General features: G+C 65.0%; 166 protein-coding genes. 65 read left to right on the top strand and 101 right to left on the bottom strand.

The window, feature by feature from the left end; genetic code table 11:
- Positions 1 to 221 precede the first annotated feature (221 nt).
- The 30 genes from IG178_RS02025 to gnd all read right to left on the bottom strand — a co-directional run bounded on the left by IG178_RS02025 (position 222) and on the right by gnd (position 33404).
- The gene (locus IG178_RS02025) at positions 222 to 1202 is read right to left on the bottom strand and encodes an NAD-dependent epimerase/dehydratase family protein (protein ID WP_193210825.1); all 981 of its coding nucleotides are present in this window, start codon (positions 1200 to 1202) and stop codon (positions 222 to 224) included.
- Positions 1199 to 3814 (bottom strand): glycosyltransferase, encoded by a 2616-nt coding sequence (locus tag IG178_RS02020; protein ID WP_193210824.1) that lies wholly within the window; start codon positions 3812 to 3814, stop codon positions 1199 to 1201. The genes IG178_RS02025 and IG178_RS02020 overlap by 4 nt, the downstream gene beginning before the upstream one ends.
- Positions 3815 to 3907: 93 nt before the next feature.
- Entirely contained in the window at positions 3908 to 5197 is a 1290-nt protein-coding gene (locus tag IG178_RS02015) for a glycosyltransferase family 4 protein (protein ID WP_193210823.1), read from the bottom strand.
- Between the two features lie 27 nt (positions 5198 to 5224).
- On the bottom strand, positions 5225 to 6286 hold the full coding sequence (locus tag IG178_RS02010; RefSeq protein WP_193210822.1) for a hypothetical protein: 1062 nt from the start codon (positions 6284 to 6286) through the stop codon (positions 5225 to 5227).
- The gene (locus IG178_RS25290) at positions 6279 to 6629 is read right to left on the bottom strand and encodes a DapH/DapD/GlmU-related protein (RefSeq protein ID WP_226894626.1); all 351 of its coding nucleotides are present in this window, start codon (positions 6627 to 6629) and stop codon (positions 6279 to 6281) included. The genes IG178_RS02010 and IG178_RS25290 overlap by 8 nt, the downstream gene beginning before the upstream one ends.
- Positions 6630 to 6931: 302 nt before the next feature.
- The gene (locus tag IG178_RS02000) at positions 6932 to 7735 is read right to left on the bottom strand and encodes a glycosyltransferase family 2 protein (RefSeq protein ID WP_193210820.1); all 804 of its coding nucleotides are present in this window, start codon (positions 7733 to 7735) and stop codon (positions 6932 to 6934) included.
- A 46-nt stretch (positions 7736 to 7781) separates the two neighbouring features.
- Positions 7782 to 9362: an O-antigen ligase family protein gene (locus IG178_RS01995; protein WP_193210819.1), complete on the bottom strand. Its 1581-nt coding sequence runs from the start codon at positions 9360 to 9362 to the stop codon at positions 7782 to 7784.
- Complete coding sequence (locus IG178_RS01990) at positions 9359 to 10522, bottom strand: phosphotransferase (protein WP_193210818.1); 1164 nt, start codon at positions 10520 to 10522, stop codon at positions 9359 to 9361. Before IG178_RS01990 ends, IG178_RS01995 begins: the two co-directional genes overlap by 4 nt.
- A complete protein-coding gene (locus IG178_RS01985) occupies positions 10519 to 11436 on the bottom strand; it encodes a glycosyltransferase family 2 protein (RefSeq protein WP_193210817.1) in 918 nt (305 codons plus the stop codon). The genes IG178_RS01990 and IG178_RS01985 overlap by 4 nt, the downstream gene beginning before the upstream one ends.
- A gap of 2 nt (positions 11437 to 11438) precedes the next feature.
- A complete protein-coding gene (locus IG178_RS01980) occupies positions 11439 to 12716 on the bottom strand; it encodes an MATE family efflux transporter (RefSeq protein WP_193210816.1) in 1278 nt (425 codons plus the stop codon).
- 15 nt (positions 12717 to 12731) lie between these two features.
- A complete protein-coding gene (locus tag IG178_RS01975; RefSeq protein ID WP_193210815.1) occupies positions 12732 to 13577 on the bottom strand; it encodes an NAD-dependent epimerase/dehydratase family protein in 846 nt (281 codons plus the stop codon).
- A 56-nt stretch (positions 13578 to 13633) separates the two neighbouring features.
- Positions 13634 to 14176 carry a dTDP-4-dehydrorhamnose 3,5-epimerase gene (rfbC, locus tag IG178_RS01970; RefSeq protein WP_193210814.1) on the bottom strand — a complete coding sequence of 181 codons (543 nt, stop codon included), beginning with the start codon at positions 14174 to 14176 and terminating at the stop codon, positions 13634 to 13636.
- A 31-nt stretch (positions 14177 to 14207) separates the two neighbouring features.
- Positions 14208 to 15755: a lipopolysaccharide biosynthesis protein RfbH gene (rfbH, locus tag IG178_RS01965; RefSeq protein ID WP_193210813.1), complete on the bottom strand. Its 1548-nt coding sequence runs from the start codon at positions 15753 to 15755 to the stop codon at positions 14208 to 14210.
- A gap of 24 nt (positions 15756 to 15779) precedes the next feature.
- Positions 15780 to 16874 carry a CDP-glucose 4,6-dehydratase gene (gene rfbG, locus IG178_RS01960; RefSeq protein WP_193210812.1) on the bottom strand — a complete coding sequence of 365 codons (1095 nt, stop codon included), beginning with the start codon at positions 16872 to 16874 and terminating at the stop codon, positions 15780 to 15782.
- Positions 16875 to 16913: 39 nt separating this feature from the next.
- A complete protein-coding gene (gene rfbF / locus IG178_RS01955) occupies positions 16914 to 17687 on the bottom strand; it encodes a glucose-1-phosphate cytidylyltransferase (RefSeq protein ID WP_193210811.1) in 774 nt (257 codons plus the stop codon).
- 44 nt (positions 17688 to 17731) lie between these two features.
- Positions 17732 to 18331 carry a hypothetical protein gene (locus tag IG178_RS01950; protein WP_193210810.1) on the bottom strand — a complete coding sequence of 200 codons (600 nt, stop codon included), beginning with the start codon at positions 18329 to 18331 and terminating at the stop codon, positions 17732 to 17734.
- A 108-nt stretch (positions 18332 to 18439) separates the two neighbouring features.
- On the bottom strand, positions 18440 to 19684 hold the full coding sequence (gene cysN, locus IG178_RS01945; RefSeq protein WP_193210809.1) for a sulfate adenylyltransferase subunit CysN: 1245 nt from the start codon (positions 19682 to 19684) through the stop codon (positions 18440 to 18442).
- 197 nt (positions 19685 to 19881) lie between these two features.
- The gene (cysD, locus tag IG178_RS01940; RefSeq protein ID WP_193210808.1) at positions 19882 to 20787 is read right to left on the bottom strand and encodes a sulfate adenylyltransferase subunit CysD; all 906 of its coding nucleotides are present in this window, start codon (positions 20785 to 20787) and stop codon (positions 19882 to 19884) included.
- 120 nt (positions 20788 to 20907) lie between these two features.
- A complete protein-coding gene (gene cysC / locus IG178_RS01935; protein WP_193210807.1) occupies positions 20908 to 21495 on the bottom strand; it encodes an adenylyl-sulfate kinase in 588 nt (195 codons plus the stop codon).
- Between the two features lie 70 nt (positions 21496 to 21565).
- Positions 21566 to 22339 carry a WecB/TagA/CpsF family glycosyltransferase gene (locus tag IG178_RS01930; RefSeq protein WP_193210806.1) on the bottom strand — a complete coding sequence of 258 codons (774 nt, stop codon included), beginning with the start codon at positions 22337 to 22339 and terminating at the stop codon, positions 21566 to 21568.
- Between the two features lie 9 nt (positions 22340 to 22348).
- Complete coding sequence (locus tag IG178_RS01925) at positions 22349 to 23407, bottom strand: NAD-dependent epimerase/dehydratase family protein (protein ID WP_193210805.1); 1059 nt, start codon at positions 23405 to 23407, stop codon at positions 22349 to 22351.
- 65 nt (positions 23408 to 23472) lie between these two features.
- Positions 23473 to 24588 carry a GDP-mannose 4,6-dehydratase gene (gene gmd / locus IG178_RS01920; RefSeq protein WP_193210804.1) on the bottom strand — a complete coding sequence of 372 codons (1116 nt, stop codon included), beginning with the start codon at positions 24586 to 24588 and terminating at the stop codon, positions 23473 to 23475.
- A gap of 91 nt (positions 24589 to 24679) precedes the next feature.
- Complete coding sequence (locus IG178_RS01915) at positions 24680 to 25618, bottom strand: GDP-L-fucose synthase family protein (RefSeq protein ID WP_193210803.1); 939 nt, start codon at positions 25616 to 25618, stop codon at positions 24680 to 24682.
- Positions 25619 to 25623: 5 nt separating this feature from the next.
- Positions 25624 to 26808, bottom strand: coding sequence for a DegT/DnrJ/EryC1/StrS family aminotransferase (locus tag IG178_RS01910; RefSeq protein WP_193210802.1), 1185 nt, complete (start codon positions 26806 to 26808; stop codon positions 25624 to 25626).
- Positions 26809 to 26821: 13 nt separating this feature from the next.
- Positions 26822 to 28138 carry a nucleotide sugar dehydrogenase gene (locus tag IG178_RS01905; RefSeq protein WP_193210801.1) on the bottom strand — a complete coding sequence of 439 codons (1317 nt, stop codon included), beginning with the start codon at positions 28136 to 28138 and terminating at the stop codon, positions 26822 to 26824.
- Positions 28139 to 28156: 18 nt separating this feature from the next.
- Positions 28157 to 29122, bottom strand: coding sequence for a UDP-glucuronic acid decarboxylase family protein (locus tag IG178_RS01900; protein ID WP_193210800.1), 966 nt, complete (start codon positions 29120 to 29122; stop codon positions 28157 to 28159).
- Positions 29123 to 29307: 185 nt separating this feature from the next.
- Entirely contained in the window at positions 29308 to 29850 is a 543-nt protein-coding gene (nusG, locus tag IG178_RS01895; RefSeq protein ID WP_193210799.1) for a transcription termination/antitermination protein NusG, read from the bottom strand.
- Positions 29847 to 30362 (bottom strand): GbsR/MarR family transcriptional regulator, encoded by a 516-nt coding sequence (locus IG178_RS01890; RefSeq protein WP_193210798.1) that lies wholly within the window; start codon positions 30360 to 30362, stop codon positions 29847 to 29849. The genes nusG and IG178_RS01890 overlap by 4 nt, the downstream gene beginning before the upstream one ends.
- A gap of 82 nt (positions 30363 to 30444) precedes the next feature.
- Entirely contained in the window at positions 30445 to 31875 is a 1431-nt protein-coding gene (locus IG178_RS01885; protein WP_193210797.1) for a class I SAM-dependent methyltransferase, read from the bottom strand.
- Positions 31876 to 31985: 110 nt separating this feature from the next.
- Positions 31986 to 33404 carry a decarboxylating NADP(+)-dependent phosphogluconate dehydrogenase gene (gene gnd / locus IG178_RS01880; protein ID WP_193210796.1) on the bottom strand — a complete coding sequence of 473 codons (1419 nt, stop codon included), beginning with the start codon at positions 33402 to 33404 and terminating at the stop codon, positions 31986 to 31988.
- A gap of 100 nt (positions 33405 to 33504) precedes the next feature.
- Here gnd and pgsA point away from each other — a divergent pair, with 100 nt between their 5' ends.
- The gene (gene pgsA / locus IG178_RS01875) at positions 33505 to 34104 is read left to right on the top strand and encodes a CDP-diacylglycerol--glycerol-3-phosphate 3-phosphatidyltransferase (RefSeq protein ID WP_193210795.1); all 600 of its coding nucleotides are present in this window, start codon (positions 33505 to 33507) and stop codon (positions 34102 to 34104) included.
- Here pgsA and IG178_RS01870 read toward each other — a convergent pair.
- From IG178_RS01870 to rsmA, 8 genes are all read right to left on the bottom strand, one after another.
- Positions 34101 to 34685 (bottom strand): hypothetical protein, encoded by a 585-nt coding sequence (locus tag IG178_RS01870; protein WP_193210794.1) that lies wholly within the window; start codon positions 34683 to 34685, stop codon positions 34101 to 34103. The genes pgsA and IG178_RS01870 overlap by 4 nt on opposite strands.
- A gap of 19 nt (positions 34686 to 34704) precedes the next feature.
- The gene (locus tag IG178_RS01865) at positions 34705 to 35514 is read right to left on the bottom strand and encodes a hypothetical protein (protein ID WP_193210793.1); all 810 of its coding nucleotides are present in this window, start codon (positions 35512 to 35514) and stop codon (positions 34705 to 34707) included.
- Between the two features lie 90 nt (positions 35515 to 35604).
- On the bottom strand, positions 35605 to 36153 hold the full coding sequence (gene def, locus IG178_RS01860) for a peptide deformylase (RefSeq protein ID WP_193210792.1): 549 nt from the start codon (positions 36151 to 36153) through the stop codon (positions 35605 to 35607).
- A 15-nt stretch (positions 36154 to 36168) separates the two neighbouring features.
- Positions 36169 to 36588: an ExbD/TolR family protein gene (locus IG178_RS01855; protein WP_226894625.1), complete on the bottom strand. Its 420-nt coding sequence runs from the start codon at positions 36586 to 36588 to the stop codon at positions 36169 to 36171.
- Positions 36589 to 36594: 6 nt separating this feature from the next.
- On the bottom strand, positions 36595 to 37278 hold the full coding sequence (locus IG178_RS01850; protein WP_193210790.1) for a MotA/TolQ/ExbB proton channel family protein: 684 nt from the start codon (positions 37276 to 37278) through the stop codon (positions 36595 to 36597).
- 11 nt (positions 37279 to 37289) lie between these two features.
- Positions 37290 to 38435 carry a hypothetical protein gene (locus IG178_RS01845; protein WP_193210789.1) on the bottom strand — a complete coding sequence of 382 codons (1146 nt, stop codon included), beginning with the start codon at positions 38433 to 38435 and terminating at the stop codon, positions 37290 to 37292.
- A 63-nt stretch (positions 38436 to 38498) separates the two neighbouring features.
- Complete coding sequence (locus IG178_RS01840) at positions 38499 to 38942, bottom strand: type II secretion system protein (RefSeq protein WP_193210788.1); 444 nt, start codon at positions 38940 to 38942, stop codon at positions 38499 to 38501.
- Positions 38943 to 39052: 110 nt separating this feature from the next.
- Positions 39053 to 40426, bottom strand: a complete 1374-nt coding sequence (gene rsmA, locus IG178_RS01835) for a 16S rRNA (adenine(1518)-N(6)/adenine(1519)-N(6))-dimethyltransferase RsmA (protein ID WP_343225911.1) — start codon at positions 40424 to 40426, stop codon at positions 39053 to 39055.
- A 312-nt stretch (positions 40427 to 40738) separates the two neighbouring features.
- Here rsmA and IG178_RS01830 point away from each other — a divergent pair, with 312 nt between their 5' ends.
- From IG178_RS01830 to ruvX, 5 genes are read left to right on the top strand one after another with little or no spacing between them, the layout of a single operon-like run.
- Complete coding sequence (locus tag IG178_RS01830; protein ID WP_193210787.1) at positions 40739 to 42379, top strand: peptidylprolyl isomerase; 1641 nt, start codon at positions 40739 to 40741, stop codon at positions 42377 to 42379.
- Between the two features lie 27 nt (positions 42380 to 42406).
- The gene (locus IG178_RS01825; RefSeq protein WP_193210786.1) at positions 42407 to 42754 is read left to right on the top strand and encodes a tetratricopeptide repeat protein; all 348 of its coding nucleotides are present in this window, start codon (positions 42407 to 42409) and stop codon (positions 42752 to 42754) included.
- A 5-nt stretch (positions 42755 to 42759) separates the two neighbouring features.
- The gene (gene metG / locus IG178_RS01820) at positions 42760 to 44328 is read left to right on the top strand and encodes a methionine--tRNA ligase (protein ID WP_193210785.1); all 1569 of its coding nucleotides are present in this window, start codon (positions 42760 to 42762) and stop codon (positions 44326 to 44328) included.
- A complete protein-coding gene (locus IG178_RS01815; protein WP_343225910.1) occupies positions 44325 to 45158 on the top strand; it encodes a glycoside hydrolase family 16 protein in 834 nt (277 codons plus the stop codon). The genes metG and IG178_RS01815 overlap by 4 nt, the downstream gene beginning before the upstream one ends.
- Positions 45155 to 45577 (top strand): Holliday junction resolvase RuvX, encoded by a 423-nt coding sequence (gene ruvX / locus IG178_RS01810; RefSeq protein WP_193210784.1) that lies wholly within the window; start codon positions 45155 to 45157, stop codon positions 45575 to 45577. The genes IG178_RS01815 and ruvX overlap by 4 nt, the downstream gene beginning before the upstream one ends.
- Positions 45578 to 45586: 9 nt before the next feature.
- Here ruvX and IG178_RS01805 read toward each other — a convergent pair whose 3' ends face one another.
- The 6 genes from IG178_RS01805 to IG178_RS01780 form a co-directional block, all read right to left on the bottom strand.
- On the bottom strand, positions 45587 to 49066 hold the full coding sequence (locus IG178_RS01805; protein WP_193210783.1) for a 3-keto-alpha-glucoside-1,2-lyase-like domain-containing protein: 3480 nt from the start codon (positions 49064 to 49066) through the stop codon (positions 45587 to 45589).
- A 5-nt stretch (positions 49067 to 49071) separates the two neighbouring features.
- Positions 49072 to 50823 carry a LamG domain-containing protein gene (locus IG178_RS01800; protein ID WP_193210782.1) on the bottom strand — a complete coding sequence of 584 codons (1752 nt, stop codon included), beginning with the start codon at positions 50821 to 50823 and terminating at the stop codon, positions 49072 to 49074.
- Between the two features lie 236 nt (positions 50824 to 51059).
- Complete coding sequence (locus IG178_RS26000; RefSeq protein ID WP_193210781.1) at positions 51060 to 55472, bottom strand: beta strand repeat-containing protein; 4413 nt, start codon at positions 55470 to 55472, stop codon at positions 51060 to 51062.
- Between the two features lie 201 nt (positions 55473 to 55673).
- On the bottom strand, positions 55674 to 57899 hold the full coding sequence (locus IG178_RS01790) for a serine/threonine protein kinase (RefSeq protein ID WP_193210780.1): 2226 nt from the start codon (positions 57897 to 57899) through the stop codon (positions 55674 to 55676).
- A gap of 36 nt (positions 57900 to 57935) precedes the next feature.
- Positions 57936 to 58469, bottom strand: coding sequence for an ECF-type sigma factor (locus IG178_RS01785; protein WP_193210779.1), 534 nt, complete (start codon positions 58467 to 58469; stop codon positions 57936 to 57938).
- 108 nt (positions 58470 to 58577) lie between these two features.
- On the bottom strand, positions 58578 to 58919 hold the full coding sequence (locus tag IG178_RS01780; protein ID WP_193210778.1) for an SH3 domain-containing protein: 342 nt from the start codon (positions 58917 to 58919) through the stop codon (positions 58578 to 58580).
- A 74-nt stretch (positions 58920 to 58993) separates the two neighbouring features.
- On the opposite strand from IG178_RS01780, the gene IG178_RS01775 reads away from it, so the two are divergent.
- From IG178_RS01775 to IG178_RS01755, 5 genes are all read left to right on the top strand, one after another.
- Positions 58994 to 60922, top strand: coding sequence for a RecQ family ATP-dependent DNA helicase (locus IG178_RS01775; RefSeq protein ID WP_193210777.1), 1929 nt, complete (start codon positions 58994 to 58996; stop codon positions 60920 to 60922).
- 362 nt (positions 60923 to 61284) lie between these two features.
- Positions 61285 to 62214, top strand: a complete 930-nt coding sequence (locus IG178_RS01770) for a polyphosphate polymerase domain-containing protein (protein WP_193210776.1) — start codon at positions 61285 to 61287, stop codon at positions 62212 to 62214.
- Between the two features lie 48 nt (positions 62215 to 62262).
- Entirely contained in the window at positions 62263 to 62958 is a 696-nt protein-coding gene (locus IG178_RS01765) for a DUF4956 domain-containing protein (RefSeq protein WP_193210775.1), read from the top strand.
- Positions 62959 to 62990: 32 nt separating this feature from the next.
- The gene (locus IG178_RS01760; RefSeq protein WP_193210774.1) at positions 62991 to 64256 is read left to right on the top strand and encodes a porin; all 1266 of its coding nucleotides are present in this window, start codon (positions 62991 to 62993) and stop codon (positions 64254 to 64256) included.
- 59 nt (positions 64257 to 64315) lie between these two features.
- On the top strand, positions 64316 to 65221 hold the full coding sequence (locus tag IG178_RS01755; protein ID WP_193210773.1) for a shikimate dehydrogenase family protein: 906 nt from the start codon (positions 64316 to 64318) through the stop codon (positions 65219 to 65221).
- 5 nt (positions 65222 to 65226) lie between these two features.
- On the opposite strand, the gene IG178_RS01750 is transcribed toward IG178_RS01755, so the two are convergent.
- On the bottom strand, positions 65227 to 66318 hold the full coding sequence (locus tag IG178_RS01750; RefSeq protein WP_193210772.1) for a hypothetical protein: 1092 nt from the start codon (positions 66316 to 66318) through the stop codon (positions 65227 to 65229).
- A 9-nt stretch (positions 66319 to 66327) separates the two neighbouring features.
- Entirely contained in the window at positions 66328 to 67410 is a 1083-nt protein-coding gene (locus IG178_RS01745) for a hypothetical protein (protein ID WP_193210771.1), read from the bottom strand.
- Positions 67411 to 67554: 144 nt separating this feature from the next.
- On the opposite strand from IG178_RS01745, the gene IG178_RS01740 reads away from it, so the two are divergent.
- Positions 67555 to 68382, top strand: a complete 828-nt coding sequence (locus IG178_RS01740) for an LOG family protein (RefSeq protein ID WP_193210770.1) — start codon at positions 67555 to 67557, stop codon at positions 68380 to 68382.
- Between the two features lie 9 nt (positions 68383 to 68391).
- Here the strand turns inward: IG178_RS01740 and IG178_RS01735 are convergent, their stop codons facing one another.
- A complete protein-coding gene (locus IG178_RS01735; protein ID WP_193210769.1) occupies positions 68392 to 68994 on the bottom strand; it encodes a GNAT family N-acetyltransferase in 603 nt (200 codons plus the stop codon).
- A gap of 135 nt (positions 68995 to 69129) precedes the next feature.
- On the opposite strand from IG178_RS01735, the gene IG178_RS01730 reads away from it, so the two are divergent.
- The 3 genes from IG178_RS01730 to IG178_RS01720 are packed head-to-tail and all read left to right on the top strand — an operon-like array spanning position 69130 to position 71571.
- Complete coding sequence (locus IG178_RS01730; protein WP_193210768.1) at positions 69130 to 69690, top strand: hypothetical protein; 561 nt, start codon at positions 69130 to 69132, stop codon at positions 69688 to 69690.
- A gap of 6 nt (positions 69691 to 69696) precedes the next feature.
- On the top strand, positions 69697 to 70779 hold the full coding sequence (locus IG178_RS01725) for a hypothetical protein (protein WP_193210767.1): 1083 nt from the start codon (positions 69697 to 69699) through the stop codon (positions 70777 to 70779).
- A 57-nt stretch (positions 70780 to 70836) separates the two neighbouring features.
- Positions 70837 to 71571: a copper homeostasis protein CutC gene (locus tag IG178_RS01720; RefSeq protein ID WP_193210766.1), complete on the top strand. Its 735-nt coding sequence runs from the start codon at positions 70837 to 70839 to the stop codon at positions 71569 to 71571.
- A 1-nt stretch (position 71572) separates the two neighbouring features.
- Here the strand turns inward: IG178_RS01720 and IG178_RS01715 are convergent, their stop codons facing one another.
- From IG178_RS01715 to IG178_RS01700, 4 genes are all read right to left on the bottom strand, one after another.
- On the bottom strand, positions 71573 to 72835 hold the full coding sequence (locus IG178_RS01715; protein WP_193210765.1) for a (Fe-S)-binding protein: 1263 nt from the start codon (positions 72833 to 72835) through the stop codon (positions 71573 to 71575).
- 6 nt (positions 72836 to 72841) lie between these two features.
- Positions 72842 to 73900, bottom strand: a complete 1059-nt coding sequence (locus IG178_RS01710) for an FAD-binding protein (protein WP_226894624.1) — start codon at positions 73898 to 73900, stop codon at positions 72842 to 72844.
- The gene (locus IG178_RS01705) at positions 73900 to 75342 is read right to left on the bottom strand and encodes an FAD-binding oxidoreductase (RefSeq protein ID WP_193210763.1); all 1443 of its coding nucleotides are present in this window, start codon (positions 75340 to 75342) and stop codon (positions 73900 to 73902) included. The genes IG178_RS01710 and IG178_RS01705 overlap by 1 nt, the downstream gene beginning before the upstream one ends.
- A 63-nt stretch (positions 75343 to 75405) precedes the next feature.
- Complete coding sequence (locus tag IG178_RS01700; protein ID WP_193210762.1) at positions 75406 to 76455, bottom strand: PA0069 family radical SAM protein; 1050 nt, start codon at positions 76453 to 76455, stop codon at positions 75406 to 75408.
- 126 nt (positions 76456 to 76581) lie between these two features.
- Between IG178_RS01700 and IG178_RS01695 the strand changes: the two genes are divergently transcribed.
- Both IG178_RS01695 and IG178_RS01690 read left to right on the top strand, forming a co-directional pair.
- Positions 76582 to 77856, top strand: a complete 1275-nt coding sequence (locus tag IG178_RS01695) for an amino acid permease (RefSeq protein WP_193210761.1) — start codon at positions 76582 to 76584, stop codon at positions 77854 to 77856.
- Positions 77853 to 78947 (top strand): hypothetical protein, encoded by a 1095-nt coding sequence (locus tag IG178_RS01690; protein ID WP_193210760.1) that lies wholly within the window; start codon positions 77853 to 77855, stop codon positions 78945 to 78947. Before IG178_RS01695 ends, IG178_RS01690 begins: the two co-directional genes overlap by 4 nt.
- Here IG178_RS01690 and IG178_RS01685 read toward each other — a convergent pair.
- A complete protein-coding gene (locus tag IG178_RS01685) occupies positions 78937 to 79965 on the bottom strand; it encodes a serine hydrolase domain-containing protein (RefSeq protein ID WP_193210759.1) in 1029 nt (342 codons plus the stop codon). The two genes, IG178_RS01690 and IG178_RS01685, sit on opposite strands and share 11 nt — an antisense overlap.
- 91 nt (positions 79966 to 80056) lie before the next feature.
- Between IG178_RS01685 and IG178_RS01680 the strand changes: the two genes are divergently transcribed.
- The 3 genes from IG178_RS01680 to IG178_RS01670 are packed head-to-tail and all read left to right on the top strand — an operon-like array spanning position 80057 to position 83783.
- Positions 80057 to 81259: a hypothetical protein gene (locus tag IG178_RS01680; protein WP_193210758.1), complete on the top strand. Its 1203-nt coding sequence runs from the start codon at positions 80057 to 80059 to the stop codon at positions 81257 to 81259.
- 9 nt (positions 81260 to 81268) lie between these two features.
- Positions 81269 to 82939, top strand: coding sequence for a ribosomal protection-like ABC-F family protein (abc-f, locus tag IG178_RS01675; protein WP_226894622.1), 1671 nt, complete (start codon positions 81269 to 81271; stop codon positions 82937 to 82939).
- A gap of 19 nt (positions 82940 to 82958) precedes the next feature.
- Positions 82959 to 83783 carry an NAD-dependent epimerase/dehydratase family protein gene (locus IG178_RS01670; protein WP_193210757.1) on the top strand — a complete coding sequence of 275 codons (825 nt, stop codon included), beginning with the start codon at positions 82959 to 82961 and terminating at the stop codon, positions 83781 to 83783.
- A gap of 64 nt (positions 83784 to 83847) precedes the next feature.
- Here the strand turns inward: IG178_RS01670 and IG178_RS01665 are convergent, their stop codons facing one another.
- The gene (locus IG178_RS01665; protein WP_193210756.1) at positions 83848 to 84279 is read right to left on the bottom strand and encodes a hypothetical protein; all 432 of its coding nucleotides are present in this window, start codon (positions 84277 to 84279) and stop codon (positions 83848 to 83850) included.
- 197 nt (positions 84280 to 84476) lie between these two features.
- Here IG178_RS01665 and IG178_RS01660 point away from each other — a divergent pair, with 197 nt between their 5' ends.
- Entirely contained in the window at positions 84477 to 85064 is a 588-nt protein-coding gene (locus IG178_RS01660) for a YiiX/YebB-like N1pC/P60 family cysteine hydrolase (RefSeq protein ID WP_193210755.1), read from the top strand.
- Between the two features lie 7 nt (positions 85065 to 85071).
- On the opposite strand, the gene IG178_RS01655 is transcribed toward IG178_RS01660, so the two are convergent.
- The 5 genes from IG178_RS01655 to IG178_RS01635 form a co-directional block, all read right to left on the bottom strand.
- Positions 85072 to 85776, bottom strand: coding sequence for an NlpC/P60 family protein (locus tag IG178_RS01655; protein WP_193210754.1), 705 nt, complete (start codon positions 85774 to 85776; stop codon positions 85072 to 85074).
- A 73-nt stretch (positions 85777 to 85849) separates the two neighbouring features.
- Entirely contained in the window at positions 85850 to 86605 is a 756-nt protein-coding gene (locus IG178_RS01650; RefSeq protein ID WP_193210753.1) for a DUF2459 domain-containing protein, read from the bottom strand.
- 34 nt (positions 86606 to 86639) lie between these two features.
- A complete protein-coding gene (gene ppnP, locus IG178_RS01645) occupies positions 86640 to 86963 on the bottom strand; it encodes a pyrimidine/purine nucleoside phosphorylase (protein WP_193210752.1) in 324 nt (107 codons plus the stop codon).
- Positions 86964 to 86988: 25 nt separating this feature from the next.
- A complete protein-coding gene (locus tag IG178_RS01640; RefSeq protein WP_193210751.1) occupies positions 86989 to 87741 on the bottom strand; it encodes an FKBP-type peptidyl-prolyl cis-trans isomerase in 753 nt (250 codons plus the stop codon).
- Between the two features lie 35 nt (positions 87742 to 87776).
- Positions 87777 to 88166: a DUF3817 domain-containing protein gene (locus IG178_RS01635; protein WP_193210750.1), complete on the bottom strand. Its 390-nt coding sequence runs from the start codon at positions 88164 to 88166 to the stop codon at positions 87777 to 87779.
- 193 nt (positions 88167 to 88359) lie between these two features.
- Between IG178_RS01635 and IG178_RS01630 the strand changes: the two genes are divergently transcribed.
- Both IG178_RS01630 and hprK read left to right on the top strand, forming a co-directional pair.
- Positions 88360 to 89580, top strand: a complete 1221-nt coding sequence (locus tag IG178_RS01630; RefSeq protein ID WP_193210749.1) for an OmpP1/FadL family transporter — start codon at positions 88360 to 88362, stop codon at positions 89578 to 89580.
- A gap of 60 nt (positions 89581 to 89640) precedes the next feature.
- Positions 89641 to 90594, top strand: a complete 954-nt coding sequence (gene hprK, locus IG178_RS01625) for an HPr(Ser) kinase/phosphatase (protein WP_193210748.1) — start codon at positions 89641 to 89643, stop codon at positions 90592 to 90594.
- Positions 90595 to 90610: 16 nt separating this feature from the next.
- Here the strand turns inward: hprK and IG178_RS01620 are convergent, their stop codons facing one another.
- Entirely contained in the window at positions 90611 to 90877 is a 267-nt protein-coding gene (locus tag IG178_RS01620; RefSeq protein ID WP_193210747.1) for an HPr family phosphocarrier protein, read from the bottom strand.
- A gap of 151 nt (positions 90878 to 91028) precedes the next feature.
- On the opposite strand from IG178_RS01620, the gene ptsP reads away from it, so the two are divergent.
- Entirely contained in the window at positions 91029 to 92792 is a 1764-nt protein-coding gene (gene ptsP / locus IG178_RS01615; RefSeq protein ID WP_193210746.1) for a phosphoenolpyruvate--protein phosphotransferase, read from the top strand.
- A gap of 3 nt (positions 92793 to 92795) precedes the next feature.
- Here the strand turns inward: ptsP and IG178_RS01610 are convergent, their stop codons facing one another.
- From IG178_RS01610 to rpmH, 6 genes are all read right to left on the bottom strand, one after another.
- Entirely contained in the window at positions 92796 to 93929 is a 1134-nt protein-coding gene (locus IG178_RS01610) for an alpha/beta hydrolase (RefSeq protein ID WP_193210745.1), read from the bottom strand.
- A 41-nt stretch (positions 93930 to 93970) separates the two neighbouring features.
- Entirely contained in the window at positions 93971 to 94336 is a 366-nt protein-coding gene (locus IG178_RS01605) for a DUF2237 family protein (protein WP_193210744.1), read from the bottom strand.
- 70 nt (positions 94337 to 94406) lie between these two features.
- Complete coding sequence (yidC, locus tag IG178_RS01600) at positions 94407 to 96233, bottom strand: membrane protein insertase YidC (protein WP_193210743.1); 1827 nt, start codon at positions 96231 to 96233, stop codon at positions 94407 to 94409.
- A gap of 30 nt (positions 96234 to 96263) precedes the next feature.
- On the bottom strand, positions 96264 to 96545 hold the full coding sequence (gene yidD / locus IG178_RS01595) for a membrane protein insertion efficiency factor YidD (RefSeq protein WP_193210742.1): 282 nt from the start codon (positions 96543 to 96545) through the stop codon (positions 96264 to 96266).
- A gap of 52 nt (positions 96546 to 96597) precedes the next feature.
- The gene (gene rnpA / locus IG178_RS01590; RefSeq protein WP_193210741.1) at positions 96598 to 96954 is read right to left on the bottom strand and encodes a ribonuclease P protein component; all 357 of its coding nucleotides are present in this window, start codon (positions 96952 to 96954) and stop codon (positions 96598 to 96600) included.
- Between the two features lie 26 nt (positions 96955 to 96980).
- On the bottom strand, positions 96981 to 97163 hold the full coding sequence (rpmH, locus tag IG178_RS01585; RefSeq protein ID WP_193210740.1) for a 50S ribosomal protein L34: 183 nt from the start codon (positions 97161 to 97163) through the stop codon (positions 96981 to 96983).
- A gap of 238 nt (positions 97164 to 97401) precedes the next feature.
- Here rpmH and IG178_RS01580 point away from each other — a divergent pair, with 238 nt between their 5' ends.
- A complete protein-coding gene (locus IG178_RS01580; protein WP_343225909.1) occupies positions 97402 to 97845 on the top strand; it encodes a GNAT family N-acetyltransferase in 444 nt (147 codons plus the stop codon).
- 6 nt (positions 97846 to 97851) lie between these two features.
- Positions 97852 to 98100: a hypothetical protein gene (locus IG178_RS01575; RefSeq protein WP_193210738.1), complete on the top strand. Its 249-nt coding sequence runs from the start codon at positions 97852 to 97854 to the stop codon at positions 98098 to 98100.
- A gap of 24 nt (positions 98101 to 98124) precedes the next feature.
- On the opposite strand, the gene trpB is transcribed toward IG178_RS01575, so the two are convergent.
- From trpB to folP, 5 genes are all read right to left on the bottom strand, one after another.
- Positions 98125 to 99330, bottom strand: a complete 1206-nt coding sequence (gene trpB / locus IG178_RS01570; RefSeq protein WP_193210737.1) for a tryptophan synthase subunit beta — start codon at positions 99328 to 99330, stop codon at positions 98125 to 98127.
- Positions 99331 to 99396: 66 nt separating this feature from the next.
- Positions 99397 to 100029, bottom strand: a complete 633-nt coding sequence (gene bioD / locus IG178_RS01565; protein WP_193210736.1) for a dethiobiotin synthase — start codon at positions 100027 to 100029, stop codon at positions 99397 to 99399.
- A 116-nt stretch (positions 100030 to 100145) separates the two neighbouring features.
- Positions 100146 to 100988, bottom strand: coding sequence for a diadenylate cyclase CdaA (gene cdaA, locus IG178_RS01560; protein ID WP_193210735.1), 843 nt, complete (start codon positions 100986 to 100988; stop codon positions 100146 to 100148).
- A 76-nt stretch (positions 100989 to 101064) separates the two neighbouring features.
- Positions 101065 to 101298: a hypothetical protein gene (locus IG178_RS01555; RefSeq protein ID WP_193210734.1), complete on the bottom strand. Its 234-nt coding sequence runs from the start codon at positions 101296 to 101298 to the stop codon at positions 101065 to 101067.
- A 56-nt stretch (positions 101299 to 101354) separates the two neighbouring features.
- Complete coding sequence (gene folP, locus IG178_RS01550) at positions 101355 to 102140, bottom strand: dihydropteroate synthase (protein ID WP_226894621.1); 786 nt, start codon at positions 102138 to 102140, stop codon at positions 101355 to 101357.
- 110 nt (positions 102141 to 102250) lie between these two features.
- On the opposite strand from folP, the gene IG178_RS01545 reads away from it, so the two are divergent.
- From IG178_RS01545 to IG178_RS01520, 6 genes are all read left to right on the top strand, one after another.
- A complete protein-coding gene (locus tag IG178_RS01545) occupies positions 102251 to 102832 on the top strand; it encodes a hypothetical protein (protein ID WP_193210732.1) in 582 nt (193 codons plus the stop codon).
- A 12-nt stretch (positions 102833 to 102844) separates the two neighbouring features.
- Positions 102845 to 103408, top strand: coding sequence for a hypothetical protein (locus IG178_RS01540; RefSeq protein WP_193210731.1), 564 nt, complete (start codon positions 102845 to 102847; stop codon positions 103406 to 103408).
- Positions 103409 to 103420: 12 nt separating this feature from the next.
- Positions 103421 to 104680, top strand: a complete 1260-nt coding sequence (locus IG178_RS01535; protein ID WP_193210730.1) for a hypothetical protein — start codon at positions 103421 to 103423, stop codon at positions 104678 to 104680.
- The gene (locus tag IG178_RS01530) at positions 104680 to 105114 is read left to right on the top strand and encodes a hypothetical protein (RefSeq protein ID WP_193210729.1); all 435 of its coding nucleotides are present in this window, start codon (positions 104680 to 104682) and stop codon (positions 105112 to 105114) included. Before IG178_RS01535 ends, IG178_RS01530 begins: the two co-directional genes overlap by 1 nt.
- The gene (locus tag IG178_RS01525; RefSeq protein ID WP_193210728.1) at positions 105111 to 105704 is read left to right on the top strand and encodes a MarC family protein; all 594 of its coding nucleotides are present in this window, start codon (positions 105111 to 105113) and stop codon (positions 105702 to 105704) included. Before IG178_RS01530 ends, IG178_RS01525 begins: the two co-directional genes overlap by 4 nt.
- Positions 105705 to 105773: 69 nt before the next feature.
- Positions 105774 to 106049 carry an acylphosphatase gene (locus IG178_RS01520; protein ID WP_193210727.1) on the top strand — a complete coding sequence of 92 codons (276 nt, stop codon included), beginning with the start codon at positions 105774 to 105776 and terminating at the stop codon, positions 106047 to 106049.
- A gap of 10 nt (positions 106050 to 106059) precedes the next feature.
- Here IG178_RS01520 and cutA read toward each other — a convergent pair whose 3' ends face one another.
- A complete protein-coding gene (gene cutA, locus IG178_RS01515) occupies positions 106060 to 106377 on the bottom strand; it encodes a divalent-cation tolerance protein CutA (RefSeq protein WP_193210726.1) in 318 nt (105 codons plus the stop codon).
- Between the two features lie 120 nt (positions 106378 to 106497).
- On the opposite strand from cutA, the gene IG178_RS01510 reads away from it, so the two are divergent.
- From IG178_RS01510 to IG178_RS01465, 10 genes are all read left to right on the top strand, one after another.
- On the top strand, positions 106498 to 108723 hold the full coding sequence (locus IG178_RS01510; RefSeq protein ID WP_193210725.1) for an ammonia-forming cytochrome c nitrite reductase subunit c552: 2226 nt from the start codon (positions 106498 to 106500) through the stop codon (positions 108721 to 108723).
- Positions 108724 to 108800: 77 nt separating this feature from the next.
- Positions 108801 to 109976: a sensor histidine kinase gene (locus IG178_RS01505; RefSeq protein ID WP_193210724.1), complete on the top strand. Its 1176-nt coding sequence runs from the start codon at positions 108801 to 108803 to the stop codon at positions 109974 to 109976.
- A 91-nt stretch (positions 109977 to 110067) separates the two neighbouring features.
- The gene (locus IG178_RS01500; protein ID WP_193210723.1) at positions 110068 to 111456 is read left to right on the top strand and encodes a sigma-54-dependent transcriptional regulator; all 1389 of its coding nucleotides are present in this window, start codon (positions 110068 to 110070) and stop codon (positions 111454 to 111456) included.
- A gap of 28 nt (positions 111457 to 111484) precedes the next feature.
- Positions 111485 to 113329, top strand: coding sequence for an ArnT family glycosyltransferase (locus IG178_RS01495; RefSeq protein ID WP_193210722.1), 1845 nt, complete (start codon positions 111485 to 111487; stop codon positions 113327 to 113329).
- A complete protein-coding gene (gene xseB, locus IG178_RS01490; protein WP_193210721.1) occupies positions 113329 to 113646 on the top strand; it encodes an exodeoxyribonuclease VII small subunit in 318 nt (105 codons plus the stop codon). Before IG178_RS01495 ends, xseB begins: the two co-directional genes overlap by 1 nt.
- Positions 113624 to 115516, top strand: a complete 1893-nt coding sequence (gene dxs, locus IG178_RS01485) for a 1-deoxy-D-xylulose-5-phosphate synthase (protein WP_193210720.1) — start codon at positions 113624 to 113626, stop codon at positions 115514 to 115516. Before xseB ends, dxs begins: the two co-directional genes overlap by 23 nt.
- Position 115517: 1 nt before the next feature.
- Positions 115518 to 115754: a DUF3634 family protein gene (locus IG178_RS01480; RefSeq protein WP_193210719.1), complete on the top strand. Its 237-nt coding sequence runs from the start codon at positions 115518 to 115520 to the stop codon at positions 115752 to 115754.
- Positions 115755 to 115763: 9 nt separating this feature from the next.
- Positions 115764 to 116000 (top strand): hypothetical protein, encoded by a 237-nt coding sequence (locus IG178_RS01475; protein WP_193210718.1) that lies wholly within the window; start codon positions 115764 to 115766, stop codon positions 115998 to 116000.
- 137 nt (positions 116001 to 116137) lie between these two features.
- A complete protein-coding gene (priA, locus tag IG178_RS01470; protein WP_193210717.1) occupies positions 116138 to 118435 on the top strand; it encodes a replication restart helicase PriA in 2298 nt (765 codons plus the stop codon).
- A 207-nt stretch (positions 118436 to 118642) separates the two neighbouring features.
- Positions 118643 to 119521 (top strand): hypothetical protein, encoded by an 879-nt coding sequence (locus IG178_RS01465; RefSeq protein ID WP_193210716.1) that lies wholly within the window; start codon positions 118643 to 118645, stop codon positions 119519 to 119521.
- A 187-nt stretch (positions 119522 to 119708) separates the two neighbouring features.
- Here IG178_RS01465 and IG178_RS01460 read toward each other — a convergent pair whose 3' ends face one another.
- Positions 119709 to 120791 carry a PLP-dependent cysteine synthase family protein gene (locus IG178_RS01460; protein ID WP_193210715.1) on the bottom strand — a complete coding sequence of 361 codons (1083 nt, stop codon included), beginning with the start codon at positions 120789 to 120791 and terminating at the stop codon, positions 119709 to 119711.
- 140 nt (positions 120792 to 120931) lie between these two features.
- Positions 120932 to 121789, bottom strand: coding sequence for a class I SAM-dependent methyltransferase (locus IG178_RS01455; RefSeq protein WP_193210714.1), 858 nt, complete (start codon positions 121787 to 121789; stop codon positions 120932 to 120934).
- Between the two features lie 332 nt (positions 121790 to 122121).
- On the opposite strand from IG178_RS01455, the gene IG178_RS01450 reads away from it, so the two are divergent.
- From IG178_RS01450 to IG178_RS01440, 3 genes are all read left to right on the top strand, one after another.
- A complete protein-coding gene (locus tag IG178_RS01450; protein ID WP_193210713.1) occupies positions 122122 to 124833 on the top strand; it encodes a right-handed parallel beta-helix repeat-containing protein in 2712 nt (903 codons plus the stop codon).
- A 293-nt stretch (positions 124834 to 125126) separates the two neighbouring features.
- Positions 125127 to 126449: a WD40 repeat domain-containing protein gene (locus tag IG178_RS01445; RefSeq protein WP_193210712.1), complete on the top strand. Its 1323-nt coding sequence runs from the start codon at positions 125127 to 125129 to the stop codon at positions 126447 to 126449.
- Positions 126450 to 126966: 517 nt separating this feature from the next.
- A complete protein-coding gene (locus tag IG178_RS01440) occupies positions 126967 to 128505 on the top strand; it encodes a hypothetical protein (RefSeq protein WP_193210711.1) in 1539 nt (512 codons plus the stop codon).
- A 38-nt stretch (positions 128506 to 128543) separates the two neighbouring features.
- Here the strand turns inward: IG178_RS01440 and IG178_RS01435 are convergent, their stop codons facing one another.
- Positions 128544 to 129908: a serine hydrolase domain-containing protein gene (locus tag IG178_RS01435; RefSeq protein WP_193210710.1), complete on the bottom strand. Its 1365-nt coding sequence runs from the start codon at positions 129906 to 129908 to the stop codon at positions 128544 to 128546.
- Between the two features lie 304 nt (positions 129909 to 130212).
- Between IG178_RS01435 and IG178_RS01430 the strand changes: the two genes are divergently transcribed.
- The 5 genes from IG178_RS01430 to IG178_RS01410 all read left to right on the top strand — a co-directional run bounded on the left by IG178_RS01430 (position 130213) and on the right by IG178_RS01410 (position 138419).
- Positions 130213 to 131358, top strand: a complete 1146-nt coding sequence (locus IG178_RS01430; protein ID WP_193210709.1) for a hypothetical protein — start codon at positions 130213 to 130215, stop codon at positions 131356 to 131358.
- Between the two features lie 50 nt (positions 131359 to 131408).
- Positions 131409 to 134486 carry a Calx-beta domain-containing protein gene (locus IG178_RS01425; RefSeq protein ID WP_193210708.1) on the top strand — a complete coding sequence of 1026 codons (3078 nt, stop codon included), beginning with the start codon at positions 131409 to 131411 and terminating at the stop codon, positions 134484 to 134486.
- Positions 134487 to 135219: 733 nt separating this feature from the next.
- Positions 135220 to 136101 (top strand): hypothetical protein, encoded by an 882-nt coding sequence (locus IG178_RS01420; RefSeq protein WP_193210707.1) that lies wholly within the window; start codon positions 135220 to 135222, stop codon positions 136099 to 136101.
- A gap of 47 nt (positions 136102 to 136148) precedes the next feature.
- Entirely contained in the window at positions 136149 to 136955 is an 807-nt protein-coding gene (locus IG178_RS01415; protein ID WP_193210706.1) for a hypothetical protein, read from the top strand.
- Positions 136956 to 136967: 12 nt separating this feature from the next.
- On the top strand, positions 136968 to 138419 hold the full coding sequence (locus IG178_RS01410) for a hypothetical protein (RefSeq protein ID WP_193210705.1): 1452 nt from the start codon (positions 136968 to 136970) through the stop codon (positions 138417 to 138419).
- 177 nt (positions 138420 to 138596) lie between these two features.
- On the opposite strand, the gene IG178_RS01405 is transcribed toward IG178_RS01410, so the two are convergent.
- The 3 genes from IG178_RS01405 to IG178_RS01395 form a co-directional block, all read right to left on the bottom strand.
- Positions 138597 to 138758 carry a hypothetical protein gene (locus tag IG178_RS01405; protein ID WP_193210704.1) on the bottom strand — a complete coding sequence of 54 codons (162 nt, stop codon included), beginning with the start codon at positions 138756 to 138758 and terminating at the stop codon, positions 138597 to 138599.
- Positions 138759 to 139071: 313 nt separating this feature from the next.
- Positions 139072 to 141753: an FG-GAP-like repeat-containing protein gene (locus IG178_RS01400; protein WP_193210703.1), complete on the bottom strand. Its 2682-nt coding sequence runs from the start codon at positions 141751 to 141753 to the stop codon at positions 139072 to 139074.
- 126 nt (positions 141754 to 141879) lie between these two features.
- The gene (locus IG178_RS01395; protein WP_193210702.1) at positions 141880 to 142821 is read right to left on the bottom strand and encodes a SphA family protein; all 942 of its coding nucleotides are present in this window, start codon (positions 142819 to 142821) and stop codon (positions 141880 to 141882) included.
- Here IG178_RS01395 and IG178_RS01390 point away from each other — a divergent pair.
- Entirely contained in the window at positions 142820 to 143467 is a 648-nt protein-coding gene (locus IG178_RS01390) for a DUF1214 domain-containing protein (protein WP_193210701.1), read from the top strand. The genes IG178_RS01395 and IG178_RS01390 overlap by 2 nt on opposite strands.
- Positions 143468 to 143597: 130 nt before the next feature.
- Here the strand turns inward: IG178_RS01390 and IG178_RS01385 are convergent, their stop codons facing one another.
- From IG178_RS01385 to IG178_RS01305, 17 genes are all read right to left on the bottom strand, one after another.
- On the bottom strand, positions 143598 to 144176 hold the full coding sequence (locus IG178_RS01385; protein WP_193210700.1) for a lipid-binding SYLF domain-containing protein: 579 nt from the start codon (positions 144174 to 144176) through the stop codon (positions 143598 to 143600).
- 183 nt (positions 144177 to 144359) lie between these two features.
- Positions 144360 to 147491: an efflux RND transporter permease subunit gene (locus IG178_RS01380; protein ID WP_193210699.1), complete on the bottom strand. Its 3132-nt coding sequence runs from the start codon at positions 147489 to 147491 to the stop codon at positions 144360 to 144362.
- A gap of 17 nt (positions 147492 to 147508) precedes the next feature.
- A complete protein-coding gene (locus IG178_RS01375; protein WP_193210698.1) occupies positions 147509 to 148747 on the bottom strand; it encodes an efflux RND transporter periplasmic adaptor subunit in 1239 nt (412 codons plus the stop codon).
- 25 nt (positions 148748 to 148772) lie between these two features.
- The gene (locus tag IG178_RS01370) at positions 148773 to 149756 is read right to left on the bottom strand and encodes an HAD family hydrolase (RefSeq protein WP_193210697.1); all 984 of its coding nucleotides are present in this window, start codon (positions 149754 to 149756) and stop codon (positions 148773 to 148775) included.
- Positions 149757 to 149800: 44 nt separating this feature from the next.
- Entirely contained in the window at positions 149801 to 150826 is a 1026-nt protein-coding gene (locus IG178_RS25275) for a HupE/UreJ family protein (RefSeq protein ID WP_343225906.1), read from the bottom strand.
- Between the two features lie 143 nt (positions 150827 to 150969).
- The gene (locus IG178_RS01360; RefSeq protein WP_193210695.1) at positions 150970 to 151806 is read right to left on the bottom strand and encodes a peptidylprolyl isomerase; all 837 of its coding nucleotides are present in this window, start codon (positions 151804 to 151806) and stop codon (positions 150970 to 150972) included.
- 20 nt (positions 151807 to 151826) lie between these two features.
- Positions 151827 to 153020, bottom strand: a complete 1194-nt coding sequence (locus IG178_RS01355; RefSeq protein WP_193210694.1) for a hypothetical protein — start codon at positions 153018 to 153020, stop codon at positions 151827 to 151829.
- 32 nt (positions 153021 to 153052) lie between these two features.
- On the bottom strand, positions 153053 to 154063 hold the full coding sequence (locus IG178_RS01350) for a HupE/UreJ family protein (protein WP_193210693.1): 1011 nt from the start codon (positions 154061 to 154063) through the stop codon (positions 153053 to 153055).
- On the bottom strand, positions 154060 to 154938 hold the full coding sequence (locus tag IG178_RS01345) for a peptidyl-prolyl cis-trans isomerase (RefSeq protein WP_193210692.1): 879 nt from the start codon (positions 154936 to 154938) through the stop codon (positions 154060 to 154062). The genes IG178_RS01350 and IG178_RS01345 overlap by 4 nt, the downstream gene beginning before the upstream one ends.
- 4 nt (positions 154939 to 154942) lie before the next feature.
- Positions 154943 to 156790: a DUF3604 domain-containing protein gene (locus tag IG178_RS01340; RefSeq protein WP_193210691.1), complete on the bottom strand. Its 1848-nt coding sequence runs from the start codon at positions 156788 to 156790 to the stop codon at positions 154943 to 154945.
- A gap of 53 nt (positions 156791 to 156843) precedes the next feature.
- Entirely contained in the window at positions 156844 to 157440 is a 597-nt protein-coding gene (locus IG178_RS01335; RefSeq protein ID WP_193210690.1) for an HdeD family acid-resistance protein, read from the bottom strand.
- 63 nt (positions 157441 to 157503) lie between these two features.
- On the bottom strand, positions 157504 to 159408 hold the full coding sequence (locus IG178_RS01330; RefSeq protein ID WP_193210689.1) for a DUF3604 domain-containing protein: 1905 nt from the start codon (positions 159406 to 159408) through the stop codon (positions 157504 to 157506).
- A 111-nt stretch (positions 159409 to 159519) separates the two neighbouring features.
- Entirely contained in the window at positions 159520 to 160491 is a 972-nt protein-coding gene (locus IG178_RS01325) for an HAD family hydrolase (protein ID WP_193210688.1), read from the bottom strand.
- A 77-nt stretch (positions 160492 to 160568) separates the two neighbouring features.
- On the bottom strand, positions 160569 to 163007 hold the full coding sequence (locus tag IG178_RS01320; protein WP_193210687.1) for an arylsulfatase: 2439 nt from the start codon (positions 163005 to 163007) through the stop codon (positions 160569 to 160571).
- Between the two features lie 23 nt (positions 163008 to 163030).
- Positions 163031 to 164992: an amidohydrolase gene (locus IG178_RS01315; protein WP_193210686.1), complete on the bottom strand. Its 1962-nt coding sequence runs from the start codon at positions 164990 to 164992 to the stop codon at positions 163031 to 163033.
- A gap of 32 nt (positions 164993 to 165024) precedes the next feature.
- Positions 165025 to 165780 carry a 2'-5' RNA ligase family protein gene (locus tag IG178_RS01310; RefSeq protein WP_193210685.1) on the bottom strand — a complete coding sequence of 252 codons (756 nt, stop codon included), beginning with the start codon at positions 165778 to 165780 and terminating at the stop codon, positions 165025 to 165027.
- A 200-nt stretch (positions 165781 to 165980) separates the two neighbouring features.
- Positions 165981 to 167504: an arylsulfatase gene (locus IG178_RS01305; RefSeq protein ID WP_193210684.1), complete on the bottom strand. Its 1524-nt coding sequence runs from the start codon at positions 167502 to 167504 to the stop codon at positions 165981 to 165983.
- A gap of 167 nt (positions 167505 to 167671) precedes the next feature.
- Between IG178_RS01305 and IG178_RS01300 the strand changes: the two genes are divergently transcribed.
- Positions 167672 to 168649, top strand: a complete 978-nt coding sequence (locus IG178_RS01300) for an AraC family transcriptional regulator (protein WP_193210683.1) — start codon at positions 167672 to 167674, stop codon at positions 168647 to 168649.
- Between the two features lie 31 nt (positions 168650 to 168680).
- On the opposite strand, the gene IG178_RS01295 is transcribed toward IG178_RS01300, so the two are convergent.
- Both IG178_RS01295 and IG178_RS01290 read right to left on the bottom strand, forming a co-directional pair.
- On the bottom strand, positions 168681 to 170252 hold the full coding sequence (locus IG178_RS01295) for a phospholipase D family protein (RefSeq protein ID WP_193210682.1): 1572 nt from the start codon (positions 170250 to 170252) through the stop codon (positions 168681 to 168683).
- Between the two features lie 46 nt (positions 170253 to 170298).
- Positions 170299 to 174966: an Ig-like domain-containing protein gene (locus tag IG178_RS01290; RefSeq protein WP_193210681.1), complete on the bottom strand. Its 4668-nt coding sequence runs from the start codon at positions 174964 to 174966 to the stop codon at positions 170299 to 170301.
- A gap of 251 nt (positions 174967 to 175217) precedes the next feature.
- On the opposite strand from IG178_RS01290, the gene IG178_RS01285 reads away from it, so the two are divergent.
- The 3 genes from IG178_RS01285 to IG178_RS01275 all read left to right on the top strand — a co-directional run bounded on the left by IG178_RS01285 (position 175218) and on the right by IG178_RS01275 (position 177314).
- Positions 175218 to 175859: a KH domain-containing protein gene (locus IG178_RS01285; protein WP_193210680.1), complete on the top strand. Its 642-nt coding sequence runs from the start codon at positions 175218 to 175220 to the stop codon at positions 175857 to 175859.
- Positions 175860 to 176060: 201 nt separating this feature from the next.
- Entirely contained in the window at positions 176061 to 176972 is a 912-nt protein-coding gene (locus IG178_RS01280; protein WP_193210679.1) for a dienelactone hydrolase family protein, read from the top strand.
- A 111-nt stretch (positions 176973 to 177083) separates the two neighbouring features.
- On the top strand, positions 177084 to 177314 hold the full coding sequence (locus IG178_RS01275; RefSeq protein ID WP_343225905.1) for a four helix bundle suffix domain-containing protein: 231 nt from the start codon (positions 177084 to 177086) through the stop codon (positions 177312 to 177314).
- A gap of 32 nt (positions 177315 to 177346) precedes the next feature.
- Here the strand turns inward: IG178_RS01275 and IG178_RS01270 are convergent, their stop codons facing one another.
- Positions 177347 to 178237 carry an EamA family transporter gene (locus IG178_RS01270; protein ID WP_193210677.1) on the bottom strand — a complete coding sequence of 297 codons (891 nt, stop codon included), beginning with the start codon at positions 178235 to 178237 and terminating at the stop codon, positions 177347 to 177349.
- Between the two features lie 69 nt (positions 178238 to 178306).
- Positions 178307 to 178957, bottom strand: a complete 651-nt coding sequence (locus IG178_RS01265) for a M15 family metallopeptidase (RefSeq protein WP_193210676.1) — start codon at positions 178955 to 178957, stop codon at positions 178307 to 178309.
- 165 nt (positions 178958 to 179122) lie between these two features.
- On the opposite strand from IG178_RS01265, the gene IG178_RS01260 reads away from it, so the two are divergent.
- From IG178_RS01260 to IG178_RS01230, 7 genes are all read left to right on the top strand, one after another.
- Positions 179123 to 180454 (top strand): ethanolamine ammonia-lyase subunit EutB, encoded by a 1332-nt coding sequence (locus tag IG178_RS01260; protein ID WP_425499860.1) that lies wholly within the window; start codon positions 179123 to 179125, stop codon positions 180452 to 180454.
- Positions 180451 to 181185 carry an ethanolamine ammonia-lyase subunit EutC gene (eutC, locus tag IG178_RS01255; protein WP_193210674.1) on the top strand — a complete coding sequence of 245 codons (735 nt, stop codon included), beginning with the start codon at positions 180451 to 180453 and terminating at the stop codon, positions 181183 to 181185. The genes IG178_RS01260 and eutC overlap by 4 nt, the downstream gene beginning before the upstream one ends.
- Before the next feature lie 73 nt (positions 181186 to 181258).
- Positions 181259 to 181942, top strand: coding sequence for a two-component system response regulator CreB (creB, locus tag IG178_RS01250; RefSeq protein WP_193210673.1), 684 nt, complete (start codon positions 181259 to 181261; stop codon positions 181940 to 181942).
- Positions 181943 to 182050: 108 nt separating this feature from the next.
- The gene (gene creC, locus IG178_RS01245) at positions 182051 to 183487 is read left to right on the top strand and encodes a two-component system sensor histidine kinase CreC (RefSeq protein ID WP_193210672.1); all 1437 of its coding nucleotides are present in this window, start codon (positions 182051 to 182053) and stop codon (positions 183485 to 183487) included.
- An 81-nt stretch (positions 183488 to 183568) separates the two neighbouring features.
- Entirely contained in the window at positions 183569 to 184333 is a 765-nt protein-coding gene (locus tag IG178_RS01240) for a hypothetical protein (protein ID WP_193210671.1), read from the top strand.
- Complete coding sequence (locus IG178_RS01235; RefSeq protein WP_193210670.1) at positions 184330 to 185085, top strand: hypothetical protein; 756 nt, start codon at positions 184330 to 184332, stop codon at positions 185083 to 185085. The genes IG178_RS01240 and IG178_RS01235 overlap by 4 nt, the downstream gene beginning before the upstream one ends.
- The gene (locus tag IG178_RS01230; RefSeq protein ID WP_193210669.1) at positions 185082 to 185219 is read left to right on the top strand and encodes a hypothetical protein; all 138 of its coding nucleotides are present in this window, start codon (positions 185082 to 185084) and stop codon (positions 185217 to 185219) included. The genes IG178_RS01235 and IG178_RS01230 overlap by 4 nt, the downstream gene beginning before the upstream one ends.
- A gap of 10 nt (positions 185220 to 185229) precedes the next feature.
- Here IG178_RS01230 and IG178_RS01225 read toward each other — a convergent pair whose 3' ends face one another.
- Together IG178_RS01225 and IG178_RS01220 are read right to left on the bottom strand one after the other, a co-directional pair.
- On the bottom strand, positions 185230 to 186372 hold the full coding sequence (locus IG178_RS01225) for a TIGR03364 family FAD-dependent oxidoreductase (RefSeq protein WP_193210668.1): 1143 nt from the start codon (positions 186370 to 186372) through the stop codon (positions 185230 to 185232).
- 7 nt (positions 186373 to 186379) lie between these two features.
- Positions 186380 to 188287: a metallophosphoesterase gene (locus IG178_RS01220; RefSeq protein WP_193210667.1), complete on the bottom strand. Its 1908-nt coding sequence runs from the start codon at positions 188285 to 188287 to the stop codon at positions 186380 to 186382.
- 111 nt (positions 188288 to 188398) lie between these two features.
- Here IG178_RS01220 and IG178_RS01215 point away from each other — a divergent pair, with 111 nt between their 5' ends.
- Complete coding sequence (locus tag IG178_RS01215) at positions 188399 to 189574, top strand: substrate-binding domain-containing protein (RefSeq protein ID WP_193210666.1); 1176 nt, start codon at positions 188399 to 188401, stop codon at positions 189572 to 189574.
- 13 nt (positions 189575 to 189587) lie between these two features.
- Here IG178_RS01215 and IG178_RS01210 read toward each other — a convergent pair whose 3' ends face one another.
- Positions 189588 to 190793 (bottom strand): AraC family transcriptional regulator, encoded by a 1206-nt coding sequence (locus tag IG178_RS01210; protein ID WP_193210665.1) that lies wholly within the window; start codon positions 190791 to 190793, stop codon positions 189588 to 189590.
- A 111-nt stretch (positions 190794 to 190904) separates the two neighbouring features.
- On the opposite strand from IG178_RS01210, the gene IG178_RS01205 reads away from it, so the two are divergent.
- On the top strand, positions 190905 to 191633 hold the full coding sequence (locus IG178_RS01205; RefSeq protein WP_193210664.1) for a PEP-CTERM sorting domain-containing protein: 729 nt from the start codon (positions 190905 to 190907) through the stop codon (positions 191631 to 191633).
- Between the two features lie 39 nt (positions 191634 to 191672).
- Positions 191673 to 191969: hypothetical protein (locus IG178_RS01200; protein ID WP_193210663.1), on the top strand; the 297-nt coding region annotated here is incomplete at its 3' end.

The following is a 191969-nucleotide window of genomic DNA, read 5'->3' as shown; positions in this document are numbered from 1 at the left end:
GACGGATCACCTCGACTCCCGCCGGGGACGGCCGGCCGTCGCGGCGGTAGGACAGGATCGGACAGCTTCCCGGCCACCGGCGGTTCATCGCCGATGCCAAGCCGGTGCCGTAGGCCGAGGTGCCGTCGCGTCCCGGATACTGGGCGAGGAAATGCAGGACCCGCATGATGGGACTTTCTTTGGTTGTCGCCCGAACCCATCGGGACGGCGATGCCGCCCCGCTACGGGAGTTTATCTTCCAGCAAGTTGAACCAGCGCACGGTTTGCCGCACTCCTTCCTCCACGGTTGCCGGCGCATCGCCGCAAACCGCGCGGGTCGGCTCCATGTCACAAAGATCGTCTTCGGTCAGGTTGCGCAGGCGGAAGGTGGTGAAAGGGCAGCTCCGCCAGCCGAGCTTTACCGCGAGGTCGCCCGCCCGAGCCGCCAGCTTCGCCGGCGGCAGCGCCACCGATCGAATTGGCGGGGCTCCAAATTCGTCGCGGAACGCCCCGGCCCAATCGCCCAACGCGATCGCCTCGTAGTCGCCGACATACAGAACCTTGCGGTGGACGTCCGCGGCCGGCAGTTCGGCCAAGCGGCGGAGCTGCCACGCGGCGTTCCCGACGTAGCCGAGGTGCTTGAGCGCCCGGCCCCCGCCGAAGTTCACGTAGCGGCCGTCCCGCACCAATCGCAGGAAGCGCTGGTAGTGCGGGCCCACCCGCGGCCCCCAGATCGTCGTCGGCCTCACGATCGTCCACTCGGGAGCCATCCCGTCGTGCTCCCACACCAGTTCCTCCATCGCCGCCTTGCTGCGGCCGTAGTCGGTGGTCGACCGGTACGTCCGGTGCGGTGCCGGCGGCGGATCCCGGAAGACATACTTCGTCGAGGTGAAGAGCACCCGCCGCACCGTTCCAGCCGCCCTCCCCGCTTCCATCAGGTTCAGGGTCCCCTCGGTATTCGGCAGGAACCGCGGATGCCCCGGCGGCGTCTTCTTCAAGCTCGTCTTCGCCGCCAGGTGGATCACGACCTCCGGGCGGACCTCCTCCATGACCGCAAACAACCGCTCCCGGTCCAGCATTTCGCCGCTGAAATGCTGCATGCCCTCCGGCCCCTCCGACGGCTCCCGCCGGTCGAAACCGCACACCTCGTGCCCCGCCTCGAGCAACTGCACCGCCACCTCCCGGCCGATGAAGCCGGAACTCCCCGTCACCAGGATCTTCATGCTCTCCCTCCGGAATCGCGATTGCCGCTCACCCGCCCATACACCTTCTCGATGTCCGCCGCCATGTCTTCCCAGCGGAAGGCGGCCGCACGGGCTTTTGCCGCGACGCGGAAATCCCGGCCTGCCGCCCGGTCTTCCGCCAGCGCCCGGATCGCCGCGGCCAGCCCGGCCAATGTCTCGTCGTGGCTCCCGGGGGGCACCTTGTAGCCGCAGCTCTCATCGACAATCATTCCCGGCCCGCCCCAATCCAGGCAGATCACCGGTACGCCGAGCGTCAGCGTCTCCAGACAAGCCTGGCCGAATGCCTCGTGGAGCGCCGGATGCAGCAGCGCATCGGCCCCGCTCATCCGCTCGAACACCTGGTCGAGCTCCGGCAGGCGGCCGGTAAACTCCACCGCGTCGGTCAGCCCCAAATCGCGGCTCAACCGCTTCAAGGCCCGCTCTTCCGGTCCCTCCTGCAACACGGTCAGCCGCACGTCCAGCCCTCCCGCCCGCGCCTCGGCCACGGCTTCGAGCGCCAAATGGATCGCCTTCCAGTGGACCAGGCGGCTCGCCGAGACCAGCCGCAGCACGCCCGGCGGACTGTCCGGCAAGCTCGCATTGGCCGCCGCAAACCGCTCCACCGCGTCTCCGCCGGTCGCCGATTGGGGCATGACCGAAACCCGCTCCACCCCCAGCTTTCGCAGCGCCTCCTCCGTCACCGGCGTCGCCGCCAAGGTCCACGCATTCGCGTGGTACCAGTGGCGCAGGAAACCCAACCGCTCGACCAGCCAATGCGCCGCAACGCGCTGCCATTCCTCCCACTTGCCGCCCCACCCATAACTCTTCTCAAGTCCCGGCGGCGTCTGCTCGCCGCCACCGACCGGGCCGAACACCAGCGGCACGCCCAGATCCGACAGCGGGCTGGGAACGATGTAGGTGCCGAAAGTGACGTGATGGAAAACGTCGAACGCCTGCTCCTGCAGCAGTGCCTTCGCCCGGCCGCGCGCCAGCCACTGCCACCACACGTAAAACAAATGCACCCCGTGGCGGCCGCGCCGCCAGAAGCTCAAGGAGCGCGGCGGATCCACATAGACCCAACGCACCCGCCCCACCCATGGCCCGCCGGCGGCCTCGATCGCCGCCCGGTTGTTCTCCCGGGTCATCACCCAAAGTTCGTGCCGCGCGCTGAGCTCCCGCACCAGATTCCACGCCACGTTCGCCTCCGCGCCCCGGTCCGGGCTGCACGCATAGGCGGACACCAGGACCCGCAGACGATCCGGAGCGGGCGGTTGGGGGGCGATGGATGGAGGATTGAAACCAGGCTGGGACAATGCGACGGGAACCGTCCCCGCCATCCCGCACCCGGGGATTGGTGGCAGAAGTTCGGGCGCCCCCCTTTCCTCCCGACGCCTCGCCCGACACGCCTCCAGCACGGCCTCCGTCACCGCCGCCACCACTTCCTCCAGGGGCCGGCCTGCATCGACAATCACCGCCTTGTCTCCCAGGCCCGCCGCATAGTCCCGGTACGCCTTCAACTGACGATCCAACTCCTCCGGCGTCACCTCCTGCTTGCGCGCCCGGATGGTCGCGGCATCGGTCAACAGAAAGACCACCCGGTCCGGCTTGGGGTAGGCCCGGAAGGCCGCCCGCGCCCACGACAGCGGCGCACCGTAGCGGTAGCGCCGCTGGTCCACCAGCAGGTCGCCGTAGTAGCGGTCGGAGACCACGATCCGGTCCTTGGCCCGGAAGTGCCGCAACCGGCCGAGATGAGCCACCCACCACTCTGCCCCCAGAAAGAAAAGCTTCGCCGCCGAAACCACCATCCCGCGCGGAGGCTTCGCGTGCGGATCGGTCACGATGCCGCCCGGCACGCTCGCCGCGTTCCATAGCAATTGCGGCCGCCAGTGCAGCATCTCGACCTTCAGCCGCCGCGCCGCCAGCGCTGCGGTCAGGCCCTCGACCACCGTCGATTTCCCGCTGCCGTCCGGTCCCAGGACCGCCACCCACGGGTGCGGCGGCTTCGCGTGATGCTTGAACTCGCGCCACCAATGGGTCGCCTGCCGCCATAGCGTTTCACCCGGTGCCCGCCGGAACGCCCGCCATGCCAATGCACGGCGCAACTCCGGTGCATCCGCCGCCGCCTCGCCCGGCCGCCCGGCCGCCACCATGCGACCCAGCCGCCGCGACCACGCCGGGCCGAACGCAACCTCCAGACAATCCGAAAATTCCTCGCGGTCCTCCGTCCATGCCGCCGCCAGGATCCCGTCGTATTTTTTCCGGTAGCGCCCGCCCCACAGCAGCTGGGTCATCCAGCAAATGAACGCATCGTGCGCCAGCCGCGGCCTCCTCAGCCCGTCCTCGCCCCGACCCACTCCCGACCAAAACCGGTTGCGGTCGAGATACTCGATCCCGTTCCACTCGAAAACCGCCAGGAAGTCCAGCTGCCCCCATGGATAAAACCGCTGGGTCACGTACTGGCGCTCCACCCGTAAATCCGGTGGACCCGCTTCCCGTTCCAGCGCCACCCCGGCCGCCGCCGGATCCTCGACCGCAACGTCCCAGTCGCTCCCCGCCCGGTGCCGCAGGCCGGCTCGCTCATGGCGCAGCCAAGCGAATTCCCGCCCGTTCACCGGCGGTATGGCCTTGGCCTCGCCAGGCCGGGTCGTTGGATCATCACATCCCATCGCCATTCGTTCCTCCCGAAGTTTTCCGGCAAATCCGGCTCATTGCCGGCACTCCGATTCCACAATCCTCGCGGGCGTCCCGTCCGCGACGGCCGCGTCCGCCAGCACCCGACGATAGATCGCGAGCATCGACTCCGCCTTGCGCGACCAAAGGTAGCGTTCCGCCACCCGCCGGCGTGCCGCCGCGCCGTGCAGGACCGCCAGTTCCGGACGATCAAGGTAGGTGCGCAGCGCGTCCCGCAGCCGCGCCACCACCTCGTGCCCCGGCCCGTGTGGATCGACCCGGATTCCGCAGTCCCGGGTCACCGATAGCTGGTGTCCCCCCACGTCCAGTACGATCGCCGGCAACCCGTGGTTCATCGCCTCCAACGTCGCCAGGCCACCGCTTTCATAAAGACTCGGGGAAACGATGACATCGTGACGGCGGTACCACTCCGGCAGCTCCCCACGCGGAACCGGACCCATGAAACGCACCCGCTCCGCCACGCCGAATTCTTTCGCCAAGCCGCGCAACCAGCCATCCTCCGGCCCACCGCCCACCAGCGTGAGTTCGAACTCCCTCCCGGTCAGTCCCGCCACCGCTTCCAGCAGCAAGTGGATGCCTTTGAGGAAGTGCAGCCGGCCGACATAAAGGAAACGCATCGGACCCGGTTCCCGGACTCCCGCCAAAGGTTCCGCCTGGTGCCATTCCTCGTCCGTCATGCCGATCGTCGGGAAGGTCTCGCAGCACAGGCCTTCGCCCTCGAGTACGCGCGCCATGCTCGGCGTCGCCGCCAGCACGATGCCCGATCGCCCTCCTCCGGTCGGATCCAGCCACGGCAGCAAAAGGCGCGACACCCCGGTCAGGCCATTGCGCAGGCGTTCCTTGAGCCGCGCCCGCTGGCGCCCGCGATAGGCCAGCAATCCTTCCGGCGCCTCGTCCGCCCCTCCCACCGGACCCCATACCACCGGCACGCCCAGTCCGCCGAGGAAACAAGGGTATCGGAACGAGGCGAAGGTCACATGGTGGATCAAGCCGATTCCCGGGTCCTCCGCCAGCCACCGTTCCATCACCCCCCGAAGCGTCCACTGCCACAGGGTGAAGTAGCCCAGCCGCAGGCGCTTGCGCAGCCGCTCCAGCCCCATCCCCGGAGCGTGATAGCGGAATTCCACCCGCTCCGCCTCGTCCGGATGATCCGCCAGGTAACGCTCGATCCGCGCCCGGTTCTTGCGCTGCGTCACCACCACCACCTCGGCATGACGCGCCATCTCCATCGCCCACCGCCACCCCACCTCCGGCTCCGACCCCTCCAAAGGCTCGCAGACGAATGCTGAAATCAGGACACGCATCGGATTGTTTGTTGGATGACCGCTTCCTTAGTCAGGGTCAACGGTGCCACGCAGCCGCGCGTGCATCCACAGGATCAATTCCCGGTAGAATCGCCTCTCCCATCCACTATCCCCACCCTCCCGGCCATCTGCATGCCCCGGTCCGAAGGTATGACTGCTGGCCCGGCGTTTCATCCACGGACTGACACACTGGGAGTAAACTGCTTCCTCCATATATACCAGTCCCCCTCGCACCAGCCGTCCCCAAAGCGCAAGAGCCAAGCCGAAGGTCAATCGACCCGGGCCTTTCACCCGCTCGCTGAAATCCGAAAACCCGCTGAACGGAAACGGTTCGCCCCGTTCGATTCGGGCTTTGAGTTCAGCCCCGTCGATGCCAAGCCGGTCCGATCCCAAAACCAGCACACCGCTCGGCACCAAGGTCCTCCGCGTCACCAACCGGAAGTGCCACACGACCCTTCTTGCGCACCGGATTCCCTGTCGGCCCAAGGTTGAGCGCAACACCCCCCATCGGAGCGAATTCGCCGGGATGGTGGATGGTCCGCCCGCCCCCGATTCCAGGATCGAAGCGGCAAGGTTGTCACCCACCCATGATCTGAGTTCGCTCATCGCCTCAGGGTCCGCGCTCCACTCTTCGCAAGGCGGGGGACCCGCAGCTGGCGGATTCCAGACGGCCGTCCTGAACCACTTGTAGAGGCTCGTCACCCCCGGATTCAGTACCCGAATTCCCCGTTCGACGCTCATCATCAGCGCCGCGTCCTTGCCTTGGAAATACTCGAAGCCCCGCCAAGAGGCTCCGGGCATCAGATCGAACTGGATGAATCGTGGATCGGCCTCGCCAGCGGCTTTCGCGAAGTAAAGCTGACGGCTGTATTCGTTCTCCACTTTCGCGATCAAGATCCATCCCCGGTCCTCATACGCCCGGGCCACCAGCGTCGAAACGGCACCGAGGTCGTCCCCATCGACAAAAACATCGATGTCCCGGCAGCACGGATCCTCGAGTTTCTCGATCGGACCAACCGCGGCATAGCAAATCCCCGCCCCGGCGATGGCATCCAGCCCGTGTCTCCACGACTGATCCTGCTCATTCATCGGCCGCGACCTGAGGATCCCGCTGCTTCAGCATCCGAATCACCTTCGCCGGGTTGCCGGCGGCCACCGAGAATGCGGGCAAGCTCTTCGTCACGACGGCGGATGCTCCCACGACGCAACCTTCGCCCAATCGGACTCCCTTGAGTATGGTGGCGCCACCTCCGATCCAAACCTTGTCCTCGATCACGATGGCCTCAGCCCGGATCGACGCCTCGACATTGCGGCAACGCTCCTCCGCGTCGATCGGGTGAAAATCATTGTCCAGAATCTTGCAGCCGGCCCCCAGAAGGACGTCTTTCCCGATAACGATCTCTTTCCGGGCGACGATCGCGGCACCGCTCAAACCACAATCGTCTCCGATGCGAATCAGAGCCCCCGGAGCCAGCGTCTGGATGATCGTGGGATGGGCGAGTCCGACTGCGTTTGACGTCGGCGACGACAGGAGCGTGACACGATCCCCGATCTCGATGCGGCTCCCCGCCTTCGCCCGAATGCACGGCCATCCCCTCAGCCGCACATCGCGGCCGATGTCGATCCCCCTCGAGCGAGGCATGAGGGGCCTCAGCGCCTTGAAAAGGAAGCCTTGGCTGCGGCCAACCGCCTTGCGGCACCATCGGACTATACCCATGCGAGCGATTATTGAATTCAGGCTTTCCGGCTATCCTTGCGAACCGGGATGAACCCGCGCTCCTCCTTGAAGCGCCGGAGCACCCTCAACAAATGCCACCTCCGGAGAAGTGGCTCCCACGGTCCGCCCTTGAACTCAGCGAACTGCCCTTGGATTGCCCCGCGTTCCTCGCGGAAACGCGCCTTCGCCGATACCGACTTGCTTTCGTCGTGCAGCCGGAACGCCGACCAGAGGTCGTGGACGTGAAGAATCTCATCCGCAGCGCAATCCCGTCCCATCCGCAGGAACAGGTCCCAGTCGAATGCGAACTGGAACTTCGTATTGATCCCTCCGGCATCAAAATAAAGTTCGCGGCTCCAAAAGGACGATGGCTGGGGGATCATCAGATAGCTGTAGAGACAAATGTCGAAATCGAACGAGACCTTCGGCTTCGCCTCGATCAACCCGTCCTGGCCGATCACCACGTAGTCCCCGTATATCAATTTGACCCCCGGATTCGACCCCGTGATTTCGAGCACCTTGCCGAGAACGCCGGGCAGGTAAAAGTCATCGCCGTTGATCCAGGCCAGATAGCGGCCTTTCGCTCGTGAAAACCCGTCGGCGATCGCATTGCTCTGCCCGCCGTCGGGACCGGACTGCCAGTGATCGATCCGTCCTTCATACTCGCGGATGATCTCCGCGGTGCCATCCGTGGAACCGCCGTCCATCACGATGTACTCGATCCGGTCATCCTTCTGGTCCAGAACGCTTTCGATGGTTTGGCGGATGTACCGGGCCTGATTGAAAACAGGCGTGACGATTGACAGGAGAGGTCTGGACATTGCGATAAACCGGAAAAGGGGAGGTTCCGCCAGGGCACCGGGATTCTTATCGTCCGACCGCCGGCGAAGGAAACCGACGACGAGTGGGCCCGCGAGCTGGTTCCACGACGACCGCGGTGGATGTCGTGGGTTGTGGAATCATGGCGAGGCCGGCGCGGGTGATGCCCAGAACAAGGGCTGCCACGCTGGGCATGAACTGACCTCCCAAGAGCTGATAGACAAAGATCAGCGGCAAATAGATGGCCATCGCGCCGACAATGGCCTTGGGCACGGGGTTCTCCCTCCCGATCACGCGATAGAGCTTCCAGAAAAAGCGGATGATCGCAACGTACGCGGTTAGGTAAAGCGTCGCTCCCACCAGCCCATACTGCAGGAGCAAGTCAGTGAGCAAGTTGTGGGTTCTTCCCGAGCGCATCGCGTTCTCCACGAACCCGTCGATCCCGAATCGCTGCCCCATGTACAAGGCGTCGTCCCAAGTGATATGAAACACGGACCTGCCGAAAAACAGCACGCGGTTATCCGACCTCCATTGGACCAAAGCCTCGTCGAACGCGGCATCCCGGCTGTCCTGGGAGCCCGAGATCATCTCGGCCGTTTTCCCCTTGTCCAACATCACCAACTGCAGCGACCGCGCGACGTAAACCGGAGCGTTGGTATTGATCTCGTTGGAGAAGACGTTGGCGAGGGCGATCACGAGCACCGCGGTCATGCTCATCAAGGAGATGATGGCGACGCGGCGGCGAACCAGGGCGACGAGGAAGGCGAGGGCGAGACAAAAGAGCACGGTGGCGCGGCCGCCCGAGAACAAGGCGCCGACGAAGATGAGGCCGACGGTGTCGAGGACGAGGATCTTCATCCACAGCTTCTGGCCACGCCACCAACCGGGGGCCGTGGCGATCATCAGGACGATGGCGGTAGCCATCGGACACAGGTTGCGCAGCGTGAAGACGCCCGCCTGCATGTTGATGATGGGGACATTGAGGTAGTACTGTTCGAGGTCGTTGCTGCCGCCCTCAGCCGCTTGGAATCCCTGATAGTACATCAAGCCGCGGATGGCGACATTGCCGAAGAGGGAGAGGGAAATGATCCAGAGCAGCGTGCGCGGCCAAGTGGACTTCATCCTGAACGAGTAGGGCCCCACAAGCAGCCAGAAGAAGCAAACCATGGAGGCGTAGCACTCGAAGTAGGCCTTGCTGCTTGTTTTCAGTGAGTAGTCGTTCGATGAGTAAGGGAAGACGTAGTTGACCAGGAAGTGGAGGCCGCCGTAGGCAAGCAGCAAGCCGACAATGAGGCCGGTGGAGCGGGAGCCCGCGAGCTGGAGTTCGCGGACCGGCGGGGCCAGAGAGCGGGTGATCAGCGCCATCACCGAAGCCAGCACCAGCATCAGCACGAACAGGTGGTCGCCCTCGAAAACGAAGCCCTGGAAGAAGACCACGCCTGAAAAGACGAGGGAGGAGGCGAACCACCAGACGTTCTTCCAGCCGTGGACGAAGAAGTAGATGATGACAGCGACCGAGGCATAGATGCCAAGCTGCTCGTAATTCTCGGTGCCGACATCAACGGCAAGGACGATCGCGAATATCGCCGCGATGATCAGGAAAATGACGATGCCTATGCTTCGGTTCATGGGAAATCTCTCGGTACGGGCTGGAGTTCGGCGCTGTTCAGCAAGGCATGCAAGCGCCGAATGAATCGGTGGGACATGGGATCGTCGCCGTTTTCGAGACAACTGGCGGAATAGAATGAGAATCGGTCGGCGACGTAAGCGAGCGCCCAAACGTTGTCGTGGGGATCGGCGGGGATCTGGCCAAAGCCATCGACAAGAAGCCGACCAGCTCCGCCGTTCCAGGCCGCCACAAGCCCCTTGATGGAAAACCGGCGTTTCGCAAGCATCGGAAACCAGAGGAAATGGAATAAGTCCGAGAAGGGTAGCGCGGGCCGGGACCACTCCCAATCGAACGCAAACAAGCCGGCGGTGGTTTCGCGCAGGTTCCAGGGAACGAAATCACCGTGACCGCGGCCGTGGGGCACCTGCCGGCCGGAGAAAGCGCGATCGAGAACTTCGATGGATCGGCCGAGGGACGCGGACCAGACCGGGTCGACTTGGTCCTCCAGTCCGGCGTGGCGTTGCTTGAGAGACTCACGTACCGGTGACTCGCTCCATGCAAGCGAGACGGCCGCACTGTCATGGATTTCGCGGGCCAAACGACCGACTGCCCGTGTCGGTCCGGGCAACCCGCCGACCTCAGCCGGTGGTGGCCCCTGGACGGCGAGCCCCGGCACCGGCAACATGCGGGGGAAGAAAGCTCCCTCCGGATAAATCCCTGCGAGCTCCAGCAACACGTCGCGTTCCCGCGCAATCGATCCGGCCGCCTTCCTTCCGCGGGGGACCCTCAGATAGCCAAGCACCGCCCCCGCCGGGCCTTGAATCTGGATCGTGTCCTTGGCGAACACGCTCTCGGTGCCGAAATACACCGCGTAGTGAAATTTCGCTCCGGGCCATTGCTGCTCCAGAACCCGGTCGAGCGGCGACACGGCATCCTGAGAAAGGTCGGGAGACGCTCCGGAGAGCGATCTCCAAGGCAATCTCCATTTGTCCACGGCCGTCCTGCGCGAATGGCTGGCCATTTGCAGGGCCCCCGGCCATGTATCGCGGTCGACGGGAATCATCAGCTTCGGCCGCGACGCGTGGGGCCAAAGCCACCAGCCACCGGGGTCCCCGCGGCGACCGGGCCGGCATGCCAGCCAATCCTCCAGGCGATTGTTCTGATCGCGATCGTCGCTCATGGCCGGGCTGCAAGGGACTTTCGTGCCTTGAGCAGGAGGTCCAGGGAAAACGGCAGCCGTGCGACCAGCCGGAGCAATGCACGGCCCGGCACGCCGAGGTGTCGCCCGTAGCATTCGATGTAGCCGGCAGCCTGAGCGCCACTCCCCGACTTCCCGAGGTAGGCGCACAGCCACAGCAGGGTTAGATGAATCCGACGGAGGTACATCGCGAGCCGGGGATTATCCCGCGAATGCGAGGAGTAGACCGCGAGGGTTTCAGACCACATCCGCTCGCGGTTCGCGGACAAGGCGCCCTGATGCTCCCGATAGCGGACCACCGGCTCGGCAATTCCCTCGGCAACCCGCCCCTCCTTGCCGAGACGGATGAAAAGATCGAGATCACAGACCACCCCGACATCTTCGCGGAAGTCGAGACACTCCCTACGGAACATGGTGGCATTGATATTGATCGAAAGCGCACGGGCGACCACGAAGGCCTCGAGATCTTCGATCCTGCCGGCGGTTGAAGCCCCCGCGGCCTCCCCGGCGGCCCGCTGGCCGCTCTCGGCGAGCCAGGCGGCTTTCCCGAAGCACAGGTCGGGCGGAGACGGCCCGAGAAATGGTGCCACCAGCCCCCGGATCGCGCCGGGAAGCAGGCAGTCGTCGGCGGAAAGCATCAGTATCAGGTCGCCTCGGGCCAACGAGGCGGCGCGGTTCCAGTTCGCCGCCATGCCGACGTGCTCGGTATGACAATGGATTCCCAGCCGCGGATCAACGATGCCCGCGAGTTCGTCGAGGGTGCCATCGGTCGAGCTGTTGTCGCAGACAAGGACTGAAAGTTCCGGGTAATCTTGTGCCAACGCGCTGTCGACCGCTTCGCGGACGTAGCGTGCGCCATTGAAGACGGGAATGCAGACGGTGACGGAAGGAGACATGGTCACGAAGAGTTCGCCACCGTGGCGGCATCAGGCAGCGGCGTGCGAAGGGCCCGGCGGAGTTGAAATCCCATCACGACGGCGGTCGTCAGGGAGGCCAGCACCATCCCCGCCGCCGCCCCCGCCACCCCGTACTTGGCGGTGAGCGGCAGCCCGGCAACGATACAAGCAAGGGATGCACCGACATAGGCGATGAACACCTTCGACGATGCCTCCATCGCCCTCAGTGCCGCGCCCAGGACCATGACGACGGTTCCCGGAACCACCGAAAGCACTACCACCCAGGCCATTCCCGCATGTTCCTCGTAGGCACCGTCGTAAAGCATCTGGAAGAACCACTTCCCGAACAGGACGACCATGCCGACATACGCCAGTGCCGGGACCCCGAGCAAAAGCAGAACACGCTGCAGCGTCCTGGCAAAATCCGGCTCGTTTCTTGCCCGGACGAAGACCGGCAGCAGCATGGTGCCCGCCGATGCGACGACCTGTAGCATCGGCAGCGCGAGGTTGAACGATGCCCGCAGGGCCCCGGATGCCTCCTCGCCTTTCCAGACCGGGAGCAACAGCATGTAGATGTTGCCGGGAAACCAGCTCAGGACCCCCGTGGCGACCGCCCACTTGCCATATGCCCAGTGATCGCGGACCACCGCCGCCCGCCCGGGACCTTCGCACGAGTCGACGCCGTTCGCCCCCAAACGTCGGCGGATCCACAACGAGGCGAAGAGGCTGGCAACGGCCATCAGGAGAATCCCGTTCACCGCACTCAGCTGTCCGGATTGCCGGAGCCCGGCCGCACCGCCAAGCATGACGGTGAGATAGATGATCCCACCGATCGCGGCGACCCTCGGTTCCAGCCGGACATAGCAGGCCCTGCGCAACAGCCACTGCTGGAAGATCAATCCCGAAACCAACGACAGGACCAGCAACGAGGAGAAAACCGGACCGCCGAGATAAAACGCCGCACAGACCGCCCCGATCCCGGTGGTCGCGAGCGCCGCGATCCTCCAGTGGATCGCACCAAGCACCTTCAAATAGGCCTGGAAGGCGCCTTCATAGCGGCCGGGGCCGAAGACCAACATCGGCTCGACCATCAGCGAGCTGTAAATCACCCCGAGGAACAAGAAGACCGTGAAGGCGACCGAAAACGCCCCGTAGTCGGACTCGCCGAGCCAACGCGCCAGCAGCACGTTGAGCGCGAAGTTCGAAAGTGCGAACAAGCCTTGGTCGAGAAGCGACCAAACCGATCGACCGAACCATTTGCCGAGTGATGGAACTCGCATCGCGGTGAGTCCGGATTAACGGGCCCGGGGAATCTCAGGAACGAAGCGCATGACCTCGTTCCGGCGCATCGGCTGGGCCCCCATCAAAAGGCGACCGGTCGCACCAAAGCGGTTCCACTCGGCGCGGGCAAAATCCGCGAGCGTCTGAGGATGCCCGCTGCCAAGATTCTCGATCACCGGCTGGCCGCCATTCAAATCACCGCGATCCAACGCCTTCACGAACCCTGCTGCCACATCCTCGACACGGATGAAATCCCTGACCTGGGTGCCTTCGCTCATCGCCATGTCCTCCCCTGCCAGCGCGGCCCTGCGCAAGGACGGCCAGAAGCGGCTCTCGAGCTCGCCTTCCCCGTACACTTGGAAAATCCGCAGGATCAACAGCTCGAGATTCTCCTCGCAGGCAAGCGTGTGGAAAGCAACCGAGGCGGCTGCCTTGGACGACGGGTAGCTTGCCGTGGGCTCGAGCGGGGCATCGACGGGAATGAACTCGTATCGCTCCCCGGACCGGCCGTATTCGAAACAACTTCCCGCGACAATGAAGCGGCGGATGCCGGCCTCTATCGCGGTGCGGAACAAAGCCAGGGGCGCCAGCACGTTCTCCCGGATGCAGGCCTCGAGCAAATCGTAGGGAACGTTCGCCGAATGGGCGGCGAGATGGACCAGAACCTCGCAGCCGTCGAGGTCGCCGCACGCGACCTGCTCCAGCGAGCTGTCGATCCAGTGCGGATCCTTGCCCAAGGACACCCGCGGCAGCGACGCCAGGGAACGGCGGAGCGCGACGATCTCATGCCCGGCCGCGTGAGCCTGATTGATGAAATGCGAACCGATGAAGCCGGTGCCGCCGGTAAGGAAGATTCTCATGGGAGAGATCGAAGGTCGGATCTATTACCTACGATCCAGCATCTACCATCTGCTTTTCAAAACGGGCTGCTGAAATCGGACAGGCGGGGATGAGCTTGATCCCGCGGGCTGATCACCGGTTCAAAGCCGGCCACCGGCCAGTCGAAGCCGAAGCTGTTCCAAAGGATCCCTGCATCGCAATCCGGTGCGTGGACGGCGTCGGTCTTGTAGACCAGGCAGGACTGGTCCTCGAGGCTGAGGAACCCGTGGGCGAGGCCGACGGGAATGTGGACCACATGGTGATTGGCTGCCGAAAGTTCGAAAGCCGCGCAGCGGCCGTAGCCAGGCGAGTCGCGCCGCAGGTCTAGAACGACGTCAAGCACCCGGCCTGAAATGCAATAGACGAGCTTCTGATGCGCGTGGGGAGGGACCTGGAAGTGCATGCCGCGCAGCACCCCGGCGGCGGAGGTCGAAAAGAACTCTTCCCGCACCGTCATCTCAATCCCGTGCGCGGCGAGCTGTCCCTCGTGAAAAGGCTTCACGAAGTTCCCGCGGGCATCTTCGAAGACGAAGGGCCGCAAGACCCGGACGCCGGGCAATGGTTCGGAAATCAGCTCCATTTTGAAATCACAGGTGCTCGCGATACCGGTTTCAAACCCCGGCCTTCGCTTCGCCCGCCTTGGCCTCGACGAAGCCGCGGATGGTCCGGACCATGAAGTCGATCATCTCCCCGGTCAGCCCGGGATAGGTGCCGAGGAACAAGGTGTGGTTCATGATGCGGTCCGCACCGGTCAACTCGCCGGCGACCCGCATGGCGGCCGGGTTGTCGCGCCGGAGCTGCACAAATGCCGGCTGGCGGACCAGATTGCCTCCGAACAGCATCCGGTTGCCGATCTTTTTTTCGTCGAGATGAGCGGCCAGTTCGGTGCGGGTGAACGGCGCGTCGTCCTTGATGGTCATCTTGAACCCGAACCACGAACAGTCGGTGCGGCAGCCGCTGTCGTCCCACTCGAAGCTGCCGTCGGGATTCCACCGGGTTGCATGGGTTGGCAGGGCGAAGTCGATGAAGTCTTCCAAGCCTTGCAGCCCGGCTCGGAGGCGTTGCCAGTTGCGCTTGCGGGCTTCGATGAACTCCGGCAAGCGCCGGATCTGGACCCGACCGATCGCCGCCTGCGGGTCGAGCGGCTTCAAGTTGAAGCCCAGGTGGCTGTAGATGTACTTGTGGTCGTAACCTTCCGGCAATTCGCCCAGCTGCCACTGGAAGCGCTTGTTGCAGGTGTTATCCTTGCCGGACGGGCACCAGCAATCGCGGCCCCAGTCGCGGAAGCTTTCGGCGTAGGTCTTGAGCGGCGCACGGCGGATGATGTTGACCGCACCGCCTTCGCCCATCGTCAGGTGGTGGGGAGGATAGAAGGATTGCGTCGAGATGTCGCCGAAGCTCCCGGTGTAGGCGGTGAGGATCCCGTCGGCGACGGCGGGAAGCTTGCCGGGCAGGGACGCGTTCTTCTCGGCCAGCTTGAGCAGGTGATCGAGCCCCAGGGACTTGGCCTTGTCCGCCGGCAGCGAGTAGGTGCAGCCGAGGGCATCGCAGTTGTCCTCGATCAACCAGAGGTCGTGTTTCTGGCAGAACTCGATCACGGCCGAGAGCTCGAAGGGATTCCCGAGCGCATGGGCCATCATCACGGCCTTGGTCCTGCCCGGCGAGTACGCCGCTTCCAGTAGCGAGCAGTCGGCATTTCCGGTCAGCGGCTTGGCATCGACGAAAACCGGCACCGCTCCGGCCTGGATGATGGGCGCGACGGTGGTCGGGAAGCCCGCGGCGACGGTGATGACCTCGTCACCGGGCCGGATCCGCTTGTGATCGGGCAGCTTGTGGGTGGAGAGGGCGGAGAAGGCCACCAGGTTGGCGGACGAACCGGAGTTGACCAACAGGCAATGCTTCACCCCCATGAAATCGGCGAGCTCCCGCTCCATCGCCTCCCCTTCCGGCCCCAGCGTCAGCCAGAAGTCGAGCGTCGCGGAAACCGCCGCCTCCACTTCGTCCGGCGTGAAGACCCGGCCGGCGTAGGGCACGGTGGTCGTGCCGGGCACGAACTCCGAGTGACCCGGATCATCGCCCGGAAGGTTGGCGGAGTGGGTGAGCTTCGAGTACTCGCGGGTGAGGCGGAGGATCTCGGCTTTGAGGTCGGAAGGTGACATTCTTGAACGGGGAAAGGGTGATGGTCAGGCGCAGGCCCACGGGATCCCGGCGGAGGCCGCGGCGGACTGATAGGCCGCGATCTGCCGGCGGGTGAGCTCGGTGGCGGACTCGCCCGCGCCATCTCCGAGGTACCAGGCAGCGGTCATTGCCAGCGTGTCGGCGAAGCTCCAGACCGGCTGCCACTCGAGCATGTGGAAGGCCTTGTCGATGGCGAGGTTGAGCTTCGAGGCTTCGTGCCGAGCCAGCGGGTCGGAGGCATCGTTCCACTCGCCGCCGGTGTGCTTGATGAGTTCGCGGACAAGATCCGCCACCGTGCGGTTGCTGGTCAGGTTGGGGCCGAAATTGAATGCCGACGCGAATTCACCGGGGTCGGCCGAGGTGGCCAGCGACGCGGCGAGGTGCAAGTAGCCGCCGACCGGCTCGAGCACGTGCTGCCAGGGCCGGGTCGCGATCTTGTTGCGCACCGGAATGCTCCGGCCCTGCCGCAGTGCGCGGATGCAGTCCGGAACAATCCGGTCCAGCGCCCAATCGCCGCCGCCGATGACATTTCCCGCCCGGGCGCTGGCAAGCCGGATCCCGGAGTCGCTGCCAAAGAACGACCGGCGGTAGGATGAGATGACGAGTTCCGCGGCGCCCTTGCTGGCACTGTAGGGGTCGTGTCCTCCCATCGCGTCCTCTTCGCGGTAGGCGTGCAGCCATTCGCGGTTCTCGTAACACTTGTCGGTCGTCACACAGACGAGGGCACAAGGCCGGCCGGCCGAACGCAGGGCGTCAAGCACATGCGCGGTCCCCATGACATTGGTCGCGAAGGTTTCCAGCGGGATTTCGTAGGAAAGCCGGACCAGCGGTTGGGCGGCGAGATGGAGGACGATATCCGGCCGGCACCGATCGACGGTGGCGGCCAGTGCGGCGCGGTCGGCGAGATCGGCCCGGGTGTCGCTGGCGAGCCGCGCCGACAAGCCGAGCTGGTCGTAGAGGACCTCGTGCGGTTGGGGATCCAAGGCGTAGCCATGGACTTCCGCCCCGAGCGAGCAAAGCCACTCGGCGAGCCAGGAGCCCTTGAAGCCGGTGTGCCCGGTCAGGAGCACCCGCTTGCCGTTGTAATAGTCACCGAACATGGATGAATGAACGTCCCGGCGGATCCTGCGCCAGCTGTTTCACCAAACCTTCCACGGAGCCTTGCCGGATTCCCACATCTCCTCGAGCTGGATGCGGTCGCGCAAGGTGTCCATCGGCCGCCAGAATCCACGGTGTTTCCAAGCCAGCAGCTGACGGTCCTTGGCGAGATTCTCCAGCGGCTCCCGCTCCCAGATCATCGGGTCACCCCCGGTGATGTAGCCGATGGCCTCCGGGTTGAGGACGAAAAAGCCACCGTTGATCCATGCTCCGTCCCCTTCCGGTTTCTCTTGGAACGCCTCGACGGCGTCTTCGTCGGACAGCGCGAGCGCTCCGTAGCGTCCCGGCGGCTGGACGGCGGTGAGGGTGGCGACTTTCCCGTGTGAACGGTGGAAATCGACCAGCGCGGAGATGTCGATGTCACCCACGCCGTCACCGTAGGTGAAGCAGAACGGTTCGTCGCCCAGGAACTCGGCAACCCGCTTCAAGCGACCCCCGGTCATTGTCGCTTCCCCGGTGTCGACGATGGTGACCCGCCAGGGTTCCGCATTCTTCCGGTGGACCTCCATGGAATTTGATGCCATATCGAACGTCACATCGGACATGTGGAGGAAGTAATTCGCGAAATACTCCTTGATGACGTAACCCTTGTAACCGGCACAGATGACGAAATCATTGATGCCGTGGGCACTGTAGATCTTCAGGATGTGCCAGAGGATCGGGCGGCCGCCGATCTCGACCATTGGCTTCGGTTTCAGGGAAGTCTCTTCGGACAGGCGGGTTCCGAGGCCCCCGGCGAGGATTACAGCTTTCATCGGTTTTGGGATTCAGGCGCGGTTTTGCGGGCGGCCCGATAAGATCATTTGCCGGACGGTTTTCCGGCACCGACCCGACTGCCGTAGCGAGGAAACTGATCACCGCTCCAGTTGCCCTCCCATTTCATCAGATTTGAAGAGATCTTCATTCTTCCTCCTCCGTTTTGAGCCGGAAAATCGTATTCGATCGTGTTCTTGGAAATTGCCTTCCAAGTCCCGATTCCATTGCCCCAAGCGAAAATGATTTTGCCATTGGGAAGCAAGATGACAAAGCGCGCGTCGACATCACTATTGGGTCGTTGCAGATTGAATTCCCAAGTCGTGTTCGTGAGATACCCGGCAAGGTCTTCCGCAGTCGTGATGCGCTCGCGACTGGCTGCATCGAAGGTGGATGAACCGGCCGCCGCGCGATTTTCCCGCTCTTTCTTCACCGCCAGCGCATCCTCGAGCCTGCCGCCCTTGGCCAGGCGCTTTTCGAGCTTCGCCAGTTCGGCCACGTAGGTTCGCTCGAGAGGCTCGATCTGCTGTTCGACCCGGTGCTCGTATTGCTGGCGCAGCCGGGTGAGCTCCAGCGGTTCGGCGCCAACCGCCTGCAGCAAGGCGATCGTGCACCACAAACCGCCCCGGGAGATTGCTCGATTCATGCTCGCAGCTAGTCCCATCGACGTGAATTGGGCAAGCCGGGATCCAAACCGGCCACCCGCAATCAAGTGGAAGAAATGGGACGAGCCGCGGCCGCCCCCCCGGGAGGGTCAAATGATCATCCCCGCCGCCACCGTTTCGTTGGTGCCGGGGTCGATCAGGATGAAGGAGCCGGTCTGGCGGTTGCGGCGGTACGAATCGTGGATCACCGGCTGCGCCGTGCGCAGGGTGACGCGGCCGATGTCGTTCATCGCGAAAGTGCCGGCACCCTCGATCTTGTGCAGGGTGTTGATGTCGACCAGGTACTTCACCTCGCTGACGATCGCCTGCATTTCGCGGGTCGTGTGACGCAGCAGCACCTTGGAGCGGGAGGTCATCGGCTTGTTGGAGAACCAGCAGATCATCGCCTCGAGATCTTGGGCGACTTTCGGCGGGTTGTTCTGCTTGATGATCATGTCGCCGCGCGAGATGTCGATCTCGTCGGTCAAGGTGAGGGTCACGCTCTGCGGCGCGAAGGCCTCCTCAAGGTGGCCGTCGGCGGTGTGGATCGACTTGATCCGGCTGGTGAAGCCGGAGGGCAGCACCGAGATCTCGTCACCCGGCTTGAAGACACCGCCGGCGACGCGGCCGGCGTAGCCGCGGAAGTCATGCCACTCGTCGCTCTGAGGGCGGATCACCCACTGCACCGGGAAGCGGGCATCGACGTGGTTCTCCTCGCCGCCGACGTAGACGTTCTCGAGATGGTAGAGCAGCGAGGGTCCCTGGAACCAGGGCATGTTCTCGGACTTGTCGACGACGTTGTCACCGTTGAGGGCGGAGATCGGGATCGGCGTGATGTCGACGATGTTGTCGAGGCGGGAGGCGAACTCCTGGTAATCCTTGATGATCTTCTCGTAGACCTCCTGCGAGTAGTCCATCAGGTCCATCTTGTTGACCGCGACGACGACGTGCTGGATGCGCAGCAGGTTGGCGATGAAGCTGTGGCGCTTGGTTTGCTCGATCACTCCCTTGCGGGCGTCGACCAGGATGATCGCCAGGTTCGCGGTCGAGGCGCCGGTCACCATGTTGCGGGTGTACTGGATGTGGCCCGGGGTGTCGGCGATGATGAACTTGCGCTTCGGCGTGGCGAAGTAGCGGTAGGCGACGTCGATGGTGATGCCCTGTTCGCGCTCGGCCTTGAGGCCGTCGGTCAGCAGCGCGAGGTCGACGTGGCCGTCGCCGCGGCGCTTGGAGGTTTCCTCGATGGCCTCGAGCTGGTCCTCGAAGATCGACTTGGAATCGTACAGGAGGCGGCCGATGAGGGTCGACTTGCCGTCATCGACGGAGCCGGCGGTGGTGAAGCGGAGAAGGTCCATGGTCGTTGCCCCGCGTTTGCGGGGAGTGCCGAGTGATCAGTGATCGGTGATCAGTGACGTATTCTCGGGGCTTTGAGGTTAGATGGGAGAATCGGGTGGGAAGAGGGTTCTTGGAGCGGGTAGCAAGACGGGCAGGGTTGCCGCCGGACCACTGATCACCGATCACTGATCACTCGGCACTCCCGCCGTGGGCGGGCTTAGAAATAGCCCTCCTTCTTGCGGTCTTCCATGGCGGTTTCCGAACGCTTGTCGTCGGCCCGGTTGCCGCGCTCGGTCTGACGGGCGGCGGCGACCTCCTCGATGATCTTTTCCATGGTGTCGGCGGTGGACTCGACGGCGCCGGTGATGGTGGCGTCGCCCATGGTGCGGAAGCGGATGACCTTGCGCTCGACCGTCTCACCGTCGCGCGGCTGGACGAACTCGCTGACGGCGAGGATGGTGCCGTTGCGGGTCACCGTGTCGCGTTCGTGGGCGTAGTAGAGGCTGGGCAGGACGATGCCCTCGCGCTGCATGTACATCCAGATGTCCATTTCGGTGAAATTGGACAGCGGGAAGACGCGGAAGTGCTCGCCGGAGTGCTTGCGGCCGTTGAAAAGATTCCACAGCTCGGGACGCTGGTTCTTGGGATCCCACTGGCCGAAATCGTCGCGGTGCGAGAAAAAGCGCTCCTTCGCGCGGGCCTTCTCCTCGTCGCGGCGGCCGCCACCGAGCAGGGCGTCGAACTGGTGCTCGGCGATGGTGTCGAGCAGCGTTGTTGTCTGGGCGCGATTGCGGGAGGCGTTGGGGCCTTTCTCTTCGGCGACGCGGCCTTCATCGATCGACTTCTGCACCGAGCCGACGATCAGGCGGGCTTCCATTTTCTTCGCGAAGTCGTCGCGATACTCGATGGTCTCGGGGAAATTGTGACCGGTATCGACGTGCACCAGCGGGAACGGCATGCGGGCCGGATGGAAGGCCTTGCGGGCAATCCAAGCCATGACGATCGAATCCTTGCCGCCGGAGAACAACAGGCCCGGGTTCTGGAACTGGGCCGCGGTCTCGCGGAGAATGAAGATCGCCTCGGCTTCGATCTGATCGAGGTGGGAAAGCTGGTAATTGGGCACGGGATCAGTGGGTCGGAGATCGGATTTCGCGCGGCTATGCCAGCCACGGCGCCGGGAGGAAAAGGCCTCCGCGGGGCATCGCGCAAGAAATAATTACTTAGTTGGGTAACTTGGTAATCTTTATACCAGACCGTGCTTCGCGCGCAAAAACTCGAGCACTTCGAAAATGCCGTCTTCCACGCTGAGCTTCTCGGTATCAATCACCAGGTCCGCCTGCTGCGGCTCCTCGAAGCTGCTGTCGCGGCCGGTGAAGTGGGCAACCTCGCCCTTGGCGGCCTTGGCGTAGAGGCCTTTCACGTCCCGGGCCTCGCAGGCCTGGTAACTGGCCTTGATGAAGATCTCGGCGAAGTCGCCGTCGAGGATTCCGCGGGCAAGATCCCGATGGATGCCCTTCGGCGTGATCAGCGAACAGAGGACAATGACCCCGTTCGAGGCGAGCACCTTTGCCATCTCCGCGGTGCGGCGGATGTTCTCCAGGCGGTCTTCATCCGAGAATCCCAGGTTGGAATTGAGGCCGGTGCGGAGGTTGTCGCCATCCAGGCGGACGGTGAAGCGCCCCTGCTGGTGGAGCACCCGCTCAAGACCCGCGGCGATCGTCGACTTGCCCGACCCGGACAGCCCGCAGAACCACAGGACGACCCCGCGCTGACCGAGAAGCGTCTCCTTGTCGTGACGGGGCAAGGTGGCGTGTGGGTGGATGTTCGACATGGGGGAAAAGCCTAGCAGCGAAATGCGCGAGGGTAAGTGCGAATTGCTTTCGGAGATCGATCGGCAGCGATCAGTCCGCAGCCGGCGATCCGGTCGGCCGGCCGGTCGCCAGCTGGCGGAGCAATTTCGCCAAAAAGACCGAATTGTAGTAGAAGTATCGCTGCCACAAGCGCCGCGGTTCGCAGGCAAGCCGATACAACCAGGTCAGGCCCAGCGGGCCCATCCACTTCGGGGCGTCCTTCTTCGTGCCGGCGTTCACGTCGAACGCGAATCCGACGGCCAGCACCGCCCCGGCATCAAGCCGGTCCTTGAACCGGCTGATCCACTCCTGTTGCTTCGGGGTGCCGAGGCCGATCCACAGGATGTCCGGCTTGGCGGCATTGATCGAAGCCAGGATGGCCTCCTCGTCGGCCGGGCTGAAATAGCCGTTCCTGGACCCTACCACCTTCAATTCAGGCCGGATCTCGGACAAGCGCCGCAGCAGCAGATCCAGGCACTCCTGCGAGGCCCCGAGGAAATAGTGGGTCAAGGCCGCGTCGCCGTTGCGCACGAAGTAATCCAGGAACTCCGGACCATAGACCCGCTCATGCGCCTCCGCTCCCAGCGATGAAATCGCCCAGGTCAGGACCTGGCTGTCGGAAACGAACCAGTCGACGTTCGAGGTACTGCGATGGAAACCCTCGTCGACCGTGCGCATCGCCACGATGTGGACGTTGGTGAAATCGACCGACAGGGCCGAGCCCGCACGGCTGCGGCAAGCCTCCGCCAGGCTGGCGGTGAGGCGCTTTTTGTCGGTCAACACGCAGGGAGTGTTGAGAACGATGGTTTTTTCGGGGGCTTCCATGCCGGGTCTTCAGGCCGAAGCCACGCAGGCCTCGTAAATCTCACGCATGATATCCTCGATCGAGTAGCGGTAGCTCCATTCGGGATAGTGCTCCTTGAACTTCCGGACATCGCTGATGTACCAGATGTGGTCCCCCACCCGGTTGTCCTCGACGTAAGTGTAGTCGAGCTTGTTGCCGCTGAGTTCCTCCCCCATGCGGATCGCCTCGAGCATCGAGCAATTCGAGTGGCGGCTGCCGCCGATATTGTAGACTTCACCGCAGCGCGGGTTCCGGTGGAAGTGAAGGAACGCGGAAACCAGATCGTTGGAGTGGATGTTGTCGCGGACCTGCTTCCCTTTGTAGCCGAATATCCGGTAGGGCTTCTTGTCCACGATGCACTTCATCAGGTAGGCGAGGAATCCGTGCAGTTCCGCCCCGGCATGGGCGGGTCCGGTGAGACAGCCACCGCGGAAGACGCCGGTTTTCATGCCGAAGTATCGCCCGTATTCTTGCACCATGACGTCGGCCGCAACCTTGCTGGCACCGAAGATTGAGTGCTTCGTCTGGTCGATCGACATCAACTCGTCGATTCCCACGGCATACGGATGACTCCCGTCGATTTCCCACCGGTGTTCCAGTTCGACCAGTGGCAGGCGGTTCGGCGTGTCACCATAGACCTTGTTGGTGCTGGTGAAAATGAACGTCGCCCCGGGGCAATGGCGGCGCGTCCCCTCGAGCACGTGGAGTGTCCCCGTGGCATTGACGCCGAAGTCCGTGAACGGCTCGCGGGCCGCCCAGTCATGGGAAGGCTGGGCGGCGGTGTGAATGACCAATTCGACCGCCTTCCCGAACTCCGCGAAAATCCGGTCGACCGCGTCGTGATCCCGGATATCGACCGCCCGCCGGGTGTAATTGGGCAGCGCTTCCTCGAGCAAGCGGTTGTTGACCTCGGTCGAAGCATCCGCACCGAAGAAGTAGGCCCGCATGTCGTTGTCGATGCCGACAACGTCGAAGCCCTCGGCGTGGAGCGTTTTGGTTGCCTCAGAACCGATGAGGCCGGCGGATCCGGTGATAATTGCAATGGGCATGGCGAACTAGTCAGGTCGGGCGAAACAGGGATGGGCGGCGGCCGGGGCCGGGCGGCGGGGTGCCGTCACTCCTTCGAAACCGACACGTGGTGACCGTGGGCTTCCAGAAGCGCGTGACGGCGCGCGGTGTCGAGGTCGGCGGCGACCATCTCGGCGCACATCTGCTCGACGGTGATCTCGGGCACCCAGCCGAGCTTCTCCTTGGCCTTGGACGGATCGCCAAGCAGGGTCTCCACCTCGGCGGGACGGAAATAACGCGGATCGACCCGGACAATCACGTCGCCGGCTTTGAGCGCGGGCGACTTGTCGGCATCGGCGGAGACCACCGTCGCGATTTCGTCGACCCCCTCGCCGCTGAATTCAAGTTCGATCCCGGCCTCACGGGCGGACATCCGCACGAACTCGCGGACCGAAATCTGTTTCCCGGTCGCGATGACGAAGTCGTCGGCGGTTTCCTGCTGGAGCATCATCCATTGCATCCGGACATAGTCCTTGGCGTGACCCCAGTCGCGCAGGGCATCCATGTTCCCGAGGAACAGGCAATCTTCGAGTCCCTGGGCGATGTTGGCGATCCCGCGGGTGATCTTGCGGGTCACGAAGGTCTCGCCGCGGCGCGGCGACTCGTGGTTGAAGAGGATGCCGTTGCAGGCATACATGCCGTAGGCCTCGCGGTAGTTCACCGTGATCCAGTAGGCGTACATCTTCGCCACCGCGTAGGGCGAGCGGGGATGGAACGGGGTCGTTTCCTTCTGCGGGATCTCCTGGACGAGACCATAGAGTTCAGAGGTCGACGCCTGGTAAAAGCGGGTCTTTTTCTCCAGGCCGAGGAAGCGGATGGACTCGAGCAACCGCAGCGTGCCGATGGCATCGACGTCCGCGGTGTATTCAGGAGCTTCGAAGGAGACCGCGACGTGCGACTGGGCACCCAGGTTGTAGACCTCGTCCGGCTGCACCTCGCTGAGGATGCGGGTCAGGTTCGAGGTGTCGGTGAGGTCGCCGTAGTGGAGCTTGAAATGGGAGCCCTTGACGTGCGGATCCTCGTAGATGTGGTCGATCCGCTGGGTGTTGAAGAGCGAGGCCCGGCGTTTGATACCATGAACCTCGTAGCCCTTCTCGAGGAGGAACTCCGCGAGGTAGGAACCATCCTGGCCGGTCACACCGGTGATGAGCGCTTTTTTCATAGGGGAAATTCGGGGGAAAGAACGGCGGCGAGATTGGTGGAAGGCCCTGCGTCCCGGCATTCCGTGATCGCGCGGGTGTCTCGTGGGCGATTCAGAGCCGCGCGGCCCCGGTTTCGAGGCTGGCGAGGAAGTCGCGGTAAGCCCCGGCAAGACCGTCTTCGAACCCGATCGCCGGCTCCCAGCCGGTACCCTTGATCTTCGAGACGTCCAGCAGCTTGCGCGGGGTGCCGTCGGGCTTGGTGGGATCGGTCAGGATCTCGCCGGTGAAACCGGTGGTCGCGGCGACAAGCCGGGCGAGTTCGAGGATCGTGACATCGTCCCCCACCCCGACGTTGACCCAGTCGGGCGGATCCGCCAGGCCGAGCAGGTGGAAACAGGCGGAGGCGAGGTCGTCGACATGCAGGAACTCGCGGCGCGGCGTGCCGGTGCCCCAGATGGTGACGCTTTCCGCGCCGGACTCCTTCGCCTCGTGGAAGCGCCGGATCAGCGCCGGGATGACGTGCGAATTCTCCGGGTGGTAGTTGTCGCCGGGACCGTAGAGGTTGGTCGGCATCGCCGAATGGTAGAGCACGCCGTGCTGGGCGCGGTAGTGCTGGCACATCTTGAGCCCGGCGATCTTGGCGATGGCGTAGGCTTCGTTGGTGGTCTCGAGCGAGCTCGTCAGCAGGCAATCCTCCGGCATCGGCTGCGGCGCGAGCTTGGGGTAGATGCAAGACGATCCGAGAAACAGGACGCGGGGCACCCCGGCGCGGCGGCTGCCCTCGATGAGGTTCGAGGCGATGCCAAGGTTCTCGTAGATGAAATCCGCCGGGTAGGTGGCATTGGCGTGGATCCCGCCGACCTTGGCAGCCGCCACGATGACGATGTCCGGCTTCTGCTCGGCGAGGTAAGCGAAGACCGCCTGCTGGTCGAGGAGATCCAGCTGGTCGCGGCCGGCGGTGAGAACGTCGTGGCCGCCACGGCGGGCGGCCTCCCGGACAAGTGCGGAACCGACCATCCCGCGATGACCGGTAATGAAGGTTTTCGGCATGGAGGTCAGGAGAGGAAGGAGGAGATCGCCGCGACGACTTCTTCGAGCTGGCTTTCGACCAGCTCGGGATAGACTGGAATGCTGAGCACCTCGGACGAAAGCAGGTCGGAAACCTGGCAGTCACCCAGCGAATGCCCGGGCAGGTCCGCGAAGCACTGCTGGCGGTGCATCGGGACCGGATAGTAAACTTCGCATCCGATACCTTTCCCGGCGAGATGCTCCCGCAACGCGTCGCGGCGGCCTTCGCCCGGAACCCGCAGCGTGAACTGGTTCCAGACATGGCCGTTGCCGCGGTAGGCGACGGGAAGGATGAGCTTCGCGGCGGCCGTCCCGGAAGCTTGGCCGGGCGGGCAGCAGCAGTCCGCTTCGCTCGCCTGGACGACTCCCGGCAGCGCGGCGAGACGCTCGATGTAATAGGCGGCATTGCGCGAGCGACCGTCCTCATAGGACTTGATGTGCCGCAGCTTCACCCGCAGGAGGGCACACTGCAGGGCGTCCATGCGGAAGTTGCCACCGACCGTCGAATGGTAGTAGCGCGGGTGCATGCCGTGGTTGCGCAGGCGCAGCAAGGTCTCCGCGAGCTCATCGCTTCCGGTCGTGACCAGCCCGCCGTCCCCGAATCCACCGAGATTCTTCGACGGGAAGAAACTGAAGCACCCGAGGTCGCCGATGGTGCCGCAGTTGCGGCCCTTGTACGTCGCCCCGAAGGATTGGGCGACATCCTCGACGACCTTCAGTCCATGCTCGTTCGCGAAAGCGAGCACAGAATCCATGTCGGCCGACTGGCCGTAGAGATGGACCGGCACGATCGCCTTGGTGTTCGGGCTGAGTTTCGCCCGGGCGGAATCGATGTCGATGCCGAAGCAAACCGGGCAGACGTCGCAGAACACCGGGGTGGCCCCGGTCCGGGAGATGCTCCCGGCGGTGGCGAAGAAGGTGAAGGACGGGCACAACACCTCGTCACCGGGTCCGATGCCGAGCGCCATCAGCGAGACGATCAGGGCATCGGTTCCCGACGAAACCGAGACCGCGTGTTTCGCGCCGAGGGCAGCGGCACACTCCTGTTCGAAGGCGTCCACTTCCTCACCGAGGATGAAACGGCCGGAGGAGAGAACCTTGTCGAAGACCTCCTTCAGCTCGGCTTCGAGCGGGAGATTCTGGGCGTTGACGTCGAGAAGGGGGACAGGCATGGGAAAATCGGGATCAGGCTTTGACGACGAGCCCCTCTCGGGTCGGCACGGTGGCCATCGCGTTGCGCGTGTCGATGATCAGGTCTGCCCAGTCGGCAAGCTGACCGAGGTCGAACGCGGCGTGGTGGGTGGAGATGACGATGCAGTCCTGGGCGCGGATGGTTTCCTCGTTCCACTCGACGGAGCGGACGCCGGCCCACTCCATGTGCTCGCGCGTCGGACCGACGACGGGCACATGCGGGTCGTAGTAGGAGACCTCGGCGCCAAGGCGCTTGAAGCCGTCGAGCAGCGCGAAGGTCGGGGACTCCCGCATGTCGTCGACATTGGACTTGTAGGCGAGTCCGAGCAACAGGACGCGGGAGCCCTTGACCGGCTTGGCCCGCGAGTTGAGCGCTTCCATGCTCCGATGAATGACGTAGTCGGGCATGCCGCGGTTGATCTCGCCCGCGAGCTCGATGAAGCGCGTGTGGACGCCATACTCCCGGGCCTTCCAGGTGAGGTAGAAGGGATCGATCGGGATGCAATGGCCGCCCAGGCCCGGGCCTGGAAAGAACGGCGTGAAGCCGAAAGGCTTGGTCGAAGCGGCGCGGATGACCTCCCAGATGTCGATGTCCATCCGGTCGGCGGCCACCTTCAACTCGTTGACGAGGCCGATGTTGACGGCCCGGTAGATGTTTTCGAGCAGCTTGGTCAGTTCCGCGACCTTGCAGGAGCTGACCGGCACGATTTTCTCGAACGCGGCCTCATAAAGGGCCACCCCGGCTTCAAGGCATGCCGGGGTCACCCCGCCGACAACCTTGGGAATGTTGGTCGCGGAGTACTTCGGATTCCCCGGATCCTCACGTTCGGGCGAATAGACGACGTGAACGTCCTTGCCCACCACCAAGCCGGCCATCTCGACCCGCGTGACCACCTCCTCGTCGGTGGTTCCGGGATAGGTCGTGCTTTCCAGACTCAGGACCTGTCCCGCCTTGAGGAAGGGCACCACCGCATCGACGGTATCGACGACATAGCTCAAGTCCGGCTCGAAGTGCTCGTCGAGCGGCGTCGGCACGCAGAGGATGATCGCGTCCAGGCCGGCGATGACCGAGAAATCGGTGGTCGCCTCGAGCTTCCCGGAAGCCAGGGCGCCGGCCACTTCATCGCCGGGAATGTGTTTGATGTAGCTGCGCCCGGCCAGAAGCGCTTCGGGCTTGGCGGGATCGATATCAATCCCCACCGCCCGGTAGCCGGCTTTGGCGTATGCCAGCAAGAGCGGCAAGCCGACATAGCCGAGGCCGACGACTCCGACGGCCGCGCTTCGGTCCGCGAATTTTTCCTGAAGGATCATGAATGAAAGCCGCCGCGCTCAGGCAACGGGAACGAAATCGCGGAAGTACTCAATGGTCTCGCGGATCCCGTCGTCGAAGGATTTCACCGGCTCCCAGCCGAGCACCTCCTTCGCCCGGCTGATGTCGGGCTTGCGGACCTTCGGGTCATCCGGAGGAAGCGGCTTCGGATCCACCGTGAGCTCGATGCCCACCACCGACGCGATTGCTTCAGCGAACTGGCGCATGGTCATTTCGTGCGGATTCCCGCAATTGACCGGTTCGTGGAACTCGCTGCGGGCGAGCCGCCAGATGCCTTCCACCAGGTCGGAGACGTAGCAGAACGAACGCGTCTGGCTACCGTCGCCGAAAATCGTCAACGGCTGGCCGCTGAGTGCCTGGCCGATGAAGGCGGGCACGACGCGACCGTCGTCGAGCCTCATCCGCGGGCCGTAGGTGTTGAAAATCCGGACAATGCGGGTATCGACCCCGTGGGCCCGGTGGTAGGCCATGGTGGCCGCCTCGGCGTAGCGTTTGGCCTCGTCGTAACAGGAGCGCACCCCGATGGAGTTGACGTTGCCCCAGTACGATTCCGGCTGCGGATGGATCTCGGGATCACCGTAAACCTCGGAAGTCGACGCCACGAGGTAGGTCGCTTTCTTTCGCAGCGCCAGGTCGAGGGCGTTGTGCGAGGCGTAGGAGCCGGCCTTGAGCGTCTCGATCGGAATCTGGACGTAGTCGATCGGGCTCGCCGGGGAGGCGAAGTGGAACAAGTAATCCACTGGACCCTCGACATCGAACGGCTCCGAAACGTCGTGCTGGACGAAACGGAAGTCCGGATTGTCTTTGAGATGCTCGATGTTGCGGGCGTGCCCGGTCACGAAGTTGTCGATGGCGATCACCTTGAGGCCGTCGGCCAGCAGCCGGTCAACCAGATGGGAGCCAACGAATCCGGCACCACCGGTCACGACGGCGGTTTTGCCTTTGAGGTCCTGTTTCAAATTCATGTCAACGGTCGGGGGGGAAACCAAGCTGCCGCCCTTGGTCGATTGTCCGGTGTCCGGACAAAACCAGCGGTGAAACTCGGGATATTTGGGATTCAGGCATCTTGATCAGGAGTGCCTTGGCGGGCTGATGGATCAAAATATCCGGGCGCCGTTCAATCCAAAATGAACAAATTGGAAGAGCGGCGTCACGGGAGGGGCTTGCGGGGGAGAAGGAGGGAAAAAAGGTCGACTTCAATCACCTGTTCGCGACCCAGGAATTCCAGCAAAACCTTGACCCGTTCGCGGGCCGGCAGGACCTCGACCACGGTCGCCCGCACCCCTCCGAGAGGCCCGTGCGCGAGCTCGACTTCCTCGCCTTCGACGATCTTCGGGCCCACCGTCAGCACTTCGTCACCTCCTTGCTTGGCGACCTCTTGGCGCAAGACTTCGACAAAATCGTCAGGCACGGCCGGCACCCGGTCGCCGAAACGCACCAGACCGCGGACGCCCTGGCAGTACATGACCGCCCGCTCCTCGGTTTCGAGGCGGAAACGGGCCAGCACGTAGGCGGGAAACAGGGCCTCGACCCACCACACCTTGCCGCGGCGGGTGGCTTTGCGATAACGCAGCATCGGGCAGAATACCTCCACACCTTCCAAGCCGCGGAGATGGGCGGCGGCAATCGACTCGCGCTTGGTCTGCGTTTTCACGCAGTACCAGGCCGCTTCGCTGGAGGTGGATTCCGTCATTCGCCGAGAACCTTTTGCAGAAGCGGCAGGACAAAACGTCCCTTCTGCATCCAGTGTTCCAGTTGTTTCACACGATTCAGGTAGAATTCCCGGCGCTCCGGATCATCCTCACCTTCAGCACTTTCCGTCAGCTTCCCGATCTTCGACTGCCCGCTTTCAAGATGCGGGCGGACCTGCTCGCGGATGAATCCCCCGACCAGGCGCTTCAACTCGGTATCCGCCTCATAGTGACAGCGCCGCGAATTCTCCAAGGAGGTCTCCCGCACCGCACCGAGACCCTTGAGGGCGCGCAAGCCTTGGCTCGCTGAGCCTTTGCTGATGCCAAGACGCTCCACCAGGTCATCCAGCGAGAGTGGCTCCGGGGAAATGAACAACATCCCGTAGATTTCACCGATCGAACGCGGCAGACCCAGAACTTTCATCCCGTCGACGAAGACGTGGATCACCTGCGCTTCCAAGGGACCCAATGCAGGAAACTCGCGGATTTCGTCCTCTTCTCGAACCGGGGGCACGGGGCATGAACTAGCTAGGAAAGACGAAGTGTTCAATATGAAATGAACAAAACATCCCTAACGCTTTAAACGCGACCGATTCTTACTCCACCACCCCCCGCGCCGCCAGATGGTCGAGCCAGCGCATGAAATTGAGTTCGGGAAACTCGCGACGCGAACGCTCCAGCAGTTCATCGGTGGATTGATTGCCATCCATCGCCGCGAGCAGCGTTTCATGCCCGTCCGGATAGTGGCAACTGACATGCCGCGCATCGACCACCGGCCGACCGTTTGAGGCAAACCAGCGGTTCAGCGGGGAGATTCGAGGCCGTTCAAGGCTTTCGCGGGCAACGCTCAAGCCTCCGGCACGCAATTCGATGGTCCCAAGCCTGGCCGCCTGCGAAATCCAGGTCGCCAATTCCCCCGAATGCCGGGTCGGCTCCCATCCGCCGCCGAGACGATCCGCGGTGCGCTCCATGAGCTCACGCACCGCCACGCAATCCTCCCCCACCTCAGCCAGCACCTCGCGGAACATCCGCACCAGAGCACTCTCGCCCTCCACCGACGGAAGCTCGAAGCGGCCTTTCCCGGCCGCGAAATGCATCACCACCGCGGAGGTCGTGGCCTCCTCGACCGCGGCCTCCTGCCGGCAGAGCAGGCTGATCCGGTGGGTCCGGCCGGACAACAGGTCGAGCGTCTGGTGAAACATCAGCGGATCGGCGGCCAGCGGGGCGAGCTTTTCCATCGCCGCCGGATCGATCCCGTCGGGCAGCCCGTCTTCCAGGCCTGCCTCGGCCAGATAGCGCAGGCCCTGCTGACCCGCCCAGTGGACGAACTGGCCGAAATACACGGCATCGCACACCGGCGAGAACTCGTCGAAAGCGAGGATCTCCCCGCCCTTCTTCGCCATGTCACGGCAGATCGCCTGGAGGTCCGCGGAGTATCCGGTGCCGCCGCCTGCCATCTCCCCCAGCGCTGCCGCGACGGATTCCACCGTGCCACCCAGATGGCCCGCAGCCGGGCTTTGGGCCAGCGCCCGGACCAGCGGCACGACCGACCGTCGCAGCGCCCAGCCGGGAAGCGTGTTGTAACTGATGCAGGCGATCCCATCGTCCGACAGCACCTGGCCGCACAATTCCATCACCCGGGTCTTCACGGCGTCGGGCACCCACGAAAAGACACCGTGGACAATCAGGTAATCGCAGGGATGTGACGGCCGCCAGTGCTCCAGGTCGGCGACCTCGAAGCGAATGTTGTCCAGCCCCGCTTCCCGCGCCGCCTCCCGGGCGCTGCGGATCGCGGTGTCGGAATAGTCGAGCCCGGTGAACTCGCTCCGGGGGTAACGGGCCGCCAGCGGCAACAGGTTCTGGCCGGACGCGCAACCGAACTCCAAGACGGAGCAGCGCTCCGGCAGCGGCAGCCGCTGCAACCCGGCAAACCTCGCGCTCACCGCCAGCCTCGCGATGTCCGTCACCGGATGGCTCAGGGCCGGATAGCGCCGCTCGGAGTACAACTGACGGACCGGATCGTTCATGCCGCATATCTGGACTGTCCGGACCGGGTTTGGGAACCGCGAATCCAACAAAAAACGGCCGGGATCGCTCCCGGCCGTTTGCAGATTCTCGCGGCAGTTCAGGCGCCGGATCAGCCGATGACCTCGGGCCAGTCGGTGTGGAAGAACTCGCCGCGCGGCTTGTCGGTGCGCTCGTAGGTGTGGGCACCGAAGAAGTCGCGCTGGGCCTGCAACAGGTTGGCCGGAAGGACGGCGCTACGATAGCTGTCGTAGTAGCCGAGGGAGGCCGAGAAGGCGGGAACCGGAATCCCGGCCAGGGTCGCCAGGCTGACCACCTCGCGCCAGTTCTGCTGGAACTCGTTGAGCAGCTTGGTGAAGAAGGGCGCCAGCATCAGGTTGCTCAGCGACGGATCCGAGCGGTAGGCGTCGGTGATGTCGTTGAGGAAGCGGGCGCGGATGATGCAGCCGCCACGCCAGATCGCGGCGATCTTGCCGAGGTCGAGGTTCCAGCCCTTTTCTGCACCCATGGTGGCGATCAGGTCGAGGCCCTGGGCGTAGGAGATGATCTTCGAGGCGAACAGCGCGTCGTGGACCTTCTTGACCAGCTCGGCCTTCTCGCCGGTGATCTCGGCCTTCGGACCCGTCAGCTTGTCGCTGGCGGCAACGCGCTTTTCCTTCATCGAGGAAAGGATGCGCGCCTCGACGGCGGCGTTGATGGTGGAGATCACGACGGCGTTCTCAACCGCGTTCATGATCGTCCACTTGCCGGTGCCTTTCTGGCCGGCGGTATCGAGAATCACGTCGACCAGCGCCTTGCCGGTTTCCGGGTCGTTCTGTTCGAAGATCTTGGAGGTGATCTGGATGAGGTAGCTCTCGAGGTCGCCGTTGTTCCAGTCGGTGAAGACGGTGGCAAGTTCGGCCGGGGTGAAGCCGGCGGCCTTGAAGATGTTGTAGGCCTCGCAGATGAGCTGCATGTCGCCGTACTCGATGCCGTTGTGGATCATCTTCACGTAGTGGCCGGCACCGCCGGGACCGATGTGGGTCACGCAGGGCTCGCCGTCGACCTTGGCGGAGATGCTTTCGAAGATCGGCTTCATCACGTCCCAGGTGGACAGCGGGCCACCGGGCATGATCGAGGGGCCCTTGCGCGCGCCTTCCTCACCACCGGAAACGCCGGCGCCGATGAAGCGGAAGCCGAGGTCGCCGAGCCACTGGTCGCGGCGCTCGGTGTCGGTGTAGAGCGAGTTGCCGCCGTCGATGATGATGTCGCCCTTGTCGAGCAGCGGCAGCAGCGACTCGATGACCGCGTCGACGGGACCACCGGCCTTGACCATTATCATGATTTTGCGCGGGGCGGCGAGGGACTGGACGAACTCCTCGAGGGACTTGGCGCCGACCAGTTTCTTGTCCGGATGGGCGGCGACGAACTCGTCGGTGACGGACGTCGTGCGGTTGTAGACGGACACCTGGAATCCGCGGGACTCCACGTTGAGGACGAGGTTCTGGCCCATGACGGCCAGGCCGATGAGGCCGAAATCGCTGTTACTCATGATCTTGAATCGGTTCGGAAAGCGACGGCCATGTAAGGAAGGCGGGGCATCGGTGCAACCCCTTGTTGCCATGATGCCATGCATTCCCCACATTCCTCCTGTGAACCTCCCCAATGCGATCACTCTCTCCAGACTCGTCCTAACAGGCGTTTTCGTCGCTGCGGTGAGCTTCCGGGGAACGGGAGGCTTCGCCCTGGCGCTGGCGACCTTCTCGGTGGCGGCGGCGACGGATTGGCTGGACGGCTATCTCGCGAGAAAGCTCGGGCAGGTGACCCCCCTGGGAAAACTCCTCGACCCTCTGGCCGACAAGATCCTCGTTTGCGCGGCCTTCGTCTTCTTTTCCGCGCAGCCGCCGGGCGACTACCACTGCCCGATCTGGGCGACCGCGCTGATCATCGCCCGGGAGTTCCTGGTGACCGGACTCCGGCAGATCGCGGTGGAGGCCGGCCAGGTGCTGGCCGCCGATCGTTTGGGAAAATGGAAGACCACCTTCCAGCTCACCTACTGCATTACCGGCCTGGTCTGGTTGACCTTCTCCTCCCTCCCCGATCCGGGTGCCCCGGGCCGCATCCTCAGGGATTTGGCTTCACCAGCCGGTTGGCTGATGCCGGTCTCGTTGTGGGCCGCGGTGGCGCTCACCCTCATTTCGGGCGCCAACTACGTCTGGAGCAGCCGCAACCTGCTGGTCTCCGGGAGCTAGCCACCCGAATCATCGGCCAGATCAAGGCGCGACTTGATCTGGGCAATCACCGAGTCGAAGGCCATGCCCTCGGCATCCGGCACTCGACTGGTGGACACGAAGCGGGGAATCAGCCCGGGCGGCACGCCAAGCCGGGCATCGAGTTGGGCCGGGTCGAAGTTCGGATAAAGATCCGCACGGTGGTACTGGATCGCGATCCCCACGGACCTCAGGTCATACCCGTTCCGCCGGGTGTTCTCGGAAAGCCGCATCAGGCTGTCCCAGGTCGCCTGGAACTTCATCGGATCCACATCGACGACGAAAACCACCCCCGCGGCCGCGCGCAACAGCAGCTCTTCGGCGGCATTGTAATCAACGCGACCGGTCAAGGAGTGCACCGCAACGTTGAGGAAACGACCGTCTGGCAAAGCCCCGGGCTCGGTCCACTCGACGCGGTGGACACGCAACGGGCCGACGGCGTGCTCGCGCACGGTGGCGGAACCATAGCGCCCGGCAATCCCACGCAAAACGGCCAGCTTTCCAGCATCGGCCGCCCCCGTAAGGGCGACCTTGACTGAAACTTGCCGGCCGTCTTGCTCCACCGTCATGCGGTGAGCGGAATCAGAGGTTCCCGAGCTCGCGGGCCACGATGATCAGGGTCTCGCGGACACCGGGGGCGAAACTGCCGTCATTCTGCACCGCAAGCAACACATCGCCCTCGCGGATGAACTCGATCGGAACATTGCCGCAAACGAGCTTCACCTGCCCCGAACCGAAGCCGAGGCCACCAACAACCCGCTTGAGGGCATCAATGGTTCCGCTGTCGGCAGCAGGCACGCGGGCAACGTGGCGGATGCCCGCCAAGCTCCGCGCACGCTGGAGGATCTCTTCAGCGCTCAGTTCACGATCGACACCGAAAATGGCGCGCAGGGCGAGCTGGCGGATCGAGCTGGAATCCGACGTGAAGCCGCCCGACTCCTCGCTGCGTGCCGCAGCCGGTGCCGGCGATGCCGCGGGCGCGGGAGCTTCCGCGGCCTTGGCAGGTGCCGACTCCTGGGCAAATCCAAACGGCGTCGAGGCCGGGGCGTCCGAGGCTGGAACGGGTGGCGGGGTTGAGCCAAAGGGTGACGTGGCCGAAGCCTCGGGCCTCGTCGAGTCCGAACCGGTAACGGCAAAAGGCGAGCGGGATTCAGCAACCGGCTCTTCACCCGCAGCAGGACGACGCTCGGGAAGCTTGGCAGGCATGCCCGGGTCCGATGCCGGACGTGCCGGTTGTTCGTCCTTCATCGAAGCGAACGGCGATTCCGGCTCGGAGACGATGGCAAACGGGCTGGTAGCCGCTGCGTCGTCATCGACGGCAAATGGACTCTTTGGAGCGGGAGTGGGCGCGAAGCCTTCCTGGGGTTCAAAAATACCGCGGCTGCTGTTCATGGGATCGGACGTTGTTAGATGGTGGGGAGAGACGGAGGACTGAATAGCTTCACAAATCCGAAATGTCGAGTCCCCAATCCCCGCCAACCGTCAACCACCCGCTGCAAGACGCCGCAATTTCCGCTTCAGGCTCAGCTTGGTCGCCGGCGAAACCCGGTCGATGAAGAGCACGCCGTTCAGGTGATCCGTCTCGTGCTGGATCGCCCGCGCCAGCAACCCGTCGGTCTCGATCTCCAGCACGCTTCCGTCCAACTGGGGTAGCGTCGCCTTGAGGGAAGACGGCCGGCTGACCTCGGCCCTGACATCGTGGATGCTCAGGCAACCTTCCATGTCCCGCTCCTTCGGACCGGTGAACTCCAGTTCCGGATTGATGAAAACCAGTGGCATGATCGACTCGAGCGGGGCGTCCTCGCCCCCCACCTTCAGGAAGGTGATGCACTCCGGATCATGGGAGACATCCACCACGGCAAGCCGCAGCGCCACGCCGATCTGAGGAGCGGCAAGCCCGACCCCGCTGGCATCGTACATGGTCTCCAGCATGTCGGCGACCAGCTTGCGGAGATCGTCATCCACCTTGTCGACGGTCTTGCAGCGCTCGCGCAGGACCGGGTGGCCGTATTGAACAATTTCGAGGATCATTGGTAGAACCGCCGCTCATTCGGGCAAGCGAATGCGGGCGGGCACGTCCTTAATCTGGATCCCGGCCCGGGTCAACGCGTCCCATACCGTGAGCAACTTCTCCAGCGACAACTCCTTGTCCGCCTCCAGTTCCAGCTTCCGGCCGGGATTCTCCCGGATGAAGGCGCTGAGGTAGGCGTCCAGCAGCTGTGCATCGGGCACCACCAGCTCGTCGAGGGTAATGCGACCCTCCTTGTCGACGGTGAGCACCGAACGCTCGTCAACGGCCGTGCTGCTGGCAATCTCGCGCACCGTCGGCAGTTCGATCGGCAGGATGCTGCGGGGCTTTTTGAAGGTGGTTGAGACAATCAAGAAAATCAGCACGATGAACAGGATGTCGATCATCGGCAGGATCGGCACCCCGCGTGACACTCGGGCGGGTCGGTCGAAGCGCATGGGACCTCAGGCTTGGGGAGACCGGTTCGACCCGGGAAGGCTTTCGAAGGCGTGGGCCAAGCGGGTAAGCAGCACTTCCAACCGGGCGGCCATGGTTTCGATGCGCCGTTGGAACCAGCCTTGGGCGACCACCGCCGGGACGGCGATGGCAAGCCCCACGATCGTGGTGTTCAGGGCGCGGCCGATACCAAGCGCGATGCGGCTGTAGTCCGCGGAGTCTCCCAGCCCCCCGAAAACCACCACCAGCCCGCTGGCCGTCCCAAGCAATCCAAGCAGGGGCGCAACGGTGATGACCACGTCGAGGGCGGTCATCCCCGCGTGAAGGTGCACGATTTCTTCCCGCGCCGCGGCTTGCACCGCTTCGGTGAATTCCGCCTGCGACTTGTCCCGGTTTTTCACCGCGAGCGAGCAGAGCCGGGCCAGGGTGCTGCGGCCCTGTTCGAACTCCCGCAGTACCGATTCCCCGCTGGCATGCTTCATCCGCGCCTCGAACTCCTCGACCTGGACGGCCAGTGCCGGAGGAATGACCATCTCCTTCCGCAGGGAGAGAAGCTTGAAAAGAATCACCGTCACGGCGACCAACGAACAAAGCCCGAGCAGCGCCATGAAATAGCCGCCTTCGGAGAAGAATTGCCAAACTTGCTGAAGGCTCGTGGACCCGGCGTCGGCGAGGAGGGGTGGGATTGACATTGGCAGGAGGTCTAGAAGTTGAAGCGGTAAATGAGTTCCAATGGTTCGCCGTCGAGCTGCTTCTTCAAATCGGCGGGCATCGCGGGAATCTCCGCATCGCGGATACTGTTGAGCGTGAAACCTTTTTGAATATCCCCGACACCGAACACCTCGACGATGTACTTCGAGCGGACTTTACCCGACGCATCGAGGACAAAACTCAAGGTCAGCTGGCCCGGCACGATGAAATCCCGGTTGCGGACACAATTCCGCTGCCATTCCCGTTCCACGGCCCGGCTGACCGCCGCGTGATATCGCCCGAGCACCGAATCCTCCACATTCAGAGCCGATCGACCGACCCGGCTGAGCGACCCGACCAAGCGGGTCTTCTGCTGGAAGCCGCGGAAGCCGGGAGCTTCCTTCGCGACCTGCTGCTTGGGCTGTTCCTCGGGCTTCTGCTTTTCGGAAGGTTCCAGCTCACCTTCCACCCTCCTCCGGGGAGGCGTCGCCTTCGGCGCTTCTTCAGGCACCATGTCTTTTACCATCCGGTCGACAGCGACGGGCCCCTCCGCCAGCTTTTCTTTCGGGGGAGCGGCCTCAGGTAGCTCCGACTCCGCATCGACCTCCCCCTGCTGCCGCATCGCGGGGTCAGCCGGTGATCTTTCCGCCGTGTCGGCCGATTGCGGTGTCGGCTCCGTCGGAGGCGCTTCAGCCAGCGCCACCCGGTCGTTCGACAAATCACCATCCTGATAATTGCTTTCCGTCGTTTCAACCTCGTCCTCCCACTTCGGCTCCCGCCCCCTTTGATTGGGTTGATCGGGATTTTGGGCCTCGGCGACCGAATCACTGGTGGCCCGGGTATTCCGCTCGCCGATGAAGTCGGGCGATTCCGCAGCACTTTTTTCCTGATCCGGCGACGTCCGGGCAAATGTCGGCGCCTTCTCCGCAGGTGGCTCAACAACGCTCTGATCGGTAGCCGCGCGCGCCTCCTGCAGCGGCACGATCCAAGCGACGACCTCTTGCGCCGGGGTTTTCTCAACCGGCGACTTCACTTCCACATTGGCCAGCACCCAGAGTCCAAGCACCACCACACCGAGCACATTGACCACGGCCGATGCGCAAAAGGCCAGCAGCCAAATCCGTGCTTGGCTTTCAAAGGGAGTGCCGGCCGCTCTCATGAGAACACGGCCGCGACCCTCGACTGAAAATCCCCGGCCTGCAATCCGGGAAATCCCACGGGATCACCAGTCGTCCACATTCAACGGCTCATGCTCCCCGGTGGCGGAAAGCGAGCAATTGAAATAAAGCGATCCGATATCGGGAATGACGTCGCCGCCCGAGCTGTAGACGCCATCACCGGGGCAAATCGGCATGGCTTCCACGAAGCGGCCGAGTCCAATGACCTGGTTCTGCAAGCCGGCGACCGTCGCACCCGCTTCATAACCATTGAGATTGGCGAAGCTCCTCACGCCCTTCTGGACATTCTGGAGATTGATGATGCACAGGACCCGGTCGGAGCCGTTCTTCCATGCATTCGCGCCGATAAACAATACGGCAACCAAGGTCAGCATGACCAGGATCACCACGGTGAGCTCGAGGAGTGTCAGACCGCGGGCATCAAGTTTCCGAGGAAAGCGATGCCGGTGGCTGGTCCGGCCTCGCGTGTCGAGGGTGGCAAGTTTCATGTTCGGGACAAGTTAGCATTGTGGGAGGTGCTACTGTGGGACAGCCCGTGGAAAATAAGACTTTCACCCTTCAAAACAAGCACATTCTAAAAACTTTCAGGGATCCCGGACTATTTTCCTCTTGCTAATTTCCAGCATTCCAAGAATCCGCTGGCGAAATCTTCCGGACGTTCGGCGATCCACGCCTCCAGCTCGTCCGGCTTCATCCAGAGGGTCGATTCGACTTCGGAGCGCGGGAATCGCGGCACGCCGTCCCACCGGACCAGGAACAAGCGGACATGCTCCCAGCCGGTCTCCGGACGCGCGCCGATCCGGCCCACCTCCTCGACCTCGGCGCCGACAATCCCCATTTCCTCCTCAAGTTCCCGGATGGCCGCAGGCTCGTAGCCCTCACCACAATCGAGATGCCCGGCGGCACTGGAATCCCAGACGCCCGGGTGCAGATCCTTGAATCGCGAGCGTTTCTGAAGCAGCAGTTCACCGTGCCGGTTGACGACGAAAACGTGGACCGCGCGGTGCAGCAGCTTGTTCTCGTGGACCTCCCGCCGGGTCGCCTGGCCAACCACATCGTCGGCCTCGTCCACCACATCGAAGACCTCGTCGCCCTTTTGGGGAATGTCCTTCAGCGGATGCAGATCGTAAATTCGCGCCAATTCGACCCACTGCTCCAGCTTCAATTCTTCCGCCCGGGCCGACACGGAGAGCCCGAGCGTCCCGCAGACTTGCTCCCAGGCGGGCTCAGGCGGCATGTGTTTGCCCATCTGCTTGCGGCGCTGCGCGAAACCCCGGCGGATCAATTCATCGAAGCGGCGCGCGTCAAAGGCAGGCAAGGAAGTGCCCCGAGGCAGCAGCAGGGCGACCGAAGAATCGATCTGGGGACGCGGATGGAACGCCTCGGGCGGCACGGTCCGCAGCGGTTTGACCGTCCACTCGCTTTGAACACGCAGGGTCAGCACCCCGTAGGCCTTGGTGCGGGGCACCGCCGCGAGGCGATCGATCACCTCCTTCTGGAGCATGATCACCGCCCGCTCGAACGGGTGGGGCCGTGACAGGAAATTCCTCAGGATCGCTCCACCCGACGAATAGGGAAGATTCCCCAGGAACTTGACCGGCGCTTGCCGGAACAACGGGCGAACGTCGAATTTCGCGCCATCCGCGTGGTGGACTTCCACCGCGGGCTCCCCGGCGAACCGCGATTTCAACCAGGCGGCCAGCCTGGAGTCGAACTCGACCAGCACGATTCGCTTCACCCGGCCGAGCAAATGGCCGGTCAAGGCCCCTGTTCCCGGCCCAACCTCGACAATCGTGTCTCCCGGCTGCGGATCGAGCTGATCGGTGATCCAACGCGCCATGTTCGGGTCGCAGAGGAAATTTTGCCCCAACTGGCGGCTCGGCATCACCCCGGCGGACTCCAGTGCCTCGCGAATCTCGTGTCCTGTCACCCGGGCAGCGATGCCCCGTTGCCACGGGACCGGCAAGATCACTTTCCGGCGGGATGACGAAAAAAGATCAGAACATTTTGAACGATTCCCCCCTGACCCGGTCAGAACACTCTGAAAACCGTGCGCAAGTGCAGTTTTCATGTAAGGGTGAACAGCAGTTGTCAGCTCCTACCGTTTTTCGTTTTCGAGGGCGGTGGTGGTTGACGAACTTGGCCGTCGGGGAGTGGGTGCTCCCCGGCGGCTCTTTTTTGCCCTCAGGTCCGACTTGGTCCGACCGCGAATAAGGGTTGAAGCCCAACCGGTGGCTCCCTTTACTTCCGCGCCCCGCCGGGGACATCCCAGCACCAAGCGTTCATGATCGAAAACCTTCGCAAATACACCGGCCTGATTATTTTTGTGGTCGCGCTTCTCTTTGTTGGTCTCGCCTTTTTCGGCAACGGCTCCAGCGCGGGACAGGGAAATCCGGGCGATCCCCCCGCCGTCAAGATCGACGGGCGGACCTATACTTATACCGAATTCCAGAAAGGTAGCTCCGCCACCATCAGGCTCGCGATGGAGCTCGGGCTCTACCAATTCGTCTCAAAACTCGGCGGCTTCGGTCCGGAAGGTGACGAGACCAACCAGCGCTTCTTCGCCAACCATCTGTTCCTCAAGCAAGCTCGGGAAGAGTTCGGCGTCCACCCGTCCGACGAGGAAGTCACCGCGGCACTCAAGGCGATGCCGGCCTTTCAGGACAACACCACAAGGCAATACGATCAAGCGAGGTACAATCTCTTGGTGACCCAAGGTATCGGCCGCCTCGGCATGACCGAATCCGACGTGCTCGAGCTCGTCCGCGACAACATCGCCTCCGCCAAATTGGAAGAAATCATCGGCGGCGGCCTCGCCGCGGACCGGACGACCGCCGCGGATCAGGTCGCCAGCAACGATCAACAGGTCACCATCCAGTTCGCCCGCACCTCGCTCGAAAAATTCAAGGAGGAGATCCAACCCACCGACGAGGAACTCCTCGCGGCCTGGGAGACCACCAAGGACAAGTACCAAACCGATCGCAAGATCAAGGTGACCTACTTCATTGCCAAACCGGTTTACCCGGAGCCCGAAAAAGAGGAAGCCACGCTCCCCCAGGCGGTCACCGAGGAAGACAAGAAGGCGGAAGCCGAGGAGGCGAAGAATAAGAAGGACATCGCCGACGCCAAACTCGCCGGAGAAAAGAAGGAGATCGACGGGAAGTTCGCCGACCTGGTCGACGCCTTCCTCAGCGAACTCGACAGCAGCGAAGGTGCGGCATTCGAGAGCCTCGCCGGCGAAAACAAGTGGGAGATCACCACCACCGAACTCTTCCCCCGCTCGGCCGTCCCGGCAGCTCTCTCCATCAACAAGAACTCCGCGACCGACCCCACCCCGGTGGCGGACCTGCTGTTCCAGCTCGTCCTTGAGAGCGAACAGCCCCTGGCCAAGTTCACCGACGCTGTCCCGGTGGCGGATGGCGGCTATCTCATCGCCCGGCTCGACGAGATCGAGGAAGCCCGCACGAAGACCTTCGACGAGGCCAAGGATCTGGTGAAAGCCGACTACATCAGCGAGAAGTCCGCCGAAGCGCTCAAGACCGACGCCGACGAAAAAACCGCAAAGATCCGTGAGGCCGTGACAGGCGGCAAAACCTTCGCCGACGCGGCCAAGGAGCTCGGGCTCGAGGTCAAGTCCCATGGTCCCTTCAAAAGAACCGACCAGCTCGACGGCGAGGCGGACACCGCCATCCTTTTTGACACCGCCTCCATGGTCGCCCCCGGATCGCTCGCCGACCCGGTGCTCCGCCCCGACGGCGCCCTGCTGGTGTTTGTCGAGAAGCGCGAGCTGGTCAAGGACCCGGCCCGTGACAGCAGGGTCGAGCAGACGCTCACCGCCCTGACCTCTTCCCAGAAGACCACGGCCTTCGCAGCCTGGCTCAACGAAAAGCTCGAGAACACCGTCATCGAGAACCTCCTGCGCTGACCGACACGCTCGCGGAGCGCTGCACCAATGCCTGACTCCGAACGGGACCTGCTCTTCGACGACGCCAACGGCTGCCTGGCCCTCGGCGACCTCGAGGATGCCTGCGGACTCTACCGCCGCTGCGTCGCGGTGGACCCCGAGTTCTTCGACGGCTGGCATGCGCTCGGCATGTGCCTGCTCAAGCTGGGCGAGGTGAAGGAAGCCATCGGCTGCGGCTTGCAAGCCACCACCCTGCGCCCCAACGACCTGCTCGCCTGGACCGCCCTCTCGCAGATGTATGTCCGCGACGGCCAGATCGCCGAGGCGGAATCCGCCAAGGCCAACGCCCGAATCCTTTCCCTCGGCGGCAAGATTGTCCGAGAATCGCCCGACTGACTGCCATGTTCTTCATCACCACCGCCATCGACTACACCAACGGCGCTCCTCACATCGGCCACGCCTATGAGAAGGTCCTCACCGACGTGATCGCCCGCTACCGGCGCTTGTGCGGCGACGAGGTTTTTTACCTTACCGGCGTCGACCAGCACGGGCAGAAAGTCCAGCAGACCGCGGAAAAGGAAGGCGTCCACCCCGCCACCTTCGCCAAGAAGAAGACCAAGCTCTTCCTCAACCTGTGGAAGAAGCTCGGCCTGCGCTACGACGGCTGGGCCGAAACCACCGACGACCGCCACAAGGCCTGCGTCCAGGCCATCCTCACCGACCTCCAGGAGCGCGGCGAACTCTACAAGAAGGCCTACAAGGGCTTCTACTCGGTGCGCCAGGAACAGTTCCTCACCGACCGCGACCGCAATGAGTCCGGCGAGTTCGGTCCGGAGTGGGGCGAGGTCGTGGAAATCGAGGAGGAAAACTGGTACTTCAAGCTCAGCGCCCACGCTGCCTGGCTGAAGGATTACGTCGCCAGTAATCCCGATTTCGTCATCCCCGGCTTCCGCCGCAACGAGTTGGTCGGCGCCCTCGCCAACTCCGCCGAGCTCGACCTTTGCATCTCCCGCCCGAAGGAGCGCCTCCGCTGGGGCATCGAGTTCCCCTTCGACCCCGACTTCGTCACCTACGTCTGGTTCGACGCGCTCATCAACTACATCTCCTTCGCCGGCTACCTCGCCAAGGACGATGCCGGACTGCCGGACTTCGATGGCACCTGGAAAACCGGCCGCCCGGTGCACGTCATCGGCAAGGACATCCTCGTTCCCGCCCACGGCATCTACTGGCCGAGCATGCTGCACGCGATCGGTTTCACCGACGAACAGCTGCCGCAGATCCTGGTTCACGGTTGGTGGAACATCAAAGGCGAGAAGATGTCGAAGTCGCTGGGCAATGTCGTCGACCCCGACGAGCTTGCCGACAAGTTCGGAGTCGATGCCCTGCGCTACTACCTCGTCCGTGACATCACCACCGGCAAGGATGCCGATTTCGACCTCGATCGCCTGGTGATGCTCTACAACCAGGAGCTGGCCAACGAATTGGGCAACCTCTGCAACCGCGCGCTCAACATGAACGCCCGCTACTGCGGCGGCGCGGTCAAGACCGGTGGCGAGACCAATGCCGACGACATCGAGCTGCGGAAATCGCTAACGACCGTCACGGCCGACTACCGGGCCGCAATGGACAGCTACGACATCGCCGAGGGACTCAAGGCGATCAACCGTCACGTCACCGCCTGCAACGCCTACGCCGAGCGCAACAAACCATGGGAACTTGCCAAGGACCCCGCCAACCAACCGCGCCTCGAAAGTGTGCTGGCCCATCTGGTGGAAAGCCTCGCCCATTGCGCGCTGCTGCTCTCCCCCGTCCTGCCGGAACCCGCCGAACGCATCGCCGCCCAACTGCGGGTCGACAACCTGATGGACCTGCAGCTCGATGACTTGAAATGGGGCATCATCCCCGACGGCCACCAGACCGGCAAACCGAAGCCGGTCTTCCCGAAGATCGTGATCGAGGAAAGCGAGTGAAGGCGTCCCTGCTGCTGTTCGCCTTCGCAGCCATGCTTCACGCGGAGGAAGTCACTGCACCTCCCCGCGACGACGCCTACCAGCTCGTCTGGTCCGACGAATTCGACGGCGACGGCCCGGTGGACGAGTCCAAGTGGCGCTTCGAAGGCGGCTTCGTGCGCAACGAGGAACTGCAGTGGCATCAGAAGGACAACGCTAGCAGAAAGAACGGCCTGCTGGTCATCGAGGCCCGCCGCGAGACGGTCCCGAACCCCCGTTTCGAGGAGGGCTCCCGCGACTGGAAACGCAACCGCAAGGAAGCCCACTACACCTCCGCCTCGCTGACCACTGCCGGCAAGCACGACTGGACTTTCGGCCGCTTCGAGATCCGTGCCCGGTTTGACATCCAGCCCGGCCTGTGGCCCGCGATCTGGACCACCGGCCGCGGCCGCTGGCCTCATGGCGGCGAGATCGACATCCTCGAATACTACGGCGGCCGTATCTACGCGAACTTCTGCTGGGCTGGACCCGGCGGCCGGGATGTATGGAACACCGGATCCCATTCGATCGGCCGTTTCGATCCACGCGGCTGGAAGGACCGGTTCCACACCTGGGTATTCGAATGGGACGAGGAAAAGATGACGATCTGGATGGATGGCATCCTCCTCAACACCCAGCCGATGCAGCATGTGAAGAACCTCGACGGCGAAGCGGTCAACCCGTTCCTCGCCCCGCAGGCCATGCGCCTGAATCTCGCCATCGGCGGCCGGCAGGGAGGCAACCCGTCCGACACGAAGTTCCCGCAGCGTTACGAGGTCGACTACGTGCGCATCTATCAGAAGAAGCCATGAGCGGCGATTGCCACCCTGCCCTCGGCATCGACCATGGCGATGCCCGCATCGGCATCGCCGCCACCGATCCGCTCGGCATCCTCGCCCACCCGGTGGAAACGATCGACGTCTCGAAGGGCGACCCGCTGGAACGCATCGCGGCACTGGTTTCCCAGCGCGCCATCAAGACCCTCGTGATCGGCCTGCCGCTCCGCCTCGACGGCAGCGAAGGCAGCTCGGCGATCAAGGTCCGGCGCTTCGCGAAACAGCTCGCCACCCGCTTGCCGGACCTCCCGCTGGTCTTCGTTGACGAGGCCTACACCACCATGGACGCCGCCGAGAAGCTCCGCGAAGCCGGCCGCAACGCGAAGCGCCAGAAAGCCGTCATCGACCAGGCCGCCGCCGTCGAGATCCTGAACGCCTGGCTGTGCGGAGCTTGATCCCCAGCCTCAGTCCCGCAGCTCCGCCCTCACCCGGGCGAAGAGCTGCAGGCTGCCGGCGACGGACTCGTCCATCCGCAGCGTGACCTTTTCCAAGGATCCGTCGCCTTGTGGCTCGGGTGGCCCGGCCAGGCTCCACGACCGCGGCGTCCAGGACCCGGCGATCAGGCTCGGCGAGGTCTCGATGACGAAATCCAGCCCGCGTGCCAGGGAATCCGCGAGCCGGACGAAGGTGAACACCAGGTAGCGCCCGCCCGGCTCCTCCTTCAGCGACATCCGCGGCATGCGGGACTCGCCGGACGGGGCCGTGAGATCGGGCAGCTTGGGATTCCCGCCGGTCACATATTCCCAGAGGTTGCCGATGCCGTCGCGGTCGGTGTCGGCCGCGGTGTCGCGGTCGGGGCCCTCGAGTTCCTTTTCATCCAGCCAGGATTCCCACTGCTCGCCGGCCGCGACTTTCGGGATCACCCAGACATTCCGGTAGCGCACCGGTCCGCTGGCGCCGCTGCTGTGAGCTTGCAGCACGAGCGGGTGCAGTCCCGGAGCCTCGGCGGGCGAGATCCCGGTCGGGCCCGGGATCGCCACGTCGTCATGAACCAGCACGCCATTCCAACGCACGGTCACGCGGGCATTCGCGGTCTTCACATCGCCATCCCAGCGGGCCGCGGTGAAATCGACGTCGTAGGATTGCCACACCCCGGCACCGAGGCTGGCATTCACGTCGACCGGCTTGTGCAGGTAGATGGCGCCGGCGGTGTTGTTGGCCAGGGCCTCCCCTGGCGCGGTGTTGAGGACCTGGATCTCGTAGCTGCGCTGGAGCTTCACGCCGGAATTCCCCGCCTCCTGGCCGGACCCGCCGGGGGGCGAGAGCCATTCGACATGCAGTTGGAAATCCCGGAATCCGGCGAGGGTGGAAATGTCGTTCGGCGAGGGCTGGATGGCCACCGCCATGGCATCGGCGGAGACGGGCCACGACGGGGCTCCGCCATCGTCATCGCGCTGCCACGCGTTTGCCAGCGAGGATGCGGTGCCATCGAAAAGGATCACCGCTCCAGGCGGCGCGGCGGACGGCGGGCCGCAGACGTAGAGGTGGTCGACGTTCGGTCCGTTGTTGATGGTGCTGGTCAGGCGGATCGTGTTCGAGCCCTCTACCAGCGGCACGCCGAGGCCCTCCGTGAAAATCCAGGTAGTCCACGAACCGGAGGGATCGAACGGGATGCCTGCATGGACCTGCGTGCCGTTCACCGTCAGGGAAAGCGGTCGCGCGGAAGTACTACCGTTGGCGTAGCGGAAGGAGATCCAGCGCGATCCCGCCCGGGCCGCGTTGACGGTCCAGGTGATGGTTTCTCCCACGGCCGTTCCATAGTCGGCGAAGCCGGTGCCGCTGAATCCCGCGTTCCCCGTGCCGATCGCCGGCCCGGAGCGGGCGGCATTCTCCGCCTCGTGGATCGCCGCATCCGCCGGCGGCACCGGCGCATCGGGCTCCTCGGGCGGGTCCATCGGCGTGAAATCCGGCCCTGTTTCCAGCGGCAGGAGGTTCATCGTGTACCAGGCTTCCGTGGCCCACGGCGCGAGCCCGGCATCGTTCATGAAGTCCTTCAAGCGCAGGGCGACCACGTGATCCTCCAGCATGCCGGGGATTTCCACGAAGACGCTGCGGCGGTCCGGCGCCACATCCACACGGGTCGCGGCAAGCGTCACGACGTCGCGCTTCGGCCCGCCGTAAGTGGACTCCGGCACGTAGCGATACTGCTGGAGAACGTAGTTCGCCGGCTTGGAAGCGACGGAGAACGGCACCGGCTGGGTGAATTCGACCAGCAAGCCGTCGCCTCTCGCCCGCACGCTCTTCATCTCGAAGGTGACCTTGCCGTTCGGCCGCAGGCGCTGGAGTCCCGAGGTCGTGTTTTTCCAGTTCCAATTCCCGCCGGCACCCAGGCCGCCGGCATAGAGCGATCCGTCCGGCCCCCAGACCAGCCGGTTCATGCCGGACTCGAGACCCTGCGTGAACTGGAAGACCGCGCCCTGGTACTCACCGCGGACTTTCTCCATGAAGAGCCGGTTGATGCCGCCGTGGGTCAACTCGGCGACCAGCATCTGGCCGGCGTATAGCCCGGTCGGGACCTGGACCGGTTCGGCCGGCGAATTCGAGATTTCCCCGTGGGGCAGCCATAGTGCCGGGCGGGTGTAGGGCCGGGCGTCGTCGGGACTTTCACGATGGCCATAGTAGTTCCCGGGCCTGAGATGGTTGATCCGCGAGGCTGGCAGCCAGTCGCCCTGGTTGTCGGACTGGAAAAGCTCCCCGTCGATACCGACGCCCATGCCGTTCGGAGTGCGCAAGCCGTTGGCAACCGCTTCCCAAGTCCGGGTCACGGGATCGATCTTCAGCAGCGATCCCGGCCCGCCGGGAACCGGAAACGCCGGTTCGGATCCCGGCAGGTAGGCCGTGCTGCCGCTGCGCAGCGGGACCGATGTCGTCACCCACAGGAAGCCGTCCTTGCTCACCAGATTGAAGGTGAACTCGTGGTAGTTGAAGGATGCCGGCCAGCCGTGCGCCACGGCTTCATACTCGTCGGCAATGTCATCGCCGTCGTGATCGATCAGGCGCGTGACCTCCTGCTTCTGGGTCACGTGGATCACCCCGTCGATGACCTTCAGCCCGAGCGGTTCGCCAAGGCCCGCCGCGAAACGATGCACGGTGACGGCGGCCGGATCGTCGAGGTGGTCGAGCAGATAGACGGCCCCGGTCGAATCCCAGGTGGACACCGCCAGCCGGCCGTCGGGCAGGAAGTCGAGACCGCCAACCGCCGGCCGGAAATCCGCCGGGCGGAAATTGACGAGATCGAAGCTCGGGTGGACGCCCGTCAGGGGCCGCCCGTCGCCCGGGCCGCCGGGAGTGCCGCCCTCGCCACTATCATAGTAGTAGCTTTTCAATCCCGGCGAGGTCACGTGGGTCTGCCCCTCCTCGGTCTGCAACACGCCGGCAGGGATGGTTTCGAACGATACTGCGCCCGGCGGCTTCCACTCCAACAGCAGCCGCGAGCTGCCGGTATTCTGATAGAAGTCGACGTAGTAGCGGAAGGTCCCCGGCAGCAGGTTCAGCGTGGCCGTCGTGGCGCTGGCACCCGGCTGATCGTTGTCGATCACCAGTGCTGCCTCGTCGCCGAGGAACCACTTCGCGCCATCGTCGCTGGTCAGGCGGAACTCGTAAGTGCCTCCGGTGGAAATCGTCATCCGGCCCCAGGCATGACCGACGTAGTGGTCGGCGAGCGGAGCCCCGTAGGTCGTGTCCCAGGCACCGCTGAAATCGATCGTCTGGAAATCCGCGGACACCGTCGGCGTCTGGCCGTCCACCAGCACCGGCAACTCGCGCATGTCCTCGCCGGTCTCGTAGAGCCACACCGTCACGCCCGGCTTCAGCGCCGGACCTTGCGCCCGCGCCAACCCGCAGGCGAGGGCGCCGGCGATCATCAGGTGAAAAGCGGTTTTCATGCGGATCAAGGGGTCCAGGTGGTTTCGAGGGTGGCTTCGCCGCTGGCGGTGAAATCCAGATAGGTGGCGCCGCCGTCCATCCGCAAGGACGCCGCGCCGTTCAGCTGGTGCCCGGCCGAGACGCCGGTGCCATCGATCTCCAGCGAGACCCGCGCCCCCGCGGGCACGCCGGTGAGGGAAAAGCGCCGCTGCAATTTGATTCCAGCCAGCGCCTCGGGCTGTTCTTCCACGCCGATCCGGCTGCCGTCCGGCAGGACCAGATCGTAGCGGACGACCATGCCCTCCGTCCGGTCGATGATCCGGTAGCCCCGCCAGTCCACCGTGGTCGCCACCGCGTTACCGCCGGTCTCGACCGTCCACGCGCGGTAGTCACCGAAAAGCGTGACATCGGCGAGGGTCGCGGTGCTGCCGGTCGTGTTGCGACGGAAGCGGACCTTCACCGAACTGCCGCTCACCGCGAGCCGTTTCTGATGGCCGTCCGAGACCGCGCCGTCCACCGACATCCAGTTCTGGGCGTCCCAGGTCGCGCCGCCATCGCTGGAGACATCCACTAGCAGGCGGTTGTTCGTGCCCGGCGTGTGATAGGCCAAGGTCACCTGGTCGTGGTGGCGCAGGTCGACCGTCGGCGAGACGAACATCGTCCCCGTCCCGGTGGAAAAGTTCCAGGAGCTGCCGGTCGAGATTCCCGGTGCGGACCAGCCCGCCGGGATGACGCTTTCATCCGTCGCGGAAAGGAGGAAGGCGTTCTTCTGCAAATGGTAGGTCGTCCCCGAGGTCGCCGAGTTCAGCTGGCCGAAGTCGTAGACCTTGCCGTGGAACTGGATGCCGCCGCTCCAGACCTTGTGAAGCGTGCCGTTGGCCGGATTGTAGGCCACCCACAGATCCGGCCGGAGCGCCGCGACCAGCATGCGCGTCTTGTTTTCCAAGGTCAGCCGGAAGGCCCACGGGTCCCGCCCGCGGGTGGTGGCGACAGGTCCCGCGAGGGCCGCCACCTCGGACGGTGTCAGCGCGGTATTGAAGAGCCGCAGGTCATCGACGACGCCGTGGAATTGCTCGCCGCCCGTCGCGTTCGAGCCGATCCGGATGACGAACGGCTGGTCGCTCGCGGTCACGCCGCTGCCCCACGCGCCGATGGTGTTGCTGGCAACGGGACTGCCGTTCACGTAGAGCGAAAGCAGGCCGGTCGCGTAGTCGGCGGTCGCGGCCAGGTGATAGGTTTGGTCGAGCTGGATCGGATCGCCGGCGGAGCCGTTGGTGGTGCCGCTCACGTTCGTTCCGGCCACCAACGTGTTGTTGAAATCGGTCTCGCTGCCGGTCCGCCGGCCGCCAACGCGGACATCACCGAGGTCGTTGATCTGAAGCGTGAAACGCGCCGAACCCCCGGCGGTACCCAGCCAGAAAATCGACCGCGCCGCGTGCCCGCCGCCGGCGAACTGGGACGGCTTGATCCAGGTCGACACCGAGAAGCCGCCACGCCCATGCCAGACGTCGTTTCCCGCCACTTCGACGCGGCTTCCGGTGGTCAACGAGAGCGCCTGCGCGGAGCCGGCCGCGATCCCGGAAACCCATGCCGCGGGACCGACCAGCGTGCCGTCCGGCGCGCCGCCGGAAATCGACTGGGGCGCCGAGGTTCCCGCGGATTCGTCCAAGGCGTATCGGGTGATCACGTCCGCCGTTGCCGCGCTCGACATCAATGGGATGACCGATCCGGCCAGCCGAAGCAGCACGGTCGGAACCGGGATTTTGCGGGTTTTCATCACAGGAACGATTGGGACAAGCCGTTGGGTCTCGGCGTGGGGCCTTCAAGCGGGCCATCCTCCTCTCAACTGGCGATTTTCGCCCGGCGATTCCGACAGGAAATTCCCCGCGACTCCGGAAATTCTTCCGCCAACGTCGCGGCATCCCGGGGACGGGGCGGCGGAAGACGGCCACCGCGCACGAAAAAGGCTGCCGGAGCGCCGAGCCCCGACAGCCTTCGATCCCCAAGAAAGGACTATTTGACGGCCTGCAGGCGGACAAAGAGCTTGCCGTCCGATGCCGTGCTTCTCGGCACGGTCACCACCACGGTGTCCAGATCCGCGTTCGGCGAGTCCTCCGTGACGTCAACCGCCGGCAGGGCGTCGCCCGCGCCGATGGTGGCGAAGTCGTTCCATCCGCCCAGCGTGCCGGACCACTGGACTTTCAGGGTGACATCGCTTTCCGAGGCATCGCTGCGGCGGAAGGTGAACACCAGGTTGTCGTTGGTCAGCTCCAGGGTCGGCAGGATCGAGGTGTCACTCGCTCCGGCTCCGACCGGGATCCCGCCGAGGACATACTCCAGCAGGTTGACGATGCCGTCGCCGTCCGCGTCATCATTCTCGCCGTCGTTCACACCGACATTGAAGGGGAAGCCGGCGGCCCAGCTGGCGTAGCCAGCCGACGTGTCCGGGCCGACGCGGATCATGCCGTCGCCGGTGATGATTCCCGGGTGGGTGGTCGCGTCATACACCCCGTTGGCGAGCGGCGGATCGATGCCGATGGTGAGCGAGCCCACCTGATCGATGCCGGTGAAGTCGAGGTTCAGCACCCCGTTTTCACCAATGACGACCGCGGCGTTGTCATCGAGCGCGGCCTGGCCGAGGACCAGCACCCCCTCGTTCACCGTGGTGGTGCCGGTGTAGGTGTGGGCGCCGTTGAGGGTCCAGGTGCCGGTGCCGTTTTTCGTGACGGGCAGGTTGGCGGTGGTGCCATTGGCGATCGCGCCGTTGAGCACGCCGTTGCCGGGACCGCCGACAATCAACTGGCGGTTGGTGGCACTGGTCGTGACCAGCGGGGTGTTGATCGTGAGCAAGCCGGCATCGGAATAGAGCGTCGTGTTGCCATTGCCCGTCCGTAGGGTGATGTCGTTGGTGACCGTCAGGGTATTGTCACCGGCGACGTTGTGCAGCGCGCCGGTGAGGTTGCCGACGCCGGCACCGGAGATATCGAGGTCGGCAAGCGTGATCGAGATGCCGCCACTGAGCTGGACTTCCGGGATGCGGTTGTTGCCCGCATCGCCGGCGATCACGAGCGTCTTGGCCGCGGCCCCGAGCGAATTGTTGTTCGTCACCGAAAGCACGCCGTCGTCGACGACCACGTTGCCGGCGAAGTCGTTGTTCCCGCTCAGGATCAGGGTGCCGTCACCGATCTTGGTCAACGCGCCCGGGCCGGTGGCCTGGCCGCTGACGGCAAGGGTGTCGAAGGTGACATTGATGCTGCCGTTTCCTTGCAGCGTGAAGCCGCGGTCGGTCGAACCGCTGCTGCCACTGTAGATCAAGCGGCCGCCATTGAAGACCAGGTTCGCCGGATCCGCGGAGGAGGTGCCGAGGGTGCCGGCCACACCGCCGTTGGTGATCGTATTGATTTCCAGGATGCCGCCGGTTCCGCCGGTGAAGCCGGGCTTGTCGGCGCCGAGGGTCAGGATGCCGTTCCAGTCGCTGGTTTCATCGCTGAAGACCACGGTGCCGGAATCGTAGTTGATGTAGATGTCACCGGTGCCGGTGATCGGACCGCCGATGGTGAGCGACTTCGACCAGCCGGCGGTGAAGTAGGCCTCGCCGGTGATGTCAACGCCGCGGAAGGCGTCGGTCACCGTGAAGGAGTCCTGGTTTTTCATGCCGCCGTGGTCGAGGCGGATGGCATCGGGAATCGGCGTGACCGGGAAGTCTCCCAGGGCCGAGTCGTCGGGCACGCGCACCACGCCCCCGTCCGAGACGTCCAGGCCACCGGTATGGGTATTGAAACCGGTGAGAATGGGGCTGCCGCCGATCACGGCGAGGGTGCCGTCTCCGGAAGTGCTGTTGGCGATGGTTGGCGTGCCGGTGCGCTTGATCGCGAGGGTGGCTCCGGCGCTGATATCGACGGGCGACGAGCCGAGCCCGCCGTTCGCACCGCCGTCACCGAACTGGAGCGTGCCGCCGGTGATGCCGACGTTGCCGAAGAAGCCGTCGTTGTTGGCGGTCAGGGCCACGGTGCCGGGGCCGCTGGCGAGGATGTCGCCGGATCCCGAGATCTCGTTCGGAACGACTGCCACGCCATCGCGGGCGAAGACGAGGGTGGTGTCGAAATCGACAAAGACCGCGCCGCTGCCGAGGCTACCGGCAAGGCCGCCGTTGCCGACTTGCAGGGTGCCGCCGAGGAGGTCGGTGGCGCCGGTGTAGTTGTTGTCGGTGGCGAGGATGGTGGTGCCGATGCCGCTCTTGGTGAGCATGGTGGGGCCGCTGATGCCGCCGGTGCCGGACAAGGTGTAGGTCGCCACGGTGTCGCCGTGGTCGAAGATCACGTCGGTCGGGGTGACAAGAGTGTCGAGCTGGATCGCCGGATTCACACCGCTGTCGCCGAAGGTGACGGAGTCGAGCGGGAAGAAGGTCTCGCTGCCGCCGTTGAAGTTCGCGGTGGTGTTGTTGTCCCAGATGCCGCCGGTGGCGCCCTGCCAGGTCAGGTCGAGCGGCAGGGCGGTCGAGGTCAAGGTGATGGCGCTGTCCGTGCCGGTGCCGTAGCCCACGACCGGGGCCATGCGGCTGGCGGCGAGCTCCGCCGGGATATTGACGGGCGGGGAACCGGTGAGAGTGCCGCTGTAGCGGACCAGTTCCAGCACACCCGGCGTGATGGGCCCGTTGTCGGCGGAGATCTCGATGCTGCCGCCTGTCGCGGTGAAATCACCGGTGGTCGTGAGTTTGGCGGGTGTGGCACCGCCGACGTCCATCAGCAGCGAGCCGCCGGAGAGCGTGATGTTCCCCGCGTCCGCCTGGGTGGCAATCCGGACCGGGCCTTCGGTGAAGGAGAAATCGGCGGTGGATCCGGGCTGGGACAGGATCAGGGTGCCGGCACCGGATTTCACGACCGAGCCATTGTCGATGGTGGTGTGGACATCGAGGGTGCCGTCGTTGACCGCGAAGGAGCGGGAGCCGGCTTGGAGGTCGACCACCCGGGAGCCGTCGTAGTTCGGCGCGGTGAACTGGCTGGCCCCGGTGGAAACGAGGTCGCCCGACAGGTTGAGCTGGATGGCGACGGCACCCCCCGCGTTGCCGAACTGCACGTTGCCACTGTCCAGGCTGAGACCGCCGGCACCGACGTTGGCCGTTGAGGATCCCGTATTGCCAACAAAGCGGAGCCCGCCGTTGTTCGAAATGGCGAGGCTGTTGGTGGTGAAGGTCTCGCCGGAGTTCACGTCATGAGTGCCATTGGTGATGTTGGTGGCACCGGTGACGGTGAAGCCGGACACGCTGGAAACCGCGCCGGAGCTGATGTTCAGCGAGGCGATGGTGTCCGGGGTGGCCGCGTTGTAATTGATCGCACCACCGGTGACGGTGACATTGGAGGTGTCGGCGATCTGGTTGGCTTGCAGTTTGCGGACGCTTCCTCCGGTGATGAGGAGATCCCCGGCGATGGCGGTGGCGCCGGTCTTGTCGAGTCTGAGCTCACCCGAGGAGATGGTGAAGAGGCCGCTGAGCGTGTTGGAACCGGTTCCGCTGAAGTTCAAGTTTCTGGCACCGGCTTTCGTGACGAGCCCGGCACCGGACATCACTCCGGAGAAAACATAGTCCGGAGTTGAGGCCCCGTTGTTGTTGGCGAGGGTGTGGATGCCGTTCCACTCCATATCCGAGGCGATCTCGTAGGGGCCGGTCTTGCCGCCCGATCCGGTTCCGGTGTCAACGCTGGAAGTGTTGTTGAACTGGAACGGGCGGGTGACGTTGAAGGTGCCCGAGTTCTGCGAAATGATCAGCGTGGATGACAGGTTGAACGCGATCTTGCCGGGGCCCGAAATGACGAGCGGGAGGGATCCGCCGGCGTTGAGCTTGAGCGAGCCTTCGTTGACGTTGATATCTCCCGCACCGCTGACGCTGGTGGCCGCCAGCGTCAACTGGCCGGTTCCGGATTTGTCGAGGTTCGCATTCAGGATGACCGAACCCGGGTTGCCACCGGAGACTTCGCTCAAAGCCGCCCCGCGGTCCTGGTTGCTCGCTCCCGCGGGACCACCGATCTGCCAAGCCTGGTTGGCGGAGATCACGTAGTTGCCGCGGAACCGTGGACCGGTGCCGCCGAAATTGCCGAGCGCGGTGAAACCGCCCGCGATGGTGAGGGTGTTGGCGTTGTTCGTCTGGAAGGTGAAACCGCTGGTGCGGGTGCCGGTGGCCCCGAACGTAATGGAACCCAGCGCATGCGAGCCGTCGTCGAGCGTGAGCCCGTTGGCCGTGGTGTCCGCCACGATGATATTGCTGGCCTCGGCGGGGATGCCGGGACTCCAGTTGGCGGCATTGGACCAGTTGGCGTTGGTCGTGCCGTTCCAGGTGGACTGGGCGGCCAGCGGCAAGGTCATCGGGACGACCATGCTGCAGATGCCGAGACGATGAATGAGTCCCAGCTTCGGGGAAATCGGTTGGTTCATGGGTTTCAACGGGTTGGAATTCGATTGCGGGAAGAGCCGCCCGGAGATCGTCCGATCTCGCTGGGATGCCCCTCTGTTCGGATGGCGATTCCACCATTCCAAACCCGACAGGAAATTTCCCGTGACCGGGATAATTCTGTCATACAACCGCAACGCGGCCGATCCGGCGGCAAACCATGGAGCCCGCCCGGAAGCACGATCCTACGCGCCGCCGAGCACGACATCCGCCTCGCGGATCAGTACCCGCACCACCGACCAGGCGAACCAATAGCCGATCGGCGGGAAGCCGGACTCGTCAATCTGTGATTCCACGCGATGCAGGTCGGCTTTCGCCTTGTCCAGCATGTCGCGGGCCGGTTTGCGGTCTCCCTGTTTGAAGCTCGCCATCGCCAGCACGCATTGCGCGGCGGCGGTCCGGCTGCCAACGCTGTCCTTGGCGCGGAGACATGCCTCCGCTTCCCGGATCGCCACTTGGAACTCGCCCTTGCGATAGTGGAAGAGGGCCAGCGAAAGTGCGTTCCAGCTGCGCAATCCCGGCAGGCCGGACTTGCCACGAGGATTGTCCCGGCACACCTGCGCGGTGCTCTCCAGCCTCGCCAGGGCGTCCCGGTCTGCCGGCCGCAGCAGGCACACTTTCAACAGGTGCTCGGCCTCCAAGCCGCTCCGCGCCGGCAGGTAGCGATCGAGCACGTCGGCGCGAAAATCCTCGTAGGCCTGCTCGTCGCCAGCCTCCAGATACACCGGAGCGGTCATCAGCAGGTCGAGGCCCTCCACGATCCTGGTCCGGTCGCCCATCCGGTTTGCCTCGTTCATCAGGCGGAAGAAATTCGCCGCTTGCTCCCAGCGGCCGAAAACCGCGTTCCAGCGCCCCAGCGCACGGAATACCTCCGCCGCCTCCGGCGAGGCATCGACCGAGTCGATCTCGTCCTTCCGCAGCAGTTGGTCGGCCTCCGCGGCACTTCCCTCGCTGAGCAGGATCGCGGCCATCGAGACATTGGCCCGCGCCTGGGCCTGGCGCTTGAGGTGCGCCTGCACGGCCAGCGCGTCCTTTTCCCGGAAATACAGCACGGTGGTGGTACCCAGCCCGGCGAACAACGAAAGCAGCATCGCCGCTCCGAGCACGCAGGCCGCACGGTTCCGCTGGAAGAACTTCCTCATGAAGTAGCCGCGGCTCGGTTTGCGCGCGATCACCGGCTCGTTCTGCAGGTAGCGTCGCAGTTCCATCGACAGGCTGTTGGCCGTCTGGTAGCGGCGATTCCGCTCCTTCTCCATGGCCTTGAAGACGATCCAGTCGAGGTCGCCGCGCAGCGCGTTCGCCCACTTCTCCCGCCCCGGCCCCTGGTCGCGGACAGCCTCGGACGGGAGCGGCGGATGGTCCTCGATCAAGGTGCGGCGCATTTCCGATATCCCGCGCGCCAGCAGTTTTTCCGTGTCAAAGGGCGGACGCCCCGCGAGGACTTCGTAAAGCAAGGCCCCGAGGCTGTAGATGTCGGCCCGGGTGTCGATGTCCGTGACTCCCATGTCGATCTGCTCCGGGCTCATGTACGCCGGCGTGCCGATGAATTGCCCCACGTGCGTGATCCCGGCGCGCACGCGCGAAGTACCCTGCATCGCCTTCGCGATCCCGAAATCGATGACCTTCGGCACGGGGATCCCGTCCACGCTTTCCACCAGGATGTTCGACGGCTTGATGTCGCGGTGGACGATGCCCTTCTGGTGGGCGTGCTGGATCGCCTGGCAGACTTTCAGAAACAACTCGAGCCGCGCGCGGAGATCGAGTTTCCCGGACTCGCAAAACGTCGTGATCCGCGAGCCGCGGACCAGCTCCATCACGAAATAGGGCCTGCCGCGCGACGTCTTCCCGGCATCCAGCACCCGGGCGATGTGCGGATGCTCCATGATTTCCAGCGCCTGGCGCTCGGCCTCGAACCGCTCGACAACCGCCTCCGTGTCCATCCCGCTGCGGATGACCTTGAGCGCAACCGTGCGCACCATGCCGTCCTGTTGCGCTTCAAAGATCTCGCCGACCCCACCCTCGCCGATCTTCCGCAGCAGGGTGTAGCGGCCGATCGTCGCACCCTCCTTTTCGCCGCTTGATTCAGGCTCGTCCACGGGCGGGAAGTCGCCCTCGGGGAATTCGTCGATGACTTCCCGCGCGAGGTCCGCGGCGCTCAGGCGACCTTCGAGAAAGAACGCCGACGAGGTCCCGGAAAACCTGAGGAGATCCTCCATCTCCTCCCGTCCCTGCGGATCGCCGTGGTAGGTCCGCTCGAGAAACTCACGGCGCTGTGCCGGGTCCGGAAGCTGCGAGGCGGTCTCGAAAATCGCGTTCTCGATGGCAAGCGGGTCGGCCGCATCTTCCGCTGGATCGATCGTGTCTTTCATGGTTCCCCGCACCGTCGCCTGCGCGACTTCAAACGTTTCCAAGATTGGCGAGATTTTCGCCGGAAAACCGACAAAAAATCAGCGTTGTCCTTGGATTTCCCGGAATAGCCAGGACTTCGAATAGGCCCAGTAGCGCTCCACCGTGCGTTCGGTGACGCCCATCTCTTCGGCGATCTCCTGATTCGTCAATCCACCGAAAAACTTGAGCAGCACCACCTGCGCCCGCGGCGGATTGACCTTTTTCAGTTTTTCCAGCGCCGCGTTGACCTGCAGCATCGGTTCCTTGTTTTCGGTAGCTTCATCCTCGGCGGCGATCATCGGCACCCGATCCAGATCGCCGGCATGCTTCGGGCGGTTCCGGCGGCGGGCCCGATCGATCAGGATGCGCCGCATCGTCTCGGCGGCGGCAGTGAAGAAGTGGGCGGTGTTTTTCCAACTCCGGTCATCGTCGGACCGCATCCGCAGCCAGGCCTCATGGGCCAGCGCGGTCGGCTGAAGCGTATTTCCCGGGCGCTCGAAAGCCATCCGCTGCCCCGCCATCGCGCGCAGAATCGGATAAATCCTGCGGACATCATCCTCCGAGTAGTGGGAGAACCCTTCCTCTTCTTCCATGAAGCTTGAAATATGTCAGACAACTCGGCCGATTCAAGCCCCTCGTCGCCGACCCTATCTCATGTCACGGAAAGCCGGCGACTCCCGGGACAAACCAGTCCCGGAGGGTCAAACCGGCTTCAACAGGTAGCCGGCGACCCAGCCCTCCTCGCCACGGACATTGCGGCACCAGTGCCAGCCGTGGATCTGCTTCAGGGATTCCAATTCGTCGCCACGACGGATCACCAGGGTGGTCGGATCGAAGGCCTCGATCGCCGCGAATCGACCCTCGCCGAGCGGCTCGAGAATCTCCTCCGGCACGTAGCCGTCGTTGTTGTCGTCGTCCTCCGCCCACACCCAGCCCGGCCAGGCGCGGTCGACCGGTCCGACGGTGACCTCATCCCCGGGCTCCAGACGGATCGGGTCGCTGTCCTTTTCCTCGTAGTCGGCATTGGAGATGAAGCGTGACATGGCCGGATGCTGCACCACGCCGCCCACCCGCGGCAAGGCGAACGCAAGGCTTGCCGCGCCGCCGTCCCGCCGCCATGTCCTTGGTCGTGCCCGCCGACCCGTTGACCGAACTGCTGCGCGACCGCTTCGGCCACGGCGGGTTCCGCGACGGCCAGCGCGAGGTGGTGGAAGGATTGCTGGACGGCCGCTCGATGCTCGCGGTGTTCCCGACCGGCGGGGGCAAGTCGCTTTGCTACCAGCTGCCGGCGCTCTTGCTCGATGGGATCACGTTGGTGGTTTCCCCCTTGATCGCCCTGATGAAGGATCAAGTCGACGCGCTGCGCGCAAGAGGGGTGGCCGCGGCACGGCTCGATTCAACCCTGGAGCGGGATGAATACGACCGGGTGATGCAGGCACTCGGGGACGGCACCTTGAAGCTCCTCTATGTCGCCCCCGAACGGCTCTCCAACGAGGGCTTCCGCGCACGCTTGAAGAAGCTGAAGATCGCGCTGGTTGCCATCGACGAGGCCCATTGCATTTCCGAATGGGGCCACAATTTCCGCCCCGACTACCTGAAGCTCGCGCGGCTGTGCCGGACGCTGAAGGTCCCGCGCGTCCTGTGTCTCACCGCCACCGCAACCCCGGGCGTCGCCAAGGACATCCGCAAGGGATTCCGGATCACCGCCGGCGATCACGTCCAGCTCAGCTTCCACCGGCCGAACCTCGACCTGAAGGTCACCCCGCTCACCGCGGACAATCGCAAGCCGTGGTTGCTGGAGCGCCTGCGCGCCAGCGAAGGCGCGGCGGTCGTCTACGTCACCCTGCAACAAACCGCCGAGGAGGTCGCAACCTACCTGAAAAAGAACGGCATCTCGGTGCGCGCCTACCACGCCGGACTGCCGGACGAGTTCCGCGCCTCGGCCCAGGAGGATTTCATGTCCGGCCGGACCCGCGTGATCGTCGCGACCATCGCCTTCGGCATGGGCATCGACAAGGCGGACATCCGGGCGGTCTACCATTACAACCTGCCGAAGAGCCTCGAGAACTACACCCAGGAAACCGGCCGGGCCGGACGCGACGGCTTGCCGTCGAACTGTGAGCTACTGGCCTGCGGAGACGATCTGGTGACTCTGGAGAATTTCATCCACGGCGATACTCCCTCACCGGCCGCGATCCGGCATTTCGTCGATCATGTGCTGAGGCTGGGGAAGGACTTCGACCTTTCCACTTACGAGCTGTCCACCGTCAACGACATCCGCCCGCTGGTCGTCGGAACCCTACTCACCTATCTGGAGCTCGAGGGCATCATCGAGGCGACCCGGATGTTCTGGGCAACCTATCAGGTGAAGCTGCTGCGGGACTTCGAAGGCGTGCTGGCCGGCTACGACACCCGCCGCAAGGGATTCCTCCGGAAAATCTTCTCCGCCGCCCGGTACGGCCGCAGCTGGCACTCCTTCGATGTCGCCCAGGTCGCCATGGACACCGGCGAAGACCGCCACCGGATCGTTACGGCCCTGGCCCATCTCGAGGAGGCAGGCGACCTGATCCTGAAAAAATCCGGCATCCGCCAAGGCTATCGCCTCAAAAAGGATCCCGGCGACCTGCAGGAGCTGGCGAATAGGCTGGAAGCCCAATTCAATCGGCGCGAGTCCGCGGACCTCGACCGGGTCGCGGAGGTGGTGGCGCTTGCCGGACACCCCGGCTGTCTGACCTCCTTCGTCACCGCCCATTTCGGGGAGCAACTCGCCGGTCCCTGCGGCCACTGCGACCGCTGTCGCGGCATCCCGCCGGAACCGGTTCCGCGATCCTGCCAACCCGGCCCCTCGGATGACGAACTGCTGGCCATCCGGGAACTGCGGGACCAACGACTCCCCGCACTGAACACCCCCCGCCAACTCGCCAGATTCCTCTGCGGCATCAACAGCCCGGCCGTCGGGCGCGCCCGCCTTTCACGGCACGATAGTTTCGGCCTCCTGCAACGGCTGCCCTTCGGCTCCGTGCTCACCTTGGCCGAGTCTTGGTGAGCTCCGCTCCTTGCCTTGAGCGATGGTTTTTTCCGCGGGAGATCAGAAAAATCGAAACGATCTCCTCAAACCATTGTTTTTGGATCGACGAAATCAGTTCATGGCGAAATTGTCACGACACTGACATTTACAAATGAATGCAATCCTAGGGCCGGGAAATCCGGTTTCGCGGAGAGCATTCGTCCCGCACAACCACGACCCATCCCGGGGAAATCGAAGCAACGCCCAATTATTACAGCCAACTTGATAATCAGCAGCTTGCGAAAAATTCAATTCTTGCTTAAGGTGACGATTTCGTTAGAAAGACCGCACCCGCCCTCCGGGACGGGTGTCAGTCCTGCTTTGTTTCCCCCCGCTTAGCCATGGATGCCAGCCAGAATCGTAGAGAGTTCAAGTTCATACTCCCGCCCGGCATGGGTGAGATCGTGCGTTCCCGAATCGCCGAAGTCATGAACCCCGACCGGGATGCCGCCGACGGATATCCGGTCCTTTCCGAATATTTCGACACGGCGGAACGGGCCAGCTATTGGCAGAAACAGTTTGGCGTCCCGAATCGCCGCCGCGTGCGTAGCCGCGTGTACGGCCGTCGTGACGGTCTGATTCCGGCGAGCGCCTTTATCGAAGTGAAGCACAAGCTGGACGGCGTCACGGTCAAACGGCGGATCTCGGCCGACCTCGATGAGCTGGGCAACCTTTCCCACGGGACGATCCCGGTGCGGGATCTTCCGGAATCGTCGGTCGACAGCCGCATCCTCGCCGAGATCGACAATCTGGTGAACGAGCGGGGCAGCCGGCCCGTGGTTCAGATCCGATATCACCGCTATGCTTACGACAGCGGCCCGGAAGGGACGATCCGGATCACCTTCGACGTCGAACCGCGATGCCGGTTCCGCCTGATTCCCCTCACTCCGGACGACCCGGATTTCGATCTCCCCTTGTTGGAGCCGGGAGCCTCGATCATGGAGGTGAAGACCATCGGCCCGGTGCCCTACTGGTTCCGCAATCTCATCGGAGAATACGGCTTGGTGCCGCGCGGCTTCAGCAAATATGCCGCCGCCCTGGAGCTTTATGAGTTCAAGAACCGGAAGCTGGCTGGCACGCCACCGGCCCCCAAGCCACCGGTTGCCAAGGCGCCTCGCATCGACGGGAATGATGCGAAGGGCCGCAGAAGGCCCGCGGCAACGACCACCCTGGCCCGCCGTGCCCATCCTGCGCCGGAGCGGAGCCGCAGCTTGTTGCGGGAATTGGTGACGAGGTGTCTTGCTTGCCTCCACCTGCAAAAAGCCCGCTAATCCGGGCGTTTACTGTTCCCTCCCTACTCCACGTATTCTCGTACCCACATGACAATCGAAGATTTGTTCAACATTGGCGGCGCTCTCCCGACGACCCCACCCACCCCGCTCGAAGTTGCCGTCGCCATGGGAGTCAGCCTGGCCCTCAACCTACTCATCGCCACCATTTATCGCCGGACCTATCGCGGGACGCGCTACTCCCAGGACTATGTGCAAACTTTGATCATCATCGGGGTGGTTACCACCATCCTGATCATGGTGGTGGCAGGCAACGGGGCGATCGCCTTCGGCATGTTCGCCGCTTTCTCGGTCATCCGTTTCCGCAGGACCTTGGGCCAATCCCGTGACCTCGCCTTTGTCTTCTTCGCCATGGCAATCGGCATGGTGGTGGGTGCCAGAGCCTATCCGATGGCGGTGATCATCACCCTCATCGTCGGCGCGGCGATCTATGTGCTTTCCAAAACGGACGCCTTCGCACCCCGCCGCGCCTCCCACATGATGACGCTGCGGATGACCAGCGACATGGACTTCGAGGAGCTGCTCAAGCCGCTGTTCGAGGAATTCACCGACCGCGTCAACCTGGTCAGCATTTCCTCCGCCCAAGCGGGCATGATGACCGAGCTGCGCTACGGGCTGCAGCTCAAGATCGGTGCCAGCACCCCGAAACTGCTCGAGGCCCTCCATCACGTCTGCGGAAACAACCGGGTCATTCTGACCCCGACCGGCAACGAGCTCGACGTTTGAGATTTCCGATCCGTCCCGTCGATTCGACCTCCATGAAAACCCAGTCGCGTTTCGCTGTCGCTTGCCTGTTAGCCGCCATCGCACCCGTCACCCTCCATGCCGGCGGTGACAAGGACGCGGTGATTTCCCCACCGAAGGCCGAGAAGGAAAAGAACAACGGCGACTGGTGCGAGTGGCTCGAAGACGATCCCGGGCTGCTGTACGACAACAAGGACAACGCTTGGATCCAGGAGTTCCAGGTCGGCGGCAGGTTCCAGTATCAAACGGCCTATTTGGAGGGAACCGACGTCAACGGGCTGGATTTCAACGACAACTACGATGAGATCCGGCGGCTCAGACTCGAAACCAAAACCGAGTTCCTGAATTTCTTCACCGCGGAGTTCAACGTCAACCTGGTCTCGGACGACCGTTTCCGCCAGCAGACGCTTCGCCAGCTCGAGTGGGGCTACGACCGCTTCGATGAGGCCTCGGTCGAGTTTGACATCGAGAAAGCCTTCGGCGGAGGTCCTTTCGACAACATTAAGCTCAAGGTGGGGCGGATGAAGCTCAAGGTCACCGAGGAATCGCACATGTCCTCTCGTGAGATCTACACCATCGAGCGTTCGGCGATCTCGGAAAAACTCGGCGGCGACGCCAGCCGGCCGACCGGCGTCACCTTGGAACTCGAGAAGGGAGACTGGGAACTGGTGCTCGGCTGGTTCAGCGCGGAAGACGACGCGGACTTCATCGGCGGCTGGAATGACGGGTCCTTCTACTACGCCAGCCTGAGCTGGGATGCCACCGATCGCCTGAAGTTCGTCGCCGACTACGCCCAGAACGACCGCAAGGCCGGCATGGACGACGCGCTCGGCTACAGCTGGGCGGCTTCGCTTTCCACCATTTACGAAAGGAAGCGGTGGGGCCTGATCACGGAAGCCGTCTACGGGGACAATGGCGGCGGTGTGAGCGCCATCATCCCGCGGCGCCAGGGTGACTTCCATGCCTTTGTCGTCATGCCCTGGTACTGGATTGTGAAGGACAAGCTGCAGGCGGTGGTTCAGTACAACTACTGGAGTTCCCCGGAGTCGCAGGGGATCCAGATTCCCAGCCGCTATGTCCGCGCCTACCACGACAATCCGATGGTCGATGTCGACAACGGCCGTGGCAACGAACTCCACTATCTCTACGGCGGGCTCAACTATCACCTCTGTGGCAACCGCCTCAAGGTCATGGCCGGGGTCGCCTACAACGATCTCACGACCCGACGGAGCGACTTGAAGACGCTGACGTACCAGTTCGCGTTCCGGACATCCTTCTGATTTCGGACCGCGCGGGTTGACGCCCCGGTGAGGCCGGCCAAGGTGGTCGCCCTTCTCTCATGAGCGGCGACCTCCACTTCATCGACGACCTCCTTTCCCGTGACCTGCTCGACGCCGGTCACGCAAAACCGGCCCGCCTGGCGGTGATCGGCTGCCCGGTCACCCACTCCGCCTCGCCGCGGATGCATCAACCGGCACTCGACGAAGCGGGCATTGACGGCCGCTACATCAAGGTCGAGGTCGAACCCGGCCAGGTGGCGGAAGCCTTCGCCCGGATGCAGGCGCTGGGATTCATCGGCTGCAACGTGACGGTCCCGCACAAATTCGAGGCCATGGCGGCGTGCACCTCCGTCGATCCCGGTGCGGTCGAAATGGGTGCGGTCAACACGGTTTGCTTCGCCAGGGACGGCATCCATGGCTTCAACACCGATGGACCGGGCTTCGAGGCGGCCGTATCCGAAGCGTTCTCAATCCCCCTTGCCGGGCTCGACGTCCTGATCGTCGGCGCGGGAGGCGGTGCCGGAGGAGCCCTGGCCGCCCATTGCGCCCGGGCCGGGGTCAGCCGGCTGGTGCTCGCCAACCGCAGCCTCGACAAGATCGAGTCGCTCGCCGGCAACATCCGCGGTCATCATCCGCAGCTCGCCGTGGAATCCCTCGCCCTAGATGCCCCCCGGCTCCCCGGGGTCGCGCGGACCTGCCAGCTGGTGGTGAATGCCAGCTCCGTCGGATTGAAAGCATCCGACCCTTCGCCATTGCCGCGAGAGTCCTTCGCCCCGGGGCAACGGGTCTTCGACACCATCTACCAGCCGCCCCGGACCGCGCTACTTTCCGACGCCGCAGCTGCCGGAGCGGAAATCGCGAACGGCGCCACCATGCTCCTCCACCAAGGAGTTCATGCGTTCCGCCTGTGGTTTCCGGGGAGTGATCCCGCGAGTGCCATGCGCCGGGGACTTGCCGCACCGTAGCGGAGCTATTCCGTCGGTTCGGCGAGCTCCATCCAGTGGTTCGCCAAAAGCTCGACGATCTCGAATTCCCGTTCGTCGTCGCCCTTGCGGCTCACCTTGACCCGCAGGCGGATCATTTCATCGGGGTCGCGGGTCACCAGCTCGCTCTCGAACGGCCCCTGCCCGTTCTTCCTGGCCGCGAAAGTCTCTTCGATGATCCGCCCCATCTCCGTGTTCCGCTTCACCCGAATCTCCGGCGAACCGGATACCGCCACATCCGGGTGGCCCGGACGCTGCGAGTAGAGGACCAACCCGATGTATTCCTGGCTCCGGCCGTTGGCACCGATCCGTTCGCGCGCGAGGACCCGGAACTCCCCCTCTCCTTCGCCGGTTCCTGCAAGGAACAGGGCCCAGGGTTCCGTTCCGGCCCGCACGAATTCATCCCAGTCGATCTTCCATTCACCATCCTCCTCGAAGAACACCGCCTCGATCAGCTGCCCGTCCTCCCGCTTCCACAGCGTCTCGATCGCCCGTCCCGCCGGTGTGTGGATCACCTTGTAGTAGTCCGGAGCAATCTCCGCCGTTTCCGCAAAGACCGGATTGAACTGCTGGTAGCGCACCATCCGCGACAAGGTCAGCTCAGGGTGAAGGATGTAGTCGGACTGCCCCCCCAGATCCGACGCCGCCATGAACTCTCGGAGACGGATCCTGCAAGCTTCAAGCTGATCCTGGATCAGCCGCTGATCAGCCATCGCCTGGTCGCTGAAATCGCGCTCGTTTTCCACCACCGACGGCGCCGTGTCGTCGGGCCACATCCGTTTCAGGACGATCGCGGCCAGCCCCAGCAGGAACACCCAAACGATCACGAACACCATCAAGGCGCGGGCCTTGCGCTTCCCCTGCCGGCTGCGGGTCGATTTTCCGGACCGCGATCCCCCCGACTTCGGCTTCCTCACCTTGCGACGGACCCGCACCATCGCCGGCGCCTCGGGAGCCACGTCACCGGCCGGATCTGCGGAACATTCGGGACAAACACCACGCTCTTGTGGCGATGCGCCCGCTTTGAACAGCGAACCGCAGTGGGTGCAGTGATACCAGGCGCCGGATGAATCGCTCACGGCCTTTTGCTAGGGGCTGACCCAACCTTTGTGAAGCATCTCCGTGATCACGAACAACTTCTCTCCTCCCTCCGCAGGTCCCGACAATCTCAGGGTTGCGCGGACTTCGGACTTCTTCTCCAGAAGGATCGAGCTTTCATTGAACTCGCCCTCAAGCCACTCCGCTTGAGGCGATCCGCGTCGCACGAAGGCCCAGACCAGGTGTCCCAGCCCGGCGTCGAGAAGCGAATAGGCGCGATACTCCGCCTCGGGGAATGCCGGCGTGTAGGTATTCCCCGGACGCACCACCCCCCTGACCAATCCGCCGGAAACCTCGCCCCCGGCCTCCAGATCGGCAATCTGGACCTCGCCGATCCCGTAGCTCGCGAGCCAGTCGATCTTGAGCTCGCCATCTTCCCTCACAAAAAACATCTCGAACGGCTCGAAGTCCCCCCGCAGTCCCGTCAATACCACGGCCGACCGTCCTCCGGACTCCACGACCTTGTTCTCGATTTTCTCCCCACGGGCAAACAGGGGGGAGCAACCCCACGGCTTCCAAAAGCCGGCCAAGCGCTCTTTCACCCGCTCCGCGTCGCGGACCAAAGGCAGTACCGCCTCGGCCGAGGCCGCCCCCGCATAGTCCTTCAGCAAGGCCTCCGCTTGTTGGACCATTTCCCCCACATGATCCAAAAAGTACTGCTGGTTGGGGTCCAGCGGCTCTGCCTGCTTTTCGAGATACGGTTCGCCGGCAATTTCCACCGGGGACTTGCTCTTGCTGGCCGCCATCAGGGCCATCACCGCGGAAATTGCCAACGCACAGGTGCCCAGCGACATCCACAGGGTCCATTGCTTCAACCCGACGCCCTTGTTCTTGCGGCGTGACTTGCGGGGCACCGCCGGGCCCACCTCGCTCATCGGCTTCGCCTGCAAAGGTGCTCCGGTTTCCAGGCGGTGCACCGGATCTTCAGCCATCGCAGCCTCCGGCTCGCGTTCACCATCGCCGCTGCCGATCCGCAGCCCGATCTCGATCCCTCCTCCCGCATCGCCGGAGACGCGCCCGCCCCCGCCGATGACATTCACCTCGAAGCCCCCGTGGCCACTGTCGGAACCCATTTCGTCATTTCTTTTCGGCGGTAGCATCGGCGCGGGCGCACCCTGCCACCACATCCCGGACCCGGCAAGCCCGGCAACCCGGCGGAGATCGCGGGTCCGATTCCCCATGGCCACCCCCCGAATGCCGTGTTAGAGAATCCCCTCATGACGCCGCCCGACTGCCCCGATTGCCCGCGCACCACCCCCGAACACGGCATCAGCGCCGAGGCCATCCAGGAGGAAGAGCGCTTCGAGCTGGAGAACCCTGACCGCGGCTTTCTTGCCGGTCCCCGCTCCCGCGTCCACGACCTCGGCACCGTCTTCCGCGTCGGGCTCGACCTCATCCACGCCTTCCGCACCCTGCACTTCGTCGGCCCCGCCGTCACCGTCTTCGGCTCCGCCCGCACCAAGCCTGGCACCACCTATTACGAAATGGCGCGCAAGGTCGGCGCCGCCGTCGCCGAGCTTGGCTTCACCGTCGTCACCGGCGGCGGTCCCGGTATCATGGAAGCGGCCAACCGCGGCGCCCACGAGGCCGGCGGCCGCTCCATCGGCGTCAACATCGAGCTGCCTTTCGAGCAGCACCTCAACCCGTACGTCGACCGCTCCGTCACCATGCGCTACTTCTTCACGCGCAAGACGGTCCTGATCAAATACTCCTACGCCTTCATCGTCCTCCCCGGCGGCGCCGGCACCTTGGACGAGATGTTCGAGACCATGACCCTCATCCAGTGCGGAAAAATCCGCAACTTCCCCATCATCCTCATGGGCAAGGACTACTGGCAGCCGCTCATGGACCTCGTCTATCACATGGCCGAAGCCGGCACCATCAGCCCCGGCGATCCCGACCTGATCTTCTTCACCGACGATCTCGACGAAGCCATGGCTCACCTCAACCGCCACGCCGTCCGCCAGTTCGGGCTGCGCCGCCAGCCGATGCCAAAGCCCAGCGTCCTCTTTGGCGAGAAGGCCGTGGCCAAGCACGCCGGCTGAGGCGTCCAGCTACAAGATCACGCCCGACAACTCCGCCAGCCGCCCCGCCAGCTCGGCCCCGGCCGGGGTCGCCGGCAGCGAGTCTAGATCCGCGAGGTCCCAACGGTAGACCGCATTGTAGCCATCCCACTCGCCGGTCGCCCCGGTGTCGCGCATCCAGCGCAGGGCCCGGGTGTTTTCCGGCATGGTGTAACCGACCAGCCGGACCATCCCGTGGCGGTAGGCAATCAGCCAAAGGATCGCCAGCAACAAGGTCGCCACGCCGCGCCGCTGGTCGCCATCCAGCACCGTCACCGAAAACTCCGCTTCGGCGGGATCTTTCGCCGAGCGCCAGAAGCTCGCCGCTCCCATGGCCTTGAAGCCCTCCCGTGCCGGATCGAACACCGTCCACACCGCGTGCTCCGGCGGGTCACCCGTGAGCAGGCGATCGAGCATCGCGTCCCCGATGACGTCGCCGTCGCGCACCCAGAACCGCTGGTATCGGGCCTCCGGCGACAGCTGCCGGTAACCCTCCGCCACCAGCTCCCGGTCTGCCGGGGTGAGCGCCCGAGCCACCACCGCCGTCCCGTCGCGCAATTCCAGCTCCAGCCTCCGCACGTCCATTCGCTCCATCCAAGCGCATCCCCGCCTCCCGCGCGATCCGGGATTTCACGGGTGCCTCCATCCACCAACAACGGTTCCGGCACTTTGACTTTCATCGCAGGCACCCCTTATCTTCGATCCGTCCGCGTCCCGCTGCCCCCTTTTATGAACCTCTTCACGCTACTGGCCGCCTTCGGTTTCCTCGGCATCGCTTTCGCGACCCTGGTCGCCTGTCTCTGGGTCTTGTGGGGAGTGCGCAAGCGCAAGCTCCGAGCAACCCTGCTCCGGATCGGCTTGTGTCTGGTGCCATTGGTTCTCTTCACCGGGTTCTGCATCTGGCTGTTCGGCCCCGCCGATTTCCACAGCCCCGGAGACCTGGCCGCGGCCTACCGCACGGAATTCGGCTCGGATCCTCCCCCCGATGTGACCGACCTGAATGCCCGCCAGATCGTGGTCGGCGATTCGGGAGGCGCTTGGCTCCGCTTCCGGGCATCCGGCACGACCATTGACAGCCTGCTGGGAAAATTCAGCGCCACCGACCGCAGCCACTTCGCCGAGGCAGGGACAGGCGCGAATGTCCCGGATTGGTGGACCCCGGAACAGGACGGGATCGAATTCTTCTATATTGCCGAGAATTGGAGCGACTCCTGGAGTGATTCGGTCGCCGTCTTGGGAATCGACCGGAGCAAGAGCATGGTCTATTTCCACCACAGTGGGATCGACTAGCTGACCATGAAAGACCGCCGCCTCGTCATTGGCATCGCCTGCTTCGCCGCCGGACTTGCGGCCGGGGTGACCGGCACCCGGATGCTCACCCCTTCGCAAGAGCCGGCCGCAGCCGAGCCACTCGCCACCAAGGCCGCCGCCCGGCCGCCGCACCCCACGCCTGCCAATCCGTCTCCCGCGGATCGCTCCCCGCGCCCGGCCAAGCCGCGCCAAGCGGTCACCGTGGCCCAGGAGACGCGCGACGAGATGCAGGAACTGGTCGAGGGTGCCATGCAACTCGACGACGACCGGCTCCGTGAGAAGTCGATCGAGAATATCCACGACGCCATGGCCAGCAAGGATCCGGCGCGGGTGGCAGCCGCCTTGTCCGCCTTCAATTCGCTCGCCGAGCTGGATTTCGAAAGGTCCTCGTTCCGGCCCCTGATCACGCCCCATCTGGAGGCGGAAGATCCGGAGGTTTGCAGGGCGGCTTGGTGGGCACTTTTCCAGACCGGCGCGCAACCGGGTGACATTGAGCAGCTCCGCGAGGTCGCGCGGGACGGCGGCGTGGGCGACGCCGCGTCGATCCTGCTCTTCCGCTTTGGAAAGGGGGACTTCACCGGCGAGTCCGGCGATGTCATCCTCGATCTTCTCGCCGGAGCCGGGGAGAAAGATGTAAAAGCCCTGCTCCCGGGCCTCTGGGGTGCCCGGCTCTCTTCCGGACTGGAAGCGGAAATCATTGCCATGAGCCGCGAGCCCGGACTCTTGCATGATGCGGTGTATTTCTCCCTCAGCACCCAGCAGAACAAGAGAGCCGCCACCGTGGAGCGACTGATCGAAGTGCTGGCCGACCGCGACAGCCACAACAACGGCGGCCGCGCTGCCTGGGGGCTCCTGCAGGGCGTGCCGGATGAGCTCACGCCGATCGTGGCCGACGCCGCGTTGAAAATCGTCACCACCCGCTCGTCCGGCTACCTCCAACAACAGGCTTGGGCATTGCTGAACCGCTACGCCGGCCCCGCGCAGCGCGAGGCGCTGGAAGAATTCGCCGCCAAACCGAACTTGTCCGAAGCCCGCCGCGCCTCGCTGGAAGCGATCCTCCGCAAGTGACCGCCCCGCCGGTCATTTGCCTTTCCAAGCGTGCCGCTTCCCTCCAAGGGTCTGCGCATGATCCTTGAAATCTGCGTCGACTCCCTGGACTCCGTCATCGCCTGTGCCGAAGCCGGCGCGGATCGCATCGAGCTTTGCGCCTCGCTCACCGAAGGCGGCTTGACGCCGAGCGCCGGGATGCTGGCGCAGGCGCGCGCGATTTTCCGCGGCGAGATCGCCTTCATGATCCGCCCCCGCGGCGGCGACTTCGTCTACCGGCCGGAAGAGGTCGCGGCGATGTGCGCCGACATCGAACTCGCCCGCGACCTCGGCACCGACGCCGTGGTCTTCGGCTGCCTGACGCCGGACGGCAGCATCGACGTCGCCACGGTTGAAACCTTGCTCGACACCTGCAACGGCCTGCCGGCCGTGTTCCACCGGGCCTTTGATGTCTGCAAGGAGATGGACGAGGCGCTGGAAATCATCGCCGGCTTCGGCTTCGAGCGGATCCTCACCAGCGGCGGCGCGCCGACGGTGCCCGAGGGACTCGATGCCATCGCCGCCCTGGTGAAACTGGCGGACGCCCGGATCGACATCCTCCCCGGCGGCGGGATCAAGCCGGACCAGGTCGGGGAAATCCTCCGCCGCACCGGCGTCGGCCAGATTCATCTTTCGGCACGCAGTTTGCAGGAGAGCCCGATGACGTTCCGCCGACCGGAGATCCCGATGGGCGGAGCCAAGGTTCCCGGTGAATACGAGCGCCACATCGCCGACCCCGTGCGGATCGCCGAGGCCCGTTCAGGGATGTCCTGAATCAACCGGCACGCCACGCATCGCGCAGCACCTGCACGGTGTGGCGGACCTTGACGCCGGAGCCGGCGCGCCCGAGATGCATCGCGAGCTGGGTCAGGCAGCCGATGTTGCCGCTGGCCACCACGGAGGCGCCGCTTTCGATGACCGCCTTGGCCTTCTTTGCCCCCAGCGAGGCGGCGACCGTCGGTTGGTCGAGGTTGTAGGTCCCGGCCGAGCCGCAGCACAGGTGGGTGTCGCGCAGCTCGACCAAGCGCAGCCCCGGAACCCGCGCCAGCAATCGCCGCGGCTCCGCGCGGACGCCCTGACCGTTGGCGAGATGGCAGGCGTCCTGATAGGCGACCACCATTTCCTCCTGCGGCTCCGGCAACGCGGCGAGGTCGCCAAGCCGGTCGAGGAAGACGCTGACGTCGACGACTTTCGCCGCGAAGCCGGACGCCCGGTCTTCCTCCGCGCTGCCCTTCAGGATCAGCGGATACTCGTGCAGGCCCGACCCGCAACCGGCGGCATTGGTGATGATGGCATCCACGTCGTCGGGAAAGGCCGCAAGATTCCGCGTCGCGAAATCCATCGCCGACCCGCGGTCGCCGACATGCCAGGCGAGCGCGCCACAGCACGACTGGCCGTCCGGCACCAGCACCTCGACGCCGTTGCGGGTGAGCACCTCGATGGTCGCGAGATTGATGTCGGGATCCAGCACCTGCTGGGCGCAGCCGGCGAGCAGGGCGACCCGCGCACGGCGCTTGCCGATGGCAGGGTAGCATGACTCCAGCGGCTCGCGCGGGGGAAGCGAGCGAGGCAAAAGTTCGAGCATCGGCCGTAGCGGGCCCGGCAGCAAGCGTGCGAAAGGAAGAGCCGCCCGGGCCATCGTCGCCGCCGCCCGGAAGCGCCACGGGATCGGCAAGGTTTCCGACATCATCCAGCGGCGCAGCTTCTCGCCGGTGGAGCGTTTCCGCCGCCCGTCCATCAGCGCGCGGAAGGGGCTGATCAAGTCGCGGTAGCGAACACCCGAAGGGCACGCCGGCTCGCAGGCGAGGCAGCCGAGACAGGCGTCGAGGTGCGGCGCGGCCTGTTCGGGTTCGAGCGATCCCTCGAGCACGTCCTTCATCAGCACGATGCGCCCGCGCGGGCTGTCCGGTTCGCGGCCGAGCTCGGCGTAGGTCGGGCAGGCGGCGAGGCAGAACCCGCAGTGCACGCAACTGCGCACCGCTTCCGCGATCGGCTCGCCGAAGGGAGCGGCTTTTGCGGGATCGATGTCGTGCAGCATGACAGGTCAGGGTGAAGGAAAGCGTCCGTCGGGATCGAGCGCCGACTTCACGGCCCGCGCGACCTCCGGCGAAGGGCACGAACCCAGCCAAGGCGACGATCCCCCGCCGCCACGAATGGCAAGGCCCCGCGAGCCCTGCGCTGCGAGCATGGCATCCAAGGCGGTCTCGTCCGGACAGGCGAACCATCCCGCCGCACCGGCCGAGTAGCGGCGGGGCATCGGCCCGAGCTCGCGGAGCCGCGCCTCGAGATCAGCGATCCGCGAAAGGGTCAGGGGCACCTTCACCAGCGGGGCGCCGTCCGCCCAAATGACTTCGCGAGCATCGGCCCAAAACCGATCCGCCTCGCCGGCGGCGACGATCTCCACCTCCCCCGGCCAGCAGGCGGCGATCTCCCGCGCCATCTTTTCCAAGGCCACCTCGGGTCCGCCGAGCCTCAGCCAGACCGCGGAGTCCTGCGGCAGGTATTCCATCGCGTCCGCTTCCCAGCGCGACGAACCGACCGTCACCATTCGTTCGACCGCAACCCCGGCATCCGCGCAGGCAACCTTCAACGTCAGCGATGCGACGGGAGCGGGAAAGACCTTGAAGCAAACTTCGGTGACAATCCCGAAGCGGCCCATGCTGCCGACCAGGAATTTCGGCAGGTCGAAGCCCGCGGCGTTCTTCACCACCTTGCCGCCACCGCGGATCAACTCGCCGCGGCCGTCGACAAACTGCACGCCGATCAGGAAATCCCGCAGCCCGCCGAAGCGGAAGCGGCCGGGTCCCGAGATGCCCGCCGCCACAGTGCCACCGAGGGTCGCTCCGGCGGCAACGAACAGCGGGTCGAAGGGCAAATACTGGCCCTCTTCCGCCAAGGCCGCGGCGACCTCGGCGACCGGCGTCCCCGCCCGGGCGGTGAAGGTGAACTCGGAGGCGTGGTATTCGAGGATCCCGGTGAGCCCCCGCAGGGAGATTTCCTCGCCCGCACCGACGAGCCGCCGCTTGCTGCCCCCGCCGACCGCCGCGACCCGCGGATATGCCCGCACCGCATCCGCCACTTCCGCCGCCTGGTCCGGTGCCATCATTCGCGGGAAAGGATGCCGGCTTTTTCCAAGGGATGCAGCCCGTGGGTGGTGAGTGCCGGCGCCTCGGCCCCGGGGAACATCTTGCCGGGGTTCGCCAGTTCGCCCGGATCGAAGGCGTGCCGCAGCCGCTTCATCACCGCGATGTCCGCTGCGGAAAACATCGCCGGCAGATAATCCCGTTTTTCCATCCCCACGCCGTGCTCGCCGGTGATCGAGCCGCCCATCGCCACGCACATTTCCAGGATCCGTCCCGCAAGCGCCTCGGCACCCTCCAAGCCCCCCGGAACGCGGCCGTCATAGAGAATCAGCGGATGCAGATTGCCGTCGCCGGCGTGGAAAACATTCGCCACCCGGTAACAGGTCTCCACCGACATCTCGCCGATCCGCCGCAGCGCCTCGCCCAGCCGGGCCCGCGGGACCACGCCGTCCTGGACGATGAAGTCCGGACTCAGCCGGCCGACCGCCGAAAACGCGCACTTGCGCCCTTTCCAGATGGTCATCCGCTCGGCCGCGTTGGCGGCGACGCGCGTTTCGAAAGCATTCGTTTCCGCGAGGATGGCGGCCAGTTGCTCGCGCTCCGCCGCCACCTTCTCGACGGGGCCTTCGAGCTCGATGATCAGCACCGCCTCCGCCCCTTCCGGGTAGCCGCAAGCCACGGCGGCTTCGGCCGCTTCGATCGCCAGCGCGTCCATCATTTCGAGGGCTCCGGGAAGCAGGCCGGACTCGATCACCGCCGAGACCGCATTCCCGGCAGCTTCGAGCGAATGGTAACCGGCCAGCACGGTGTGGAAGATCTCGGCCTTCGGCAGCAGCCGCAGCGTGATCTCGAGCGCGATGCCGAACAGCCCTTCCGAGCCGCAGAACAAGCCGGTGAAATCCGCACCGACCTGCTCGCGGCTGCGGCCGCCGAACTCCACCACTTCGCCGGTCGCAAGCACGGCTTTCACGCCGAGCACGTGGTTTGCGGTCATGCCGTATTTCAGGCAATGCGCGCCGCCGGAGTTGAAGGCGATGTTGCCGCCGATGGTGCAGATCGTCTGGCTCGAGGGATCCGGCGCGTAGTGCAAGCCGTGGCGATCCGCGGCCCGGCTGACGTCGAGGTTGATGACGCCCGGTTCGACCACCGCGACGCGATCGACCGGATCGACCTCGAGGATGCGATTGAGGCGGTTGAGCGCGATCACGATCCCGTCCGCCACCGGCAGCGACCCGCCGGAAAGCGAGGTGCCGCTGCCGCGCGCCACGAACGGCACTGCGTGCTCCACGCACCAGCGGACGATCGCGATCACCTCCCCGGCCGTCTCGGGCACCAGCACCGCGCCCGGCAGCGCCTTCATCGCGGTCAAGCCGTCCGATTCATAGACCGCCATCCGCGCCGGGTCCGTGAACACGCGGTCCGGCGGAAGCAGCGAGCGCAGCGAATCGTGAAGCGCGGGCATGGGTCGGGTTTTGTCCAACCTAACACAACCCTGCGTGCGGTGGACGGAGAATCTCCGTCACGCTCAAAACAACTCGCCCTGCCCCGGCATTACCCGGCGGAAAGCGTCGCCATTCAGTTCGGGCGGCCGCGTCGCCAGCCCGAGCCGGCGGCAGGTGGCGTGGAAAAGGGCCCGCGTCGCGGCCGCCGCCTCACCGGTGCCGCGCATCCGCGTGCCGGGGGTGCTGGTGTTCAACTTGCCACCGCGGCTCGCCCGGATGCGGCCGAGCACCTTCTCCTTCCGGTCCGGGAAGTGGCGGTCGAGCCAGGTTTCGAAAATCCCCGCCACCGCGCCGGGCAGGCGGACCATCGAGTAGGCCGCGAAGCTGGCACCCGCCTCCTTCGCCGCGGCCAGGATCTCCGGCAGCTCGTGGTCGTTCAGCGCCGGGATCAACGGCGCCGCGCTCGGGCCGACCGGCACCCCGGCATCCACCAGCGCCCGCATCGCCTGCAGGCGCGCCCGCGGTGACGAGGCCCGCGGCTCGAGGATCCGCGCCAGCTTCGGGTCGAGGGTGGTGATCGAAAGATAGACGCAGACCGCCCGGTACCGCGCCAGTTCGGCGAGGTGATCGATGTCGCGCGCGACCAGCGCGTTCTTCGTGATCACCGACACCGGTTGCCGGAAGCGGGCCATGACCTCGAGGCAACGGCGGGTGATTTCGAGCTGCCGCTCGACCGGTTGGTAGCAATCGGTCACCCCGCTCATGGCGATCTTCCCCGGGCTGAGGCTGCGGCGGCCCAGTTCCTTTTCGAGCAACTCCGGCGCGTCGTGCTTCACCACGATCTTCGATTCAAAGTCGAGTCCGGCCGAAAAGCCGAGGAACTCGTGGTAGGGCCGGGCGTAGCAGTAGGAGCAGCCGTGTTCGCAGCCGCGGTAGGGATTCACGCCAAAGTCGAAGGACAGGTCCTCCGCGGCGTTGCGGCTGAGGACCGAGCGGGAGTCGTCGCGCAGGAAGCTCGTGCGAAGCGGACGCGGGTCATCGTCGATCCACGCGTCGTCGTCGGTCTCGACGTGCAGGGATTCGAAACGATTGGCGGGATTGGCCTCCGCGCCGCGGCCCCGGGACGGCTTCATGCCGGGACCCTCGGGGATCCGGAACCCGGAATCAAATGTTCATGCGAACATTTTCCCGCGACATGAAAATCGGCCGTCACCGTTTGCGGATTGCCAGAGGCAGGACGATGCGCGAACACGTTAGAGGTGTCGAAAAGCAATCGAGCCGGGATTCCCGCGGCCTCCGCGCTGGTGGTGGCGAACATGATCGGCACCGGCGTCTTCGTTTCGCTCGGCTACCAGCTGCTGGATTTCCACTCCGCGCCGCCGATCCTTTTCCTCTGGCTGCTCGGCGGGCTGGTCGCGCTGTGCGGGGCGCTGTGCTATGCCGAGCTCGCCCGTCACTTGCCGAAGTCCGGCGGGGAGTATCATTTCCTCGGCGCCATCTATCATCCCTCGCTCGGTTTCATGGCGGGCCTGCTGTCGGCGATCGCCGGCTTCGCCGCACCCACCGCGATCACCGCGCTGGCGATGGGCGCTTACCTCAACAAGGCGCTGCCATGGATCGACGCCACGGCCGCCGCGGCGGTGGTGATCGTGATCGGCGCCGCGGCGCACGGCTTGAGCGCCAGTACCAGCGGCCGGGTTCAGGTCGTGGCGACGACGCTGAAGTTGCTGCTGATCACCGTCTTTCTGGTCGCGACCTGTGTGATACCCGGCAAAGGGGACATCCGCTGGAGCTTCGACGCCGCGGAGGACCTGCCCCAGGTGCTGAGCCCGATGTTCGCCGGCGCGGCGTTCTATGTCTTCTATGCCTACAGCGGGTGGAATGCCGCGGTTTACGGGCTGGAGGAATGGAACCGGCCGGAGCGCACGGTGAAGCGGGCCCTGGTCGGCGGAACCCTGCTGGTGACGGCGCTCTACGTGGGCCTCAACATGGCCTTCCTCAAGGCGGCCCCGGTCGAGGCGCTGAAGGGCAAGGAAGAGGTCGGGCATGTCGCGGCGCAGGCCATGTTCGGGGACCAGGCCGGCCAGGTGATCTCCGGCTTGTTCGCGACCGGCCTGTTCGCGTCGGTCAGCGCCCTGCTGTGGGCCGGGCCGCGGGTGCTCGGGGCGATGGCCCGCGACCTCCCGGCACTGCGGTTCTTTTACTCGCCGGGGGAGGTGCCGCTCAAAGCCCTGGCGTTCCAGGCGATCCTCGCCCTGGTGCTGGTGGGTTCGAGCAAGATCGATTCGCTGATGACCTACACCCAGACCGGCCTGACCCTGTGCACCTTCCTCACCGTCGCGGGGCTGTTCAAGATCGGCCGCGGCGGACGGATTCCGCGGATCACCTATCTTCCCGCCTTGCTTTTCGTCGCGGTCACTGGATTTGTGATCGTGCGCATGTTCATGCACGGCTGGGGCCCGGCGACCATCGGTCTGCTGACCGCCGCCGTCTGTGCCGGCCTGTGGTTCCCGCTCCAACGCTTCTCACGATGAAACGATTGCTCCTCTGCTCGCTCCTGCTCGCCGCCTGTGGTCCATCGAAGCCCCCGGCCGGGACCACCCAAACGCTCGGACCCGGGCCCGCCGATTTCAAGGTCGTCTCCGGCAACGCGGCGCCCGATGACATCGCGCTGTTCCTGGCGGGCCAGCCGGTGCGCCACGGCGCCGCCTTGTCACAAATGCAGCAAAGCGGCAACTACCAGGGATACGCCGGCCAGATGGGGCTCAACTGGCGGGTCTTCGCCGCCAAGCGGACCGCCCGCCAGCGCGACTGGTCCGACGCCAACATCCGTCCGCTCACCGGCAACCCGCGGGTCCTGCTCTATCCCTTCGGCGGGCCGGATCTGCTGCACGCGGCGTCCTTGTTCCCCAACACCTCGACCTACGTCCTGTTCGGGCTCGAGCCGACCGGCAGCGTGCCGGCCCTGGAGCAGGCCGACCCCGGCGCCGTCTATTCCTCACTGCGCCGCCTGGACGACGTGATGGAGAGCGAGGTGAAGCACGGCTACTTCATCACCGAAAAAATGAGGTCGAACCTCTCCGGCGGCGTGATGCCCGGCGTCACCCCGGTGCTGCTGGCCCAGCTCGGACTGATGGGCGCCACGGTGAACAGCGTCCAGTCGATCAGCGCCGGCGGACGCTCCGGGGTCGACATCCGCTTCAAGCTGCCGGGCTCCGGTTCCAAGCGCGCGATCTATGTCTCGGGTGACCTTTCGAACGGCGGATTCAGCGGATCGTTCCGCAATTGGGTCGGCTCTTTCGGCGGCGGGGTCGCCTATTTCAAGGCGGCTTCCTACCTGATGCACGACTCGTCGTTCTCCGGAATCCGCGACTGGGTGCTCGGAAACTGCCACGCCGTGGTCCAGGACGACTCGGGCATCCCCTACCGCTACTACGACGCCAGTAAGTGGAACGTCCGGCTGTTCGGCGACTACGACCGCCCGATCGAGCTGTTCACGAAGTTCACCCAAGCCGACCTGCGCGCCGCCTACGACACCATCGGCGGCGGCCCGGCATTGCCGTTCGGGTCGGGCTACCAGGTCCGCGACTACCAGTCGAACCTGCTCATCGCGGTCAGACGCTGAGCGAGTCGAGGAAAGGCCCGTCCTTCCACGACGGCGAGCGGCCGAGGCGGGCGACGACTTTCCCCGCCGACGGCCAGATGAACACCCGCCGGCCCGACGAGCCGATCAGAGCGACGAGGTCGGAAGGCTGGTTCTTCGACAGGCAGGCGCGCTGCCACAGGCTGCTGGCCGGCGCGGGGTCGAGCGCGTCCTCGACTTCGATCGCGTGAGACCCGGCCTTGCGGGCATTTGAATTCCGCCACAGTCCGCCGCCGAACATCGGGTTCACCGCGGAAGGCCGGGTCATGCGGGCGAACAGCGCCGGATCGAAGCCGGCAACACTTTCGCCGGCGAGCAGGCGGGCGAGCGTCCGCCCGAGCCGGCCCAGCGCCTCGACGTCGAGTTCCGCGCCGGTCGACAGGAAGAAGCGGCCCTTGCGGTCCGACCGCCAGTCGGGGCTGCTGAGGCCGACCGGGCGCATCACCGCCCGGTGCAGGAATTTCTCCAAGGTCTCCCCCCTCGCCACGAGCTTGCGTTGCATCAACTCCGCCAGCACCTCCCAGCAGGCCGGGCCGTAGCGAAAGAAGCTCCCCGGGTCGTTCACCACCGCCAAGGCGACGGCGTTGCGACCCTTGTCCGTGGGATTCCGGTAGAGGGCTGCCACGCCGGACTCCAGGCCGGCCGTCTGCTGGAGCAGCATCGACACCGTGATCCTCGCCTTGCGGGAGTCGCCGCTCCACTCGGGAATCGTCGCGGCCACCCGTTCGCCGTCGGAAAGCCAGCCCTCCCCCATCGCCCGCGTCGCCGCCAGGGCCGCCAGCGACTTGGTGATGCTGAGGGCCGGCCCGCTCGCACCCGTGTTCCAGCCGTGAAGCTTGTGCCCCCCCGACCATGCCGCCCACCCCTGCGCGCCGCGGCTGCGGGCGATCGCGTCGGCCCGCTCCAGCTGCGAACCGCTCCATGCGCCGCTGCCGGACGGTCCGGCACAACCGCCGCAGGCGGCAACCATCGAGCACAGGAACCGGCGCCGGGACAGCATCACATCCCATCCATAGCACCGGCGGCCGCCGGACGGAAAGCGACAACTGGTTTGTTGTGTCTAACGATCATCCATGCATGATCCCTCCCCCATGAGGCTCGCCCGTCCCGCACTCACCGTTTTCGCCGCCGCTTGCCTCACCGCCACCGGCGAGGAAGCCCGTACCTGGACCGACGTGAAAGGACGGACCCTGGAGGGAACCCTGGTCAAACAAACCGAAGCCGAAATCTGGGTACGCCGCGACAACGGCAGCCGGGTGAAGATTGCACGCGACACCCTGAGCAGCGGCGACCTCGACTACCTCAAGGCAGCCGCCAAGGCGAAGAAGTCGCTGAAGGGCGAACGCTTCGACACCTCGAAAATCGACCCAACCGCCTGGCAGCCGCGCCCCGTCGGCCTCCGCCTCGGCAAGCTGGTCTACCCGGTCACGCTCGAGTCCCCGCACTTCATCGTCGGCGGCCAGGCCAAGGTCAGGCCGGCGATCCTGGCCGCCTATGCGGAAGCGGCAGAGCGGCTGTGGACCGACATGGCCAGCGACTATCCCGGCCTGGTGGAAGCCTTCAAGGACCGCAAGATGCCGATCGTCCTGCTCGAGGACAAGGGCGAGTCCAAGACCCTCGCGAACTGGCACCGGAACCATGCCCAGGAAAGCAGGACCGTCCGCTACAGCTACAGTCTGGAATCCTACACCATCGTCGCCTTCGACCTCGACAAGGACTTCGCCAAAGAGTCCGGCTTCACCAACATCGGCCGGGCGTTCCGGCTCGACGCCAAGGGCGCCGACCACAACCGGATCCTGTGGCACAAGCGGATCCACTTCCTTTCCGAGGACATCCTGCGCCACTGGATCGGCGACCCGGTCCAGAATGGCACGGCCTCGTTCTCGATCATCCGGCTGGTGGCCTCGTTCCATCGCGAAGGCCTCATCTGCGGGAAGATCGAGACCGAGGTGACGATCGGCGGCCGCGAGGTGGAGGGTTTCCGCAACAGCCGGAACTGGTCGGGCATCACCAAAAAGCTCCTCAAGGACGGCGCCCAGGCCGACATCGAGACGCTGCTCCAAACCCAGGCCAGCCGCGCCGAACCGCGCGACCTCGGTTTCGGCTACGGGCTGATGCACTTCATCCACGCCGACGACGAGCGGCTCGCCGGATTCGCGAAACTGCTGGAAGACATCTCGGAGCACAACGAATCGCCCGACGCCGGGGACTTCGCCGAGGCGCTCGGCTACGAGTCGCCCGACGAGCTAAACAGCGCCTGGCGGGAGTACATGATGAGCGACGCCTTCGAGTAAGTCGGCGCCTTGCCGCTTGCCCGACGCGCCCGGGTCCCCTACACCCGCGGCGTGCTCTCCATTCACAAGCTCACCAAGACCCTCGGCGGCCGCACGCTTTTCCGCGACGCGGAACTGACGATCAACTGGGGCGAACGCATGGCCCTGGTCGGCCCGAACGGCGCCGGCAAGTCGACGCTTTTCCGGATGATCCTGGGGGAGGAAGACCTGGATGGCGGCACCATCGAGCGCGACGAATACGCGATCACCGGCTACCTCGCCCAGGAATCCGGCGACCCGGGCGACGAAACGGTGCTGGAGATCGCCATCGGCATCACCCCGGAAATGGTCGGCTACCTGCGGACCATGCGCGAGCATGAGGCGGCGGGCACCCTCGACCATCCCGACTACGCCCACGCGCAGGACCAGTTCAACCTGCTCAACGGCTACCAGCTGGAGCCCAAGGCGAAGAAAATCCTCGCCGGACTCGGGTACAAGGAAGCCGACTTCCACCGCACCGCCCGCGAGTTCTCCGGCGGCTGGATCATGCGTGCCTACCTCGCCCGCCTGCTGGTCCAGGAGCCCGACCTGCTGATGCTGGACGAGCCGACCAACCACCTCGACCTGCTCTCGCTGCTGTGGTTCCAGCGCTACCTGATGAACTATCCCGGCGCGATCCTGATGATTTCCCACGACCGCGACTTCATGGACGCGATCATCGAGAGCGTGGTGGAAATCGACCCCGACGCCCAGGAGCTCATCTCCTACACCGGCAACTACACCAGCTACCTTGAGCAGCGCGAAGCGCGCTACGAGCAGAAGGTCCAGGCCTACCGGAACCAGAACAAGGAGATCGAAGGCCACCAGGAATTCATCGACCGTTTCCGCCAGGTCGGTTCGAAGGCGGCGCAGGTACAGTCGCGGATCAAGTTCCTCGAGAAGCTGGACCGGATCGAGAAGCCGCGTGCCCCGCGCAAGCCCTTCAAGTTCGCCTTCCCGCAGCCGGCCCGCTCGAACCAGAAGGTCGTCGACCTGAAAAAGATCGGCCAGGCCTATGGCGAGAAGGTCATCTACAAGGACCTCGACCTGACCATCGAGCGCGGCGACAAGATCGTCCTGGTCGGCCCGAACGGCGCCGGCAAGTCGACCCTGCTCAAGATCCTCGCCGGCCAGCTTGAGATCAACGGCGGCGAGCGCGAGGTCGGCTACCTGACGAAGATGGGTTACTACTCGCAGCACCGCTCCGAGACCCTCAACGAGGACAACACCGTGCTCGAGGAAGTGCTGGCGAGCTGCCCGACCCTCCGCGAGGAGGACGCCCGCGCCATCCTCGGCACTTTCCTGTTCCGCCGGACCGACGTGGAAAAGCGCTGCGGCGTGCTTTCCGGTGGAGAGAAGTCCCGCCTCAACCTGGTCAAGTTCCTCGTCGATCCGCCGAACCTGCTGCTGATGGACGAGCCGACGACCCACCTCGACATCCTCTCGATCGACTCGCTGGTCAACGCCTTGAAGAGCTACGAGGGCACCCTGGTGTTCATCTCCCACGACGTGCACTTCATCCGCAACCTCGCCGAGACCACGCTGCACATCGCCCGCAACGAGGCGGACACCGCCAGCGTGCTGACCCGCTACACCGGCGGCTACGACTACTTCCTCGAGAAAAGCGGACTCAACGACGACCGCGGCGCCGTGACGGCGTGACGGCCGCACCTCTCCCGGCATGCCGACGCTACTCCTCTGCGGCCACGGGTACCTGGGACATGCGGTCGCCCGCGACTTCCTGGCAGCCGGCTGGGAGGTCGTCGCCCTCTCCCGCTCGGGCGACGATGGCAGCCTCGCCTGTGACTTGAGCTCGAATGCCGACGTCGCGGCGTTGCGGGTGAAACCGGACTTCATCGTCCACTGCGCCTCCTCCGGCCGCGGCGGTCCGGACGCCTACCGGGCCGTCTATTTCAATGGCTGCCGCCACCTGCTCGACCGCTTTCCCGGCATGCCGCTGCTGTTCACCTCCAGCACTTCCGTCTACGCCCAGACCGACGGCTCGGAGGTCACCGAGGAAAGCCCCGCCGAGCCCGATCGCGAAACCGGCCAGATTCTCCGCCAGACCGAGGACCTGGTCCTCGCCAATGGCGGCCTGATCACCCGCCTTTCAGGTATCTACGGTCCCGGCCGCAGCGTGATCCTGAAAAAGTTCCTCGCCGGTGAAGCCGTGATCGAGGAGGACGGCCGCCGCTTCCTCAACCAGATCCACCGCGACGACGCCGCCGCGGCGATCCTTCATCTCGCCGGCCTTCCCGCCGCGCAGGTCCGCCTGTTCAACGTCTCCGACTCCCGGCCGCTCGCCCAACTCGAGTGCTATCGCCAGCTCGGAGTAATGTTCTCCCGGCCACTACCGCCCGCCGGCCCGCGCGACCCCAACCGCAAGCGCGGCTGGACCCACAAGCGCGTCTCGAATGCCCGCCTCCGCGCCACCGGCTGGGAACCGCGATTTCCGTCCTTCCTCGACGCCGCGGCTCAGATCGCCCCGACCTTGGAAGGAGCGTGAAACGGGATGGGGCCAGCTCCCCCGTGAGAGGAACCGGCCCCTGTCATATGGCACTCCAACCGCACTAGCGGATGAAGCCGAGTCCGGACACCCGCTCCTTGCCGTCGCGCTCGGTCACGGTGATGGTCACCGTTCCCCCGGCCGAATCGGCGGCGACCTCGGTCTTGAGGTCGTCATGATGGGACACCCGCCAGTTCCCGAACTGGTCCGGCGAGCCCCCCGCCTCGCGGAACGAGGCCGAAAACTGGCTGACAAAGGCCTTCTCGAAATTCACTTTCTCCGTCTCGGAGGGGACCTGCACATAGGCCAGCCCGACGTTCTGGCCCAGCGAGTTCAAGGTCGTCCAATCGATCCGGTCCCGCACCCCCTCCTCGCCGCGGGCCAAAGACTCGAAGGTGCTCTTGGCAAAGCTGACGTCACCGCGGCTCTCCGCCTGGTCACAGTAGGAAAGCAACAACGGCATCGCGGCGGCGAGGGGGAACCAGAGATATTTCATAAGTGGGAAGTTTGGATTCGCCATCTCTTTTGCAGACCCCGATCCATACCTGCAACTCACTGACCACAAGCACCCAACACGCCCTTCAATCCCGAACAAATCATGCAATTCGCATCCCGCGAAGCGCATTCTGCCGACTTGCCTGCGTCCCGATTTGCCTGCCAGATTCAGGCATGTGGAGATGGATGACCTGCGGAATGTTGCTCGGATTGGTGTCGTGCTACGGCGGCGGAACCACCTATCAACCGGAAACCGGCGACATTGTTTTCCAGTCGCTGCCGAACCCGCCGGGCCTCGATCTGGTCGATGCCATCGAAGGCGCGACCGGCTCGCCCTATTCGCATTGCGCGATGGTGTTCGAGGAGAACGGGCAGTGGCAGGTCATCGAGGCCATCGGCCCGGTGAAGGTCACGAGCCTGAAGGAGTACACCGCCCGCGGTCGGGGCGGCAAGATCTGGGCCTACCGGTTCGACCAAGCCGGGCGGAAGTATGTCCCCGCCGCCCTCGCCACGATGCGCAAGGACCTCGGCAAGCCCTACGACCCCCGCTACCGCTTCGACGACCAGGCGATCTATTGCTCCGAGCTGATCTGGCGTGGCTGGAAATCCGCCACCGGCAAAGGCCTCGGCAACACCGTCACCCTCGGCAGCCTCGGGTGGAAACCCTACCAGCCGGTGATTGAAGCCATCGAGGGCCGCGGCAACCTGCCCCTCGACCGGGAAATGATCACCCCGCGAGACCTCGCCAAGGCTCCCCAATTGACCCGGATTTTCCCCGCGGAGTAGGTGATTCCTATTCCAAGACGGTCCACCGGTGCAGGCTGACCTCGCAACGGAACCACGGATTGTCATCCTCGTCGGCGCGGGCGATGAAGACCTTTCCCGGCCCCGGGTCCGCCTGGATCCACGATCCGCCACCCAGATAGACCATCACGTGGCTGCCGCCGCGGGTCACGGCCAGGTCGCCGGCGACGAGCTCCGCGGGGTCGAGCTTCCAGAGCGGTCCCTCCACTCCGATCGGGCGGGTAAAGCCACGATAGCCCTCGCCCATGGCCCGCGCGCTGGTATCGAACCACCACTGTGCCAGCCACATCCTCGCGGCACGGCCGTTGCCCCGGATCGCCTGATGCCGCAAGGCATCGCGCAGGGCCCGGCGCGGCAACCCCGAGCAATCGATGCCCCGGGCATTCTCGCCACCCCAGACGTAGCGGCAGCCGTCAAAGGCCTGCATCGCCGCGAGGTAGTCCTCCCGCAGTCGCGCGCGATCCAGGTCGCGTCCGGGCAGAGCCAGCGGCAGCAACAGCAGGCATGGACCCACGATCGCCGCCGCTCTCGGCAGAGGTTTTTTCCACAACGCAATCACCAGCCCGACCCAGCAGGCGGCAAGGACGAGCGGCAAGCCCCAGCGCATGCAACCATCGTGGTAAGGCCGCCAGATCAGGAAGCCCGCGACGACTCCTCCATAGATCAGCAGCCGGGCGATGGTCTTCCGCTTCATCCGGGCGATTCCACCAGCGCGGCTGGCGGGCCGCCACCTTGATCCGCCGGGTCACGGCGAATTCACCGGGGCTTCACATTCCCCGTCGCTTGAGCTCCGCCTCCAGTTCGGCGTGGCGCGGGTCCTTTTCGCCATCCCAGATCTTGCGGAAGCCGTTCTTCCGGGAGGTCGCCTGGCGCACCAGGCCGTTGGCGGAAAGCGCGGCCGGGACGGCGATGGAAAACCCGCAGCTGTCGAGCGCCTGGGCGGTCCAGACATTGCAGATCCGGGGGAAGTAATAGGAATAGTTCTCCGGACAGCGGATCAGGCGGCCGTTGCCCCAGCTCGACTTGCCGATCGTCAGCGGGCCCCCGGCCGGATTCTTTGCGGCGCAGGCATTGAGGAAGGCCGCGAGGGAATAGCCGGCGGATCGCGGGACATCGGCGACGAAGACCCGCTGGTGATGGCAGACCTGCTCGACCTTCCAGTCGATCGGGATGCATTCCATGACGGAAGGCGAAGGCGCGAACAAGGCGCCGGCCACCTCGCCGACGGAAAGCCAGCGCTCCTGCAGATAGGCGACCTCGTCGCCCCAGCTCATCACCACGTACTTGTGATTGCCGATCTCCGGGGGTTTCTCGAAGCCACACTGCTCCAGCCACTCGAGCTCGAAAACCAGCGCGGTGTGGAGTTTGTCGGCCAGCAGGTGGACCGGCACGGTCTCGCTGGTCGCGACATGGATCGACTGCGTCTCGATGCGCGCCACGCCCGGCTCCGGTGCCGGCAGGTGCATGGCACAGGAGGCCAACAGGACCGCAGGCAACAGCAGGACGAGTCGGAGCAGTGACATGGCGGGGCCTTCCATACCTCGCCCGGAGCCTGAATCAAGGCGTTCCGAACGAGCAGATGTATTCGCAGGGCGAATCCGTCACCGTGATGGTGAAGCCGCTGTCGCCGGGAACATCGAAGGAAGCCCCGGCCGCCACGACGATCTTCGCGGTGGTGCCGTCGAGCACGACCTCGCAGGCACCGGCGGTGATTTCCATCACTTCCGGGTCGGCGGTGCCGAAGTGGTATTCACCGGGGAAGATGATCCCGAGCGACTTCTTGCGGCCGTCTGCCAGCTGCAGGGAGTGGGAGATGACCTTGCCGTCGAAGTAGACGTTGGCCTTGGCCAGGACGGTGACGTTTTCGAATGAAGTGGACATGGAGGCGGCGGATTTGCAGCGAAGCTCAGAGGATGTCGATCAATTCGACGTCGAACACCAGCATGCCGGCCGGGGCACCCGGCGGCGGGTTCTCACCGTAGGCAAGCTTGGCCGGAATCCAGAAGCGGCGCTTCTCGCCGCCGACCATCAGCTGCACGCCTTCGGTCCAGCCGGGGATCACTCGGTTGAGCGGGAATTCGATGGTTTCGCCGCGGACGACGGAGCTGTCGAAGAGCTTCCCGTCGGTGGTCCAGCCGGAGTAGTGGACTTCCACCGTGTCGGTCGCCTTCGGGTGGCGGCTGCCGTTGCCGGCGGCAAGCACCTTCGAGGCGAGGCCGCTGGCGGTGGTGTGCGCGTCGGCCGGCGGGGCGGCGACGTCCTCGGGAACCGGCGGCGGCTCGGGGGCCTTCTCAATGCCGAACAGCTCGACGTCGAAGACCAGCATGCCCTTCGGTGCACCGGACCGCGGGTTTTCGCCGTAGGCAAGGTTGCCCGGGATCCAGAAGCGGCGGGTTTCGCCGACGACCATCAGCTGCAGGCCCTCGGTCCAGCCGGCGATGACCTGGTTGAGCGCGAAGGAGATCGTCTTGCCCCGGTCGACCGAGCTGTCGAACTGTTTACCGTCGGTCGTCCAGCCGGAATAGTGCACCGTCACGGTGTCCGCGGGACCCGGCTTTTCGGCGCCGTCGCCGGCTTTGATGACTTTCGAGGCGAGGCCCGTCGGGCTGACGATGGCATCGGCGGGCGCGGCGTTGACGTCGGAAGGAGCAGCTGGCATGGCGGCGGCAGCCTTGGCCCGGGGATGCCTGACTGTCAACCCGCTGGATCTTCCGATCGTGTCGCGCTTGCCGCGAGGCGACGGTCGATCAAGAAGGGACCGAAGGGAATCAGTGAAGCCAGGAAAGCGATCGCGGACTGCCTGGTGGTGAGCGCCTTGTTTCCCCACGCCTGGAAGATGACGAGGAGGAAGAGCAGGAACAGCACGCCGTGGATCATGCCGGTGACGCGCACGGCCATGGGCATGCCGGCCAGGTATTTGAGCGGCATGGCGATGCCCAGCAGGACGAGGAAGGAAAGGCCTTCGACCATGCCGACGAGGCGGACACGGCCGACGGGATCGCGGAGACCGGGGAACTTCGGCCCGAAAGCGGGGGCAGTGGTCGGCTCCGAGCGTGGCGGTTGGTAAGGCGACGAAACGGACATGGGCCGAGAGGAACAGCGGACAGGACGATGTCAACGAAAGGCGGCGATGCCGACCGAAATGGAACGAGCGAATCCTCCCGCACGAGAAGCCAACCGGGTGGAATGAATCCCGCTCTGCCTGCTTCTTGCGTCATCATTGCCGTCATGCTTAAAACTAGGGTCACGCTGCCGAATCCCCCCCGAACTTTCGCTCATGAAGAATCTCCTCGCCGCCTGTTCCCTCGCCCTGATGGGCTCCACTTCCGGCGCGGGATTCCAGCTCCACGAGCGCTCCGCCAGCGGTCTCGGACGGGCATTTTCCGGGGAGGCGGCGATCGCCGACGACGCCTCCGTCCTCGCGTCGAACCCCGCCGCGATGTTGCTGCTGGAGGACGAGTGGTCCTTCGCCATCGGTGCCAGCGCGATTTTCGCGGAGGTGGAAGTCAACGGCACCTACGCGCCACCTGCACCGGCACCTCCGGGCACGGTCGTTCCCTCGCCTGCCGGCAACATCGCCTCCGATGCTTACATTCCCCACACCTACCTCGCCTGGCGCATCACTGATCGCCTCAGCATTGGCTTCGGCGCCTACACCACCTTCGGGCTCAAGACCAATTACCCCACCTTCTTCGCCGCCCGCTCCGTGGCCGATTTCGGCGAGCTGGTTTCCTTCAACTTGAACCCCTCGCTCGCCTGGCGAATCAACGAACAATGGTCGGTGGGCGGCGGCTTCGACGCCCTCTACGCCAAGGGCAAAATCACGTCCACCCTCCCCTCCACCTTGCCGACCCTGGACATCGCCGGCGACGACTGGGGCTACGGCTTCAATGCCGGCATCCTGTTCGAACCGGCGGACGGCACCCGCTTCGGCCTGCACTACCGCTCGGCGATCGACCTCGGCCTCAAGGGCCGGGCGGTGTCGGTGCTCGCCCCCTTCAACGGCCCCGTCAGCCTGGACGTCGAACTCCCCGACAGCGTGGAGTTCAGCGCGGTCCGGGATCTCGGCGACTGGTCGATCCACGGCGACGTGATGTGGACCCACTGGAGCACCTTCCAACAGCTCGCTCCGCAGGTCGCCGGGGCCGCGGTCCAACCGCCGGTGACGCAGGAGAACTGGAAGGACTCGTGGCGCTTCGCCCTCGGCACGACCTGGCGCGCCAGCGAGACCTGGACCTTCCGCGCCGGTGCCTCGTACGACCGCAGCCCGGTGCCCGCCGGCACCGTCACCTTGCGCATCCCCGACGCGGACCGTTTCTGGCTGACGGCAGGCTTCTCGTGGGAATTCCACCCCTGCTGGATGCTGAACGCCGCCTACTGCCACGTCTTCGCGGACGACGTGAACATCCGCGACGGCAGTGCCGCGACCGGCGTTTTCACCGGCCGGGCGACCGGCAGCGCGGACATCGTGTCGATCGGGATCTCGACCACCTTCTGACGCGGGTTCCAGCTTTTCCCATCGCCATCCCGGCGGGGCCGTCGTTAGCCTCGGCAACGAATGACACCGCGCGTCAAGCAAACGGCCTCGATCACCATTGGCGAATTCTTCGAACGCCACGCCGCCGGGCTTTCCCTGACCCTGCTGAGCGAAAAACACGGCTTCGAGCGACCGATCAGCGAGCCGGCGCCCAACCGCCCCGGCCTCGCCCTGGCCGGCTTTTTCAGCTACTTTGCCAAGAAGCGGTTGCAGGTGCTCGGCAACTCCGAGATGTCCTATTTGAAGAAGCTCACGCCGCAGATGAGCGCGGAGCGGCTGCGGCGGATGTGCGAGCGCGACATCCCGGGGATCGTCGTCTCGCGCGGGTCGAAGCTCACCGAGGCGCACATGGCGATCGCCGCGGAGCACCGCATCCCGGTCTTCAGCACCACGCTGGTGACGATGAAGTTCCTCAACGCCGCGACCCTGCGCCTGGAGAACGAGTTCGCGCCCAATGTCACCCTCCACGGATGCATGGTCGACTTGCGCGGCATCGGCGTCCTGATCATGGGCAAGAGTGGCGCCGGCAAGAGCGAGACCGCCATCGGCCTGATCGAAAAAGGCGGTGCCCTGGTCGCCGACGACATGGTGCGGATCAAGTACGCTGGCGGTGAACTTACCGCTTCCGCCCCCGCCCTTTCCCGGGGCTACCTGGAAATCCGCGGCATCGGCATCGTCAACGTCGCCAACCTCTACGGCCTCGCGTCGATCCGGCCGGAAAAGCGGCTCGACCTTGTGGTCACCCTGATCGCCTACGCCGACCAGAACGAAATCGACCGCCTGGGCCTGCAACCGAAGTCCTTCGAGATCCTCGGCCAGCAAGTGCCGCACGTCGAAGTCCCGGTTGCCCCGGGCCGCGACACCGCGCGCATGGTGGCGATCGCGGCGCTCGACCAACAGCTGCGCCGCCTGGGCTACAACATGGCGGACGAGTTCAACCAGCGCCTACTCCGCCACATGGCGGGCGAGGTCTAGCGGACCGCGGCCGCGCTCAATCCTCCTCGAACTTGCGGCTGATGAGATCGGCCAAGGCGTCGAGCGCGGCTTCGGCATCGGAACCGTCGGCACCGACGATGATCACCGAGCCGTGGCCGGCCGCCAGCATCATCAGGCCCATGATGCTCTTGCCATCCACTTCTTCGCCGTCCTTTTCGACGCGGACCTCGGAAGTGAAGCGGCTGGCCGTCTTCACGAATTGGGCCGCGGGACGGGCATGAATGCCGAGTTTGTTCTGAATGGTGAATTCGCGCTGCGGCATCGGGATAGTTCGTTCGGGACGGGCCGGAGCCTAGGAGGATGCGCGGGTTCCGTCCAAGTGATTTTTTTGACCGGAGAGCGGCGCTTTGGCCCGGAACGGATGATTTTTGTTCTTTGAACGCCGGGCGCGGCTTCGCAGCATGAGTGCGGAAATGTCCATCCACTCCACGCAGGAATCCGTCCTCCAAGGCATCCCGGTGTCTCCCGGGATCGGCATCGGGCCGGTTCACGTTGTCGCGCGGGGATTTTCCGCCCCCGAGGTCTACGAGATCAGCGAGAAGGACGTGGAGTCGGAGCAGCAGCGCTTCCGCGCCGCGCTGGAGGAGACCAAGGTCCAGCTCGACGAACTGCAGGAGCGCATCAAGGCGATCTCCGGCGAGGCGGAGAGCCAGATTTTCGAAGCGCACCTGATGGTGCTCGAGGACCGGGCGATGCTCGACCGGGTGGCGGATGCCATCGCCTCCCGCAAACAGAACGCGGAGTTCGCCTTCTACGCGGTGATGCAGCATTTCCTGGAAGCGATGCGCCGGGTGCCGGATCCCTATCTGCGCGAGCGCACCTCCGACCTCGAGGACGTCTGCCAACGGGTGCTGAGGAATTTCCGCCCGGAAGACGTCGTCCGCCACGTTGCCCCGGACGAGCAGCACGTCCTCGTCGCCTACGATCTCACCCCGTCCGACACGGTCGCGATCAACCGCCGCCATGTGGTCGGCTTCGCCACCGAACTGGGCAGCGTCAACTCGCACACCGCGATCCTCGCCCGCTCGCTCGGGCTGCCGGCGATCGTCGGCATCGAGGACGCGGTACTCGACATCCGCACCCTCACCCCGTCCATCCTCGACGGTTATTCCGGCAAGCTGATCCTCCACCCGTCCGAAGAGACCTTGGCCCGCTACCGCGAGTTGAGGGATCGCAAGGAGAAGGTCCGCCAGGACCTCGAGGCCCAGCGGGACGCCCTCACCGCCACCACCGACGGGCGCAAGATCACGCTTTCCGCCAACATCGAGTTCCTCGACGAGCTCGCCCTGGTCACCAACAGCGGCGCGAAGGGCGTCGGCCTCTACCGGACCGAGTTCCTGTTGCTCGACGGCGAGGAGATGCCGGGGGAACTCGAACAAACCGAGGCCTACACCAAGCTCGCCAAGGCGCTGTCGCCCCATCCGGTGATCATCCGCACCCTCGATGCCGGCGGCGACAAGCTGCCGGTGGAGCCGCTCACCGAACCGGAGCCCAACCCCTTCCTCGGCTGGCGCGGGATCCGCGTTTCGCTCGACCGCCCCGGGATGTTCAAGGAGCAGCTCCGCGGGATCCTGAGGGCCAGCGTCCACGGCAAGCTCGCGGTGATGTTCCCGCTGGTCTCCGGCCTCAGCGAGGTCCGCCGCGCCAAGGACTACCTGAAGGAGTGCATGGAAGAGCTCTCGAAAGAGGGTGTCCCCTTCGACGAGCGCCTCGAAACCGGCGTCATGATCGAGCTGCCCAGCGCCGCCATCGTCGCCGATCTGATCGCGCCGGAGGTGGACTTCTTCTCGATCGGCACCAACGACCTCATCCAGTACACCGTCGCGGTGGACCGGGTGAACCACCACGTCGCCAACCTCTACCGGCCGACCCACCCCGCGGTGGTGCGCCTGATCAAGCGCACCGTCGATGCCGCCGCCAATGCCGGCATCTGGACCGGGGTCTGCGGCGAAATGGCCGGCGACATCCGCCTCACCCCCTTGCTGCTGGGACTCGGCGTCGAGGAGCTTTCCGTCGGCCCTCACCAGGTGCCCCGCGTCCGCCGCGCCATCCGTGCGCTCAGCCACGCCGAGTGCGCCGCCATGGCCGACGAGGCGATCAAGACGCCGCTCAGCAACGACATCATGGACGCGACGGTCGGCCTCGCCCGGAAGTATTATCCGGAGCTATTGGAGTGATCGTCACCGCACCAGCGGATTGCGCGGGATGCCCCGGTCCGACTTCGGGAAATCCGGGCGCACCGGCTTTTCTTCCGGCGGCTGCTGCGCGCGCTGGGCTTCGAAGCTCTCCAACAAACCGGTCACCCGCTGGCGGTCCGCCTCGATGAGTTCCGTTTGCGGGCTGTCACCGGCCTCCAGGACCAGCACGTCGTAGCCGTCCTTCACCTTGGCCAGATCCTCGAGGGTCTTCATGTTGACCTCCCCGGCCAAGAGGTGGCGGTGCCGGCCGAACAGCCTCGCCTCCCCGGCCACCGCGGGATCCGCCTCCAGCACCGCGATCCGTTTGCGGATCGTCTCCGGCCACGGCTGCCCGGGGGCATTCACGAAGGGCCGCTCACGGAGATCCAGCAAGCCCCGCCATTGCGCCAAAGGCGGCAGCTCCAACAGCTTCGCATAGTCTGCTTCGATCGCGTTGGTGTCGGGGACACCGCCATTCCGCAGCGTGAACCATTCCGTCAAACCCGGCGATCCGTCGCCGGGGAATTCGTGCTTCAAGCCGTGCCAGGTCTCCATCGTCACCGCGGCACCCAGCTTCCCGTAAAAGAGCCGGGCCTTCAGAGCGAACGGATAGACCCCGTCCATGCGGCCTGCCCCGAGGAACAAAGGAGTGCCCGGATAGCTGGCCGGCTGCGGCGAAAGCTGGTTCATGTGCCCCGCGCCCAGGATCGCCGCACCGGCGAGCGAACGATCGGCCTGGAAGAACATCCCGCTGACCCAGCCACCCTGGCTGAACCCGGAGACAAACAAGCGCCCGGGATCGAGTCCCTGCTCCGCGGCGAGGCGGTCGCGGACCCCCTGCAAGATCGCCAGCTCCTTCTTGAGATTGTCCGGCGAGTAGCGGAACGCCCCCTCGAACGAGAAGGTCATGCCGACCACGATCCAATCCTTCGCGCCCGTGTGGCGGCGGATCATGGTGGTCGTCGGGTGCCCGCCCAGGCCGTGATAAAAGAACACCGCCGGCCACTTCTTCGCCGGATCGTGGTTCTCGGGCAGCGAGAGCTCCACCGGCACGGGAAGCCGTTCCACCGTCATCGGCTCGGCGCGGGCGGAGGCCACGGCCAGCGCCAGGCAAACAGGAAGCGGCCGGACGATCATGCCCGCACCCTGAATCCGATGCGCTTGCGGGGCCAGACGATTCAATGGGCGTGGGCGCGCAAGTCGTCGAGATCGAGGAACTCGACCGCCGACTCGTGGGTGGACTCCAACACCACCGGCGGCGCCTGTCCGGCGTCGAGCGCCTCCTTCCAGCGGGCGGCGCACAGGCACCAGCGGTCACCCGGCTGCAGGCCGGGGAACTCGAACTCCGGCCGCGGGGTGGTGAGGTCGTTGCCACGGGACTTCGACCATTCGAGAAAACCTTCGGTCATGCGGGCGCACACGACGTGCACCCCGACGTCGCCGCGGCCGGTCCGGCAACAACCGTCGCGGAAAAACCCGGTCATCGGCTGCGTCGAACACGGTTCGAGCACCCCGCCTAACACATTTCGTCGTTCCACCGCCATGAGCGCATCTTACGCGCTCCCGGCCATTCGTCCAATCCGGGCTTCGTGACGATGCGTGCCAGCCACCGGCTCAGCCGCCGGTCCGCGGCGGGCGCTTCTTGCCGGCGCCACCTTCCTTCGGGTCGATCACCCGGCCCTGGGCCTGGCGCATGCGCTGGGCCTGGTCGGCCTTCTCGGCCATCCGCTCGACCCAGCTCTTGCCGTTCTTGCCCGGCTTGCTCTTGAGCTCCGGCTCGGGCAGGCGATTGCTCAGCCAGGTCTGGAAGATCGAGAAGATGTTCGAGGTGGTCCAGTAGAGCGCCAGCGCGGCAGCGAAGTTGTAGCAGATAAAGAGGAAGAAGAACGGCATCAGCTTCATCACCATCATCTGGGTCTTGTCGCCGCCAGTGTTCGGCATCATCGCCATTTGCAGGAAGCTGGTGATCGCCATGACGATCGGCAGCGGGTTGATCGGGATGCCCCCCAGGCTGAAGATCGTGTCGGGCAGTGCGAGGTCATGGACCCAGAGGAATTCCTGGCCGCGCATCTCCACCGCGTGCATAAGCATCGAGTAGAAGCCGAAGAAGATCGGCAGCTGGGCGAACATCGGGAGACAGCCACCGAGCGGGTTGATCCCGTACGTCCGGTAGAGCTTCATCATCTCCTGGTTCATCTTCTGCGGATCGTCCGGATACTTCTCCTTCAGCTTGTCCATCTCCGGCTTGAGCTTGGCCATCCGCTTCATCGTCCGGTTGGAGCGGTTGTAGAGCGGCCAGATCGCGGTGCGCAGGAGGATGGTCAGGACGATGATCGACAGACCCCAGGCCCACGTGCCGGAGATCTTCGCCAGGCCGGCGTGGATCCACCACAGCGACCAGTTCATGAAGCGGCTGAAGGGACTGAACATCCCGTAGTTCATCAGATCGCCCCAATCCTCGCCCATCTTGCGCAGCACGCCGTTCTGCTTGGGTCCGGTGAAGACCTGATAGGAAATCCCGCGCTGCTCACCCGGGGACAGCACCACCGCCGGCAGGCGGAGGCCGGCACGGATCGACCTCAAAGGCTGGCTCCCCGGCTTCAGCGTGACCGAGCCGGTCTTGCTCCAGAGCAGGGACTCGCCCGGCTCGGACGGCTTGATCACGGTGGCGAAGAACTGGTTGGCGACGCCCGCATACTCCGCCTTGCCGGCGGGTTGAGTGATCGTGTCCTGAGCCTTCTTTAAACCGAACCAGCCCTTGTCGAAGGCGTTGGGAGACGTCAGCGAGAACTCGCCGTCGTTGCGCAGGACGGCACCGGTCTGCTCGCCCCGCTCGTTGAGTTCCAGCGGCGTTGCCGAACCGAGGAAGAGGCTGAAGCTATCGAGATTCAGCGTGTTCTCGGTGGCGTTCTCCAGCTGCACCTTGAGATCAAGCCGGTAGGGTGCCCCGGGTTCGGCACCGTCGACCAGCGACCAGGTCTTCTTGGCAACCAGTCCGGCCGGCAGGCGACCGCGGAAAACGACCGACTTCCCGTCGACCGACTCCTCCGGGACGAACTCATAGGCGATGCCCTCGATCCGGTCGGGGCCGTTGGCGATCGCGCCGATGGCGCTGGCACCGTGGCGGTTGAGCTGCACCGGCCCCTCGGCACCGGGCTTGGCGCCCTTCATCTCGGCGGTCTTCAAGCCGCCGCCGATGTTGGTGAAGGTGAAGATCGCTTCGGAGGTTTCGAGTTTCGAGGTGACCTCGACCACCTGGGTGTCGGGCTCCTCGACCTTCAGCGAACCGGGCTTGTCACCGGTCTCCGGCGGCGTGCCGGAGGATTCGGCAACCTCGTCCTTCCCCACCGGAGCCGGCGGCTTTTTCGGGGTGAAGTAGACGTTGACCGCCAGCAAGATGCTGCAGGCGATCACGACAATCCAAGTCTTGCGGTCGTACATGTGATTGATTGAGAGAGAAAAGGTACCGCGTCAGGTGTCCGGCCCGGCGGAACCGCGGGAGACCCCGGGCGTGTCCCCCCGTTTCGGCGGGACGGGGTCATAACCGTAGCCGCCCCAAGGATGACAGCGGAAAATCCGGCAGACCCCCAGCCATGAGCCGCGGAGCGACCCGTGGGTCTCGACCGCCTGCAGGAAGTAGTTGGAGCAGGTGGGTTGGAAGCGGCACCCCGAGTTCGGCCCGCCGAGCGCCTTGAGCACGGGATTGAGGAACTTCTGGTAGAAGCGGATGACCAGGCGGATGAGGAGTTTCACGCGGATTCGGTGCGGGAGTTTCCGCTTTGTCGTGAAAGTTGCGTGCTATGAATCAACGCGGATTTTCCAACAGCCCGAGCCGCCTGGCCTGCTTCAGCCAGTCGGCCTCCAGGTCGCCGAAGCTGGCGGCCGCCGAGCCGGGACGCGGGATGGTGACCAGCAGGCGCTTGGGATCGAGCAAGCGGTGGCCGTGACGCTGCACGATCGACCGCAAACGGCGGCGGATCAAGTTGCGGTCGTGGGCCTTTCCCACCTTGCGGGTGGTGATGAACGCCACCTTGAGGTGGGGCAAGGCGGGATCCGCGAGGGTGCTGAGTACGACAAAACGGCCGGCTTTCGCCTGGCCGTCTTTCCGGGCGCGGGAGAAATCCGCGCGCTTCGACATGCTGTGCTTCCGCGGGAGGCGCATGGGCCGGGCGCGGCGCGCAGTGAAGATCAGACCCCGTGCTGGGTGGTGTGGCGGTCGAACTTGAGTTCGGCGCCCTTGGGGATGAGACGCTTGCGACCCTTCTGGCGGCGGCGACGGATGATGTCGCGGCCGGACTTGGTGGCCATGCGGGCGCGGAATCCGTGTTGATTCTTGCGGGTGCGCTTGGATGGCTGGAAGGTGCGTTTCATGGCGGTTTCGGGAAAAGGTCGTTTCTGGCGCCCGCAGCGAAACCTATTCGTTCCGGCCCGGGCGGGCGCGCACTCTAGGAGCAAGCCCCGGCTTGTCAATGCACCAGATTCGCCAATTCGACGAATTTTTTAAACGATGCACTGGAAATATCGTGCCGCCCCCCGCCGCCCGTGCCACGCTGCCGCGGATATGAACGGTGTCACGGAGACTCAGATCAGGGCGGGAAACCGGCCGAAAGTGGAAACGGCCACCATCGAAGACCTCCCTGCCCTGACTGAACTGGTGGTCGACCTGATGGCCGGTTCCGACGATTTCTCCCCCGACCGCGAGCTCCAGCACCGCGGCCTGGCGCTGATCCTCGAACAACCGAGCCGCGGCCGCATCTTCGTGGTCCGCAATGAGACGAAGATCATCGGCATGGTGAACCTGCTGTTCACGATTTCCACCGCCATGGGCGGCTTCGTGATCCTGATGGAGGACGTGATCGTGCACCCCGACCACCGGGGCCAGGGCTACGGCTCGATGTTGGTCGACCACGTGATCGAGTTCGCCCGCCAGAAGGATTTCAAGCGCATCACCCTGCTCACCGACAAGATCAGCGCGGAGTCGCAGAATTTCTTCCGCAAGAACGGCTTCGAGTATTCCAACATGATCCCGATGCGGCGGATCGTGGAACCCTGAGGAACCATGGTCATCGGAGCGGTCAATGCGGCGGACGGCTTCGCGATGACAATGGTGCTCATCCTCATCCTGATTCTCAGCCTCGGCACCGTCGCGCTGCTGCTGGCCACCATTTTCCGCAGCGGCAAGGCCCGGCCGACGGAAGTCGACAGGCTTCTCGAAGAGCTTCGTGAGGACGAGGACACCGCCAAGCCGCCGGCCGCCCCGGTCGCCACGGAACCGTGGGAGAGGCAGGCCGACTGGTGGAAGAAGTAGCGGTGCCGGCCGGAGCCAGCGCCGTCAGACGCCGCCGAGCAGGTACTTCGCTGCCTGCTCGACGTCCTTGTCGCCGCGACCCGAGAGGTTGGCGATCAGGATGGAATCCTTCGGCAAGCTGCCGGCGATCTTCGACACGTAAGCCATGGCGTGGGAGCTCTCCAAGGCCGGGAGGATGCCCTCGGTGTGGGCCAGCTCCTTGAAGGCGGCGAGCGCCTCGTCGTCGGTGGCGTAGGTGTATTCCACCCGGCCGATGTCCTGGAGGTGGGCGTGCTCCGGGCCGATCGCCGCGTAGTCGAGGCCGGCGGACACTGAATGGGTGAGTTCGATCTGACCGTCCTCGTTGGCCAGCAGCCAGGTCTTGGTGCCTTGCAGCACGCCCAGCTTGCCGCCCTGGAAGCGGGCCGCGTGTTTCTCGGGGAGAATGCCGAGTCCGCCGGCTTCGACGCCGACCATCCGGACGTTTTCATCCTGGAGGAAAGGATGGAACAGGCCGATCGCGTTCGATCCGCCGCCGACGCAAGCCACCAGCAGGTCGGGCAGGCGGCCTTCTTTCTCCAGGATCTGCTCGCGGGCTTCGAGCCCGATCACGCGGTGGAAATCGCGCACCATCATCGGGAACGGATGCGACCCGAGCGCGGAGCCGAGGATGTAGTGGGTGTGGTCGACGGTTGCCACCCAGTCGCGCATCGCCTCGTTGACCGCCTCCTTGAGGGTCGCCTGGCCGGCGGTGACGGCGCGGACCTCGGCCCCCATCAACTGCATCCGGGCGACGTTCAGGGCCTGCCGCTCCATGTCGACCTTGCCCATGTAGACCACGCACTCCATGCCGAAGCGCGCGCAGACGGTGGCGGTGGCAACGCCGTGCTGGCCGGCGCCGGTCTCGGCGATGATCCGCTTCTTGCCGAGGCGCTTGGCCAGCAGGATTTGCCCGATCGCGTTGTTGATCTTGTGCGCCCCGGTGTGGAGCAAGTCCTCGCGCTTCAGGTAGATCTTCGCGCCGCCGAGCTTCTCCGTCCAGCGCTCGGCGAAGTAGAGCGGGGTCGGACGGCCGACGTAGTTCTTCAGCAGGTCATCGAGTTCGGCCTGGAACGCCGGGTCCTTGCGCGCGGCATCGTAGGCGACCGACAGCTCCTGCAGCGGCGCCATCAGGGTTTCGGGCACGAACATGCCGCCGAATTTGCCGAAATGGCCGGTGGCGTCGGGAAGCGTGGGCGAGGGAAGTGCCATGACGGCGGGAAGAAACCATAGCCGGCGGCCGATAACAGCGGAAAAAATCGCCGGCAGGTGCGAGCCTCAGGACGCCGGCATGAACGGCTCCACGTCGAGGAAGTCCTGGCCGTGGATGATTTCGGCGAGGATCGGCACCCCGGTGAGCTGCTCGATGATGCCCTTGTTGGTGATCGCCGCGGTGTCGAGTTCGTCCTCGAGGTGATTGATGACCAGGCCCGCCACCTCAAGGCCCCGCGAACGGATGGCATCGACGGTGAGGATCGTATGGTTCAAGGCCCCGAGGCGGTTGCCGACGACCAAAATCACCGGCAGCGCGAGGTCGGCCGCCAGATCCGCCATGTCGTAGTTCTCCGCCAACGGCACCCGCCAGCCCCCGGCTCCTTCCACGATGACCGTCCGGTGCTTCGCGGCGAAAGCCTCGAAAGCCGAGCGCAGCGCGGCCGGATCGACCGGGCGGTTCTCCAGCATGCCCGCGACCAGCGGAGCCACGGCGGCTTTCAACCACACCGGATTCACCTCCTCCGGATCCAACCCGCCCGAGGCCGCCGCCAGCAAAGTGGCGTCGTCGCGGTCGCCGCAGCACACCGGCTTGAACCCGGCGGCATCGATACCCTCGGCTTGCAGGGCTTCCAGCAGGAGGCAACTGAAGCGGGTCTTGCCCACCCCGGTGTCGGTTCCAGTGACGAAATAGCTCACGGCGCAGCCGTGGCGCGCCGCCGGTTGCGGGTCAAGGCCCTTCGTCCTCGGGCACGACAATCGCCTTCGGCGGCTTGCCGGCACTCCCCCACTCGCCTTGCTCGCGCAGGTGCTCCCTAATCAGAAACCAGATCGCTGTCGCCAGAAGCAGCGACACGATCTTCGGGATCAGGTTCTTTCGAAACGCTTTTCTCATGGTTGTCTTCGCCGGAAAGGAAGATTTCGGCCATCCGCGCGCGGAATTTCTCCTCGCCGAGGTTCCGCTCGAGCTTGCCCTCCATGCAAATCGAAATCGAGCCGGTTTCCTCGCTGACGATCACCGCCACACAGTCCGCCTCTTCGGTCAGGCCGATCGCCGCGCGGTGCCGCAGGCCGATCGAGCGGTCGCTGAGCTCGCGCTGGCTGACCGGGAACACGCAGGCCGCGGTGGTCACCTTCTTGTTGGAAATCACCATCCCGCCGTCGTGCAGCGGCGTCTTCGGGAAAAACACGGTCATCGCCAGCTCCGGGGAAAAGTCGGCGTTCAGCGCGACACCGGTTTCCTCATACGGCTTCAGCGCGATGTCGCGCTCGATCGCGAACAGGGCGCCGATCCGTTTCTTCGACAGCGCCACGACCGCGTCGTCGAAGGTTTCCAGGAAGTCGAGCTGGCTCTTGTTGGTGAAGGAGAACAGCCGGCTGCTGCCCAATTTCGCCAGAGCGTTGCGCAGCTCCGGCTGGAAGATGATCGGCACCGCGAAGACCATCAAAAGGGCCGCGCGTGTGATCAGCCAGGTGATGACCTCGAACTCGAACAGCCGCAGCAGCAGCGTGATCGCCACCAGAATGACCACCAGGCCCACCAGGATCCGCGCCCCGCGGGTCGCCCTGAAGGCCCGGAAGATCTGATAGATCGCAACCGAGAGAATGAGGATCTCGATCGCATCGCGCCAGTGGTCACTGATAAATTCCCAAACCATCCCGCCGTCGATACTACGCCCCGCCAAACCGAACTGTCATCCGCATTCGCCGGTCCGGGAAAAATCACCGGTCGGTTCAGTAGCAATAGGGCCCGTAATAGGGGCGCCGGTAGTAGCCGCCGTGGTAGTGGTGGTGATCGTTGTTCTGGCCGATCGCGTATCCGACCAGCCCCGCGGCGGCGATTCCGACCGCCGCCGCACCGGGGTCGACCGTTTGCACCGGACGCCCGTAGGCATCGTAGGTGGTCATGCAGGAGCAGCCGGCGAGGGCGACCAGGACGGCAAAGGCTTTGAGGGAAATGGCTTTCATCTCGTTCTGGTCCTCCGACGTAGCCCCGCTGCCGTCTATTCATCGAAAAATCACCATCACCCCGCCCCGAGAATCGCCTCGGTCATCCGCAGCGCTTCCGCATTCGGCCGGACGTCGTGGACCCGGTGGATGCGGACGCCGGCTTCGCGCGCCCAAGCGGTGATGGCCACGGTCGGCCAGGTCCGGTCGGCGAGATCGGTGCTGCCGAGGACCCTGCCGATGAACGATTTCCGCGACACGCCAAGCAGCAGCGGCCGGTCGTGCGGCGCGAGGTCCGGCAAGGCCCGGAGCAGGGCGAGGTTGTGATCCACCGTCTTGCCGAAACCGATGCCGGGGTCGAAGCAGAGGGTCTCCGGATCGATCCCGGCTGCGGTCAACGCGTCCAGCCGTTCGGCAAAGAAACCCCTCACCTCCCCGACCACGTCCTCGTAGTGCGGCGCCAGCTGCATCGTCCGCGGATCGCCCTGCATGTGCATCACCACCACCCCGCAACCGCTCTCCGCACAGAGCCCGGCCATCGCCGGGTCGGCGGTCAGGCCGCTGACGTCATTGACGATGTCCGCCCCCGCCGCCAGCGCCGCCGCGGCGACTTCCGCCTTCATCGTGTCGATCGACAGGCAGCCGTCCCATTCCGCCCGCAGGGCCTCGACCACCGGCCGGGTGCGGGCGATCTCCTCGCCCGCCGGCACGTCCTCCGCCCCGGGACGGGTCGATTCCCCGCCGATGTCGATGATTCCCGCCCCCTCGCCGATCATCCGCCGGGCGTGGGCCAGCGCCGCCTCCACGCCGGCGTGCCGTCCCCCGTCGGAAAAGGAATCCGGCGTCACATTGAGAATCCCCATGATCATCCCCCGGCGGCTGAGATCCAACCGGGCACGCGCCGTTTTCCACCACATGACGGGCCGGAAATGGCCACTTGCCGGCCCGTCGGCCAAGTCCTAATGTCCGCTTCATGAAGATCCGAACCCTCGTCACCGCCGCGGCCCTGCTGATCGGCGTCGCCGGCGCCGATGTCCCCGGCCTGGAAGTCAAAGGCCCCTACGCCAGCATCAAGCGGAACAAGGACGGCTCCTACGAGGAATTCTCCCGGACCCAAGACATGCGGGTCATCACCAAGAAGACCAAAGGCCCCGACCACTCGCTGCGCCTCACCACCGTCTACCGCCTCAGCGTGCAGGGAAACCCGCTGACCTGCGACATCTTCGACGGCAAGGGCACCCGCCTCTTCAAGTCCCGCTATGGCTACGATCCCAAGCCCGGCCTCACCTACGGCAAGCTGGTCGAGGAGCAGATGTTCGATGCCCGGGTCAAGCGCACCGACCCGAAGACCGGCAAGGAGATGCCGGTCCGCCGCTTCCTCTACACCTATGACGCCCAGGGCAACCGTCAGGCGCCGATCGCGATCACCACGATCCCCGGCAAGACCGCCGACGACGTTTTCGGACCGTCCGCGCTCGAGTTCGATCCCTTCGACGGCCAGACGCCCGAAAGTGCCCCGGTGAACCCGCGCTCCAAGCCGGTCGGAGAACGCTGATTGGTTCCACCCATGCGAGCACCTCGGAAGCCACTCGGATACATCGCGGCAGCGCTCCTGGCGCTTTTGGTGGTCGCGGGGATTCTCCTCCGGCCCTCTCCATCCGCGGGGACGGATGGCCCGGGCACGGTCGTCTCCGCTGATCCGCCCGAAGCCACGTCTTCCAACGACCAGCCGCAGGAGGTCGTGAAGGAAATCAACGGCCCGGACGGCAAGCTTCATCACAAGGTCGTTTTCCGCCTCAGCCCCACGGGCAAGCCGCTAGCGAACCGGATCTTCGACTCCGATGGCGAACTCCTTTTCAAAAGCCGCTTCGGCTACAACCCGCGTCCCGGTTCAACCCATGGCAAGCTCGTCGAGGAGCAGATCTTCGACGCCCGCGTGAGGCAGACCGACCCCAAAACCGGCCGTGAGATCCCGGTTCGCCGCTTCATTTACCAGTACGGTCCCGACGGAGCCCTCAAGGCTCCCGCCACGATCGAAACGCTCCCCGGCTTCCCGCTGGCCGACCTTTATGGCCCGTCCTTGGCGGTCCTCGACCTGCTCGACCAAGGAAAAGCTCCGGAAGAACGCTGATCCCCTGCTATCATGCGCCCGGAAAAACTCCTGCCGTGGTTGCTCGGCGGCGCCCTCGCTGCCGCCGGCTGGCTCCAGGGATTGCAGTGGCGCTCAGCTTCGCTGGCGGCCGGCGCGGAGGACCGCGAAGGCAAGATCATCGCCCTTGAGAACGAGCTCGAACTGCTCCGCCGCGAGAACGAGAGCCTGCGTTCGCTCGCCCAGGGCGGCGGCGAGGTCAAGGTGGAGCCGGCCTTGATCGACTTCGTCGAATCGTCGCTCGGCCTCGATTTCCGTAGCACCCCGCAGGTTCACCGGATCGCCGGCGAGGAGCTCCGCGACCGCATCGTTGCCTCGATCGAAGCCCGCTACGGCCCCCACGGCCTCGACTCCCGCCAGCAGGCGTGGGTTCTCATGGGGCTGTTGAATGCCGATGACCGCTTCGCCGCCCAGCTCGCCGCCACCAAGGCGGTGGGGGCCCGCTCGTGGTTCGATGACCAGACCGGGGAAGCCTGGGTGACCGATCGCTTCGATCCCGGCTCCATCCCGGACCAGGCCGCGCTGATCCGCGCGCTCGCCCGGATCCTCCTCCATCAGCACTACCCGCCGCCTCCGGGCTGGCCAGGCGACGAAGCGGCCGCCGCCCGCGAGGCCCTCCACCACGGCGCGGCGATGACCGTCGAAAACCGCTACCTCGCCCGCCAGGCGCTCGGCAACGGCTTCACCGCCCTGCAGGAAAACACCGATGCCAAGGAGCTGCTGGCCAACCTTTCGCCCTTCGTGCGCGGGCTCGCGACCTTCCCCTCGCTGCGGGGCCTGCCGCTGGCCGGCCGCCTGATGGATCAGGGCAAGCTCGCCGAATCCCTGCATCTCCCCCCCGCCATCACCGCCGGTTTCTTCCCCGGTCACGAAACACTGGCGGCCGCACCGCCCGAACTCCCGGAAAGCCCCGGCAGCACGCTGCTCGAAGAGTCCGCCGGCATGCTCGGCATCCGGCTTTGGCTCGAGCCGCTCGGCGACGAGTTCACCGCCCTCGCCGACGGCTGGCGCGGCGACAAGTATCGTCTCTCCGCCACCAGCGACACCGACCAGCACTTGATCTGGGACGTCCGCTTCGATTCTGCGGAGAATGCGGACGCCTTTGCCGCGGCCGCCTGCGACCTCCTGTCCGCGGTGTCCGGCGGGGATGAGGTCCCGGCCGTCGGTGCCGCCATCGAAACGCCGGAAGGCCGCAAGCTCACCGTGCTGCGGCCCGCCCCGGATCGGGTCCGGCTCCTCAACCAAGTGCCCTGATGGATCTGCCGCCACCGCTGCCGGACCAAGCGCCGCCACCACTGCCAGCCTCGCCGCCCCGGCGCCGCACAGGTCGCTGGCCCGTGCCGCTGGTGCTGGTCGCGATCGCTGCCGGTGTCGCATTCTACATCGGCCCCTTGCGCACCGAAATCCGTTTTGTCGACGACGCCGGGCACGTTCCGGAGACGTTCGAAATCACCCTCCGCCGCGGTGGGTCCGAGCAGAAGTCGACCATCGAAAATGGTCGCATCAACCTGCTCCGAGGCCGCTGGGACAAGCTCGAGATCACCGATCTCTCCTACATCCGCGCCACCTACCCCGTCCGCAAGGGCGTGATCGTCATCGAACGCAACACCTTGCTCAAACTCCGCCAGGCGTCGACCGGAGGTCCTTCGATCCCCCAGCGCGGCGACCCCGACCCACGCGACGAATGAACCTCCTCCCGCTCGCCATCACCCTCTTCCTGGTGCTCGACCCCTTCGGCAACGCCGCGATCTTCCACTCCGTGCTTTTAAAAGTCCCGGAGCCGCGGCGCCGGGCGGTGCTGGTCCGGGAGCTCCTCATCGCCCTGGCCATCCTGCTGTTCTTCCTGTTCCTCGGGAAGTTCCTGCTCGGTTTCCTCGGCGTGCGCCCCGCCACACTCAGCATCTCCGGCGGCATCCTGCTGTTTCTGATCGCCCTCGGCATGGTCTTCCCCACCCGCTCCGTGTTGGGCGAACCCGACGATGCCGAACCGTTCATCGTTCCGCTGGCCGTGCCGATGATCGCCGGTCCCTCGAGCATCGCCCTGATCCTGCTGACTGCGTCGAAACATCCCGCGGAGCTTGGCATGGTCGCGGCGGCAGTGATCGGAGCCTGGCTCGCCTCGTCGCTGATCCTGCTCGCTTCACCCTGGCTGCTGAAGCTGGTCGGCACCAAGGGCACCCGCGCCCTCGAGCGCCTGATGGGCCTGCTGCTGATCCTGGTGGCGGTGCAGATGTTCCTCGACGGCGTGTCCAGCTACGGCGCGCTTGAGTTTCCCTGAAACCGGCCGGCCGGAGCCCTGCCAATTGCGCCTTGAGCCCGGCCCGGGGCAGCGGCATCGTTCGCCGAGATGACCGCCCGACGTGTGATTTTCGAAGGCCGCGTGCAAGGCGTGGGTTTCCGCTACCAGACCAAGGACATTGCCAAGGGCTTCGAGGTCTGCGGAACGGTCAAGAACCTCCCCGACGGCACCGTCGAAATGGAAGTCATGGGCGAGACCGGGGAAGTGGAAGCATTCATCCAGGAGATCGCCGAGGAATCGACGCTGGCCCACCACATCAAGGGCATGCACGTGAAGAACATCCCGCCGCTCGAGGGCGTGAAGGGCTTCACGATCGAGCGCTAGCGCGCCGGGGCTAAGCGTTGCCGCAGCTTTCCCCGAGCCACGCCAGGTAGGCGGGCAATCCCGCGCCCACCGGCAAGGCGACGATTTCGGGCACTTCGTAGGGATGGAGCTCTTTCAGCCCGGCCTCAAGCTCGGGGTAGCAGGTCGTCTTGATCAGGCCGAGCACCTCGCCCGACCGTTCAACCTCGCCCTCCCATCGGTAGATGGATTCGACGCCGGGGACGAGGTTGACGCAAGCCGCCAGCCGGCGTGTCACCAGCTCCCCGGCGACCCGGCGGGCTACCTCGACGTCGGGAAAGGTGCAGAGCACGACCACGGGCGAATCCATGCCGCAGGCTGCACCCCGCCGCGGGAAGTGTCGATGGAAGAGGCGAACCACGCGGCAGATGAAGACGCCTCGACGAGAACCTTGGACGTAGCCCCGGATTCTCTGCTAGATCCCTTGGCCATGACTTGGAAATCGCGGGGTTGGTTGCTGGCAGCGGGTGCTTACGCCGCCCTCGCGGCTTGCGGGAAGAAGGAGACCCCGAAGACGGCCGCGACTCCAGCCGCTCCGCCGGCCGCCGAGCGTCAGGTGGTCAAAGCGCCCTCTTCGGAGTGCCTCGATTGCCATCAAAAGGCCGCCGAGGAATGGAAGGGCTCGCACCACGCCCTCGCCCATCGCGACATCGGCGCCCCGGCCGATGCCGCGGCTTTCGCGGAGCTCGAACTTCAGGTCGGCGACGCGTCCTGGAAGTTCAGCGGCGGCGCGGCGGCTCCTGAGATCCGCTGGGAGGACCTGGCGGACAAGAAAGCGAAACCGATCGAGGGCAAGCCGCCGATGGCGATCGGCTACGAACCGCTGGTCCAGTACCTCGTCGATGTCGGCAAGGGCCGCTACCAGGTGCCCGACATGGCCTGGGACCCGGCCAAGGAGGATTGGTACAGCATTTACGGCGACCAGAACCGCCGGCCGCACGAATGGGGCCACTGGACGCGGCGCGGGATGAACTGGAACAGCCAGTGCGCCTATTGCCACTTCACCGACCTGAAGAAGGGCTACGACAGCGAGCAGGACGCCTACCACACGAAGTGGGTCGAGCAGGGCGTCGGCTGCGCCCAATGCCACGGGCCGTCACGCGAGAACCACGGCACCGGCGAGTGCGTCATCGACCCAGCGAGGAAATTCACCCCGGTCGAGTGGTCGCACACCTGCGCCACCTGCCACGCCCGCCGCGAGGAGCTGGACGAGAACTTTCTGCCGGGCGACTCCTTCTTCGACCACTATCAGCTCGCCCTGCCCAGCCAACCGGGGCTGTGGCACCCGGACGGCCAGCAGATCGACGAGGACTACAATTTCACCTCCCTCCAGCTGTCGCGGATGGGCCACAAGGGAATCAGCTGCACCCATTGCCACGATCCCCACAAGGCCGAGCCGCTGGGTGGCCGGGAGGCGGTGGAAAGCAACGCGCTGTGCATGCAGTGCCACGCCACCGGCGCCAACGAGGCGATCGTGATCGAGCCCGCCAAGCACACTTTCCACGACGCCGGCACCCCCGGCAGCCGCTGTGTTGACTGCCACATGCCGAAGAAAACCTACATGGGCCGCGACCCGCGCAGCGACCACCGCTTCCCGAGTCCCGACCCGCTTTTGACCAAGGAGCTCGGCACCCCCAACGCCTGCAACGACTGCCACTCCGACAAGGGCCTCGACTGGCAGATCGCCAAGGTCGATGAGTGGTATGGCGACAAGATGAACACGCCGGCCCGCGCCCGCACCCGCGCCATCGCCGCGGCCCAGAATGGACACGGCTCGCTGGACGCCCTGCTCGCGGCCTTCGACAACGAGCAAATCGGTGCGTGGAAGGCGACCTTGCTGCGGCTGATGGAAGGCTGGATCGCCGACGAACGCGTCGCCTTGCGGGCCGAACGGGCCGCCAGCGACGCCGATCCCGTCGCGCGCTCGGCCGCCGCCTTCATCCTCAGTCGCCGCGGCGACCGCCAGCCGGTGGTCGACAAATTGCTCGCCGACCCGATGAAGTCGGTCCGCTTCGAAGCCGCTTGGGGCGCGCTCGACCGCCTGCCCGCCGACCATCCGGCGGTGAAGGAAGCCGAGGAAATCGCCCGCCATCAGTCGGACCAGCCGGGCGGAGCGATGCGGATGGCACGCCTCGCCGTGATCCGGCGGGACATCGCCGGCGCGGAAAAGTGGTTCAAGCGCGCCATCGAGTGGGACCAGTCGTCGGCCGCGCCACGCCGCGACTTCGCGGTCTTCCTCGGCGGGGTCGGCCGCACCCCGGAGTCGGTGCGTTGGCTCGACGATGCCGCCGGGCTCGACCCCGAAAACTCGGAAATCCCCTACCTCGCCGCCCTCGGCTATGCCGAACTCGGCGACACCGCCAAGGCCGAGGAGCGCCTGCGGCAAACGGTCGCCCTCAATCCGGATTTCGCCCGCGCCCACTACAACCTCGGCCTGCTGCTGTCGGGCCAAGGCAAGGCCGCCGACGCGATCGCGGCCCTGCAACGCGCCGAGGAACTCAACCCGCTCGACCCCGGCGCCCCGTATGCCCGCGCGACGATCCACGCCCGGCTCGGCCAACGGGACGCGGCGCTCAAGGCCCTGCAATCCGCCCTCGCCCGCGACCCCGGCTACGTGCCCGCGCTGCAAATGAAGGCCCAGCTTGAGTCGCGCTGATTCCTTTCCGCCTGCCACTTGCCTTTCGGCAGTAGCCGCGCCATTCTGTCGCGCCCCGAAAGGCGGGCGCGAACACATTGAAACCCGGCTTCCTCGACAAATTGCTGGCCCGGATCGACCGCATCGACCCGGCCGAAGCGCGCCAACTCCTCGACCGCCTGGTGCGGGAAAAGGGCTTCCTCGAGCAGGTCTTCGAGGCCCTCCACGAAGGCGTCATCGTGCTCGACGAGGAGGGCAAGATCACCTTCATCAACGACGCCGCGTGCCGCTTTTTCGGCATCGATGCCGATGAAGCCCCCGGGACGCCGCTGACCTCGCGGGTTCCCGGCCTGGAATGGAAGTCGCTGGCCAAGCCCGGCAAGTCGGTGTCGCGGGACCTCGAGATCTTCTACCCCGAGAACCGCTTCCTGAATTTCTACCTGTCGCCGATCACCTCGGAACCCGCCGGCGAGGAACCCCTCGGCTGGGTGATGCTGGTGCGCGACCTGACCATCACCCGCCAGGAGGCCGAACAGACCCTCGAGTCGGAGCGCCTCAACGCCCTGACCCTGCTCGCCGCCGGCGTGGCGCATGAAATCGGCAACCCGCTCAACTCGCTCGACATCCACCTCCAGCTGATGTCCCGCAAGCTGCGCAAGCTGCCGCCCGGCGACCGCGCGCCGCTGCAGGAACACCTGACGACCGCGCGCAACGAAATCCAGCGGCTCGATACCATCCTCAAGCAGTTCCTGCAGGCCGTCCGGCCGACCACCCCGCACCGCGAGCACTGTGTCCTGACCCGGGTCCTGCAGGACGCCCTGCGCCTTTTGGAACCGGAGCTCGAGTCGCGGGGGATCGCCGTGGAACTCGACCTCGACGAGGACTTTCCGGTGCTGGAGCTGGATTCCGGCCAATTTCACCAGGTCTTTTACAACCTGATCCGCAACGCCTTCCAGGCGATCGGCGGCAAGGACGGAGTGATTCGCATCGCCGCCCACGCGAACGATTTCGAGGCCACCCTTTCGATCGAGGACAACGGCACCGGCATCCCGCCGGAACAGATGGGCTCGTTGTTCGAGCCGTATCGCACGACCAAGCAAAGCGGTACGGGCCTCGGCCTCCTGATCGTCCGCCGCGTGGTGCGCGAGCACGGCGGGGAGATCGAAATCCAGAGCGAACCCGGCGCCGGCACCCGCATCCTGATTCACCTGCCCCGCGGCCCCAAACCCGTCCGTCTCCTCGAAGCCAAACCGGACGTGATCGACATTGATTGAGCATTGATGTTTGTAAATTGATTATTAGTCAGTTGCGACACATCACCCATTCTAACAATACTCGATTCGCCATCTTCAATCTCCAATCCCCATGACCCCCACCCTGCTCATCGCCGACGACGAGAAGGCCACCCGCGAAGGACTGCGGTCGGCGCTTGAGGAAGAATTCGACGTCTACACGGCGGCGAACGTCGCGGAGGCCATGTCGGTTTTGAAATCCGATCCGATCGACCTCCTGCTGACCGACCTGCGAATGGGCGGCGACTCGGGAATGGACCTGCTCGATCAGGCACTGTCACTGCCGTCCCCGCCGGTCGCGATCATGATGACCGCCTACGGCTCGGTCGACACGGCGGTGGAAGCGATGCGCCGCGGCGCCTGGCACTTCGTCACCAAGCCGCTCAACCTCGACGAGGTGGAAATGCTGCTCAAGCGCGCCCTGCGCAGCCGCAAGCTGGAGTCGGAAAACCGCCAGCTGCGCGAGCAAATCACCGACTCGCCCGGCCTCGAGCGCCTCGCCGGCAAGTCGCCGGCGATCCAACAGGTCATCAACGTCGTCAAGCAGGTCGCCCCGACCCGCGCCACCGTCCTGATCGAGGGCGAAAGCGGCACCGGCAAGGAGGTCGTTGCCCACGCCATCCACCGCCTGAGCGGCCGGCCGGAGGAAAAGCTGGTGATCGTCCACTGCGCCGCCCTTTCCCCCCAAATCCTCGAAAGCGAGCTGTTCGGCCACGAAAAGGGATCGTTCACCGGAGCGTCCCAGCGCCGGATCGGACGCTTCGAACAAGCCGACGGCGGCACCCTGTTCCTCGACGAAATCGGCGAGATCGACGCGTCGATCCAGGTGAAGCTGCTGCGCGCCCTGTCCGAGCGGACGATCGAGCGGGTCGGCTCCAACACCCCGGTGAAAGTCGATGTCCGCCTCGTCGCCGCCACCAACAAGAACCTCGCCGCGATGGTCGCCAGCGGCGATTTCCGCGAGGACTTGTACTTCCGGCTCAACGTGGTGCGGATCGAGATGCCGCCCCTCCGCGACCGGGCCGAGGACATCGTGCTGCTGACCGGGGCCTTCCTCAAGGAGTTCGCCGAGGAGAACGGCCGACCGGTGAAGCCACTGAGCGACCAGGCCCTGCGCCACCTCCGCGCCTACCCGTGGCCGGGCAACGTCCGGGAACTGCGGACGGCGATCGAGCACGGGGTGGTGATGAGCAATGATCCGGTGATCGACCTCCACCACCTGCCAGCGACGATCCTCGGCGAAGCGCCGGCCATTTCCGCTCCGGCCCCGCGCCCCGCGACCCCGCCGGAGCCCGGGAAAATCGCCCTTGCCGCTCCCGGGGAATTCAACTTGCATGCGCTCGAAACCAGCGCCATCCGCGCAGCCTTGGCGGAAGCCGCGGGCAACCGGACGCGGGCAGCCGAGCTTCTCGGCATCAGCCGCCGCACCCTTCAACGGAAGTTGAAGGAGGATGGCGAGTGAAGTCCGGCAGGCGCCCCGATCCTACCCCATGAGCAGCATTCAATCTTCCCAGTTCGAGACCGCGGTCATGATCCGCCGGATCTTGTTCTTCCTGGTCCTGATCAGTTTCACCCTGCTCCACCTGCTGCCCCTGTTCCGCGGACTGTCCAGCCCGCAGGCAATGGAACAGGCCCAGATCGCCCGCCAGATCGCCCGCGGCGAGGGCTTCACCACCAAGTTCATCCGGCCGCTCGCCTACTACGAGGCGGAGAAGGCGAACCAAGGCACGGTGCCATTTTCAGGCTTCAAGGACACCTACCAGTCCCCCCTCAACCCGCTGATCCTCAGCGCAGTGATCAAGATGGTCGGCGGCGAAAAGGAAGGCGCCTGGCCGATGGGGAAGAACGAGTTGGTCTATCCGCTCGACCGGGTGATCGCCTTGGTTTCGACGCTGTTTTTCCTGATGGCAATCGGCGTGACCTACCTGCTGGTGAGCCGGATCTTCGACGCGAAAATTGCCGGCGTGACGGCGGTGTTGATGCTGCTGTGCGACTTGTTCTGGCAGTTTTCGGCCAGCGGCATGCCGCAGATGCTGTTGCTGCTGCTGTTCACCTGCGGGCTGTATTTCACCTACCGGGCGGTCGAAGCGACGGAGGATGGGCGGATGGCATTTGGTCCGGCGCTGCTCGGAGCCGCCTTCTTCGTGCTGATGGTGCTGGCCCACTGGATCACGGTGTGGATTTTCCTCGGCTACCTCATCTACGCGGCCATCGCCTTCAAGCCCCGCGGCGTGGTTGCCCTCTCGGCGCTGGCCCTGCTTGCCATTGTCATCGCGTTCCCGCTGATCCGCGCCGCCAATGTCTCCGGCCAGCCCTTCGGCACCGGCTTCTATGTCCTCTACAACGGCCTCGCCAGCGGTTCGGAGTCGTCGATCATGCGCAACCACGACCTCGAGAGTGAGCCGCTCACGCTCGACGGCATGCTGCTGAAGATCTTCTCCACGACCCTGTTGCAAGCCAGCGACCTGTTGCCCTTCCTCGGAGGAATCCTCGCCGCGCCGGTGTTCTTCATCGCCCTGCTGCATCCGTTCAAGCGGCCGTCGATCGCCAAGTTCCGCTGGGCCATCGTGTTGATGTGGTTCTTCGCTGCGCTCGGGATGTCGGTGTTTGGCATCGACCGCGACGTCGCGCTGCATCCGAACCAGATCCACATGCTGTTCGCGCCGGTGATGGCAGCCTACGGCCTGGCCTTCATTTCCATCCTGTGGAGCCGTCTCGACGTGGTCTCGAGCACGCCGTTCCTGCGCAATGCCCACTACTTCGCCGTGATCATCCTGTCGTCGGCCCCGATGGTGCTTTCCCTGCCCTTGAAGGTGAAGATCGGCATGGCCTTCCGCGAGCGCGGTTTGCCCCAATGGCCGCCCTACCTGCCAAGCGTCCTTCACACCGACGTGCCGAAGTTGATGGCCGACCGGGGCGACACGACCGAGCGGATCGTCGTCTCCGACCAGCCGTGGGCGGTGGCATGGTACTCCGACAAGTTGAGCCTCTGGTTGCCCAAGACCAAACGTGGATTCGAGAAACTGGAGGACAATGCCGCCTCGCTCGGCACCCCCTTCGCGGGCATCCTGATCAGCCCCAGCTCGACCTACGACTTGCCGGCCCCGGTCGTTCGCAACCAGTTCGGCGAATTCGCCTCGCTCGTCTTCAACGGTTTGGCAGTCGACGCCACTACCGCCCCTGGCCGGCAGGGCGGAATGGGTATTTTCGACAAGGACCCGAAGATGGCCGAGATCCAGCGCCGTTACCCCTACCCCACCGCGCTCTACTCCACCGATCTGATCTACTACGGCGAACGTCGCAGGGACAGCGGCCCGGGAAACCAATCGAACTGATGGCCCGCAGGAAAACCACCCCCGGCGACGAGTCCGCCGACGCCCCGACCTTCGAATCCGCCCTCGCGGAACTCGAGGAAATCGTCGCGGCGATGGAAGAAGAGCAGCTCCCGCTCGAGGAATTGGTCGCGCGCTACGAAAAGGGCTCGAAATTGCTGGCCCGCTGCGAGACGGTCCTCGCCTCCGCGAAAAAGCGGTTGCAGACGATCAGCGCGCGCGCCGCCACCGCTGGTCCGGCAGCCTCGCCCGACACGGAAGACGAATTGTCCGGCGAGCCGGACGCACACGACGACGATGACGACATCCGCCTCTTCTGAGCCTCCTGCACTCGGCCCGCTGCTTTCCGCGATCCGCACTCCCGACGACGTCAAGGCCCTGCCCGAGTCCGATCTGGCGAAGCTCGCCGCGGAGGTCCGCCACTCGCTGATCACCTCGCTTTCCCGGACCGGCGGCCACCTCGGCCCCAACCTCGGCGTCGTCGAGCTCAGCATCGCGTTGCACCGCGTGTTCTCGACCCCCAGGGACAACTTCGTCTTCGACGTCGCCCACCAGGGCTACGTTCACAAGATGCTGACCGGCCGGGCCGCGGACATCCACACCATCCGCACCTACAAGGGCCTCAACGGCTTCCTGCTGCGCAGCGAATCCGAGCACGACTGCTACGGTGCGGGCCACGCCGGCACCGCCCTCTCCGCTGCCCTCGGCATGGCCGCCGCCCGCGACCTGGCCAAGGACGACAGCCACGTGGTCGCTGTCGCCGGCGATGCCGCCTTCACCTGCGGCCCGACCCTCGAGGCGCTCAACAACATCGCGGAAACGACCAAGCGCTTCATCGTCGTCCTCAACGACAACGAATGGTCGATCGACAAGAACGTCGGCGCCATCGCCCGCTACTTCAACGCCCTGCAGACCCACTCGACCTACGCCAGCGTGCGGAACTCCGCCGCGGAATTCGTCGAGCGCCTCGCCGGCAAGGCCGCCCGCAAGCTCGCCCACAAGGTCGAGGAAGGCGCCAAGAACCTGCTCTTCCCCAACGTCCTCTTCGAGAAGTTCGGCCTGCGCTACTTCGGCCCCATCGACGGCCACGACCTGCCGCTGCTGGTGAAGACCTTCGAGCACCTGAAAACGCTCAACGAACCGGTCGTCCTTCACATCATCACCGAGAAGGGCCGCGGCTATCAGCCGGCGCTTGACAACCCGGGCAAGTTCCACGGCCTCGGTGCCTACAAGATCGAAGACGGCTCGACCGACGTCTCCGCCACCCCGACCTGCTCCGACATCTTCGGCCGCACGGTCACCGACCTGGCCAAGGCCGACGACAAGCTGGTCGCCATCACCGCCGCCATGCCTGGCGGCACCAAGCTCGAGATCTTCAAGAAGGAGCTGCCCCAGCGTTACTACGACGTCGGCATCGCCGAGGAACACGCCGCCCTCTTCGCCTGCGGCATGGCCACCCGGGGCTTCAAGCCCTTCCTCGCGATCTACTCGACCTTCATGCAGCGCGCCTACGACATGATCATCCATGACATGGCGCTGCAGGGACTGCCGGTCCGGCTGTGCATGGACCGCGGCGGCCTCTCCGGCGACGATGGTCCGACCCACCACGGTCTCTTCGATATCGGCTACCTCCGCCCCGTCCCCGGCATCGTCCACATGGCCCCGGCCAACGAGGCCGAGTTCGTCGCCATGCTGAAATGGATGGCCGGCTACGAAGATGGCCCGACCGCCATCCGCTACCCGCGCGGGCCGATCAACGGCACCCCGGTCGAGGCCCCGGTCGCCCCGATCGAGCTCGGCAAGGCGCAGGTCGTCAGCGAAGGCACCGACGTCGCGCTGATCGGTCTCGGCACCCTGTTCGGCCTCGCCGAGCAGACCAAGACACTGCTCGAGCAGCGCGGCCTTTCCGTCACCCTCGTCAACCCGCGCTTCATCAAGCCGCTCGACGGCGAACTGCTCGAACGCGTCGCCCGCAACGCCAAGGTCGTCTGCACCTTCGAGGACCACGTTCTCCACAACGGCTTCGGCTGCGGGGTCATCGAGCTGCTTCACGACGCCGGAGTCGTGGTTCCGGTCGAGCGCATCGGCTGGCCCGACGAGTTCGTCGAACACGGCAAGCCCGACATCCTGATGAAGCTCCACGGACTGACTGCCGAGGCCGCGGTCGAGAAGGTGATGCGGCACTTCTGACATGCTCTGGTTCCTCAAGCTGACCTCCGCGCTCGTCCTCGTGATCCGCGAGGGCCGGCTTGAGGTCGCGAAGGGAAACCTCCCCGCCCACAGCCGCAGGGCCGTCGAGGAACTGCTAGCCGGTGCCTCGGTGCGGGACGCCACCCTCCACACCGATGGTAGCGGCCGCATCCATTTCTCCCGTCAGGTCCCGCGGGACTTGCACCAGCGCCTGCGGAATGTCCTCGCCTCAACCTGAGAACCCGCCATGGCCAGTTTCATCGAACGCATTGCCAGGGAGTGGTACGAAGTGCAAGCCGGCCGGGTCCGGGTCCTGAAAGGCCACCCGTCGCACCTCAAGACCAACGCCCTCCGCGAGCTTTTCGAGGGCGAGAAAATGCCGGCCGTCACCTCGTTCTGGACCACCCGCGACAAGTGCGTCCACTTCAAGCTCAACTTCCCCCACCGCCTCCGCCCCGCCGTCCGCGCCATCGTGGACCCCTGATCCCTCCGGACCGGATTCCAGGCCATCCTCCCCGAATCGGCCTCCGCGTCCCTCACTGCGACCTCTGCGTCTCCGCGGTTCGTTCAATTCAACGTTCCATGTTGGACCTCGGAGCCCCGATGTTCCCAGAATAGCTCGTGCCCGCCGCCCGCGTCCTCATCGACGGCCCTTCCGAGCTCGTCTTCGACTACGCCATCCCCGATGGCCTGCCGGTCGTACCCGGCTGCCGGGTCCGCGTGCCGCTGCGCAACAAGTCGTCCAACGGCACCGTGCTCGACGTCGTCGAAAGCCGCGACCTCGGCTTCGCCCTGCGCCCGCTCGAGTCGCTCAGCGACCCCGAGCCGCTGATCACCCCGAAGCTGCTCGAAGCCGGCCGCTGGATCGCCGGTTACTACGGATGCAGTATCGAAAGCGTTATCCGCGCCCTGCTGCCGGAAGCCGTCCGTACCGAGGACAATTCCGCCAAGGTCCGCAAGTTCGTCACCCTCGACACCGACCCGCCGCCCGAGGTCCTCGAAAAGATCGCCAAACGCGCCCCCAAGCAATCCACCATCCTCGCCCTGCTCGCCGTCGCCCCCGACCGCAAGATGGCCCTTGCCGACCTCGGCGACGGCGCCTCCGCTTCCGTCAAATCCCTCGTCAAACAAGGCCTCGTCCGCCTCACCGAGGAAGAAGTCCGCCGCGACCCCGAAGCCGATGGCTCCGAGGAAATCCTCCCCGACACCCCCATCCCTCTCAACGACGAACAACAGGCAGCGCTGGAGGCGATTCTCGCCGCAAGTGCCAAGTCCGAAGTTCCAAGTGACAATCCCCCCTCGGCCGAAGGCCGCACTCCACCACTGATCACTGATCACCGATCACTGATCACTCCGGCAAAGCCGGTACTTCTCCACGGCGTCACCGGCTCCGGCAAAACCGAAGTCTACCTCCAGGCCGCCCGCCACACCATCGACCAGGGCAAGACCGTCCTCGTCCTCGTTCCGGAGATCAGCCTCACCCCGCAGACCGTCCGCCGCTTCCGCGCCCGCTTCGCCGACGTCCAGAACCAGGTCGCCGTGCTGCATTCGAACCTCTCCCAGGGCGAGCGCTTCGACGAATGGCACCGCATCCGCAAGGGCATCGCCCGCATCGTCATCGGCGCCCGCTCCGCGGTCTTTGCGCCGCTTCCCGACCTCGGCCTGATCATCGTCGATGAGGAGCACGAGAACTCCTACAAGCAGGACCAGGTCCCGCGCTACCACGGCCGCGACGTCGCCGTGCTGCGCGCTTCCTTGGAAAACTGCACCATCGTCCTCGGCTCCGCCACGCCCTCGCTGGAGTCCTTCCAGAACACCCTCGAGGGCAAGTACCAGCTCGTCCGCCTCGCCAAGCGCGCCGACGGCCAGTCGCTGCCGCTGATCCGCGTGCTCGACATGAAGCTGGAGAAGCAGAAGCAAAAGGGCGGCATGGCGATCCTCTCCGACCGCCTACGGGTCGCTCTCGAGCAGCGGCTGGAGAAGAACGAGCAGTCGATTCTCTTCCTCAACCGCCGCGGCTTCGCCCGCTCGCTGCAGTGCCCATCCTGCGGCCACGTCTGCACCTGCCCGCACTGCGCCCTCGCCCTGACCTACCACCGCGAGGACGAACGCCTGATGTGCCACATCTGTGGCCATCAGGCCGTGGTCCCGCGCAAGTGCCCCGAATGCCGCGACCCGGCGATCGCCCTGCAGGGCTACGGCACCCAGAAGGTCGAGGAGGTCCTCGCCAAAGTACTACCGAAGGCGAAGATCGCCCGTATCGACGCCGACGCGATGCGCCGCAAGAATGCGCTGCGCGACCTGCTCAACGCCTTCCAGGCGCGCAAGATCGACATCCTCATCGGCACCCAGATGATCGCCAAGGGCCTGCATTTCCCCAATGTCACCCTGGTCGGCATCCTCAATGCCGACATCGGCCTCCACGTTCCCGACTTCCGCGCCGGCGAGCGCGTCTTCCAGTTGCTCACCCAGGTCGCCGGCCGCGCCGGCCGCGGCACACTCGAGGGCGAGGTCATCGTCCAGACCTTCACCCCGCATAGCCCGAGCATCCAGTTCGCGCGCCACCACGACTTCGACGGCTTCGCCGAGCAGGAACTCGACATGCGCCGCCAGTTCCGCTTCCCGCCCTTCACCCGCTGCGCCGTCCTCACCAGCCGCTCCACCCACGAACGCCGCGCCGAGTTCACCCTGCAAACCCTGCACCGCCGCCTCAAGGAAGACCTCCCCCCCGGCCTCGAACTCGGCGAACCCATGCCTAGCCCCTTGGTCCGCTCGCACGGCCAGTTCCGCTTTCAGCTCATGCTCCGCGGACCGAAAGCGCGGAGCCTCACGAAGCACGTTCAGCAGGTCCTCCAGAAGACCACCCTCCCTGAGGATGTCACAGTGGTCTTCGACATGGACGCCTTAAGCTTCACGTAAGGACCAAGGACATTGCTTCATCCGAGTCAGCGAGGTTGATTCGCTCATCTTTCCGGGCTACACCGCAGATATCCGCCTAAGATCATCGCATGAGCCATCCTTGACACCAACCTACCGCAAGGAAGACCACTTGACCCACAAGGGAACAATCTCGACGCTTACCAGCATGACGTTTCATGACGTCCGATCTGACATCCGCACGCACCCATGCATCCAGACCCGACCCGTGAGCCCCCGATCGATCACGCCCTCGACCACTACATGGAGGAACAGGCATTGGCATGCGCAGCCGCCAAAGCTGGATCGGATCATGAAAGGGCGGCCATCGAGAGGCTGCGCCGTCTGAGGGAAGCTCTCATGACCAAGCGGGCAGACCACCTCGCTGAGGTCACCGCCAAACGCCACGCCCGTGGAGAGATCTACAGCGATGCCAGGGTCGCAGCCATCAACTCGATGGGGCCGAGCAAGGATGAGTTGGATCATAACGTGAAGCTCTGCTTCGAAGGCCAGCCGGACGCATTTGGCATCCTGAAGAGCTACGCCATGACAAGCTTCGGCTACGCACTGGTCTCCCAGCGCAACCTCCTTTCCCACACCCCTGATGACATTCTGGCCCGCGCACATGAGATGCTGAAGGCGGAGGAAGCTTTCGCTACGGAATGGCTTGATGCCATCGGAGATCCCGAGTTCAGCCGAGAGGTCCGGCAATCGCAGCGAGACACCATCGCCATGTTCCGCACCGCCTCATCAGGCATGTTTCTCGTCACCGAACCGGCGTGCCCGCTCACCGAGGACATAGACGCAAAGGCCTTGGGCCGCGCATGGAACAAGCTCGACTCCCTCTCGCGGGAATTGGGTGTAAAGCAGCTCTCGGCATTTATCGGCATCGCCGGGCAATCGTTCTCTGACAGTTCGACCGTCGATGAGCTGCTCCCAACGATCGAATCACTGGCCCATGCCCTCAAGGAAACCCAGCTGAAGATACCGTCGAAAGGAGTCGTTCGCACGTCACTCGAAGGCATTCGCGCTGCCCTGGTCTGGCTCCGGCCACGAAAGGGGCGTGCCCACTTCGAAGTGGATCTGTGATCCTCTCGAAGTTGGACTCGAAGGTGTTTTTCCCCGGCTGGTGCAGGTTGACGTGCGCCCTGCTCCCGGGCAACTCAATGGAGCCACCCGGGAAGAACTCGATCCGGGAATGAAATACGCCCATTCGGGCATGCGACCAAGACCCGTCCCCCGTGGTGCTGCCGGAGTGAGCGGGACTTGCCGTATTTCACCCGGCCGGCATCTGCGCACCCGGGGTCGAGCGGGAGAGCGCAATTTCCTCGTCGGTCATTTCTTCGGCGATGCCTTCGAACAAGGGTGACGAGAGATAGCGCTCGCCGGTGTCCGGGAGCATGCAGAGGATCACCGATCCCGGCTCCGCCTTCTCGGCGACCTGCAAGGCGACGGCAAAGGTCGCACCGCCGGAAATGCCAGTGAAGATCCCTTCCTTGGCCGCAAGCTTGCGCGACCACTCGATGCCGGCGGGACCCGCCACGGGAACCAGCTCATCGTAGAGTTCGCCATCGATCGCTTCCTGCAGCACGTAGGGAATGAAGTCGGGCGTCCAGCCTTGGATCGGATGCGGCTCCCAGGCGCTGTGGCTCGCGGCCGGCGAGTGATCGCCGTCGTTGCGTTGCTGGGCGACGCCGCTTCCGATCAGTCCGGCATTGGCGGGTTCGCTCAGCACGATGCGGGTGTCCGGGCGCTCCCGGCGGAGCGCACGGGCAACGCCGGTGAGCGTGCCGCCGGTGCCGTAGCCGGTGACCCAGTAGTCCAGCCGTTCGCCGTCGAAGTCCGCGAGGATCTCGCGGGCGGTTGTGTTCTCGTGGACCATCGCATTGTCGGCGGTCTCGAACTGCCGTGCCAGGAACCAGCCGTTCGCTTCCGCCAGTTCCTTCGCCTTGCGATACATGCCGAAGCCCTTCTCCGCGCGCGGTGTCAGCACCACCTTGGCACCCAGGAAGCGCATCAGCTTGCGGCGCTCGATCGAGAAGCTGTCCGCCATGGTGACCACCAGCGGGTAGCCCTTCGCCGCGCAGACCATGGCCAGCCCGATGCCGGTGTTGCCGCTGGTCGCCTCGACCACCGTCTGCCCCGGCTTCAGGTCCCCGCGACGTTCGGCCTCCTCGATGATGCTGATCGCCAGCCGGTCCTTGACCGAACCGCCGGGATTGAACGCCTCGGCCTTGACGTATAGTTCGACGTGATCCGGTGCGAGCTTGTTGATGCGGATGCAGGGCGTGTCGCCGATCGTCTCGACGACCCCGTTGTAGCGGCGGCCGCGGCCTGATGTGCTGCGGGATTGGGTCATGATGTTAGATCGTTGGGAATTGCGTGGGCGGATGCGAATGCCTCCAAAAAAGGCAGCGGAAACCCTACGGCATTCCCGCTCGCCGGGTCAATTTGCAATCCTGTCCCCCGCCCAATCGACACGGACGAATCCCGGACCAGTCAGCCCGGCGCGATTCCGGTGGCCAGTCCGTGGACCTCACGAAAGTAGAAGTCAGGGGAGCGGAGGATGTATCGCCCGCTATCTGGATCCCCGATCTTCGACCTCCATTCGTCCCGCTCCCTGGCCGGCAGCCCGACTTGCTCGGCGAGAGAGGCATACAACTGCAAGGCCGAAGCGAGGAATTCCGTCTCCACCGGCGACAGCGGATGACGGAAATCGCCGACGTGGCTCTCGAAGCGGATCTCTTGAAAACCCGCCGCCCGTAGATGGGCGGGAAGATCCACGGTGAAAAGCGCCCCCGCCCCGAGAAGCAGCGGACTGTCGCGCAAGGCTTCAAGGAGATGCCACCTCAGCGCCGGGTCGAAGGGACCGAAGTGAAGTCCCACGTTGTCGAATTCCTTCACCGCCAGCAATCCGCCCGGTTTGAGGACACGCCTCAGGCCACCCAGCAGCGTTGCGAGAAGCGGCTGCTGAAAATACTGCACCGTGTTGGCACACCAGATCGCATCGAAGCCGCCATCCGCAAACGGCAGCTCGAGGACCGATCCCTGGACCACCTCGACCGGGCACGCGCAGCGGCCTGCGGCGACCAGTTCCTTCATGGCGGCGACATTCTCCTCCGCGAGGTCGATGGCCACGATCTCCCCCCCGGGCCCCACGATTTCACTCAGCAGCGGCAAATAGCTGCCGCTCCCGGCACCCGCATCCAAGACCCTCCATCCCTCCCGGATGCCACTGGCATGCAGGATCCTCTCATACTCTTTCCGGGAGGCCTGGAAATGGATGTCGAGCCAGCCGGCCTCCACCATCTTTTGTCCGGTCGAAGGATTTCCATGGAAGCTGGAAGGAGGAATCATCGCGAGTTGGAACCGAAGGACAGGAACGGACCTGATGTCCCTCCCGGCCGGGCCAGAGACTAAGGGATGCACGCATTCCCCTCAATCTTCCTCGCGGGCAAACTCACTGCGGAAGACGCAACGGATGGGGCATGAAGGCGTAGCTTTCGAGCCGACTCCAACGTCCCCGCTTGCCTCGCCCTCATTGGCCCCGTCCCAGGGAAGGGATTCCCGGCCTCAAGAACTTCCCTTGCGTCCCCGGATCTGCGACAAAGCGGCGCTCTCTCTGTTTCCGCCACCCAAAGGGTGGAGCAGAACATCTTGCTTTCCTCTCCCAGATCCACCCATCCGTCATGTCTTGCCCCGGAGCCTGCTACACCGTCGCCCTACTCTCACTCCTCATCCCCGCCGCCACACAGGCGGCCATCCTCCGGGTCGATCCCGGGGCCGCGGGCTCCAACAACGGAAGCTCCTGGGCGAACGCCTACTCCAGCCTGCAGACCGCGCTGGCCAATGCCTCCCCCGGAGATGAAATCTGGGTCGCCGCCGGCTCATACAAGCCCACCACCGGCAGCGGCCGCACCGCCACCTTCTCGCTGGCCAGCGGGGTGGCGCTCTATGGTGGCTTCGCCGGAACCGAGACCCTGCGGGAAGAGCGGGACTTCGCCGCGAACACGACCACGCTTTCGGGAAACATCGGCAGCTCCGGATCGCGCACCGACAACTCCTATCACGTTGTCACGGCCGACGGCGTGAATGCCTCGACCATCCTTGATGGCTTCACGGTTCGCGCCGGCCATGCCGACGGCACAACGCCGCACGACTCCGCGGGAGGCATCCGCATCCTCAATGGCGCGTCCCCGCAGATCACCAACTGCCGCATCGTGGACAACCAGGTGGACGAGAACGGCGGGGCGGTCGGCTGCGATAGTTCCAGCCCCACGCTGACGAACTGCGAACTGTCCGGCAACCGGGCGGGACGCTTCGCGGGCGGCTTCTACAACGTCGGCACGTCCACCGCCACCTTCGTGAGCTGCACCTTCGCCGGAAACATCGCCGCGAACACGGGCGGAGCGATCCACAACTCCTCGACCGTGGATTTCGACAGCTGCCTGGTCTGGAACAACAGCGCCAGCGGCGTGACGAACACCATCCCGGCATCCATCTACAACTCGACGCTCTCGACCCGGAGCTTCGACTACTGCCTGTTCCAGAACTACGACCTGACCTCCACCGGCACAGGCAACCTGAACGGAACCCTGGGCGGAAACAACCCGCTCTTCCTTTCCGCCGTGTCGCCCGCCCTCGCACCGAATGCAAACGGGGACTACCAGACCGACACCGGCTCGCCGGTGGTGAACCAGGGCAACGACGCGGCCAACCCCGAGGCTCTCGCGCTGGAAGGAAACCGGCGCAAGATCGGCACCATCGACATCGGCGCCTATGAGCGGCAGATCGTCGTGCATGTCGACAAGTCCGTGCCGGTCTCCGGTGATGGATCCACCTGGGCGAACGCCTTCAAGTATCTCAGGGACGCCCTCAACGCCACCGGCCCGGGCTACGAGGTGTGGATTGCGGAAGGGACCCACTACCCGGATGAGAGGGTGACGCCGGACCCCTTGTTCTCGCGCGACTACAGCTACTTCCTGCCGGACGGATGCGCCATCTACGGAGGTTTCCCCGCCGGCGGCGGCGATGGAACCTTCGGAGCGCGGGATTTCGACGCCTACGTCACCATCCTGTCGGGTGACGTGGATCAGAACGATACGTCCAACCTCGGCAACCGCGGCGACAACGTGCGCCACGTGATCAACTCCGACGGCGACGGGCCTGACACCCTCCTTTCCGGGGTGACGATCAAGGGCGGCGCAGCCAACGACAACCCGCCCTTCGGCACGACCGGCGGCGGCCTCACAGCCCGCAACGGCAGCGAAGCGCAGTTCATCGACTGCATCTTCATCGACAACTTCGGCAGCACCGGCGGGGGCGTGTATGTGAACGCTTCCTCGCCGACCTTCACCCGCTGCAGGCTGGAGAGGAACTTCAGCGGTGCTGGCGGCGGCCTCCGCTGCGACAACGGCGCCACGCCCGTTTTCCACGCCTGCAACATCCTGGCCAACTACAACAGCGCGGGCATCTACGTCGTCGACTCCTCACCCGGGTTCTTCGACTGCCTGGTCACCGGCAACCAGAGCACCAGCAACGGCGGCGGTGCCTACATCCAGGGCTCAAACGCGAGCCCGACCTTCGTGAACGTCACTTTCTCGGGCAACCGCACGACAGGCCCGGGCGGCGGATTCAGCTGCTACTCGGACGCCACACCCACCTTCTTGAACTGCCTGATCTGGAACAACCGCTCTTCCCAGGGAACCGGCGTGCCGCTCTCGTCCATCCACCACGCATTCGACGCCACGCCGAACTTCTCCCATTGCATCGTGGAGAACCTGTCCAAGGCGGATCTGGACAGCTCCGGTGCCAGCCCGGACACCAACTACAATCCTGCCGACCCGCTCTTCGTCACGCCACTGGACCCGGGCGAGGCGCCGAGTTCGCTGGGTGACTTCCGCCTCTTCGCCGGTTCCGCCGCGCTCAACCTTGGCAGCAATGCGGACAATCCCTACGCTACCGATTTCGAAGGTGGCACCCGCATCGAGGGCGGCACCATTGATCTTGGCGCCCACGAGGGCAACGTGCCCACCACCTTCGACCTCATGTATCCCGCGTTGGATCCGGACGAAGACGACAACGGCAACGGCATCTCCAACCGGGTGGATTACTCCGTGGGCGCGAACCCCACCGCCCCGCATGACCCATCCCTCTACCCAGCGCTGGATGGCAGCCGCTTCAACTACGGCTACCGCGCGGGCGCAGCCGATGTGATCCCCCTCCCTCTAAAGTCCCCGAACCTCGAGGACTGGTTCCAGATGCTTTCCGGGACGGACTACACCCCCGGCGCCATCATCACCTCCGGCGGCCGCACCCTTGTCGAGATCGACCTGCTGATCGCCCCGCCAACGCCTTCCCGCCAGTTCTACCGCGTCGACTTCATCACGTCGCTGCCGTGAGCGCCGGGAAGCTCCGAAGGGTAGTCGCCAAGCGGAATCTGGCAGCCGGGCGGGACGATGGATGCCTTGGCCAGGTACTTTGTATCCTGCCGCCCGGGGCTGTCGCAGGCGTTCATCGGCACCTTGAGCGCAAACAGGCCGGCGGCTCACATCGTCCCGATGATGATCAACCCTTGGTCGGTCCGCCTCTCGCCGGGATCGCATCCTCCCTTCCATGATCCGCAGCCTCGATTCGCACCAACCCGCCGGAACCTGCTCCCAAACGCGCCCGACATCGGCTATCACTCCGTCCCATGAACACAGCCCGTTTCCGTACCTTGGCGACCATGCTCCACCTCGCGACGGCTCCACTCGTCGCGACGTCCGACGCCGCTGCGGCACCGGAGCTGGGGGAACTCCAAGGCGTTTGGAAGGCGAGTTTCAACAACGACACCTCCCGCATCATCGTCCAGATGCGCGATGGAAACCTCGGCCTCTGGGATAGCGACAGCGGTGAGGCCATCTCCGGGGAACTGGGGAGCCTGACCGCGAAAGGGCAATACGTCGTCGACTCCGGCGCCCGGCGGGTCCTGATCGGCTTCGAGGACGGCAAGTCGCGCGTCTTCGATTTCAAGAACGGCCAACCGCTGTCTCCGCCCTTGGACGCGAGCTTCATGGAACACCGGGCGCCCGCTGCCGTTTTCACTCCCGACGGATCGCGGGTCGCCATCATGGACAAAGGCGGATCCTGCCGGATCTTCGAAGTGGCGACCGGGAAAAGGGTGGCGGACATTCCATTGCCGGCTGGATCCGAGGAGCGCGAGATCGAGCCCCGGATCCTCTTCACCCCTGATGGAAAAACCACGCTGCTCCTCGACCCCACCGGAACGCTCCACAAGCTCGATGCCGAATGGAAGCGATCGGGAAGCCCGATGGTTCACCCGAACAAATCCGCTTACCACATTGCCGCGTCGGTGTCGGATGACGGGCGTCATGCCGTCACCTTCGACTCACCCGGCGAGAACGGGCCGGATGGCGAGCTCCAGCTCTGGGACCTGGCAACCTGCCGTCCGCTCGGCGACCCCGTCAGCGACCAGAACGGAATCTCGGGACAATTCCTCGCCGGCAATGACCGCCTGTTGATCGCTCCCGGACGAGGCGAGACCCGGGTGGTCAAAATTCCCTCGCTGGAACTCGAGTTCAAGCTCCCCCGCCATGACAATGTCGAGGCCAGCCGCGCGCTGGTCACGGCCGATGGCAGCAAGGTCTTCAGCTTTGGCTACGACCCGAATGTTCGGCTGACGGATCTCGGAACCGGGAAGCATGCCGGCATTTTCTCATCTCGCGCCCGGATCGAATCCATCCTCACGGGCCCCGATGCCTCGACCGCGTGGCTCGTTTACGACAACACCGCCTTTCTGCTCGAGGGCCACCATGACGGCTACGTCATCCGCCTCGACCTGAAAACGATGAGGCCGGCGGCGTCCCTCCGCCTCACCGACTACCTGCACCGCACGATCCTCTCGCCCGATGGAACACGACTGATGACCCACACCGGCGGATCGGACCGCGAGCGGGTCCGGGTGTTCGACGCCGTTTCCCTCAAGGAACTCTCCGTCACCAGCGCCGGCCACTGACCACCCTTCGCAGCAGGCGACCGTTCATTGTTGAGGTTCCACGCGGTGGCATCTCCCGTGGCGACGGCGACCGCATTTGCAATCTGGACACCCTCGCCCAGCCACAAAATGACGGCATGATCTCCAATCCTTTCGTGGCATCATCGCACTATCTTCCCATCCCCCGGAGTGATCTTCGCCGGATCGCTCCACGCGATCCAACGTGATTCGGAAGAGGACAGGATGAGAATCCCCGGCATGGGAATCTACGGGAACAAGGTTCACGCCGCTGCAGCGCAAAGCTTCCTAGAAGGGTCTTGGCGAAGGCATAACGATTCCAAGGTCATCCCGGGACCCATCGTGCAAGATGCCATTCCGTGCGGGTTTTCTCCCCCGATTCGCGACTTTCCAGATAGACCGAATGCATTGTTAGGCACCTGCGGCCAGAACTCTCTGGCTTCCGCGAAGGGCCCGTGTTTGTTTGGAAAACATGTGGACGAGGCATTTCGGCCGGTTCGGCCTTCAGCACTCCCTTCCATTGAAGATTACAGGATGGCTACCGGTACTTGCGCTTCTGGTAATCCTGGCGGCCAAGGCACGGGCATTCGACTGGACCACGTGGGAATCCCCCTTCGAGGGAGCCACCGGATCGGAGATGCATTTCGTCGAGGACGGCCGCCTGCTCTTGCTCTACCTCGAACACGGGCCGTCCGCGCCGTCGCGCACCCTGATGCTGGCTACCTATGACCGGGGATCGATCATCAGCGTCCCGGTGGACGTCGTCGGTCCCACGGACCGGTCCTCGGATGCGCATCAGTTCCGCTTGGTCGGCCATGGCCCGGATTGCTGGGCGGTGTGGCGCACCGAAGCGTCGGACGGATCGAACAGCCTTCGTGCCGCGCGTGTGGCACCCGGAGGCAGCAGCTTCGCGATCGAAACCGTGGCAGGTAGCGACACGGGTTACGATTTCGACGCCTACGTGGCGGAGGATGGCTTCCCGCGGGTTTTCCACACCGTTCTCAATGCCAGCTCCGCCTCGATCTCGCGACGTCGCTCCGACGGCAACTGGGAGACGGCCCCGGTTCTCGCGACGCCTCCGAACACCTACATTTCCGATCTCGCCCTCACAGGACATGGAGGTACGACCCTCGAAGCCATCGCCTGCAGCGTCGAAAACCTGACGGCCAGTGGAACGGGCAGCGGCTACCGGTCCATCCTCGATCACTACCGCGCGGTGGAACCATCCGACTGGTCGACGCTGTCGCTCACCTGGGGAGGTCAGCTTTGGGAAAACGAGACCTACCCGCAGAATCGTTCGATTGCCACCAATCTCCGGACCCGGTGGACCCCGGACGGTATCCTCGCGGCAACCTACTCGCGGTGGCTCGATGGCACCGCGGTCCTCGCCCTGCTCGACTCGGGCTATCTCGAGCGGCAGAAGTACTATTTCGGCGCCGCGGGCACCACCGCCGCCGGGACCAACCTGGCCTGCGGCGACCAGGGCCGGATTTTCGTCACCTATGACACGTCGGGCGGCCCCGCCTACCGGATCTGGCAGGATGGATCGTTCTCGGCCACCGAAGTCGTGGAAGAACTCACCATCCAGGCTTTCGCCCTCGAAACCGATGTCCACGGCTTCCCGTGGATCGGCGGGGTTCAGACCTCCCTGGTGGCGTCGCCGACGCTGCAATTCGGCACGCCCGAACTGAACACCGACGTCGATGGCGACGGCCTGATCGGGTTCCTCGAGGAGGCCTTCCACTCCAACCCCCTCGTCTACGATCCCCAGAACCATCCGATCATCGGCACCGACGAATTCGGCGGCCAAACCTATCTCACCGTGGCGTATCTGGGGGACTCGGGTGGAACCGGCGAGAATCCCTACACCACCAGCCAGTATATCTACGCCGTCGAGGTCTCGCCGGACCTCGACGAGTGGTCGTCGGATCCCGCCGATGTGGTTCACGAGGACCGCTTCACCATTTCAGGACGCGGAACGGTGAACGTGGTGCGCAGCGCATTGCCCCTTGGATCACTCGCGGGACAGTACATCCGGGTGAGGGTGGTGGCGCGGTAGCCGGAAGGATCCTGTTACAAGCCGCGCACGGATGAAACTCACGGTCCGGCCACGCCGATCTTGGCGGGACCGAAGGGTGCGTCGAGCCGCAGCTTCTTGTTGAGCGTTCCGACATAGGGCTGCTCGCCCGGATGGAACTTCAAGCGGGTTCCGCCGGTGACATGGTTCATCGCCTTGTCCAGGCTGCCGTAGGCGGTGTCGTAGCTGCCGATTCCCGACGTCGGATCGACCGCGTCCCAACCCACCCACTGGCCGTCGATCGCCAGCGTCGGCCAGATTCCCACCCCCCCGAGCTGGGCGTCGACCGCCTGACCGATCATGTCCCCGATCCAGTTGCCCGGGGAATTCAGCAGCCTCTCGTTGCAGATCACCACGATGTCGACCCCCGGCACGGTCGACGAATCGATGATCGTCGAGCTGCTTCCTTCCATGTCGCCGATCCAGCGCTGGTTGTAGTCCGCCATGTAAGCCAGCATCGTTGCCGCGCTCGCAACCACGAAGCTCGACCCATACATCGCCTCGACGTTCATGCCGCCGTAGGGCATCGAGACATCTTCAAAGTCCGGATCATACAAGTTCGGCGAATCCACCGCCGAAAAGTAGTGCGGTTCGCGGAGCCCGACCGTGCTGAACGGCTGGCCCAGATAGAAATCCGTGACCGGTATCCAGCGGCTTTGCCCCAGCAGGTTCTGCCTCAGGTAGGTATAAAAGTTCTGGCCGGTCAGCTCCTCGATCACCAGGACCAGGACGTTGAAGCTGAAGTTCGAGTAAACGGCATTCCCCTGGGCATCCCCTGCCCCCGGATCCGTCGCGAGGTTCCGTCCGAGCGCGTATTGGACCATTTCCTCGACGGTGACCGGCGGCGGGTGGCCCTCGTCGCCATCCAGCCCCATGGCCTGGTAGATCTGCTGGGTCTCCCAGACATGATCGGTGGCCCATCCCGCTTTCATCTCCATGAGGTGCTTCACGGTGATCTGCTTCATGCGCTCGTCCTGGAGCGACGGCCAGGGATCGAAATCGAGGATCCCTCCGCCTTCCTGCCCGAGATCGAAGACCGGGGTGTTGTCATCGAGTCCCTCGGCCTTGAGCTTCTTGATCGCCTCGATGACGAAGACCTTGGACACGCTGGCCATGCGCATGGTCGCGTTCTCCGGCATGGGCACCGTGGCGTTCGCATCCATCCAGCCGAAGCCTCGCTGATAGATCACCCGACCTTCCTTGGCGATGCCGACCGTGCAGCCGTTGAGGCTGTAGTTGTCCATCAGCTGCAAGACGACGTTGTCGACAGCTGCCAGCTCCGGCACGGGGTGCCCGGTCACGGGCAGATCACCGGCGGGCGAGGCGAGAGGGGAAAAAAGCAGTGCCAGGGCACTGAACAACAAGGGAGCGGGGTTCGATTTCATGGCAGATGAGGTCTCGGATATCGATGAGCCTGACCTTCTTTCGCGATTCCGCCGGGCCGTTTGCAAATTGACCCCTTTTTCCACACTCCACCCATCATCGGCAGCAACGGGAAACCGCTTCGACAAGTGATCTCAGCCAAATTCAGCCTTGCCGCAAGACAACCTTAACTCCCATTTTCGACCGGTCGCCGGCACTGCCGTGGACCGCCCGCCCGCCGGGTGACAATCGTTAACTCCCCTGCCCCTCCCTCCGGTGAGGTTTCTCCATGCCACATGGAGAAAGGACCGCCGAACCTACGACTTCATGAAGCCGACATTGATTCTTTCCTGCTTGCTGACCCTGCCCGCCGCAGCCGGTGATCTCATGGTTCCAGACGCCATGGAAGGAGGATGGAGATGGTCGCTCTCCGCAGGTCCTTCCTTCCGCAGCGTCGGATCACTCAAGATCAACGCCGGCTACCGCAGCTCCCTTTACGACATCCCCTCGCTGGTGGGGATCGACACCACGGACATCCCGGCCATCGGTACCATCGGCGACTATGCCGAACGCGAGTACAATGACGGCTACGTTCGCCAGGACGGCGGCACCGCCATCGACGGATCCACCTGGTATTGGGGATATGACAATGGAGGCCAGGTCCAGGGTGACCGACTTGCCTTTTCCGCGACGGGTTTCCGGAGCGTCCGGAGCGATATGGGATCTTCCCGGGGCCTGGGTGCCGCGAGCCGCGACCACCTCCAAGGCATCGCGCCGCACATCCAGCTCGACGGTGTCAGCCCGCACGAGGTTGGCGGCTTCCAGCTCGGGTTCAGCCTCGGCTTCGACTTCACGAAGGTCGATCAAACACTGGCCTTCTCCAGCCTCGCGCAGACCCAGAGCCGCGACGACTACCGCCTGGACTACACGGACTACTTCGACCTCGACGGTGTCATCCCACCGCTTGCCCCTTATGGCGGAACCGTCGGAGGTCCGGGGCCACTGATTGGCAACCTTCCTTCCGACCGGGTCGTTACTGAAACCCTGATCGGTTCGGAATCGGCAATCGTTTCGAACCTGGCCAACGCCTCGATCGACATCAATGTCGTCACGGTCACCCTCGCCCCTTCACTCAGCCGCACTTTCGGGCCCCTCGATTACAGCATGCAGGCGGGATTGATCCTCAACGTTTACCAGTGGGACGCGCGGCAGAACGAACGCCTCACCGCCGCCACTTCCGCGGGGAAGGCGGTCCTCGGCAGCTGGAGTGAAAGCAACTCCGGGACAAAATTCCGTCCCGGGCTGTTTGCCCAAGCCGATGCCGCCTACCGCATCGCCGGGGACCTTTCCCTCGCCGCCTACCTCCGGTTCGACGTGGCCTCGGAGTTCCGGGCCCAAGCCGGCCCCACCGTCTACAAGTTCGACCCGACCGGCATGGCGACCGGATTCATGGTTCGCTACGATTTCCCGTGATCAACATTCCCGCTGCCAGAAACCTCCGGATGATCACGGCCCGCAAAACCATGCGTCCCCTGCTTCTGCTGCTTGCGGGCTTTGCAATGCAGGCGAGCGCCCAGTCCCTCAGGCTGCTCGATGTCATCGGAAACCCGGGTATCGCCGACGGAGAGACCTCCTTCGCCCACACGCTCGATTGGGATGAGTCCGAGATCCTGGTGGGGGCCCCCGCCGCCCTGCACGTTTACGACTCGGAAAGCCGGAACCACAAATACCGGCTCAGTCGCAGGGAGGATTTGCCGACCGGGTATTCATACAATCCGTCGGTTCTCACGACCCCCGGTCACTTCCTTGCTGTCGCCTCCCGCGTCAACCGGCAGGAGTTTCTCCAGGTCTTCCGGAGGAGCGACGGAAGCCTGGAGCGCACGATCTCCGCGCCATCGGGCTCCAACTATCAGCCCGGATTCGGCTCGGCGCTCGCCCGCCAGGAGAACCGCTTGTTTGTCTCAGTCCTGCACAACACGCCGCCAGGGGGATCCTCGGCAACCGGGGCGATCTATGAGTATGACCTCCAGACCTGGGAACAGGACGCCCGGGTCTTCCGTCCGGGCGACGGCGAGTGGTTCGACGGTTTCGGGGACGCGATGGACGTGGAAAACGGCATCCTTGCCGTGGGAGCCAACCGGAAAGACAACTTCAAGGGAGCAGCGTATCTGTTCGACACCGAATCGAGGGAGTTGATCGCAAAGATCCAGATGCCGGTTCCTGCGGCCAACGAGTGGTTCGGCACCGACGTCAGGCTCAAGGACGGGAAACTCTACGTCACCAGCCGCAGCGCCGTTTGGGAGTACGAGGCCGCGACCGGCGCCTATGTCGGCAAGTTTTCCCCCGTGCCCGCCGCGGGCTACTACGACTGGTTCGGGTCGGGCGTCGAAATCGTGGGTGACGGACTGCTGGCCGTCTGGTCGGATGCCGCGCTCTATCAGTTCGATACTGCCACGCGCCAGCAACTTGCCGCCTTTCCCGACCCCTTCGGGGGCGATACCGTTAGCGCTGGACCGGGCGAGATGAAGGCGCGCGGCGATGTCCTGCTGTCAGGAGCCCGTGGCGGCACCGCCCCTGAAACCAGCGGCGGTGCGATCCTCGTCATGACCACTGCCCCCACCGGAGCGGTGCTCACCGTGCCGGATGCAACCGGCTCCGAAGAACAGGCCGGCGTCACGATCACCCTGCAGCTCGACCCGCCCGCCAGCGGGGACGTCACCGTCAACTACCAGACAAGGCAGGAATCGGCACGCGCGGGGATGGACTTTATCCCCCGATCGGGAAGCCTGACCATTCCCGCGGGCGAAGCCACGGCCACGCTGGCGATCGACATCATCGACGACAATGACTGTGAGGCGGAAGAGCGCTTCTTCCTCGATATCCTCGGAGGCTCCGGAGCCAGCATCCCCCCGCTCGAAGTCGCGATCAAGATCACCGACAACGACGCGGCGATTGCCATCCCGACCGGGTCCGGAATCTCGCTGAATCTTCCCGATTTAGCCGGCGACGAACTCGGCGAGGTTGTCACAGCCTGGGGCAACGTGGCTTATGTGGCCGTCGACGATCTCGATGGGAGCGGCTTGTTTCGCGGAGGGGTCCGTGTGGTCGATCTTCACAGCAAGGACCAGGTCGCGGAGATTCGCCCGGACGGCTTCATCGACGGAGCCCGGCTCGGATTGGGTCTCGCCGTCGACAGGGATCTGCTCGCGGTAGGGGTCCAGAACTCCCTGGAATCCCCGAACCTGCCCGCCGTCTATCTTTATGATCGCGAGTCCCTCTCGCGCCGATTGATCCTGCTCCCGCCCGACGCCAACTACATTGGCTTCGGCTACCAGATCGCCATCGGACCGGAGCACATCCTGGTCGGCATGCCCTACGAGGACCAACGCGGCTACCAGGTGGGTGCAGTGCTGGTCTACGACCGTGCGACCGGAGCTTATCTCAGCCGGATCGAGTCACCGACCCCGGACCTCGGCAGCCAATTCGGAGCGTCGGTCACCTTCGGGGGAGACCGGGCCGTGATCGGGGCCGAGGGACGCATCTACAGCTTCGACCTCCATGACAACAACCGTCTGCTTTTCGAGGTGGAGACGGGCACACGGGACACCTCCCACATCACTTCCGACTTCGGGGAGATTGTCCAAGCCAACGAAGACTACATCGTCGCGGGAAATCCGTGGGACGACACGTTCCAGGCGAACTCCGGTTCGGTTCTTATTTTTGACGCCCGCACCGGAGTTCACATCAATACGATCCGGACCCGGTATTCGAGCGCCAATTCCAGACTCGGCCGCTCCCTGTCGCTGATCGGGAATCTGCTCGCGGTGTCCGGGGAAGTCGCCGGGATCGACCTGGTGGAAATCCCTTCCGGCCACCTTCTCACGCATTTCGAGGTGCCACGCAGCCTGGTCAGCTCCGGGTTCAAGCAAAGCGTCACCCTAACCGAAAGCCATGTGGTCGCGGGATTGCCGTGGGGGAGAAGCAACTACAACGGACGGGTGATCGCCTTCCCTCGCGAAGCGTTGGAACTTTCCTTCTCCGGCACGCTCACAACCGATCGCCAGAGCGGTTTGCTGGTCGGCAAACTCGAGGAAACCAGCACCCTGCAATCCCCCCCGTTCCGTATTTACGTCCGGGGCCTCCCGCCAGGTGTAACCCTGGCGAATGCCGCGGGAACGGGTGGTCCGGATTCCGCCCCCTACATCCTCTACAATCAGCCGAGTGCCATGGGGAGCACACTTGACCTCACGCTCGAGTTTCTGGTTTCCGACCGCAATGCCTCGTTTTCCCCGGAGTTTGAAGTCGAGCTTCTGCCGGAGGCGGAAGCTACCTGGAAACCTGCGAATGCAGGAACAGCGCCCGCGCGGATCACCCGTCTGCCCGATGGCAGCGTCATGCTCGAATACGATGTCGTGCCGGGGGAGTCCTATCGCATCGAGTATACGCCGGAGCGAGGACCGTGGGTCCCGGTCCCCGGGGAAGTCTCGTCACCCACCCAACGGATGAGATGGATTGACAACGGCCCGCCGAAGACATCGTCCCATCCATCGTCGACACCCTCGCGGATGTACCGCCTTGTCGGCCCACTTGCACCCGAATGAACGAAGTTCCGGCCTCGATAATCGGGAGAGCCGCTCATTTCCTGCCTGGCGATGCTGCCGGGGAATGAGTTTCCGGATTTTGTCAGGTTCGACCGCGGCTGCCACGAAAGGCCCGCAAGGCGCTTGAAATTGATCCCGCCGGACCATTCATCCAATACGGCATCCGGCTGACAATGGATATTTTCCATATATTTCCTTACTATCTTACCACTCCATTACAGGACAAACCACGCTCCGGCCAAATTATCACCCGAGCAATCTTGACGAGACCGAATCCAATCGGGTATCCACCATCCATGGTATAGCCCCCGATACCCCCGATGGATTCGTCAACCATACCCCTCCTGAGAAGGCTTGTCTCTCACATCATCCCCACCCAGCGATTGTTAGATCGCGCTTATCTCGGGGATCTTGCACGCGCCGAGCGGGATCGATCGATTGCCGGGATACCCGCGGCTTCCGGATTTATCGGCACAATTCGGCCGAGCCCGCTCCAACTCGCGGGCCAGGAGATCGACCTCAGGACGTCGGTAGCCACGAAGCAGTATTCGCGGACGGGGCTTGACCTGCACTTCCTGGGCAGGGTCTCGACCTCGTTCATCGAAGCCTCATTTGCCTCAGGCACCTCCACCGGAAATCGTCTCGTTGTCTCCGTTGTTTCCCAACCTCTTCCCTCCCGAGAACCAAACTGACCTGATCGATGCCAACCAACAACCTCCCCGCCATCCCCCCCATGTCCGCGGACCGGCTGACGAGCCAGCTCTACCACCTGCCGGCGATCATCGGCCGGCTCGGCTTGAGTGTCGCCAATGCCCAGAAGGCGTTGAACGCTGACTACACGCAAAACATCAAGGAACTGATCGCGGTCATCAAGGACCTGATCCCGGCAAGCGACCCCGACACGAGGGCAACCGTCGAGTCCTTCATCAGGCAGCTCGCGCCGAGCCGCTACCAGTTCACCGAGACCACCCTCGATTTCAGCGCGGACCTCTCGGAGTCGCTCGACGTGGCGGGCTCGATCGGGCTCGGGGCCGGCTTCGGGGCGGTCGTGGTCAACGCCGGACTCTCGGTCGGATTCGGCCGCGATTACCGTGCCGCGGCGCGCATCAAGACGATCCTCCACGCCATTCCCGCCGACGAACAGTCGACCGCCATGTTGTTGTCGCAAGCCGACAAACTCACGAGCGACGGAGTCACCCTGCCGCCCCGAACCGAGGCATCAACCGCGGTGAACAACAATCTGCGCGACATCGTGAGAATGACCGGCGGTGCCGATCTACCGAAATTGGCGCCTGAAACGCCTCTCTCTCCCTTGGCTCGGATCCAGCGAGCGGCCAAGGATGCCAAGGACTTCAGGGTCTCCGCAGGGAAGTTCAAGGATGTTGCGGAAGATGAGGCGACCTCCGCCGAAGGCAAGACGGCCGCTGCCACCGAAGCTCGCAACGCGGCTCGCGCCGCACGGGCGGCCGCGGACTCCGCCAAGGCCGACCTGGATGAGGTCGAGGACTCGCAGTCCGAAGCGGCCAAGGCCCTCGTCGAGGCGGCCGACGCGGATGCCAAGGCAGCGGATGAAGCCGCCACCGCCGCCGAGAAAGCTGCTGGCAGCGGCAACTAGTTTCACCTCTCCGCCACGAACCATCCCGAGCAGCGACTCCCCGTGACATGGAAAGGACACCCAAGCAAATCTGGAACGATCTTCGCCGGCAGGAAGTGAGCGGCGGGGAATGGGAAAACAAGGGCCTGGAAAAGTTCGAGAAGCTCCGGTTGCTCGTCGACGAGATGATCGAGGCGCTCTACGAGAACGGTTCGGGGATCGACAGCTTTTTCCAGGCGGTGGGCCAGGGTGTGGTCGATGCCCAGCGTGGACTTGACGAGCAGACCCTCGACTACCTGGCCGACAATCCGGTGGTTCCCACCACCTTCCGCATCCCGAAAACCACGGCGGAGATTCATTTCTCGGCGAAGCAGCGGACATCCGGAAGCTTGCTGGCCCGAGTGTTCTCCCGAACCGAGGAGCAGGAACAGATGACGCGTCACAGCGTCCAGTTCGAGGTGGTCGCGGTGCCGCCCCCCCCGGAGCTCCTGCAGGAACTCAACACCTGGCTCGCGGGATTCGTGGTCACGAACCTCGCCATCCGCCGCTTGGTTCGTGACGGCTTGGTGCGCTTCGCCAGCGATGCGACACCCGACTCCAAGAAGGAACGGGCCGATCGACTGGTGACATTGTTCAACCGGACCATCGTCTTGCAAGGGGGTGGCAGTTTCGGCCTGTTGCTCCTTTTCGAAGACGGCAACGATGAGAAGTGGAAGATCGACGGGCTCAGCATCGATCCGACTGCGCCGGCGGACGCGACTTTCTGGTTGGCCCAGCCCCTGGTCGCGGTCGCAGGTGGCATGGCGAAGCATCTTGCTCCGTTTCTCACCGTGCAGCAGAGCCGGCTCGATCTTCTCGATCCAAGGGCGTCTTGAATTCCTCCCGAGATGAAAGAGTTGGGCGCCGAGGGGATCCGCGAAATGATCTGTGACCTGGCGATCCAGATGATCCGGGGCGATCTCACCCTGCGCGAGCTCGGGGCGATCCAGTCAGCCGGCCCGGGCATCCGTCCGGGACTGCTCGTTCCGCGCCGGATGCGGGGAAAGCTGGACCTCTCGCTGAACGTGGACAAGGAGAGCGGCTTCCTGTTCTTTGTCTTCAAAAGGCAGAGATGGGCGGCTCTCCAGTTCGCGGCGGAAGTCGAGCTGGAGCCGACCCTCGATAAGAGCGATCGACAGGACCTGCGTCTCTCGGTGGTTCCTCCGGCTCCCCTTCACCAACCGGCAGTCCCCAACGTCGCCATGGTAACCCTGCGTCTGCCCGGCGACATCTACCTCTGGGCCCATTTCCCCGGCTCCGGGGATGAAGCGGTGGTGGCCTTCGGCGGACCCGATGTCCCCCCACCTGCAGACGACTTCATCCACCTCGACGACACCCCTTCACTGCTTTTGGAGCGACTCCTTTCGGCCATGGCATCCTGGGTGGGATCGACCCAAGGAGATCGCGTCATTCCGCCTCCTGTCGGTGAAGTCCGGGCACCTCATGGTGCCGTGGACACCTCGGTTGTGCTGCAACAGGTTCCGAACACTTTCGCAGGATTGTCCGAGGCAGGGATGGGCAGCGGCTGGGAGAAACGTGCTCCCGACCTTACCGAAAGAAGGCGTCGCCTTGATCTGATCCATCCGCAGCTTCCACCGTGGTTCCACGTTTCCGGGTTCCGCGGGAGGATCGCGATGTGGGTGACCCCCGACGGCAGGATCGCGGTGGACGAGGATGATGGCAAACCGCTCAAGCTTGCCTACGATTATTCCCTGCATCGACGGGCGAGCCACGCGGAACTCCGGTTGCGCCCCTTTGCTCCCGACTTCCACGTCGATGGGCCGTTTTTCGATCAAATCATGCGAGGCGTCCGCGCCAAAATGTCGGATGGCCGCCCCCCCCGGCGCAGGCCGAGGCGACGCGTTGGCAAACCCGGCTCCGGCCCCATGACCCTTTCCGCCGAATTGCGGGATGATGACTTCGCTGATATCCTGACAAAGGCCGGGCTCTTCCACGTCCGGCATCGACCGGAGCTGGACACTTTCTTCCGGTCCGGGGAATTTGCGGCAGGCTGCGCGGTGATCCGCGCCAAGCGGACCACCGCATTCGACGAGGGGCTGGTGGTGCTGATCCGGGGAACCATCGTCCACCCGGCTGCCGCATGGTTCATCTTCAGCCTGGATGCCGGAAATCTTGGTGCATTCAATCCGACCATCCGCGACATCCGGCTCGAGGCGGGATTCAATGGCGACGACCGGATTTTTCCGAGGTCGGGCAGGGAGAGCCTTTCCCGCGAATTCCGGAACTACCTTACCCGGCTACTCAGGGCGATGCACTTCTGGGACGAAGCACTCGGCTAGATCCAAGACATGTCGACAGGTCAATCAGAACACCCCGGGATGGACGGGAAGCAACCCGATCAGCGGGGGCAATCGGCCTCCTCAGGTCCCGGTGGACTGCTGGCGGAGTGGATCAAGCCGCTCGTGGCAGCATGGGCTGAGCTGCGAAGAATGATCACCTGCCGCTTCCGGACAAATTCAACGGCTTTGGTTGAACACAGGCTCGCCGAAGAAATACCGCTGCCGCTCGCCACCGGGAAAACCCTCGGTGATCTCAAGCGGTCTCTGGAAGAAGCTTCGAGGCACCAGCTCGCGGATCGTCTCGACCAGTTGCGGGCCGCGAACTCCGGGCAGGCTCATGTCGAGATTTCCTGCCGGCTGCTGGCGCTCAGGCCAGCGGGTTCTCTCGCGCCAGGTGCCCCCCGCTTCTCGGAGATCGAATCCTCTCGGTCGGCGTTGTTCTATCATTCGGTGCCGTTCCGGTTCGACCCGTGCCGGGCAAACGCACCCCGTTCGACACCACCATCAGCATAAGAGTCCTCGCGAGAATTGGCGGAGGACGCTCGGGGATCCGAACTGCCTCCATACCTTTGAATTACCCGTGTCGGGAACTTGGACCACTTCTCGACGGCCAAAAGAGCCGAGGTCGAACAGAGGCACATAATTCGGCGGCCTATTGCTGGGCAGCAAAGACACCACTTCCGTGGTTCTTCCATTCGACAAGAGTCCCCCTCACGTCGGCGACGATGTCGGGATCGCCATCTGCATCGACGTCCTGCACGAAAGCGAAGTCGATCCAGTTTCCCGTATAGGTCGGGTCATCGAATCGCTCGAAGGTCTCGTCGATGAAGTGGCGGCTGCCGTGGTTGATCAGCAGCACGAAGCGGTGTGCGTCGGAATCGGGCGAAGCCAGCGTGACCAGGAGATCGCGGTCGCCGTCCCCGTCCAGATCCTCGGCATCGTAGTCGTAGACGTCCCATCCGTCGGGGAGTTCCAGCTTCAACGCATCCGCCCCGTAGGTCCCGCGGTTCGAGCCCCACAACACGGTCGCCGGATCGGTCCCGACCTCGGCCCCGATCGCCAGGTCGAGGAAGCCGTCGCCGTCGAGATCGAAGAACTCACTCGCCCAGATATTCCCCTCCCAGACGTCCCCGACCAGCTGGTTGACGGGACTGAAGCCACCGAGACCATCGTTCGCGAGTATCAGGTTCACGCCCCCGAGATCCGCCGGAGCCGCAAGGAACAGGTCGAGGTCGCCATCGTGGTCGAAGTCCCCCAGAGCGCCCGCATGATGAAATCCAGTATGTTCCGGATAGCTCACCGTCTGGACCGTCCCGCCCGGAGATGACAGGAGAACCTTGAGGGGCGCGCCGGGGAATGGATCCGCGTCGTAGCCATGGTCGATCAGCACGGCGTCGTCCACCGAGTCCCCGTTGAGGTCGCCGACCAGGAGTTTCCGCGCATGGATGCATCCCGGAACGCCACCGGCAAATACCACGGACCCGTCCGACCGAGTCCCGTCCAGGTCGCGGGTCAGGGTCGCCGGGAATGGATCGAAGGTATAGGCGGCCCCCGGGAAGACGAGCACGTCCCCCTTCCCATCGCCATCAAAGTCGCCGTAGCCGAAGGCCGAGATGAAATCGAAAAACCCGTTACCGAACTGGTAGCGGTCGATCCAACGGTAGTTCGCCTGCGCCTGGGTATAGGATGTTCGCAGATGGATGCCTGGATCCGGCGCAAGCTGCAGATTCTCCGGTCCCCGCAGCCGCCAGAACCTCCGGGCTCCTGCGGCCGGAACCTCCATCGAATTCGGGCCGATTACCGGATGAAAGGGCATGCCTTCCGTCGACCAGTTCTCCGTATCGTCCGTCCCCTCGATCACGAATTGGGCAAAGGGATTGCCCGGGAAGCCGAGCGCGGCCACTCCCTCGCTTGCAAAGGCGACGACCTCGATCTGGAGCGTGGATAGCACCTGATCCACCGCCAAGGCTTCGGGTGCTCCCGCGGAGAGCACCACCGGCGATGCTTCCAGCGGATCGATGGTTCCCCCGAAAAGGCTCGGAAGAAGCAGTCCGTCGCTGAAATCGGCGAAGACGACGCGATAGCTGTCATAAGGAAGCCCCGACAACACGTAGCTCCCGTCTTCGCCGCTGAGCGCCCGTTGGCCCACTTCCTCCCAGTCCTCGGTCGTAGAGTCGTAGGCGATGGCTTGCACCTGGACGCCGGCCACCGGTTGGCCGGTCGCGGCGCTTCTCACCACCCCATGGATCGAACCGGCGTGCATGACGACCGACGCATCGGCCTCCACAAGTGATCCTACACCTACCGCGATGTCGGCTGCCGATTCGAGGTCGGCCCCGCTGACAAATGCCGGCAGGTAGACGCCACCCGCCTCGTCGAGGAAACCAACCCGGTAGGTCCCGGCGGCCAAGCCGGAAAGCGTGTAGTCGCCGCCCGGTCCGCTGCTCGTCGATGCGACGATCTCCCATGCTCCCGACGTGCTGTTCCAAAGATAGGCCTGAACCGTGATCCCTTCCGCACCTGGACCACCGGCGAGCCCCACCTGACCGGAAATGGTCCCGGCGGGCACCAGCGCGAGATCGATCCCGAATAAATCCGGGTCGGGCACAACCGGCGTGGCATCTTCCACGAAAGTCTCCGCCGTGAAGAACCGCGGCGCCCTGAGGCCGGCTTCATCAAGGGCCCGCACCCGGTAGCTGGCACCGGGGTTCAAGCCGGTCAGCGTGTAGCCACCGAAGGCATTGGTGGTGGTCCGGCCGACCACTTGCCAGCGCCCGAAGGCTTCGCGAAAAACCCAAGCCTGCACCGAGACTTGTCCCAAGGCAGCGCCACCCGGCGAGGCGGTCACGTGACCTGAAATGGAGGCGCCCTCGGTTTCGCGGAGGTTGAGCGTCAGGTTTCCCGTCGCCCCGTTCCACCCGGCAACGAGGATGAGATACTCGACACCCTCCTCCACCTCGAAGGTCACCGCCGTTCCGTCGTCGGGATCGTCGTCGGCAGCGACGATCACGAGGTCCCCGTAGCCAGTGCCGACCGCCACGGCGAGCCGGTTCTGGAAGTCGCTGCCGTCGGTGTCGAATCGGACCACCCCATCGGCCGGGGATGTCACCCGGTACCAGACGGTGGCCGCAAGCGTCGGGTCCAGCGCGATTTCCCCCGCCTCGACCGTGGCTCCCAGCGTGTTTCCCGAGACGGTGATCGGCAACGGCTGGTCCACCACGATCTCCCCGGCGTCGGCGAAATCATCATTTGCGGGAACCGCCGCCAGGGGCAGCATCAACATCGGGAAAAACGCGGCGACGCCTTTGGCAAACCGGAGAGGGGCAAAGCGCATCCCGGGTTCTGCGATGCGATCCGCGGAGGGTCAACCGTTCGTCCCCAACGGGACAAACGAAGAGACCTCCCGGCTTCAACCAATCCGCGGGCCGCGATTCAGTGCCGCAGCCCGCAGCGGTCCGCCTTAAAACTGGTAAACGGCTTTCAGCCAGACGTAGTCGCCTTCCAGCCGCTTGCGGGTGGAAAGCTCGGGAAGCCAACGGAGCTCCGTGACGAACGAGTTCTCGCCAACCGGCAAGATGTAGGTCAGAACCGGACCGACGCCGACCGTCTGGCCTTCGAAGTCGCCCAGGGTCGCCCCGCTGCCGCTGTCCCCGGTGATCTGGTCGTAGTAGAAGGCGTTGAAGCCCAAGCCGAGAAAGCCGGGCCCCACCGGAAGCAACTGTTGGGCGCTGAGCTCGGTATGCCAGACCGTGCCGCTCTTGTAGTTGGTGTCGTGGTTCTCGGTATTGATCGAGAAGCCGGTATGGAGGGCGGCGTTGAAGCCGGTCTTGGCGTTGTTGTAGGAAACCCCGACCGTGGGGTCGAAGGTCCACTGGTTGCGACCCGGGTTCGCGAGGCGCCCGCGCTCATAGTCGCCGGTGGGCGCATAGATCGGCAACAGCGCGTTGTACTGCCAGTCACCGCATTTGTAGCCGAGCATGAAGGGCAGCAAGGTGATGTCGCCGATCCCGTCCTCGCTGTCGCTGCGCAAAGCCGGCCCCAGCGGGGTGGTGACGGTGGCATCGACGTCCATCCACACATAGGGAACAAAGGCCCCGACGCTGAACCAGGCATTGCCGGTCGACTCGAACGTGTGGAATCCCCCGAGCAGGAACGCATCGCTCGTCGCGCTCAGGTTGGCTGCGATCAACCCGCCGAAGGGCAGCTGGCGCGCGGCACCTGCGTCACCCTCGTAGTGGAGGAACACCGATTCGATCACCCAACCCGCCTTGGTCGGAGGGAGATCGATCAAGGTGGCAATCGAACCCGGCACGTAGTGGCCGGCGCCCCCTTCCTCGGCTTTGAGATGAGGAGACATCGATGCCAGAAGCACGCTGGAGATAACAAGTGGTGTGGATTTCATGGTTGCGGATTGTTGGAGAGAGCGTTTTCAACCGAATCATTGCCTGTACCGCTTCGAATGCCCCGGTCGATGGCCGAGCGATTCCGGAAGGAAGGATCTGTCAGCCAATGATCCAACTCCGTTCGGTCGGCGCGGGCTCCGGACATGGGCGGTTCCAGTGGCATTCCGGGAAATGATCCAAGCCCGGCAACTTCAGCCGGGCAATCACTCGCCTTCTACCATTTCAGTGTCGGGAGGCAATCAGATTTCAGGTCGGCCACCGGGCCAATCTGCAGCATATCTCGGCAGAAGCTCGGGACACCCAGCGCCAGGTTGGAACATTCCCAGCTTCCCAAAACAAGCGACACTGCCGCCAAATGTTCCGGCGACAGATCCCTGTTCCTTCACGCTCTACGACAACCCGACGCGTTCGATGCGGCAAACCGACAAGCTCTTCCCGGGTGTCGACAATCTGGACGAGGTGAGGGCCAACGCCGACGGGTCGTTTGACATCGATTTCGCGCCCAGGCCGCCGGCCGGCATGGAAAGCAATTGGATCCAGATTGTTCCAGGGAAGGGCCGGAATACGATTCTCCGCCTCTATGGTCCGCTCGAGTCCTTCTACGACAAAAGCTGGATGCCGGGAGATCCCGAGGTGATCGAGTGAAACCATCCCGTGCCACGAAACGTCGCGGCACGGGATCGATTCGGGAGCGCATCCAGATCGGTTCCCGACGGTGCGCCCGGCTGCCCCGACGCGGAGCAAAGGGGATCCGGACAACGCGCTGTTCGCGGGATCAGGGACCGGGATAGATGCGGGTGATCTTTGAGGTCTGGAGGCTGACCCCGCCCATCAAACCGCGCTGGTCGAAGAACATCGCCACGGTTCCCTTGTCCATGGTGGCCGTGCTGATATTGCCGGCCGTTCCCTTGTCGAGCACGGTCAGGTTGGGGGCCGACCCCAGCTCCCAGCCTTTTGAGCTCTTCAGGTTCTGGATGGCGTCATCGTCCATCAAGAACAAGGCGTAGCCGAACTTCTGCACGCCTGCCTCGAACCCGTAGGAAGCCGCAAAGCTCTGATAGTAGCTGTCGACCTTACCGTCGCCCGTGAACAGGGTTCCATTGCCCCCCTGCCCGCTGATGACAAAACCACCGCGGAGTATCTCGGGAAAAACGAGGACGGCCTTGGCATTCCGGCCGAGGGACTTGGCTCTCGAATCGGAAGCATAGAGCGATTTGAGTGCGGTCCGCGACCGGCTGCTGATATCGGCGGCACTGGCTTGAGCCGCATTGGTCGTGGCGACCGGCCCGCTTGCGCAGCCGGGAACAAGCGCCGTGGCAACTGCCATGGCGAGAGCAATGATGTTCAATTTCATGGTTTGGATTCCGGTTGGGTGGTTTCGCGGGTGAAGAAGGAGGCGCGGAAACGGATCGGCGGAGAGACCGGGTTCGATGGAAAGCAAACGCCGCGAAAGCCGGGCGTGCTCCGGTCAGGAGGGAGAGGTAACCCGGCAGCGTCGCACGGGATCGGGAGAATGGAAAAAGAATATTCAGGAAGGTCATCCGCCCTTCTCGCCGGCCCCGTGGAGCCTTTCCCGCAGGCCCTGGACGAGACGGAAGAGGACGGGCACGAAGAGCGTGCCGAGAAACGCGAAAACGAGGGTGCCGGAGAAGATCGCGATCCCCAGCGAGCGCCGGCCCGCGGCGCCGGCACCGGTGGCGATGACCAGGGGAAAAACACCGACGATGAAGGCGACGACGGTCATCATGACCGGGCGGAAGCGCAGCTGGGCGGCCTTCAGAGTTGCATCCGTAAGAGACAGCCCGTCTTCCTCGCGCAGCTTCTTGGCGAACTCGACGACGAGGATGGCGGTCTTCGCCGCCAGTCCAAGCAACAGCACCAATGCAATCTGGCCGTAAAGGCTGAGCGGTTCGCCCGTCAGGAACAAGCCGAGCGTGGCGCCGAGGACGATAAAGGGCACCGACATCAGCACCGCCACCGGGGTCAGGAAGGATTCGTAGAGTGCCGCGAGGAAAAGATAGGTGAAGACCAGGGCGAGGCCGAGCGCGATTGGCGCCAGGTTGCCGGACTTCTTTTCCTCATAGCTGGAATCGGTCCATTCGAACTTGTAGCCGGGCGGCAACTCGTGGATGGCCTCTTCCATGACCGCCATCACCTCGCCGGTGCTCGATCCGGGCTTCGGCACGGCGCTGATACTAGCGGAGTCGTAGGTATTGTAGCGTTGCAACTGCTCGGGACCGCGGCCGTGCTTGAGGGTGATAAAGGCGCTCAGCGGCACTTCCTCACCCATGGCATTGGTGGCGTGCAACCTGCCGAGGGCCTGCTCGTCCTGGCGGAAAGGTGCGTCGGCCTGGAGCATGACCCGGAAGGTCTGGCCGAAGAGGTTGAAGTCATTGACGTAAAGCCCGCCGAGCTGGGTCTGGAGGTTGAGGAAGACGTCCGACAGCGAGACCCCGAGGGTCTTGGCCTTGACCCGGTCGATCTCCAGTTCGATCTGCGGTGTGCCCGGGTTGAAGGTGCTGAAGGCGCGCGCCACCGTGGGCGAGGCATTCGTCTGCTGGAGCATTGTCTGCAGCGCCGCGAAGAGGTCGTCCGGTCCTCGTGCCTGGGTGTCCTGGAGGACGAAGGAAGCGCCGGCGACCGCCCCCATCCCGGGCATGGCAGGGGCGCCGAAGATCAGCGCGTTGAATTCCGGCATCTCCGCGAAGCGCGCCGTGTAGCGCGCGATCACCGCGTCCTGATGCTCTGCGGGATCCTTGCGTTCGTCCCACGGTTTGAGCACCGCGATGATCGTGCCGCTGTTCGGGAACAAGCCGCCCTGCAGCGCGCTGACGCCATTGATCGTCAGCACGTCGGTGAAGACAGGATCGTCCTTCATGAGATCGCCGACCTGATCGAGCACCTTCTCGGTGCGGTTCATGGACGAACCGGGCGGCAGCGAAACACTGACGATGAAGAAGCCCTTGTCTTCCGCGGGGATGAAACTCTGTGGCAGCCTCGGGATCAACCAAACCAGCAGCGCAACGAAGCCAACGATGCACAGCAGGCCGACGGCCAGGCGCCGGGAAAGCAGGCCGACCAGCGCGGTGTAAGCACCGGTAATCCGCCCGAACACGGCATTGAAGGCGCGGATCAAGGGGTTCGGTTTGTGGCCCTCCGTGGGTGGCTTGAGGATCAGCGAGGACAGCGCCGGGCTGAGCGTCATCGCGTTGATCATCGAGATCAACACGGCGACCACCAGGGTGATGCCGAATTGACCGAACAAGCGCCCGGTCATCCCTGGCAGCAGCGTGGTCGGGATGAAGACCGCGGCAAGCACCAGGGTCGCACCGACAATGGGACCGGTCACCTCTTTCATCGCCACCCGCGTGGCCTCCTTCGCGGTCATCCCCGGATTCTCGTGAAGGATTCGCTCGACGTTCTCGACCACGATGATGGCGTCGTCGACCACGATGCCGATGGCCAGGATCAAGGCGAAAAGGGTGACCGTGTTGACGGTCATTCCGGCAAAGTAGAGCACCGCCAGGGTGCCGATGATGGAAACCGGAACGGCGATGGTGGGAACCAGGGTCGCGCGCAGGTTGCCGAGGAAGAGGTAAGTCACGAAGATCACCAGGACGACGGTGAAGATCAACGTCAGGACGGTCTCGTGCAGGGATGCCTCGATGAAACGGGTGGTGTCGTGGCAGACCGAGTATTCGAGTCCTTCCGGAAAGTAGGCGGACAGTTCCTCCATCTTTTCCCGGATTCCCTCGGCGACGGCCAGGGCGTTGGCTTCGGGCAGCTTGTTGACGCCAATCAGGCAGGCCGGGGCGTTGTCGAGTTCGCCGTAGCCCTTGTAGGTCGCGGCACCCAGTTCGATGCGGCCGACGTCGCGGATGCGGGTCACCGATCCATCCTCGTCGGCATGCAGGATGACATTGCCGAATTCCGCCTCGGTCCCGAGCCGGCCCTTTGCGGTCAACACGTACTGGGTCACCGTGTTCTCGCCGGTCGGCGGGGCACCGAGCTGGCCGACGGCCGCCTGCACGTTCTGCTCGTTGAGCGCGGCGATGACCTGGGCGGTGCTGATGTTGCGGTTGCTCATCGCCACCGGGTCGAGCCAGATCCGCATGCTGTAATCGAGGGCGCCGAGCACCGACACATCGCCCGCACCGGGCACCCGGGCCAGTTCGCTGACCACCGAGATGGCACCGTAGTTCGAAAGGAAAATCGAGTCGTAGCGCTGGTCGGGCGAGGAGAGACCAACGACCATCAGCATGTCGGGCGAGCGCTTCTTCACCGACACGCCGCGGCTGCGAACGTCCGCCGGCAGCGAGGTCTGGGCAAGGTTGACCCGGTTCTGGACATCGACCTGGGCCATGTCGGGATCGATCCCGATCTCGAAGGTCACCACCAGGGCATAGCTGCCGTCGCTGCCGGCCTTCGAGGTCATGTAGGTCATGCCCTCGGCACCGTTGACCTGCTGCTCGATGGGCGAGGCGACGGTGTCCTTGATCGTCTGGGCATCGGCGCCGGGGTAGGCCGCGCGCACCACGATCTTGGTGGGAGCCAACTGCGGGAACTGGTCGACCGGCATCACGACCAATGCCAGCAGCCCGATCAGCGTGATGACGATCGAGATGACAAAGGCGAAGCGCGGCCGGTCGATGAAGAAGTTCGGGCTCATGCCGGGATCCGCCGCGGTTACTTGGTTTCTTCCGCCTCTCCGGACGCCCCGGCGCCTTCCGTCGCCGGCTCCCCTGTCGCCTTCTTGACCGCTTCGGAAAGTCCGCCGCCCTGATCCCGGGCAGGATCGCCGACAGGCGCCTCGACGACGGTGACCTTGGAGCCGGCCTTGACCTTGAGAACCCCCTCCACCACCACGCGCTCACCTCCCGCGAGACCGCTGCGCACCGCCTGGTCCTTGCCCTCCTTGACTCCGAGTTCGAGATCCTTGCGCGCCACCGTTCCGTCGTCCCCGACGACAAAGACGAAGTCGCCGACCTGGTCGCGGAGCACCGCCTTTTGCGGGATCATGATGCGATCGATCGGCTTCTGCACCCGGCCCAGGATGGTGACGTTGTAGCCGGGAACCAGAACCCCGTCGGGATTCTCGAACTTCGACCAACCCTGGATGGTTCCGCTCGACGAGGCCCCGGTGGGGTCCCAGTTCACGAACTGGCCCTTGTGGGGAAACTCGGCACCGGTCGGCAGGATGACCACCAGCTCGAGGTCGGGAGTCGCGAGGCCGCGATGTTCCAGTTCGGAGCGCACCGAGTAAAATGCCTCGGCCTCCTTCTGGTCGACTTCGGCCACCACGTAGACCGGGTCGGTCTGGACGATGGTGATCAGCGGCTCGGCGGCGGAAGGACTGGCAAGGTCACCGGGCGAAACATTGGCGGCACTGACACGGCCGTCGAAGGGAGCGGTGATGGTGGTATCCTTGAGATCGATCGCCGCCTTTTCGACGGCCGCCTCGGCGGCGAGCACCGCGGCCTTGGCACTGCGGGAGATCGCCTGAACCTGATCGAACTGGGCGGCGGCCACCGCACCGGTCTGGCGGGCCTTCTCCATCCGGCCGAGGTCGGATTCCGCGCGCTCGCTGGTTGAGCGGGCCTGCTCGAGTGCGGCCTCGGCGGACTTGAGCGCGGCCTGATAGCGGCCGCGCTCAAGTTCAAAAAGCACCTCACCCTCGCGCACCGCCACCCCGGGTGCGACCGCGCAGGAGACGACCGTGGCGGAGACCTCGGGGCGCAGGTCGGCTTCGGAGAAAGCCACCACCTTGGCCGGGAAGCTGAAGCCCGGGCGCAGGGTCCGCATCTCCGCCTTCGCGACCACCACCGCCGGCGCCTTCTGCCCGGCCGGGGCGGCAGCCCGTTTGTCCTCCGGCTGGCAGGCGGCGATCGCCAGCAGCAGGACGCAGGTTGAGGGTCGAGGGTTCATGGAGAGCAGGGAATGACAGGAGGCTTCAGGGCTTCCCGGGAAACACGGTCTTCCAGTCCTTGGCCATGTCGACGAGCGTCCAGCCGTGTTCCTTGGCGGCGACCAGGCCGGTGACCAGCTGACCGCTGGCGATCGGTTTGGCGTCGTAAGCGTATTCGCGCTCGGCGTCGGTGTGGTGGACGATCAGGCCCAAGCTCGGCCGCGGGTTGCCGATGGTGGTGTATTCGAGCATCGCCTGGTCGCCGTCGCTGTTGCCGAAGCAGGCGATCGGGCGGCGGCCGATGAAGCGGTGGATGGCCTCCGGCTTGCCGGCCTTGTCGTCGATGAAGAGGTTGTCCATACCCTTCATGATCACCGGTTTGCCGTCGACCATCTCGAACTTCGCCGAGCTGTAGGTGCCGATGACCTGCTCGGGCACGATGCCGTAGGTCTTCTCGGAAAACACCCGCATGAAGTCCTGGCCGCCGCCGGAGACGATGTAGGTCTTGAAACCGTGGTCGCGCAGGTAGCTGAGCACCTCGAGCATCGGCTGATAGATGGTCTCGTTGTAGGCCATGCCGAACTTCGGATGCTTGGCGCTCGCCAGCCAGTTTGTGACCCCTTCGGAGAACTGCTCGGGCGTGCGGTCGGCGTGGGCCTTGGCGAGGAGGTCGATCAGTCCCTTGTGATGATTGTCCATCAGCGCGCCGAGGTCCTTTTTCGCCAGCGCCTGGATGGCGGGCTCGTCCTTCCACTCCGGGTGCTCCGGCATCAGCCGTTCGATCTCGGCGAAGGCGTAGTAGGCCTGCGGCGGGAGCGGCGTCTCACACCACAGCGTGCCGTCGTTGTCGAAGACCGCGATGCGCTCGGCGACTGGAACGAAGTCCTTGTTGGAGCTGTCGGAGACCTTTTCGACGAAGTCGATGACGGACTGCTTGGCCGGTCCCGCGTTCCACGAGGGGAGCGGGTCGGCAGATGATGGCGAGGCTGCTGCAAGGATGACAGCGAACGATGCGGCGAGTGATTTCATGGCAGGATCGAGGTTTCAGGAACAAGAAAGGCTTGTGGCAATTGCTAGAGGGAGAAGAGGTGTCCAAGGGTGAAGTCCCAGCTTCGCTCGATGACCCAAAACATGGCCAGCGAGCCGATCGCGTAGGGCGGAATGAGCTTCGTCCAACCGGGCAGGCGGACCGGCAGGCGCTTGGTGCCGGCGGCGAGCAGCAGGACCGCGGCGACAAACAGGAGTTGACCCGCCTCGACGCCGACGTTGAACAGAAGCAGCGCGAGCGGCACCGATTTCTGCGGCAACCCGATGTCGCTCAGCGCCCCGGCGAAACCGAAGCCGTGCAGCAGGCCGAAGCCGAAGGCAACGACCCACGGCCAGCGGGCGGTGGCGGGATGGTCGCCGCGGCGCTTGCGGAGGATTTCCAAGGCCACCAGCACGATGCTCAGCGCGATGACCGCCTCGACCGGCGGCCCCGGCAGCGAGACGTAGCCGAGCGAGGCGAGGGCGAGCGTGATGCTGTGGGCGAGGGTGAAGGCGGTGATGGTGCCGACGAGTTTCCGGCGGCTGTCGATGATCAGCAGCAGCGCGAGCACGAAGAGCAGGTGATCGATGCCGAGCAGGATGTGCTCGACGCCGAGCACGAAGTAGGTCCACGCGACCGCGCCGGGTCCCGGGGCGGCCGTGATCACGGTGGCGGGGTTGTCGGCCTGGAGGCGGGTCACGAACTCGGTGCCGTCGGCGTAGGCGACGCGGACCAGGGCGTCGGTGAAGGTCTGGGCGAGGCCGTCGATGTGGACCCGGGTTCCGGCGATGCCGTCGGGACACTCCATTTTCCAACGACGGACGTGGGCGTTGTCGACGAAGGCGTCGACCGGATCGCCGGTCACCGTCGTGTTGCCTTCGAAGCGCGGATCGAGGGCGAGCCGCTGGTTGTCGCCGCGGGCGGGAACTTTCCAGAGGACGTCGTAGGTGCCGGCCTCGAGCTCGATGACCTGCAAGTACGACGGGCGTAGTTCGTGGGCGGAGGAGACCCCGAGGAGGAAGAGGGCCGCGAGGCTTTGGAGTGCGGTGGCGAGCCACCGCTTTCGAGTCACTTGGACAGCATGAAATTCAGTTGAGGATCCGCGATCACGTGAGGTCGTCTTTCCTCCCCGTCTCAAGGCGGCGACGCCCCACCCGAAAGCGGTGTCGCCGCTCGAAGACTCGCTCTGCCACCGCACTCCAAAGTTCAACGGGTTCATCCTTTCGGGGTGTTGGTGGCGGGCCATTCGACGGTGACCTCGTATTTTTTCAGCAGCTCGCTCTGAAAGCGGTCGCGGAAGGCCTCGCGCTGTTCGTGTTCCCACTCGCGCAGGACCACGGGCCGGATCTCGCCGAGCGGCGGGAGCTCGGCGTCGGTGCGGTCGTCGACGCGGACGAAATGGATGCCGAAGCCCGAACGGATCGGCTCGCTCCATTTCCCGACCTCGAGCCCGGCGAGCGCGCCCGCGAACTCCTCGCCGAAGGTGGCGGTGACCCGCTTGGGCGTGGCCCCGCTCATGTCAGGGGGCAGCAAGGTCGGGTGTCCCTCGGGCACCTCGCCCTTCGCGAGCTCAGCCGCCGCATCGGCGATGATCTGGTCCCTTTGGTCGCCGAGCTTGTCGGGATTGAAAAAGATCTGCCGGAAGGTCGTGGCCGGTGGTTTGCGGAAGCGCTCCGGGTTCGCCTCCACAAACTCCGCCAGTTCCTCGTCGCCGGGCGTGCCGGCCGCGAGGTCGTCAGTCAGGAACTCCATCTTCTGCCGCAGGCGGCGGCGGATCAGGGTGTCGTTGTGGTCGAGCCCGGCGGCGGTCGCCTCGCGGTAGTAGATTTCCTCGAGGATAAAATCGTCGACCAGGCCCTGTAGCTCGTCGCGGGTCGGCGGGCGTTGCCAGGTTTTCTGAAAGATGGCGGAGAGCTGCTGGATGCGCCCGGAAGTGACGACCACCTCGGTCTCGCCCGGGGCCTCGGCTTCGGGATCGAAGCGTTGGTAGAGGGCGAAGATCAGCGCTCCGATCAGGACGAAGTGAAGCAGGGGTTCCTTGAGGATTTTCATGACTTGGGCATGGAGATGGGTCAGGCGGCTTGCGCGGCTTTGGAACGTCCGTTGACGGCAAGCAGCAGGGGAACGAGCAGCATTCCGCCCGCGATGACGAAGATGGGGGCCAGGCGGGCGGGTTGCGCGGACGGGCCCGGAGCCGTGGCTTCCGCCGCGGCGCGCAGGTGGCCGCGTATCCGGGCGGTGGCGGCGAGGTCGGGCGTGGTGTCGGTGAGATACCTGGAGAAGGCCGCGGCGTGGTCGAAGCGCTGCCAGCGGGTGAGGTCGTCGGCCAGATCGGGCGCGAGAGCGGGATTCCGCTCCAGAAGGCGGGCATAGGCAGCGACGATCGGATCGAGTAGTTCGGGCGAGCCCTCGTTGCCTTGGGTCATCAAGGCCGCGTGGATCGCGGCCAGTTCCTCCGGTTGGCGCTCCACGTCGTGGAGGTAAAGCTGGCAAATGCGATCGATGCCCTTCAGTCCATCGATTTCGATCAGCGCGGTCGCCCAGGCAGCGGTTTGGAGGCTGAGAGCCCAGCGCGCGTTGCGCTCGAATTTTTCCCGAATCAATTGCCGATCATCCGGGTGGTCGCTCTGGGCAAGCAGCAGGATGTAGAGGGCCTGCCATTCGAGTCGCTGGGTGATGGCCAATTGTTCGAGCACCTTTTCGCGGGGAACCCGGTCGGCATAAGTCGCGATCTGGCGATAGGGGGCCCGTCCGACCTCGAGATGGGCGAGGTCGGCGAGGAGCGGATCGTCGTGACCGAGGTAATCCGCGAAATAGCGGATCCGGGAATCAGGGTCCTTCGTCCAATCCTCGCGACGGGCGAGCATGTCTCGCAGTACCGGGCCGAGAATCTCATCATGGCGCGCGAGCTGACGCCACTCGCCCGGGTCGGAAAACCAAGCGCAGAGAACGCCGCGGTCCGCGCCGAGTTCGAGCCAGCGCTTCGTGGTGGAATCGAGAAACAGGTCGAGCGCAGGTGCCGGATCGCCGACCAACGTTTTCGTGGCCCGGAGGGTGTAGGGTTTCTCCGGGTTCTCGCGGGCAAGCACGAGGTGTCGGGCGGCGAGGACCTTGTCGGCGAGGGACTCGGTGGGGAACGGCAGGCAAATCTGGCAGGCGTGGGATTCCGCGCCGAGCAGCAAGGTCAGGGTCAGGCCCATCAGCAGCCCCGGCGGACGCGCGGGGCGTCGCGGCGGGGAAGACGGATGGTGGCGGGGAAGGTTCACGATTCCATGTGCGGTTGCCGGCAATCTCCAGGCTACGGGTTGAACCACCCGAAGGTGTAGCTCCAACTGCGTTCGATCACCCAGAACATGGCGAGCGAGCCGATCGCGTAGGGCGGGATCGACTTCGTCCATTCGGGCAAGCGGAGTGGCAGGCGCTTGAAGCCGGCGGCGAGCAGGAGCACGGCGGCGATGAAAAGCAGCTGCCCGGCTTCGACCCCGACATTGAAGAACAGCAGGGCGAGCGGGACCGCCTGCTGCGGCAGCCCGATGTCTCCCAGGGCGCCCGCGAAGCCGAAGCCGTGGAGCAGGCCGAAAACGAACGCGACCATCCACGGCCAGCGGGAGGTGGCGGGATTCGCGCCGCGGCGTTTGCGCAGGATATCCACGGCCACCAACGCGATGCTGAGGGCGATGACCGCCTCGACAGGTGGGCCGGGCAGGGAGATGTAACCCAGTGTGGCGAGACCGAGCGTGATGCTGTGGGCGAGCGTGAACGCGGTGATCGTGCCGACGAGTTTCCGGCGTCCGTCGATGATCAGGATGAGGGCGAGAACGAAAAGCAGGTGATCGATGCCGAGCAGGATGTGCTCGATCCCGAGCTTGGTGTAGGTCGCCGCCACGCCCCATTTGGACGGATTCTGCGCAAAGGTGGCCGACGGCGAGGTGGGATGCAGAAGCAGGGTTTGCTTCCGGCCGTCGAGCGCGTTGAGATTGGCGAGGACATCGATGGTGGTGCGCGGAAGGCCGTCGATGGAGAGAGTCGTTCCTGCGAGGGGACGCTCCGCGGTCAAGCGGTAGTGATAGACCACGAAGCCGTCGAGCAGCGCCCCTCCGTCGCCCTCCTCCAGGACGAAGTCGTCCGCGAAGTCCGGTTTGATGTCGGGGACCCGTTCCCCGATCCGCGGGATCTTCCAAAGGACGTCGTAGCTGCCCGGTGAAGTCTCGTCGACCTGCAGGTAGGCGGGACGGATCTCATGCGACCATAGGGTCGTGAGCGCGGTGACCCACACCAGGATGAGGCCGGGCAGGATCCGGCATCTCATGGAGCGACGAAGTTGGATTTGATTTCCGCGGGCACGTCAGCGGCGGTGATATTCACCCGGTACTTCCCGAGCAGTTCCTCGAAGACCCGGTCCTGCGATTCCATCTCGGAGCGATAGTCATACTCCCGGGCGACGTAATCCCGGACGGTCTCGAAGTCCGGTAGCACCGAGTCCTGCCGGGTCGTGATGCGGACGAGGTGCCAGCCGAACCCGGAGCGGATCGGCCCGCTCCATTCGTTGAGGGGAGCCTCTTCGAGCGAGCGGGTGAAATCGCCGCCGAAGGCGTTGTCGAGGTCGTGGACCGAGGTCAGGGGCCAATCGCACTTCAACCCCGCCTTGCTCACCCGGTCGGCCGGGATCCCGCCGCCCTGGCGCAAGGTCCCGAGCGTGGACTGCAGGCGCGCGTCGACGTCCGTTTCGTTGGCGAGGAACAGCACCTGTTGGAACTGATAGGAACGCGGCAGCTTGAAGAAGTCATCGTTGTCATGGAAGAACGCCATCAAGCGCTCGTCGGTGGGGGGCTGGGTCAGCGCGCTGAGGTCGTTGGCGACCGCCTCCATCTTCTGCGACAGGCGCTTCTTGATGATCTCGTCGTTGTGGTCGAGGTTCATCTTCAGGGCCTCGCGGTAGAAGACCTCCTGGCGCAGGTGCCGGTCGAGCAGCGCCTTGATGTCGCCCGGCGAGGGGTCGCGCTTCCACTGGATCTTCCAGAGTTCCTTCAGGTGGTCATACTCCTGCTGGTCGATGACGATCCGATCCTTGTCCTCCACCTCCTCCTCAGGGGCGAGCCGTTCCTTCGTCTGATAGAGCGCGAAGAGAACGGCGCCGATGGCGACGAAGTGGACGAAGGGTTCCTTGAGAAGCCGGGGGATCATAGGCTCACGCTCCTTCATGCCAGATGGGGGATCCCCAGGCACGCTCGACGATCTGCTTCTTCACCTCCTCGGGGAACTTCACGCCTTCGTTGCGGAGTTCGTCCCAGAGATTCCAGCGGGCGGTCGGCAGCTGGAGGACGCGGACATAGTAATAGGCCTCCTCCTTCGGATCGAAGTCGGGGTCGGTCCACACCCCCTTCAGTTCGGGATCGCCCTTCTCGCTGTTGAACTTGCCCGTCTTGAGGTCGATCGGGGCGTTGACCGGTTCGACCGATCCGTCCTCCTTGAGGCGATCGCCCGAGGCGACCACATTGTAGACCTTGTCCTTGAGTTCACCGTTTTCGACCCAGCCCTTGATGATCTGGATGCGGTCGAGGTTGGGGCCGATCGGATCCTTGACGGCCCAGACGAGGACTTGCGGGGCCTTGTCACCCTTGTAGTCGGAGCCCATCGGCACGCCCTTTTCATAGCCGTCCTTCACCAGCGCCTCGTAGGAATCGTATTTCTCCGCGAAGCCCTGGCCGGCGAAGGCGCGGACCTTGATCCGCGGGCCGCTGGTGGCGAAGGTCTCGCGGGCGGCCATCGAGTCCCAGATCGCGCCGCGGGTGTTGGAGGTCGCCCACACGCCGGTGATCGCGCCGGGGTTCAGGTCGGAGACCTTCATCTCCCCGTCCAGGGTGGCCTTCGAGCGGATCGCGGCGGTCTGGTCGGCGAGGCCGTGGCTGCCGACGTTCCAGTTGTCCTCGGCGACGTTGCTGGGCGCGCCGTTGTGGCTGTCGGTGCCGCCGACGAAGCCGTACTTGAAGGGGTTGATACCCATGTCCTGGCGGTACTTCAGGCCGCGGGTGAGGCCGTAGCGGACGAAGTTCTTCTTCATGAACTTGCGGTCGTTGAAGTCCTGGAGCGAGGTGGCGTTCTCGAAGTCGGCGAACTCGTCGTTCGGCCAGAACTGGGGAACCACCTCGGAGTTGCCCTTGATCTGCATCATCTCGATGAGCGGCTCGTTGCTGGAGCGGAGCTCGAGGTATTCCTTGGTGATCGGCTTGCCGGAGAGGGTTTCCTCGCAGAAGAGGAGGCCCTTGGACTCGTTCGAGTTGTGCGGCATGGCGAAAAGCTTTTTGCCATCCGCACGCTGGACCTTCATCCACTCCCAGAGTTTTTCGGGATCGGGGCTTTCGTTCGAGGAGAAGGGCATGTCCGGCACGTTGGTGTCGCGGAACAGCACGTTGCGGTGAAGGTTCCCGCCGCCGGGAGCGGAGGTGTATTCGTAGGCGTGGATGGTGGTGAACTTGCCGGGCTGGTAGTGCTTCTCGGTGGCTTCGAAGTTCTTCTTCCATGTGCTCTTGATCGCCTCGGCCCCTTGGAAGAAGGGCGGGTGGGGATCCTTGCCGCTGGCCAGCGGGGTGAGGACATACTTGCCGTAGAGCATCAGCGCGGTCTCAAGGTCCGTCGCGTCGCGGAACGACTTGGCGATCGGATCGTCGTAGCCGGGCGCACCTTCGTTCATCAGGCTGAAGGCCTCGCCCATGAACTCGGAATGGTCGGTGACCGCGCAGAAATCCAGTGGCACCTTGATCTTGTGCATGCTGCCGTTGACCTTGATCTCCTCGCCCTTGGCGAAGCGGTAGGCGTCGTCCGGCGTGAGCCGGTTGCCGCCGATGAAGGCGTCCATCGAAACGCCGGTGTGGAGGTGGGTCTCGCCGAAATAGGCTTCCTTGAGCGGGTTTTCGGGCACGCCATCCTCAGCGTGACTGGTGATCGGCGCCGCGCAGAGGGCGAGCGCGGTGACCACGAGGCCCGAAGCACGGGTCTTCATGGTCTTCATGGTCTTCATGGTCTTCATGGTCTTCATGGTCTTTATTGAGTTGGGATGATGGCATTGACATAAGGGGTGTTAGAACGGGTTCATGATCCCTCCGCAATCCGGTTCCTGAGCTTGCGGAATTTCATGGCGAGAAACAGGAGCACGATACCTATCAGGATGGCGACGACGCCGAGGACGCGCACGATCAACTCACCGAAGAATATGGGACCCAGAATCAGGAGGATCCCGAAGATTGTCGTCAGAAGACCACTGATCCAACTGCCTTGATCTTCGGATGAACTCTCGTTTCCGCTGAAGGCGCTTTTGATCTCGAGCACTCCGCTGAGGATGACGAAGGGCGCCACGATGAAGAACACCGTCTTGATGGCGGCCGTGGAGACCAGAGCCGGCTGAAGAAAGACAAACAACCCGGCCGCTAACAGAAGGCCACCGCGGATGACGGACCAGAAGCGCGACTCCGCTTGTCCGCTGAACGCCGCAGCGAAGGCAAGAATGCCGTCGATGCTCACGAGCACCGCGATCACTTGGGCGAGGGCGACGAGGGTCAGGTCCGGCTGGAACAGCATGAAGACCCCCGCTGCCAGAATGAGCAGTCCCCGGATCAGGAAACACCACCACACCGCCCCCACGGCGCGGGAGGCTGCCAGACGGATCGGCTGTGGATGTTCGGTGTTCATGGTCGTTTGCCTCTGGGTTCTTGGGGACGTTGCCTCGGGCGACTTCTTCCTGTTAGTTGTTGTTTATGGGTTATACCAAATCGGGCTGGTGTAGGCGCGTTCCTGCAGGGTCATGCGGGTTCCCTCGAGAGGCTTGGAGCCGAGCCGCTTGGCGTCGTAGGCCGTCCACCGGGGCGTCGGGATTTCAAGGACCCGAAGGTAGTAGAACGCCTTCAGTTTCGGATCGAAGTCGGGGTCCTTCCAGACGGTGATCAGCTCGGGTGAGCCGATGGTGTTGGTCCAGGTGGCATTCTCCACGTCGACCGTGCTCCCGACCGCCGGGACTTTTCCATCGGCACCGGGCTGGCGGTCTCCGCTCCAGACCGCGTCGAACACCTTCTCCTGCAGCTCGCCGCTGGCATCCAACCATCCCTTGACCACCTGGATGCGGTCGAGGTTGGCCCCGATGGGATCCTTGAGTGCCGCGACGATGAAGGTGGCGGACTTGCCAGCGGGCGCGGCCGATAGATCTCCCCCCATCGGCACTCCCTTGGCATAGCCTGCGAAGGCGGGGTTGCGGGTATGGGCGTCGGCCTCCTCGAAGTCCCAACCGCCGAAGAAGCGCACGATCATGCGCGAGCCGGTGGTCGCGTAGGTTTCCTTGCGTTGCATGGCATCCCAGATCGAGGCCCGGGTGTTCTCATCGGCCCAGACGGCGGCATAGCCGGAAGCACCGACTTCCCAGTCGTAGATGGTGACCCCGGTCTTCGGGTTGCTCATGAACTTGGCGAGCATGCGCTCGGGGCTCGGTTCCTGGGGAGTGGTCTTGCCGAAGAAGTTCTCCTCCTCCATCGCGGCGAGGCCGGTGTGGGCATCGCTGCTGCCGACCAGGCCGAACTTGTAAGGATTGGTGCCGAGCTCGGTCTGGAGCTTGAGGCCACTCTTGAGGGCCGAGCGGGCGTATTCGCCGGCCAGCATGCCGTTGGTCTTGGCTTCGCTGCCGTCGAGGTTTCCCTTGTCCCAGGTTTCGAAGTCGGCGAACTCGTCGTTGGGCGAGAGGAAGGGATGGGCTTCGCCGTCGCCCTTGGTCTGGGTGACCTCGTAGAGGCGCTCCCATCTCGCGCGTTCCTCGGCGTAGTTGGCATCGAGCTTCTTGCCGAAGGATTCGACCAGGGGGAACATGGTGCCGTTGGAAAGGTTGCCGTTGTGGGCGATGGCGAGCACGCTGCCGCCGGTTTTTTCCTCGTAGGAGGCCATCCATTTCCACAGGTCGCGCGGATTGTTGCTGCCCATGGGCGGGGTGCAGGTGAAGGGGACGACCTGACTCGCCTTGTCGCCGTCGTCGCGGAAGATGACGTTGCGGTGCAGGTTGTTGCCCTTGTCGAGCGAGGTCCATTCATAGCCGATGAAGGCGGTGAAGCGTCCGGGTTCGTTGTAGTGTTCGGCGGCGTCGATGGTTTCCTGCCAGGCGTTCTTGTACGGGAGACTGCCGGGCGCGTACATGAGCTCCTCGGGAAAGGTGCCCTGGGAGAACTGGCCGATGATATCGAGGGCGGCTTCCGCGCCTTTGCCGTCGCGGATCATGTCGTACCACTTGCGGCCCATCGGCTGGGCAAGGATCTCGGGTTTGCCCGCGAAGAGATCGGGGAAGAAGCCCATGTTGTCCGAGTGGTCGGCGACGACCAGGAAGTCCAGGGGACGCGAAAGCTTCGCGGGCTGGCCGCTGGAAGCCGTGACCTGCTCGCCCCGTGCGAAGCGAAGCGCGTCGCGTGGCGTCAGGGTGCAACCGAAGGCGCCGGCATCCATCGAGAAGCCGGTGTGCAGATGGGTGTCGCCAAAGAAGGGACGCGAGGGGAAACTCCTGTCGGCGTAGGGCGAGTAGGGACGCTTCGACTGGGTCCTTTCAAGCGACTCCTTCGAAGGAGCCCCGGCGTCCTGGGAGACTGCTGGAAGAATGGACAGCAGGACGAGATAAGGGAGTGCTTTCATGGCGGTGGTTCGGGGAGAGGTGGAATGGTGGATCGTCCTCGTTCTCGTTGTCGTCCCTCGTCGTCGATATGGCGATCGAGGACGAGAACGAGTACGAGGGACGAGGACGAGTTATTCGGGAAAGACGGTCTTCCAGTCGCTCTTCATGTCGACCACCGTCCAGCCGTGCTCCTTCGCCGCCTCGAGGCCGGTGACGAGTTTGCCGCTGGCGATCGGTTTGGCGTCGTAGGCATACTCCCGTTCGGCATCGGTGTGGTGGACGATCAGGCCCAAGCTCGGCCGCGGGTTGCCGATGGTGGTGTATTCGAGCATCGCCTGGTCGCCGTCGCTGTTGCCGAAGCAGGCGATCGGCTTGCGGCCGATGAAGCGGTGGATGGCCTCGGGTTTGCCGGCCTTGTCGTCGATGAAGAGGTTGTCCATGCCCTTGGTAAGGACCGGCTTGCCATCCTTCATTTCAAAGGTCGCCGAGCTGTAGGTGCCGATGACCTGCTCGGGGATGATGCCGTAGGTCTTGTCAGAGAAGACCCGCATGAAGTCCTGGCCGCCGCCGGAGACGATGTAGGTCTTGAAGCCGTGGTCGCGCAGGTAGCTGAGCACCTCGAGCATTGGCTGATAGATCGTCTGGTTGTAGGCCATGCCGAACTTCGGATGCTTCGCGGTTTCCAGCCAGTTCGTCACCCCTTCGGAAAACTGCTCGGGTGTTCGATCGGCGTGGGATTTCGCGATGATGTCGAGCAGGCCCTTGTAGTGGTCCGCCAGCAAGGGGCCGAAGTCCTTCTTCTGCAGCGCCTGGATCGCGGGGTTGTCCTTCCACTCTGGATTCTCGGGCAGCAGCCGCTCGACCTCGGCGAAGGCGTAGAAGGCCTGGGGCGGGAGCGGGGTTTCGCACCACAGGGTGCCGTCGTTGTCGAACACCGCGATGCGCTCGGCGACCGGCACGAAGTCCTTGCTCGAGCTGTCGGAGACCTTTTCGACGAAGTCGATGACGGACTGCTTGGCCGGTCCCGGGTTCCACGAGGGGAGCGGGTCGGCAGATGCGGTGGCGATGAGTGCCGCAAGGAGTGGGATGAGGTTTCGTTTCATGATTGCTTGATGGATTTGACCCTGGAGACGACCGCGAAGGTCCTCGCCAGGGCGAATGGAGTGGAGTCTCTCCGGTGTCAGTCGCGGATCGCTTTCCGCTCGGCGGCGATCTGGTTGGCCTCGTCGGCGGCCTTGGCGTCCGCGGTGGCGCCGGGTTTGAGGTCGATGGTCACCGTCTCGAAGTGGCCGGTGAATTTGTGAGGCACATCGTAGTCGAGGGAGACCGGGGTGCCGGTGTCCTCGCCGACGTCCATGCCTTCATCGAGCGAGAAGCGGATCGGCGTGGTGCGCTCGATCTTGCCCTTGGCCACTTCCTTGCCGCCCGCCGTGACGGTGGCGGTGCCGCCCTTGCCGACCCCGCCGCCGTCGTATTCGAAGTCGACGACGATCTTGTGTTTGCCGGGGGCGAGCGCTTCCTTCGCCGCGATGTTGGTGTGCTCGATGTTGGCGAGGTTGTAGTGGAAGACGGGCTTGCCCTTGTCGAACATCAGCGCGTAGCCGCCGAACAGGCCACCCTGGGTGAGAATGACTCCGCTTTCATCACCCTTCGGGAGTTCGACCTCGGTGGTGATGGTGAACGACTTGTTCTTCACGTCGGGAACCGCGCCTTCCGGCATGCGGATCTGGCCTTCGTAGTAGGTGAAGCTGTTGCGTCCGCGGGTGAGGCTCGGACGGTTGGACGGGTCCATGCGGGTCGTCTTGCTGTTGTCGATGGGCAGGACGTCGTATTTCGCCGCCTCGGCGTAGAACGCGGTTTGCAGCAGCTTCAGCTTCTCAGGTTCCGCCTCCGCAAGGTCGTTGGCCTGGGAGAAGTCGTCGTTGATGTTGTAGAGTTCCCAATTGTAGCCGGTGATCGGATCCGCATCCGAGGCGGAGGGGTCCCACGGCGGCAGCACCGGGGTGGTGCAGGCCCACCAGCCGTTGTGGTAGATGCCGCGGTTGCCGAGCATTTCGAAGTACTGCGTTTGATGGGTCGATGGCGCCTTCGCGTCGCCGAATGAATAGGCCATGCTGACCCCTTCGATCGGCTTCTGGGCCACGCCGTTGACCGACGACGGTTGTTCCAGGCCCGAGACCTGGAGGATGGTCGGCGAAATGTCGATGATGTGATGGAACTGGCTGCGGACGCCGCCGCCATCCTTGATCTTCGCCGGCCAGGAAACGACCATCGGATTGCGGACACCACCGAGGTGCGAGGCGATCTGCTTGGTCCACTGGAATGGCGTGCACATCGCGTGGGCCCAGCCGACCGGATAGTGGTTGAAGGTCTTCCAGGTGCCGATGTCGTCCTCCTTGGCGAGGAGGTCCTTGATGTCCTCCTTGAGGCCGTTGAAGAAGGTCATCTCGTTGGCGAGGCCTTGCAAGCTGCCCTCGGCGCTCGCGCCGTTGTCGCCGACGATGTAGAACACCAGCGTGTTCTCGGTCTCGCCCAGCTGGTCGATCGCGTCGAGCACGCGGCCGACGTTGTAGTCGGTCTGCTCGAGGTAGCCGGCGTAGACCTCCATGAAGCGGGCATAGAGCTTCTTCTGGTCGGCGTCGAGCGTGTCCCAGACCGGGATCGAGTCGGGCGCGGGGGTCAGCTTGGCGTCCGCCGGGATCACGCCGAGTTCCTTCTGCCGCGCGAAGGTCTCTTCGCGGACCTTGTTCCAGCCTTGGTCGAACTTGCCCTTGTATTTGGCGATCCACTCCTTCTTCGGGTGGTGCGGCGCGTGAGTCGCTCCCGGCGCGTAGTAGAGGAAGAACGGCTTGTCCTTGGCGACGACCTTCTGGTTGCGGACCCACTTGATGGCCTGGTCGGCCATGTCGTAGTCGAAGTTGTAATCCGGGTTGCCGATGTAGGGGTCGATCGGCTTGGTGCCTTCGGTGACGTTCGGGCGCCACTGATTGCAATCGCCGCCGATGAAGCCGTAGAAGTGCTCGAAGCCGAGCCCGGTCGGCCAGAGATCGAAGGGGCCCGCCTGGCTGCTCTGCCAGTCCGGCACGTTGTGGTCCTTGCCGAACCACGACGTGTTCCAGCCTTTTTGTTTGAGCACTTCCGCGACGGTCGCGGTGTCCTTGCCCATGACGGTGTCATAGCCCGGGAAACCGGTGCCGCCTTCCATGATGCACGCGGTATGAACCGAGTGGTGATTGCGCCCGGTGAGCAGCGCGGCCCGGGTCGGCGAGCACAACGCGGTGGTATGGAACCGCGTGTAGCGCAGGCCGCCTTTCGCCAGGCGATCGAGCACGGGAGTGTTGCAGGGGCCGCCGAACGTCGAGGCGGCGCCGTAGCCGACGTCATCCAGCAGGATGACCACGACGTTGGGGGCTCCTTCCGGAGCTTTCACCATTTCGGGAAAGTCCGACTTCGAATCTTTCACGCTCAGCCCGATGCTGCCCTTGAAGGGCGGCGGCGGAGCGGGGAGCACCTCCTGCGCGAGGAGATGGCTGTTGATGGCCGCGCAGAACGCGAGGCCTGCGATGGCGGCACGGGCCGCGATCCATGGATTGGTTTTCATCGGATGTCTGGTTTTCATGGCGGTGGGGGAGGGCCCGAGCGTCAGCGGGCGGGTGGCGTGGACGGATCCCTGAACATCGCGGCCACGAGGGCCCGGTTGACCCGGCAACTGCAGCAGCCGGAGGCGTGGTCATGGTCGTGTCCGTCCGTCTCGGCGGCTTGCAAAACGAGGTGAGGCGAGGGTGCAGCGGATGCGAACCCGGTCGTTCGCGATGCGGCGGCGGTTTCGCCACCGTCCTTTCTCTCGGCAACCGGAAGGACGCGGCCCTCATGGACCGTTCCCCAGACGGCGATATCCTTGATCGCGTCCGCGTCGCAGGTGACGGGGTTGTCGTCGAGGATGGTGAAATTGGCCAACTTGCCCGTGACGATGCTGCCGAGTTCGTTCTCCATCTTCAGTGAATAGGCGGCATCGAGGGTGACGGCGCGCAGGGCGGCCTCGCGGCTGACGCGCTGGTCGGGCGCGGCCACACGTCCCGAGGTGGTCTGGCGGGTCACGCCGCACCACATCAGGAAGAGCGGATCCGCCGGTGCCATGGGCATGTCGGAGTGGTAGGAGAAGGAGATGCCGAGACGCTCCACGTCGCCCATGCGGACCATCTGGTCGGCCCGCTCGGGGCCGAGCCCGACCTCGCTGTAGTTGTCCGCGAGGGCCCGCACGTAGTATGGGTTGCCGCTGACGATGGCGCCGAGTCGCTTGATGCGCTCGACCTGGTCCTTCGCGCTGACAGCGAAGTGGACGACGGTCATCCGGTGGTCGAAACGTGGATTCCGACGAAGGTTCGTCTCCAGGGTGTCCAGCACCCGGTCGAGTCCGGCATCGCCATTGACGTGGATGTGGATCTGATAGCCGGCATCCCAGTAGATGCGGAAGGCGCGCTGGAAGACCTCCAGATCGGTCATCCATTCGCCCTTGTGGCCGTCGAGATAGGGCTCACGGACGACCATCAACTGGGAGTAAATGGCACCGTCGGCAAAGAGCTTCACCATCTTGGGGGCTTGGCTCGTCATGCCGTGGTACCAGGACGCGACCTTGGCGGATTCCTCAAGTACCTGCGCATCGTCGTCGTACTTGTCGCACAGGGTCTTGCCATCCACCATGAAGGTCCAGCGGAAGGGCATGGTGGGCTGCGAGAAGACGGCGTTGACGCCATCCTGCACCGGCTTCACGAGGATGCCGCCGGGCTCATTGCCGAAGGTGATGCCCTTCGAGTGCATGAAGTCGCGGGCGATCTCGAGCCCGGCCTGGAGCTTCTCCGGGGTAACGACAATGGTCGCGAGGTTGGTGGCCAAGGCGGCGAACATGCCCTGTTCCCAGAAGTGGCCCTCCTCGAAGCTCGACTGCTCCTGCTGCGACTTCGACCAGCCATTCATCACTTCCCGGGTGATGCCGGCGGCCTGCAGCGCAGCGTCGTTGAGAATGAACTCGTGGCAGGAACGCGCCCATACCACCACCGGTCGGGTCTTGCTGATCCCGTTGAGTTGCTCGCGGTTGATGGGACCGTAAAAGGCCGGGTGGTAGCCCCAGGTGACCAGGGGTTCCTTGGGGTCTTCCAACGCCTTTTCCGCTTCAGCGAGGCGCTTCATGAAGTCATCCTTGTCCTTCACCGCCGGGATGGTTTTCTCCGGCAGCACCCAGTCCTCGATGGCGAGAATCTCGGACGCCATCGTCAGGGCGGTCAGGACCGGGTGGTCGTGCTGGGCGAGGAACCCCGGGACGATCACCTTGTCGGCAAAGGTCTCGTCGATCCGGAACTCCTGCTCCCCTGCCCGTTGCTTGAGCGATTCCACATCGCCCGTGGCGAGAATGCGGTCGCCCACCACCGCGACCGCCTTGGCGATCGGGCGGTCCGGGTCGAGCGTGACGACCTCCCTGGCCGGATAGATCGTGATGGCCGGGAGTTCCTTCCAAGAGGCTCCACCAACGTCCTGGAGGGAGGAGGTTTGGGCCTGGAGCAGCGGAATCGAGAGGGCCGTGGCTGCCAGGATGGAGGTCGTTTTCATGGCGGTGGACTTCGTGGCGGGAGTGTGCAGGTTCACTTGAACTCCCATTGCTTGAGCTTCCTCGCCGCAGCGCCGAAGGGCCCGAGTTGATAGACGGCCGCGCCAGCGGGCGAGAAGGTGAAGTTGTCGAAGGGCTCGGCCATCATCTTCTCGATGTAGTCCTTGGGCGCGACGCCGGTGCTGACGTGCGGGTTGAAGTTCTTGCCGGACATCTTCGGGTCGAAGGTGGAAACGTAGTCGATCAGCGCCTGGTCCAGATCGGGGCTCGGGTGGGGGGCCGAGAAGGCGCTGACAGTGGCGGTTTCCACCGTGAACGGTTTGACGGCGGTGATGATGTCCGCCTGGAGTTTCACGATGGCATCCGTCGGCTTGGCGCAGATCCCGGCCACGCCCGTTTTCTCATCGGCCGGGGCGTAGTAGTATTTGAAGGCCTCCAGCTTCATCGAGGCGACTCCGGCATCCGCGAGGACCTTGCCGGCCGCGTCGTAGACCTTGTCGAGATCCGCGGTGCGGACGAAGCACTGCAGCAGGGTGATGTGCGGGCTGTGCGCTTCGTCGAGGGCGAAACCCGCGGGGTAAACCTTGCGCAGGCGTTCGTTGTTGGCCGCCGCGTGCTTGAGCATGGTGGCGTCCGGCTCCAACAGGATGTCGATGGCGGTGACGGGCGGTGCTTCCTCGCCCGCGGCGGGCTGGATCAGCGCGAGCACCGGAAGCAGGGCCATGGCCACCGATACGGCCGGGAGCAGCAGGCGGAACGTCGCTGCCATTCGGAAAACGAGGGTCTTCATGCGATGGCTGGTTTTCGGAACATCCGGCGGAGTGGAGAGAGCGTCAGCTCATCTCGACGAGGCCTTTCCATGATCCCGCCGGAGGACTTGGAAGGGGAGCGGAAGCCGGGACGACTTCCTTGGTGGTGAAGCAGGCCGCGCCCGCTTGTGGCGGGCGCGGCGTGGATTGACGGGGAACCTGCGAGAGGTTCCCTCGGGGCTTATCGACCCGGCGCGGCCGGGGAGCTGAGGGACTCCAGCGCCTCGCCGACGGTGAAGCTGGCGGGCTTCTGGCGCGGCGGGTATTCCTGGAAGGTCGCGAGCACCCGGGCCACCTCGGTCTGGATCGGGACCAGCACGTAGGCGCGGCGGTACCACCAGTCGTTGTAGTTCATGCCCTCGTCACCGCGTTCACCCGGATCGATCTTGAGATCGAAGAAGATCGGCGCGCGCAGGGTGGTGAAGGGGTGGCGCCAGACGTCGATGCCGGTCGCTTCCTGGATCATGAAGTGGGCCTTGATGCGCTTGCTGCGGACCGCGAGCAGATCGCCGTCGTCGCTGAAGTACATGAAGCCGGGGCGGGCGCTTTCCTCGGTCTTGCCGGCGAAGTAGTCGCCTTGGTCGAAGCCGTCGAGATGGACCTTGAAGGTCTTGTCGCCCGCCTTGTAGCCGGTGAGCAGCTTCTCCTTGACGTCCGGGGCGCCGGCGGCGGCCAGCAGGGTCGGCATCCAGTCCTCACCGGCGACGAGGTCGGTGAACTTGCTGCCGGGCTTGACGGTGCCGGGCCAGCGGATCAGGGCCGGCACGCGCCAGCCGCCGTCCCAGTTGGTGTTCTTCTCGCCGCGGAACGGGGTCGAGCCGGCGTCCGGGAAGAGGCAGACCATCGGGCCGTTGTCGGTGGTGTAGACGACGATGGTGTTCTCGGTGATGCCGAGCTGGTCGACGTAGTCGAGGAGCATGCCGATGGTCCGGTCGTGGTAGACCATGCCGTCGGCGTAGAGTCCGAGGCCGGTCTTGCCGCTATCCTCTGGCTTCACGTGCGTGAAGTTGTGCATGTGGGTGGTGTTGAACCAGCAGAAGAAGGGCTTGTCGGCCTTGACCGAGCGGTCGAGGAAGTCCTTGGCCTTGGCCAGCACCTCCTCGTCGATGGTCTCCATGCGCTTCTTGGTCAGCGGGCCGGTGTCCTCGATCTTGCCGTCGGCGAAGCTGTGGATGACGCCGCGGGGACCGAACTTCTTCTTGAACTCGGGGTCCTTCGGATAGTCCTCGTTCTCGGGTTCCTCTTCGGCGTTGAGGTGGTAGAGGTTGCCGAAGAACTCGTCGAAGCCGTGGTTGCTGGGCAGGAACTCGTCCTTGTCGCCGAGGTGGTTCTTGCCGAACTGGCCGGTGGCGTAGCCGAGCGGCTTGAGCAGTTCGGCGATGGTCGGGTCCTCGGGCTGGAGACCAAGGTCGGCGCCGGGGAGGCCCACTTTCGACATGCCGGTGCGGAAGGGCATCTGGCCGGTGATGAAGGCCGAGCGGCCGGCGGTGCAGCTTTGCTGGGCGTAGTAACAGGTCAACTGGCCGCCCTCCTTGGCGAGCCGGTCGATGTTCGGAGTGCTGTATCCCATCAGCCCACCGTTGAAGGCGCTGATGTTCCAGTAGCCAACATCGTCTCCCATGATGAAGAGGATGTTGGGTTTGTCTGCCGCATGGGCGGCGAATGCAAGTAGGCCGCAGAGCGCGGCGGTCAGGGTCGCTTTCATTTTGGTCAGCTTGGAATGTCCAGATGATGAGTCGCCCTCCTGGAGTTGATAGGATCCCTCGATCCGTTCAATCTTCAGGACTCCCTAACTAAAAACCAAGAAAGCGACCTAACCGTCATAACACGGAACTTGCTGCTGGCGACCTACTTCGCTATGCAAAATGCGAAATGCCCGCGATTTCACAACCACCCCCTGTGATCAAGGGGCGCTTGCCCTTCGATGAGGTCGATGAGTACGTCGACTCGTGCTCGGCGGTATGGAATCAGGAGTTCCTCCAGATGGACCGGGCGGCGGACGAGGGCAGCTGCCATTTCGTGACCGACGGCCACGCCCTGGTTTACAGCGAGCGATATCCAGCCACCGTCGCCATGCGTGGCTCCGTCGGGACTGGATTGGTCGCCTTCTGCCTGTCCGATGCCCGAGGTCGCAGCGGCCGATGGCAGGGAATGGAGCACCCGCCGAACGCGCTGGTATGGGCCGACGACCGGCTGGAGTTGAATCTACTCTTCCCCTCCTCCACCGGGAACCTGGTTTCTGTTCTTTCCGCCGAATCCTTCCACCACACCTTCGAGCAGCTCTCCGGCGGGACTTCGGACCACATGTTCCGCGATCAGCAGCCTTTCCTACAGGTCAACCCGATGCTCCGCGGTTGGCTCGAGAGCGCATGGCGGCGCCTGATCGTGTCGCCCCCGCCGACCGGCCAACTGGCGATGTCGGTGGTCGAGCCGCTGGTCGAAGCCATGGGGGGCGGTCTCCGGGCGAGCCAACTGGAGAAACGGCATGCCTTCCGGCTGTTCCGGCGGGCGGTGGACTGCTGCGAGGACTCCGGCTGGCAACTCTCCTCGCCGGGCGAACTCTCCATCCTGCTGGGTGTCAGCCTGCGGACCTTGCAATTGGCATTCCACGCGGCCTGCGGGACGACGCCCGGCCGCTACCTGAAAATGTTGCGACTCAATCACGCCCGTCACCTGCTTGCCCGGCTGCGGCCGGGGGACACGTCGGTGCAGGCGGTGGCCATCGAGTGCGGCTTCATGGAGTTCGGCCGCTTTTCCGGCGAATACCGCCGCCTGTTCGGCGAGCTGCCGTCGGAAACCCTCTATCAGCACTGGAGTCCTCCCCGCGAACGGCTGCCCCAGCTTTCGTGAGTCGGGGGAAGCAGGATCGAAGCGGCGGGCCTTACAGCTGGTCTTCGAGCGGCAGCAGCATGAGCACGCGATTGGTGAGGCGCCGGCTCCAGGTGGTTTCCGGATCCCGGCTCCAAATCCGGGTTGCGCCGTCCACCTCGGTTTGCCAGACCGTCCGCCCGCGCTCATCGAGCGTCACGTGGTAGGAGTTTTCCGGCCGGGCACCCTGATCGAGGAAGGCCTCGACCTGCTTGGCGAAGGCCGGGCTGCGGACGAGGATCCCGAACTCGGAATTGATGTCGGCCGACCGGGGATCGAGGTTGAAGCTGCCGACAAACGAGGTTTCCCCGTCGACCACGAAGGCCTTGGTATGGAGCGCGGCTCGCGAGTTCCGGGCTTGCGGGGAAACCTGGGATAGCATCGCCGGGGCGTCCGGGCGCAACTCGCGCAGCTCGACCCCGGCACGGATCACTTCGGAACGGCGCTTGCTGTAGCCGGCCTGCGCGGCGACCACATCGTTGCCGACGAGCGCATTGGTCAGCACCCGTACCTTCACGCCGCGCCGGCCGAGTTCGCCGAGTGTTTCAATGGCGGGCTCGCGGGGCACGAAATAGGCGGCCTCGACGCGCACGTCCCGCTTGGCGGCGGCGATCTCGGCGTGAAGGCGGCGGTTCATGGTGCCGTCGGGATCTTCTCCCCGCATCGAGGCATAGGTGTCGTGCAGCACCTCGCCGCGCGCCCAGACCATGCGCCCCATGATCTCGTCGATCCGACGCCGTAGGTCGGCGACATCCTGCTGGACCGGGAACGGACAATGCTCGGGCTGGATCCGCGAGCGCGTCGTCGCCAGCTGCCGGCGGAAGTCGTCCATGTCGGGCGTCTTGCGGACAAAGGCCTCGATCGGAATCGAGGACTCGCTGTTCCAAAACTCGTCGAAGGTTGCCGAGACCTGGCGCACGATCGGACCCGCCGCGGCGATGTCGAGGTCGCGGTTGTTGTAGTCCTCGTTCATGCCGAAGTACTGATCGGCGATGTTGCGGCCGCCGATGATGGCGCAGGCATTGTCCATCACCATCACCTTGTTGTGCATGCGCCGGTTGAGGGTCCCGAAGCGGGTCAGGAACTCCAGCGTCCGCTGCGAGCGGTGGCGGTGAGGGTTGAAGATCCTCACCTCGATGTTCGGGTGAGCGGCGAGCGAGGCCGTGGAGCTGTCGCGCTTCTTGAAGTTGACGTCGTCGATGAGGCAGCGGACCCGGACCCCGCGGTCGGCGGCTTTCACCAGATGGTCGGCAAGCAGCAGCCCCGCCGTGTCCGCGCTCCAGATGTAGTACTGGACGTCGAGGGTCTCCCGCGCGAAGTCGGCGAGGGCGATGCGGTCGACGAAGGCCTCGCGGTTTCCATCCAGCACCGCGAAGCCCGACCGGCCCGGGTGCTGCCGGGCCGCGGCTCCGATCCGTCCCGCGACCCCGCCGGAAGACGGTGTGGCCAGTGCCCGGCTGGGCGTGCGGGGCACATCCCGGAAGCCCGGTGCGCAGGCCGCGGTCATGGCAACCGCGATCCCGATTGCCATCCCCCGCAGGGCCACTCCCCTGCCCTTCCGGATGTTGAGGAGAAGTCGGTCCATCACCCTAGCAAGCTAGGTGGACCGGCCGTCGGATCGCAAGAACGGATCAAGGGACATTCACCCGCAACCGGTAGAAGCGGATCCCAGGAAGAGGATCGGAAAGATCTTCGACCATCATCTCGGCGCCGGTGCCCGCCATGGGCGCAGCCAGCGGTTGCCAGTCGCCGGTCGCCGGTGCGTCCTCGAAATCGACCACGTAGTGACGCTCCAAGCTGGTCGGGAAGAAAGTCCGGGGCGTCTTGCTGCCGGGTACCAGACGAATGGAGAATGCCTGCCACGCCCGCGGGTCCAGCGGATCGGTGTCGGTGACATACTCGTCGCGATTGCTCCAGCCGTCGCCGTCGGCATCGCCGGCCGCGTCGTCCGTGAACGGATCGAGTCCCCGGACGAGTTCCCAGGCGTCGGGAATGCCGTCGTTGTCATCGTCCGGATCATCCGGATCGGGAATCCCGTCGCCGTCGTGGTCGGCCAACACGCGGACCGTGATGGTTTCCTCCACCAATGCGCCGCCGAGGTCCTCCGCCCTCACGGTCACGGTCGTCACTCCCACCTGTCCGGGCAGCGGCGAAAGCGTCAGCCCGTTGCCAACCAGCACCGCCGACACCAGCGAGGCGTCGCTGATGCCCGCGACCGACAAGGTGAGCTCGTCCTGGTAGTCCGGGTCGTCGAAGACGAGGTCGAGATCGATCCACTGGCCGGGGCCGTTTTCCACCAGCGCGACTTCCCCGACTGCCAGGGCGAGCGACGGCGCATGATAGTCGATCATCCGCAACACGCTGCCGCTGATCACCTGCTGCGCCAGCCCCGGTCCTTGCCAGGCAACCGCCAGGTTGTCCCCGCCGCCACTATCCTTGTGGAGGACTTCAAGATAGTAGGGCCGGCCGGCCTCGAGCGTCACCGCGGACGACTTCTGGCTGGCAAACTTGTCCCACTGCTCCGGATCGGTCCAGCCGTTGACCAAAGCTATCCGCTGGCGGCCGACACCGCTGCGGTCGCTGCCGATCCAAAGCTCGCTGTTCTCATTGCTGGCAATCCAGAAGGTGTAGTCGCCACCCGCCGGAGGCACGATGAGCGTCGTCATCCGGGTGCCGAAGGAGTTCGCGCGGTTTGACGGCGCCGACAGCGAGCTTCGCACCTCTGAAGCCGACGGAGACTGGGGAAACGAGGCATTCGAAACCAGCAGGTCGACGGAGCTCCCGTTGATGCCGGTCCAGGTCTCCATCAACGCCCCCGGCTGCGAATCGACCGGCGAGCGGACATGGATCGTCACCGCCGTCGGCGAGTAGGCCCCCGCCGCGGTGTAGGTGAAGGCATCGGCCCCGCTGTAACCCGGCGCCGGCGTGTATCGCAGGACGCCACCGCCCTCATCGACCAGACTGCCGTGGGCCGGAGCCGTGAATGCCGCGATGGCCAGCCCGGTGCCGTGATCCTCGTCGTTCAAGAGAGGACGAATCAATTGCGAGCTGTCGCGGATGGCATCGACCTTGTCGGCGCGGGGAACGGCCGGCACCGCGACGATGCCGGTGACCACTCCGGTGGCATCAACCTCGAACCGGTAGTCGCGGTCGTCCACCGTGACCCGCTCGATGTAGCCGTTGTCATCGCGCTCCAGCCAGGCGTGCCGGGTGTGGAACGCGGCGTGTTTGTACGGCGTCGACACCCCTTCGGTGTCCTGCATCACGACCTTGTTCATGCCGCAGGAGATCCAGTCGAGGAAGGTCAGCACCTCGGTCAGGTTCGCCTTCATCGGTTCGATCCCCTGCTCGACGCCGCGGTTCCAGCGGTCGATCGCCCCGGTCAGCCTTGCCTCGCCGTGCGCCCAGTGGTGGTTGGCCTGGGTGGCCATCGCTTCCTGGGACGCGCCGAGGAACCAGTCGATGTTGCCGCGCATGAAGGAGAGACTCTCGAAGGCGCTGCCGGGACCGCTGGTCCAGTAAGCTTCCCACGCCGCGTCCCAGTTGGCCGCCACGCCATCCCAGTGACCTTCCGCCAGGAAGCGCGCCTTGGTCACGTTCCAGTCCCAGAAATCCCGGTCGTCACCGGCCGCGCTTAGCACATCCGGGCCGGCGGCGAGCGTCAGCATCTGGCCCTTGCGCCGCCACAAGTCGGAGTTGGCGCGGCTCGACACGTAGCCGTCGAGCGAGTGGGTCACCTCATGGCCCATGACGAAGGTGAAATAGTCGCCACGCTGGACTTCCGAACCAAAGTAGGCGACCGCCGCCGCGTTGAGATCGGCGGCCCACTCGGTGACGTTGCTGCCTTCGCCGAAGTTGAAGGTATTCTTCGCGCCGCGGAACGAACTGACCCAGCCGCCCCGCCCGTCGCCATAGTAGTGATCGAGCGTGATCGCCGCGTCGGGGAAGGACTCGCGCGGCTGCAGCTTCATGAAATCGCGGATCGCCTCCAGCTGCCCGGTGCTGCCCCGCTGGTTGTCGCCGACATGCAGCGCCATCTGCAGATAGATCTCCCGCCGCAGTCCGGTGAGCCCGACGGCATCGGCGACCGCCACCCGGTGGCCGGGGGTGTCCGGCAGCATCTCGTGGAGCGTCATCAGGTTCTGCCCGGCGATGCTCGGCAGGTGATGGTACTCCACCGTGTCGAGCGGCGCGCCCAGCTGGAGGAAGCCGTACTTGTTCGTGTGCGAGACCAGACGGCTGAAGGCATCCTGCCGCTCGCTCAGGGTCGCCGCGGCCATGTGGGTGAGGATGTTGCTTTCGGCAGCCTTGATCTCGTTGAGCAGCCGCTGGCCGTCGGCCTCGAGCGCGGCGCCGAGCCCGGTCGGATGGGTGTCGTAAATCGCCTCGATCGCGGCGATGCTGTCGGCCACCGTCGCGGCTTCCCCGTAGGCGATGCTGGTCTGGCTGCCGGCATGGCCGCCAACCAGCGCATCCAGCACCCCGTCGCCATTGAAGTCGGCGAAGTCGATCATCGCCCCGTCGGTGACGGCCTTCATCCCGATCACCGTCCCGCTGCCATCGACGACCGTCAGCGCCCCGTCGCTGCCGGGGAGGCCGGCCCCCGCCGGCGGATCGAACCAGTAGTCGATCGATCCCCAGTTGATGCCGCGGACGTAATCGCGGACGCCGTCGCGGTTGAGGTCGAAGACCCGCGGGAACAGGTTGTAGGAATTGCTTTCCAGCACCTGATAGACATCGGGATCGAACAGCGGGGCCGTGGCGGTGCCGAGGTTCCGGTAAACCCGGGACTCTCCCGAGAAGCGGCCCATCAGCAGATCGACCAGGCCGTCGCCATCCCAGTCGGCGGCATCGAAGCGCTGGTCCGGAAGCACGAAGTCGCCGCCCGCCGCCGACGGCACGACGGTGGCCGCGGCGTAGACCGGCACCTGACCGGCGGGCGCGGTGTTCCGGAACACCCTTACTTTGCGCGAACTATCGACCACCACCAGGTCATCGATCCCGTCGCCGCTGAGATCCGCCAGCGCGATCAGCTTGTTGCCGCTCAATCCGATGTCGGCCCCGTCGGCTTGCACTTTCACCCCCGCCGCGAATACCGGGGCACCCGGGCTTCCGGTGTTCGCGTAGCGCCAGATCCCGCTCTGATGGCCGATCAGGAGATCCCGGTCGCCGTCGCCGTCCCAGTCGATCGCCCGCGGCATGCGCCAACCGGAGAGCGCGATCGCCGCGCCGCCCGCTTCCAGTGCCTGGAAGTCGCCGAAGCTCGTGGTCCGCTTGTCCGCGTCCGGCAGGGCCGCGCCCTTGATGGTGAGCTGGACCCGGTTCGCGGTGAAGCCGCCGCGACCATCGGTGATGCGCACCTTGAACTCGTCCGGGCCGACATATCCCGGGGCGGCTTCATAGGTGAAAGATCCGTCGCCGTTGGGAGTCACGCTGCCGTGGGCCGGCTGGCTGAACGAGGCCACTGCGAGGCTGTCCTGCTCGGCATCGTAAGCGTAGCGGCTGACGAGCACACTCGCCGTGCCGAAGGGCCCGCTGCTTTCGCCGTCCCCGGCCACCGGCCAGGTCTTGGGTGCATGGTTGTCGCGCAGGGCGTCGCGCGTGGCGGCATCGACCACCGCGCTGAACACATGGATCTGGTCGATCCGACCTTCGAGGCCCGCCGGAGAACCGTTGTCCATTCGTCCCATCCCCGTGATGGCACCGCCGCGTGGACCGGTCGGTCCGCTGGCCGTGACCGCCGGATCGCGATCAAGATGAACCGCCACCTCGCCGCTGGCGGCGTCCCGGCTGAGCACCACGTGGTGCCAGCGGCCATCGTTCACCGCCTTCACCGATCGCACCACGGCCACGCCATCGACACCCATCGCGATCCTTCCGCTTTCGTCGATCCACCCCCACTGCACCCCGCCCGACCCGAACAAACCCGGCGCCTCGCCGGCACCCGCGGCACCGTTGCCGGACGTGCGGATCCAGAACGACACGGTGGCACTTCCACCGAGTACCGGAGAAAGGTCCGCCGCACAAAGCAGCGAATCATCGATCCCGTCCAGGCGGACCCCGGTATACTGCCGCCCCGACACCCAGGCTCCGCCATCCATGTTCTGAAAAGCCGCGTCGGCCCCTCCCACGCTGTCCGCGGCCACGGTCGCATCGCTGCCCCCGTGAAACGGACTGTCGTGCCAATCCGGTCCTTCATCGAAATTCCAATGATGGGCCAGCGATTCAAATCCCGCCCCGTCGACCGGCGACAGGCTCACGGTAAAAAGGGTCAGCAACGACGGGGAGATGGGTTTCACAACGGCAGCCTTACCAAGCCGGGACAAGCAACATCAAGTCTTCAATCGTCACCTTTTGACGCCAAAAGCTACCATTGATGAAATGCGACCCGCCGTAAGGACTCGAAGAATGCCTTCGAACCCACTCCAGACATGGCCACACGGAACCGTCCCCCCGGCTTGCAAAGCCGCGCGGATTCAGAGATGGTTCGTTGAAATTCGACCTTCCCGAACAATCCGGGAGATCCGGAAGCAGCACAACCCAGGATCCGATGCCCAACCGCCTCTCCGAATTCGCCCATTCCCTCCGCCAGCTGGGAGAAGTCCAAGTGAATGACTGGGACCTGATGGGGCTGCTGAACCGGGACATCAAGGACCTCGAGATCGGCGACTCGCTGAGACGACTGGGAAACCGGAAGGTCATGGACTGGGACTTCAAGACCGCCATGCCGGCGGTGCACAAGCTCGCCTATCAGGAGGTCGACCTCGTCAGCCTGGTCAAGCGCGCGGCCCACTACAAGGTCATGGAGTGGGACTTCAGAAGCCTCTCGGATGACGATGCGGCGGTCGTTGAACCCGCGGAACCCGAAGCCGCTCCCAAGGTCCTCAGCGACGAGGAAATCGAAGCCGTCGTCGAGCGATTGAAGAACTTCCTCACCTTCGTCGCCGTCAGCCTCATCGACGAAGCCGACCGCGCCCGGATCAAGATCCAGCGCATCAACCGGGAGGTGGTGCGGTTCAAGATCGTCGTCACCCGGAACGACCAGATCAACCTGGTCGGCCGCAACGGCGTCACCGCCGCCGCCATCCGCAATCTGGTCAAGGCATCCGGACTGGCCGAAGGGATCCACGTCCTCCTCCAGATCCTCACCGACGATGAGGAACAAGCCCTGCTTCAGCGCGAGGGCGCCTGAGCGTCCGGCGCAGGGCAGGCTCTCCCGGAAAGCTGAAGGGCCTCCACGCTTCTCTCGGCAGGCTCCTCCACATCACGGGGCGCTTGGCGAGCTCCAGCTCGGCATGCCCGGTGATGGCTGATGTTCCGACAATCTCCGAAACGAAGCTCCTGTTCCGGGGTTTCCCTCGATCCGGCCGTCCGTCCCCGGCCGCTTCCCGCCATGTCCTCATCCCCAAAAACCGATGCCCCGCTGCCGATTCCCCAGGAAGCCTTCGACTGGTACGACGAATACGCCCACGGCATCATCGACCGCCGCACCTTCATCCGCCGGATCTCCTCCCTGACCGCGGCCGGCTTCACCACTGCCGCCCTGCTGTCCGCCCTGATGCCGGACTATGCTGCCGCCGAGCAGGTGTCCTTCAACGATCCCGCCATCAAGGCCACCTACGAGACCTTCCCCTCGCCGCAGGGCCATGGTGAAGGCCGCGGCTACCTGGTGGTCCCGACCGCCCTGCAGGGCAAGGGCCCCGCGGTGTTGGTCATCCACGAAAACCGCGGCCTCAACCCCTACATCAAGGACGTGGCCCGGCGCCTCGCCAAGGAAGGCTTCGTCGCCTTCGCCCCCGATGCCCTGCATCCCGCCGGCGGCTATCCGGGAAACGACGACCAGGGCCGTTCGATGCAGGGCGCGCTCGACCGCGGCAAGATCGAGCAGGATTTCATCGCCGCGGCGCGTTTCCTCAAGACGCATCCCCGCTGCAACGGCAAGCTCGGCGCGGTCGGCTTCTGCTTCGGCGGCTACATCGTCAACCTGCTCGCCGCCGCCGCGCCCGACGTCCTCGACGCCGGGGTCCCCTTCTACGGCACCCCTGCGGCCAAGGAGCTACGCAAGAACATCACCGCCCCGCTGATGATCCAGCTCGCAGAGCTCGACGAACGGGTCAACGCCAGCTGGCCGGAATACGAGCAGGACCTGAAGGCCAACAACGTCGACTACACCCTGCACCGCTACCCGAAGGCAAACCACGGCTTCCACAACGACTCCACCGCCCGCTACGACGAGGAGAACGCCACACTGGCCTGGCAGCGGACGGTCGCCTTCTTCAACAAGCACCTCAAGCCGGGCGGCTGATGGCGCTATGTGCATTTGACAGATTGCCCGGCGCCTCCAAGCAGCGGAGCCTCCTCCAATAAGTCCTATAGGACCCATGCTTGGGACAAGAACTCACGCGACGCCCTCTTCGTGAGGAAGCTCGGCCGCCAAGGCCATGACTTCTACGAGATCTGTAGGACTTATTTCGAAACCCGGCCCCCTCCTGTCGTCGCCAACATTCTCATTTGCCTCACCCACCAGACCAACTACCTCCTCGACCGTCTCATCGGCCGTATCGAGCTGGATTTCCTCCAAGAGGGAGGCCTTCGCGAGCGCATGACCCGCGCCCGCCTTGAAGCGCGCAGAAGCCACCGCCCCTGAAGCGCAGCTCACGCTTTCCTTCCCGTCCCCCCTCACGACAGCAACATCACCCCGCCGATGATGCCCGCGACACACAGCGCCTTGGCCCCGGGCTGGCGTTCGCGGAAGAGGAAGATCCCCAGCAGGAAGGACACGATCACCGAGGAGCGGCGGACCGGGGAGATCAGCGAGATCAGGGCGTCGGGCTGGCTGATGGCGATGAAGTAGAGAATGTCGGCCGCCAGCAGCGTGATTCCGATCATCGGCACCGACCAGTGCCAGCGGAAAGGCTTGCGCTGAGGATTGCGCCGCCAGGCGATCGCCGCCGGGACCAGCAGCACCCCGAGGTAGAGGGTGAACCAGGCTTGCACCGCCGAGGGCGTCAGGCCGGCGGACTGCAGCAGGAACTTGTCGTAGAGCGCCGACAAGGCGCCCAGCACGGTGGCGCCGATCATCAGGAAGACCCCCTTGTCGCGATGGAAGTGGATCCCTTCGCGCCGCCCGACCAGGGTGAAGACGAAGAAGGAGCCGAGGATCACCGCCAACCCGGTCCACTGGCGGGCGCTCGGTGACTCGCCGAAAAACATCACCGCCATGGCGATGGTCCACAGCGGACCGGTAGCACGAATCGGTGTGGCGATCGACAGCGGCAGCGCGCGGATCCCGCAGTAGCCGCAGACCCACGAAGCGCCGACCAGCAGCGCCTTGCACAGCAGGAGGCCGTGATCGGCGGGCCCGATGCGGGCGACATCGAGGAAATGCTGCTCCCCCGCCGAGGCCGAGGTGGCCGACCAGATCACCGCCGGCAGCCAGATGATCGACGACACCAGCACGCTGCCGAAAAGCACCGGCGTCACCTCATTTTCCTTCAGCGCGACCTTTTTGAAAAAGTCATACAATCCGAGGAGCACCGCGGAGATGACCGTGAGCAGGAGCCAGGACACGCGCCGTGAAGTAATGACCGAACACCGATTGGGAAGTCCTTTCTCCTCAGGCGGAGCCTCGCGGCGCCCTCAGGGGCCTGGCACCGGCTCGGCCAGCTCCTTGCCCGCCGCCAGATCGGTGAAGGAGATGTCGAGCACCGGATAGGACTTCCAGTCGCGGAAATCGAAGTGCCACCACTCGAAGGGATAGGGCTCGAAACCGTGCTTCGCCATCACCGCCTCGAGCTTCTTCATGTTCGCCCGCTGCTCCGCTGTCATCGCCTTGGAGTCGCGGTGAGCGGCCTCGGTGAAATCGTCGTATGGCCCCGGCATCGGCAGCGGGTTGCCCAGCTTGTCGACCAGCGTCACGTCGACCGCGGTGCCACGGGTGTGGCGGCCGCGGTTCTTGGCCGGATTGGAAACGTAGCGCTCGTCCTGCACCAGGTCCCACATCTTCTGCTGCACGGAGAGCGGACGGTAACCGTCGAAGATCTTCAGGCCCAGCCCCTCCTTCGCCAACGCGGCCTGGACCTTGGCCAGCGCCGCTTTCACATCCCGGTGGACCCAGACCGAGGGCAGCGGATAGAGCACCTCGCCGGTGAAGTTGTAGCGCGTGGCGTAGCGGACTTCCTCCAGCGGAGGCGGATCGATGCTCCGGGTCGACACCAGGTGGTGGGCGACCGGCTCCGCGCATGCGGCGGCAACCAGCCCCATCAGGAAAATCATCGCCGTCGTTTTCATCGTCCTGAAGGTCGGTTCTAGGCGCCACCGCCGGTTCGTCAACCGGCGCGGCCGATTTTCCATTCCGGCTCCCCATGCGGTGCGCGAGCTGCTACGCGTGGACCCGTGCCATGGACCCTCACCCTCGCCGGCCGGACCCACGCCTTCCCCGATTTGCGGTCACTGATGGCAAAGGCAACGCCGTTCCGCTCCGGCGACTCGCTCGCCGGGCTTGCGGCGGCATCCGCCGAGGAACGGGTGGCCGCCCAGTACGTGCTCGCCGACCTGCCGCTCGAGCACTTCCTCACCGACCTGCTGATCCCTTATGAGGACGACGAGGTCACCCGGCTGATCGTCGACCGCCACGACCGCGAGGCCTTCGCCCCGGTCTCCGGCCTGTCGGTCGGGGAGTTCCGTGACTGGCTGTTGCGCTACGAAACCGGACCGGACGAGCTCACCGCCCTCGCCCCCGGCCTGACGCCGGAGATGGCCGCCGCCGTCAGCAAGGTGATGGCGAACCAGGACCTGATCCTCGTCGCCTCGAAGTGCCGGGTCGTGACGCGGTTCCGCAATACCCTCGGCCTCCCCGGCCGGCTGTCGGTGCGGCTCCAGCCGAACCACCCGTCCGACGACCTGAAAGGCATCGCGGCGTCGATGCTCGACGGCCTGCTGTTAGGCTGCGGCGACGCGGTCATCGGGATCAATCCGGCGACCGACCGGGTCGAGACGACGGGTGCCCTGCTCCGCCTGATGGATGATCTCATTCAACGCCACGCGATCCCGACCCAATCCTGTGTCCTCGCCCACGTCACCACCCAGCTGCGCGCGATGGAAGAGGGTGCCCCGCTCGACATCGTCTTCCAATCGGTCGCCGGATCGCAAAAGGCCAACGCCAGCTTCGGGATCGACCTCGCGCTGCTCCGCGAAGCCCGCGAGGCGGCGCTTGCCCTCCGCCGCGGCACCCTCGGCGACAACGTGATGTATTTCGAGACCGGCCAGGGCAGCGCGCTGTCGGCCGACGCCCATCACGGGATCGACCAGCAGACGATGGAGGCCCGCGCCTACGCCGTGGCCCGCGAGTTCGACCCGCTGCTGGTCAACACCGTGGTCGGCTTCATCGGCCCGGAGTATCTCTACGACGGCAAGCAGATCACCCGCGCCGGCCTCGAGGACCACTTCTGCGGCAAGCTGCTCGGCCTGCCGATGGGCTGCGACGTCTGCTACACCAACCACGCCGAGGCCGACCAGGACGACATGGACACCCTGCTGACCCTGCTCGGTGTCGCCGGCTGCAACTACATCATGGGCGTGCCCGGCGCCGACGACATCATGCTCGGCTACCAGTCGACCTCCTTCCACGACGCCCACTACCTGCGCCAGGTTCTCGGCAAACGACCCGCCCCGGAGTTCGAAGCCTGGCTCGAGAATGCCGGCATCACCGACCGGCTCGGCCGGCTGCGGAGCAATCCCCTGGCCCTCGCCGAAGCCCCCCGCGCCCTCGGCCTCACCCCGCCATGAGCGACATCGTCCCCACCCTGCGGAAATGGACCAGCGCCCGGGTCGGCATCGGCCGCTGCGGCGGTTCGCTGCCGCACCGCGAACTGCTCGACTTCCGGCTGTCCCACGCCCGCGCCCGCGACGCCGTCCACCAAGCCTTCGACCCCGCGGGCCTGGCCGTCGAGCTGGAAGCCGCCGGCCGGCCGGTCCTGCTCGCCCGCTCGCAGGCCCCCGACCGCGCGACCTACCTCCAGCGCCCGGACCTCGGTCGCCAGCTCGATCCGGACTCGCTGGCGCGGCTGAGCGCGGCCCGAGCCGACCACGACCTGGCGATCATCCTCGCCGACGGCCTCTCCGCCACCGCCGCCCACCGCCAGGGTCCGCCGCTGCTCGCGGCGCTGCTACCCCTTCTCGAAACCTGGTCGCTCGCCCCGCTCATCATCGCCCCCTTTGCCCGCGTCGCCCTCCAGGATCCCATCGGCCACGCCCTCGGTGCGCGCGCCTCCCTGATCCTCCTCGGCGAGCGGCCCGGCCTCGGCGCCCCCGACAGCCTGGGAGCCTACCTCGTCCACGGCCCTGTCCCCGGCAACACCGATGCGATGCGCAATTGCGTCTCCAACATCCGTCCCGCCGGACTCCCCCCGGCCGCCGCGGCCCGGCGCATCGCCTGGCTGCTGGAGCAATCCCGCCGCCTCGGCTTCAGCGGGGTCGACCTGAAGGACCGCAGCGACGCCCCGCGGATCGGAGCTTGAGCCGCCGGCCGATTTCACCGTTTCTTCACGGACCGCGCATGGTCCCTGCCCGCCGCTGTCCGCAACTCCACCCATGAACGTCCTGCTCGTCGAAGACGAACCCGCGATCGCCGACACCCTCGTCTACGCACTGAAGACCGAGCGCTTCGAGGTCCAGCACGCCCTCACCGGCCGCGAAGCCCTGGATGCGCTTGCGGCGCAGGCCTTCGACTTCGTGATCCTGGACATCGGCCTGCCCGACATGACCGGCCTCGAGGTCTGCAAGCGCCTGCGCGAGAACTCGACGATCCCGGTGCTCTTCCTGACCGCCCGCGACGGCGAGGTCGACCGCATCCTCGGCCTCGAACTCGGCGGTGACGACTACGTGACCAAGCCCTTCAGCCCGCGCGAGATCGTCGCCCGCATCCGCGCCATCCTGCGCCGGGTCGGGCCGGAGGCCCCGGCCAGCGCCCCGCCGGAAGCCCCCGCCTCCACGCTCCACCACGATCCCGCCGCGATGCGGATCCACTGCCACGGCGAGGAACTCGACCTGACCGCGCATGAGTACAAACTGTTGCTCGTCTTCCTGAAGAACCCGCGCCGCGTCCTGTCCCGCGACCAGCTCCTCGACCACGCCTGGGCCGACCCTGGCGCGGTCACCGACCGGACCATCGACGCCCACATCAAGTCGATCCGGGCCAAGCTCCGCGCCGCCCGGTCCGGCGCCGAGGAACTCATCCAGACCCGCCGCGGCCTCGGCTATCTCTTCGTCCCGTAGGGGGTGGAAGTGGCAAGTGGGAAGTTCGAAGTGCCAAGGAGGGCAGCTTCGTCCCCTCGCCGGTTCTTTGGAACTTGGCACTTCTGACCTGGCACTTTCACTTCCCCCATGCGCCTCACCCGCATCACGCTGTTCTTCATCGCGCTGATCATCGCCACCGGCCTGTACTTCCTGATCCGCCAGCAACTTTCCGTCGTCGAGCCGCAGACCTACCAGGCCACCGAGGAGTCGATGGTCGATGCCGCCCAGCTGCTCGCCTCCTTCGTCGAGACCGACCTCGAGGCCGGCGGCTTCGACAAGCAGCGCTTCGAGTCGGCATTCCACGGCGCGTCCCGGCGCCAGTTCGAGGCCCTGATCCATGGCCACCTCAAGGACCACGTCGGCCTCGGTGCCTATCTCACCAACGCCCGCGGCGTGGTCCTGTTCGACTCCGGCGGCCGCCTCGAAGGCAAGAACCTGGCGGGTGCCCGCGACGTTTTCCTCACCCTCCACGGCCAATACGGTGCCCGTAGTAGCCGCAGCGACGAGAAGAACCCGATGTCGTCCGTGCTCCACGTCGCCGCCCTCGTCGGCCCGCCGGAGGATCCGTTCGGGGTGCTCACCGTCTACAAGCCTCAGATCGACGTGCTGCCGATCGTCGACGCCCGGCGCCGGCGCATTTACTGGGGCACCGGGCTGATCGGTTCCGGTATCCTGTTCCTGGTGACCGCCGTGTTCATCTGGCAGTACCTGCCGGTCGGCCGGCTCACCGAATACGCCCGCGAGATCGAATCGGGCAAACGCCCGCCGCTGCCGAAGCTCGGGGCCGGCAAGGAGGTCAACACGCTGGCCAATGCCCTGGTCTCGATGCGCGAGGCGCTCGAGGGCCGACGCTATGCCGAACGCTACGTCCAGACCCTGACCCATGAGATGAAAAGCCCGCTGGCCGCCATCCGCGGGGCGGCCGAGCTGCTCGACGAGGACATGCCGGAGTCCGACCGCCGCCGCTTCCTCGAGAACATCCGCGCCGAGTCCGGCCGCGCCGAACGCCTGCTCAACCGCTTGCTGGAACTCTCGGCCCTCGAAGGCCGCAGCAGCCTCGACGCGACCGCCTCGATCAATCTCGCCGAGGTCGTCGCCCGCGCCGTCGATCAGGCCCACCCGCCGGCCGACCTCGCCTCGGTCACCCTGGCGAGCCGCGTCCCGGAAGGGGCGGTGCCGGTACGCGGCGACGCCTTCATCCTGCGCGCCGCGATCACCAACCTGCTGGAAAACGCGATCGATTATTCGCCCGCCGGCTCGACGGTGGACCTCGAACTCCTCACCGCCGCCGGCAAGGCCGAGATCCGGATCTCCGACCGCGGGCCCGGCATTCCCGACTACGCGCGGGAAAAGATCTTCGAGCGCTTCTACTCGCTCAAGCACCACGCCTCGGGGCGCAAGGGCACCGGCCTCGGCCTGACGCTCGTGAAGGAAGCCGCGGAACTTCACGGCGGCACCGTCGCCCTCGGCCCGCGCGAAGGCGGCGGCACGGTGGCCAGCCTCACGCTGCCGCTGCTCGGCTGAATCGCCGCCCGCCGACCGGGAGCGCGGGCTTTTCATGCGCGGTTCATCACGCCTTCACCCGGGCGGTGCGGGATGGCGGCCGTGATCCGCCGCCTGCTGCAACCCGACGCCGCTCTGCTCGACGATCCCTCGCCGCGAAGGATCGCGCGGGTCGCCGGCGTCACCGTGCTGTGCCTGGCGGCCTATGGCTTCACGACCGGCTTCTGGCGTTCCCCCCAGCTCGGCGTCTACGTCGCCATCAAGATGCCGCTGCTGATCGCCTGCACCCTCGGTTGCAACGGGATCCTCAACGGCCTGTTCGGGCTCCTGCTCGGCGGCCTCGGTTTCCGTGAGTCCCTGCTCGCCCTGCTCAGCGCCTTCGCGGCTTCCGCCTTGCTGCTGGGCTCCCTGGCCCCGGTCACATTCATGCTGGCGCTGGACGCCCCGCCGCCCCATTCCGACAACGCCACCTCGGCCCACTCCGGCTACCTGCTGTTCCACGTCGTGCTGATCGCGATCGCCGGCATCACCGGCACCCTGCTGCTTTTTCGGATCCTGCGGAACCGCTGCGCCACCCCGGCCGTGGCGTCGGTCACCATGCTGTCCTGGCTGGCCGGGAACGGCATCCTCGGCGCGCAATTCTCGTGGATCTTCCGGCCCTTCTTCGGTTCGCCCCACCTCGAGGTCGCCTTTCTCCGCGACCACCCGATGGAAGGCGGCTTCCACGAATCGGTCTGGCGGGCCGTCCGCCACTTCACCGGTGACGACCCCCGGCTCGCCGCGATCGCCATGCTGGGGATCGCCGCCGTTCTCGCCCGGCCGATGTTCCGCACCCTGTTTCCCCGACCACAAACGATACGACCATGACCACCGATACCCCGCCAACCCCGCCCTTCCTTCCGGAGCCCCCCGCGCCGCGGGTCGAACCGGAGATTCCGGAAATCCTCGACTTCCGCGCCTTGTTCGAGGCCCTCCTGCGCAGCCCCAAGGCCCTCGTCGGCCGGCTGGCATCACCGGGTCACGGCGCCCTCCTGCCGCTCCTCGGCATCGCCGTGGCCTCCCTGCTGATCTTCGGCACGGTGCTCGGCAGCTTTGCCATGCACGAGCAACTGTGGGCGGCCCCGCTCAAGATCACCACCGGCCTGCTGGTCGCGTCGGTGATTTGTTTCCCCAGCCTCTACATCTTCTCCTGCCTCGCCGGTTCGCAAGCGGGCGCGAGCCAGCTGGCCGCCGCCATGACCGGCATGCTCGCGCTCGCCGGACTGCTGCTGCTCGGCTTCGCCCCCGCGGTGTGGATCTTCACCCAGGCGACCAACTCGTTCGGCTTCATGGGCTTCCTCACCCTGATCCCGTGGTTCGTCGCCCTGGCCTTTGCCTTCCGCTTCCTGCGCGACGCCGTGGTCGCCACCGGCGCCACCTCGAAAGGACCCTTCACCGTGTGGAGCTGCATCTTCCTGGTCGTGACCCTGCAAATGAGTACCTCGCTGCGTCCCATCCTCGGCCGCTCCGATCGATTCCTGACCGATGAAAAGAGGTTCTTCGTCCAGCATTGGATCGAGTCGGCCAGTGATGAACTGCCCACGTCCTCCGCCCAACCCGAGACCCCGGCCACCCGGTGAAAGCCAAACCTGTCAAAGCCAAGCCGCGTCCATCGTCCGCCCGCTCCGCGGTCAAGCCGCGCCCCAAGAAGCTGGTGACGCCCGCGCCCTGCGACCTGCTCTTCGAAGCCCTGCGCCAGGAACTCGGGCTGTGATCCGGACCGCTCAAAGGGCCGCATCACTCCCCGAGAACCAGCGCTCGGCCAGGCCGAAGGACATCGTCATCCCCGAGCCGCCGAGGCCGGTGAGGAGATGCACGCCCGGCAGCGGCTGCTGGCGGAACTCGGCGCCCTCCGGGTTCTTCGCATAGATCCCGTGCCAGCGTTCGGCGATCGTCCAGTCGGGGAAGTCGAACAAACGCCGCAGCTCGCGCAGCATCAGGTCGTCGATCTCCGCCTTGTCGAAGATCTCGATGTCGTCGCCGTACTCGTGCGAGTCGCCGAGGACGATCCCGCCGCCGCGATCCTGCGAAGCCATCACGTGGATCCCGTGGCGGTCGAGTTCCGGCGACTCGCGGGCGATGCGTTCCTTCACCGCGGCGAGGCTCGGGCAGACCTCGAAGTTCGCGTAATGGCGGAGCGTGAGCCCGCTGGCGAGCATCGGCCCCAGCTCCCAGCCCTTCGGCTGGGGCACGGTCCGCAGCATCTGCAGCTTGCAGGGCTTCAGCGGCGCCGCGGCGAACTCTTCCGGGAACAGCGATTCGAGGTCGTGTCCGGAACAGATGAGGATCTCATCGAATGCCAGCCGTTCGCCCGCCGAGGTGCGCAGGTAGCCTTCCCCGGCCTCCACCACGGGCGTTCGCCAGCGGAACACCACCGCGTGCCGCTCGCGCAGGAACGCGGGCAGGACCGCGATCGCCTCGCGCGGGTCGACGTTGACTTCCCGCGGACTGTAGAGCCCTGCCTTGGCCGCCCCCCGGCGCACGCCCCGGCAGCGGGCCTCGACCTGGGCCGGCAACCACATCTCGCACCCGTAGCCGAGCTCCGGACCGATCCGCGCGAACTCCTCAAGCACCGCCACCTCGTCGTCCCGGTCGACCACATGCACCGACCCGACCGGCTGGGCATGGATGCCGGTCGCCGCAGCCAGCTCCAGCCACAGCTCCCGGCTGCGCAGCGCGACCGGATGAAGACCGGCCGGCTGGCCCACCGGCCAGACCATCCCGAAATTCCGCACCGACGCGCCACGCGCCTTGTCGCTGCGCTCGAACACCGTCACCCGCGCCCCGCCGCGCGCCGCCATCCAGGCGTGGGCCAATCCCGAGATGCCCGCCCCCACCACCGCGATCCGTCTGCCGCTTTGCTTCATGATGTCCTCAATGTCCGCCGTCGTCCGCGCTCTTGGTCAAGGTCAACTGGTCGAACATCCGCCCCTCAAGGTCGTAGGCCTGGATCGAGAGCTCGCCCCCGTTCACCGTCACGTAACAGAAGTGGTGCCCGTGCTTCACATGGCGCTGGAAACCCGGCCGGTAGGGCCCTGCCAGCTCCAGCGGCCCGCCCGCGCCGCCGGTGACCATGTAGATCGACCCGCCCTTCTCCACCGGCCGCCCGTCGCGGATCGGCCAGGTCCTCTCGTAGCTGTGGACGTGGCCCGACCACACGATGTCCACTCCGTGCTTGTCGTAGAGTTCCACCAGCGGCTTGGCCTTGCGGTCGCCGAGCGTGGCCTTGCGGAGCGGCGTCTTCCAATCGTTGCCGTAGTCGTCGTCGGAGGAAAACGGCGGCTGGTGGTGGATGCAGATCTTCCACCGCGCCGTGCTCGCCGCCAGCTGCTGGTCGAGCCAGTGGTACTGCCCGCTCCCCGGACCGACGTCGCGGTTGGTGTCCAGCATGAAGAACTGCGCGTTGCCGAAGGTGAAGGTGTAGTGGTACTCCGGCTCCGGCAGGCTCATGTAGTCATAGTAGAAATGCGTGTCGTATTCGTGGTTGCCCAGGACCGGATAGAGCGGGACCCGCTCGATCAACGGCTTCATCGACGCAAAGAATTGCCCGGTCCACTGTTGTTTGGAATTGCCGGCATCCACGAGATCGCCCGCCACTACCACGAAGTTGGGGCGCAGCCCCCACGCCGCGAGTGCCAGCTTGCCCGCGACCTGGTCCTGGCGCTGGGTGTCCGAAAGCACCACGAAGCCGAACGGCGTTTCCTCCCGGTTCGCCGTCTGCAGGGTCGAGACGGGCGATTCGACCACCGTGCCCCGCCGGTCCGCGACGACCGCCTCGCCGTCCGCGGTGGAACGGGTCCGGTAGTAGTAGAGCATCTCGGGCTCGAGGCTGCCGAGGGTCACCTCGTGATAGGTGCGCGCCTCGGCCTCGGTCGCCACGCTCCCGCAGTCCGCGCTTTCGCCCCAGTGCAGTTCGCCCTTGCACGGGAAATTCGTCTCCCAGCGGACGGTCGCCTCGTTCCGGGTGATCCACTGCAAATAGGGTGCCACCACCAGTTCCGGCGTCACCGGCGCGGGGCCGTCGGCGGGCAACTGGCGCAAGGCCTCGCCGTGCTCGAGGTCGTGCGCCACCCACCCGGGCTTCGCGCAGGTGTCGTAGAGCCGGACCCCCGCGATCCGCCCGGCGTGCGGGAAGTTCTCGTTGGAGTCGCGGTAGGCCGCGAGCGTCAGCAGCGGGGCATCCGGCCAGAGGATGTCGCCGCTTTGTTCGGTGGTGGTCCCCACCTGCTCGCCGTCCTGATAGAGAGCCAAGGTCGTCCCGTCATAGGTGGCCACCACCTGGTGCAGCTTCCCCGCCTGGTACGGCGTCGAAGCGCGCAAGGTGGTGATTTTCCCGTCGCCGTCGTCCGCGCCCCGGGTCGCGAGCGAAACGGTGAAGCGGCTCTCGTCGTAGCCGAGCACCAGCCCCTTCTCGGCAGTCCCGTTGTCCTCCACCGCGGACAGGATCCCGCCGTAGCGCTTCGGTACGTCCACCGAGCACCAGGCGGCCACGGTGAAATCGCGGACCGGCAGCGTGATCCCCGCGGCGTCCGCCGAAAGGCCCGCCACCCGGCCGGCGAAGCGCAGGCCGGGACGGTCGTCGCCCCCGTCGACGGGTGCCTCGCCGAAGCGGAATGCCGGTCCATGACGCCCCTCGAGGAACAGGCTGCCGTCGTCCCGTTTCACCACGTCGCCACGGCTGAAATCGTAGGCCAGCACCGGCGACGGACCGCCGGGATGCGCGCCGGCGGCGAAGGTGAGCAGGAGCGAGAGGGCAACGGTGGGGATGGCGGCCGGATGCATGGGCGGGAAGGTTCGACGGGCGGTTTTATCCTGAGCCCCGGCGGCGGCCTCCCGCAACGGCAGTTTCGCCTTTTGAATTGACGAAATTGCCAATCCCGGCAGGGATCCGCCGTGGACCCGGATCTCCAGCAGCGGCGCGTGGGCGTGAGGATGGCCGATTGGGCCCAGGGCTTCGGCTACCGCTTGTTCGGCGGGATCCTCGACTACATCCGCTCCGGCCACCCGATGACCCTCGAGTTCGAGCAGCCGAGCGGCGGCGATCTGCCCCCGGTCCGGATCAGCCGCGGCTGGAAGGGCGACGGCCTGCTGGTCTTCCGGCCGCGTGCCGACGAGCTCGCGGCCTGGAAAAAACTCGGCATCCCGGGGGTGAACCTGAGCACCGAGCAGATCCCGGGCACCGCCGGTTTCCCGCGGGTCACCCTCGACAACCGGCGGGCCGGCGAGATGGCGGCCGACCACCTGCTCGCCATGGGCCTCCGGAACTTCGCTTACCTTCACGACTCCAACCGCTTCTATGCCGCCGAACGGCTCGCGGGATTCCGCGACCGCCTCGCGGCGGCCGGCTTCGGGGTCGAGGTCATCGACATCCCCGCGTCGACCTTCAAACCGTCGCAGCGCGCGAACCAGTTCCATCGGATGGCCTGCCACCGCTTGTCCGCGCTGAAGCCCCCCTGTGGCCTGTTCGCCAAGGACGACATCGCCGCGGTCGTCGCCATCCGCGCGCTGCGCCAGGCGGGACGGCGGGTGCCGGAAGACGTCCCGGTCCTCGGCGTCGCGGACGACATCGTTTACTGCCTCGCCACCACCCCGCCGCTGTCGAGCATCCGCTTCCCGGGCCGCGCGGTCGGCCACGAGGCGGCCCGGCTGCTCGACCGCCAGATGGGCGGGGAAAGAATCGACGCGCGGGAAAGAATCCAGATCCCGCCGCGGGGGATCGTCCGCCGCGAATCGACCGGCCGGGTGGAATACCCCGACCCGGTCGTCACCCGCGCCATCGCCACGATCGGCGAACGGATCAAGACCGGCACCGTCGCCGCCGGCGACCTCGCCCGGCTCGCCGGCGTCCCGCGCGAATCCCTTCGGCTGCGCTTCCAGGAAACCCTCGGCCGCTCCCCGAAACAAGAAATCGACCGGCTGCGCGCCGAGCACATCGGCGAGCAGCTTCGCCGCGGCGTGGAACCGCTCGAACAGATCGCCGAAGCATGTGGTTTCGGCGGCAGCGACGATCTCTGCCGCTTCTTCAAGCGCGTCAAGGGCTGCACCGCCGGCGAGTGGCGTCGCCGCTGAGGATCACGCCGGCTTATCCGCGGCGGATCTCTCCCGGCGTTTTCCCGGTCAGCCGCTTCACGAAGCGGCAAACCTCGGCGCCGCCGGCAAATCCGCATTCCTCGGCCAGCGCTTCCAGGGTGAGGTCGCTGTTGCGCAGCCGCTCGCTGACATGGCGGCCCCGCAGCCGCTCGATTTCTTGCTTCGGCGAGCGGCCGAGCGCCGCTTGGAACCGCTGCCGCAACAACTCCTTCGACACTCCCACCTGGGCCGCCAGCTCGGAAACCTTCACCACCCGCCGGTGGATCTTTCCCCGCAGGTGGTCGAGGGCGCGGGTCACCAGTTCATCCGAAAGCACCACGCGGCCGGTCGATTCACGCGACATCACCGGGCCCGGCTCGACCTCGATCCGGAAATCCCCGGGGATCTCCTCGCCGGACATCATCCTCCCTAACAGCACCGCCGCCTGATAGCCCAGGCGTGCCCCGGGAAACGGGATGCTGGAAATCTCGGGATCCATCATGTGGCAGAACACGATGTCGTCCGAGATCCCCAGCAAGGGCATTTCCTCGGGACAGGCGATCCCCAGCTTCTTCATCGCCCGCATCGTGGACACCGCCGCGATGTCATCCTTGGCGAGGACGCCGCAGGGCCGCGGCAACTTCGACAGGGGCCCGAGCAAGCCGCGTTCCACCATCTCCGGGCGCACCGGGATCGGGAACGACGAGGCCGGCGACTTGATCACGTGGCAGCGCCCGCCGAGCCGCTCCACCGCTTCACGAAAAGCATCGAGGCGCTCCTTTGAATAGCGGCGCGTCGACTCGTGGACATAGGCGAAGTCGCGTAAACCGAGCGCCGCCAGGTGCTCCGCTCCCGCCCGCCCCACCTGCCGGTTGTCCACGGTCACCCGCGGGAAGACCGGCGTCGCCCCGGGGAATTCGGTGCTGATGTTCACCACCGGGATTCCCCGCTCCCGCCACGAGGCGGCTTCCCCGGCGCGATAGCGGAAGACAATCAAGCCGTCGCCATGCCAGTTCTTGTCGATGACCTCGGGCGGCAGGTCGCCGCCGCTCGGTTGGTCGAAGTGCAGTTCGAGCTTGCCGTCTCGCCGCTGGAACTCCGCGAGTCCTTCGAAAATCCGCAGGCCGTAGCCCGTGGTCCAGCCGGGCAAGCGCACGCCCACCCGGAAGCGCCGACCCGGGAATCCCGGCGGCCGAGAACTCTGCCAATCCGGCTTCATGGCGAAAGCGTTACCGGCATATTGCGAAAATGCCAATCCTATTAGCGCTGCCGCCATTGTCACCGATCAACCGGTTTCCTACCCTAAAGCAATCGGATAAGACAAAAAATGATGAAAAACCTCCTCGTTCCCGCCCTCCTCCTCACCTCGTCCCTCGCCGGCTCCGCGGCCCAGGTTCTTGTGGTGAATTTCAGCAGCGCCTCCGGCAACGACATGTCCGCCGCGGACGCGACCGCCCTCGGCGCCGATCTTTTCCAGAACGTCAGGACCGGCAGCACCACCACCGGTACCACCGCCACCATCAGCCTCGCCGCGGTCACCGGCGGCATCAGCTACGCCGACTACTACCAGCAGAACCAGAACCTCGCCCTCGGCCAGCCCTACGCGACCCTGGTCGGCGCCAAGCTCATCACCTCCGGCACCGGTGCCGGCTCCAACCTGTCGGTGAACATCGACCTCGACCTCGGTGCCTGGCTCACCGCCGGCGACTACTCGGGCTACAAGGTCACCGTCTACTACGCGGGCCGTTCCGCCGGGGCGGAGACCCTGATGACCGACAGCACCGCGGACGTGCACTTCGACGACGGCACCCTCACGCCGGACGACACCGTCACCCTCTCGCATCACGGCGCGTCGCCCAACACCGCCTTCTGGGCAGGCATCGGCCATGAGCATCAGTTCACCGGCACCAACCTGAACATCCAGATGGACTACCTCGGCGGCACTTCGTCGGGCTTCCAGGCCGGGATCTCCGCGATCCGGATCGAGTCCGTCCCCGAACCCTCCGTCGCCCTGCTGGGGGCCATCGGCATCCTCGGCCTGATCCGGCGCCGCCGTTGACCCGCAGGGCACCCGCTAGAACCCGAAAAATCCCCATCGATGAAAAACTCCCTTCTGATTCCCTCCGTCGCCCTCGTCCTTTCGTCCCACGCCGGTGCCGCCAATCTCGTCGGTGAGTGGACTTTCGGAAATGCCGGCGACCTCGCCGCGGCCGCCAGCGGCAGCGCCCTCACCCTCAATGGCAGCATCACCGCCACCACCGGCCTCGACGCCTCGGACGGTGCCGCCGATGTCGCCCGCGACGCCTATTTCATCGTCACCCAGTCGATCGGACCCAACGGCGGCGGCAGTCCGACCCGCACCAACCGATTCACCATTGTCGTCGATTTCAAGGTG

The organism is Neoluteolibacter marinus (assembly GCF_014904755.1).
GTDB classification, from domain to species: domain Bacteria; phylum Verrucomicrobiota; class Verrucomicrobiia; order Verrucomicrobiales; family Akkermansiaceae; genus Haloferula; species Haloferula marina.
Note: the sequence above shows the minus strand (reverse complement) of the source record. Positions and strands in the feature narration are given on the sequence as shown.

Excerpts from the sequence above, each read along its gene's own strand:
- IG178_RS02025 (WP_193210825.1), bottom strand. The coding sequence starts at position 1,202 with ATGAAGATCCTGGTGACGGGGAGTTCCGGCTTCATCGGCCGGGAGGTG.
- IG178_RS02015 (WP_193210823.1), bottom strand. The coding sequence starts at position 5,197 with ATGCGTGTCCTGATTTCAGCATTCGTCTGCGAGCCTTTGGAGGGGTCG.
- IG178_RS02010 (WP_193210822.1), bottom strand. The coding sequence starts at position 6,286 with ATGAATGAGCAGGATCAGTCGTGGAGACACGGGCTGGATGCCATCGCC.
- IG178_RS02000 (WP_193210820.1), bottom strand. The coding sequence starts at position 7,735 with ATGTCCAGACCTCTCCTGTCAATCGTCACGCCTGTTTTCAATCAGGCC.
- IG178_RS01995 (WP_193210819.1), bottom strand. The coding sequence starts at position 9,362 with ATGAACCGAAGCATAGGCATCGTCATTTTCCTGATCATCGCGGCGATA.
- IG178_RS01990 (WP_193210818.1), bottom strand. The coding sequence starts at position 10,522 with ATGAGCGACGATCGCGATCAGAACAATCGCCTGGAGGATTGGCTGGCA.
- IG178_RS01985 (WP_193210817.1), bottom strand. The coding sequence starts at position 11,436 with ATGTCTCCTTCCGTCACCGTCTGCATTCCCGTCTTCAATGGCGCACGC.
- IG178_RS01980 (WP_193210816.1), bottom strand. The coding sequence starts at position 12,716 with ATGCGAGTTCCATCACTCGGCAAATGGTTCGGTCGATCGGTTTGGTCG.
- IG178_RS01975 (WP_193210815.1), bottom strand. The coding sequence starts at position 13,577 with ATGAGAATCTTCCTTACCGGCGGCACCGGCTTCATCGGTTCGCATTTC.
- rfbC (WP_193210814.1), bottom strand. The coding sequence starts at position 14,176 with ATGGAGCTGATTTCCGAACCATTGCCCGGCGTCCGGGTCTTGCGGCCC.
- rfbH (WP_193210813.1), bottom strand. The coding sequence starts at position 15,755 with ATGTCACCTTCCGACCTCAAAGCCGAGATCCTCCGCCTCACCCGCGAG.
- rfbG (WP_193210812.1), bottom strand. The coding sequence starts at position 16,874 with ATGTTCGGTGACTATTACAACGGCAAGCGGGTGCTCCTGACCGGGCAC.
- rfbF (WP_193210811.1), bottom strand. The coding sequence starts at position 17,687 with ATGAAAGCTGTAATCCTCGCCGGGGGCCTCGGAACCCGCCTGTCCGAA.
- IG178_RS01950 (WP_193210810.1), bottom strand. The coding sequence starts at position 18,331 with ATGAATCGAGCAATCTCCCGGGGCGGTTTGTGGTGCACGATCGCCTTG.
- cysN (WP_193210809.1), bottom strand. The coding sequence starts at position 19,684 with ATGGACCTTCTCCGCTTCACCACCGCCGGCTCCGTCGATGACGGCAAG.
- cysC (WP_193210807.1), bottom strand. The coding sequence starts at position 21,495 with ATGTCGAACATCCACCCACACGCCACCTTGCCCCGTCACGACAAGGAG.
- IG178_RS01930 (WP_193210806.1), bottom strand. The coding sequence starts at position 22,339 with ATGGAAGCCCCCGAAAAAACCATCGTTCTCAACACTCCCTGCGTGTTG.
- IG178_RS01925 (WP_193210805.1), bottom strand. The coding sequence starts at position 23,407 with ATGCCCATTGCAATTATCACCGGATCCGCCGGCCTCATCGGTTCTGAG.
- gmd (WP_193210804.1), bottom strand. The coding sequence starts at position 24,588 with ATGAAAAAAGCGCTCATCACCGGTGTGACCGGCCAGGATGGTTCCTAC.
- IG178_RS01915 (WP_193210803.1), bottom strand. The coding sequence starts at position 25,618 with ATGCCGAAAACCTTCATTACCGGTCATCGCGGGATGGTCGGTTCCGCA.
- IG178_RS01910 (WP_193210802.1), bottom strand. The coding sequence starts at position 26,808 with ATGCCTGTCCCCCTTCTCGACGTCAACGCCCAGAATCTCCCGCTCGAA.
- IG178_RS01905 (WP_193210801.1), bottom strand. The coding sequence starts at position 28,138 with ATGATCCTTCAGGAAAAATTCGCGGACCGAAGCGCGGCCGTCGGAGTC.
- IG178_RS01900 (WP_193210800.1), bottom strand. The coding sequence starts at position 29,122 with ATGAATTTGAAACAGGACCTCAAAGGCAAAACCGCCGTCGTGACCGGT.
- nusG (WP_193210799.1), bottom strand. The coding sequence starts at position 29,850 with ATGACGGAATCCACCTCCAGCGAAGCGGCCTGGTACTGCGTGAAAACG.
- IG178_RS01885 (WP_193210797.1), bottom strand. The coding sequence starts at position 31,875 with ATGAACGATCCGGTCCGTCAGTTGTACTCCGAGCGGCGCTATCCGGCC.
- gnd (WP_193210796.1), bottom strand. The coding sequence starts at position 33,404 with ATGAGTAACAGCGATTTCGGCCTCATCGGCCTGGCCGTCATGGGCCAG.
- IG178_RS01865 (WP_193210793.1), bottom strand. The coding sequence starts at position 35,514 with ATGAACAGCAGCCGCGGTATTTTTGAACCCCAGGAAGGCTTCGCGCCC.
- def (WP_193210792.1), bottom strand. The coding sequence starts at position 36,153 with ATGATCCTCGAAATTGTTCAATACGGCCACCCGGTCCTGCGCGAGCGC.
- IG178_RS01855 (WP_226894625.1), bottom strand. The coding sequence starts at position 36,588 with ATGCGCTTCGACCGACCCGCCCGAGTGTCACGCGGGGTGCCGATCCTG.
- IG178_RS01850 (WP_193210790.1), bottom strand. The coding sequence starts at position 37,278 with ATGTCAATCCCACCCCTCCTCGCCGACGCCGGGTCCACGAGCCTTCAG.
- IG178_RS01845 (WP_193210789.1), bottom strand. The coding sequence starts at position 38,435 with ATGAGAGCGGCCGGCACTCCCTTTGAAAGCCAAGCACGGATTTGGCTG.
- IG178_RS01840 (WP_193210788.1), bottom strand. The coding sequence starts at position 38,942 with ATGAAACTTGCCACCCTCGACACGCGAGGCCGGACCAGCCACCGGCAT.
- IG178_RS01830 (WP_193210787.1), top strand. The coding sequence starts at position 40,739 with ATGATCGAAAACCTTCGCAAATACACCGGCCTGATTATTTTTGTGGTC.
- IG178_RS01825 (WP_193210786.1), top strand. The coding sequence starts at position 42,407 with ATGCCTGACTCCGAACGGGACCTGCTCTTCGACGACGCCAACGGCTGC.
- metG (WP_193210785.1), top strand. The coding sequence starts at position 42,760 with ATGTTCTTCATCACCACCGCCATCGACTACACCAACGGCGCTCCTCAC.
- ruvX (WP_193210784.1), top strand. The coding sequence starts at position 45,155 with ATGAGCGGCGATTGCCACCCTGCCCTCGGCATCGACCATGGCGATGCC.
- IG178_RS01805 (WP_193210783.1), bottom strand. The coding sequence starts at position 49,066 with ATGAAAACCGCTTTTCACCTGATGATCGCCGGCGCCCTCGCCTGCGGG.
- IG178_RS01800 (WP_193210782.1), bottom strand. The coding sequence starts at position 50,823 with ATGAAAACCCGCAAAATCCCGGTTCCGACCGTGCTGCTTCGGCTGGCC.
- IG178_RS26000 (WP_193210781.1), bottom strand. The coding sequence starts at position 55,472 with ATGAACCAACCGATTTCCCCGAAGCTGGGACTCATTCATCGTCTCGGC.
- IG178_RS01785 (WP_193210779.1), bottom strand. The coding sequence starts at position 58,469 with ATGGAAGAAGAGGAAGGGTTCTCCCACTACTCGGAGGATGATGTCCGC.
- IG178_RS01780 (WP_193210778.1), bottom strand. The coding sequence starts at position 58,919 with ATGTCACGCTTCATCTCCAATGCCGACTACGAGGAAAAGGACAGCGAC.
- IG178_RS01775 (WP_193210777.1), top strand. The coding sequence starts at position 58,994 with ATGTCCTTGGTCGTGCCCGCCGACCCGTTGACCGAACTGCTGCGCGAC.
- IG178_RS01770 (WP_193210776.1), top strand. The coding sequence starts at position 61,285 with ATGGATGCCAGCCAGAATCGTAGAGAGTTCAAGTTCATACTCCCGCCC.
- IG178_RS01765 (WP_193210775.1), top strand. The coding sequence starts at position 62,263 with ATGACAATCGAAGATTTGTTCAACATTGGCGGCGCTCTCCCGACGACC.
- IG178_RS01760 (WP_193210774.1), top strand. The coding sequence starts at position 62,991 with ATGAAAACCCAGTCGCGTTTCGCTGTCGCTTGCCTGTTAGCCGCCATC.
- IG178_RS01755 (WP_193210773.1), top strand. The coding sequence starts at position 64,316 with ATGAGCGGCGACCTCCACTTCATCGACGACCTCCTTTCCCGTGACCTG.
- IG178_RS01745 (WP_193210771.1), bottom strand. The coding sequence starts at position 67,410 with ATGGGTTCCGACAGTGGCCACGGGGGCTTCGAGGTGAATGTCATCGGC.
- IG178_RS01740 (WP_193210770.1), top strand. The coding sequence starts at position 67,555 with ATGACGCCGCCCGACTGCCCCGATTGCCCGCGCACCACCCCCGAACAC.
- IG178_RS01735 (WP_193210769.1), bottom strand. The coding sequence starts at position 68,994 with ATGGAGCGAATGGACGTGCGGAGGCTGGAGCTGGAATTGCGCGACGGG.
- IG178_RS01730 (WP_193210768.1), top strand. The coding sequence starts at position 69,130 with ATGAACCTCTTCACGCTACTGGCCGCCTTCGGTTTCCTCGGCATCGCT.
- IG178_RS01725 (WP_193210767.1), top strand. The coding sequence starts at position 69,697 with ATGAAAGACCGCCGCCTCGTCATTGGCATCGCCTGCTTCGCCGCCGGA.
- IG178_RS01720 (WP_193210766.1), top strand. The coding sequence starts at position 70,837 with ATGATCCTTGAAATCTGCGTCGACTCCCTGGACTCCGTCATCGCCTGT.
- IG178_RS01715 (WP_193210765.1), bottom strand. The coding sequence starts at position 72,835 with ATGCTGCACGACATCGATCCCGCAAAAGCCGCTCCCTTCGGCGAGCCG.
- IG178_RS01710 (WP_226894624.1), bottom strand. The coding sequence starts at position 73,900 with ATGGCACCGGACCAGGCGGCGGAAGTGGCGGATGCGGTGCGGGCATAT.
- IG178_RS01705 (WP_193210763.1), bottom strand. The coding sequence starts at position 75,342 with ATGCCCGCGCTTCACGATTCGCTGCGCTCGCTGCTTCCGCCGGACCGC.
- IG178_RS01700 (WP_193210762.1), bottom strand. The coding sequence starts at position 76,455 with ATGAAGCCGTCCCGGGGCCGCGGCGCGGAGGCCAATCCCGCCAATCGT.
- IG178_RS01690 (WP_193210760.1), top strand. The coding sequence starts at position 77,853 with ATGAAACGATTGCTCCTCTGCTCGCTCCTGCTCGCCGCCTGTGGTCCA.
- IG178_RS01685 (WP_193210759.1), bottom strand. The coding sequence starts at position 79,965 with ATGCTGTCCCGGCGCCGGTTCCTGTGCTCGATGGTTGCCGCCTGCGGC.
- IG178_RS01680 (WP_193210758.1), top strand. The coding sequence starts at position 80,057 with ATGAGGCTCGCCCGTCCCGCACTCACCGTTTTCGCCGCCGCTTGCCTC.
- IG178_RS01670 (WP_193210757.1), top strand. The coding sequence starts at position 82,959 with ATGCCGACGCTACTCCTCTGCGGCCACGGGTACCTGGGACATGCGGTC.
- IG178_RS01665 (WP_193210756.1), bottom strand. The coding sequence starts at position 84,279 with ATGAAATATCTCTGGTTCCCCCTCGCCGCCGCGATGCCGTTGTTGCTT.
- IG178_RS01660 (WP_193210755.1), top strand. The coding sequence starts at position 84,477 with ATGTTGCTCGGATTGGTGTCGTGCTACGGCGGCGGAACCACCTATCAA.
- IG178_RS01655 (WP_193210754.1), bottom strand. The coding sequence starts at position 85,776 with ATGAAGCGGAAGACCATCGCCCGGCTGCTGATCTATGGAGGAGTCGTC.
- IG178_RS01650 (WP_193210753.1), bottom strand. The coding sequence starts at position 86,605 with ATGTCACTGCTCCGACTCGTCCTGCTGTTGCCTGCGGTCCTGTTGGCC.
- ppnP (WP_193210752.1), bottom strand. The coding sequence starts at position 86,963 with ATGTCCACTTCATTCGAAAACGTCACCGTCCTGGCCAAGGCCAACGTC.
- IG178_RS01640 (WP_193210751.1), bottom strand. The coding sequence starts at position 87,741 with ATGCCAGCTGCTCCTTCCGACGTCAACGCCGCGCCCGCCGATGCCATC.
- IG178_RS01635 (WP_193210750.1), bottom strand. The coding sequence starts at position 88,166 with ATGTCCGTTTCGTCGCCTTACCAACCGCCACGCTCGGAGCCGACCACT.
- IG178_RS01630 (WP_193210749.1), top strand. The coding sequence starts at position 88,360 with ATGAAGAATCTCCTCGCCGCCTGTTCCCTCGCCCTGATGGGCTCCACT.
- hprK (WP_193210748.1), top strand. The coding sequence starts at position 89,641 with ATGACACCGCGCGTCAAGCAAACGGCCTCGATCACCATTGGCGAATTC.
- IG178_RS01620 (WP_193210747.1), bottom strand. The coding sequence starts at position 90,877 with ATGCCGCAGCGCGAATTCACCATTCAGAACAAACTCGGCATTCATGCC.
- ptsP (WP_193210746.1), top strand. The coding sequence starts at position 91,029 with ATGTCCATCCACTCCACGCAGGAATCCGTCCTCCAAGGCATCCCGGTG.
- IG178_RS01610 (WP_193210745.1), bottom strand. The coding sequence starts at position 93,929 with ATGATCGTCCGGCCGCTTCCTGTTTGCCTGGCGCTGGCCGTGGCCTCC.
- IG178_RS01605 (WP_193210744.1), bottom strand. The coding sequence starts at position 94,336 with ATGGCGGTGGAACGACGAAATGTGTTAGGCGGGGTGCTCGAACCGTGT.
- yidC (WP_193210743.1), bottom strand. The coding sequence starts at position 96,233 with ATGTACGACCGCAAGACTTGGATTGTCGTGATCGCCTGCAGCATCTTG.
- rnpA (WP_193210741.1), bottom strand. The coding sequence starts at position 96,954 with ATGCGCCTCCCGCGGAAGCACAGCATGTCGAAGCGCGCGGATTTCTCC.
- rpmH (WP_193210740.1), bottom strand. The coding sequence starts at position 97,163 with ATGAAACGCACCTTCCAGCCATCCAAGCGCACCCGCAAGAATCAACAC.
- IG178_RS01575 (WP_193210738.1), top strand. The coding sequence starts at position 97,852 with ATGGTCATCGGAGCGGTCAATGCGGCGGACGGCTTCGCGATGACAATG.
- trpB (WP_193210737.1), bottom strand. The coding sequence starts at position 99,330 with ATGGCACTTCCCTCGCCCACGCTTCCCGACGCCACCGGCCATTTCGGC.
- cdaA (WP_193210735.1), bottom strand. The coding sequence starts at position 100,988 with ATGGTTTGGGAATTTATCAGTGACCACTGGCGCGATGCGATCGAGATC.
- IG178_RS01555 (WP_193210734.1), bottom strand. The coding sequence starts at position 101,298 with ATGAAAGCCATTTCCCTCAAAGCCTTTGCCGTCCTGGTCGCCCTCGCC.
- folP (WP_226894621.1), bottom strand. The coding sequence starts at position 102,140 with ATGGGGATTCTCAATGTGACGCCGGATTCCTTTTCCGACGGGGGACGG.
- IG178_RS01545 (WP_193210732.1), top strand. The coding sequence starts at position 102,251 with ATGAAGATCCGAACCCTCGTCACCGCCGCGGCCCTGCTGATCGGCGTC.
- IG178_RS01540 (WP_193210731.1), top strand. The coding sequence starts at position 102,845 with ATGCGAGCACCTCGGAAGCCACTCGGATACATCGCGGCAGCGCTCCTG.
- IG178_RS01535 (WP_193210730.1), top strand. The coding sequence starts at position 103,421 with ATGCGCCCGGAAAAACTCCTGCCGTGGTTGCTCGGCGGCGCCCTCGCT.
- IG178_RS01530 (WP_193210729.1), top strand. The coding sequence starts at position 104,680 with ATGGATCTGCCGCCACCGCTGCCGGACCAAGCGCCGCCACCACTGCCA.
- IG178_RS01525 (WP_193210728.1), top strand. The coding sequence starts at position 105,111 with ATGAACCTCCTCCCGCTCGCCATCACCCTCTTCCTGGTGCTCGACCCC.
- IG178_RS01520 (WP_193210727.1), top strand. The coding sequence starts at position 105,774 with ATGACCGCCCGACGTGTGATTTTCGAAGGCCGCGTGCAAGGCGTGGGT.
- cutA (WP_193210726.1), bottom strand. The coding sequence starts at position 106,377 with ATGGATTCGCCCGTGGTCGTGCTCTGCACCTTTCCCGACGTCGAGGTA.
- IG178_RS01510 (WP_193210725.1), top strand. The coding sequence starts at position 106,498 with ATGACTTGGAAATCGCGGGGTTGGTTGCTGGCAGCGGGTGCTTACGCC.
- IG178_RS01500 (WP_193210723.1), top strand. The coding sequence starts at position 110,068 with ATGACCCCCACCCTGCTCATCGCCGACGACGAGAAGGCCACCCGCGAA.
- IG178_RS01495 (WP_193210722.1), top strand. The coding sequence starts at position 111,485 with ATGAGCAGCATTCAATCTTCCCAGTTCGAGACCGCGGTCATGATCCGC.
- xseB (WP_193210721.1), top strand. The coding sequence starts at position 113,329 with ATGGCCCGCAGGAAAACCACCCCCGGCGACGAGTCCGCCGACGCCCCG.
- dxs (WP_193210720.1), top strand. The coding sequence starts at position 113,624 with ATGACGACATCCGCCTCTTCTGAGCCTCCTGCACTCGGCCCGCTGCTT.
- IG178_RS01480 (WP_193210719.1), top strand. The coding sequence starts at position 115,518 with ATGCTCTGGTTCCTCAAGCTGACCTCCGCGCTCGTCCTCGTGATCCGC.
- IG178_RS01475 (WP_193210718.1), top strand. The coding sequence starts at position 115,764 with ATGGCCAGTTTCATCGAACGCATTGCCAGGGAGTGGTACGAAGTGCAA.
- IG178_RS01465 (WP_193210716.1), top strand. The coding sequence starts at position 118,643 with ATGCATCCAGACCCGACCCGTGAGCCCCCGATCGATCACGCCCTCGAC.
- IG178_RS01460 (WP_193210715.1), bottom strand. The coding sequence starts at position 120,791 with ATGACCCAATCCCGCAGCACATCAGGCCGCGGCCGCCGCTACAACGGG.
- IG178_RS01455 (WP_193210714.1), bottom strand. The coding sequence starts at position 121,789 with ATGATTCCTCCTTCCAGCTTCCATGGAAATCCTTCGACCGGACAAAAG.
- IG178_RS01450 (WP_193210713.1), top strand. The coding sequence starts at position 122,122 with ATGTCTTGCCCCGGAGCCTGCTACACCGTCGCCCTACTCTCACTCCTC.
- IG178_RS01445 (WP_193210712.1), top strand. The coding sequence starts at position 125,127 with ATGAACACAGCCCGTTTCCGTACCTTGGCGACCATGCTCCACCTCGCG.
- IG178_RS01435 (WP_193210710.1), bottom strand. The coding sequence starts at position 129,908 with ATGAAATCGAACCCCGCTCCCTTGTTGTTCAGTGCCCTGGCACTGCTT.
- IG178_RS01430 (WP_193210709.1), top strand. The coding sequence starts at position 130,213 with ATGAAGCCGACATTGATTCTTTCCTGCTTGCTGACCCTGCCCGCCGCA.
- IG178_RS01425 (WP_193210708.1), top strand. The coding sequence starts at position 131,409 with ATGCGTCCCCTGCTTCTGCTGCTTGCGGGCTTTGCAATGCAGGCGAGC.
- IG178_RS01420 (WP_193210707.1), top strand. The coding sequence starts at position 135,220 with ATGTCCGCGGACCGGCTGACGAGCCAGCTCTACCACCTGCCGGCGATC.
- IG178_RS01415 (WP_193210706.1), top strand. The coding sequence starts at position 136,149 with ATGGAAAGGACACCCAAGCAAATCTGGAACGATCTTCGCCGGCAGGAA.
- IG178_RS01410 (WP_193210705.1), top strand. The coding sequence starts at position 136,968 with ATGAAAGAGTTGGGCGCCGAGGGGATCCGCGAAATGATCTGTGACCTG.
- IG178_RS01405 (WP_193210704.1), bottom strand. The coding sequence starts at position 138,758 with ATGAGCCTGCCCGGAGTTCGCGGCCCGCAACTGGTCGAGACGATCCGC.
- IG178_RS01400 (WP_193210703.1), bottom strand. The coding sequence starts at position 141,753 with ATGCGCTTTGCCCCTCTCCGGTTTGCCAAAGGCGTCGCCGCGTTTTTC.
- IG178_RS01390 (WP_193210701.1), top strand. The coding sequence starts at position 142,820 with ATGGTTGCGGATTGTTGGAGAGAGCGTTTTCAACCGAATCATTGCCTG.
- IG178_RS01395 (WP_193210702.1), bottom strand. The coding sequence starts at position 142,821 with ATGAAATCCACACCACTTGTTATCTCCAGCGTGCTTCTGGCATCGATG.
- IG178_RS01385 (WP_193210700.1), bottom strand. The coding sequence starts at position 144,176 with ATGAAATTGAACATCATTGCTCTCGCCATGGCAGTTGCCACGGCGCTT.
- IG178_RS01380 (WP_193210699.1), bottom strand. The coding sequence starts at position 147,491 with ATGAGCCCGAACTTCTTCATCGACCGGCCGCGCTTCGCCTTTGTCATC.
- IG178_RS01375 (WP_193210698.1), bottom strand. The coding sequence starts at position 148,747 with ATGAACCCTCGACCCTCAACCTGCGTCCTGCTGCTGGCGATCGCCGCC.
- IG178_RS01370 (WP_193210697.1), bottom strand. The coding sequence starts at position 149,756 with ATGAAATCACTCGCCGCATCGTTCGCTGTCATCCTTGCAGCAGCCTCG.
- IG178_RS01360 (WP_193210695.1), bottom strand. The coding sequence starts at position 151,806 with ATGAAAATCCTCAAGGAACCCCTGCTTCACTTCGTCCTGATCGGAGCG.
- IG178_RS01350 (WP_193210693.1), bottom strand. The coding sequence starts at position 154,063 with ATGAGATGCCGGATCCTGCCCGGCCTCATCCTGGTGTGGGTCACCGCG.
- IG178_RS01345 (WP_193210692.1), bottom strand. The coding sequence starts at position 154,938 with ATGATCCCCCGGCTTCTCAAGGAACCCTTCGTCCACTTCGTCGCCATC.
- IG178_RS01340 (WP_193210691.1), bottom strand. The coding sequence starts at position 156,790 with ATGAAGACCATGAAGACCATGAAGACCATGAAGACCATGAAGACCCGT.
- IG178_RS01335 (WP_193210690.1), bottom strand. The coding sequence starts at position 157,440 with ATGAACACCGAACATCCACAGCCGATCCGTCTGGCAGCCTCCCGCGCC.
- IG178_RS01330 (WP_193210689.1), bottom strand. The coding sequence starts at position 159,408 with ATGAAAGCACTCCCTTATCTCGTCCTGCTGTCCATTCTTCCAGCAGTC.
- IG178_RS01325 (WP_193210688.1), bottom strand. The coding sequence starts at position 160,491 with ATGAAACGAAACCTCATCCCACTCCTTGCGGCACTCATCGCCACCGCA.
- IG178_RS01320 (WP_193210687.1), bottom strand. The coding sequence starts at position 163,007 with ATGAAAACCAGACATCCGATGAAAACCAATCCATGGATCGCGGCCCGT.
- IG178_RS01315 (WP_193210686.1), bottom strand. The coding sequence starts at position 164,992 with ATGAAAACGACCTCCATCCTGGCAGCCACGGCCCTCTCGATTCCGCTG.
- IG178_RS01310 (WP_193210685.1), bottom strand. The coding sequence starts at position 165,780 with ATGAAGACCCTCGTTTTCCGAATGGCAGCGACGTTCCGCCTGCTGCTC.
- IG178_RS01305 (WP_193210684.1), bottom strand. The coding sequence starts at position 167,504 with ATGAAAGCGACCCTGACCGCCGCGCTCTGCGGCCTACTTGCATTCGCC.
- IG178_RS01300 (WP_193210683.1), top strand. The coding sequence starts at position 167,672 with ATGCCCGCGATTTCACAACCACCCCCTGTGATCAAGGGGCGCTTGCCC.
- IG178_RS01295 (WP_193210682.1), bottom strand. The coding sequence starts at position 170,252 with ATGGACCGACTTCTCCTCAACATCCGGAAGGGCAGGGGAGTGGCCCTG.
- IG178_RS01285 (WP_193210680.1), top strand. The coding sequence starts at position 175,218 with ATGCCCAACCGCCTCTCCGAATTCGCCCATTCCCTCCGCCAGCTGGGA.
- IG178_RS01280 (WP_193210679.1), top strand. The coding sequence starts at position 176,061 with ATGTCCTCATCCCCAAAAACCGATGCCCCGCTGCCGATTCCCCAGGAA.
- IG178_RS01265 (WP_193210676.1), bottom strand. The coding sequence starts at position 178,957 with ATGAAAACGACGGCGATGATTTTCCTGATGGGGCTGGTTGCCGCCGCA.
- IG178_RS01260 (WP_425499860.1), top strand. The coding sequence starts at position 179,123 with ATGGCAAAGGCAACGCCGTTCCGCTCCGGCGACTCGCTCGCCGGGCTT.
- eutC (WP_193210674.1), top strand. The coding sequence starts at position 180,451 with ATGAGCGACATCGTCCCCACCCTGCGGAAATGGACCAGCGCCCGGGTC.
- creB (WP_193210673.1), top strand. The coding sequence starts at position 181,259 with ATGAACGTCCTGCTCGTCGAAGACGAACCCGCGATCGCCGACACCCTC.
- creC (WP_193210672.1), top strand. The coding sequence starts at position 182,051 with ATGCGCCTCACCCGCATCACGCTGTTCTTCATCGCGCTGATCATCGCC.
- IG178_RS01235 (WP_193210670.1), top strand. The coding sequence starts at position 184,330 with ATGACCACCGATACCCCGCCAACCCCGCCCTTCCTTCCGGAGCCCCCC.
- IG178_RS01225 (WP_193210668.1), bottom strand. The coding sequence starts at position 186,372 with ATGAAGCAAAGCGGCAGACGGATCGCGGTGGTGGGGGCGGGCATCTCG.
- IG178_RS01220 (WP_193210667.1), bottom strand. The coding sequence starts at position 188,287 with ATGCATCCGGCCGCCATCCCCACCGTTGCCCTCTCGCTCCTGCTCACC.
- IG178_RS01210 (WP_193210665.1), bottom strand. The coding sequence starts at position 190,793 with ATGAAGCCGGATTGGCAGAGTTCTCGGCCGCCGGGATTCCCGGGTCGG.
- IG178_RS01205 (WP_193210664.1), top strand. The coding sequence starts at position 190,905 with ATGAAAAACCTCCTCGTTCCCGCCCTCCTCCTCACCTCGTCCCTCGCC.